194 protein-coding genes, 1 other RNA gene and 2 riboswitches (1 of these 197 cut by a window edge) are annotated in these 230686 nt (G+C 67.4%); of the genes, 83 read left to right on the forward strand and 112 right to left on the reverse strand.

Features of this window, described 5'->3' with window-relative positions:
• The 4 genes from FG323_RS02565 to FG323_RS02580 form a co-directional block, all read right to left on the reverse strand.
• The coding region (locus FG323_RS02565; RefSeq protein WP_181444067.1) for a toxin TcdB middle/N-terminal domain-containing protein at positions 1-4144 on the reverse strand (4144 nt) is incomplete at its 3' end.
• 408 nt (positions 4145-4552) lie between these two features.
• Positions 4553-5101, reverse strand: coding sequence for a hypothetical protein (locus FG323_RS02570; protein WP_141452887.1), 549 nt, complete (start codon positions 5099-5101; stop codon positions 4553-4555).
• 93 nt (positions 5102-5194) lie between these two features.
• A complete protein-coding gene (locus FG323_RS02575) occupies positions 5195-5809 on the reverse strand; it encodes a Gar/GrdA family gentamicin resistance ATP-binding protein (protein ID WP_141452888.1) in 615 nt (204 codons plus the stop codon).
• On the reverse strand, positions 5754-6683 hold the full coding sequence (locus tag FG323_RS02580; protein ID WP_141452889.1) for a S41 family peptidase: 930 nt from the start codon (positions 6681-6683) through the stop codon (positions 5754-5756). Before FG323_RS02580 ends, FG323_RS02575 begins: the two co-directional genes overlap by 56 nt.
• Positions 6684-6743: 60 nt before the next feature.
• On the opposite strand from FG323_RS02580, the gene FG323_RS02585 reads away from it, so the two are divergent.
• From FG323_RS02585 to FG323_RS02595, 3 genes are read left to right on the forward strand one after another with little or no spacing between them, the layout of a single operon-like run.
• Positions 6744-7217, forward strand: a complete 474-nt coding sequence (locus tag FG323_RS02585) for a MarR family transcriptional regulator (RefSeq protein WP_141452890.1) — start codon at positions 6744-6746, stop codon at positions 7215-7217.
• 47 nt (positions 7218-7264) lie between these two features.
• Positions 7265-8143, forward strand: a complete 879-nt coding sequence (locus tag FG323_RS02590) for an alpha/beta hydrolase (protein ID WP_141452891.1) — start codon at positions 7265-7267, stop codon at positions 8141-8143.
• A gap of 27 nt (positions 8144-8170) precedes the next feature.
• Positions 8171-8893 (forward strand): glutathione S-transferase N-terminal domain-containing protein, encoded by a 723-nt coding sequence (locus FG323_RS02595; RefSeq protein ID WP_141452892.1) that lies wholly within the window; start codon positions 8171-8173, stop codon positions 8891-8893.
• Positions 8894-8969: 76 nt separating this feature from the next.
• Here FG323_RS02595 and FG323_RS02600 read toward each other — a convergent pair whose 3' ends face one another.
• On the reverse strand, positions 8970-9257 hold the full coding sequence (locus FG323_RS02600; RefSeq protein ID WP_141453246.1) for a hypothetical protein: 288 nt from the start codon (positions 9255-9257) through the stop codon (positions 8970-8972).
• Between the two features lie 46 nt (positions 9258-9303).
• The gene (locus FG323_RS02605; RefSeq protein WP_141452893.1) at positions 9304-9822 is read right to left on the reverse strand and encodes a hypothetical protein; all 519 of its coding nucleotides are present in this window, start codon (positions 9820-9822) and stop codon (positions 9304-9306) included.
• Between the two features lie 182 nt (positions 9823-10004).
• Between FG323_RS02605 and ompR the strand changes: the two genes are divergently transcribed.
• From ompR to FG323_RS02625, 4 genes are read left to right on the forward strand one after another with little or no spacing between them, the layout of a single operon-like run.
• Positions 10005-10727 carry a two-component system response regulator OmpR gene (gene ompR / locus FG323_RS02610; RefSeq protein ID WP_141452894.1) on the forward strand — a complete coding sequence of 241 codons (723 nt, stop codon included), beginning with the start codon at positions 10005-10007 and terminating at the stop codon, positions 10725-10727.
• Positions 10724-12028, forward strand: coding sequence for an ATP-binding protein (locus FG323_RS02615; RefSeq protein WP_181444068.1), 1305 nt, complete (start codon positions 10724-10726; stop codon positions 12026-12028). The genes ompR and FG323_RS02615 overlap by 4 nt, the downstream gene beginning before the upstream one ends.
• Positions 12025-12885: an alpha/beta hydrolase gene (locus tag FG323_RS02620; protein ID WP_255469989.1), complete on the forward strand. Its 861-nt coding sequence runs from the start codon at positions 12025-12027 to the stop codon at positions 12883-12885. The genes FG323_RS02615 and FG323_RS02620 overlap by 4 nt, the downstream gene beginning before the upstream one ends.
• 60 nt (positions 12886-12945) lie before the next feature.
• Complete coding sequence (locus tag FG323_RS02625; protein ID WP_141452896.1) at positions 12946-14211, forward strand: PQQ-binding-like beta-propeller repeat protein; 1266 nt, start codon at positions 12946-12948, stop codon at positions 14209-14211.
• 110 nt (positions 14212-14321) lie between these two features.
• Here the strand turns inward: FG323_RS02625 and FG323_RS02630 are convergent, their stop codons facing one another.
• Positions 14322-16247, reverse strand: coding sequence for a glycoside hydrolase family 9 protein (locus FG323_RS02630; RefSeq protein ID WP_220094114.1), 1926 nt, complete (start codon positions 16245-16247; stop codon positions 14322-14324).
• 135 nt (positions 16248-16382) lie between these two features.
• Between FG323_RS02630 and FG323_RS02635 the strand changes: the two genes are divergently transcribed.
• The 4 genes from FG323_RS02635 to FG323_RS02650 all read left to right on the forward strand — a co-directional run bounded on the left by FG323_RS02635 (position 16383) and on the right by FG323_RS02650 (position 22613).
• Positions 16383-17633 carry an ROK family transcriptional regulator gene (locus tag FG323_RS02635; RefSeq protein WP_141452897.1) on the forward strand — a complete coding sequence of 417 codons (1251 nt, stop codon included), beginning with the start codon at positions 16383-16385 and terminating at the stop codon, positions 17631-17633.
• Positions 17634-17694: 61 nt separating this feature from the next.
• Complete coding sequence (locus tag FG323_RS02640; RefSeq protein WP_141452898.1) at positions 17695-18642, forward strand: carbohydrate kinase family protein; 948 nt, start codon at positions 17695-17697, stop codon at positions 18640-18642.
• A gap of 16 nt (positions 18643-18658) precedes the next feature.
• Positions 18659-19876, forward strand: coding sequence for an MFS transporter (locus tag FG323_RS02645; RefSeq protein ID WP_141452899.1), 1218 nt, complete (start codon positions 18659-18661; stop codon positions 19874-19876).
• Between the two features lie 67 nt (positions 19877-19943).
• Positions 19944-22613 carry a TonB-dependent receptor gene (locus tag FG323_RS02650; protein ID WP_181444069.1) on the forward strand — a complete coding sequence of 890 codons (2670 nt, stop codon included), beginning with the start codon at positions 19944-19946 and terminating at the stop codon, positions 22611-22613.
• Positions 22614-22701: 88 nt separating this feature from the next.
• Here the strand turns inward: FG323_RS02650 and FG323_RS02655 are convergent, their stop codons facing one another.
• From FG323_RS02655 to FG323_RS02665, 3 genes are all read right to left on the reverse strand, one after another.
• Positions 22702-23133, reverse strand: coding sequence for a CBS domain-containing protein (locus tag FG323_RS02655; RefSeq protein WP_141452901.1), 432 nt, complete (start codon positions 23131-23133; stop codon positions 22702-22704).
• Positions 23134-23407: 274 nt separating this feature from the next.
• A complete protein-coding gene (locus FG323_RS02660) occupies positions 23408-23944 on the reverse strand; it encodes a DUF6151 family protein (RefSeq protein WP_141452902.1) in 537 nt (178 codons plus the stop codon).
• 69 nt (positions 23945-24013) lie between these two features.
• Complete coding sequence (locus tag FG323_RS02665; protein ID WP_141452903.1) at positions 24014-24976, reverse strand: alpha/beta hydrolase; 963 nt, start codon at positions 24974-24976, stop codon at positions 24014-24016.
• Between the two features lie 1101 nt (positions 24977-26077).
• Between FG323_RS02665 and FG323_RS02670 the strand changes: the two genes are divergently transcribed.
• The 4 genes from FG323_RS02670 to FG323_RS02685 all read left to right on the forward strand — a co-directional run bounded on the left by FG323_RS02670 (position 26078) and on the right by FG323_RS02685 (position 35929).
• Entirely contained in the window at positions 26078-28624 is a 2547-nt protein-coding gene (locus FG323_RS02670) for a TonB-dependent receptor (RefSeq protein WP_141452904.1), read from the forward strand.
• A 241-nt stretch (positions 28625-28865) separates the two neighbouring features.
• Positions 28866-31451, forward strand: a complete 2586-nt coding sequence (locus FG323_RS02675) for a glycoside hydrolase family 3 C-terminal domain-containing protein (RefSeq protein WP_255470020.1) — start codon at positions 28866-28868, stop codon at positions 31449-31451.
• A 51-nt stretch (positions 31452-31502) separates the two neighbouring features.
• Positions 31503-33854, forward strand: coding sequence for a GH92 family glycosyl hydrolase (locus FG323_RS02680; RefSeq protein ID WP_141452906.1), 2352 nt, complete (start codon positions 31503-31505; stop codon positions 33852-33854).
• 146 nt (positions 33855-34000) lie between these two features.
• Complete coding sequence (locus FG323_RS02685) at positions 34001-35929, forward strand: CocE/NonD family hydrolase (protein WP_141452907.1); 1929 nt, start codon at positions 34001-34003, stop codon at positions 35927-35929.
• 126 nt (positions 35930-36055) lie between these two features.
• On the opposite strand, the gene cueR is transcribed toward FG323_RS02685, so the two are convergent.
• Both cueR and FG323_RS02695 read right to left on the reverse strand, forming a co-directional pair.
• Positions 36056-36511: a Cu(I)-responsive transcriptional regulator gene (gene cueR, locus FG323_RS02690; protein ID WP_141452908.1), complete on the reverse strand. Its 456-nt coding sequence runs from the start codon at positions 36509-36511 to the stop codon at positions 36056-36058.
• An 11-nt stretch (positions 36512-36522) separates the two neighbouring features.
• Complete coding sequence (locus FG323_RS02695; RefSeq protein ID WP_141452909.1) at positions 36523-38943, reverse strand: heavy metal translocating P-type ATPase; 2421 nt, start codon at positions 38941-38943, stop codon at positions 36523-36525.
• A 155-nt stretch (positions 38944-39098) separates the two neighbouring features.
• Between FG323_RS02695 and FG323_RS02700 the strand changes: the two genes are divergently transcribed.
• The 7 genes from FG323_RS02700 to FG323_RS02730 all read left to right on the forward strand — a co-directional run bounded on the left by FG323_RS02700 (position 39099) and on the right by FG323_RS02730 (position 48631).
• Complete coding sequence (locus FG323_RS02700; RefSeq protein ID WP_181444070.1) at positions 39099-39359, forward strand: heavy-metal-associated domain-containing protein; 261 nt, start codon at positions 39099-39101, stop codon at positions 39357-39359.
• A gap of 347 nt (positions 39360-39706) precedes the next feature.
• Positions 39707-40543, forward strand: coding sequence for a hypothetical protein (locus FG323_RS02705; protein WP_141452910.1), 837 nt, complete (start codon positions 39707-39709; stop codon positions 40541-40543).
• 234 nt (positions 40544-40777) lie between these two features.
• Positions 40778-41338 carry a sigma-70 family RNA polymerase sigma factor gene (locus tag FG323_RS02710; protein ID WP_203323023.1) on the forward strand — a complete coding sequence of 187 codons (561 nt, stop codon included), beginning with the start codon at positions 40778-40780 and terminating at the stop codon, positions 41336-41338.
• Entirely contained in the window at positions 41301-42296 is a 996-nt protein-coding gene (locus FG323_RS02715; RefSeq protein WP_220094115.1) for a FecR domain-containing protein, read from the forward strand. The genes FG323_RS02710 and FG323_RS02715 overlap by 38 nt, the downstream gene beginning before the upstream one ends.
• A gap of 91 nt (positions 42297-42387) precedes the next feature.
• Positions 42388-45654 carry an outer membrane beta-barrel protein gene (locus FG323_RS02720; RefSeq protein ID WP_141452912.1) on the forward strand — a complete coding sequence of 1089 codons (3267 nt, stop codon included), beginning with the start codon at positions 42388-42390 and terminating at the stop codon, positions 45652-45654.
• Positions 45655-45869: 215 nt separating this feature from the next.
• On the forward strand, positions 45870-46991 hold the full coding sequence (locus FG323_RS02725; RefSeq protein WP_220094116.1) for a hypothetical protein: 1122 nt from the start codon (positions 45870-45872) through the stop codon (positions 46989-46991).
• Between the two features lie 2 nt (positions 46992-46993).
• A complete protein-coding gene (locus FG323_RS02730; protein ID WP_255470021.1) occupies positions 46994-48631 on the forward strand; it encodes an alkaline phosphatase D family protein in 1638 nt (545 codons plus the stop codon).
• Between the two features lie 15 nt (positions 48632-48646).
• Here the strand turns inward: FG323_RS02730 and ptsJ are convergent, their stop codons facing one another.
• Positions 48647-49945, reverse strand: a complete 1299-nt coding sequence (ptsJ, locus tag FG323_RS02735; protein ID WP_141452914.1) for a transcriptional regulator PtsJ — start codon at positions 49943-49945, stop codon at positions 48647-48649.
• 84 nt (positions 49946-50029) lie between these two features.
• Here ptsJ and FG323_RS02740 point away from each other — a divergent pair, with 84 nt between their 5' ends.
• From FG323_RS02740 to FG323_RS02770, 7 genes are all read left to right on the forward strand, one after another.
• Complete coding sequence (locus FG323_RS02740; protein ID WP_255469991.1) at positions 50030-50851, forward strand: YggS family pyridoxal phosphate-dependent enzyme; 822 nt, start codon at positions 50030-50032, stop codon at positions 50849-50851.
• The gene (gene pdxK / locus FG323_RS02745; RefSeq protein WP_141452916.1) at positions 50848-51750 is read left to right on the forward strand and encodes a pyridoxine/pyridoxal/pyridoxamine kinase; all 903 of its coding nucleotides are present in this window, start codon (positions 50848-50850) and stop codon (positions 51748-51750) included. The genes FG323_RS02740 and pdxK overlap by 4 nt, the downstream gene beginning before the upstream one ends.
• A 7-nt stretch (positions 51751-51757) precedes the next feature.
• Positions 51758-51991 carry a cytoplasmic protein gene (locus tag FG323_RS02750; RefSeq protein WP_141452917.1) on the forward strand — a complete coding sequence of 78 codons (234 nt, stop codon included), beginning with the start codon at positions 51758-51760 and terminating at the stop codon, positions 51989-51991.
• 54 nt (positions 51992-52045) lie between these two features.
• On the forward strand, positions 52046-52756 hold the full coding sequence (locus tag FG323_RS02755) for a MarR family transcriptional regulator (RefSeq protein WP_141452918.1): 711 nt from the start codon (positions 52046-52048) through the stop codon (positions 52754-52756).
• A 24-nt stretch (positions 52757-52780) separates the two neighbouring features.
• Positions 52781-53017 (forward strand): thioredoxin family protein, encoded by a 237-nt coding sequence (locus FG323_RS02760; RefSeq protein WP_141452919.1) that lies wholly within the window; start codon positions 52781-52783, stop codon positions 53015-53017.
• 74 nt (positions 53018-53091) lie between these two features.
• Positions 53092-53661: a redoxin domain-containing protein gene (locus FG323_RS02765; RefSeq protein WP_141452920.1), complete on the forward strand. Its 570-nt coding sequence runs from the start codon at positions 53092-53094 to the stop codon at positions 53659-53661.
• The gene (locus FG323_RS02770; RefSeq protein WP_141452921.1) at positions 53658-54359 is read left to right on the forward strand and encodes a gamma-glutamyl-gamma-aminobutyrate hydrolase family protein; all 702 of its coding nucleotides are present in this window, start codon (positions 53658-53660) and stop codon (positions 54357-54359) included. Before FG323_RS02765 ends, FG323_RS02770 begins: the two co-directional genes overlap by 4 nt.
• Before the next feature lie 95 nt (positions 54360-54454).
• Here FG323_RS02770 and FG323_RS02775 read toward each other — a convergent pair whose 3' ends face one another.
• The 14 genes from FG323_RS02775 to FG323_RS02840 form a co-directional block, all read right to left on the reverse strand.
• Positions 54455-55975, reverse strand: coding sequence for a tryptophan halogenase family protein (locus tag FG323_RS02775; protein WP_141452922.1), 1521 nt, complete (start codon positions 55973-55975; stop codon positions 54455-54457).
• 86 nt (positions 55976-56061) lie between these two features.
• The gene (locus tag FG323_RS02780; RefSeq protein WP_141452923.1) at positions 56062-59142 is read right to left on the reverse strand and encodes a TonB-dependent receptor; all 3081 of its coding nucleotides are present in this window, start codon (positions 59140-59142) and stop codon (positions 56062-56064) included.
• A 302-nt stretch (positions 59143-59444) separates the two neighbouring features.
• A complete protein-coding gene (locus FG323_RS02785; protein WP_141453252.1) occupies positions 59445-59978 on the reverse strand; it encodes a histidine phosphatase family protein in 534 nt (177 codons plus the stop codon).
• A 32-nt stretch (positions 59979-60010) separates the two neighbouring features.
• On the reverse strand, positions 60011-60544 hold the full coding sequence (gene cobU, locus FG323_RS02790; protein WP_141452924.1) for a bifunctional adenosylcobinamide kinase/adenosylcobinamide-phosphate guanylyltransferase: 534 nt from the start codon (positions 60542-60544) through the stop codon (positions 60011-60013).
• On the reverse strand, positions 60541-62013 hold the full coding sequence (locus FG323_RS02795) for a cobyric acid synthase (protein ID WP_141452925.1): 1473 nt from the start codon (positions 62011-62013) through the stop codon (positions 60541-60543). The genes cobU and FG323_RS02795 overlap by 4 nt, the downstream gene beginning before the upstream one ends.
• Complete coding sequence (cobD, locus tag FG323_RS02800; protein ID WP_141452926.1) at positions 62010-63005, reverse strand: threonine-phosphate decarboxylase CobD; 996 nt, start codon at positions 63003-63005, stop codon at positions 62010-62012. The genes FG323_RS02795 and cobD overlap by 4 nt, the downstream gene beginning before the upstream one ends.
• Positions 62998-63924, reverse strand: a complete 927-nt coding sequence (gene cbiB, locus FG323_RS02805) for an adenosylcobinamide-phosphate synthase CbiB (RefSeq protein WP_141452927.1) — start codon at positions 63922-63924, stop codon at positions 62998-63000. The genes cobD and cbiB overlap by 8 nt, the downstream gene beginning before the upstream one ends.
• Positions 63921-65219 carry a cobyrinate a,c-diamide synthase gene (locus tag FG323_RS02810; RefSeq protein WP_141452928.1) on the reverse strand — a complete coding sequence of 433 codons (1299 nt, stop codon included), beginning with the start codon at positions 65217-65219 and terminating at the stop codon, positions 63921-63923. The genes cbiB and FG323_RS02810 overlap by 4 nt, the downstream gene beginning before the upstream one ends.
• Before the next feature lie 3 nt (positions 65220-65222).
• Entirely contained in the window at positions 65223-65849 is a 627-nt protein-coding gene (cobO, locus tag FG323_RS02815; RefSeq protein WP_141452929.1) for a cob(I)yrinic acid a,c-diamide adenosyltransferase, read from the reverse strand.
• On the reverse strand, positions 65846-66466 hold the full coding sequence (locus FG323_RS02820) for a hypothetical protein (protein WP_141452930.1): 621 nt from the start codon (positions 66464-66466) through the stop codon (positions 65846-65848). Before FG323_RS02820 ends, cobO begins: the two co-directional genes overlap by 4 nt.
• Positions 66467-66480: 14 nt before the next feature.
• Positions 66481-67053, reverse strand: a complete 573-nt coding sequence (locus FG323_RS02825; protein WP_141452931.1) for a hypothetical protein — start codon at positions 67051-67053, stop codon at positions 66481-66483.
• Between the two features lie 12 nt (positions 67054-67065).
• On the reverse strand, positions 67066-68931 hold the full coding sequence (btuB, locus tag FG323_RS02830) for a TonB-dependent vitamin B12 receptor (protein WP_141452932.1): 1866 nt from the start codon (positions 68929-68931) through the stop codon (positions 67066-67068).
• A gap of 105 nt (positions 68932-69036) precedes the next feature.
• Positions 69037-69272, reverse strand: a riboswitch (cobalamin riboswitch).
• A gap of 62 nt (positions 69273-69334) precedes the next feature.
• A complete protein-coding gene (locus FG323_RS02835) occupies positions 69335-69961 on the reverse strand; it encodes an OmpH family outer membrane protein (protein WP_141452933.1) in 627 nt (208 codons plus the stop codon).
• A gap of 41 nt (positions 69962-70002) precedes the next feature.
• Positions 70003-70758, reverse strand: coding sequence for a SapC family protein (locus tag FG323_RS02840; protein WP_141452934.1), 756 nt, complete (start codon positions 70756-70758; stop codon positions 70003-70005).
• A gap of 450 nt (positions 70759-71208) precedes the next feature.
• Between FG323_RS02840 and FG323_RS02845 the strand changes: the two genes are divergently transcribed.
• Positions 71209-71637, forward strand: coding sequence for a hypothetical protein (locus FG323_RS02845; RefSeq protein ID WP_141452935.1), 429 nt, complete (start codon positions 71209-71211; stop codon positions 71635-71637).
• 34 nt (positions 71638-71671) lie between these two features.
• Here FG323_RS02845 and FG323_RS02850 read toward each other — a convergent pair whose 3' ends face one another.
• Complete coding sequence (locus FG323_RS02850; protein WP_141452936.1) at positions 71672-72142, reverse strand: hypothetical protein; 471 nt, start codon at positions 72140-72142, stop codon at positions 71672-71674.
• A 269-nt stretch (positions 72143-72411) separates the two neighbouring features.
• Between FG323_RS02850 and FG323_RS02855 the strand changes: the two genes are divergently transcribed.
• A complete protein-coding gene (locus FG323_RS02855; RefSeq protein ID WP_141452937.1) occupies positions 72412-74064 on the forward strand; it encodes a GMC oxidoreductase in 1653 nt (550 codons plus the stop codon).
• A gap of 16 nt (positions 74065-74080) precedes the next feature.
• Here FG323_RS02855 and FG323_RS02860 read toward each other — a convergent pair whose 3' ends face one another.
• The 5 genes from FG323_RS02860 to FG323_RS02880 form a co-directional block, all read right to left on the reverse strand.
• Complete coding sequence (locus FG323_RS02860) at positions 74081-75445, reverse strand: acetate kinase (protein ID WP_141452938.1); 1365 nt, start codon at positions 75443-75445, stop codon at positions 74081-74083.
• A 26-nt stretch (positions 75446-75471) separates the two neighbouring features.
• A complete protein-coding gene (locus FG323_RS02865; protein ID WP_141452939.1) occupies positions 75472-75981 on the reverse strand; it encodes a hypothetical protein in 510 nt (169 codons plus the stop codon).
• A 1-nt stretch (position 75982) separates the two neighbouring features.
• Positions 75983-76675, reverse strand: a complete 693-nt coding sequence (locus FG323_RS02870; RefSeq protein WP_249887765.1) for a C39 family peptidase — start codon at positions 76673-76675, stop codon at positions 75983-75985.
• A complete protein-coding gene (locus FG323_RS19825; RefSeq protein ID WP_255469993.1) occupies positions 76672-77154 on the reverse strand; it encodes a hypothetical protein in 483 nt (160 codons plus the stop codon). Before FG323_RS19825 ends, FG323_RS02870 begins: the two co-directional genes overlap by 4 nt.
• A gap of 135 nt (positions 77155-77289) precedes the next feature.
• Positions 77290-78468, reverse strand: coding sequence for a hypothetical protein (locus tag FG323_RS02880; protein ID WP_220094117.1), 1179 nt, complete (start codon positions 78466-78468; stop codon positions 77290-77292).
• A gap of 366 nt (positions 78469-78834) precedes the next feature.
• Positions 78835-78900, forward strand: a riboswitch (Fluoride riboswitch).
• A gap of 49 nt (positions 78901-78949) precedes the next feature.
• Here FG323_RS02880 and crcB point away from each other — a divergent pair.
• Entirely contained in the window at positions 78950-79342 is a 393-nt protein-coding gene (gene crcB / locus FG323_RS02885; RefSeq protein ID WP_220094118.1) for a fluoride efflux transporter CrcB, read from the forward strand.
• Positions 79343-79375: 33 nt separating this feature from the next.
• Here the strand turns inward: crcB and FG323_RS02890 are convergent, their stop codons facing one another.
• The 3 genes from FG323_RS02890 to FG323_RS02900 form a co-directional block, all read right to left on the reverse strand.
• Positions 79376-80677 carry a replication-associated recombination protein A gene (locus tag FG323_RS02890; protein WP_141453255.1) on the reverse strand — a complete coding sequence of 434 codons (1302 nt, stop codon included), beginning with the start codon at positions 80675-80677 and terminating at the stop codon, positions 79376-79378.
• Positions 80678-80875: 198 nt separating this feature from the next.
• Positions 80876-81502, reverse strand: a complete 627-nt coding sequence (gene lolA, locus FG323_RS02895; protein WP_141452942.1) for an outer membrane lipoprotein chaperone LolA — start codon at positions 81500-81502, stop codon at positions 80876-80878.
• Positions 81503-81641: 139 nt separating this feature from the next.
• Complete coding sequence (locus tag FG323_RS02900) at positions 81642-84008, reverse strand: DNA translocase FtsK (RefSeq protein ID WP_255469994.1); 2367 nt, start codon at positions 84006-84008, stop codon at positions 81642-81644.
• Between the two features lie 321 nt (positions 84009-84329).
• Here FG323_RS02900 and trxB point away from each other — a divergent pair, with 321 nt between their 5' ends.
• The 5 genes from trxB to infA all read left to right on the forward strand — a co-directional run bounded on the left by trxB (position 84330) and on the right by infA (position 87944).
• A complete protein-coding gene (trxB, locus tag FG323_RS02905; RefSeq protein ID WP_141452944.1) occupies positions 84330-85283 on the forward strand; it encodes a thioredoxin-disulfide reductase in 954 nt (317 codons plus the stop codon).
• On the forward strand, positions 85283-85702 hold the full coding sequence (locus tag FG323_RS02910) for a GNAT family N-acetyltransferase (RefSeq protein ID WP_141452945.1): 420 nt from the start codon (positions 85283-85285) through the stop codon (positions 85700-85702). Before trxB ends, FG323_RS02910 begins: the two co-directional genes overlap by 1 nt.
• A 4-nt stretch (positions 85703-85706) precedes the next feature.
• Entirely contained in the window at positions 85707-86846 is a 1140-nt protein-coding gene (locus FG323_RS02915; RefSeq protein ID WP_141452946.1) for a GNAT family N-acetyltransferase, read from the forward strand.
• 46 nt (positions 86847-86892) lie between these two features.
• Positions 86893-87639, forward strand: coding sequence for a leucyl/phenylalanyl-tRNA--protein transferase (gene aat / locus FG323_RS02920; protein WP_141452947.1), 747 nt, complete (start codon positions 86893-86895; stop codon positions 87637-87639).
• Positions 87640-87725: 86 nt separating this feature from the next.
• The gene (gene infA / locus FG323_RS02925; protein ID WP_079726088.1) at positions 87726-87944 is read left to right on the forward strand and encodes a translation initiation factor IF-1; all 219 of its coding nucleotides are present in this window, start codon (positions 87726-87728) and stop codon (positions 87942-87944) included.
• 184 nt (positions 87945-88128) lie between these two features.
• Here the strand turns inward: infA and clpA are convergent, their stop codons facing one another.
• Positions 88129-90411, reverse strand: a complete 2283-nt coding sequence (gene clpA / locus FG323_RS02930; protein ID WP_141452948.1) for an ATP-dependent Clp protease ATP-binding subunit ClpA — start codon at positions 90409-90411, stop codon at positions 88129-88131.
• Positions 90412-90535: 124 nt separating this feature from the next.
• On the reverse strand, positions 90536-90856 hold the full coding sequence (clpS, locus tag FG323_RS02935) for an ATP-dependent Clp protease adapter ClpS (protein WP_141452949.1): 321 nt from the start codon (positions 90854-90856) through the stop codon (positions 90536-90538).
• A 77-nt stretch (positions 90857-90933) separates the two neighbouring features.
• Here clpS and FG323_RS02940 point away from each other — a divergent pair, with 77 nt between their 5' ends.
• The 4 genes from FG323_RS02940 to hflD are packed head-to-tail and all read left to right on the forward strand — an operon-like array spanning position 90934 to position 93622.
• Positions 90934-91419, forward strand: coding sequence for a hypothetical protein (locus tag FG323_RS02940; protein WP_141452950.1), 486 nt, complete (start codon positions 90934-90936; stop codon positions 91417-91419).
• Positions 91420-91434: 15 nt separating this feature from the next.
• Entirely contained in the window at positions 91435-91899 is a 465-nt protein-coding gene (locus tag FG323_RS02945) for an NUDIX hydrolase (protein ID WP_141452951.1), read from the forward strand.
• Positions 91896-93014 carry a tRNA 2-thiouridine(34) synthase MnmA gene (gene mnmA, locus FG323_RS02950; RefSeq protein WP_141452952.1) on the forward strand — a complete coding sequence of 373 codons (1119 nt, stop codon included), beginning with the start codon at positions 91896-91898 and terminating at the stop codon, positions 93012-93014. Before FG323_RS02945 ends, mnmA begins: the two co-directional genes overlap by 4 nt.
• On the forward strand, positions 93011-93622 hold the full coding sequence (gene hflD / locus FG323_RS02955) for a high frequency lysogenization protein HflD (protein ID WP_141452953.1): 612 nt from the start codon (positions 93011-93013) through the stop codon (positions 93620-93622). Before mnmA ends, hflD begins: the two co-directional genes overlap by 4 nt.
• A 12-nt stretch (positions 93623-93634) precedes the next feature.
• Here the strand turns inward: hflD and FG323_RS02960 are convergent, their stop codons facing one another.
• On the reverse strand, positions 93635-95143 hold the full coding sequence (locus FG323_RS02960; protein WP_141452954.1) for an MFS transporter: 1509 nt from the start codon (positions 95141-95143) through the stop codon (positions 93635-93637).
• Positions 95144-95288: 145 nt separating this feature from the next.
• On the opposite strand from FG323_RS02960, the gene FG323_RS02965 reads away from it, so the two are divergent.
• Positions 95289-96131, forward strand: coding sequence for a LysR family transcriptional regulator (locus FG323_RS02965; RefSeq protein ID WP_141452955.1), 843 nt, complete (start codon positions 95289-95291; stop codon positions 96129-96131).
• Positions 96132-96227: 96 nt separating this feature from the next.
• Here the strand turns inward: FG323_RS02965 and acnB are convergent, their stop codons facing one another.
• The 8 genes from acnB to FG323_RS03005 form a co-directional block, all read right to left on the reverse strand.
• Positions 96228-98819, reverse strand: a complete 2592-nt coding sequence (acnB, locus tag FG323_RS02970) for a bifunctional aconitate hydratase 2/2-methylisocitrate dehydratase (protein ID WP_141452956.1) — start codon at positions 98817-98819, stop codon at positions 96228-96230.
• A gap of 46 nt (positions 98820-98865) precedes the next feature.
• Positions 98866-99270 (reverse strand): type II toxin-antitoxin system VapC family toxin, encoded by a 405-nt coding sequence (locus FG323_RS02975; RefSeq protein WP_141452957.1) that lies wholly within the window; start codon positions 99268-99270, stop codon positions 98866-98868.
• Positions 99271-99280: 10 nt separating this feature from the next.
• Positions 99281-99526: an AbrB/MazE/SpoVT family DNA-binding domain-containing protein gene (locus tag FG323_RS02980; RefSeq protein WP_141452958.1), complete on the reverse strand. Its 246-nt coding sequence runs from the start codon at positions 99524-99526 to the stop codon at positions 99281-99283.
• 113 nt (positions 99527-99639) lie between these two features.
• Positions 99640-101082, reverse strand: a complete 1443-nt coding sequence (locus tag FG323_RS02985; protein ID WP_141452959.1) for a porin — start codon at positions 101080-101082, stop codon at positions 99640-99642.
• Positions 101083-101191: 109 nt separating this feature from the next.
• A complete protein-coding gene (locus FG323_RS02990) occupies positions 101192-101965 on the reverse strand; it encodes an ABC transporter permease (protein ID WP_141452960.1) in 774 nt (257 codons plus the stop codon).
• Positions 101949-102797: an ABC transporter ATP-binding protein gene (locus FG323_RS02995; RefSeq protein WP_220094119.1), complete on the reverse strand. Its 849-nt coding sequence runs from the start codon at positions 102795-102797 to the stop codon at positions 101949-101951. The genes FG323_RS02990 and FG323_RS02995 overlap by 17 nt, the downstream gene beginning before the upstream one ends.
• A gap of 25 nt (positions 102798-102822) precedes the next feature.
• Positions 102823-103872: an ABC transporter substrate-binding protein gene (locus tag FG323_RS03000; protein ID WP_255469995.1), complete on the reverse strand. Its 1050-nt coding sequence runs from the start codon at positions 103870-103872 to the stop codon at positions 102823-102825.
• A 58-nt stretch (positions 103873-103930) separates the two neighbouring features.
• Positions 103931-105046, reverse strand: coding sequence for a 4-oxalomesaconate tautomerase (locus tag FG323_RS03005; RefSeq protein WP_141452961.1), 1116 nt, complete (start codon positions 105044-105046; stop codon positions 103931-103933).
• Positions 105047-105137: 91 nt separating this feature from the next.
• On the opposite strand from FG323_RS03005, the gene FG323_RS03010 reads away from it, so the two are divergent.
• The 3 genes from FG323_RS03010 to FG323_RS03020 all read left to right on the forward strand — a co-directional run bounded on the left by FG323_RS03010 (position 105138) and on the right by FG323_RS03020 (position 111076).
• Complete coding sequence (locus FG323_RS03010) at positions 105138-106037, forward strand: LysR family transcriptional regulator (RefSeq protein WP_141452962.1); 900 nt, start codon at positions 105138-105140, stop codon at positions 106035-106037.
• A 209-nt stretch (positions 106038-106246) separates the two neighbouring features.
• A complete protein-coding gene (gene acnA / locus FG323_RS03015) occupies positions 106247-109006 on the forward strand; it encodes an aconitate hydratase AcnA (RefSeq protein WP_141452963.1) in 2760 nt (919 codons plus the stop codon).
• 1629 nt (positions 109007-110635) lie between these two features.
• Positions 110636-111076, forward strand: coding sequence for a hypothetical protein (locus FG323_RS03020; protein ID WP_141452964.1), 441 nt, complete (start codon positions 110636-110638; stop codon positions 111074-111076).
• Between the two features lie 10 nt (positions 111077-111086).
• On the opposite strand, the gene FG323_RS03025 is transcribed toward FG323_RS03020, so the two are convergent.
• On the reverse strand, positions 111087-111539 hold the full coding sequence (locus FG323_RS03025; RefSeq protein ID WP_255469996.1) for a nuclear transport factor 2 family protein: 453 nt from the start codon (positions 111537-111539) through the stop codon (positions 111087-111089).
• Positions 111540-111671: 132 nt separating this feature from the next.
• Here FG323_RS03025 and FG323_RS03030 point away from each other — a divergent pair, with 132 nt between their 5' ends.
• Positions 111672-113363 (forward strand): long-chain fatty acid--CoA ligase, encoded by a 1692-nt coding sequence (locus FG323_RS03030; RefSeq protein ID WP_141452965.1) that lies wholly within the window; start codon positions 111672-111674, stop codon positions 113361-113363.
• A gap of 232 nt (positions 113364-113595) precedes the next feature.
• Positions 113596-114462 carry a crotonase/enoyl-CoA hydratase family protein gene (locus tag FG323_RS03035; RefSeq protein ID WP_141452966.1) on the forward strand — a complete coding sequence of 289 codons (867 nt, stop codon included), beginning with the start codon at positions 113596-113598 and terminating at the stop codon, positions 114460-114462.
• Between the two features lie 120 nt (positions 114463-114582).
• Here the strand turns inward: FG323_RS03035 and FG323_RS03040 are convergent, their stop codons facing one another.
• The 4 genes from FG323_RS03040 to prfB all read right to left on the reverse strand — a co-directional run bounded on the left by FG323_RS03040 (position 114583) and on the right by prfB (position 120976).
• A complete protein-coding gene (locus FG323_RS03040; RefSeq protein WP_141452967.1) occupies positions 114583-116775 on the reverse strand; it encodes an ATP-binding protein in 2193 nt (730 codons plus the stop codon).
• Between the two features lie 3 nt (positions 116776-116778).
• A complete protein-coding gene (locus FG323_RS03045; RefSeq protein ID WP_255470022.1) occupies positions 116779-117864 on the reverse strand; it encodes a two-component system response regulator in 1086 nt (361 codons plus the stop codon).
• 381 nt (positions 117865-118245) lie between these two features.
• Positions 118246-119769, reverse strand: a complete 1524-nt coding sequence (lysS, locus tag FG323_RS03050) for a lysine--tRNA ligase (protein WP_141452969.1) — start codon at positions 119767-119769, stop codon at positions 118246-118248.
• An 81-nt stretch (positions 119770-119850) separates the two neighbouring features.
• Positions 119851-120976 (reverse strand): peptide chain release factor 2 gene (gene prfB, locus FG323_RS03055; protein ID WP_141452970.1). Its coding sequence is split into 2 segments (ribosomal slippage): positions 119851-120900 and positions 120902-120976, totalling 1125 coding nucleotides; the frame shifts between segments, so codons are not numbered across the junction.
• A gap of 155 nt (positions 120977-121131) precedes the next feature.
• Here prfB and FG323_RS03060 point away from each other — a divergent pair.
• Positions 121132-121767 carry a hypothetical protein gene (locus FG323_RS03060; RefSeq protein WP_141452971.1) on the forward strand — a complete coding sequence of 212 codons (636 nt, stop codon included), beginning with the start codon at positions 121132-121134 and terminating at the stop codon, positions 121765-121767.
• Between the two features lie 102 nt (positions 121768-121869).
• Here FG323_RS03060 and FG323_RS03065 read toward each other — a convergent pair whose 3' ends face one another.
• The gene (locus tag FG323_RS03065; RefSeq protein ID WP_141452972.1) at positions 121870-123777 is read right to left on the reverse strand and encodes a S8 family peptidase; all 1908 of its coding nucleotides are present in this window, start codon (positions 123775-123777) and stop codon (positions 121870-121872) included.
• Between the two features lie 150 nt (positions 123778-123927).
• The gene (locus tag FG323_RS03070; protein ID WP_181444071.1) at positions 123928-128832 is read right to left on the reverse strand and encodes an ESPR-type extended signal peptide-containing protein; all 4905 of its coding nucleotides are present in this window, start codon (positions 128830-128832) and stop codon (positions 123928-123930) included.
• A gap of 292 nt (positions 128833-129124) precedes the next feature.
• Between FG323_RS03070 and FG323_RS03075 the strand changes: the two genes are divergently transcribed.
• Positions 129125-130528, forward strand: a complete 1404-nt coding sequence (locus tag FG323_RS03075; RefSeq protein WP_141452974.1) for an ATP-binding protein — start codon at positions 129125-129127, stop codon at positions 130526-130528.
• A 45-nt stretch (positions 130529-130573) separates the two neighbouring features.
• Here FG323_RS03075 and FG323_RS03080 read toward each other — a convergent pair whose 3' ends face one another.
• The 23 genes from FG323_RS03080 to hrcA all read right to left on the reverse strand — a co-directional run bounded on the left by FG323_RS03080 (position 130574) and on the right by hrcA (position 160490).
• Positions 130574-131299, reverse strand: a complete 726-nt coding sequence (locus FG323_RS03080; RefSeq protein WP_255469997.1) for a response regulator transcription factor — start codon at positions 131297-131299, stop codon at positions 130574-130576.
• 234 nt (positions 131300-131533) lie between these two features.
• The gene (locus tag FG323_RS03085) at positions 131534-132415 is read right to left on the reverse strand and encodes a LytTR family DNA-binding domain-containing protein (RefSeq protein ID WP_141452975.1); all 882 of its coding nucleotides are present in this window, start codon (positions 132413-132415) and stop codon (positions 131534-131536) included.
• 42 nt (positions 132416-132457) lie between these two features.
• Entirely contained in the window at positions 132458-134185 is a 1728-nt protein-coding gene (gene recJ, locus FG323_RS03090; protein WP_141452976.1) for a single-stranded-DNA-specific exonuclease RecJ, read from the reverse strand.
• The gene (locus FG323_RS03095; protein WP_141452977.1) at positions 134182-135126 is read right to left on the reverse strand and encodes a phosphoglycerate mutase; all 945 of its coding nucleotides are present in this window, start codon (positions 135124-135126) and stop codon (positions 134182-134184) included. Before FG323_RS03095 ends, recJ begins: the two co-directional genes overlap by 4 nt.
• Before the next feature lie 7 nt (positions 135127-135133).
• Positions 135134-135598: a transcription elongation factor GreA gene (gene greA, locus FG323_RS03100; RefSeq protein WP_181444083.1), complete on the reverse strand. Its 465-nt coding sequence runs from the start codon at positions 135596-135598 to the stop codon at positions 135134-135136.
• Between the two features lie 8 nt (positions 135599-135606).
• Positions 135607-138849 carry a carbamoyl-phosphate synthase large subunit gene (gene carB, locus FG323_RS03105; RefSeq protein WP_141452979.1) on the reverse strand — a complete coding sequence of 1081 codons (3243 nt, stop codon included), beginning with the start codon at positions 138847-138849 and terminating at the stop codon, positions 135607-135609.
• A gap of 4 nt (positions 138850-138853) precedes the next feature.
• Positions 138854-139456, reverse strand: coding sequence for a hypothetical protein (locus FG323_RS03110; RefSeq protein ID WP_141452980.1), 603 nt, complete (start codon positions 139454-139456; stop codon positions 138854-138856).
• Positions 139457-139461: 5 nt separating this feature from the next.
• Positions 139462-140589 (reverse strand): glutamine-hydrolyzing carbamoyl-phosphate synthase small subunit, encoded by a 1128-nt coding sequence (gene carA / locus FG323_RS03115; protein ID WP_141452981.1) that lies wholly within the window; start codon positions 140587-140589, stop codon positions 139462-139464.
• Between the two features lie 239 nt (positions 140590-140828).
• Positions 140829-142682 carry a carboxypeptidase regulatory-like domain-containing protein gene (locus tag FG323_RS03120; protein WP_141452982.1) on the reverse strand — a complete coding sequence of 618 codons (1854 nt, stop codon included), beginning with the start codon at positions 142680-142682 and terminating at the stop codon, positions 140829-140831.
• A complete protein-coding gene (locus FG323_RS03125; protein WP_141452983.1) occupies positions 142679-144820 on the reverse strand; it encodes a DUF4175 domain-containing protein in 2142 nt (713 codons plus the stop codon). Before FG323_RS03125 ends, FG323_RS03120 begins: the two co-directional genes overlap by 4 nt.
• Positions 144817-145980: a BatA domain-containing protein gene (locus tag FG323_RS03130; protein ID WP_141452984.1), complete on the reverse strand. Its 1164-nt coding sequence runs from the start codon at positions 145978-145980 to the stop codon at positions 144817-144819. The genes FG323_RS03125 and FG323_RS03130 overlap by 4 nt, the downstream gene beginning before the upstream one ends.
• A complete protein-coding gene (locus tag FG323_RS03135; protein ID WP_141452985.1) occupies positions 145977-146873 on the reverse strand; it encodes a DUF58 domain-containing protein in 897 nt (298 codons plus the stop codon). The genes FG323_RS03130 and FG323_RS03135 overlap by 4 nt, the downstream gene beginning before the upstream one ends.
• Positions 146874-146886: 13 nt before the next feature.
• Positions 146887-147882 carry a MoxR family ATPase gene (locus tag FG323_RS03140; protein WP_141452986.1) on the reverse strand — a complete coding sequence of 332 codons (996 nt, stop codon included), beginning with the start codon at positions 147880-147882 and terminating at the stop codon, positions 146887-146889.
• A 61-nt stretch (positions 147883-147943) separates the two neighbouring features.
• Positions 147944-148648 (reverse strand): DUF4159 domain-containing protein, encoded by a 705-nt coding sequence (locus tag FG323_RS03145; protein WP_141452987.1) that lies wholly within the window; start codon positions 148646-148648, stop codon positions 147944-147946.
• Between the two features lie 200 nt (positions 148649-148848).
• Positions 148849-150183, reverse strand: a complete 1335-nt coding sequence (locus tag FG323_RS03150) for a TldD/PmbA family protein (RefSeq protein ID WP_141452988.1) — start codon at positions 150181-150183, stop codon at positions 148849-148851.
• Between the two features lie 97 nt (positions 150184-150280).
• Entirely contained in the window at positions 150281-151915 is a 1635-nt protein-coding gene (locus FG323_RS03155) for a TldD/PmbA family protein (RefSeq protein WP_181444072.1), read from the reverse strand.
• A gap of 375 nt (positions 151916-152290) precedes the next feature.
• Positions 152291-153010 carry a 4-hydroxy-tetrahydrodipicolinate reductase gene (dapB, locus tag FG323_RS03160; protein ID WP_141452989.1) on the reverse strand — a complete coding sequence of 240 codons (720 nt, stop codon included), beginning with the start codon at positions 153008-153010 and terminating at the stop codon, positions 152291-152293.
• 147 nt (positions 153011-153157) lie between these two features.
• Entirely contained in the window at positions 153158-154351 is a 1194-nt protein-coding gene (locus FG323_RS03165) for a PLP-dependent aminotransferase family protein (RefSeq protein WP_141452990.1), read from the reverse strand.
• A gap of 67 nt (positions 154352-154418) precedes the next feature.
• Complete coding sequence (locus FG323_RS03170; RefSeq protein WP_141452991.1) at positions 154419-155534, reverse strand: prephenate dehydrogenase; 1116 nt, start codon at positions 155532-155534, stop codon at positions 154419-154421.
• Between the two features lie 53 nt (positions 155535-155587).
• The gene (gene dnaJ, locus FG323_RS03175; protein WP_141452992.1) at positions 155588-156703 is read right to left on the reverse strand and encodes a molecular chaperone DnaJ; all 1116 of its coding nucleotides are present in this window, start codon (positions 156701-156703) and stop codon (positions 155588-155590) included.
• A gap of 141 nt (positions 156704-156844) precedes the next feature.
• Complete coding sequence (gene dnaK / locus FG323_RS03180) at positions 156845-158767, reverse strand: molecular chaperone DnaK (RefSeq protein ID WP_141452993.1); 1923 nt, start codon at positions 158765-158767, stop codon at positions 156845-156847.
• Between the two features lie 109 nt (positions 158768-158876).
• Positions 158877-159395: a nucleotide exchange factor GrpE gene (gene grpE / locus FG323_RS03185; protein WP_141452994.1), complete on the reverse strand. Its 519-nt coding sequence runs from the start codon at positions 159393-159395 to the stop codon at positions 158877-158879.
• 42 nt (positions 159396-159437) lie between these two features.
• Positions 159438-160490 (reverse strand): heat-inducible transcriptional repressor HrcA, encoded by a 1053-nt coding sequence (gene hrcA, locus FG323_RS03190; protein ID WP_181444073.1) that lies wholly within the window; start codon positions 160488-160490, stop codon positions 159438-159440.
• Between the two features lie 121 nt (positions 160491-160611).
• Here hrcA and FG323_RS03195 point away from each other — a divergent pair, with 121 nt between their 5' ends.
• Together FG323_RS03195 and recN are read left to right on the forward strand one after the other, a co-directional pair.
• On the forward strand, positions 160612-161070 hold the full coding sequence (locus tag FG323_RS03195; RefSeq protein WP_141452996.1) for a DUF2269 family protein: 459 nt from the start codon (positions 160612-160614) through the stop codon (positions 161068-161070).
• Between the two features lie 82 nt (positions 161071-161152).
• Positions 161153-162823: a DNA repair protein RecN gene (gene recN, locus FG323_RS03200; RefSeq protein ID WP_141452997.1), complete on the forward strand. Its 1671-nt coding sequence runs from the start codon at positions 161153-161155 to the stop codon at positions 162821-162823.
• Between the two features lie 132 nt (positions 162824-162955).
• Here the strand turns inward: recN and fur are convergent, their stop codons facing one another.
• On the reverse strand, positions 162956-163360 hold the full coding sequence (gene fur, locus FG323_RS03205) for a ferric iron uptake transcriptional regulator (protein WP_181444074.1): 405 nt from the start codon (positions 163358-163360) through the stop codon (positions 162956-162958).
• Positions 163361-163465: 105 nt separating this feature from the next.
• On the opposite strand from fur, the gene bamE reads away from it, so the two are divergent.
• Positions 163466-163864, forward strand: coding sequence for an outer membrane protein assembly factor BamE (bamE, locus tag FG323_RS03210; RefSeq protein WP_141452999.1), 399 nt, complete (start codon positions 163466-163468; stop codon positions 163862-163864).
• Between the two features lie 12 nt (positions 163865-163876).
• Here bamE and FG323_RS03215 read toward each other — a convergent pair whose 3' ends face one another.
• Positions 163877-164131: an RnfH family protein gene (locus FG323_RS03215; protein ID WP_141453000.1), complete on the reverse strand. Its 255-nt coding sequence runs from the start codon at positions 164129-164131 to the stop codon at positions 163877-163879.
• Position 164132: 1 nt separating this feature from the next.
• On the reverse strand, positions 164133-164561 hold the full coding sequence (locus tag FG323_RS03220) for a type II toxin-antitoxin system RatA family toxin (protein WP_141453001.1): 429 nt from the start codon (positions 164559-164561) through the stop codon (positions 164133-164135).
• Between the two features lie 40 nt (positions 164562-164601).
• On the opposite strand from FG323_RS03220, the gene smpB reads away from it, so the two are divergent.
• The gene (gene smpB / locus FG323_RS03225; RefSeq protein ID WP_141453002.1) at positions 164602-165090 is read left to right on the forward strand and encodes an SsrA-binding protein SmpB; all 489 of its coding nucleotides are present in this window, start codon (positions 164602-164604) and stop codon (positions 165088-165090) included.
• 229 nt (positions 165091-165319) lie between these two features.
• Positions 165320-165673: a transfer-messenger RNA gene (gene ssrA, locus FG323_RS03230) on the forward strand.
• Positions 165674-165726: 53 nt separating this feature from the next.
• On the opposite strand, the gene FG323_RS03235 is transcribed toward ssrA, so the two are convergent.
• The 3 genes from FG323_RS03235 to FG323_RS03245 all read right to left on the reverse strand — a co-directional run bounded on the left by FG323_RS03235 (position 165727) and on the right by FG323_RS03245 (position 167895).
• Positions 165727-166143, reverse strand: a complete 417-nt coding sequence (locus FG323_RS03235) for a low affinity iron permease family protein (protein WP_141453003.1) — start codon at positions 166141-166143, stop codon at positions 165727-165729.
• Between the two features lie 141 nt (positions 166144-166284).
• Positions 166285-167082 carry a nucleotidyltransferase domain-containing protein gene (locus tag FG323_RS03240; protein WP_141453004.1) on the reverse strand — a complete coding sequence of 266 codons (798 nt, stop codon included), beginning with the start codon at positions 167080-167082 and terminating at the stop codon, positions 166285-166287.
• Positions 167083-167247: 165 nt separating this feature from the next.
• Entirely contained in the window at positions 167248-167895 is a 648-nt protein-coding gene (locus tag FG323_RS03245) for a DUF2306 domain-containing protein (protein WP_255470001.1), read from the reverse strand.
• A 315-nt stretch (positions 167896-168210) separates the two neighbouring features.
• Here FG323_RS03245 and FG323_RS03250 point away from each other — a divergent pair, with 315 nt between their 5' ends.
• Complete coding sequence (locus FG323_RS03250) at positions 168211-168558, forward strand: hypothetical protein (protein WP_141453005.1); 348 nt, start codon at positions 168211-168213, stop codon at positions 168556-168558.
• Between the two features lie 29 nt (positions 168559-168587).
• On the opposite strand, the gene FG323_RS03255 is transcribed toward FG323_RS03250, so the two are convergent.
• The 4 genes from FG323_RS03255 to FG323_RS03270 form a co-directional block, all read right to left on the reverse strand.
• Positions 168588-168935 carry a hypothetical protein gene (locus tag FG323_RS03255; RefSeq protein WP_141453006.1) on the reverse strand — a complete coding sequence of 116 codons (348 nt, stop codon included), beginning with the start codon at positions 168933-168935 and terminating at the stop codon, positions 168588-168590.
• Positions 168936-169173: 238 nt separating this feature from the next.
• Positions 169174-169449 carry a chaperone modulator CbpM gene (locus tag FG323_RS03260; RefSeq protein ID WP_220094120.1) on the reverse strand — a complete coding sequence of 92 codons (276 nt, stop codon included), beginning with the start codon at positions 169447-169449 and terminating at the stop codon, positions 169174-169176.
• Positions 169446-170360 (reverse strand): DnaJ C-terminal domain-containing protein, encoded by a 915-nt coding sequence (locus FG323_RS03265; RefSeq protein ID WP_141453007.1) that lies wholly within the window; start codon positions 170358-170360, stop codon positions 169446-169448. Before FG323_RS03265 ends, FG323_RS03260 begins: the two co-directional genes overlap by 4 nt.
• Complete coding sequence (locus tag FG323_RS03270) at positions 170357-172663, reverse strand: FdhF/YdeP family oxidoreductase (RefSeq protein ID WP_141453008.1); 2307 nt, start codon at positions 172661-172663, stop codon at positions 170357-170359. The genes FG323_RS03265 and FG323_RS03270 overlap by 4 nt, the downstream gene beginning before the upstream one ends.
• A 176-nt stretch (positions 172664-172839) precedes the next feature.
• Between FG323_RS03270 and fdhD the strand changes: the two genes are divergently transcribed.
• Positions 172840-173679, forward strand: coding sequence for a formate dehydrogenase accessory sulfurtransferase FdhD (fdhD, locus tag FG323_RS03275; RefSeq protein ID WP_141453009.1), 840 nt, complete (start codon positions 172840-172842; stop codon positions 173677-173679).
• A 31-nt stretch (positions 173680-173710) separates the two neighbouring features.
• Positions 173711-174646 carry a Dyp-type peroxidase gene (locus FG323_RS03280; RefSeq protein ID WP_141453010.1) on the forward strand — a complete coding sequence of 312 codons (936 nt, stop codon included), beginning with the start codon at positions 173711-173713 and terminating at the stop codon, positions 174644-174646.
• Positions 174647-174662: 16 nt separating this feature from the next.
• Here the strand turns inward: FG323_RS03280 and FG323_RS03285 are convergent, their stop codons facing one another.
• Positions 174663-175037: a cupin domain-containing protein gene (locus tag FG323_RS03285; protein ID WP_141453011.1), complete on the reverse strand. Its 375-nt coding sequence runs from the start codon at positions 175035-175037 to the stop codon at positions 174663-174665.
• 78 nt (positions 175038-175115) lie between these two features.
• On the opposite strand from FG323_RS03285, the gene FG323_RS03290 reads away from it, so the two are divergent.
• Positions 175116-175745 (forward strand): TetR/AcrR family transcriptional regulator, encoded by a 630-nt coding sequence (locus FG323_RS03290; protein ID WP_141453012.1) that lies wholly within the window; start codon positions 175116-175118, stop codon positions 175743-175745.
• Positions 175746-175748: 3 nt separating this feature from the next.
• Here the strand turns inward: FG323_RS03290 and FG323_RS03295 are convergent, their stop codons facing one another.
• From FG323_RS03295 to FG323_RS03330, 8 genes are all read right to left on the reverse strand, one after another.
• On the reverse strand, positions 175749-176285 hold the full coding sequence (locus FG323_RS03295) for a DUF4199 domain-containing protein (RefSeq protein WP_141453013.1): 537 nt from the start codon (positions 176283-176285) through the stop codon (positions 175749-175751).
• Positions 176286-176404: 119 nt separating this feature from the next.
• The gene (locus FG323_RS19940) at positions 176405-176854 is read right to left on the reverse strand and encodes a response regulator transcription factor (RefSeq protein ID WP_181444076.1); all 450 of its coding nucleotides are present in this window, start codon (positions 176852-176854) and stop codon (positions 176405-176407) included.
• Positions 176855-176904: 50 nt separating this feature from the next.
• Complete coding sequence (locus FG323_RS03305) at positions 176905-177471, reverse strand: alpha-ketoglutarate-dependent dioxygenase AlkB (protein ID WP_141453014.1); 567 nt, start codon at positions 177469-177471, stop codon at positions 176905-176907.
• A gap of 1 nt (position 177472) precedes the next feature.
• Positions 177473-180712, reverse strand: a complete 3240-nt coding sequence (locus FG323_RS03310; RefSeq protein WP_141453015.1) for an error-prone DNA polymerase — start codon at positions 180710-180712, stop codon at positions 177473-177475.
• Positions 180709-182130, reverse strand: a complete 1422-nt coding sequence (locus tag FG323_RS03315; protein WP_141453016.1) for a DNA polymerase Y family protein — start codon at positions 182128-182130, stop codon at positions 180709-180711. Before FG323_RS03315 ends, FG323_RS03310 begins: the two co-directional genes overlap by 4 nt.
• Before the next feature lie 7 nt (positions 182131-182137).
• Positions 182138-182791: a translesion DNA synthesis-associated protein ImuA gene (gene imuA, locus FG323_RS03320; RefSeq protein WP_181444084.1), complete on the reverse strand. Its 654-nt coding sequence runs from the start codon at positions 182789-182791 to the stop codon at positions 182138-182140.
• Positions 182767-183384, reverse strand: a complete 618-nt coding sequence (lexA, locus tag FG323_RS03325; RefSeq protein ID WP_141453018.1) for a transcriptional repressor LexA — start codon at positions 183382-183384, stop codon at positions 182767-182769. Before lexA ends, imuA begins: the two co-directional genes overlap by 25 nt.
• A gap of 69 nt (positions 183385-183453) precedes the next feature.
• Positions 183454-184380, reverse strand: a complete 927-nt coding sequence (locus FG323_RS03330; RefSeq protein ID WP_141453019.1) for a LysR family transcriptional regulator — start codon at positions 184378-184380, stop codon at positions 183454-183456.
• Between the two features lie 104 nt (positions 184381-184484).
• Here FG323_RS03330 and FG323_RS03335 point away from each other — a divergent pair, with 104 nt between their 5' ends.
• Genes FG323_RS03335 through FG323_RS03345 form a run of 3 tightly spaced genes read left to right on the forward strand, consistent with a single transcriptional unit; the run spans position 184485 to position 186519 of the window.
• Entirely contained in the window at positions 184485-185120 is a 636-nt protein-coding gene (locus FG323_RS03335; protein WP_141453020.1) for an NAD(P)H-binding protein, read from the forward strand.
• A 23-nt stretch (positions 185121-185143) separates the two neighbouring features.
• On the forward strand, positions 185144-185551 hold the full coding sequence (locus FG323_RS03340; RefSeq protein ID WP_141453021.1) for a hypothetical protein: 408 nt from the start codon (positions 185144-185146) through the stop codon (positions 185549-185551).
• Between the two features lie 29 nt (positions 185552-185580).
• A complete protein-coding gene (locus tag FG323_RS03345) occupies positions 185581-186519 on the forward strand; it encodes an MBL fold metallo-hydrolase (RefSeq protein ID WP_141453022.1) in 939 nt (312 codons plus the stop codon).
• A gap of 722 nt (positions 186520-187241) precedes the next feature.
• Here FG323_RS03345 and FG323_RS03350 read toward each other — a convergent pair.
• The gene (locus FG323_RS03350; RefSeq protein WP_141453023.1) at positions 187242-189614 is read right to left on the reverse strand and encodes a Tex family protein; all 2373 of its coding nucleotides are present in this window, start codon (positions 189612-189614) and stop codon (positions 187242-187244) included.
• 160 nt (positions 189615-189774) lie between these two features.
• Between FG323_RS03350 and pip the strand changes: the two genes are divergently transcribed.
• Together pip and FG323_RS03360 are read left to right on the forward strand one after the other, a co-directional pair.
• On the forward strand, positions 189775-190728 hold the full coding sequence (gene pip, locus FG323_RS03355; protein ID WP_141453024.1) for a prolyl aminopeptidase: 954 nt from the start codon (positions 189775-189777) through the stop codon (positions 190726-190728).
• A gap of 5 nt (positions 190729-190733) precedes the next feature.
• Positions 190734-191219 (forward strand): hypothetical protein, encoded by a 486-nt coding sequence (locus FG323_RS03360; RefSeq protein WP_141453025.1) that lies wholly within the window; start codon positions 190734-190736, stop codon positions 191217-191219.
• A 105-nt stretch (positions 191220-191324) separates the two neighbouring features.
• On the opposite strand, the gene FG323_RS03365 is transcribed toward FG323_RS03360, so the two are convergent.
• The 10 genes from FG323_RS03365 to FG323_RS03410 all read right to left on the reverse strand — a co-directional run bounded on the left by FG323_RS03365 (position 191325) and on the right by FG323_RS03410 (position 201898).
• Positions 191325-192002, reverse strand: a complete 678-nt coding sequence (locus FG323_RS03365; protein ID WP_141453026.1) for an OmpA family protein — start codon at positions 192000-192002, stop codon at positions 191325-191327.
• Positions 192003-192127: 125 nt separating this feature from the next.
• Positions 192128-193606, reverse strand: coding sequence for a wax ester/triacylglycerol synthase family O-acyltransferase (locus tag FG323_RS03370; RefSeq protein ID WP_141453027.1), 1479 nt, complete (start codon positions 193604-193606; stop codon positions 192128-192130).
• Positions 193607-193667: 61 nt separating this feature from the next.
• Positions 193668-195104, reverse strand: coding sequence for a deoxyribodipyrimidine photo-lyase (locus tag FG323_RS03375; protein ID WP_141453028.1), 1437 nt, complete (start codon positions 195102-195104; stop codon positions 193668-193670).
• 28 nt (positions 195105-195132) lie between these two features.
• Positions 195133-196200: a hypothetical protein gene (locus FG323_RS03380; RefSeq protein ID WP_141453029.1), complete on the reverse strand. Its 1068-nt coding sequence runs from the start codon at positions 196198-196200 to the stop codon at positions 195133-195135.
• Between the two features lie 30 nt (positions 196201-196230).
• Positions 196231-197628 (reverse strand): replicative DNA helicase, encoded by a 1398-nt coding sequence (locus tag FG323_RS03385; RefSeq protein ID WP_141453030.1) that lies wholly within the window; start codon positions 197626-197628, stop codon positions 196231-196233.
• A gap of 276 nt (positions 197629-197904) precedes the next feature.
• Positions 197905-198354, reverse strand: a complete 450-nt coding sequence (rplI, locus tag FG323_RS03390) for a 50S ribosomal protein L9 (RefSeq protein ID WP_141453031.1) — start codon at positions 198352-198354, stop codon at positions 197905-197907.
• Between the two features lie 130 nt (positions 198355-198484).
• A complete protein-coding gene (gene rpsR / locus FG323_RS03395) occupies positions 198485-198715 on the reverse strand; it encodes a 30S ribosomal protein S18 (RefSeq protein ID WP_079726029.1) in 231 nt (76 codons plus the stop codon).
• An 11-nt stretch (positions 198716-198726) separates the two neighbouring features.
• The gene (gene rpsF / locus FG323_RS03400) at positions 198727-199155 is read right to left on the reverse strand and encodes a 30S ribosomal protein S6 (protein ID WP_141453032.1); all 429 of its coding nucleotides are present in this window, start codon (positions 199153-199155) and stop codon (positions 198727-198729) included.
• Positions 199156-199704: 549 nt separating this feature from the next.
• Positions 199705-201468: a DUF885 domain-containing protein gene (locus FG323_RS03405; RefSeq protein WP_141453033.1), complete on the reverse strand. Its 1764-nt coding sequence runs from the start codon at positions 201466-201468 to the stop codon at positions 199705-199707.
• Positions 201469-201559: 91 nt separating this feature from the next.
• Positions 201560-201898, reverse strand: a complete 339-nt coding sequence (locus tag FG323_RS03410; protein WP_141453034.1) for an iron-sulfur cluster assembly accessory protein — start codon at positions 201896-201898, stop codon at positions 201560-201562.
• A gap of 111 nt (positions 201899-202009) precedes the next feature.
• Between FG323_RS03410 and asnS the strand changes: the two genes are divergently transcribed.
• The 16 genes from asnS (at position 202010) to FG323_RS03490 (ending at position 215726) form a co-directional block, all read left to right on the forward strand.
• Positions 202010-203410: an asparagine--tRNA ligase gene (gene asnS / locus FG323_RS03415; protein ID WP_141453035.1), complete on the forward strand. Its 1401-nt coding sequence runs from the start codon at positions 202010-202012 to the stop codon at positions 203408-203410.
• Positions 203411-203429: 19 nt separating this feature from the next.
• Entirely contained in the window at positions 203430-203735 is a 306-nt protein-coding gene (locus FG323_RS03420; RefSeq protein ID WP_141453036.1) for a hypothetical protein, read from the forward strand.
• Complete coding sequence (locus FG323_RS03425) at positions 203732-204040, forward strand: hypothetical protein (RefSeq protein ID WP_141453037.1); 309 nt, start codon at positions 203732-203734, stop codon at positions 204038-204040. The genes FG323_RS03420 and FG323_RS03425 overlap by 4 nt, the downstream gene beginning before the upstream one ends.
• Positions 204041-204050: 10 nt before the next feature.
• Positions 204051-204683 carry an FMN-binding negative transcriptional regulator gene (locus FG323_RS03430; protein WP_141453038.1) on the forward strand — a complete coding sequence of 211 codons (633 nt, stop codon included), beginning with the start codon at positions 204051-204053 and terminating at the stop codon, positions 204681-204683.
• A gap of 284 nt (positions 204684-204967) precedes the next feature.
• Positions 204968-205756, forward strand: coding sequence for an SDR family oxidoreductase (locus FG323_RS03435; protein ID WP_141453039.1), 789 nt, complete (start codon positions 204968-204970; stop codon positions 205754-205756).
• 73 nt (positions 205757-205829) lie between these two features.
• Positions 205830-207257, forward strand: a complete 1428-nt coding sequence (locus FG323_RS03440) for an aldehyde dehydrogenase (protein WP_141453040.1) — start codon at positions 205830-205832, stop codon at positions 207255-207257.
• A 119-nt stretch (positions 207258-207376) separates the two neighbouring features.
• Positions 207377-208051 carry a carbonate dehydratase gene (gene can / locus FG323_RS03445; protein WP_141453041.1) on the forward strand — a complete coding sequence of 225 codons (675 nt, stop codon included), beginning with the start codon at positions 207377-207379 and terminating at the stop codon, positions 208049-208051.
• Positions 208044-208475: a RidA family protein gene (locus FG323_RS03450; RefSeq protein WP_141453042.1), complete on the forward strand. Its 432-nt coding sequence runs from the start codon at positions 208044-208046 to the stop codon at positions 208473-208475. The genes can and FG323_RS03450 overlap by 8 nt, the downstream gene beginning before the upstream one ends.
• A gap of 1 nt (position 208476) precedes the next feature.
• Positions 208477-209007, forward strand: a complete 531-nt coding sequence (locus FG323_RS03455; RefSeq protein WP_141453043.1) for a 3-hydroxyanthranilate 3,4-dioxygenase — start codon at positions 208477-208479, stop codon at positions 209005-209007.
• Positions 209008-209012: 5 nt separating this feature from the next.
• A complete protein-coding gene (locus FG323_RS03460; protein ID WP_141453044.1) occupies positions 209013-210023 on the forward strand; it encodes an amidohydrolase family protein in 1011 nt (336 codons plus the stop codon).
• Between the two features lie 3 nt (positions 210024-210026).
• Positions 210027-210404, forward strand: coding sequence for a 5-carboxymethyl-2-hydroxymuconate Delta-isomerase (locus FG323_RS03465; protein ID WP_141453045.1), 378 nt, complete (start codon positions 210027-210029; stop codon positions 210402-210404).
• Entirely contained in the window at positions 210401-211675 is a 1275-nt protein-coding gene (gene kynU, locus FG323_RS03470) for a kynureninase (protein ID WP_141453046.1), read from the forward strand. Before FG323_RS03465 ends, kynU begins: the two co-directional genes overlap by 4 nt.
• 13 nt (positions 211676-211688) lie before the next feature.
• Entirely contained in the window at positions 211689-213059 is a 1371-nt protein-coding gene (locus tag FG323_RS03475; protein WP_141453047.1) for an NAD(P)/FAD-dependent oxidoreductase, read from the forward strand.
• The gene (sbcB, locus tag FG323_RS03480) at positions 213056-214495 is read left to right on the forward strand and encodes an exodeoxyribonuclease I (RefSeq protein ID WP_141453048.1); all 1440 of its coding nucleotides are present in this window, start codon (positions 213056-213058) and stop codon (positions 214493-214495) included. The genes FG323_RS03475 and sbcB overlap by 4 nt, the downstream gene beginning before the upstream one ends.
• Positions 214492-215178, forward strand: a complete 687-nt coding sequence (locus FG323_RS03485) for a DUF2461 domain-containing protein (RefSeq protein ID WP_141453049.1) — start codon at positions 214492-214494, stop codon at positions 215176-215178. The genes sbcB and FG323_RS03485 overlap by 4 nt, the downstream gene beginning before the upstream one ends.
• Positions 215179-215180: 2 nt before the next feature.
• Positions 215181-215726: a DUF2939 domain-containing protein gene (locus FG323_RS03490; protein ID WP_141453050.1), complete on the forward strand. Its 546-nt coding sequence runs from the start codon at positions 215181-215183 to the stop codon at positions 215724-215726.
• A gap of 172 nt (positions 215727-215898) precedes the next feature.
• Here FG323_RS03490 and FG323_RS03495 read toward each other — a convergent pair whose 3' ends face one another.
• The 5 genes from FG323_RS03495 to FG323_RS03515 all read right to left on the reverse strand — a co-directional run bounded on the left by FG323_RS03495 (position 215899) and on the right by FG323_RS03515 (position 224262).
• The gene (locus FG323_RS03495) at positions 215899-216627 is read right to left on the reverse strand and encodes a transferase (protein ID WP_255470005.1); all 729 of its coding nucleotides are present in this window, start codon (positions 216625-216627) and stop codon (positions 215899-215901) included.
• Positions 216624-217541 (reverse strand): 5'-nucleotidase, encoded by a 918-nt coding sequence (locus FG323_RS03500; protein ID WP_141453051.1) that lies wholly within the window; start codon positions 217539-217541, stop codon positions 216624-216626. The genes FG323_RS03495 and FG323_RS03500 overlap by 4 nt, the downstream gene beginning before the upstream one ends.
• 60 nt (positions 217542-217601) lie before the next feature.
• Positions 217602-218096: a hypothetical protein gene (locus FG323_RS03505; protein WP_141453052.1), complete on the reverse strand. Its 495-nt coding sequence runs from the start codon at positions 218094-218096 to the stop codon at positions 217602-217604.
• Positions 218097-218211: 115 nt separating this feature from the next.
• Positions 218212-218982: an NAD kinase gene (locus tag FG323_RS03510; protein WP_141453053.1), complete on the reverse strand. Its 771-nt coding sequence runs from the start codon at positions 218980-218982 to the stop codon at positions 218212-218214.
• A 138-nt stretch (positions 218983-219120) separates the two neighbouring features.
• Entirely contained in the window at positions 219121-224262 is a 5142-nt protein-coding gene (locus tag FG323_RS03515) for an NAD-glutamate dehydrogenase domain-containing protein (protein ID WP_141453054.1), read from the reverse strand.
• Between the two features lie 314 nt (positions 224263-224576).
• Between FG323_RS03515 and FG323_RS03520 the strand changes: the two genes are divergently transcribed.
• The 4 genes from FG323_RS03520 to FG323_RS03535 form a co-directional block, all read left to right on the forward strand.
• The gene (locus FG323_RS03520) at positions 224577-225251 is read left to right on the forward strand and encodes a TetR/AcrR family transcriptional regulator (protein WP_141453055.1); all 675 of its coding nucleotides are present in this window, start codon (positions 224577-224579) and stop codon (positions 225249-225251) included.
• A 15-nt stretch (positions 225252-225266) separates the two neighbouring features.
• Positions 225267-226472 carry an efflux RND transporter periplasmic adaptor subunit gene (locus tag FG323_RS03525; protein ID WP_141453056.1) on the forward strand — a complete coding sequence of 402 codons (1206 nt, stop codon included), beginning with the start codon at positions 225267-225269 and terminating at the stop codon, positions 226470-226472.
• A gap of 12 nt (positions 226473-226484) precedes the next feature.
• Positions 226485-229649 (forward strand): multidrug efflux RND transporter permease subunit, encoded by a 3165-nt coding sequence (locus tag FG323_RS03530; protein WP_141453057.1) that lies wholly within the window; start codon positions 226485-226487, stop codon positions 229647-229649.
• Between the two features lie 303 nt (positions 229650-229952).
• Positions 229953-230686, forward strand: the 5' portion of a protein-coding gene (locus FG323_RS03535) for an efflux RND transporter periplasmic adaptor subunit (RefSeq protein WP_220094121.1). It continues 403 nt past the right edge of the window; the window shows 734 of its 1137 coding nt (coding positions 1-734); its start codon is at positions 229953-229955; its stop codon lies beyond the right edge, outside the window.

Genomic DNA, 230686 nt, shown 5'->3' on the forward strand with positions numbered 1-230686 from the left:
CGGACAGGAAGAACGGGTTGGAGGTGCGCGCCACCCGCCCCACGCCGTCATACTCGGTGCACACCGCCGAGACGTCCTGGCCGCTGACGCCGGCATTGAAAGTCTCGGTGGCCTTCATGACGGGGCGGCCCAGTACATCGAAGTACGCCCATTGCCGGGGTGCCATCGTGGCGGCGACCTGCTGGCGGAATACCGCGCCAGCCGGACAGGCGACGGCTTCCGGCCCGCTGTTGCACCAGCGGTAGGTGGTCGTGCTGGTAACACCACCGCTGCCCGGAGAGGAAAATGGAGAGCTCTGGCTCCAGCTGACGTAGTCGCGGCCCAGTATCCCCTTGAGGGCCACGCTGCGGACGTTGTTGACGTCGCGCACGTCGGTGGCGTCGCCGAACAGGTTGCGCGCAATGACGACGCTGGTTCGGCGTTCCTCCGCGCCAGTTCCGTTCCAGAACGGCGCATAGGTGGCCACGGGGAAGCGGCCCCGCGCGTCGAATTCCACCCGTGAGTATCGGCGCAGCGCATCGAGCGAGGAAGGTCGGAAGACCTGCCCGCTGGCAGAGCACCCGGTTGCCGGCGCAGCGCATACCACGGACTGCAGACGGTTACCGTAGTCGTCCAGGACGTAAGCGGTGGCCGAAGCCTGGTCGGCAGCCCCGCCGGGCTGCGTACGCTCTTCGGTCAGCAGACCGGTAGCGGCCCCGCCCATGGCGTAGCTGAAACCTGCGGTGCGCACCACGTCCGGATAGCCCGGGCGACGATGGGTGACCGTGCTGGCGGTCAGGCGGCCCAGCCGCCAGGTGCTGGCGTTGTCGCTGTAGGTGTTCTGGGTGATCTGCGTGGCCGTCAACGTGCTGGCGCCGGTGTAGGTATCGGCCACGGTCTGGGTGACGTTGCCGTAACTGCCATAGCTGAAGGCCGTGGCGATTTTGCTAGTGACGGCGCCGGTGTACGGATCTCGCAGCGTTTCCTCGGTGCCCTGGGTGCGCACGTGGATGGGCGTCTGGCTCGTCAGCGAGCCGGCCATTTCCCAGCTTTGCACGCTGCTGGAGAACCATTGCCCGCCCAGATCCGGATGCGTGACACCAGGCCCGCTGAAACAGGCGTTGGTCACCGCCCCCAGACACGCCGGCGCCGCATAGGCCGCGCTGATGGCCTTCTTCACGGTTTGCAGTGGCAGGCCGGTGAACGGGAAATTCTGGGCGTAGGTCGTGGCGGTGACGACGTGTCCGCCGGTCTGGTTCGGATCGATGGTCTCCAGAATGCCAAAGCCCAGGAATCCCCTTCCGCCCGCCTGCACGCGCGCATTGGCGTAGCGGTAGTAGAGATTGGCCTTTGCCGTCGCATCGCCCGTGCGCGGTGCGCTGCTGGACACGCGAGCCACGACGTAGCTGGATGCCAGGACGTCCTGCACCGGGGCACCCCGGCCCCAGTTCAAGCTGTTGCGCGACCCACTGGCGCGTCGATACACCGCGTTGTTGGTCAACGGGACGTATTGGACCTGTGTCGTGGCGCCCAGACCGTTGGTGAAGCTGGTGATGACATCACGTGGCTGGAACGCTTGGGCGCCCCGGGAAAACGCGGTGCCCACGGTAGTTCCCGCGAAGCTCAGCGTCTGGAAATCCATGTTGCCGTCACCATCCACGTCTCCGAAGATCGGAACGTGCTTGTTCTGGTCACATCCACTGCCCTGGCACAACCGCGCATTGCCGCCCGGTAGCGCGGTCCCGGCGGCAAACGTGCCGTCGGGCAGCGCCTTGCGCACCGCATAGCCCTTGTAGCTGCCGTAGTTGACCAGATACAGCAAGTCGGCCCGGCCATCGCCGGTGACATCCACGAACCTGGCCTGGTCCTTGAACTCGGTCAGCGACAGGACCGTCTGCGCTGTGAAGCCACGGCCGGTATTGAGCGAGTACGCCCAGTCACTCGACGAGGAGGTGCGCACCACCCTGTCGGACAGGCCGTCGCCATTGATGTCCGTCAGTACGATGGAGTAAACAGCGCTATTGGCGTTGGCGACATAGCCATGGGAGGCCAGCAGGATCGCACTGGACGTCTGCTCCTTGACCGCCATGGCATACAACCCCTTGGACTGGACGCGCTCCCAGCAAGGGTCGGCAAGAAGCTGGTTCTCGGGCTGATCGGGGTCCTGGTAACGGCTTACCAACCCATTGGACGCGACGTTGGCGCGGCGTCGGGACAAGGCGGAAAGCTCACAACCCGGACCGCCTGTCCATAGCTCCGCCTGCGCATTCACCTGGATAATCAGATCCGAGGCCGCATCGCCATTGAAATCGACCATCTGCACAAAGTCGGTCTTGGTCGTAGGCGTTCCAGCAATCTGCATTTCGCAGTTCTGGACCTCCGGATTGGATGGATCGTTGCACCCTGGAATGATGGTGCCCAGGGACTGCGGATCCACCGAGGTCGTCCGTTCGTTCCCCCATCCGAATGCGGATGCCTGCCGCTCCATGATGCGGGTACGGAGCGCGCCGTCCCGGAAATAGACGATGTCGGTCAGGCCGTCGCCGTTCATATCCGCCAACTGCACCTGCGAGGTGATGGCCTGGACGGAAGGCACCGCGGGTGACAAACCCGCAATCAGGTTGGTGGCCATGTTGAAGTGCACGCCATTGGATGGATGCACGCGCCAGCCCTGGCCGATGACACTGGAGACGAACAAGTCGTCCAGACCGTCGCCGTTGTAGTCGAACAGATGCCAGGCGCCATCGCCGCGATCCGTGATGTTGGCCGGCACGCAGTTCCAGGTGGTGTTGGCATAGGCCGGTTGGCCGCTGGCATTGAGGGTGCCGAGCATCGTGATGACCCAGCTACCACCCGTGCAGCCGGTGCCCGCCAGATACAGGACGGCCAGATCCTGACGCCCATCGCCGTTGATGTCCGCGATCTTGAATCCCTTGAAGTGGTCGGTGGCCAACGTCAGGTTCGGCGGCGCTTCATACGTTGAAAACGCATGGGTGGCCGTACTCCAACCGAACATCGTCGCCGCCGAGCAGACCGCGGCGCTGCTGTCGCGACATTCCTGCAGGCCGATCAGCGTGTCCTGGCCGCTACCCGAGGGGGATGGCGCGTAGGTAAGCACGACGTGGCGCGCTTGCTGGTCCGAAGGACAGACCGCGTCGGCGCTGGCGCAGCTGGTGATGCTCTCCAGGCGCCGGGTCGTGGTGACCTGGCCACCCGCGAGGTATCCGCGACTCCATTGTGCCGCCGGCAGCGTGCTGTAGTTGAACTGCACCTTGGCATACGGTGCACTGGCGGTGGACTGGCCCGAGAGCGCGACTTTGCCGGTGTAACGAACCTCGCGGATGTGATGCTCACCGGTGCCCGCACCGGAGGGATTCTCGTCGTAAAGGTAGTCAATGTAGCTCCCGCTCGAATCCTGGAAGCGGGTTTGTGCCCAGCTGATGGCGGCCCCTGTATTGAGAGGCGAAGTCGTCTCGACATAGCCGTCCGGCCGCGTGGCGCCGCCGGCGTTACTATCGCGATCGCCGTACCAACTGATCGAGCCATCTTTGCGCTCGACCGTGAAGAACGACGGGCCTTTGGTGCCACCAGAGGGCGTGTAGGCGCAGACGCGGCTGAAGCTATCCAGCTCGGTGGCCAGCGCCACCCCACTCATGCCGCCGGCTGACGGACAAGTCGCCGAAGACGGAACCAGGCGCTGGCCATCCAGGCAGTAGCGGTCGCTGGCACTGAAGTTGACCGGCCGCGGGTTCCCGTCCGGCGTGGCCGCACCCAGGAAATCTCCGGCTTCACGCGTGGCGCGACAACGACTGATGGAGGATAGCCCGCCAATGGACCAGCCCTTGCCGAGCGCGCCGGCCCCACCCTGGCTGGAGTAGCTCAGTGACAGCTGCGGCGTCACGCCTGCGGTACCCGGCACCGCATACAGCGGCACGGTGTAGGTCGCCGCGCCGGATTCATCGACGCGAAACTCCGCGCCTGTGGCGGATACCGCATCGGACAACGGGTCGGGATTCGCCAATACTCGCGGCGGCAGGCCACCACCGGTGACCTGCGCGACCACCTCGAAAACGAAGAGGCTCAGCGGAGTCAGGAGAAGGCCGGCCACCAGCAGCAACAGGGCGGACGCACTGACGGAAAGACGACGAGCAGTCTGTTCGGACATGCGGAACTCCATTTCCGCGCCAGAGACTCCACCGCGCGGCAAATCACCGTAGCGACGACAACCCTTGCGAAGCCCGACTGCGACCGGTCCCCACCGGAGTTGCAGATTGCGTTCCTCAACGCGTGGTGAGGTCGCCGCCGCAGTATCACTACCTCCAGCCCGGCGATCAAGTTTAACGAAAATTGTACAGAACCTGCCCTTTGGCGTCGTGGCATTTGTTGATCACTTGGGCCAAACCGGCGCGGCCACGGTCAGCATCAGCGCACAAAAATCCGTTTCATGGCCCCTACGTTCTCGGGGCGAGATTCGCGTAATTTGCTACAGGCTGCCGCACGGACCGTGGCGTCAAAGGGGGCGACGCCGTATGGCATTCCTGGCACGGGAATCAATCCGCCTGCAAGTTGCCGGCTAGCTGCGCCATGGCACCTTGAACTCGTCAGCAAGCCTGTTCAGCACGCACTCCAGCATCGACTCGAAATTCTCCCACTGCTCCAGTGGCTCCGTCGAAGTCTCCAGACGACGGTAGACGCGCGCGCCCCAAACGCGGAAGTAAAGCACGGACCCATCCTCATCGAGGCCGCCAATGTAGAAGTCTTCGGGATTCGAGTTTGCCGGGCGGAGCAGACCATTATGATCGATCAGGTCGAATGGCTGGCGACGCTCCGGATCGCGGCTGACTTCAGCGCGAAGGCCGAAGATCGAAAGGCCTCCCTGATAGAAATGCGCGCCGTTGAAGGACGCCAGGTACGCCAGCACGCGCGGGGGAAACGTGGTCGGCGACCTCCTCTGGCGACGCTCCACTTCGTCCTCGGGCAAGGGGGCGAACACGACGTGCCGAAAGGCAGCCGGCCCGACCTCCGGCATTGCTCCAATGCCCGTCCAGCCGAATCTGGCATGGTTCGGCTCTCCTGCATTGCTGTGGATCACTGAATCGAGAATGGTCTGCAAGGTATTCATTTTCCACGGCCCGCCTTTCCGGCCCGGGTACGCATTCCGGAGCCGCTTCCAAGACATTTCACCATAGGGTTCGTCCCTCGCCTGGTTTGATACTTACCCGACCTGGACACCACCCGACGGGTAACGATGCCGGATTTCACGCAACAAGGCATCGGCAAGCTGCTCGGGCGGCGCGGCCGCGTCCCATGGCTCGCCAAGTTCGCTGCCGACCGCGCCGCTCAGCACGGCATATTCGCGGTGGAATGTTTCCTTCTCGTAGTCGAGTTCGTCGATCGCCCTGACGCTTGCCCGCCGGTCTATCCGGGCCAGATTCGATTCGGGATCCAGCGTCAAGCGAAAGCAAAGGATCCGGTCATCCAACCGGGCCAGCCGGCGGCGGAGGTCCTCCAGTTCGGCTGCGGTTTCCCAGAGATGGTTGATCACGAAATGGCGGTAGCCGAATCGTCGATGGTGACGCAGCAGCAACAGGATTCCCCGGTGAAGGTGCTCGACCGGATCCGCAGGCAGCGGATTGACCGCGACCAGACTGTCGCCGTCCAGCATGGCGCAATGGTCGATTTTCTCCGAAAGAACTTCGGAGAGCGTCGATTTGCCTATGCCCAGCGGGCCGTTGATCACGATGATCATGAAAGTCCGCGCTTCCGGCGCCCGGTCATCGGGTTGCTTCGCCGACTTCCAGATCGCCGGCCAGGACACGGCGCGCGACATGGAGCGGATCATCTCCACCGTTCACATCCGGAACCACGCCTTCGCGGTCCCAGTTGCCGCCGGTCCGGACGTTGAGCGGCCGGGCATCCGGAATGAAAATCTGGAAGCCATGCGGCAATGGCTTGGGGTCACCCAGCAGGTTGGCCGCACCCGCGCTGCGCGAACCGATCACCACCGCCCTGCTGGCGGCCTGCAGGGAATAGGCGACGTACTCCGATGCGGAGGCGGAACGGCGGTCCATCAGTATCACCAGCCCGCCGTGGTATTCCGGCAGATCACGCTTGGGCAGCGGCTCCGTCCGGCGCGCCGAGCGCGCCTGGATGTCCTGCACCGAAGCCACCTCGTCGCCCAGGAATGCGCGCACCAGCTGGCCCGCGGTATCCGCGTCGCCGCCGCCGTTCTGCCTGAGGTCCAGCACCAGTCCCTGCGTGTCCTTGAGCAGTTCCATTGCATTGCGGAGCTTGGGGCCCGCCATGTCCCAGGGATAGAAGGACGCCAGGCGCAGGTAGCCGATGTTGCCTTCCAGCACCTTCACTTCCCGCACGCCCATGTTGGCGGGCTTGCCGGCCGCCCGCCAGGCCATCAGCCAATCGTCATCGGCGCCCGCCTTCTCTTCGATCACCCGCTCGATCAGGAAGTGTCCGTCGTAGGCATCCAAGTCCCGGTTGAGTCGCTTGGAGAAGGAAAGCCAGTCGCCACATGCATCGGCGTAGCGTTCCTTGTCCGACCAGTCGCGGACGCTTTCGGCAATCTGCCGGGCTTCCTGCGCAATCACGTAGTCCTTCTCGATGGCTTTCGCCATCTGTTCGAGCACGGCTTCCTGCTGCGGACAACCGCCCGCCAGCATCGCCGCCAACCATAGTGCCTGGCTCATGGCCATCCTCCTCCCATGCCGTTGTTGACAATGTATAAGTGCTAACATATATTCCAGGGCATGACAACACCACATGCGACTTTGGGCACGCTGTTGCGTACCCTCATCGATCAGTTGGATTCGGCGGTCGCGGATGCGTACACCGAGTCCGGACTCGACTACAAACCGCGCTTCACGCCGATCATCCGCGCGCTCTCCCAACACGGCCCCTCGCGGATCAAGGACATCGCCGACGGCATGGGCGTGAGCCATTCGGCGGTCAGCCAGACCCTGAGTGCGCTGGTACGCGCCAAGTGGGTCAAGCTCCTGCCCGGCGAGGACAGTCGCGAGCGCATCGTGCACCTGACCCCCTACGCGAAGGCCCGCCTGCCCCTCCTCGAGCAGCACTGGGCGACCACCGCGAAGGCGGCGGCCAGTCTCAACGAGGATCTGGGAATTTCGCTTGAAGACGTGCTTCGCAACGCGCTGAAGGCGTTGCAGGACCAGTCGTTCGGGGAGCGTATCCGGAAAGCGGGTAAATTGCGTTCCGCCTGACCCGGGCGTCCATCCTTCCCGCCACATCGCACCCACGGAGAGTCCAGATGCGTGGTCTTCGCCTGTTCGCGTTCACCCTGTCGCTACTGCCGTGGCTGGCCTGCGCCGCGACGCTCCCCTCCCCCACGTCCCTTCCCATCACCGCCGAGATAACGGGCACCGGCACGACGGATCTGGTGCTTGTTCCCGGCCTGTCCGGTGGCGATGTTTCCTGGCAGGAAACCGCGGTGCGATTGTCGGACCGGTATCGCGTGCACAGGCTCCGGATAGCCGGACTCGAAGGGCCCGTTGGCGATGCTCCCGCACCAAGCAGTATCGGCGCGGTCGCCGAAGCGCTGACGAGCTATATCCAGCGGAATTCGTCCCGTCCCGTCATGCTTGTCGGGCATTCGGCCGGCGGCGTGGTAGCGCTGATGGCCACGCTTCGGCAGCCTGATCTGGTGGCGCGCGTCATCATTGTGGACGCGCTGCCCTTCATGTCCGCCAATCGCGGCAGCGCAAGCGTGGACGAGGAACTGCGCGGCAAGGTCGGCGCGGAGGTTCGGGACATGCGCGCGGAAGACACGGCGGCCTTCGAAAAGCGGATGCAGGCGCAGGCTTCGTCCGCGGTGGGCAATCCAGACACCGCCGCCCGAATCGCGCAAGGCGGCGCACGCAGCCATCGCGACACCTACGCCGCGTTGTACGAAAGTCTTTCGACCACGGACCTGAGAGCCGAGGTTGCCAGCCTGCACCCGCCGTTGACCGTCATCTTCGCCGACCAGTCGCCACTTGGTGCGCCTGCCGGATACATGGCCCGCCGCTACCAGGAGCAGTATGCAAGCAGCCGGGCCACGCTGGTGGAAGTCACCGATGCCCGTCATTACCTGATGCTCGACCAGCCGCGCGAGTTTGCCGAGGCGCTGGATGCGGCATTGATGGATTGAACCGAGCCGGCATGGCGTGAGGGTGGCATGGCACGGCTGATCGGCGAGGTGTTTTCGCCCTGGACGCGCAAGGCGCGATGGGCGCTGGACTACTGCGACGTGGCCTATCGCTACCAGGAGTACGTCCCGTTCCTCAGCGAACCCGGGCTCAGGCTCAGGTTGCGACAATGGCATGGCAAGGTGTCGGTTCCCGTGCTGTTGACGGACGCGGGACCGGTACGTGGCTCGTTCGAAATCGCCCGGTACGCCGCGCTGGCAACGGGTGATGATCGGCTGGGCGATTTCGACCGGATCCGGTTCTGGGATGACATCAGCGAGGTAGGGCTGGCTGCCGCCAGGACCCGTGTGGTCAGGACCATCGCGGAGCATCCGGACGCGCTCGACGAATCCCTTCCCCACGTACCTTCGCGACTCAGGCCCCTGCTCCGCCCCATCACCCGCCGCGTGGTGAACGCACTGGACCGGAAGTACGCGCACTTGTACGGGGCCGGCAATCACCGGAACGCGCTGCTTGCCTTGCGCCGTGGTTTGCGGGAGTCCGGCACGGGGTTCGTGCTGGACACTTTCAGCTACGCCGACATCACCCTGTGCGCCCTGCTGGATGCGGTGGTCCCAGAGACCGATGCCGTGTTTCCTGGCGAAGCGCAGCGGCGCTGCTGGCAGGACGACCAACTGGCCGATGAGTTCGCCGATTTGCTTGTCTGGCGGGAACAACTGCGTCCGTATCGCGCTTCCCCGCCTGTCGTCTGAATGCCGGTGCGTACCGCCACCTGCTTCCCTGCTGGCCACCCGTGAGGGGAACACCCGTTCCCCTCACGGGTACTAGCTAGCGTTGGCCGCCGCGTCGTCTTCCGACCAGTTCGCTGGCCGCCGCGCGGAGTTCCTCGCGTGAAATCCTGTCGTCGCGATCCGCGTCGATGCGATCGAAATGCTCGGCCAGCTTAGGCAGGGAAGCGTCGGCTTCGGCACGACTGATGTAGCCGTCCTGATCCGTATCAGCGGATTGCAGGCGTTCCTGGAGCGCCTGCTTGCGCGCGCCGCGACCTTGCTGTGCATCCGCGGCGAACGAAGCCAGCAACAAGCTTGCCAGCAGGGTGAAATGAATGCTTTTCATGGATGGGATCCTGTCTATGGGAATTCAACGTTCCGGGTTGTCGCAATCAGCGCTGGCGGCAGGGCGCGGGATCACCATTGGCATCGTGGCAACTCCCGGAGTAGCTGACCTTTCCGTCGGAGAATGCGAGCGAGCCGTCGTAGTGGCCGCCATCGCGCGTGGTGAGCGTGGTGGCGCGGGTGCCGGAGACGCTGCCGTCCGCGCTCCGGCTGATGCTGCCGGAACGGTCGACGCCCGCACCGCCGGGACCATGGAGCGAGATATCGCGCTGGCCACTCGCATTCCCGGCGTCATCACGCTGGCGGGAGACCTGGTAGCCGGCGGTCCCGCCCCGATGACCCTGTGCCGAGCCCTGCCGATTGAGCGAGGCGTTTCCATGCCCGTCCGCCTGCCAATGGCGGCTCCGCCGGGACTCGAAACGGGCATTCGAGCGGGCCGCTTCGACCTCGCCGGCATGCGGGCTCCGTTCCACATGCCGGAAACGCTCGCGTCCGACCGCCCACTGGCAACTGGCCAGTGCTATCGCGAAAACAAACATCCGGGTCCAGACAGGGACTGTGTTCATGGTGGTTCCTTCGGTAGGGGTTGGCCGGGAATTCCGGCGCATCCACGCTAATCGCGCTGCGCTCCCTCCATCGCACACGGATGTAAACCACCGTTTCTCCCGGGCGTTCCAGAAACATCCGCTTACAAATCGGCACCGGTTCCGCGCTGCCGGCGACCGGCATTGCCGACATAGTGACCGCCATGAACGAATCCACGCCGTCCCGCATCCTGATCGTCGATGACGACGCCCGCCTTCGCGAGCTGCTGTGCCGTTATCTGCGCGAATCGGGCCTGCATGCCAAAGGCGTGGCCGACGGCAGGGACATGGATGTCGCCCTGGGCCGTGATCACTACGACCTCGTCGTGCTCGACCTCATGCTGCCGGGCGAGGACGGGCTGGCCCTGTGCCGCCGGCTACGCTCGCAGGACGACGCCGTTGCCGTGGTCATGCTCACCGCCAAGGGCGATGACGTGGACCGCATCGTCGGGCTGGAGATGGGCGCCGACGACTACATTCCCAAACCGGTCAATCCGCGCGAACTGGTGGCGCGGATACGCAGCGTATTGCGACGTTCCCACCGCGTTCCCGGCGCCCCTTCGCCCGAGGCCGGATGCCTGCGATTCGGGGCGTTCACCCTGGACATGGCGGCCAGGACGCTGCATCGCCATGGACGCCCCCTGCGGATGACCGGCGGCGAATTCGCCGTGCTCTCGGTGCTCGCGCGCCATCCCCATACCACCCTGAGCCGCGACCGCCTGATGAGCCTGGCGCGCGGCCGCGGCCTGGAGGTAATGGGCAGGAGCATCGACATCACCATCGTCCGCCTGCGCAAGCTGGTCGAGGAAGACCCGCGCCGGCCACGCCTGATCCAGACGGTATGGGGCGCCGGCTATGTGTTCGTCCCGCCGGCGGAGGACGCATGAATCCGCGCATGAATTCGGGCATGATCCCGCGCATCAACCGGCCATCGACGGTGTTCGGACAACTGGTGGCGGTCATCTCGCTGTGCCTGCTGGGCGCGTTCGTGCTGACCTTTCTGCTGGTCCGGGAACTGTGGGTGCGTCCGGCGGCGGAACAGTCCTATCGGGTGATGGATGGCTTCGCCAGGACCGTGGAGACGCTTGCCCGGAAGGAACCGACCGACACCACGGTGGGCCGCCTGCAGGCCGCCGGCCTGCGTATCCAGACCACTCCGCCCGTGGACACGCGGCCCCGGATCGCGCCCTACCTGCGTGAACTGGCGTCGCTTTCGGGGGCCGGGGATGTGGCGCCGCGCGAGGTCCGGATTGCGGACGGCCCCGGCGGGCGACCGGTCCTCTGGCTCAGGCTGCGGACGGAGCCTTCATTGTGGATTTCATTCGCGCGCGAACGGGCGCAGGGCGAGGTGCGCTGGCTGCCGCTGCTGATCCTGCTGGCATGCGCGCTCGCGGTGCTGGTGGCGGCGGGATGTTTCGCCCGCAGGCTGGTCATCCCCCTGCGCCGCCTGGCGCAGCACGCACCGGACGTGGTGCGCGGCGAATGGCCGCGCCTGCCGTTGCCCCAGGCTTCGCGGGAGGTGGTGGAACTGGCGCAGGCGCTTGGCCGGGCGGGCGATGACCTTCGCGCGATGATGGACGATCGCAACCTGATGCTCGCCGGCATATCGCACGACCTGCGCACGCCGATGATGCGGTTGCAGTACGCGGTGGAGTTGCTGCCGGGGACCGATCCGGAACTGCGCGCGGGCATGCATCGGGATATCGAGGAGATGGACGACATCCTCGGACAGTTCATCGCCTATGCCCGCGATGGCAGGGATGAAAACAATCGCACCCTCGATCTGGCGGCCATCTGCCGGCAGGTTGTCGCCGCCTCCGGCGTGGATTGGCAACTGCGGGTTCCCGACCAGGCGTGGCTGCGCGGGCGACCGATGGCCCTGCTCCGGGCGCTGGAGAACCTGGTGACCAACGCGCTTCGGCACGGTGCCCCGCCCTATGAACTGCGGCTCCGGCGGGAGGGCGATGCGTGGTGCGTCGACGTCATCGACCACGGTCCGGGCATGCCGCCCGGTCATTCGCGCGAAGCGCGCAAGCCTTTCGTCCATGACGCCACGCGCGGTGGCAGCGGCCTGGGCCTGGCCATCGTCGAGCGGATCGCGGCCCAGCACGCGGGCGATCTCCAACTCGGTTCCCACCTGCCGCACGGGCTGCGGGCCACGCTGCGGCTGAAGTCCAACCTGGAATGATCATGCGCCTTTCGACATTGCGTCCATGCCTGCTGGCCGCCCTCCTCGCCTTCCTGCTACCTGCCGCCAAAGCGGCCGAAACCGAGCTTCCTGCGGGCACGCGCGTGCTTGCCGACGTCGCCTACGGGGACAACGCCAGGCAGAGATTCGATGTCTACCTGCCCGCGGAAGCCAGGAACGCGCCGGTGCTCTTCATCATCCATGGCGGTGCGTGGCGCAATGGCTGGAAGGACCATCGCGGCCTGATTGCGAACAAGGCCGCGCACTGGATTCCCAAGGGCTATGTGATCGTATCGACCGACTATCGCCTGCTCCCCGAGGCGGATCCACGGGTCCAGGCCGAGGATGTCGCCCGCGCCATCGCGAAGGCACAGGCATTGGCACCGGGCTGGGGCGGCGACCCGGCCCGTTTCATCCTGATGGGTCATTCGGCGGGCGCGCACCTGGCGCTGTTGCTGGCGACGGATCCCGTACGCCTGACGAAGCACGGGGCACGCCCGCCACGGGGTGTCATTTCACTGGACAGCGGCGCGGTGGATGTCGTCGGAATCATGCGGACTGTTCCGCATCCCGCCCTGTACGACGCTGCATTCGGTGATTCCCCGGCGTACTGGCAAGCCGTATCGCCGCATCATCTCCTGGCCCCCGGAGCGCCGCCGATGCTGCTGGTGTGCGCTTCGCGTCGCCAAGACGCCTGTCCGCCTTCCTGGCGGTTCTCGCGCAAGGCGACGTCGCTGGGCGTCCGCGTGGAGGTGATGGAACAGGATCTGTCCCACATGGCGATCAATCGGGAACTCGGCTTGCCGGGCGCCTACACGGAGCAGGTGGATGCCTTCATTGAACGCATCGACAGATAGGCGGCCCGTACAAACCGCGCAGCACACGCCCGAGCCATTTCTTTCGAGGAGTTTGACGTGATGGATCTGTCGGCCCTTGCGCTGGGATTTGTCCTGGCCGCACCCGTTGTCGTTCCGGAACGGGATTCGATGTATGCGCCTGGCTGGTCGGCCACCCATGCCGATGCATCGAACAGCGACTACAGCCCGGTGCGGGGATCCGCGCGCGTCGCGCACGCCTGGTCCCGTTCCTTCGAGGGCATGATCAACCTGGGGCCGACCAGTGATGGCCATGGACAGTTGTACGTCACCACCAGCGGACCCGGTTGTCGGCTGCACGCGCTGGATCGGGCGACCGGCCGGACGCTCTGGTGCACCGATGCGCTAAACCGCCTCGCCGTGGCTTCCTCGCCGCTGCTGGACGCGGATCGCAATCTGTACATCGCCGATGGCGCGTCGATGCATTCGTTCCGGCACGATGGTGGCAAGCGCTGGAAAACGCCCCTCATCGGATTCCCGTTGTCGGCCCAGTTCACTGCCGATGGCGATCTGGTTTTCATCACCCATGTGGGTGTCATTTACCGCCTGGACCGCATGACCGGGAAAACCGTCATCAATCCCATCGAACTGATCCCGGATCCCGTCTTCGACCCCTCCCGGGACGCGCTTGCCTGCATGCGTGGCACCCGGGCATGTCCGAGCGCCAACACGCCCGCGCTGGATCGGCGCGCTGGCAGGTTCATCTTCACATTCTGGGCACCGGAATCACCCGCGGCCGGCGTCCGTTCGATGAAGATCCTGGCCGGCGCGGACACCAAGGGCATCACCGCCGATTGGACCCATGACACGCTCCCGGGCGGGAGCGCGGCCAGTCCGAGTCTGTCGGCGGATGGCAGCCGGGTCTACCTGACCGACAACAACCAGCGCTTGCTGGCACTCGATGCGCGTACCGGCGAGCGCGTGTGGAGCATCGACATCGGTTACTCCGCGGGTGGCAGTCCCTCCGTCTCGCCCGACGGCATCATCCTGCCCGCCGGTGGTGGCGATGCTCCCCTCATGGCCATTCGCGATCTGGGAAACCAGCCGCGCGTTCTATGGCGCAGGGACGACCTGCAGAACCGGGGCATCGCGACCCAGACCGCAGGTCACCTCGCCTACGCAACGGTCGCCAAGGGAGGTGGAACGCTGGATCTGATCGTCGTGGACACCCGGACCGGCAAGGTCCATGACAGGGAACATCTGCCCGGCAAGCCGATGTTCACCGTCGGAACCACCGTGGATTCGGATGGCACCGTTTATGTCCCGACCATACGTGGTGGGCTTCACGCCTATGTGCCTGTCCAGTAGCAACCGTCTACCGCGATGACGCGATAGACAAGCGCCAGGCTCGGCATGCGGACTGCACCCGGACGCGGAAAGCGATCAAGCCTGCCTGGACGAACTCCCTGCCGCGCCAATCAATGCGCGGTACTCCTGGTATCGGATGCCGGGCTGTCCACGGCAGACGCCGGGGCTGCCGGACGGGAGTCCTCGCTCATCGCCATCACCGCGAACAGCATCCAGGTGGTGTGCGGAATCCACTGCTCCACCCAGCGCCACTGTTCCGAGTCCGGACCCGGTGCGAAGGTGATGCCGGCGCCGGTATCGCTGCCCACCGCGCCGGTGATGCCGTTGGAGATGCCGCCCACGAACATTTCGCCGGCGCTCTCCAGGACCGTGGGCGGGTTCTTATGGCCGAAGCCGTACAGCATGGACATGCCGTACGGGTTGCGGCCCAGCGTCCAGTCGAGCTGGGCCTGCGCATAACCGGCCTGATCGCCGGACAGGCCGTACCCGGCGTTGCCATTCGCGGCCAGCTTGCGGCCGCCGATGACCATGGCCGCGCTGAGCGATGCCAGGCGGGCGCTTTCGCCCTGCCACCAGTAGCCGGTTTCATTGCGGTGTGGAATGAAAAATCCTTCCAGCACCTCGCCCGCGGCCTTGCCGTTCTGCGTGAGCTGGAAGCGTTGGCGGGCATAGCCATACGGATTGGACACCGCCTGGGTGATGGCCAGTTCGTGTTTCAGCGCTGAACCGATGGCGTCCAGTGCGCGCTGGCGGCGCGCCTGTTCCGGTTCGATATCGGCGTAGGCGGACAGGCTGATCACCGGCAAGCCGGCTTCGGCCGCATGGTAGTAAGGACGGCTGCCGCCATCGCTGACGAAGCCGCCATCGGCCTGCTGGCGTGCCATCAGGCCGATGGCGCGCTCGCGCGCATCGTCGAGATAGCGTTGCTCGCCGGTCGCATTGTGCAGTTCCACCAGCGCCATCAGCGCGGTGTAGTCGTCGATGATGTTTTCCTTGCCGTCTGCGCAGTACTGCGGATTGAACTGGCGCAGGTGCGCGTACGCGCGCTGTGCATCGGCCAGATAGGTCGCGCCGTCGAACTCGCCATGACGTCCCGCCTGTTTGGCCAGCATCGACGCCCGCGCGAGCGCCGCGATCGCCATGCCGCCGCCGGCGCGGAAGGCCGAGCGATACAGGGTGGTATAGGTTCCCGCCGCGCCCTCGTAGCCGGTGACCATGCGCTTGGCGCCGGGCGTGCCCCACTGGTCGAACACCGTGGTGTAGAAATAGCCTTCCGCATCCAGGATGCGGTGCAGGTAATCCGCTCCCCAGAACGCCTCGTCCTCGACCTGCTTCTGCAGGCCGTGGGCGGCGAACAGCGCCTTGCGCGTATCCGCGCCGTAGGCCAGCACCCAGACCGCCATCGACGCCTGCTGCGGATTGAAGTGATTGGCGTAGCCGAGATGGGAGAGGTACTTGCCCTTGTCGCCGCCGGCATCCTGCCAGCCGCCCCACACGTTCACCCGGCGCGAGGTCTGGAAGATGGGCACGTCGCGATCGGCCGGATCGGTGTGGCGGCTGCGCTGGAAGTAGCCCAGCAGTTGCGCGCCGGTCGTCGCGAAGACGGCGTTGTCGCGTACCGGTACCGGCGTCGACACCGCGTGCTGGCCGCCGATGGCCACGTCCACCTGGTACTGGCCACTCTGTTCGGCATCGGAAAAGTCGACGCTGAAATAGCGCTTGCCCGGCGCCCATTCGGTGAAGGGCGGCAGCGGCCGGAGATCGCCGCTGCGTATCGGCTTGCCGTCACGCAGCAGCGTGTAGCGCCCTTCCGTGGCATCCCCGCGGTACTCGACGATGGCCTGCTTCGGCCCCCGCCGCTCCAGCGCCACCTGGTTGATCTGGACCAGCAGCGGCTCGGTGGGCAGGCTCACCGAGACCGTGGTCGCGGACACCTCTGCCGGACGCGCGGGCATTGCGGCGCCCAGGGCCGCCAGCGCCATTGTCAGGACGGCGGCCAGGCGGACAGTCTTGCGGGAATGCGGCAAAGGGGTCATGGGCACCGTTCCGGATAGACTAGGCCACGCAACTTAGCCATGCATTCGGGCGCCGTCAATAAATATTTCATATGGATGTATGAATAATATGGATACGAGCCTCCCCTCCCCTACGTGCAACCGGTTTGAACGCCTATGAACATCGGCCGCGGTGCTACCCAGCAGTCCAGCGCCCCCTACAACCGCCGCCTCGTGCTGGATTTCATCCGCCAGCATGGCGCGGCCTCGCGCAAGGACATCCAGGAAAAGGTTTCGCTGAGCCCGCAGACAGTGGCCAACATCACCAATGAGCTGGAGTCCATCGGCCTGATCGTCTCGCGCCGGCAGAAGGACCTGAAAACCCGCGGCCAACCGCCCATCGCCTTCGAAATCAATCCCGACGCCGGCCAGTCCATCGGCATCAGCCTGGAACCGGGCCGCGCCTCGGGCGCGCTGGTCAACCTGGTCGGCCGGATCGACGCCCGTTTCGAGGTGCAGTTGCAGGGCTGTGATCGCCCGCAGCTGCTAGCCGGGCTGCTGGAACTGGTGGCCAACCTGCGCCGGCAGGCCAACGCCCGGGTCTGGGGCATCGGCGTGGCCCTGCCCGGCCCGCTCGGCGATACCGAACTGAGCTTCGTCGGCCCCACCGCGCTGGAGGGCTGGAAGGATCTGTCCATCCTCGACCAGTTGCAGGAAGCCACCGGCCTGCCCCTGTTCCACAGCGTCGACAGCGTCGCCGGCGCGCTCGGCGAGACCCTGTACGGCGTGGCCCGGCACCTGGACACCTTCTTCTACCTGCACCTGAGCATGGGCCTGGGCGGTTCGCTGATCGTGGGCCGCAACCACTACCGCGGCGCCGACGGCAACGCCACCGAGATTGGCCACGTACCGGTCGTGCCCGGCGGCACACCCTGCTATTGCGGCAACCAGGGCTGCCTGGAGCGTTACCTGTCATTGCACTCGCTGGCCGAGGCGCTGGGGCTGGACGACGGGCAGATCCGCACGCCGGAGCTGCTCGACCGGCTGGATGATCCCAATGACGCGCCCCTCCAGCAGTGGTGCCTGCAGGCGGCCCAGCGCCTGCGCGATGCCATCTGCATGATCGAGAACCTGTTCGATCCGCAGACCATCGTCATCGGCGGGTCCGCGCCGCAGAAGCTGGTCCGGCGACTGGTCGAACTGGCCCAGCCGCTGCACCGCTCGGTGCGCGGCCGTCCCGCGCCGGAGCTGCCGCGGGTGATGATCTCGCAGCGCGAGGAGGACTGTTCGCTGCTGGGCGCCGCGGTGCTGCCCATCCACGAACTGCTCTCGCCGCGCCTGCAGGGGCTGCAGAAGGACGATGCCGGCGACGCGCAGGCCGCGGAGCTGCTGGGTCACCGCATGGCCAATGGTGGGCGCCGAATATAATTAAACTTCCACTGGATATTTTTATTGACAGTGGTGAATCGGGGTGCCTATAGTCGGCCCCATGAAGCATGCTCAGCCCCAATTCAGCATCATCGGCGACGTCAGCGTGGACCTGGTCCTGGGCACGCTGGACGGTTGGCCCAAGGTCGGCACCGAGCAGTTGCTGCCGCGCAGCGAGCTGCGTGCCGGCGGTTCGGCGGCCAACTCCGCCCTGGCCGCCCGCCATCTCGGCCTGGGCCCGCGCCTGATCGGGGCCATTGGCGACGATGACCTGGCGCAATGGCTGCGCCTGCAACTGGCCGGCATTCCAGTCGAACTGCAGACCTGCGCCAGCGACACCACCATGTCGGTGGGACTGATGCACGCCGATGGCGAGCGCACCTTCTTCACCAGCTACGGACACCTGCAGCACCTGAGCCCGGCCTTCGTGCTGGCGCACCTGCCGCAGGCGTCGGCCGGCAGCATCGCGCTGTTCACCGCCCCCTTCCTGCTGCCCGGGCTGCGCGATGGCTATCGCGATCTGCTGGCCCAGGCCTCGGCCAGGGGCTACCAGGTGGCGCTGGATCCCGGCTGGCCGCCGGAGGGCTGGACACCGGGCGTGCACGAGGAAGTGGAAAGCTGGCTGGCCCACTGCGATCACCTGCTGATCAACGAACTGGAGGCCACCAGCATCGCCGGCACCCAGGAGTTGACCCTTGCGGTGCATCGCATCGCCTGCCTGCTCAAGCCGGGCGCGCACCTGATCATCAAGCTCGGCGCCGCCGGCGCGCTGGGCCATGTCGATGACCAGAGCATCTACTACGCCACCGAAGTGGCGCCGGACATCTTCGACACGGTGGGCGCCGGCGACAGCTTCAACACCGGTTATCTGGCGGCGCGGTTGAACCAGGCCGGCCTGCACGATGCGCTCGCCGCCGGTTGCCGGACCGCCGCGGCGATCCTGCCCCGCTTCCCGCGCAAGCGCATCGCGGCGGGCGAACTCGCCCACTGCCTGCAACCGCAGACCTGATTCCGGAGACACGACCATGAAGCACCGGCCGCTGATCATCAGCTACATCCTCCTGATCTGGTTCGCGATCTCCTTCATCACCAACCTGATCGGGCCGCTGATGCCCATCGCCATCCAGGATTTCAAGCTGAGCCTGACCATGGCCGGCTTCATGCCGTTCTCCTTCTTCCTCGCCTACGGCCTGGTCTCGATTCCGGGCGGCATGCTGATCGAAGTCCGCGGTACCCGCTTCACCTTGTTCACGGCCTTCGCGCTGAACTTCGTCGGTGCGCTGGCCATCGCGCTGATCCCCGGCTATGTCTCGGTGGTGGCCGGCCTGTTCGTCATCGGCCTGGGCATGGCCCTGTTGCAGGTGGTCATCAATCCGCTGATGCGCACCGCCGGCGGCGAGCAGCACTTCGCGTTCTTCTCGGTGATGGCGCAGCTGGTGTTCGGGCTGGCGTCCTTCCTCAGTCCGCTGGTCTTCCGGCTCTATATGCAGCGCCCTGGCGTGGAAGGACAGCCGCTGGCCTGGCTGACGTTCTATTGGTACTTCAGCGCCGCCTTCGTGCTGCTGGCCCTGCTCAACCACAAGCTGCCGTTGCCGGCGGTGGAACTGAAGGAAGACGAGCGCGCCGGCAGCCGCGACGCCTACCGCAGCCTGCTGCGCCGTCGCGACGTGCGCCTGTTCTTCCTGGCCATCGTCGCCTATGTGGGCACCGAGCAGTCCATCGCCAACTGGATGTCGCAATTCCTGCACAGCTATCACGGCCTGTCGGCCACCGAACAGGGCGCCGTTGCGGTCAGCCGTTTCTGGGGATTGATGTCGCTGGGTTGCCTGGCCGGGCTGGGCCTGCTGAAACTGCTGGATTCGAAGCTGGTGCTGGCGATTTTCTCCCTCCTGGCCATCGCCTGCCTCGCACTCGCTCTTTTCGGTCCTGCAGCCGTCTCTCCACTGGCATTTCCCGCTGCGGGCTTTTTCTTGTCGGTGATGTTCTCGGTGATCTTCTCGCTGGGACTGAACTCGGTGCGCCAGCACCACGGCGCGTTCTCGGGAATCCTGTGCAGCGGTATCCTCGGCGGCGCCATCGTGCCGCTGCTGATCGGCGTCGTCGCCGATCACTGGGGTCTGCGCGCGGGCCTGTCGCTGGTCTTCATCCCGCTGCTCTACATCCTCAGCGTCAGTGCCTGGGCCAGGCCACTGGTGCGCAACCAGACCCTGTACTCCGCGAAAAACACCCCCGCTTCGCCCTGACCGGGCAACCACACCCGCCATTGCACGGGCCCGCCGGCCCGCGTCGCCGTACAACCAGGAGCCCATGATGAAGAAGCATCCCCGCCCTGTTCGACCGACCGGCATCGCCGCCGCGGTGGCAGCGGTATTGATCAGTTGTGCCGCCGCGCCGGTACTGGCCCAGTCCGCGCCCGCCGGCGAGGAGCCGCCGGCCGCGGGTGACGACGCCCCCACCACCCTGCAGACCGTGCGGGTGTCGGCCACCCGCCTGGAATCGGATCTGCTGAAGACGCCGGTGACGGTCACCGCGGTCACCCAGGAAGCGCTGACCCGCGAAGGCATCCGCGACGTGCGCGGCCTGTCCGGCAGCATGCCCAACCTGCAGATCGCCAACGGTCCGGACTCCGGCGTGCAGGTCAGCATCCGCGGCATCGGCGCCAACAACTTCACCGAGATCGGCGATCCGGCCGTGGGCCTGCACGTGGCCGGCCTGTACTCCCCGCGCCCGCAGGGCGCGCTGGCGCTGATGTTCGACGTGGACCAGGTCGAAGTGCTGCGCGGTCCGCAGGGCACCCTGTTCGGCCGCAACTCGACCGGCGGCAGCATCAACATCATTCCGGCCAAGCCGCGTTTCGATTCCAGCTTCGGCAGCACCGAGATCGAACTGGGCAGCTACAACCTGCGCCAGATCAACCTGATCCAGAACCTGGCGGTGAACGATCGCTTCGCCCTGCGCGTGGCCGCCACCAAGGTCGAACGCGACGGCTGGATCGACCAGCAGCAGGACTTCACCGACGTCAACATTCCCGAGCGGGGCTTCATCGCCGACGGCATCCCGGACGTGGACCAGCGCCGCAACGTCAAGGTCCCGCGCAGCAAGTACTACTACAACCGGGACGAATGGGCCGCCCGCATCGCCGCGCGTTTCGCCATCACCGACGACGTTGAGTGGCTGCTGGCCTATGAGAAATTCCAGAATTCCGGCGCGGGCCAGGTGGGCCTGAAGGACTGCAAGCAGGCCGCCGGTACCCGCTTCGCCTGCACCGGCGGCAAGTGGGACGTGAAGATCAACGTGCCCGGCCGGACCGACATGTCCATCGACACGGTGCGCTCGAACCTCAACTGGTATCTCAGCGATACCAACAGCATCGAGTACAGCGTGGCGTTCGCCAAGCAGAAGCGCTTCCAGATCTCCGATGACGATGGCGGCTACCACGAGATTCCCTCGCAGGTCACCGCGACCCTGCCGGTGCCGGCCGAAGGCGACTGGGGCGTCTGGCCGGTGCGCGACAACACCTCCATCACCCTGGATTCGGAATACAAGTCGTTCGTCCACGAACTGCAGTTCAAGCACCAGGGCGAGCGTCTGAAGCTGGTGTCCGGCCTGTTCTGGATGCACGAGAAGAACTCGATCGACTACGCCCAGGAAATGCTGGTCAACGCCCCGTTCGGTTATCCGATCAGCCAGTTCTATCACCAGCCCAACCGCCAGATCGACGCCAAGGCGATCTTCTCGCAGGCCGACTGGCGCTTCGCGCCCACCTGGACGGCGACCTTCGGCGCGCGTTTCAGTCGCGATTCCAAGACCGATCGCGGTGGCCAGGTGTATGGCGGCTGGGACAGCGAATCGACGGCCTACTACAACGGGCTGTACGACCCGGGCACGCCAGGCGAACCCGGTTTCCGTCCGCACAACGGCCGTGACCTGACCGAAGGCATGGGACCGTTCGCCGGCATCGGCGCCTATCACCTGTGGGGACCGCCGGCGGAGAACGCCCATTCCGATTCGTGGCGCAAGTTCACCTACCGCCTGGGCCTGACCAAGGATCTTTCGGACAACGAAATCCTGTTCACTTCACTGTCCACCGGCTACAAGGCGGGCGGTTTCGGCGACAAGGACGACGCCTGTGACGGCAAGGTCTGCGTGGACGGCCCCGCCGGCCCGCACTACACCTTCTTCCCCTACCGGCCGGAAACCGTCACCAATCTGGAAGTCGGCTACAAGGGCCTGCTGCTGGACAAGCGCCTGAGCCTGTCGGTCACCGCCTTCTACAGCCGCTACAAGGACATGCAGGTGACCGGCGACTTCTTCGCCGCCAAGGTGATTGTCAACGAGCCCTGTCCGGAATGGGATCCGACCTGCGACGTGGTCAAGAAATGGCAGACCGTCAACGTCGGTACCGTGAACATCCCGGGCGTGGAAGTGGAGTTCGACTACCTGCCCACGCCGCACACCCGCATTGGCGGCTTCTTCTCGTACATCAACAGCAAGATCAAGGACTATCCCAGCTTCAGCGATGAGTGGAACTGCGGCGTGCGCGAGGAGTTCGGCGCCGTGCCCTGTCCGGATCCCTACAATGGCCCCAATCCGGAATTCGCGGGCCGGCAGATCTACGACATCACCGGCCACCACCTGCCGATGACCCCGAAGTTCACCGCCGGCTTCAACGTGTCCCACACATTCAAGTTCGGCAATGGCTACGAGCTGGTGCCCTGGCTCAACTTCAAGTGGCAGGACAAGATGTACTTCACCCTGCGCAACCTGGACAACCCGCACATCTCGGACGGACAGGAGGCCTACGCGACGGTCGACGCCAGCCTGAGCCTGCAGTCGCCCTCGTTCTGGCGCGCCGAGCTGTACGTGCTCAACGCCACCGACAAGATGACCAAGAACTGGGCCGACGACGCCGGCGGCTTCATCCGCGCCTACTGGAATGATCCGCGCACGGTCGGCCTGCGCGTCCGTTTCGACTACTGAGGCCGTCGTTGCCGATGCTCCGGCATCGGCACGTGCCACTTCGAAAAACCGCCCGGAAGGGCGGTTTTTCTGTCTCGTGCCGCGCCAGTCAATGCGCCGCGATGTAGATGTCGCGCAACACGTCCCGTTCGAGCGAGAGTTCGTCCAGCCGGTTCTTGACGATGTCGCCCAGGCTGACGATGCCCACCAGCTCATCGTCGCTGATCACCGGCAGATGACGCCGGCGCGCATGGGTCATCATCGACATCGCCTGTTTCAGCGTGCTGTCGGGCGTGATGCTTTCGATGGCGGTTTCCACCAGCCGGCTCAGCGGCCGCTCGCCGGCCTGCGCGCCGTGTTCCGCCAGCGCGGCCACGACGTCCTGTTCGGACACGACGCCAACCGGCTGCGCCAGGCGGGTCACGACCAGCGCCGCGATCTTGTGGGCGGTCATCTTCCTGGCGGCGGCGCCGATGGTATCCCCGATATCGATGGTGACCACATCGCCGGGCTTGGACTTCAGAAGTTCACGAATTTTCATGGGGGTCTCTGGCTGTTCGGGCTGCACCCTGCTGGCGCGTTACCCGTGTTGTGTATCCGGACTCTATGACCTGCCCATCCGCCTCACTAGACGGCCCGAAGGGAATTCACCCTTCCACGGATGTGGGCAATGCGCGAATCCCTACACGCGGTGAGTGGTCCGGAACGCCATCCTGCGCCGGCGGCGCCACCGCAATCCAGACAGCCCTGCCTTTGCGGCAGGCGTCGGTTCAGTTTTCCGCATCGATGCTCCTTCCCGCGTCGCCCGCCGGCTCTCAGGCATGGATCTCGCCGCCGACCTCAATGCGGGGACTGCGGAACCCCATGGCGATCCATGCGTTCAACAACCGGGCGAAGAACGAGAACGACTGGCGCCTGAAATTGGGAACGTCGGCGGGCAGGAACGACGCATCCGCCAGGTCGCCGGTCATCGTGCGCATCTCCAGTGGCGGCAGCGTGGCGTCGGGCCACAGGGCCCCATAAAGGCTCAACCAATGCCCGCCCTTGAATTCGAGGAACACGGGCGTGTTGCAGCAGGCTGCGAGAACGCGCCGGGTACTGGCGTCGGACGACAGCCGAAAGGCCTTCAGGCTGTCCATGCCGGCGACAAAGCGGATGCGGTCTTTCCGGTAGAGAACGAACCGCGTCCCGCCCAACGGATCAAGCAGGGGCCGCGCGCAGGCCAACCGTTGCAGTCGCGCGCCGGCGGCACGGCAACTGTCGCAATGGCATTCGACGCTGGTGATGGGCTCTCCCCGGAGGATCAGCTTGAACTGCCCACAGGCGCAAGCGAGGCTCGTGGTCGGTGACATGTCGTTCCTTCAGTCGTGGATTCCATTCTTCGACGAACGGGGTGATCCGATTTCGACACGGTGATCGCGTTATGAAACACCCCAGAGCGCCCGCGCCTCCCCGGCGACCACCTCCGGCATCTCTTCCGGCCAGAACAGCCTGCCGCCTTCGACCCGCCGGACGCCGCGGCTGCCAGGCAGGACCTGGTCGAGCCAGTTCGCCCAGCGGACCGGGAACAGCGGGTCCGCCATGCCCCAGACCATGCGCGTCGGCGTGTCCAGGCGCCGGAGTTCCGGCTCGATTGCCAGCAAGGGATTGGGCTCGAGATCGGCGAGATAGCGGTTGAGTTGCAACTTGCGCAGCGGCGACGACACGAGCGGCTTGAAGTAGTACTCGATCGTTTCGTCGGTGACGTTCGCGGGCGTCATGTAGGCCGAACCGATGATGCCCTTGTCCGAACGGGCATAGACGCGGTCATCCAGGTGGCGCTGCATCTTCGGGTCATAGTTGCCGGCCCTGGCCGCGTTGATCGAATTCCGCATCTGCTCCGGCGGGCAGTTCTCGTGGACATCGCAGTTGGTCAGCAGCATCGTCCGGACCCGTTCCGGATGTTGCACGGCGAAGAGTTGCGCGATCGTTCCGCCGCTGTCGTTGGCAACGAGGTCGACGGACGAAACGTCGAGACGGTCGAGGAAGGCCACCAGCATGTCCGCCTGCGCCTGTGGGGAAAGATCCTGTTTCCCGGAAACCTCCGTATAGCCCAGTCCCATGAAGTCCGGCGCGATGCATCGTCGATGCGGCGCGAGGCGTTCGAGCGAACCGCGCCAATGGAGGCCGTTCAACGGAAGGCCGTGGAGAAAAAGGGCCGCCGGGCCGCTTCCGACTTCCACGTGGGCGATGCGTCCGAACGGCGTGTCGGCGAAACGGCGCAGCGCGGTAAACGCCGCCGCGTCCAGCGTCGTCCCTTCCCTGCCCGGCGCCATCCGGTACGCGCCGAGGGCGGCGGTACCCGCAATCGCCGCGCATGCCTGCAGAAAGCTCCGTCGTTTCATCGTGGTCCCCTGTCGCTCAAGGCGTCGCCGTTCGAGGTAAATCGTGGCGTGATCCGCGCGGGGGTCCCTGCGGGTCATCGCCGCGATGCATGTCGTGAAACCCGAGGGTTTGCATCCTCATCATCTCCGGCGCCCGCTGGCTCGACCACGCGAATGTGTGCCGGCAGACCAAGCCAGATTGATGGTCGAGCGCGTGTTGATTTCGGGAAGTCGTCCTGTGGCGCCCCAGTCTCGCGACAGCCGAAGGGCATCGCCTACTGCATCGGAGGCATGGGGAAACGGGGAATCCCGTCCCCGCCTGCACTGTCGTCCACTCGGTCTGCTGAAGGCTCTTCCCCGGCCCGACTCCTCGCCTCCAGGGGCCGTTTCCTGGCGCCGCCACCTCGGAAAAGCACTCGCCTGAAACGATCCAATTAGCCTGATTGATTGCAAATATGCGAACAAAACAAGCCAATCAAAAAATGAACAGGGATTAATGGGGCTTATTGGCCTTCCCTAGCAGCATCCGATGACAGGTCGTTGACATCTGAATTTATATCGATTCAAACTCGGCTCGCGCTGGTACCCATGCCGGCGCATCACGGGTGGGGGCACCTTGCAATGACTGTTGCATCTCGAACGGATGTACCGACCAACGATGTGCCACTTCTCACGGTGGGCGTCGGTCATGCCCCTGCCGGTTCGCTGCCGGAAACAGGAACCGAACACTCGCACTCGCCTCGGGCTCCCCGACGCGGTCACCGTCCCTCCTTCTCTCTCCAGGCCGCGGCACCGTTCGCCCCGACCCTCCGCGCGGCGCTCGACCCGCCGCTACGCAAAATCGGATTCGAGACGCTCGCCTTTTTATTTGGCGGCAATTTGGTAGCGCTACCTGACAGCAGCGAAGCCCGTGCGGGCTGCGTGAAACGAGCTGCGGATAGGGGTCAGGCCACCCAACGAAACGACGCCATTCGCCTCCCCCATCCGACCGGCGGGGCGCGAAAACGAACAAGGCATTGAAGAAAACGGAGGGGCCCATTCCACGCCGGGGATGGGCACGGAACCACCGCAAATCGGCAGCAGGCAACCACGCAGCAACCACCCATTTGATGAGGAAAGGTCATGAAATACCGCAAGTCCGCACTGTCGGCAGCCGTCATTGCCTGCATTGCCTTCAACGCCCAGGCACAGGAAGCCTCGGATCTGGACACCGTCACCGTCACCGGCTATCGCGTTTCGCTGGAAAAGAGCCAAGCGGTCAAGCGCTCGGCCAATTCGATCGTCGATGCGATCAGCGCCGAGGACATCGGCAAGTTCCCGGACACCAATGCCGCCGAATCGCTGTCGCACCTGCCCGGCATCACCGTTGATCGCCAGTTCGGCGAAGGCGAGAAAGTCAGCATCAACGGAACGGATCCGGCCCTCAACCGGGTACTGGTCAACGGCCAGACCATCGCCTCCGGTGATTGGGGCGGCAATCCCACCGACACCAGCGGCCGTACCTTCAACTACACCCTGCTCTCTCCGGAAATCATCGGCCTGATGGAGGTCTACAAGACACCCGAAGCACGCATCGACGAGGGCAGCATCGGTGGCACCGTGATCGTGCATACCCGCAGGCCGCTGGACCTGCCCAGGAACACGCTGCGCGGCACGGTCGGCTACAACTACAACGACCGTTCGGAAGACGGCAATCCGCGCGCCTCGCTGCTGTGGAGCTGGAAGAACGCCGCCGAGGATCTCGGCTTCCTGATTTCGGCGACCCACGACAAGCAGAGCATTTCCCGCGCCGGCCTCGAATACTGGGGCTACACGACCGGTCTGCCCGACACGGCCGTCATCAGCGGCGAAGGCGACCCCGCCGCTGCAAAGCTGCCGGTCGGCATCAGCAGTTCCTACTTCCAGCAGGATCGCGAGCGCGACGGCCTGCAGGCGGCGTTGCAGTGGAAACCCAACGAAAACAACGAGATCAACCTGACCGGTATCTACGTCAAGGGCAAGTACGACAACTTCAGCCAGGCGCGCTACATCTGTCCGGCGTGCAGCCTGGGCCAGATCACCAGCGCCACCATCGACAACGGTTACGTGGTCGCGGCCGAGGTCGGCGGCGACGCGTATGCGCAACATGATTTCAACCTGCGCAAGAGCGAGGTCGAAACGAAGAGCCTCAACCTGCGCCACGACTGGTCCGGCGAGAGTTGGGTATTCACCACCCAGGCCGGCGTGACCAGCGCCAAGGGCGGCAAGGATCCGGAATACCTGATGAAGACCCTGCTGCTCAGCGGAGGCTTCGATTTCGAGTACGACGCGCGGCATACCGTGGTGAACTACGACAACGACGCCGCGTCCAACTGGGGCCTGGCGCCTGGCCAGCAGTACGGCGGCCAGTACTACGAAACCAGCCGCGACAAGGAGCGCTACTTCCAGTTCGACGCAACCCATGACGTGGCCTGGGGTCCGATCAACCAGATCCAGGTCGGCTACAAGTACACCAACCACGACAACGGCGTGTCCTCGCGCGGCAACGCGGTGGACGTGGTGTCGGCGCTCAACCTGACTGAGATCCTGGGCGGCATGTCGCCGAGCGGGCTGTATGACGGCCTGGGCGCGGGTGGCGATCTCGCCTCGTGGCCGGTGGCCGATCTGGGCAAGGCCATCGCCTACTTCAACTCGCTGGCGCCGCGCGGCCCGTACACCTACAACTACGGTCCCTCGTTCGACGTCAAGGAGATCACCACCGCGCTGTACGCACAGGCGAATTTCGAATCCGGCAAGTGGCGCGGCAACCTGGGCGTGCGCTACGTGGATACCTCCGATAAGTCGCTGTACTGGGTCAGCAACGGCTCTGGCGGCTATGACCGGGCATTGGCCAACCGCAGCTTCTACAAGCCGCTGCCCAGTTTCAACCTGGCCTATGAACTGACCGACGACATGATCGCGCGGTTCTCCGCCGCCAAGGTGATGGCCCGTCCCCGCTACGGCCAGTTGGCCGGCACGCTGGACCTCAACGATCAGGATTTCACCGGCGGCGGCGGCAACGTCGACCTCGAACCCTACGAGGCCACCAACTACGATCTGGCGTTCGAGTGGTACTTTGCCCCCAGCAGCATGCTGGGCGCCGAGATTTTCCGCCGCGACATCAGCAACTACGTGGTGACCAACACTTTCGAGCAGCAACTGACCAATCCGATTTCCGGCGTGTCCGGCGTTTACTCCATCAGCCGACCGATCAACGTCGCCGACGCTTCCGCGACCGGCGTTTCGCTGATCTACCAGCAGGCGTTCGACAACGGGTTCGGCATCAACGCCAACTACACCTATACGGACACCGACACCAGCACGGACTTGTTCCTGCCGTACGTCTCGAAGAACGCCTATACGGTGACGCCGTACTTCGAGAAAGGCCCGTTCAGCGTGCGCGTCAACTACAGCTACCGCTCGGAGTACTACAACCAGGTGGGGCGCCAGAACGCGAGCGTGTTCGCCGACGCGTACAAGCAGCTGGATCTGATTGCCGGCTATCAGTTCAACGAGATGCTTGGCGTTACCTTCAGTGCGTCCAACCTGCTGGATGACACCTACTACTGGTACGACACGCAGAAGCGCACCCCGCTGGGCCTCTACAAGAGCGGGCGCAACTACCAGGTGGCCTTCACCTTCAAGTTCTGAGGCGGCCAAGGCACGCCATCGGTCCTCCCTCGATGGCGTGCCGTTCCGTGCGCGTGGCCGCCCCTACGGCCACGCGCTTTTTTCAGCACTGGGCTTTTTGCACTGCCGAACCTTCAGTACCCGGCACACGTTGTACATTGAGCCACGCTCCGGAGAACCCCAGCCCATGCCCGTGTTCCTTCGCCGCCACATCCTGCCGCAACTGATTCCAGCCGGGTGGGTGCTGGCGCTGGCATCGGCGATGACGCCAGTGCATGCGGACGAGGCCGAGCAGCGGGCGGCGGCGCTGGTGGCGAAGATGACGCGCGAGGAGAAAATCGCGCAGACGATGAATGCCGCTCCGGCGATTCCACGCCTGGGCGTACCGGCCTACGAGTGGTGGAACGAGGGCCTGCACGGCGTCGCCCGCAGCGGCCACGCGACCGTGTTTCCGCAGGCCATCGGGCTGGCGGCGACCTGGAATGTCGATCTGCTGGAACAGGTCGGTACGGTGACCTCGACCGAGGCCCGCGCCAAGTTCAACCTGGCCGGCGGGCCGGGCAGCGACCATCGGCGCTACGAAGGGCTGACCATCTGGTCGCCGAACATCAACATTTTCCGCGACCCACGCTGGGGACGCGGCATGGAAACCTACGGCGAGGATCCCTACCTCACCGGACAGCTGGCGGTCGGCTTCATCCGCGGCCTGCAGGGCGACGATCCCCGGCATCCGCGCACCATCGCCACGCCCAAGCATCTGGCCGTGCACAGTGGCCCCGAACCGGGGCGCCATGGCTTCGACGTGGATGTCTCCCCGCGCGATCTGGAAGCCACCTACCTGCCGGCATTCCGCGCCGCGCTGGTCGAAGGCGGCGCCGGCGCGGTGATGTGCGCCTACAACTCGCTGCACGGCACGCCGGCCTGCGCCGCCGACTGGCTGCTCGATGGCCGCCTGCGCAAGGACTGGGGATTCCGCGGTTTCGTGGTTTCGGACTGCGATTCGCTCTACGACATGCTGCACTTCCACTACTTCCGTCCCGACGAAGCCGGCGCCAGCGCCGCCGCCCTGAACGCCGGGCATGATCTCAATTGCGGCAACACCTATCGCGCCCTGGGCCAGGCGCTGGATCGCGGCGAGACCGACGAGGCGTCGCTGGACCGGTCGCTGGTGCGCCTGTTCGCCGCGCGCTATCGCCTGGGCGAACTGGAACGCCCGCGACGCGATCCGTATGCGCGACTAGGTGCGGCTGACATCGATGCGCCCGCCAGCCGCGAACTGGCACTCGAAGCCGCGCGGCAATCGCTGGTTTTGCTGAAGAACGATCACGCGACTCTGCCGCTGAAACCGGATGCCCGGCTGGCGGTCATCGGTCCGAATGCCGATGCGCTGGCCGCGCTGGAAGCCAACTATCAGGGCACGTCCACGGACCCGGTGACGCCGCTGCGTGGCCTGCGGGAACGCTTCGGCCAGGCCCGGGTGAGCTATGCGCAGGGTGCGCCGCTGGCGGCCGGCGTGCCGGTGATGATTCCCGAGACCGCCCTGCGCAGCGATGGCCAGGCCGGACTCAGGGGCGAGTACTTCGACAATCCGGATCTGGCCGGCGCCCCACGCGTGGTGCGCCGGGATCGCGTGGTCAGCTTCAACTGGGATCAGGTGGCGCCCGCCGCCGGAGTCGATCGGAATCGCTATTCGGTGCGCTGGACCGGTGAACTGCTGCCGCCCGGACCCGGCGAATACACCCTCGCGGTGCGCGTGGCGCGCTGCTTTGATTGCAGCGGGCACGATCCGGTGCGGTTGTACATCGACGACGAACTGGTGATTGCCGGCAACGCGCAAGACAAGCGCGTCGCCGCCGGCGTGCACAACGCCGATGGCCGCAATGTCGAAACGCGCCTGCATTTCACCGATACACGGCCCCGCCGCATTCGCCTGGAGATCGAGCATCACGGCCAGGATCAGGGCCTGCGGCTGGAATGGCTGGCTCCGGCCGACGCGCAGCTGGCCGAGGCCGCGCGCGTGGCGGGAAGGGCCGACGCGGTGGTCGCTTTCATCGGCCTGTCGCCGGACGTGGAAGGCGAGGAACTGAAGGTCGACGTGCTCGGCTTCGATGGCGGCGATCGCAACGCCATTGGCCCGCCGCCGGCGCAGCAGGCGCTGCTCGAACGCGTCAAGGCGGCCGGCAAGCCGCTGATCGTGGTGCTGATGAGCGGCAGCGCGGTGGCGCTGAACTGGGCGCAGCAACATGCCGACGCCATCCTTGCCGCGTGGTATCCCGGCCAGTCCGGCGGCACCGCCATTGCGCAGGCGCTGGCCGGCGATTTCAGCCCGGGCGGACGGCTGCCGGTGACGTTCTACCCGTCGACCCGGGATCTCCCTCCCTACGTCAGCTACGACATGAAGGGACGCACCTACCGCTACTTCGGCGGCACGCCGCTGTATCCGTTCGGCCACGGCCTGAGCTACACCACCTTCGCCTACGACGCGCCCCGCCTGTCGACGCCGACCTTGAAGGCCGGCGAGACGCTGCGGGTGAGCGCGCGGGTGCGGAACAGCGGCGGGCGCCGTGGCGAGGAGGTGGTGCAGATCTACCTGCAGCCTCCGCAAGGGCCGCAGTCGCCGATTCGCAGCCTGGTCGGATTCGCCCGCGTGGCGCTGGCGCCGGGCGAATCGCGCGAGGTGATGTTCGATCTGGACGCGCGCAGGCTCAGCGAGGTCGATCGCGCCGGCCAGCGTGCGGTCGAGGCCGGTGACTACCAGGTCTTCGTTGGCGGCGGCCAGCCCGGTACCGGTGCGCCCGGCGGGATGGCCGGCTTCTCCATCATTGGCCGCGCGCCATTGCCGCGCTGATCCGCTGGCTCGGACAGGCCCAAAAGAAACAAGGCAACGAGGAAACGGACGATGACGACACGACGTGGATTCCTGAAGGGCGCCGCCGCGCTTGGCCTGTCCGGCATCGGCGGCCACGCGATCGCCGCTTCGGCGCGTATCGGCATGCTCGCCCTGCCCGCCGACAGTCGCGCGCGAATGGATTTGAGCCGCCACGTCGATGTATTCATCGGCACCGGCGGCCACGGCCACACGTTTCCCGGCGCGACACTGCCCTTCGGCATGGTGCAGCTCGGCCCGGACACCTACAACACGACCTGGGACGGATGCAGCGGTTACCACGAGTCGCAGGATTCGATCATGGGTTTTTCGCACACCCATCTGTCCGGCACCGGCATCGGTGACATGCTCGACTTCCTGGTCGTGCCGCGCACCGGCGAGGTCCGGCTGCATCCGGGTCCGCCGGATGCGCCGGATGCGCCGGAAAGCGGCTACCGCTCGCGCTTCGACCGCGCCGACGAGGCCGCCTCGCCAGGCTATTACCGGGTAAGGCTGAAGGACACGGATATCCTCGCGGAACTGACCGCCACCGCGCGCACCGGCCTGCATCGCTATCGTTTTCCCGCAGGCAAGCCAGGCCACCTGCTGCTGGATCTATGCCACGGCTACCAGGACAACGCCGACACGCCCACCCGGACCAGCGAAGCGCAACTGCGCGTCGTCGACGAACGCACGCTGGTCGGTGGCCGTCGCGTCCATCAGTGGGCCAGGGGGCGCTATCTTTTCTTCGCGATGCGGCTGTCGCGCCCGTTCGCGCGCGCGCAGCTGTACGCCGACGACCAGCCGCTGGCCGAGGACGCGCGAAGCAGCGATGGCACCCGGCTGAAGGCCGCCCTGCACTACCCGGATGCCGGCGCCTCGCCGCTGCTGGTCAAGGTCGGCATCTCGGCGGTCAGCGCCGAAAACGCGCTGGCCAATCTCGATGCCGAGTTGCCGGACTTCGACTTCGCCCGCGTGCATGCCGAGGCGGTCGAGGCCTGGGAGCGGGAACTGGCGCGGGTGCGCATCGATACCGGTGACGACGGACAGCGGCGCATGTTCTATACCGGGCTGTACCACAGCCTGCTGGCACCGACACTGTTCAGCGATACGGACGGTCGCTACCGCGGCATGGATCTGAAGGTGCATACCCTGCCCGAGGGATACCACAACTACAGCACCTATTCGCTGTGGGATACCTATCGCGCGCTGCATCCGCTGCTGACCCTGGTGCAACCCGAACGCGTTCCCGATCTGGTGCAGGGACTGGTGCGCGGCGCGGCCGAATGTCCGGACGGCGTCGGCATCTGGCCGCTGCAGGGCGTGGAAACCGGCACGATGATCGGCTACCACTCGGCGGTGGTGCTGGCCGAGGCGCACGCCAAGGGTTTCGACGGCATCGACTACGCAGCGGCCTGGCCGCTGTTCCGCAAGCGCGCGATGGACGACGACGTCCATGGCCTGGCCTGGTATCGCCGGCTGGGCTACATTCCCAGCGACAAGGTCAGCGAGGCGGCCAGCCGGACCCTGGAATACGCCTACGACGACTGGGCCTGCGCGCATCTGGCACGCGCAGCCGGCGCCCTGGACGATCATCGGGCGCTGCTCGCGCGCTCGCGCAACTATCGCCATCTGTTCAACCCGGACAGCGGTTTCATCCAGCCCCGGCTGGAAGATGGCCGCTGGGCCGAGCCGTTCGACCCGCGCGCGCTTGGCCATTCGGAGCGCTGGCACGACTTCACCGAATCCAACGCCTGGCAGGCCACCTTCCTCAACCAGCACGACCTGTACGGCTACATGGAGGGCTTTGGCGGGCGTGACGGGTTCGTGCGCAAGCTGGACGAATTGTTCGGCACCAGTTCCGCTCTGCCGGCCGGCGCGCCGCCGGACATCGACGGCATGGTCGGCCAGTACGCGCATGGCAACGAGCCCAGCCATCACGTGGCCTATCTGTATGCCTATGCCGGGCAGCCTTGGAAGACCCAGGCCATGGTCCGCCGCCTGATGCGCGAGCAATATCGCGATGCCCGCGACGGCCTGTCCGGCAACGAGGACTGCGGGCAGATGAGCGCCTGGTTCGTGCTCAGCGCGCTGGGCTTCTATCCGGTCGATCCGGTCAGCGGCCACTATGTGTTCGGAAGCCCGCTGTTCGAACGTGCCGAGCTGGACGTCGGCAATGGTCGCCGCCTGCGCATCCTCGCCCCTGGCAACGATACGCGAAATATCTTCGTGCAACGGGTGCGCTGGAATGGCGAGCCGTATGCGCGCAACTGGATCAGCCACGCGGATCTGGCCGCGGGCGGCACGTTGGAGTTCGAAATGGGATCGAAGCCCAATCTTTCGTTTGGCTCCGGTCCGGAGGATTTGCCGCCCGGATTCGGTTGATCCGGCTGGGCCTGCCGGCACGGGATTGACGGGGCGTTCGCAAAGGCAAGCGGAGCGAGCTCCGCTCTACGGCGCATTCAGCACTGGCTGCGGGCCTCGCGGCGCGGTTTAATCGGCGGGTTACGACCCCGCAATGGAGAGGCTCCATGAAGTTGACTTGCAAGGCCTTCGGCTGCCGCGGGCTGGCGGCATTGGTGTTGTTGCTTCCCGCGGCTTTCGCCCAGGCGCAGACACCGGCGATCACGCCGGACATCACCGGCAAGGAATTCGTCGTGTCGAAGCAGGACTTCGACTACGACAAGCGCGTGGTGATGGTGCCGATGCGCGACGGGGTGAAGCTCTACACCGTCATCGTCGTGCCCAAGGGGGCGAAGAACGCCCCCATGTTGTTGACCCGCACGCCCTACGACGCGGCGGGCCGCGCCCAGCGCATGGAATCGCCGCGCATGATCGACATCCTGCCGCAGGGCGATGAAGTGTTCGTGCGCGCCGGCTACATCCGGGTGTTCCAGGATGTGCGCGGCAAGTACGGTTCACAGGGCGACTACGTGATGACCCGTCCGCTGCGCGGGCCGCTGAATCCGACCAAGGTCGATCACGCCACCGACGCCTGGGACACCATTGACTGGCTGGTCAAGCACGTGCCCGAGTCCAACGGACGCGTCGGCATGCTCGGCTCTTCCTATGAAGGCTTCACCGTGGTGATGGCGCTGACCGATCCGCATCCGGCGCTCAAGGTGGCGGCGCCGCAGAGCCCGATGATCGATGGCTGGATGGGCGACGACTGGCTCAACTACGGTGCGTTCCGGCAGGTCAATTTCGGCTACTTTACCGGCCAGCTGACCAAGCGCGGCAAGGGAACTTCGGTGCCCAGCGAAGGGCTGGACGACTACACCACCTTCCTGCGGGCCGGTTCGGCCGGCGACTATGCCCGGACCCATGGACTGGAACAGATTCCGTGGTGGCACAAGATGACCGAGCATCCCGCCTATGACGCGTTCTGGCAGGAGCAGGCACTGGATCGGAAGATGGCCAGCACACCACTGAAGGTCCCGACCATGTGGCTGCAGGGCCTGTGGGACCAGGAGGACATGTGGGGCGCCAACCACAGCTACCAGGCGATGGAAGGACGCGATACCGGCAACACCCTGAATTACCTGGTGATGGGACCGTGGCGGCATAGCCAGGTCAACTACGAGGCACGCAACCTGGGCGCGCTGAAGTTCGACGGCGATACCGCGTTGCAGTTCCGCCGCGACGTGCTCAAGCCGTTCTTCGATCAGTACCTGGTCGAAGGCGCGCCGAAGGCGGATACGCCGCCGGTGCTGGTCTACAACACCGGCGAGGATCGCTGGGACCGCCTGCCGAGCTGGCCGCGCAGCTGCGCCCAGGGATGTGGCTCCCCTGCCCGGCCGCTGTACCTGCGCGCGGGCGGCCAGCTCTCGTTCCAGCCGCCGGCGGCCGGCGAGAGCGGATTCGAGGAATACGTTTCCGATCCCGCCAAGCCGGTGCCGTTCGCGCCGCGCCCGGTGCGTTTCGGCGATCGCGACATGTGGACGACGTGGCTGGTCAAGGATCAGCGCTTCGTCGATGGCCGGCCGGACGTGCTGACCTTCATCACCGAACCGCTGACCGAACCGCTGCGCATCGCCGGCACGCCGTGGGTGAACCTGCAGGCGTCCACCAGTGGCAGCGACAGCGACTGGGTGGTCAAGCTGATCGACGTGTATCCCGAGCAGGTTGCCTCGGCGACCGAGATGGGCGGCTACCAGTTGCCGGTCTCGCTGGCGATCTTCCGCGGACGCTATCGCGAGAGCTTCGAGCATGCCAAGGCGATTCCCTCCGACCAGACCCTGCCCTATCGCTTCGCGCTGCCGGAGGCCAACCACGTGTTCCTGCCCGGACATCGGGTGATGGTGCAGGTGCAGTCGACCCTGTTCCCGCTGTACGACCGAAATCCGCAGACCTTCGTCCCGAACATCTACTTCGCCAAGCCGGAGGACTACCGCAAGGCGACGCAGCGCATCTGGCACACGCCGGAAGCAGCGAGCTCGATCGAGTTGCCGGTCTATTGAGTCCTGGCGAACGCGCGGCGGTGCGCTCGCGCCGCCGCGGCGTCCATCATCGACGCGCGCCGGGTCTACCGACCGGGCGACGCGCAGGCAAACGGATGGGGAGGACGCTCCGGACGCGCCTGAGACCTAGCGTTCGAGCGTCGCCAGATCTTCCAGGATCGGACAGTCCGGCCGATCGTCGCCGTGGCAACGCCGGGCCAGATCCAGCAGGGTCTGCTGCATGGCCTGCATTTCCCGGATCTTCCTGCCCAGTTCGTCCGCGTGTGCGCGTGCCAGTTCCTTGACCTCCGAACTGGCGCGCTCGCGGTTGTCCCACAGTCCCAGCAGCACCTCGATCTGCTTGATCGGAAAACCAAGCACGCGGGCGCGCTTGATGAAGCGCAGGCGGTGGAGGTCGTTGTCCGAGTAGATGCGGTAGCCGGCGAAGGTGCGTTCGGCCGGCGACAGCAGGCCGATGCTTTCATAGTGCCGGATCATCTTGGCGCTCACGCCGCTGATGGCCGCCGCTTCCCCGATGTTGTGCAGGCCCTGCCGGCGGGCGTCGGCCAGTTCGGGGCGTGGTGCCTGGGTTCGTCTGGACATTGCGGAATCTCCTAGGCGTCCAAGGTGGGTCGCCAACGGCGCAAAAGCAAGGTATTGGCGAGCACGCTCACCGAGGACAGTGCCATGGCCGCGCCGGCCAGCACCGGATTGAGCAGGCCCAGGGCCGCCAGCGGAATGCCGACGACGTTGTAGGCGAATGCCCAGAACAGGTTCTGGTGGATCTTGCGGGTGGTGCGGCGGGAAACGTCCATGGCCGCCGCGACCAGCCGCGGATCCGGGCGCATCAGGGTCACGCCCGCGGCGTGCATCGCCACGTCGGTGCCCGAGCCCATCGCCAGTCCCACCGATGCCGCCGCGAGCGCGGGCGCATCGTTGATGCCGTCGCCGACCATGGCCACGGTGCCGGCCTGCTGCAATTGCTGGATCACCTCGGCCTTGCCGTCGGGCAGCACGTTCGCGCGCACTTCGTCGATGCCCAGGGTCGCCGCCACCGCTCCGGCGGCGCCAGCGTTGTCACCGGAGATCATCACCGTGCGCAGCCCCATCGCATGCAGCCGCGCGATCGCGTCGGCCGCGCTTTCCCGGGGCTCGTCGCGGAATGCCAACAGGCCACGCAACCGGATCGTTCCGTCCCGCGCTTCCGCCAGCCAGGACACCGTATGCCCTGAATTGCCCAGTGAATCGGCCTGCACGGCCTGCGTGGAAACATCGACCTCCAGTTCACGCATCAGTTGCGCACTGCCCAGCCACAGCCGGCGTCCCTGCACCTCACCGGAAAGACCGCGCCCCGGCAGCGCCTGCACGTCGACCGCCGGCTGCGGCGCCGGGCCGGAGGCCGCGGCGGCCAGTACCGCCTTGGCGAGCGGGTGTTCGCTGCCGGCCTGCAGCGCGGCGGCCAGCGCGAGCAGATCCGAAGCGCTGCCCTCGGTGGGCAGTACTTCGGCCAGCAGCGGCCGACCCTGCGTCAGCGTGCCGGTCTTGTCGAACGCGACGATGGTGACCTTGCGGGCCATCTCCAGCGCCTCGGCGTCCTTGAACAGGATGCCCGCGCGCGCCGCCACGCCGGTGCCGGCCATGATCGCGGTGGGCGTGGCCAGGCCCAGCGCACAGGGACAGGCGATGACCAGGACGGCAACCGCGTTGAGGATGGCCTGGTTCCAGTCGCCGGTGAATACACCCCAGGCGATCAGGGTCAGCAGGGCGATGCCGATCACTACCGGAACGAACACCGCGCTCACCCGATCCACGATCCGCTGGATGGGCGCCTTGCGGGCCTGCGCGTCCTCGACCAGGCGGATGATGCGGGCCAGCGCGCTTTCCGCGCCCACCGCCACGGTGGTGATCGCGATGTTGCCTTCCCCGTTCACCGCGCCGCCGGTCACGCGATCGCCCGGGTTCTTGGCCACCGGCAGCGACTCGCCGGTGATCATCGACTCATCGGCATGGGTGCGGCCTTCGAGCAGTTCTCCGTCCACCGGAATCTGTTCGCCCGGACGCACGAGCACCACGTCGCCCACGCGAACCTGGTCGATGGGCAGTTCCACGTCGCCGTGGGCCTGGCGCACCCGCGCGGTGGCCGGACGCAATGCCTGCAAGGCGCGGATGGCCTCGGTGGTCTGGCGTTTGGCGCGTGCTTCCAGCCACTTGCCCATCAGGATCAGGGTGATGATGACGGCCGATGCCTCGAAGTACAGCGGTTGCGCGCCGTGCAACGAGGCGCCCGCAAGCAGGTGGTACACGCTCAGGCCGTAGCCGGCGCTGGTCCCCAGCGCGACCAGCAGATCCATGTTGCCGGTGCGCGCCTTCAATGCTTTCCAGCCGGCCTTGTAGAAGCGCGCGCCCAGCCAGAACTGCACCGGCGTCGCCAATGCGAACTGCCACCAGCCCGGCAGCATCCAGTGTTCGCCCCACAACAGGCCCAGCATCGGCAGCACCAGCGGAAGCGACAGCAGCGCGGCGAACCACAGGTGCCGGGCCTCGCGGGAAGCCGCGACCTGCGCGGCGTCCGTGCCCGGTCGCGCGGCGGCATGCGGCGTGGCGCCATAGCCGGCCGCCACCACCGCCGCCACCAGCTCGGCTTCCCCCACCTGGGAAGTGACCCGCACGCGCGCCAGCTCGGTGGCCAGATTGACGCTGGCTTCGACCACGCCCGGCACGGCGACCAGGGCGCGTTCGATGCGCGAGACGCAGGAGGCGCAGGTCATGCCCTGCAGCGCCAGCTCGATCTCGCGGGTGGCCATTTCATAGCCGGCGTCGCGCACGGCCGCGTCCAGCGCCTGCAACGGCAGCGGTCGCGCGGCGTGGACTTCGACGGTTTCGGTGGCCAGATTCACCGCCACTTCGGCGACGCCGGGGACGCCGCGCAGGCTGCGTTCGACGCGGCCGACACAGGACGCGCAGGTCATGCCGGATACGCCGAAGCGGAACCGGTCCTGGATGGCTGCGGCGGATTGGGACAGGGATGAGTTCATGACAGCGTCCATCGTGGGAGTGCCGGCACGATGCGGCTTCCCACGATGGGAAGGTCAACGCATCCAGCGTTCTCCGTCCGGTATTGACCTTCCCATGGGGGCAAGCCCGAACGTGTGCGAGCCGGCGATGGGCCGGTCATCCTCTGCGAGGCATCATGAAACTCATTGTCGAAGGCATGACCTGTGGTCATTGCGTCCGCACCGTCACCCATGCGCTGCAGGCGCTGGACGCCAACGCGTCCGTTTCGGTGGATCTCCCGGGCAAAACGGTCCTGGTCCGCGGCGACATCCGCGCGACGGACGCGACCCGGGCGCTGGCCGCGCAAGGCTATGACGTCGTGGCGACGGACGAGGCCGCCGCCGCGGCGCCAACCGAATCCGGCGGCCAGTGCTGTGGCAGTTGCAAGGCGGCCTGACCGGTTCGCCCGGCGGTTCGTCCGGGCCAGGCCCGCGATCGCGGCGACATGGCGCGATCGCGGCGGGCGAATGTAGCGCACGCCGCTCGGCACCCGGAACACGGTAGCCTGTGACGGGATACGCAAATCGGAGCATCTTCTTCGCGCGTGACGCGATCCCCGTAACGCCATCGACGCGATGGCAATGCATGATCGACGCGCGAACCTCGCCATGCACATGCGCATCTGCGTCGTTCGCGGCGCGGTTCGGAACCGGAGCATCGCGATGGTGCCGGATGCATGCGTGAAGACGGCTTCACGCCGGATGCGTCGCCGTCCCTTCTCCACCACTCGACAGGTACAGCCACATGCAGGTGAACATTGATCAGGTCTGCCAGGGCATCTACGAACACATTCCCGGCGAGGACGTGGTCGGCTGCGTACGGCGTGGTGACGCCGTGCTGGCCTGGGCCATCGACGGCGCGACCACGCTGACGGAACATCCCTTCACCACCTTCCCCGACCTGACCGATGCGGGCTGGTTCGCGCGCGGCATGGGGCGATGGCTGGCCGAGCGCGGTGCGCTGGAATCGTTCAGTCCTTCATTGCTGGAAGAAGGACTGCGAGTCCTGCGTGACGAGTACCTCCGCGCCGGTGGCGAGGCGCAGCCGCTCCACGCCTGGCCGGTCGCCGCCGCCGTCGTGGCCGAAATCAGCCCGTCCGGCCCTGCCCTGCGGATGCGGGTCCATCGCTACGAGGACTGCTTCCTGGAAATCCATTCCGCGCCCGCATCGCCACGGTCGATGGTGCCGGCGGTCCTGCCCACGCAGAGCCACGACGAGTGGAAACCCCATTCCGGTTTCGGATTACCGGCCCTGGAGCGCATGTGGGAGCGCAGGCGCCAGCAGCAGGCCAACACCGGAGGCACGGCGTTGACCCTGAATCCGATCAGCGCGCACAACGCGGTGATCGAGGAGCTGGTACTGACCGCGCCCGTGCACGTCGTGCTGGGCAGCGACGGGCTGTCGCGGGTGTGGGATACCTACAATCTGATGAGCCGGGAACAAGCGCTGGCGCTGGTGGCGGAACGAGGCTTGGCGGCGCTGCTGGCCACCCTGCGCGAACACGAGGCCAGCACCCGCACCGGCGATGCGGGGCTCAAGCGCCGAGACGACGCCAGCGGTCTGCACTTGTTCCTGGGCTAGCGCCTCCTGGCGCGTAGCGACGCCGGCGAAGTGCCCTGGCTCGATTGGGTGCCGCCACGCGGGCAGACGACGCCGAACGCCGTGCCCACCGCAACATGACTGTCATGCGCGACGCCTAGCATCGCTCCTCATTTGCCGGAAGGACGGATGGCGGGGAACCGGGTGTCTGAGCGATCTGAAGCGGCGGGGAGCACGGAGGGCACCCTGGACGATGTCGAACGGACGCGCTGGTTCATGCACCACATCCTGCCGCACGAGGCGGCGCTGAGGAACTGGCTGTCCCGCCGCAGCACCTACGATGTCGAGGACATCGTGCAGGAAAGCTACGCGGTGCTGGCCGAGCGCGAGCGGGTGGACGACATCCTCAATCCCCGCGCCTATCTGTTCCAGGTGGCGCATTCGCTGGTGGTGCGCAATATCCGACGGGCCCGGATCGTGCCGATTCACGCGGTCGAGGATCTGGGCATGCTGGATTTTGCCGACGAGGCCGCCACCCCGGAACAGAGCGCCATCGCGCACGACGACCTGCGCCAGCTGGCGCGGGTGATCGCGAGCATGCCGGGACAGACGCGCGAGGCGTTCGTGATGCGCCGCATCCGCGAAATCCCCCAGCGGGAGATTGCCTCCCGGATGGGACTTTCGGAGAACACGGTCGAGAAACACATCGCCCGGGGACTCCGCTGGCTGGAAGACTGGTTCGCCAGTGGCGGAAACCCACCCGCCAAAACCTCTAGTCAATTGGAGCGGGAAAGAAGGCGTGCCAGTGGAAGAGCGCGAAACCAGCCAGAACATTGACCAGACCGCCTCGGAATGGGTGGCGCGGATGGACCGTGCCCCCCTGTCGGCGACCGAAACCCGCGAACTGAAGGACTGGCTCGTCGGCGATCCGCGCCGTCGGGGCGCCTTCATCCGCGCACGCGCCGTGTGGATGCGCAGCGAAGCCGCGCGCGCGCTCGGGCCGCACTACAACCCGGACGACTTCCAGCCCGTGGCCGCCGCCGCGGCACCCCGCCCCGCCCCGCCTTCGCGCCGCTGGATGCGCTGGGGCGGCGCCATGGCTGCCTCCCTGCTGCTGGTCGTGACGCTGGCCGCGACCCTGCAGATGCCCACCGCCTACGCCACCGCCAAGGGCGAGATGCGCCGCGTGCCGCTGGGCGATGGCGCCACCGTCACCCTCAATACCGATACCCGCATCCGGATTTATCAGGACGATGGCCGGCGCACCATCCGCGTCCTGCGCGGCGAGGTGCTGATCGAGGGCACCGCGGGGACATCGCCAACCCGGGTCGAAGTCGATGGCCGAAAACTGGATGCCACGCAGGCGACCTTCGTCGTGCGCAAGCTCGATGGCGACGCCACCCAGATCCTGGTCCAGGACGGCCGGGTAGACGTGGCCGGCGGCACGCCCGCCGAGCACGCTTCGCTGGCCGCGAACACCCGCTATGCATTCCGGCAGGGCACCCCGCAGGCCTGGCGGCTGAGTTCCCTGCGCACCGGCCAGATGGATCGCGAGCTGGCCTGGCGCGAAGGGAAGATTGCCCTGCAAGGCGAAACCCTCGGCGAAGCGGTCGCAATCTACGCGCGCTACAGCGACACGCCCATCGTCATCGCGGATCCGGCGCTGGCCCGCACGCAGGTCACCGGCCTGTTCGCGACCAACAATCCGCTGGGCTTCAGCCGCGCCATCGCCGAAGTGTTCGATGCGGACGTTCGCCAGGAACGCGGACGCATCGTGGTGGCCCGCGCGCATTAAATTTTTTTGACAGGTAGCGGAAAGCGCATCCGTCGAGTCTCTCAGTTCTCAGTACCGCCACCCACGCAGATTTCCTGAGAACACACGGATCATGAATCGCTACGAGAAAGTCCTGTTGACCAGCGCCATCCTCGCCGCATTGGCCTGCACGTCCCCGGCCATGGCGCAGCAGCGCAAGTTCGAAGTACCCGCGCAGCCCGCGGTGACGGCCATCCCGGAACTGGCACGGCAGGCGCAACTGCAGATCATCGCGCCGGCCGGTTCGCTGGAAGGCATCCAGGCGCCGGCCATCGTGGGCGAGATGGATGCGCGCGAAGCCCTTCGCCTGTTGCTGGAAGGGACCGGGCTGGAAGTGAAATCCGACGAGGGCAACATCATCCTGTTGCAGAAGGCCGACGACGCCGCGCCCGAACGTCCGCGTCCCGGACCGCAGATTGGCACCGGCAGCCTGCGCGGCCGGGTGCTCAACACCGCAACCGGCGAATACGTGCGCAACGCCGAAATCCGGGTCGAAGGCACGACCATCGTCACCTACTCGGAAGACGGCGGCAATTTCTGCCTCAGCGGTCTGCCGGCCGGCGACGCGACCGTGATCGTCAGGTACACCGGCCTGCAGGAATCCAGGGCGGTCGCCAGCATCGGTGCCGGCCAGGTCGCCACCCTGGACTTCGAACTCAAGGTCCCCTCCTACGCAGGCACGGGTGCCAGCGGCGGCGAGGCGGTCGAGATGGACATGATCATGGTCACCGCCAAGCGCGAGGGCCAGGCCAGCGCCATCATGGAGCGTCGCGCGGCGATGAACGCGAAGAACGTGGTCGCCGCCGACAACTACGGCGCCCTGACCATGGGCGACGTCGGCGAGTTCATGAAGTCCATGCCGGGCATCTCGCTCGACTACACGGAGGTGGACGCCACCGCGGTGCGCATCGGCGGTCTGGACCCGAAGTACTCGACCTTCACCATCGACGGCGCCCGCATGGCGACCGCGACCTCCAACAACAACACCGGCCGGCAGAACTCGTTCGAACAGATGTCGATCACCGGCATCGAGTCCATCGAACTGAACAACACCCTGACCGCCAGCATGGATGCGGACTCGCCGGGCGGCCAGATCAACCTGCGCAGCAAATACGCGTTCAACCGCACCGGCCGCCAGATCGTGGCACAGCTGGGCGGCGTCGGCACCTCCGACTCCACGCTTTCGCGCAAGTACTTTCCCGACGATCGCAAGCACTCGACCCTCTATCCCTCGGCCCAGTTCGGTTTCGGTGACGTCTTCCTGGAAGGCCGCCTGGGCGTGGAGTTCAATACCAGCTACAACGCCAACTACGTCCAGCAGGATCGCATCCAGACCGACTGGTCCTACCTGGCGGACGGCCGGGTCATGCCCTACCGGGTGATGTGGCGACCGGGTCCGAAGATGACCAGCCGCACCGCGGCCAACCTGAGCACCGACTACCAGCTCACCGACGAACTGGTCCTGTCCCTGCGCAGCACCTACTCGTTCTATGACGTCGAGTACTTCAACCAGTACACCTTCCTGTATTTCGGCACGCCCACGGCCTCCTATGCCACGCCGGATTCCACGCCCACCCATATCGTGGTCAATCCCAACGGCAACAACACCCGCCTGCGTACCGAGTACTCCCACCGCTATGCCGGCACGCCCACCTACACCATCGCGCCGAAGCTGGAGTTCAAGAACGATACCTTCGAAGCCACCCTGCGCAGCAGTTACTCGCGCTCCGAATTCAACTTCCGCGACAACGACGAAGGCTTCTTCCAGCGCACCGACAGCTGGCTGACCGGCATCGGCTTCACCATGGACCGGCCGACCGAGGGCTCCAACGCCTGGACGCTGGCGCAGACCGCCGGCCGTCCCTGGGGGGATCCGACCAGCTACAACCGCGACGCCGACATCGGCAACAACGTCCGCACGTCCCAGTCCGACGCCGTCAACGATCAGTACGGCGCCTACCTGGATCTGAAGAAGCACCTGACCATCCGCGACCTGCCGATCACCCTGATGGGCGGCTTCGGCAGCCGCAGCAACGACTGGCGCACCAACGAGGGTTCCTACCAGCAGTACCAGTACGTCGGCCCCAACGGCGATCTGAGCCAGCGCGACCCCGCCGCCGTGATCCCGTGGACCCAGCACTACCAGTTCGGCATCCTCGGCTTCGACGCCGGCAACATGAACCAGCAGAACTGGCGCGCCGACAACAACTACGCGGTGTACGACATCTACCGGGAACACCCCGAGTATTTCGTCGCCGATACGGTGGGCAACCTGAAGCGCCGCCTGGACAACAACAAGCGTATCCAGGAACAGGTCGACGCCGCCTACATCGAGGCGCAGACCCGGATTGGCAAGGCCCGTTTCGATCTGGGCCTGCGCTACGAGAAGACCCGTACCGCCGCGCGCGTGGCGAATGTTCGCCCGGCCAGCGAAGTGACCGAGGCCGGGCTGTCGGTCAATACCGTCGAAGGGCTGCTGTACCAGTACAACAACGGCGCCTACTCCATGCGCCGCGGCCAGTACGAGGACTGGTTCCTCAGCGGCGGCATCAAGTACGACTTCACCGACAGGCTGGTCGGCCAGCTGGCCTTCAGCGAATCCATCCTGCGCCCGGACTACGGCAACCTGGGCGGCGTGGTGTCGGTCAACGAGGACACGATGGTCGTCAACGTGCCCAATCCGCTGCTCAAGCCCGAGCACTCCACCAAGTACTTCGCCAGCCTGCAGTACTACCTGGAACCGTCCGGCATCGTTGGCCTGTCCTACTACAAGCTGGACATGAAGGACATGCAGGTCACCGGCATCACCGTCGATCCGGAGGATGTCGGCTTCGATCCGGACGAGTATTCCGGCTACACCTTCCGCAGCGCGCAGAACCTGCCCGGCACCAGCACCAACGAAGGCCTGACCCTGGAGTACAGCCAGCAGCTGACCTTCCTGCCCGGCGCGTTCCGCGGGCTGAGCCTGTACGGCTCCTACACCAAGGTCAATCCGGACGGCGAGCGCCAGAACATGCCGGAACAGGCGGCCAACTGGGGTATCCGCTACAACTACGGCCGCTTCGATCTGCAGATCAACGGCAATCGCCAGGGCACGTACCGGGTCAGCGCGCTGAGCAACACGCCGACCACCGCCAACAACGGCATCCTCTACCACACCCCGCGCGAGCTCTGGAACATCAGCGCCAGCTACAAGCTCACCGAGAACATCGAGTTGCAGTTGGCCGGACGCAACATCTTCAACGAACCCGACATCATCTATTCCAATGTGCCCGGCCGGGTCCAGCAGTACACCGTCTATGGCTCGATGTGGAATTTCGGCATCAAAGCCAGGTTCTGAGGCCGCGCGAGGCCGGCGACCCTCCCCTTCCCGCGACGTGCACGGATCCGGTCCGGCGTCGCGGGATCTCTCCGCATCGGTGGCTCGGCGCGGATTCCGCCTCGACGGACATGTTCATGCACCCTCCCCGTTCCTTGCCTACCTGCATGCGCCGTGATGGCCATCGACTCCCGCACCGGATCCGATGGTTCGCCGGCCTCTGCCTGATACCCGTCGTGTCCGGCGTGTCCATCCCGGCGTGGGCCGGCACCGCGAATTCCGTGCCCGCGCCGCGCCTGCCGTCAACGCAGAACGGAGGCACGTGGGATTCCGGGCACGTCCAGGGCATCGCGGTGGACCTGGACCGCGGCCATGTCTACTACTCGTTCACCAACCTGCTGGCCAAGTACGACTTCAGCGGCAGGCTGATTGGCACGCTGGTGGGCTGGAGCGGCCATCTGGGCGATCTCGACTTCAATCCGGACGACGGCAAGCTCTACGGTTCGCTCGAGTACAAGGCTGACCAGGCGTTCTATATCGCGGTCATCGATGTGGACCGCATCGATCGCCTCGGCGTCTCAGCCGACGGCACCGACATCCTGCGTACCGTCTACCTGCCGGAGGTGGCCGCGGACTACACCGCCGACCTGGACGGCAATGGTCGGTTCGACGGCAATGTCGCGGCCACGCCCGATCATCGCTACGGCTGTTCCGGCATCGATGGTGTCGGTTTCGGGCCCGCGTTCGGCCGGGTGGACGGAACGCGCCTGCTCACGGTCGCCTACGGCATCTACGGCAACACCGACCGCAGCGACAACGATCACCAGGTACTGCTGCAATACGACATTCACGGATGGGACGCGCTTGCCCGCCCACTGGATGAAGCCGCGCCGCACCACAGCGGTCCGCATGCACCGCACGGCAAATACTTCGTCCGTACGGGCAACACCACCTATGGCGTGCAAACCCTGGCCTACGACGGCGCATCGCAGCGCTGGTTCATGGGCGTGTATCCGGGCAAGAAGCCATCCTTCCCCAACTACGGACTGTTCGCGGTCGATGCGCGCACCGCACCACGCCTGGACGATCTGGTGGGTGTTCCCGCCCGCGACGGGGATGGCTGGGAACGGGGCCGTCTGCTTGCACTGGCCGATGAGGGATTGAAGGACGAGGGCAGCGGCGTGCGCGGCTGGCATCAGAAAGCCGACGTCGGCTTCCAGCCAGTCGGCCGGGGCCTGTTCTATCTGGCAATCAATTCAGGCGCCAAGGGCGCGCAGACCGCTGAAATCAACCTGACACGGTGGACGGGGAACGTGGACGCGCCCTTCACCCGGATCGACATGGAGAAGCAACCTTGAGCGTGAACATCGAGCGCCGTCGCCTGATCGTCGGCGGCACCCTGGGCCTGGGCATGCTGGCGCTGCCGGGCGGCCGCGGCCTGGCGATGGAACTGCTGGGCGCGCGGGGATTCACCCACAGCGTCGCCAGCGGCGAACCCGGCCCGGACAGCATGCTGCTGTGGAGCCGCTACGTGCCGGCCGGCGGCGCGGACGAAGTGCGATTGATGGCGGAAGTCGCGCTGGATCGCGAGTTCACCCGGGTGGTCTCGGGTGGCCAGTCCATCACCGGACCCCATCGCGACTGGACCGTCAAGCAGACCGTGGACGGACTGCGGCCCGGCACGACGTACTGGTACCGCTTCATCGCGCCGGACGGCACCCAATCGCCGGTCGGCCGCACCCGCACCCTGCCCGAGGGCGAGGTCGAACGGTTCGGGCTGGGCCTGTTCTCCTGTTCGAACCTGCCGATGGGCTGGTTCAACGCCTATGCGCACGCGGCGGCGAGCGACGATCTCGACCTGTGGCTGCACGTGGGCGACTACATCTACGAGTACGGCATCGGCTCCTACAAGGAAAAGGACCGCATCGCCGGGCGCGAGGTCCTGCCCGCGCACGACCACGAGATGATCAGCCTGGCCGACTACCGCCTGCGCTTCGCCTGCTACCGGGCGGATCCGGATCTGCGGCAATTGCACCGGATGGCGCCAATGCTGGCGCTGTGGGACGACCACGAAATCACCAACGACAGTTGGGAAGGCGGCGCGCAGAATCACCAGCCGACCGCCGAGGGCGACTGGAACACCCGGCGCATGGCGGCGATGCAGGCCTATCGCGAGTGGATGCCGATATCGGAAGAACCGTGGAAGGCCTATCCGATCGGCTCCCTCGCGACCCTGTACCGCACCGAATCACGGGTGCTGGCGCGCACGCGGCCACCGGCGGCGGAATTGGCCGAGGCGCACCAGTCAGCGGATCCGGACGCGGCGCTGCGGCGTTTTCGTGACGGCGCCTGGCAGGATCCGGCGGCGAGCATGCTCGGTTCGGATCAGGAACACTGGCTGGCGCGCGAGTTCGCCCGCAACGCCGCCACATCCACCTGGCAGATGGTGGGCATGGGCACGATCCTCGGCCGCACCCTGATGCCGGAGCAGATGCCGGGCTGGCTCCGGCCCGAGGCCGGCGAGCGCGTGGCCGACAAGTTCCGCCGCGACGTGCGCGCGTCGCGCCAGGGCGTGCCGATGTGGATGGACCGCTGGGACGGCTATCCGGCCGCGCGCTCGCGCCTGCTGCGCGCAGCCCAGCAGGCGGATGCGGATCTGGTGATGCTGTCCGGCGACAGCCACAACGCCTGGGCGTACTCGCTGGTCGAGGACGGCCGCCCCGCCGGCACCGAGTTCGCCGGCCACAGCGTGAGCTCGCACGGCATGGAGGGAAACATGGCCGTGGATCCGAAACAGGTCGCCGCCGCCTTCGTCGCCACCAATCCGGAACTGGCCTGGGCCGACACCAGCCAGCGCGGCTACATGCGCCTGGACATCACGCCGCAGCAGGTCACCGGCGAATGGCGGTTCCTGCGCACGGTCAAGGAACGCAGCCTGGCGCTGGCCGGCACCCACCGGCTGTCGGTGGAACGCGGCCGGCGCAGCTTCAAGGTGTGAACCTGGCGCTGGCGATCAGCCGGCGCGCGTAAGCGCACCGCGCAGGTCGGCGGCGAAGCGCCGGGCCTGCTCCGGCGTCAGCGCCGATATCGTGACGCGCAGGCCGCGCGCCGGCGCGCCGACGCCGAAGGCTTCACCCGCACGCACCAGCCAGCCCTGGCGGGCGAGATCGCCGGCGATTCGCCCGCCGTCCGTGGCCAGCGGCAACCAGAGGTTGAGGCCGTCCGCCGGCGCGGTCGCGATGTTCTCGCCGCGCAGCGCTTCGGCCAGCTGTTGCCTGCGGCGCGCATAGTCCTCCCGCGCCCCCTTGATCTGCCGGTTGCGCGAATCCAGCAGGCAGGCCTGCGCGATGTCCTGCAGGATGTGGCTGACCCAGCTGGTACCGCCCGCCAGGCGCAGGCGCAGGCGATTCGAGGTCTGCGCGTCGGAGGCGACGAACGCCAGGCGCAGGTCCGGCCCCAGCGCCTTGGACAGCGAACGCACCAGCGCCCAGCGCTGCGCATTCTTCGGAATCACGTCATGGTACGGCGCCTGCGCCAGCAGCGCGAAATGGTCATCCACGATCACCAGCGCGTGCGGATGGCGCGCAAGCACCGCGCGCAGCGCCTTCGCGCGGCTGGCGCCCAGGCTGCAACCGGTGGGGTTGTGCGCGCGCGGCGTGATGATCACCGCCTGCGCACCCTGCTCCAACGCGGCTTCGAGCGCGTCCGCGCGCATGCCCTGGCCATCGATGGGCACGCCGATGGCTTCGAAGCCGGCGGTGCGCAGGGTGTTGATGCTGCTGAGGAAACACGGATCCTCCACCGCCACCCGATCGCCCGGCGCGAGATAGGCGGCGAGCAGGCGCTCGACCGCATCGACCGCGCCGTGGGTCAGATCGATGGCCGGGCCGGCCGGGCAATCGGGCGACAACCATGCGCGGCCATAGGCCTCCAGCTCTGGATTCATCAACGGCGCGCCATAAAGCCGCGGCGGCCGCCGTTGCGAGGCCAGCGCGGCGGCGGGATCGGGCAGCCAGTCCGGATTCGGATTGCCGCCGGCCAGATCGATCAATGGCGTGGCATGCGGCGTGCCTTCCTGCTCGCCCAGCACCTCGTCGCCGCGGATCACCGTGCCCAGCCTGCCCTGGGTGGCGGCGATACCCGCCGCGACCAGGCGCTTGTAGGCGGCGGCGACGGTGTTGCGGTTGACGTCCAGGTTGATCGCCAACTCCCGCACCGGCGGCAGCAGCTCGCCCGGTTGCAGTTGCCCGCTCCGCACCAGCAGGCGGATGCGCTCGAAGATCTCGGCGGCGGTATTTCCGGTGATTTTCATATTGTCCTATGACAATATAGAATCCGGCCTATGTCAACGGCATCCCATGCCAGTTGCACGCTCCGCGCAAAGGAAACAACCTCGGTGAACACGCCCTTCCCTCCCGCTCCCGTTCCATCCACCTCCACTTCGCATGCGCAGCACGGCCGCTATCCGCGCGCCGAGAGCGTCGAGGATTTCCGCCACAACCTCGCCGCGGTCGCGGCGCGCATGCAGGCGGCCTGCACGCGTGTCGGCCGCGATCCCGCCGACGTGCGCCTGCTGCCGGTCAGCAAGACCATGGACGAGCCGCACATCCGTCTCGCCCACGCCGCCGGCTGTCGCCTGCTGGGGGAAAACAAGGTGCAGGAAGCCCATCGCAAGTGGGAGGCGATGGCCGACCTCACGGACCTGCGCTGGTCGGTCATCGGCCACCTGCAGACCAACAAGGCCAAGCTGGTGGCGCGGTTCGCCGCCGAGTTCCAGGCGCTGGACAGCCTGCGCGTGGCCGAGACGCTGGATCGGCGCCTGCAACAGGAAGGACGCGCGCTGGACGTGTTCGTGCAGGTCAACACCTCGGGCGAGGCCAGCAAGTACGGTCTGCCTCCCGAGGACGTCGCCGCCTTCGTGCGCGAACTGCCCGCATTCTCGGCGCTGCGGGTGCGCGGCCTGATGACCCTGGCGGTGTTCTCCGAAGATGCCGGGCGGGTGCGCCACTGTTTCGTGCGGCTGCGGCAACTGCGTGATCGCCTGCGCGATCAGGCGCCGGCCGGCATCGAACTGCATGAATTGTCGATGGGCATGTCCGGCGATTACGAGATCGCGATCGAGGAAGGCGCCACCGTCGTGCGGGTCGGCCAGGCCATCTTCGGCGCCCGCGCCCTGCCCGACAGCCACTTCTGGCCCGGCGAAGGCAGCGCGGCATGAGCCTGCGCGACGACGGCGGCGCCGGACTGGCGGAGCGGCTCGCGACGGTGCCCCACCAGGTGGACGCCACGTCGCTGCCATTGCGGCTGGACGTGGTGTCCGTGCAATCGCAGGTCGTCTATGGCCGGGTCGGCAACGCCGTCGCCGTACCAGCCTTGCAGGCGCACGGGCTGAGCGTGGCGGCGGTGCCCACGGTGCTGCTGAGCAACACGCCGCACTATCCCAGCCTGCATGGCGGCGTCATCCCGTTGCCGTGGTTCGAAGGCTATCTGTCGGATTTGCGTGCGCGCGGCGCATTGCGGCAACTGCGCGCGGTAGTGGTCGGTTACCTCGGCGAACCCGCGCAGGCCGCGGCGCTGGCGGATTGGATGGCCCGGCTGCGCGAGGATCTGCCGGACTTGCGCCTGTTCGTCGATCCGGTGATCGGCGATCACGACAGCGGCATCTATGTCGACTCCGGCATGATCGACGCCTACCGGCGCCATCTGCTGCCCCTCACCGATGGCATCACCCCGAACGGATTCGAACTCGCGCAACTGGTGCCGGACCAGGGCCGCGATCCCGAAAGCGTGTTCGCCGCCGCGCGCCGCCTGCTGACCGGCCGCACCCGCTGGGTGGTCGTCACCAGCGCGGCGCCGGAGGCATGGGAAGCCGGAGGCATGTGGGTGGCGGTCGTCACCCGCGACAGCACCCGCGTGATCCGGCATCCGCGCCTGTCCGCCGATACCAAGGGCACCGGCGATCTGTTCAGCGCGGAACTCGCCGCGCGCCTGCTGGCGGGAATTCCGTTGGACGAAGCGGTCGCGCAGGCATGCGAACGCGTCGTCGCGGCGCTTCGCCACACCCTGCTCCATCGCAGCGGCGAACTGCTGCTGCCCGCCTCCTCCCTTTCTCCCTGAGATCACCATGTCCAGCTATCGCCTTCTCGTCCACCAGCAGGACCGCCACCTGGGTCATTTCGATGCCGAGGGCGCCGAAGCGCTGCAGGCGATTCACCGCATCGCCGCGCTGCTGCGCCCCGAGGACGGTTTCCAGTTGGAGTTGCTGGTGGCGCATGACGAGCGCCGCCTGCTGGAAAGCGGGCCCGAAGGGCTGCGGGTATTGAGCCGGGAGCCGCTGTTCCAACCGGCCTCGCTGTGAGCGCGCCGACGAACGGTCATTGAACGAAATAGTTAGGATTCCTACCATATTGCCATGTCCGATCCTTCCCACCAGCGCGAACAGGCGGCCGCGGGCCTCGAGCAACTCGCCTCGCTGGTGCGCGCGCAGGCCTGGCGCAGTGATGCGGGCGCCGCCCTGCCGCCGACCCAGGCGCAGGTATTGCGGATGCTGGCCGCTGCGCCCGACGGGCTGCGCGCGCGCCAGATCGCCGAGCGCCTGAGCGTATCGCCGGCCAGCCTCAGTGATTCGCTCAAGGCGATGGAAGTCAAGGGCTGGATCCGCCGCCGCGCCGACACGGAGGACCGCCGCGCCAGCATCGTCCGCCTGAGCGCGGCCGGACGCACGCAGGCGAACCGGTTGAAGCATCCCGCCCATGGCCTGGCCGCCCTGTTGCAGGGCCTGGAATCCGACGACGTGGGCGCACTGCTGCGGGTGAGCCAGTTGCTGATCGCACAGGCACAGCAGCAGGGACTGGCCACCGGCCTGCGGACCTGCCTGGGCTGCCGGTTCTTCCGTCCCTTCGCCAGCGACGATGCGGCGAAACCGCATGTCTGCGCCTTCATCGGCGCCCCGTTCGGCGACGCCGAACTGCGGATCGATTGCGGCGAGCAATCGCCCGCCGAAGACCAACTTCTGGCCGCGAACCGCGAACGGTTCCGGCTTCCCCATCCGCCCCAGGCGGAAACGAGTGGGCGGCGATCGACTGCCATCGATCGCCGCCCGGTTCCCCCAACGACCCTGTGAAGAGCAGCAAGAGGAGATGCAAGTATGCGCCAGAAAGCCATTTTCTATCACGCCGGTTGCCCGGTCTGCGTCGATGCCGAGCAGCAGCTCGCCACCGCGCTGGATACATCGCGGTTCGATATTGAAATCGTCCATCTGGGCGAACAGAAGTTCCGTCTCAGCGAAGCCGAAGCGGCCGGGGTGAAATCCGTGCCGGCGCTGGTGCTGGGCGGCCTGCCGCTGCACGTCAACTTCGGCGCCGCGCTGGCCGATCTGCGCTGAGCCGGAAAAACCGTTCGCCCCCACCGACAGGAGAGCGGCGCCCGCATCGCAACGGTGCGGGCGCCCCAAACCATATGGACAACACCTACCATCCCCCCGCGCCCGCCTGGCAGGTGGACCGCTGGTTCAACACACCCTCGCCGCCGAGCCTGAAATCCCTGCGCGGCAAGGTGATCGTGCTCGAAGCCTTCCAGATGCTCTGCCCCGGCTGCGTTTCGCACGGCCTGCCGCAGGCGCTGCGCGTCCACACCGGCTTTCCACGCGATCAGGTCGCCGTGATCGGACTGCACACGGTGTTCGAGCATCGCGAGGTGATGACGCACGAGGCATTGCAGGCTTTCCTGCACGAATACCGCATCCCCTTCCCGGTCGGCGTGGACCGGCCCGCGCCGACCGGTCCGATTCCACAGACCATGCGCGCCTACGCCATGCAGGGCACGCCGACCCTCACCCTGATCGATCGCCTCGGCCGGGTCCGCATGCAGCATTTCGGCCAGGTCAGCGACCTGGTGCTGGGCGCGCAGATCGGCGGCCTGCTGGGCGAGCCCGGGGCGATCCCGATGGACGATGCGGAGGCTCCCGCCAGCGCCGGCTGTACCGACGAAGGCTGCGCCATCGATGACAACGCGCGGAAAGCCGAATGAAGAACGCGATCGTCATCCAGCACGTGGAATTCGAGGACGCCGGGCACCTGGCGCCGCTGCTGCAGGAACGCGGTTACCGCGTCACCACCTACCGGCCACCGGGCGACGAAGTGTGGTCGATCGATCCGCCGCACGTGGATCTGCTGATCATCCTGGGTGGACCGATGAGCGCCAACGATCATCGTCATGATCCGGCCATCGCCGACGAATTGCGGCTGGCATCGATCATCGCCGAGCGTGGGATTCCCCTGCTCGGCATCTGCCTGGGTGCGCAGATCATCGCCCTGGCGCTGGGCGGCACGGTCGCACCGATGCCGGCCCGCGAGATCGGCCTGGCGCCGATCAGGCTTACCCCGGCGGGCCTGCGGTCGCCGTTGCGGCACCTGCCAGCCGCGCAACCGGTGCTCCATTGGCACGGCGAAGCCATCACCCTGCCGCCCCAGGCCGAGCGGCTGGCGGAAACCGACGCCTGCGCGGTCCAGGCATTCCGGATCGGAACCCGCATCCTCGGCCTGCAGTTCCATCCGGAAGCGGAACTGCATCGCCTGCGCGAATGGACCGCAGGCCATGCCGGCGAAGTGCGGGATAGTGGAGTGGATGCCGATACGATGCTCGAGCTCGCCGGCCGGCACGACGACACCATGCGCGAGCGGAGCCGGCGGTTGTTCGGCGAATGGCTGGACGGCTTGCCCGCGTGAGCGGGTACCGGCGTACAGGCCGGATTCGCGCATCCTCCGCCCGGCCCGCATGATGCGTCGCCGGTCGTCCGGGTTCCTGGCGCCTGCTCGCCGTATCAGTTCGCCAACGCCTTGCAGTAGCGGTCGATGTAATCCTGGTGGGAAGGCATCGTGTCCACGCACGCGGCAAGCGTCCGTCGTACCCGTTCGACGAATCCCGCGAGATCGTCCTCGGGCATCTCGTCCACGATCGGATGGTAGCCGCGCGGGACGATGCGCTGGCCCAGCATCACCTGCACCCAGCTCGGCAGCGCGAAGAAATCCTCGCCGTTGCGGAAGTAGCGCCCGTCCAGGCGGAACAGATCGATCGTTTCGCGCAGGCTGTCCGGGATCGGCATCGTCCGGCAGTAATCCCAGAACGGACTGTCGTCGCGCTCGGTGGCGTTGTAGTGGAGGATCAGGAAATCCCGGATTCGCTCGTACTCGAAAATCGAGTCACGGTTGAAGCGTTCGATCAGCAAGGGATCGAACCGCCGATCCGGGAACAGGCCCAGCAGTCGTTGCAGGCCCGACTGGACCAGGTGGATGCTGGTGGATTCAAGCGGCTCCATGAATCCGCCGGCCAGGCCCAGCGCGACCACGTTGCGGTTCCAGAACTGCCTGCGCCGGCCGGTGGTGAAGCGCAGTGGCCGCGGTTCGATCAACGGGCGGCCATCGAGATTCGCCAGCAGGGTCGCGGCGGCCTCGTCGTCGCTCAGGTACTCGCTTGAATAGACGTAGCCGTTGCCGACGCGATGCTGCAGGGGGATGCGCCACTGCCAGCCCGCGGGCCGCGCGGTGGCCCGGGTATACGGCGTCAATGGCACGCGGCCTTCGCAGGTCACCGCCATCGCCCGGTTGCAGGGCAGCCAATGCGACCAGTCCTCGTAGCCGGTCTTCAACACCTGCTCGATCAGCAGGCCGCGAAACCCGGAGCAATCGATGAACAGATCGCCTTCGATGCGTTCGCCGCTCTCCATCACGACCGCCTCGATGAAACCATCCTCGGCGCGCTGGACCGCGTCGACGACCTTGCCTTCGATGCGCGTCACGCCCCTGCGCTCGGACAGGTTGCGCAGGTAACGCGCATACAGACCGGCGTCGAAGTGATAGCCGTAGGCGATGTCCTCCAGTGGGGAACCGGCCGGCGCGCCGTCCGGACTATTGGTGAACCGGCACAGGGGTGCGGCCACGGTCGGCAACGAATAGGCGCCGATCGCCGGCGCGCGGCCGGCCAGGAACAGTTTGAGCCAGAACTGGTGGAATGGCAGCGGTCCCAGCGAACGCCCCAGCGTGCCGAACCCGTGCACGTAGCTGTCGCCGATGCGCGCCCAGTCGTTGAACTGGATCCCCAGCTTGAAGGTGCCCTGGGTATGGGTGACGAAGTCGGCCTCCCTGATACCGAGCACATGCGCGTTGAAGTTCCGCATGTGCGGGACACTGGCCTCGCCCACCCCGATGATGCCGATCTCCTCGGACTCGATCAGGCGGACATCCGCGCCCTTGCCGATGAACGTGGCCAGGGTCGCCGCCGCCATCCAGCCGGAACTGCCACCGCCGACCACGACCACGCGCCGGATGCGGTTGTCTGTACTCATTCCTGCACTCCCCTCCCCGGAAACGCACCTGGCCCCGCCAGGAATTATCCCCCTCACCCTAAGGTGAGGGGGATGGATGGCATGACTCAGAACTTGTAGGTCAGTCCGAGGTACAGGATGCGGCCGGAGTAATTGTTGGAGTACGTGCGGGCTTCGGTGTCGTTGCCCAGATACTGCCGCTGCTCCGACTTGGTCGCGTTCAGGACCGAGCCCGTCACCGTCAGGTAGTCGGTGATGTTGTAGGCCGCGTTCAGATCCAGCTGATCGTAAGGTTCGCTGTAGATCGTGAAACCGTTGTTCAGGTTTCCGATGACCTCGCCGCGGCGATTGTAGGAAGCCCGGGCCAGGAACCTGTCGTTCTCGTAGAACATGGTCAGGTTCGCCTGGTTCTTGGCGCTGCCCGCCAGCGGCGACTCGCCGATGTTTTCGCCGTCGAGGACGATGGAAGCCAGGTTGGTATCGTTGTACGTGTAGTTGGCCTGGAAGCCGAAGCCCGAATCGAAGGTGTGCTGGGCGTACAGTTCCACGCCCTGCGATACCGCGTCGCGACCGTTGGCATCGGTGCTGTACCCCTGGATGGTCACCGTCTCCCCGCCCACCACGAGTTGCTGGTCCCGCACCACTTCGACGGTGAAGTTCTTGACGTTCTTCCGGAACAGGCCGGCGCCCAGCACCGAACCGGGCTTGTAGTACCACTCCAGCCCGACATCGAACTGGGTGGCCTCGAACGGCTGCAGATCCTTGTTGCTGCCGGAACCGTACCAGCCCGGATTGGTGGTACCGCCGGCGACGCGGCGATCGTTGCTGTATTCCTCGCTGTAGAACTGCAGGCCGCCGGGATAGGCGATGCTGGTATAGCCCGCGCGGGAAATCACCTTGGAAGCGGCGGCGCGCAGCACCAGGTTCTCGGCCAGGTCATAGGCGATGTTGAAGCTGGGCAGCACGTCGGTGTAGGTCTTCTCCAGCGACGCCAGCTCATAGGTCTTCTCGCGCACGTCGCGGCGCACGAAGCCGGACTCGCAGACGGTCCCCGCCGGTGGCGCGCCCGCGGGGCACGGCATCGGATTGCCATCCGGACCATCCACGAAGTAATCCATGAACCGTTCCGCCGAGTCCGTGGATTCGGCGCTCTGCTTGGTGCGCACCACGCGCAATCCGACATTGCCGCGCAGGCGTTCAGTGCGGAAGTTGGCCTGGAAGTAGCCCGAGTAGATCTTCTCGCCGACGTTGTAGATGAAATCCGGCTCTCGGCGATTCTGCATGCCGCCGTAGCGGCTGTTGAGATAGTTGATGTAGGCCGGGAAGTTGATGCCGGGAAACACATTGGCGTTGAAGCCGCCGGCGATGTTGCCAATCGGCTTGGAGTAGAAGAAACCCGGCTGGGCGATGCCCTTCTCCGGATCGTCGCAGCCGTTGCTCTGGTATCGCGCATCGTAGTTGTCCGGCGAGGCGCCCTGGCAGACCCAGTAGGTGTTGCCGGTATTGCGGTGCACCTTGCCGTCGCGATACTTCACGCCGAACTGGATCGAATCCATCCAGCCATTCTCGAACAGCCGGGTGAAGTCGGCCTGGAAGTAATTCTGCTCGAGCTCGGTTTCCATCCAGGACGAATCGGTCGAGCCGGTGTCGATCTCCGCCACGCCCGCCATCAGCATTTCCTGCAGGTTCGGCGAGAAGGTCGCCGACGGCGTTCCGGTCAGATCCCAGGCGCTGTAGGTATTGCCGGCCTGCCATACCCCGTCGACCTGGCGGCGCGGCTTGGCGGACATGCGGAAGTTCATCGACGGCCCCCCCTCGGACCAGGTCCGGCCGCCCTTGAAAGACGCCTTCCACAGCGTGCTGATATCCCATTCGATCGCCAGATCGGCGGTCTGCGACAGCGCCTTTTCGCGGCTGTAGCCGCCCGTCAGCTGCGGAGTCGGGATGGTGCAGTCGTCCGGCCCCCAGCCGCCGGGAGCCAGCCCCGCCGCGGCGGCTTCGCCTTCGCTGCAGTAGTAGGTCTTGCCGGGCAGCTTTTCGTACTCGGCGCCGGTCACGATGGTGCCGCTGCGATCGAAGGTCAGCCCGTTGAGCAGGCGGCCGCCCGGCCAATTGCCGTCGCCCGAATAGCGGGCCAGGTTCCATTCCGGGATCTTCAGCATGTTCAGGGTGTAGTCGCCCTGCAGTTCGAAGCGGAAATAGTTGGCGGTCAGGGTCAGGTTGTCGATCGGCTTGAACTGAAAGGTCAGCTGCGCGCCCTCGCGCTCGCGTTCTTCCTCGCGCACGGCGAAGTTGACCGAGGTCGGCATGAAGAAATTCGAGTAGTAGTCGCCACCCTGGTTGTAGAAACCGGACTGGCCCCACCAGTAATGGATGCCGTCCTGCGTCTGCGGCCGGCCGTTGACGTCGACCGCGGGCGACCCCTCGTAGTCGTCGCCGTACCACTGATAGTCCTCGGTGCTGACTTCCATGCTGCGATTGGTGCGCTTCTGCTTGGTCACGCCCACCAGCACGCCGAACCGGTCATCGTCGCTGTGCCAGGAGTACATGGCCGACAGCTGCGGATCGGTGGTCTTGCTGGTGTCCGAATAAGTGCCTTCGACGGTGGCGAAGCCCGAATTGCTTTCGAGATCCAGCGGGCGCCGGGTATGCAGGATCACCGTGCCGCCGATGCCGCCCTCGTCGATGCGCGCCTCGGGGGTCTTGAACAGTTCCGCGCTGGACAGCATGTTGGCCGGCAGCAGGGTGTAGTTGAACGAACGCGACGCTTCATCATTGGTTTCCGACGAGGCGACGTAGTTGCCATTCAACTGGGTCAGGGTGAGGTCCGAGGACAAGCCGCGCACGCTGACGGTTTTGCCCTCGCCGCCGCTGCGGCTGATGATCACGCCAGGCACGCGCTGCAGCGCGTCGGCCACGTTCTTGTCGGGGAACTTGCTGACGTCTTCGGCGGTGATGACTTCGACGACCGCGTTCGCGTTGCGCTTCTGTTCCAGGCTCTGCTCGATCGAGTAGCGGAAGCCGGTGACGGTCACCTTGTCGAGGTCGGTGGCGCTGGCGGGCGCGTCGGCTTTCTCCTGGGCGGGCGCCTGCTGGGCGAATGCGCCGCCGGGTAGCGCGGCGGTCAAGGCGATGGCGATCGCCGCGGATAGTGAATTCCTGGTGCGCTTGCGTGGAACCTGGTTCATTTCAATCACCCTCTCCTGGATTGAATAGCGGTTGCTGACGCGGAATTTTTGTATCGATCTAAATTTCTGTAGCGACTGACCTCGTTGCAAATGCGCGCACTCACTCCGTCGCCGGAATGCCGTATGCACTTCGATTACCCGCCGTTGTTCCCCAACAGTGACCGCTTCCTTATTTGGATCGATTCAAGCGGGTAGGCGCGAGATTAGTACCACAGGGTTTTGCCTGGCGCATGCTGCCTTGCAGCAAGCCTGGGCCCGCTCCCCGCCCTGCCTGCCATCGCCGCCAGCGGGACGATGGCGTTTCATCGCCCGGCTGGCGGCCAGGCCAACGGATGCAGCGAGGCGTGATCCACGGGGATGCCCGCCATCTCGCCGAAATCGCGGCCCTCCACCACACATCGCAACAGGCGAATCGCCGCACCGTGGGTCAGGACAAGGACGCGCCGTCCGTGTGATTCGGCGGCAATTTCGTCCAGCGCGGCGGACAGGCGTTCACGGAACGCTGCGAAGGGCTCCGCGCCCGGCGGGGGGAAACGCACCGGATCCGACCAGTACGCGTGCAGCGCGTCGGGCGAGGTCGTTTGCAGTGTTTCGATCGGCACACCCTGCCATTCGCCGAAGTAGTACTCGGCCAGTCGCGCATCCAGCCGCAGCGGCAACCCGCGCCGGGCCGCCAGCTCTGTCGCGAACGCCGCGCAGCGCCGCAGCGTGGAAGCCACGATCGCATCCCAGTGCCGACCGGCGACCGCCGCGCGCAGTTGCATCCAGCCCGTCGGCGAAAGCGCATCATCGAGTTGCCCGCGGTAGCTGATGCATCCGGTGTCGCCGTGCCGCATCAACTCGATGCGCGACCCGCCCGCGTCGTGGCTCACGGCAGGCTTCCCTTGAGTGCTAGCGGCAGGCCCGCCGCGACGAACACCACCCGTCCGCAACGCTCCGCCAGCGCCTGGTGCAATCGCCCGGCCTCGTCCACGAACCGGCGGCTCAGTTCGCCCATCGGCACCACGCCGGATCCGACTTCATTGCTGACCATCAGGATCTCGCCCGGCAAGCCGGGCAGCGTGTCCAGCAGTGCTTTACGCTCGCGTTCGAACGCCGTGCCTTCCGCGTCGATCAGCAGGTTGCTCAACCACAGGGTGAGGCAGTCCACCAGCAGGCAGCGATCCGCCGCCGCATGCCGGGCCAGGGTCGCGGCGAGTTCGATGGGCGTTTCCACGCAGGCCCAGTCCGTCGGACGCCGGGCGCGATGGTGGGCGATGCGTGCGGCCATTTCGTCATCGCCGATGCGCGCGGTGGCGACATAAGTGACCGGGTGCCCGGTGGCCCGTGCCCAGCGTTCGGCCAGCGCGCTCTTGCCGGATCGGGCACCGCCCAGGATGAGCGTGTGTCGTGGAGGGTTCATGCGTTCTCCTGTCCCAGCAGCCGGTGCAGCGCGGCGGTGTCCAGGTGCGCCTCCACCGCGTCGGCCAGGCGATCGATGGCGTTCTCGCGCAGTGCCTGCATGTCCACGGGGGCGGCCCGCTCCAGGCCCGCCCATCGCAACAGCGCGGCCAGCGCCGGTGGCGAATCGAACAGGCCATGCAGGTAAGTGCCGAGGATCTGGTCGTCGTCCGAACGCGCGCCATCGGCGCGCCCCTCCTCCAGCGTGATCGGCGCGAACGCCAGCGCGGCGCCGCGACTGACGCCGCAATGGATTTCATACCCGCTGACCGGCGCCGCATCGTCCGCCAGGATGAGCGTGCCGCGCACGTTCCGCAGTTGCTTGTCGGCTTCCAGGGTCGTCTCGATATCCAGCCAGCCCAGCCCCGCGCTGGAACCCGGCGCGCCCTCGATGCCATCGGGATCGTGGATGCGCCGGCCCAGCATCTGGAAGCCGCCACAGATGCCGATCACCTTGCCGCCGTAGCGCAGGTGCCGTGCCAGTGCCACCTCCCAACCCTGTTCGCGCAGCCAGGCAAGATCGGCGCGGGTGGACTTGCTGCCCGGCAGGACGATCAGGTCGCAGCGCGGCGGCGATTGCCCCGGGCCGACGAACCGGCAATCCACCTGCGGATGCGCACGCAGCGCGTCCAGATCGGTGTGGTTGCTGATGCGCGGCAGGGCCGGCACCGCCACCCGCAGGCGGGCTTCGGGCTTGTCGGCGACGGCGACGGGCAGCGCGTCCTCGGCTTCCAGATGCAGGCCCTGCAGGTAAGGCAGCACGCCGAGCACCGGCTTGCCGGTTTCGCGCTCCAGCCAGGCCAGTCCCGGTTCGAGCAGGGAAATGTCGCCGCGGAAACGGTTGATGACGAAACCCTTCACCCGCCGCCGTTCGCTTTCCGAAAGCAATGCAAGGGTGCCGACCAGATGCGCGAACACGCCGCCGCGATCGATGTCGGCCACCAGGATCACCGGGCAATCGACGGCTTCCGCATACCCCATGTTGGCGATGTCGTTGGCGCGCAGGTTGATTTCCGCCGGGCTGCCGGCGCCCTCCACCACCACTGCGTCGTAGCCGGCGCACAGCCGCGCATGCGAGGCGAGCACCGCATCCAGCGCCACCCGCTTGTAGTCGTGATATGCGCTGGCTCCCAGACGCGCGACCGCGCGTCCGTGCACGATGACCTGCGCACCGGTGTCGCTGTCGGGCTTGAGCAGCACAGGGTTGAAATCCGTATGCGGCGCCAGCCCGCACGCCTGCGCCTGTACCGCCTGCGCACGTCCGATTTCGCCCCCATCCACCGTGACCGCCGAGTTGAGTGCCATGTTCTGCGGCTTGAACGGCGCCACCCGCACGCCCTGGCGTTGCAGCCAGCGGCACAGCGCGGTGACCAGCGTGCTCTTGCCGGCATCGGACGTGCAGCCCTGCACCATCAGCACGCGCGCGTTCATGCGTTGGCTTCCGCGTGGATGCCGGCGAGTGCGTCGCGCAGGCGCAGGAACCCTGCCTCATCCGCCGGCAGGCCGAAGCGCAGGCTGGCCGGCGTATCGAACAACCGGGTCAGGATGCCGCGCCCCGCCAGCGCCTCGTGCAATGCGCGCGCATCGGCATGACGGCACCACTGGAACAGCGCGCATCCGCCGGCCGGTTCGAGCCCGGCCGCACGCAGGATTCCGGAAAGCCGCTCGCCGGCGGCCCGCAAGCGCGGACGTGCCGACGCCTGCCAGGCCTCGTCGGCCAGCGCCAGCCGCAGCGCATGGCGGCTGGGACCGCTCAACGTCCAGGGTCCCAGCCGTTCGCGCAATGCATCCAGCAGCAGGGGCGATGCGCAGACGAATCCCGCCCGCGCGCCGGCCATGCCGAAGAACTTGCCGACCGAGCGCAGCACGATCAGGCCTTCCCGCGCGGTCTCGGCGCACAGGCTGGCGTCTGGTTCGACATCGATGAAGGCTTCGTCGACCACCAGCCAGCCGCCACGCGCGGCCAGGCGCGCGTGCAGTTCGAGCAGCTGCGCGGAGCCGAAGCGCTCACCGCCGGGATTGTTGGGGTGAATCAGCACCACCACATCGAAGCGATGCGCCTGCGCCAGCAGTTCCCCGGCCGGCAGGGTCCTCACCTCGTGCCAGGCGCGCCGCCATGCATGCGCGTGCTCGGCGTAACCGGGCGCGATGACGCCCACCCGCGAGGACACCCGCAACTGCGGCAAGGCCTGGATTGCCGCCTGCGAACCGGCAACCGGTAGCAGATCCGGTGCGCCGTAGTAGGCACGCGCGGTTTCGATCAGGCCATCGTCATCCTCCGGCAGTCGGTGCCAGACCGATGCCGGCAGTTCCGGCACCGGCCACGGAAACGGGCTGACGCCGGTGGACAGGTCCAGCCATTCCGACGCCGGGATTCCGTATTGCCGCGCGGCGCGCAGCAGGCGTCCGCCATGTTCAAGCATGCAGCATCTCCCATCCGAGTCCGATGATCAGCGCGAACGCCAACCACAGCACCACGCCGCGGTTCACCAGTCGTCGCGCCGCCGCGATGCCGCCCCCGTCCGCGGCCCTGCCCTCACCCAGCGGCGGACGTGGCTGCCAGACACCGTGATACGGCGCCGGTCCGCCCAACCGGACTCCCAGCGCGCCCGCGCCCGCCGCCATCACCGGCCCGGCGTTGGGGCTCTTCCATTGCCTCGCCTGCGTCCGCCAGCAACGCAGCGCGCCGGTGGTCCGGCCCAGCAAGACATAGGTCAACGCGGTCAGCCGCGCGGGCAGCAGATTCAGCAGGTCGTCCAGCCGCGCGGCGGCCCAGCCGAAACGCAGATGGCGCGGGGTTCGATAACCCCACATCGCGTCGAGCGTGTTCGCCAGCCGATACAGCACCACGCCGGGCGCGCCGAGCACGGCAAACCAGAACAACGCACCGAACACCGCGTCGCTGCCGTTCTCCAGCACCGATTCGATGGCCGCCGCGGCCACCTGCGAAGCATCAAGTCCACCGGTGTCGCGGCTGACCATGCGCCCGACCGCCTGGCGCGCGGCATCCAGATCGGCGACCGCCAACGCATCCTCCACCGCGTGCGCGTGTTCGCCCAAGCTGCGCCGGCCGATGGCCAGGTACAGCATGACCGCCGCGAAGGCGGTCGCGAGCCATGGAAATTCCTGTCGCAACCAGACGTCCACGCCTGTGACCACGGCCACCGGCGGAAGCACCGCCACGCTCCACGCGAGCACGCCCGCGCCACGCGCATCGTGATGCAGGCGACGTTCGAGCCAGGTCGCCCAGCGGCCGAATCCCACCAGCGGATGCCAACGGCGGGGTTCGCCCAGCAAGGCGTCCAGGCCGACGCCGGCCAGCATCGCCAGTACCGGTGTCATGGCAGGAACAACCGCAGCGCGGCCCGTGGATTCGACGGGAAATAGAAGTGGACGAAACTGGCGGTGAGGCGGCGATCCCGATGGACCGTTTCCCGGCTGGGACCACCATTCGGGTTGCTGGCGACGGCGAGCGGAACGGAGGCCAACTCCGCGCGGGCATAGTGGAACGTGTGTCCGCGCAGCTCGCCTTCGGGCAGTTCGAGCGATTGCAGGCCCAGCGCCGCCAGTCGCGGCTGCATGACCGCTTCGCCCGCCATGAGTCCGGCCATCGCGGCACGCTCGCCGTCCTTGCCGGTCAGTGCCTCCAGGACGAACAGCATGCCGCCGCATTCGGCCAGCAGCGGCTTGCCGGCATCGCGGTGCGCGCGCAGCGCGGCGTGCAGTACATGCTGTTGCGACAGCGTCGCCAGATGCAGTTCCGGATAACCGCCGGGCAGCCAGACCGCGTCGCAGTCGGGCAAGGACTCGCCCGCCAGCGGCGAGAAGAAGCGCAGGTCGGCACCGGCCGTGCGCAGCAGATCCAGATTGGCCGGATACAGAAAGCAGAACGCCGCGTCGCGGGCGATCGCGATGCGCTGGCCACGCAGCAACGGCGGTACGGGTTCGATATCCACCGGCGCGAACGCCACCGGCGGCGGCAATGTCGTGGCCGCATGGAGGCCCCAGGCATCGGCCAGCGCATCCAGCCGCGCGTCGATGTCGCCGAGTTCACCGGCCGATACCAGACCGAGGTGACGCTCCGGCAACGCCAATTGCGCATCGCGCGGCAACGCGCCCAGCCAGTGCAGATCCGCCGGCAGGCTGCCGCGAAGCAGATCGGCGTGATGGGCGCTGCCGATGCGGTTGGCGGCCACGCCATGCACGGCCAGGCCTTCGCGATAGCGCGCCAGTCCCGTCGCCAGCGCGCCGAAGGTCTGCGCCATCGCCGAGCCGTCGATGACCGCCAGCACCGGCACGCCCAGCACCTGCGCCAGATCCGCGCTGGAAGGCGACCCGTCGAACAGGCCCATGACGCCTTCGATCAGGATCAGGTCGGCTTCGCCCGCTGCCGCGTGCAGGCGTGAGCGCACGTCGGCCTCGCCGGTCATCCATAGATCCAGTTGGTAGACCGGTGCTCCGCTGGCGCGTTCCAGCACCATCGGGTCCAGGAAATCCGGACCGGTCTTGAACACCCGCACACGACGGCCCTGGCGATTGTGCCAGCGGGCCAGCGCGGCGGTCACGCTGGTCTTGCCCTGCCCCGAGGCGGGCGCGGAAACCAGCAACGCGGGGCAACGGGAGGGTTCGGAATCCATGATCTACAGTTCGATGCCGTGCTGGGCCTTGATGCCCGCCTTGAACGCATGCTTGACCAGTCGCATCTCGGTGACCGTGTCGGCCGCGTCGATCAGCGCCTGCGGCGCGCCGCGTCCGGTGACGACCACGTGCTGGCGCGGCGGGCGCGCGGCCAGCGCCGCGAGTACCCGGTCCAGCGGCACGTAATCCTTGTTCAGGGCGATGTTGAGTTCGTCGAGCAGGACGAAATCATAGGCCGGATCCGACAGCATTCGCGCGGCCTCTTGCCAGGCCGCGCCGGCCGCGGCGATGTCGCGCTCGCGATCCTGGGTTTCCCAGGTGAAGCCTTCGCCCATCACCCGATAGTCGACGTCCTCGTCGAAGCGCCGGAAGAACGCTTCCTCGCCGGTGGAAAAGCTGCCCTTGATGAACTGCACGACCCCGCAATGGAAGCCGTGTCCCAGGCTGCGCGCCAGCATGCCGAAACCGGAGGAACTCTTGCCCTTGCCGTTGCCGGTGTTCACCACCAGCACGCCGCGATCGATGCTCGCGCGGGCGACCCGGCGATCGACCAGTTCCTTCTTGCGCTGTGCGCGTTCGCGATAGTGTTCCTCCTCGCTGAGGCCGCGGCGTTCCGAACAGCGGCTCATGCCGGACTGCCCTGGCGGGAAGCGGCGCGGGCGGCCAGCCAGCGCTGGCACGCGCGAACCAGGAAAGCGACACCCACGTAACCTGCCAGCGTGCCCAGGGCGCGCGGATAGTAATGCGGAATGCGGGCGAGGAAGCCGCCCAGGGTCGGTTCGGGATAGCGCCCCGAGAAAAAGTAGAAGCCGCCCTTGGACAACAGATAGGCCACGCTCGCCGTCACCACCAGCGTCAATGCCAGGCGGGGTACCGTGCCCACGCTGTCCCGGTGCAGCCCGCGGTAGGCATGGCCGCCCAGCCACAGCGCCGCATAGGCGAACGCCAATGCCCAGTAGGCGGGCGACAGGCACCAGTCGGTGATGGTGCCGTTGGCGAGGCTGCCGAAGTCCAGCAGCGACGACAGCACGAAGAACGCCGGCAGCGCCCACATCGGCCGCAGCAGCGCGCCGGCCAGGAAGAACACCGCCCACGATGCGCTGGGCAGCGCATCCACGCTGGCGAAGTGCTGGCCGCGGGTGGCGATCATTAGCAACGCCAGGGCAATGCCGGTGAGGATCTGCGCGCGCGCGGAGGCCAACGGCAGCGCGGGTTCGGATGCGGCGGACAAGGGTTTGGCGGACATCGCGGTTCTCCTGATCAGGTGCCGAGGGACGTGGGACGACGACGAGTGGCCAGCAACAGGCCGTGCATCAGCAATGCGCTGGCGACGTAGGTCAGCGTGGTCCGCACGAACAGCGGGCCCCACTGCCAGACCCGCGCCAGGTACTGCGGCCATTCCGGGTCCGGGTAGCGCCCGCCCAGCCAATAGAACGCGCCGTTGGAAATCAGGAACGACAGCGAGGCGCAGGCCAGCGCCACCAGCAGTGCACCGCACAGTCCGCGCCAGTCCTGCGCCATCCGCGGCGCGTAGGCGCGGCCGCCATACCAGAGCGCCGCGTAGGCCGGCAGCAGGAAGGCGTAGGCCGGCGTCACGCAGAAATCACTGACGCCGGCCAGTTCCACCGCCGCCCAGTCGATGCCCACCGCCAGCCCCAGCAAGCCCAGGAACGGCAGGTGTCCGCGCAGATACAGGCCACCCAGGAAGAAGATTGCCATCGATGCGTCCGGCAGATGCAGGACATCGCCGAAATGATGGTAACGGGTGGCGATCATCAGTACCGCGAAGGTGGCGAGCAGGCCGAGATGGAGAGGCCGTGACAGTGGTTTCATCTTGTGCTCCGGTCAGTGGGTGACGGGTTGGTAGCGGACAGTCAGCAGCCACGTCCGTCCCGGCTGGTTGTAGAGCGCGGCGGTTTCGTAGCGCTTGTCGAACACGTTGGAGGCCGCCAGTTGCAACTGCCATGCCGGCGCCAGCGTGTAGCCCAGGCGCAGATCGACCAGCCCGTAGCCGCCCAGGCGGGTGGTGTTGGCAAGATTGTCGTAGCGTTCGCCCACGCCGATCGCGCTGGCGCCCACGCTGAACGCGCCAAAGCGGCGATCGGCATCGATGCGGGCGCTGCTTCGCGCCCGTCGCGGCAGCAGGTTGTCGCGGTTGGGATTGTCGCCATCGTTGCGCGGATCCAGCCGGGTCAGGCTGGCGCGCAGATCCCAGTCCGCCAGCCGTACCGCGCCTTCGGCCTCGATGCCGCGGATGCGTGCGCGATCGATGTTGTTGGGGCCGCCGGAGTCTCCCAGCGAGGCATCGAACGCGATCATGTCGTCGATACGCGTCTCGTAGGCGTGCAGCGCCCAACGCGCACGCCCGTGATCGCCACGCAGGCTCAGCTCGACGCTGCGCGAGGTTTCCGGACCCAGTTCCGGATTGCCGTAGCCCGGGAAGTAGAGTTCGTTGAAGGTGGGCGCCTTGAAGCCGGTTCCGTAGCTGGCGCCCAGGCGCAGCTGTTCGGTGAAGTCCCAGCCCCATTGCAGGCTGCCCGTGGTCTCGCCGCCGAACTGGCTGTCGTCGTCGCGACGCGCGCTGGCCTGCAACGACTGCCGGCCGAACGCCTGCTGCCATTGGCCGAACACGCCGCGATTGATCCGGCGATCGCGCGCGTAGCGGGTATTGCTGTCCACCTCGTCGCCGGACCAGTCGTAGCCTAGCGTCAACAAGCCCGCGTCGCCCCCCAGGTCGGCCTGCAGCGAACCCAGCTTGCGGCGGGTGTCGAAGTGGGAGGAATACACGCCATCGAGGAAGTTCTCGCTCAGATCCGCACTGGCGCCCGCGCTGGCGGTGATGCGCAGCCGATCATTGGCCGCGTAGCGCACGCGCCCGCCGACGACCTGCTGGACCGTGTCGGCCTCGTTGTTGAGACTGCCGTCGTACTCGTTGCGGCCCTCGGCGCGGAACAACCGCAGCTCCGCGTCCCAGCGCTCGTCGAAGCGATAGCCGCCCTGCACGGTCAGCGAGGTATTGCGGTAACCGTCGTGATCCGGGTCGAAGTTGCGCGGGCCGCGATAGGCGTTGATGCCGTCGGTGTCCTGGTGCGCGGCCTGGATCGCGTACCAGCCACCCCGCTCCGCGTCGCCGCCGCGCCCGCCGATACCGGCGGACGCGCGCCGGGGCCGTTCGCTGCCGACGCTGGCGCTGAAGTTTGGCTGGAACGGCCCCTGCGGCCGGCGGGTGAAGATCTGGATCACCCCGCCCAACGCCTCGGATCCGTACAGGCTGGAAAATGGTCCGCGCACGATTTCGATGCGCTCGATCTGCTCGACGGGAATGTCCTGCAGCGATGCGCCGCCACTGGTGGCCGACCCCAGCTTGATACCGTCGACCAGCACCAGCACGTGATCGGATTCGGTGCCACGCAGGAACAGCGACGTGGACTTGCCCGGACCGCCGTTGTTGGCCAGCGACAGGCCCGCGCGGCCGGTCAGCAGATCCGGCAGCGAGGCCGGTTGCAGGCGCTCGATCTCCTCGCGATCAATCACAGTGACCGCGGCCAGGGTCTGGTCCTGGGTCCGCGCGGTGCGCGTCGCGGTGACGATCACGCCATCCAGATCGGTGGCCGGCGCTTCGGCGAAGGCCGGGGCGGTGAAGCAAAGGGAAGACGACAACGAAACCGCCAGGATCTGGCGGTGGAACGATGACTGCGGATGCACTGACACACTCCTGGACCGCGCCTGCCCGCGCGGAAGCGATGGAAAAGGACAGGCGGAAAGAGAGTGCTATGGCGACCGGGAACGAGCCGGCCTCCATGACATCGCCCACCGCATGTCACGCCGCTCAAAGGCCGGTCTCCGGGCTCGCGAGTGAAGCCGGGAATGATCCGTGCTTCCGGTCCGCGCCTTCCCATGCGTCAAGCACAGTGGCTGTTGCGGCACCTTGTCTCGCCTACCGTTGCGGGGGCAGCTCCGGAATTGCCGATCGTGCGAGCACGATCCGGCGCACCGGATTCCCGTTTCAACCGCCGGCCAGGCCGGCGGTCACCTCAGGCGGCGCGAGTATAGCAGTTGGTGGCAGCGTCGCTCCGGCGCCGTGGCGTGCGCCGGAGCGATCGCGTGTCGCGGCTCAGCGCTTGCCCGGTGCGGGGGGCGCGGCGGGGGTGGCGGACTCGCGTTGCAGGGTGACCGGGATCGACTTGACCCGCGCATCCAGCGCCTTGACCACGTCGGCGGTCAGGTCATGGCTCATGTTACCGGCCAGCACCATGCCGCGATCCAGCAGCACGCCGCAGCCGTGGCGCTGGTAGGCCTCGGCGGTCAGCGGTTGGGCGGCGGTGGAGATCCGTTCCAGTACCGACGCGCGGGTCGCCTCGATCTCGCGCGAACGCTGGCTGGCGTGCTGCTGTACGGCCTGCGCGTCCTGCACCGCCTTGCTCTGCTCGGGGGTGAACTTGTCGGCGGAAATGCTGCCGCGCACGCCCAGGCGGATCAGTTCCGCCTCCGCGCGGCTCTTGTCGCGCTCGATCTCGGCCTGGGCGTCGGTCACCAGTTTCTGCAACTGCACGCCCGCGTCCTTGCCGGCGGCCGCGTTGGAGAACACCGCTTCGCGGCTGAGATAGCAGACGCCGGCAACGACCGGGCCTTCGAGCGAGGCGGTCGCGCCGCCGGTTGTCTGCGCGGAGGCGCCGTTGGCGACGGCCAGGGTCGCGGCGAGGATGAGGAAGCGGTACGTGTCGGAGGAATTCTTGCACATGGGATGTTGTCGTCGTCCGGTTGACGGAGGCAGGGATTCAATCAGGGCGTCAGCAGATCGTTGAAGCGGCCCAACGATGCCAGGTGGAAATGCACCAGCGCCAGCCAGCCCTTGCGATGCCAGTCGACGACCACCGCGTCGGGCAGCGCGGCGAACTTTTCGCCATCGACCACCTGGAAACCATCGACGCTGGTGCGGCGTCCGTCCGCGAAGGCGATGTTGGCGCTGCGTTCAATCAGCAACCCCTGTTCGGCCAGCGCGGCGGCGAACGTGCGGGTAGCCTGATCCTCGCGGGTGAAAGTGTCGCAGAACTGCAGCGCCTGCCTGGTCAGCTCGCTCGGCTCGCCGTTCTCGAACAGCGGACTGCCCTCCTCGCCCGACGGGATCACCGCGTCGGAACCGGCATCGATGGCCAGCACGTAGCCTTCCGGATCCCGGGTCTGCACGAACACGAACGGGTAGCGGCGCACGTAGGCCGGCACGTAGGCGCCATCGGTCCAGGCATCGCCGTTGACGAAGCGGTTGCGTCCGGCTTCCACGCCCAGCACCGCCAGCGGCGTGTTGTCCGGGCCGGCGAACACCAGCGGATAGCTGCGCGCGGCGGCGGCGAATTCGCCGACCACCACCGGCACGGAATTGCTGGCGGCGGCGAAGCCGACGCCGGTCGGGCGCACCCGCCACTGGGCGTGTTCGACCGAGGACAGTACGCGCGGCTCGCGATAGAACAGCGGCCAGGCATTGGCTTCGGTGGCGCCATTGGATGCGACGGTGCCGGTTTCGGGATTCTGCGGGGTCATGGGATCTTCCGTTTCGTTCCTGTGTTCGGTTCGGAGGTATGTGCCTGTTCAACCGGGCGGATCGAACCGGTCGCGCATGGTGGGATCCGCTTGCCTTCGACGAAGGACTCGATGCACTCGTCGAGGTTCTCCGGTATCTGCCCAGGATGCCGCAAAACCATTTCCAACGTGCTGGCGGCACCCCAGACGACGCGGAAGGAGCACGGGCATGTTCCGGTACTCCGTCGTCCGCAGGGTAACGTCGTCATGCTCGCGTCGAACGTCAGGCAGGCGCGCGAGGCGTGGGCCCGCATTCGCACCTCGTCCTGCAATGACGCAATGCCGTGCAAGCGCCGGATTCAAACGGTTGTCCTGCACACGGCTGTCATCAAACTGCAGGCAGAACGCGCCAGTATCGAAACGCCGGGCACGGCACACTATTCCGCCTTCGTTGCAGTCCGGTGACACACCATGAATCCGCTCCGGCCCCGTCTTTCCCCGCATCGCCTGTTGCCATTCGCAGCGGCGCTGCTCGTTTCCTCCGCGCTGGCCGCCGAACCGCAGGCGACGCAGATAACCGCCACGCCGCCGGCGACCGAGTCCGCAACAACACCGGCGCCCGCCAAGCCCGCCGACACCCGTTGCGTCGACGTGGAAGTGAATGGCGAGCGCGTGCCCGACTATGCGTGCCTGGGGCAGCTGATGACCTCGCCCACGCCACTCGCCTCCCCCGATGCGAACCTCACCGGTTCCGAGCGCATCGTGCGCCAGCCGCCCACCAAGCTCGGCCTGGCCAATCGCGCTGCCACCCAGCAGCGGATGGGCAACACTTTCGGCACGTCGACCCAACCGCAGCGACCACCACCGCCGCCGCCCAAGCCGGTGATTCCCGGACGTTGAACGATTGCGCCGGGCAAGCGCCGCGGCGGATGCCTCAGAGTGAAATGTCGTTGCTGTTCGCCGACGCGGCCGGTCCCGCCTGGCCCGCCGACTCCACCGGCTCCGCCGATTCGCGCAGCGACAAGCCCAGCACCAGCGGCTGGCGCATGTCGGCGGGCGGTTGCGCCAGCGGCGGCTGCAACAACGATTCCAGCGCGGCGTCCGCCTCCGCGTCGCCCAGCGAGCTGAACGCGCTGCGGGTGATTCGGCCATCGGCCGCGATCCACAGTTTCACCACCACCGGATCCTGTCGCTGCGGCAGGCTGGCGGAACGTTCCATCCAGTCGTGCAATTGATGGGCGGGAACGCTGTCCTCGCCCAGCCGGCGTTGCAGTTCGGTGCCGGCCTGCTGCGCATACACCAGCCAGTGCTGCGGAACCGGATCCTGCGCGGCGGCCCCGACCGTGGCGCCAAGCGTGGTCCAGGCCATGGCCGCACCCAGCAGGCGCCGCAGCCAACCGCCCATTCCGCTTCGCATCAAGTCGGCACCCGCCTGCGGTTGCGTCGTCGGCCGATCTTTCCTTTCGTCGTCCAGGCCGTTCATCGGCGGATTCCCGTTCCAAACCCGATGACTTTGCCTGCCTTGCGTGACAGTGAGATGGCGGCGGGGGATGGAAATGATGGCCTGCTTTCGCCGCATTTCGCGTAGCAGTCCCAGTGTGCCGGCCTTTCCCGGCTAGTCGAGGCGATTCCGATGAGGAAGCCACGCAACCGTCGCATGTGGGAGACCCGCGCGTGTTGATCGACTATCGCCATGCCGCGGCCCCGGACGACTTCGACGCCCACCTGTGCATCGTGGGTGCCGGACCTGCCGGCATCGCCATCGCGCGCCACTACCTCGACACCGCGGTCCGTGTCTGCTTGCTGGTCGGCGGCGGCATCGCAGGCGATGCCGAGACCCAGGATCTTTACGCGGGCGATTCGGTCGGCAACCCGCAACTGGATCCCGCCGCCAGCCGCCTGCGTGCGTTCGGCGGGAGCACCAATGCCTGGGGTGGCGGCTGCATTCCGTTGAGCCGGATGGATCTCGATGCGCGCGATTGGGTGCCGCACAGCGGCTGGCCGATCTCCTACGCCGAGCTGGAACCCCATTACGCCCGCGCGCGTGATTTGCTGGCCATCGACGGGCACGACTTCGAGGCGGGCGGTTTCCTCAGCACACCGGCGCGGCGCCCGCCGCGTTTCGAGGGCGATCGCCTGGTCAACCGCAATTTCGTGCTCAGCCCGGTGTTCTTCGGGCAGGCCTATCGCGCCGAACTGGAGCGCGCGCCCAACATCCAGGTGGTGCTGCACGCCAACGTGCTGGAACTGCTGTCCGATGCGGGTGGCGAGCACGTGCACGCCGCCCGCATCGGTTCGTTGCAGGGAAAGCGCGGCCAGGTGCGCGCGCATCGCTACGTGCTGGCCTGCGGCGGCATCGAGAACGCGCGCCTGTTGCTGTTGTCGAGCTCGTCCGTGCCGCACGGACTGGGCAACGGACAGGACCTGGTGGGCCGCTACTTCATGGATCACCCGCGTGGCCGGCTGGGCACGCTGCATGCGCGCGCGGTCACCCCGCTTACCCGCCCCTACGATCGTTCCGGGGGCAAGGGCCCCACGCCGGTCTTTCCCGAACTGTGCCTGTCCGAGGACACGATGCGCACCCATCGCATGCTCAGCGGACGCGTGCGGCCGGTGGCGGTGGAAGGCCAGGTGCCGCGCGGCATCCGCGCGGCGCGGCGATTGCGTTCGGCGCTGCGCAAACCGCGTCCCGACGAGGGCGGTTCGCTGGAAGGCCAGATGTCGCAGGCACTGCGCTTCGGCACCGGCGACGAAACACCGCCGCCGCCACACGAGAACCTCGCCCGCCTCGCCCTGCAACTGGCGCCGGGCGTGGGTGATCTGGCGCGCGGCGTGTTCAACCGGCTGACCGATCGCCCGATCGTGCCGGCGGACCATGTCGACGTCGTTGGCTATTTCGAACAGGCACCCAACCCCGACAGCCGGGTGCGCCTGGGCGAGGATCTGGACCCGCTCGGCCAACGCCGCGTGACCGTGGACTGGCGGCTGACGCCGCTCGACTGGCACACCTACCGGACTGCCACGCACCTGTTCGGCGAGGATCTGGCGCGGGCCTGCGGGGGACGCTTCCAGGCCGACGCCTGGCTGCACGACGAACGCGCGCCGCAGTTGCAGGGGACCGCCCACCACATGGGCACCACCCGGATGTCCGACGATCCTGCCGATGGCGTGGTCGATCGCAACCTGCGCGTGCATGGCGTGGACAACCTGCACGTCGCCGGCAGTTCGGTGTTCCCGACCGGTGGCTGGGCCTTTCCCACCTTCACCCTGGTCGCGCTCAGCATGCGCCTGGCCGAACACCTGCGCGACTGCCTGTTCCTGCTGTAGCCGCCTGTCCCGGCGCTCAGAAGGTGATCGGCACGCGCGCGGTGAAGCTCACGTCCGGCGTGTCCCGGGTCAATCCGGCGCCGAGCGCGACATTGAGCGAAACCCTGTCGCTGAAGCGATAGGTGCCGCCCAGCAGCAACGTGGCCAGGGTCACCCGCACCGCACCGGCCACGTCCCGTCCGTTCTGCTGGGTCTTGCCGACCACGTTCATATCGTAGCCGATGCTGATGGCGGCCTTCTCGTTGAGCGCCAGTCCCATGCCCAGGTTGAAACCGATGATGTCGCCGGCTTCGATGTCGCCCAGCGGCTCGCGCTGCCCGTCAACGAGCAGGCGCGAGACATTGCGCCGCTTGAAATTGTGCAGGTAGCTCAGGCTGCCGAAGAACACCACCGGATCCGAGGGATACAGCCAGGTCACGCCCGGCTGCAGCGCTTCGAAACCGCTGCCGGTGGGCAGCTCCAGCGGCAGCCCGGTGCCGGTGGTGTTGCCCACGCAACGCGTCACGCAATCGGTGACCACGTCGAACAGGTCCTTGCCGGTGCGGCTCTTGTAACGCAGCCAGCCGATGTAGAACGCCTTGTCAGGACCACCGCGGTTGATCTGGTAGCGCGCGGTCAGTTCGGCATCGCCGATGCCGTTGCCGCTGGCGTTGAACACGCGGTCCTGCGCCGAGCCGGTGAAGATTTCGCGACTGACGGTGTCGCCGTCGAGGTAGACATACGGCACCTTGGCTTCCAGCTCGAAGCGCCGGTTGAGGCCGTAGCGTCCGGTCAGGGTCGCCACCGCGGTGGTGGTCTTGACCTGGCGCACATCGATCAGGCCGATCAGGATCGCGGGAATCACGGTGTAACCGACCAGCGCGACGCGATCGTTCGCCGAATAGCCGTACTGCAGGGAGGGTTCCAGCACGAACTTTCCGGGCGGCGTCAGCACGCCGGGCTGGTCGAAGATCTGCGCCACCTCCGGCGGACGCGAATCGGATTCGGGGGCCTGCCCCACCGGTTGCTGGGCGGGTCGCGCGGCCGGGGTGGCCTGCGCCGGCGCGCTCTGCGCGGCGAGTACCGGCGCCTGTCCGAGCACCGGCATCACCGCCGGCGCGGGGGCGCCGCGCGCGCGCGCGTTCGCCAGGACTTCCTCGTTGAGCGCCGACTGCAATTGAGCCAGCGCCTGCTGCTGTTGCTCCAGCGCCCGCCGGGTCTGCTCCAGCTGGCGCGTCTGTTCGTTGATCTGGCGCTGCAGGCCATCCAGGCGATCCTCGCCATCGCCGGGCGGCTGCACGCCCGCGACGGGAGCTTCCTGCGCCCAGGCCGTACCGCCTGCCAACCCGAGGACCAGGGCCAGAACCAGCGGCTTGCGGCGAGCATTCGACGTCCGTTTCATCGGGTGTCTCCTTGGCGATGGTGGTTTCAGCGCGTACCGGCCGTGCCGTTGAGGGCGTCCTGCAGCGCTCCCCCGGCGTTGATGCCCTGGAAGGCACCCAGCACCGGGCTGTCGATCTCCAGGCGGGTGATGGTGGTGATGCGCTGGTCATCCAGGGTGTTCTGGATCACCACGCCACCAGGCAGGCGCATCGGCTCGAAGCGGTTGCCGTCGCCGCGCTGGATCACGATGCCCTGGCTGAACTCGCCCAATGCGCGTGCTTCCTCGGCGCTGAGCCGCGACAGATCGGCCACCCGCACCGCGGTGCTCGCCGCCAGTTCACCGTTGACGTACACCACCCGCTCGATACCGAACGACAAGGTCGCGCCGGACGGCAACTGGAAGCCGCCGCGCATGCCGTCCAGCCGCGCCGGATCGATCGGTGTCCACTCGGCGCCCAAGCCGTTCCCGTCATCGCCGCGCGCGCCCAGCGGCGCGGCCGCCGCGGGCAGCAGCAGGGCCAGCGCGAGCAGGCTCGAAAACAATGCTCTGTCCATGTCAGATGTCTCCCGGACCGCGTCGTGGCACCGCGATGCCGCGCAGGCCATCGCGCTGGATACCGATATCCAGCGGGGCCGGCGGGGCCGTGCGCCAGTCGCGTTCCTGGTTGAAGCGCGCCTGCGCGCGCCGGTTGTGGATGACGAACAGCACGCGGTTGTCCCACAGCGCCTCGAACCGCGACTTGGGCATCGCCCGCGTGCCGCGTGCCGGATCCCCCAGCAGCACGCGTCCGTTCTTCAGTCCCTTGACCACCACGAAATGGCGATAGCCGCGATCGTTCAACAGCACGATCGCCGGCACGCCTTCTTCCTGCAGTTTCTCCAGCGGCAGTTCGAAACCGTCTGCTTCGAATCCCTGCGACTGCAGATAGCGGCGCATGTCCAGCAGCGAAAAGCCCTCCTTGCGGATGCGAGCCTGATCGCCATAGGTGTACATGCGCACGAACACGTCCTGCTCGCTGACCGCGTGGCCGTACTGGAAGGTCAGCAGGGTCGCGGTCGCCGCCGAGCCGCAGCTGAAATCGAACTGCTGGGGGATGGTGGTGCGGAATCGGGCTTCCTTCAGGCTGGTCACCCGCACCTGGTACGCACCGCCCGGCGCGCGCACGTCCATGTCCGCCGCGGCCGCCGGCACGCCGCCACAAGCCAATGCGGCGATGGCCAGCGCCACGGCGGCCCGGGCGGCGTTCACCGCCCGGGGTCCGCGAAGTTCACGGTCACCACCATCGCGTTCTGGATGAGCACGTTGGTGCCGGTGTTCTGGATGACCGTGTTGATGCCGTTGGCATTGTCGAAGGCGCCCTGGGTGATGGTGTTTCCACCGCTGTCGATGTGATGCGCGGTGTTGCCGTCGACGGTGCCGTCGACATCGATGACGACCACGCTGCCGTGGTCATCCTCGCCTCCGCGCATGCCGGCCAGTCGCGCCACGTCCACCGGCGCGCCGATGTCACTGACCGGACGCGGTTTCACCGCCAGCCAGCTCGCCGGCGGCTCGATGGCCGAAACCGGGATTTCCGGCATTGCCGGCCCGGCTCCTGCCGCGGGGACGACGGGTTCATCCGCCGCGGCCCTGCCGCTTCCTCCGGCGAAAAGCGCGAACAACACGAACAGCAAGGCGGGCGCGGCGCGCTGGCGCCGCACGAAGCGATATCGGGTCTGCATGGTCATGCTCCCTTGCCATGCGTTCCGTCCAGGCACGCCCTTGCCACGCGCCCCCTGTCGATCCCGCCGCGGGGGCGGCGGGATCGTCCTGCGCATGGCACGCAGGGCCGCCGAAGCGGTCCCGGCGCGCCCGGGGAGCGCTTACGGACCTACGGTCAGGTTGGCCTGCACGGTGATGCCCTGCTGGATCAGCGACGCGACGCCGCTGTTCTGCGCAGCCACCATCACACCGGCGGCCGATTGGCCGACGCTGCTCATGGTGTTGGACATGTTGAAGGTGCCCGCGTCGTTGGCGACGGAGCCTCCCATGCCGCCGGCACCGCCGGTCGCACCGTTGCCGACGCCGCCGTTGCCGACACCGCCGTTGCCGTCGCCGCCCGTGCCGCCTTCGGCGCCGACCGCGCCCATCGCGCCGTCGCCGGCGGTGGCGTCGCCATTGCTGGCCGTCGACGAAGCGCTGCCATTGGTGGCGTCGCCGTTGGTGGCCGAGCCGCCCGCACCGCCGTCACCCGCGGTCGCGGTCAGGCTGCCGCCCGCGCCACCGGTCGCGGTGCCGGCGCCGCCGGTACCGGTGGCCGAACCACCCGTGCCCGCGCCCGCCGTCGCGCTGCTGGATCCACCCGTCGCGGTCGCGCCACCGGAGGTGCCATCACCGCCGGTCGCCGTGCTGGTGCCGCCCGTGGCCGCACCCGCGCCGCGCTCGCGCACGCGTCCGGCATTGGAGTTGGCGTCGCCGCCCGCCGCGCCATCGGCGGCGAGCGTATCGCCGCTGCCACTGGCGGCATCGCCGCCCCAGCCGCCGCTGGCGCCACCGCCCCAGCCACCGGCCGCGCCGGCATCACCGCCACGGCTGCCGCGGTTGTGATCGGCACGTCCGCCGTTGCCGCCATCGCCGGCCACCGCGTCACCGACGGAGGCGCCGCCGTTGCTGACATCGCCGGCGCTGGCGCTGCCGTTGATGGCATCGCCGCCGCTGCCGCCGCTGCCGCCGGCACCACCGTTGCCGCCCCGTCCGCCGTTGCCTTCGCCGCCATAACCGTCACCGCCGTAACCGGCGCCACCGCGTCCGCCACTTCCACCGTTGGCATCGCCCCAGTTTTTGGCGACGTTGCCGATGTCATGCACGGTCACCCCGCTGACGGAGCCGATGAGCTTGGTTTCGGCCACCGCCTTGCTGTGGTTGAACGCGTTGGAGAAAGTGGCGGTCGCGGTCCCGCCATTGTTGGCGGCCGCCGTGCCGTAGCCATCGGCATACGCCACGCCATCGTTGTTGCGATTGTCGCCGTCGTGGGTGCTGCTGTCGGTGGCGTCGAAGTCCACCGCGACGAGCGTATCGGCCCCAGGTCCGTTTTCCGTGTTGGTTGCCTGTGCGAAAGCCTGTCCCGTGAGACCAAGTCCCAGTAACACTGCAGATGCAATGAGAGTCTTACGCGTGCACATGATTTATCTCCTGAGTCGTTCTGGCGCCCAGGGGAGGCGCTAAAAAACGACGTTGGTCACGCTCACATAGGAAACGTTAGTCAGCCGGGGGCTGTTTGTTAGAGTCTCGTTAACCTCTGTGCCGCTCGTCTGCCGCCGAATGCGGTCCCTGCCCAGCCGACAATCGGTTGCCGGATCAAGTCGATAGGCGCCGTTCTTGCGTGCCGTCCGAAGTCTTCGACGGACTTTGGCGTCAATGCTAGGCTGTGCGCCCCGGGAGATGGCATGCCTCCCCGAACCGCCGGCACGCCGGCTGATGATGCCTACCGAAACCCGCAATTTGGGGTGGTGGGCATGCGCCATCGCTCCCGTACTGGAGAAGTTGGCGATGCATTCCTTCCTGGCCGTTGCAGTGGGCGCCGCGCTCGGCGCGTGGGCGCGTTGGGGTCTGAGCGTCTGGCTCAATCCGCAGCATGCGCAGATGCCGCTCGGCACGCTCGCCGCCAACCTGATCGGCGGCTACGCGATCGGCGTGGCGATGGGCTGGCTGGCCCATCATCCCGCGTTGGCGCCGGAGTGGCGCCTGTTCGTGATCACCGGCCTGCTCGGTGGGCTGACCACCTTCTCCAGTTTTTCCGCCGAAGCCATGCAGTTGATCCTGCGCCTGCAATACGGCTGGGCGTTCGCCCTCATCGCCGTGCACGTGCTGGGTTCGCTGCTGATGACCGGCCTGGGACTGATGACGGTGCGGCTGCTGCGCGGCGTGACGGGCTGATTCCCCACATCCGGACAACGCATTCCCACCCGCTTACTTGCGGGGTTTGCCCGCCCTCGCCTCGCGCCTGGCCTCGCGCAGGCGATCGAGTTTTTCCTTGAGCTTGATTTCCAGCCCGCGTTCGACCGGTTCGTAGTACACGCGTTCGCCCATCGCATCGGGAAACGCCGTCTGGTCCAGCGCGATACCGCCTTCGGCATCGTGGTCGTACTGGTAGCCGCCGCCGTAGCCAAGCTGCTTCATCAGTTTGGTCGGGGCGTTGCGCAGGTGCAGCGGCACCTCCTGGGTGCCGTGTTCGCGCACGTCCTGCTTCGCCATCCCGAAGGCCTTGTAGCCCGCATTCGATTTGGCGGTGCTGGCCAGGTAGATCGCCACCTGCGCCAGCGCCAGATCGCCTTCCGGACTGCCCAATCGCTCGTACGTATCCCAGGCATCCACCGACATCTGCAGGGCGCGCGGATCCGCCAGGCCGATGTCCTCCACCGCCATCCGGGTCAACCGCCGCGCCAGATAGACCGGGTCGCAACCACCGTCCAGCATCCGCGCCAGCCAGTACAGCGCACCGTCGGGATTGGAACTGCGGATGGATTTGTGCAGCGCCGAGATCTGGTCGTAGAACTGCTCGCCGCCCTTGTCGAAACGGCGCGTGCGATCGGCCAGCACCTGCTGCAGGGTCTGCGGGGTGATGGTGTTGTCCTCGCCCGTCGCCAGTTCGGCGGCGATCTCCAGCAGGGTCAGCGCGCGGCGCACGTCGCCATCGGCGGCGCCGGCGATTTCGCCCAGCGCCTCATCGCTGGCCTGCAGGCCTTGCCCGCCCAGGCCGCGTTCCCCGTCATCCACCGCCCGCCGCAGCGCGTGGCGGATGTCATCGGCCGAGACCGCCTCCATCACGTGCACGCGACAGCGCGAGAGCAATGCCGAGTTCAGTTCGAAGGACGGGTTCTCGGTGGTCGCGCCGACGAACAGGATGGTGCCGCGCTCGATGTGCGGCAGGAACGCGTCCTGCTGGCCCTTGTTGAAGCGGTGCACCTCATCCACGAACAGCACGGTGCGCCGCCCTTCGGCGAAACGCTGCGCCGCCTCGGCCAGCACCGCGCGCACGTCCGGCAATCCGGACAGCACGGCGGAAATGGCCTGGAACTCGGCATCGGCGTACTGCGCCAGCAGCAGCGCCAGGGTGGTCTTGCCGCAGCCCGGCGGTCCCCACAGGATCATCGAATGCACGCGCCCGGACTCGACCGCGCGGCGCAGCGCGCTGCCGGGCGCGAGCAGCCTGCGCTGTCCCACCATCTCGTCCAGGGTGCGTGGCCGCATGCGTTCGGCCAGCGGCCGCATCGCCGAGCGATCGACACTCAGCAGATCCGCTTCCTGCGGGAACGGATTTCGTGTTTTCGGGGATCGTGCCACCCGCCGATTCTACCGTCCGCGCGGCGCATTCGCGCCGTTGGATCGGCCGGTGAAAATGAAAGGACCGGATTCCCGATGGGAACCCGGTCCTGGATGGTCCGGCGGATGCGTGCTTGCGGTAGCGGCTCAGGAGCCGCCCACCACGTCCACGCCCGGACCCGGCGCGTACTTGAAGGTGCCGCCGGCGAACGAAGGATTGCGCTTCCAGCCACTGAACTTGATGCTGGTGCGCTGGCCGACCGCGTCGATGACCTCCATCTGCGCCAGGCCCTTGCCGTCGAAACCCAGCCGCGCTGACTGGAAGTTGGCATCGCCATCGCGCTTGGGCGTCAGGGTCAGCCACTCCAGGCCGTTCTGGCTGCCGGTTTCCTTGACGTTGAACTGCTGGTCCAGCTTGCCGGGATCGATCAGCGCCGACAGCGGGCTGTTCTGCTCCTCGATACCCTGCTCGCGCACCGTGGCCTGCTTCAGATCCGGATCGTAGACCCACACCTGCTTGCCGTCGGCGACGATCAACTGCTCGTAGGGCTTGTTGTATTCCCAGCGGAACAGGCGCGGCGCGGACAGCGCGACGCGGCCGTTGGAGGTTTCCTTGAGCTTGCCGCCGCCGTCGTGGACCTGCTGGACGAACTGGCCGTCCAAGCCCTTGAGTCCGGTGGTGAAGGCCTTGAGTTGGTCGCGGGCGCCGGCGAAGGCGTTGCCGGCGAACAGCGCGGCGGCGATGAGGACGGCGGGACGGGCGATTCGAATCATGGCGTCTGCAAGGTCTGGGGTTCGGATTCGGCGCCGAGTGTGCCCCGGCGAGTCTGAATGAGGCGCATCGCGTTCGCCCGGGCGCCGCGCGCCATGAACCGGCGTTCAGGCTGCCGGCGCGCGGACGTGTCCTGAAGCTTCAACGAGGCGGCGGCGGTGCCAGCACCTGGCGATCGCCGTTGTGTTCCGGTGGCGACACCACCCCGGCCGCTTCCATCGCCTCGATCAGGCGGGCGGCGCGGTTGTAGCCGATCTTCAGCCGGCGCTGCACGCCGGAGATCGACGCGCGCCGGCTCTCGGTGACGATGCGCACGGCCTCGTCGTACAGCGGATCGCTCTCGTCGCCGCCGGCGCTGCTGGTCTCCGGCAGGCCGGTCGGTCCGACCACCACGCCATCGCCCATCGTCTGGATTTCCTCCAGCACGCCTTCGATGTAGTCGGCGGTGCCGGTGGCCTTGAGGTGCTCGACGACGCGGTGCACTTCGTCATCGCTGACGAAGGCGCCATGGATGCGCTCGGGCATGGCGGTGCCCGGCGGCAGGTACAGCATGTCGCCATGGCCGAGCAGGGTTTCCGCGCCGGACTGGTCCAGGATGGTGCGCGAGTCGATTTTCGAGCTGACCTGGAACGCGATACGGGTCGGGATATTGGCCTTGATCAGGCCGGTGATGACGTCCACCGACGGGCGCTGGGTGGCCAGGATAAGGTGGATGCCGGCGGCACGCGCCTTCTGCGCCAGGCGCGCGATCAGCTCTTCGACCTTCTTGCCGACGATCATCATCATGTCGGCGAATTCGTCGATGAAGATGACGATGAACGGCAGCGGTTCCAGCGGGCGCGGCGCCTCCTCCAGATCCGGATTGGGCTTGAACAGCGGATCCATCAACGGCTGGCCGGCGTCCTGCGCGTCCTTGACCTTCTTGTTGAAGCCGGCCAGGTTGCGCACGCCCACCGCGCTCATCAGCTTGTAGCGGCGCTCCATCTCCGCCACGCACCAGCGCAGGCCGTTGGCGGCCTCCTTCATGTCGGTGACCACCGGCGCCAGCAGGTGCGGGATGCCCTGGTAGACGCTGAGCTCCAGCATCTTCGGATCGATCATCAGCATCCGCAGTTCTTTCGGCGAGGCCTTGTACAGCAGGCTCAGCACCATCGCGTTGACCGCCACCGATTTGCCCGAGCCGGTGGTGCCGGCGACCAGCAGGTGCGGCATGCGCGCCAGATCGGCCACCGTCGGACGGCCGGCGATGTCCTTGCCCAGCGCCAGGGTCAGCGCGCTGCCGGATTTGTCGTATTCCTTCGAGCGCAGCAGTTCGCTGAGGAAGATCATCTCGCGACTGGTGTTGGGGATTTCCAGGCCGATCACCGACTTGCCCGGAATCACGTCCACCACGCGCACCGACTTCACGCTCAGGCCGCGGGCGATGTCCTTGTCCAGCGAACTGATCTGGCTGACCTTCACGCCCGGCGCCGGCTCCATCTCGAAGCGGGTGATCACCGGGCCCGGATAGGCGCCGACCACCTGCGCGTCGATGCGGAAATCCTTGAGCTTGAATTCGATCTGGCGCGACAGGGTTTCCAGGGTTTCCTCGGAATAGCCCTTGGCCTGCGGCTTGGGATCGTCCAGCAGCGACAGCGGCGGCAAGCCGGAGGCATCCCCGCCCGTCCCGTGGAACAGCGGAATCTGCTGCTCGCGCTTGGCCCGCTCGCTCTTTTCGATCACCGGTGCCGGCGGCGGCTCGATCTTCACCGGCTCGCGCTTGGCGCGCAGCACCGCGTCGGCGCGGCGCACTTCCTCGCGTTCCTCGCGCATCACCCGGGTCTGCTGCCATTCGGCGGCCTGCTGGCTGCCCTTGCGGAACATGCCCGGCAGCGCCAGCACGCCCTTGCCGATGCGCTCCATCACCGCGAACCAGGACAGGCCGGTGGCCAGGGTCACCGAGACCAGGAACAGCGCCAACAGGAACAGGTTGCCGCCCAGTCCACCGAAACCGCTGAGCAGCGACTTGCCGACCAGGGTGCCGAGGATGCCACCCGGGCCATCGGAGAAATGCTCGGCCGGCACGCCGCGCAGGAACAGCAGGCCGGTGGAGGAAATCAGGAAGGCGACCATGCCGACCAGGCGCAGCGCCGGTCCCAGATCCGCCTCGCCGTCACCATCGGTGTCCATCCCGAACAACGCGATCCAGGCGACCGCGCCGAGGATCACCGGCAGCAGGAATGCCACATAACCGCACAGCGACAACAGCAGCGCCGACAGCCATGCGCCAACCTTGCCGCCCCAGTTCTGGATCGGCGCGGTGAGGCTGCCCGCCTGCGACCAGCTGGGATCGTCCGGCGAATACGAGAACAGGCTGGCGAAGAGATAGAGCAGCAGCGGCGCGATCACGATCAACGCGAGATCGCGCCACAGGCGTTGCCTGCGCGGATTCGCCGTCGCGGTCGCCTGCTTGCGCGCGGCCGCGTTGGCGCCCTTGCCCTTGCCGTTTTCGGATGCTGGTTTCGCCACCTTTCGATGAGACCTTAGGAATATGCCATTAGTCTTTGATAATAAACGAAACATTGGCAGATTTCAGCCCTCGGAATCACGCCGTCTCGGCGTCCGGCCCGGAAAAGCCCGCAGAAAAAAAGGCGCTACCGTGGCGCCCTGTCGCTGATCGCCAGCCTGTCGCCGGGCCGTGGCCCGCGTGCCGCTCGCGTGTTGTTGCGCATCACCGCATTCCATCCGCGCGCCTTGATCGAACCTGATCACACCCGCACTCTATGTCGCCTGCGACGGCGTGCCAGCCGTTGCAATCGCAAGGCCAATCCACCTTCTCCGCGAGTATACATGAGCACTTCGAAGCACTGCCGCCTGTTGATCCTGGGCTCCGGCCCGGCCGGCTGGACCGCCGCCGTCTACGCGGCCCGCGCCAACCTCAAGCCCGTCGTCATCACCGGCCTGCAGCAGGGCGGCCAGCTGATGACCACCACCGAGGTGGACAATTGGCCCGGCGACGCCCACGGCCTGATGGGTCCGGACCTGATGGCACGCATGCAGGCGCACGCCGAGCGCTTCGACACCGAAGTCATCTTCGACCACATCCACACCGCCGACCTGGGCCAGCGTCCGTTCAAGCTCATCGGCGACAACGGCGAGTACACCGCCGACGCCCTCATCCTGGCCACCGGCGCCACCGCCAAGTACCTGGGCCTGCCTTCGGAAGAGGCCTTCAAGGGCCGCGGCGTGTCCGCCTGCGCCACCTGCGACGGCTTCTTCTACCGCGACCAGGACGTGGCCGTGGTCGGCGGCGGCAACACCGCCGTGGAAGAAGCCCTGTACCTGGCCAACATCGCCCGCAAGGTCTACCTGGTGCACCGCCGCGACACCCTGCGCGCGGAGAAAATCATGCAGGACAAGCTGTTCGCCAAAATCCAGGCCGGCAAGATTGAGCCGGTCTGGCACCACACCGTGGACGAGGTGCTGGGCAACGAGGCCGGCGTGACCGGCCTGCGGGTCAAGTCGGTGCAGGACGGCAGCACCCGCGACCTGGACGTGCACGGCTTCTTCGTGGCCATCGGCCACACCCCCAACACCAGCCTGTTCGAGGGCCAGTTGGGGATGAACAACGGCTACCTGACCATCAAGTCCGGACTGGACGGCGGCGCCACCGCCACCACCGTGCCGGGCGTGTTCGCCGCCGGCGACGTGGCCGACCAGCACTACCGCCAGGCCATCACCTCGGCCGGCTTCGGCTGCATGGCCGCGCTGGACGCCGAGCGGTTCCTCGACAAGGACGCCTGATGCTGCGCATCAGCGCGGACCCGGCGGAGCTGGATTTCGAACGGGTCCACGCCTTCCTGCGCGATTCCTACTGGGCGGCGGGCATTCCCGCCGCCACCCTGCGCCGCGCGCTGGATCATTCGGTCTGCTATGGCGGCTTCCTCGACGGCACGCAGATCGCCTTCGCGCGCGCGGTGACCGACCAGGCCACCTTCGCCTACCTCGCCGACGTGTTCGTCGACGAGGCCCATCGCGGCCAGGGCCATGGCCGCGCCATCGTGCGCGCGCTGCTGGACGATCCGCGCCTGCAAGGGTTGCGCCGGCTGCACCTGGTCACCCGCGACATGCAACCGCTGTACGCCGGATTCGGATTCGAGCCGCTGAGCCAGCCGGAGCGGCACATGCAGAAGCACGATCCGGACGTCTATCGCCGCGGCTGAAACCGTGTCCGCCCCTCCCCGTCTCCGCCTGCTCGACGATTTGTCGGCGATTCCCGCCGCCGCGTGGGACGCGCTGCACGATGGCCGCAATCCGTTCGTCGCGCACGCCTTTCTGGCCGGGCTGGAACGGCACGGCTGCGTGCGCGCGGACTGGGGCTGGACGCCACGCCACGCGACGCTGTGGGAAGGCGACACGCTGGTCGCGGCGGCACCGGCGTACCTGAAGGACAATTCGCACGGCGAGTTCGTGTTCGACCATGCCTGGGCGCAGGCCTATGCACGCTACGGCCGCGATTATTTCCCCAAGTGGCTGTGCGCGGTGCCCTATTCGCCCGTGACCGGCCCACGCCTGCTGGCGCCCACCGCCGCCTCGCGCCGGCAATTGATCGACGCACTGGCCGAACGCGCGGACGAGGACGGGCTGTCCTCGGTGCATGTCAATTTCCATCCGCAGGCGGAGGACGCGGCGTTCGACCCGACCTGGCTGTCCCGCACCGACGTGCAGTACCACTGGCGCAACGACGCCGGCTGGACGGATTTCGACGCCTTCCTGGCCGCCTTCGACCACAAGCACCGCAAGAACATCCGCCAGGAGCGCGCGCGGGTCGCGCGTGCCGGCGTGACGTTCCGGACCGTCCATGGCGGCGATGCCAGTGACGCCGATCTGGACGCCATGTTCGGCTTCTACCTGCAGACCTTCCACGATTACGGCAACTCGCCCGCGCTCACCCGTGCGTTCTTCCATCACCTGGCCCGGGCCTTGCCGCGCCAGCTGGTACTGTTCCTGGCCGAACGCGGCGGCGAAGCCATCGCAGGCGCGTTTTGCCTGCGCGGCGGCGACACCCTGTACGGGCGCTACTGGGGCGGCCTCCAGAACCTGCCCGGCCTGCATTTCGAGACCTGCTACTACCAGGGCATCGAGTATTGCCTGCGCGAAGGCCTGCGGGTGTTCGAACCCGGCGCGCAGGGCGAGCACAAGATCGCCCGCGGTTTCCTGCCGGTGTTCGTGCGCAGCCGCCACCGCATCGCCGATCCCGCGTTCGCCGAGGCGCTGGGCCGCTGGTGCGAGGAGGAAACCCTGGCGATGCGCCGCTACGCCGCCACCCTAGCCGCGCATTCGCCGTTCAAGGCCGCCGCGCCTTAGCCCCACGACGTGGCGACACGCCGCGCCCGGCGCCGATAATGCGGCCATGAGCCAGCGTCCCTTCCTGCTCGCGCCCGAACCCGATGCGCCATTTCCGCCGGCGGAGCTTGCCCTGCGCCAACCCGACGGCCTGTTGGCGATCGGCGGCGATCTGAGCCTGCCGCGGCTGCTCAACGCCTACCGCGGCGGCATCTTTCCCTGGTTCTCGGAGGGCCAGCCGCTGCTGTGGTGGTCGCCGGACCCGCGCATGGTGTTCCGCACCGACCGGTTGCATCTGGCCTCGCGGTTCCGGCGCAGCCTGCGCCGTTCGACCTGGCAGGTCCGCGCCGATACCGCCTTCGCGTCGGTGGTCGCCGAGTGCGCCATCCGCCCGCGGCCGGGCCAGGACGGCACCTGGATCACCCCCTCCATGCAGGACGCCTACCTGGCCCTGCACCGCGCGGGCCACGCACATTCCATCGAGGTGTTCGACAGCGACCGCCTGATCGGTGGCCTGTACGGGGTGGCCATCGGCCGGATGTTCTTCGGCGAAAGCATGTTCAGCGCGGACAGTGGCGGTTCCAAGGTCGCCATCGCCGCACTCGCCCACACTCTGCACGCCTGGGGCTGGCCGCTGATTGACGCCCAGGTGGAAAACCCGCACCTGCTGAGCCTGGGCGCCGAACGTATCCCCCGCGCCGGGTTCCTGCAGCAGGTCCGAGGCCTGGTGGACCAACCCGAGCCGGCGGCGGCCTGGAGCGTTCGCTTTGGCGAGTTTCCCGCCGCCCGACTGGCGGACGCCACGGCGCATTAACGGTATTTTTGCGCGCGGCGCCTCAGCGGCGTACAATGGCGGACTTTATCGCCCTGGCCATCTCCGGCCGCACAGCACAGGTCTGCATGTCGAAAGACGATTCCATCGAATTTGAAGGCACCGTCACCGAAACGCTGCCGAACACCATGTTCCGGGTCAAGCTGGAAAACGGGCATGAAATCATCGCCCACATTTCCGGTCGCATGCGCAAGAACTACATCCGCATCCTGACCGGCGACAAGGTCAAGGTCGAAATGACCCCCTACGACCTGACCAAGGGTCGCATTACCTATCGCATGAAATAATCGCGATAAGTTTTTGATTAAAAAGGGCGCCTTTGGCGCCCTTTTGTTTTGGCCACCCGTTGGTGCATCAGCACGAGCACGGTCGGTCCATGCCCCGCCCTCGCACCCGGCAACAAAAAAAGCCGGAGCATCGCGGCTCCGGCTTCGAATGGTTCGTCCCGTCACCGGGACGGGCTCCGGCACCTCAGACCGTCACCGGCAACAGCCTCTCCGGTTCGGCCTGGGTTTCCACCACCAGTTCGCCGTCGCGCACGTCGATACTGACCCGGCCGCCGTTGATCAGCTTGCCGAACAGCAGTTCGTCCGCCAGCGGGCGCTTGACCTTGTCCTGGATCAGGCGCGCCATCGGGCGCGCGCCCATCAGCGGATCGAAACCGTGCTGGGCCAGCCAGTCGCGCGCCGCCGGTGTCGCCGACAGGCTGACGTGCTTCTCCTGCAGCAACATCTCCAGTTCGATCAGGAACTTGTCCACCACCCGCAGGATGTGGTCGAAGCCCAACGCCTGGAACTGCACCACCGCGTCTAGCCGATTGCGGAATTCCGGGGTGAAGCTGCGGCGGATCACCTCCATCGCGTCGGTCGAATGATCCTGCTGGGTGAAGCCGATCGAACGCCGCGACGCCTGCGCCGCGCCGGCATTGGTGGTCATCACCAGGATCACGTTCTTGAAGTTCGCTTCGCGACCGTTGGTGTCGGTCAGCACGCCGCGATCCATCACCTGCAACAGGATGTTGAAGATGTCCGGATGCGCCTTCTCGACCTCGTCCAGCAGCAGCACGCAGTGCGGGGTCTTGACGATTTTCTCGGTCAGCAGGCCGCCCTGGTCGAAACCGACGTAGCCCGGAGGCGCGCCGATCAGGCGGCTGACCGAATGCGGCTCCATGTACTCGGACATGTCGAAACGGACCAGCTCGATGCCCAGTTGCAGCGCCAGTTGCTTGGTCACCTCGGTCTTGCCCACGCCGGTGGGGCCGGCGAACAGGAAATTGCCGATCGGCTTGTCCGGATTGCCCAGCCCCGAACGGGCCAGCTTGATCGCCGATGCCAGGGTCTCGATGGCCGGGTCCTGGCCGAAGATCACCATCTTCAGGTTGCGCTCCAGGTGCTGCAGCACGTCCTTGTCGGACGAGGTGACCTGCTTGGCCGGAATGCGCGCCATCTTCGCCACGATGGTCTCGATTTCCTCGATGTCGATCAGATCCTTGCGCTGGCCTTCCGGCAGCAGCCGCTGGCGCGCGCCGGCCTCGTCGATCACGTCGATGGCCTTGTCCGGCAGCAGGCGGTCGCCGATGTGCTTGACCGACAGGTCGACCGCGGCCTGCAGCGCCTCGTCGGCGTAGGTGACGCCATGGTGCGCCTCGTACTTGGGCTTCAGGCCCTGCAGGATCTGGAACGCCTCGCCCACGGTCGGTTCGACGATGTCGATTTTCTGGAAGCGCCGCGCGAGCGCGCGATCCTTCTCGAAGATGCCGCGGTATTCCTGGAACGTGGTCGACCCGATGCAGCGCAGTTCGCCCGAGGCCAGCGCAGGCTTGATCAGGTTGCTGGCATCCATGGTGCCGCCGCTGGCGGAGCCGGCGCCGATGATCGTGTGGATCTCGTCGATGAAGAGGACCGCGCCCGGGATCTTGCGGATCGCCGCCAGCACGCCCTTCAGGCGCTTCTCGAAATCGCCGCGGTACTTGGTGCCCGCGACCAGCGCGCCCAGGTCCAGCGAGTAGATGGTGGCGTCCAGCAGGACGTCCGGCACCTCGCCTTCCACGATGCGCTTGGCCAGGCCCTCGGCCAGGGCGGTCTTGCCCACGCCGGCCTCGCCGACGTAGAGCGGGTTGTTCTTGCGGCGCCGGCACAGGACCTGGATGGTCCGCTCGACCTCGTCGGCGCGACCGACCAGCGGGTCGATCTTGCCCTGCCGGGCCAGATCGTTGAGGTTGCTGGCGAACTCGGTCAGGGCATCGCCCTTGCCGTCGCCCTCGCCCGCTTCGGCCTTGCCACCCTCGCCCTCGTGGGCGCCCTGGCCTTCACCTTCCTCGCCCTGCTTGGCGATGCCGTGGGACAGGTAGTTCACCACGTCCAGGCGGGTGACATCCTGCTGGTTGAGGAAATAGACCGCGTGCGAATCCTTCTCGCCGAAGATGGCCACCAGCACGTTGGCGCCGGTGACCTCCTTCTTGCCCGAGGACTGCACGTGGTAGACCGCGCGCTGGAGCACCCGCTGGAAGCCCAGGGTGGGCTGGGTGTCGCGGCCGTCATCCTCGGCCAGACGGGACACCGAGGCCTCGATGGCCTGTTCCAGTTCCTGCTGCAGGCGGCCGGAATCGGCGCCACATGCCTTCAGCACCGCCTGCGCGGACGGGTTCTCCAACAGCGAGAGCAACAGGTGCTCCACCGTCATGAACTCGTGCCGTGCTTCGCGGGCGCGCTTGTAGCACTGGCCGATGGTTTGCTCGAGATCTTTGCTGAACATGGTCGCCTCCGGGGCCGATGCCGACAATATGCGGCCTGAGGGGTGGATTTCCATCACCCATCCGGATTTCAGTGTTCAGGAATCGTTGCCTTGCAAGGGCCGGCGGCGCCCAAACATCGAAACCTCAGGACTTCTCCATCGTGCACAGCAGCGGGTGCTGGTTCACCCGCGAAAACTCGTTGACCTGGGCCACCTTGGATTCGGCCACCTCGCGGGTGTAGACCCCGCAGACGGCGCGGCCCCGGGTATGGACGTGCAGCATGATCTGGGTGGCCTTTTCCAGGTCCATGCCGAAGAACTGTTGCAGGACGACCACGACGAAATCCATCGGGGTGTAATCGTCATTGAGCAATACCACCTGGTAGAGCGGCGGCGGCGCCACCTCCGGTTTTCCGGTCTCCACCAGGACGGCGTGGTCGCGTTCGTTTTCATGCTTGCGGGACATACGGCAATTATACGGATTGGACGCCCAACGAGCTTGCACGCACAATTAACCCCTTTCCCCCAATGGACTGCCCTCAGATGAAATCCGCCGCACTCGCCCTCGTCCTCGCCGCCGTCGCGGGCCTGCCCGCCGCGCACGCCGCCGATGCCGACCCGGCCATCGCCAAGCAACTCAAGGCGCTCGGCTACGAGTACGAGGTGGACGAGGACGGCGACTACAAGCTGCTGATGGCCACCGGCGACAACGAGGAGCGCAGCCAGATCGTCTACATCCGCTCGGCCGTGGAGACCTACGGCAAGCACCGGGTCCGCGAGCTGTGGTCGTATGCCTACCAGTCGCCGAGCGAATCGCTGCCGGCGGTGGTCGCCAACCGCCTGCTGGACGCCTCCAATGCGCTGATCCTCGGTTCCTGGGTCAAGCAGGATCGCAGCGCCGTCTACGTGGCCAAGCTGCCGGCCGACGCCAGCACCGAACTGCTGGAAGATGCGATTTCCGCCGCCGCCGTTTCGGCCGACGCGATGGAAGTCGAACTGGCCGAAGATCCGGCTTCCGACGACTATTGATTCCGGGAAGCGTCCATGAGCTATCGCGAAGGCCGGTTCTGGCAACCCGACGTGACCGTCGCCACCATCGTGGTGCGTGATGGCCGCCTGCTCATGGTCGAGGAACGCGCCCAGGGCCGGCTGGTGTTCAACCAGCCCGCCGGCCATCTGGAGCCGGACGAGACCCTGCTCGACGCCGCGCTGCGCGAGACCCGCGAGGAAACCGGCTGGGACGTGCGCCTGACCGCGTTCGTCGGCGCCTACCAGTGGAAGGCCACCGAAACCGGCCGCCATTACCTGCGCTTCGCCTTCGCCGCCGAGCCGGTGCGCCACGATCCGGGTCGGGCGCTGGACGAAGGCATCGTCCAGACCCACTGGCTGACCCCGGCCGAACTGCAGCAGGCGCAGGCGCGCCATCGCAGCCCGCTGGTGTGGCAGGCGGTCGAGGACTATCTGGGCGGCCGCCGCTATCCGCTGGACATGCTCCATCACCTGGCATGAGCACGCCGCGCGTCATCGTCGGTGTCTCGGGCGGGGTCGACTCGTCGGTGGCGGCGCTGCGCCTGGTCCGGGCCGGTGCATCCGTGGCCGGACTGTTCATGCAGAACTGGGCCGACGACGGCAGCGGCGAATGCCGGGCCGAGGATGATCGCCGCGACGCGGTAGCCGTCTGCGGCCGGCTCGGAATCCCGTTTCATTTCCGCGATTTCTCCGCCGAATACTGGCAAGGCGTGTTCGAACATTTCCTCGCCGAATACGCCGCCGGCCGCACGCCCAATCCGGACGTGCTGTGCAACCGCGAGGTCAAGTTCAAGCATTTCCTCGATGCCGCGCGCGAGCTGGGTGCGGAGAAGATCGCCACCGGCCACTACGCGCGCATCGGTTTCCATGGCGGACGTTGGCAGTTGCTGCGCGGCATCGACCGCGGCAAGGACCAGAGCTACTTCCTGCACCAGTTGGGCCAGGAGCAGTTGTCGGCGACCCTCTTCCCGATCGGGGAAATGCAGAAGCAGGATCTGCGCGCGGTCGCACGCGAGGCCGGCCTGCCGACCCACGACAAGAAGGACTCCACCGGCATCTGCTTCATCGGCGAGCGCGATTTCCGCGAGTTCCTCGGCCGCTACCTGCCCGCCCGCCGCGGCGAGATGCGGGATCCGCAGGGGCAGCGCATCGGCGAGCATCCGGGGGTGTTCTATTTCACCCTCGGCCAGCGCGAGGGCCTGCAGATCGGCGGCGTGCGCGGGCGTCCCGCCGCGCCCTGGTACGTGGTCGGCAAGGACGTGGCCAACAACATCCTGTACGTGGACCAGGACACCCTGAGTCCCTACCTGCAATCGAACCGGCTGTGGTCCGAGCCGGCCCACTGGACCACCGGCAGTGCGCCGTCCACGCGCTTCGAGTGCACCGCGCAGACACGCTACCGCCAGGCCGACGAGCCCTGCTCGGTGACGGTCGCCGACGATGGCCGGCTGGAGGTCGCGTTCGCGCGGCCGCAGCGTGCGGTCACGCCCGGCCAGTCGGTGGTGCTGTATGACGGCGACGTCTGCCTCGGCGGCGCGGTCATCGCCGCCACCGACGCCCCCCTGGAACGAAGAATCGCGGAGCAAGCGGCTTGAGCAACCAGTTTTCCGAACGTGTCCTGGCCCTGGCCGGACTGGCGCAGGCGCTGCACCAGGTCCGCCGCATCGCCGAGACCGGCCATTCCGAGGCCGCCGTGGTACAGACCGCGCTGGACAGCGTGTTCCGCCTGGACGCCGCCGACACGGCCGGTGTGTTCGGCCGCGCCTCCGAACTGAATCCCGGCCTGCGCCTGCTGCGCGGTTACCTGACCGGCGAGAACAAGGAGGACAGCCTGCCCCGCCTGGGCATGGCGGTGCTGCAGCTGGAGCGTCGCTTCATCCGCCGCAACGATCTGATCGATGCGATCGGACAGGGCGTGGAGAAGCTGTCCCCGCAATCCGGCCAGCTCGGCAGCACCCACCCGGAAGTGATCGCCGCGCTCGGCAACCTCTACGCCGAAACCCTCAGCCAGTTGCGCCCGCGGGTGATGGTCCAGGGCAATCCGCACTACCTCGGCCAACCCGGCGTGGTCGCTGAAATCCGCGCGATCCTGCTGGCGGCGGTGCGCGCGGCGGTGTTGTGGCGGCAACTGGGCGGCAGCTACTGGGACTTCCTGTTCTCGCGCCGCGCGATGGCCGCGGCCGTCGATGGCTGGTTGAACTGAGCAGGCCCCGGCTCAGCCGGCGCAGGTGGTCCGCCGGTTCCGCCCCGCGGCCGGCACGCCGAACAGCATCAGGCTGGCGAACGCGAGCAGGCATACGCTCAGCCCGCCATACAGGGTAATCCAGCCGAATCCATGCGCCAGCGCGGCCGGCGCCGCCGGCATCCCGGCCATGTCACCGGCCGCGATCCGCTCGGCCAGCACGCGCAGGTTCGCCGCGTCGCCCACGTCGACGGCGACCCGTCCCAGACCCGACTGCACGCCGCGCACCAGCAGCAAGCCCATCAGGGCGATATTGACCGCCAGCGATATCAGCCGCGCGCTCATGTCCAGTCCCGACGCCATGCCCGCGCGATCCGGCGACACCGAACCGGTGGTGGTGTTGGTGACCGGCGTATTGGTGATGCCCAGGCCGATGCCGGCGACCAGCGCGCCCGGCAACACGCTCCACAGACCGGGCTCGCTGATGCCCGCGCCCCAATGCATCAGCAGGAAACCGACGCCGATGGTGAACAATCCGCCCGGGATCACCAGGCCGGGCCGGTAACGCAGCGACAGGCGCTCGCCCACTGGCGGGAACACCAGCGCGGGCAAGGTGTACGCGAGCAGCGCCACGCCCGAAGCCAGTTCGCCCAGGCCGAGCACGCCATGGAAGTACAGCGGCAGGTACACCATCAGCGGCCAGAAACTGAAGTTCATGCCCATCGATCCCAGCAGCGCGCCTGAAAATTCGCGGTTGCGCAGCACCGAGAAGTCGAACATCGGATGCGGCACCCGTCGCTCCACCACGACGAACATCGCCAGGAAGAACACGGTCGCCACCAGCACGCCCAGCGACGCCGGCCGCGCGAACCCCATCTCGCCGCCCTGGGTCAGGTAGAACGCCAGGCCCAGCACTGCCAGCGACAGCGAGACCATCCCGGCCCAGTCGAGCCGGCGTGCCTGCGGATCCCGCGATTCCTCCACGCTCGTCAGCACCAGCAGCAGGGTCAGCGCGGCGATCGGCCCGTGCACCAGGAACACCCAGGTCCAGTCGGACACGGCCACGATCATGCCGCCGATCAGCGGTCCGAAGCCCAGCCCGAAACCGAATACCACGCCCCAGGCGGCAAACGCCTTGCCGCGCTCGCGGCCATCGCGGAACTGGTGCGAGAGGATCGCCAGCATGCTGATCAGCAGCACGCCCCCGCTCATGCCCTGCAGCGCGCGCGCCCCGATCAGCGTGGTCACGTCGCCCGCCAGTCCGCACATCACCGAACTGGCGCCGAACAGCAGGCCGCTGATCAGGAACACCCGCCGGCGACCGAACCGGTCGGCCAGCGCGCCGGCCGCCATCAGCACCGTGGTGCTGGCGATGGTGTAGGCATTCATCACCCACTGCATCTGGCGGAAATCGCCGCCCAGCACGCGTTCGAGGGTCGGCAGGATGACCGGCACGCTGGAGATTTCCAGGCCAAACATCAGCGAGGCGAGGCAGACGGCGAACAGCGCCGTCCTGTTCCGGGAAGACAGGGAAGCGGACATGGGGGACTCCGGTGGGGCCGCGTGCGGCGTCCGCGGGATGGGCGGGACGGCCGGTCGGGGCACGGGCGGTATTGTCGGAAACCGCATTCAATGATGGAAATGATTTAATTTATTCCCATCCAGTAATTCCCTTCATTGATCAGCCATGGACTTCGACCCCGCCCTGCTGCGCGCCTTCATCGCGGTCACCGAAACCGGCGGCTTCACCCGCGCCGCCGAACGCCTGCACCTGACCCAGTCGGCGGTCAGCCACCAGATCCGCCGGCTGGAGGAACAGGTCGGGCGTCCCCTGCTCCACCGCACCACCCGCCGCCTGACCCTGACCGAGGACGGCGAGGAATTCCTCAGCCACGCGCAGCGCATCCTCGATGCGTCCGACGCGCTGACCCGGCGCTTCCATCTGTCGCCGGTGTCCGGCGTGATCCGCTTCGGCGTGGCCGATACCTACCTGGGTTCGCGCCTGCCCACCCTGCTGGGGCAGTTCGCGCGCAGCCATCCGTGCGTGCGGCTGGAAGTGAACGTCTCCTCCAGCCCGGATTTCCGCGCGATGGTCGCCGCCGGCGAACTCGACATGGCGGTGGTGCTGGCCGAACCGGGCCAGGATGAGGATCTGCTGTTGCGCAGCACCCAGTTCGTCTGGAGCGCGGCGGACAACTTCGCGCCGCCCGCAGGCGATTCGTTGCCGCTCGCGTTCGCGCCCTCGCCCTGCCTGCGCCGTCAGATCGGCCTGGCCGCGCTGGAGCGCGCCGCCCAGCCCTGGCATTTCACCTTCACCTCGGCCAGCAACGAGGGCCTGCGCGCGGCGACGCTGGCCGGGCTGGGCGTGGCGGTGATGACGAAAACCGAACTGGTGCCGGGCCTGAAGATCGTCAACGACGAACTGGGCCTGCCGGCATTGCCGAAGGCCGAATATGTACTGGTGCAACGCCCCGGCGAGCGGACCGCGGCGGACGAGGAGTTCGTGCGGCTGCTGCGTGACCATTCATGACCACGCGTCGATGCACGGCGGCAAGAAATACCTCTCCGACAACGGAAAACCCCGGCTTTCGCCGGGGTTTTCGTACAGCAATCACCACCTGGACGCTTACGCGGCGACGGTGTCGGCCACGTCCTTGTAGTCGGCGATCTGATCGAAGTTCATGTAGCGGTAGATCTGATCGCCGTTGGCGTTGATGACGCCGATGTCAGCCATGTACTCGGCCTTGGTCGGGATGCGGCCCAGGCGCGAGCAGATCGCCGCCAGTTCCGCCGAACCCAGGTAGACGTTCGAGTTCTTGCCCAGGCGGTTGGGGAAGTTGCGGGTGCTGGTGGAGAACACGGTGGCGCCCTCCTTCACCTGCGCCTGGTTGCCCATGCACAGCGAGCAGCCCGGCATCTCCATGCGCGCGCCGGCGGTGCCGAAGGTGCCGTAGTGGCCTTCCTTGGTCAGCTCGGCGGCATCCATCTTGGTCGGCGGCGCGACCCACAGCTTGGTCGGGATGTCGCGCTTGCCTTCCAGCAGCTTGGACGCGGCGCGGAAGTGGCCGATGTTGGTCATGCACGAACCAATGAACACTTCGTCGATGACCGCGCCGGAGACTTCCGACAGGGTCTTCACGTCGTCCGGATCGTTCGGGCAGGCCACGATCGGCTCATGCACGTCGGCCAGATCGATCTCGATGACCGCCGCGTACTCGGCGTCGGCATCGCCCTTGAGCAATTGCGGGTCGGCCAGCCAGGCTTCCATCGCCTTGATCCGGCGCTGCAGGCTGCGCGGATCCTGGTAACCCTCGGCGATCATCCACTTCAGCAGCGTGATGTTGCTGTTGATGTACTCGATGATCGGTTCCTTGTTGAGGTGCACCGTGCAGCCGGCGGCCGAGCGCTCGGCCGAGGCGTCGGACAGTTCGAACGCCTGTTCGACCTTCAGGTCCGGCAGGCCTTCAATCTCCAGGATGCGGCCGGAGAAGATGTTCTTCTTGCCCTGCTTGGCGACCGTCAGCAGGCCCTGCTTGATGGCGTACAGCGGAATCGCGTTGACCAGATCGCGCAGGGTCACGCCCGGCTGCATCTGGCCCTTGAAGCGGACCAGCACCGACTCGGGCATGTCCAGCGGCATCACCCCGGTGGCCGCGGCGAAGGCGACCAGGCCGGAGCCGGCCGGGAACGAGATGCCCACCGGGAAGCGCGTATGCGAATCGCCGCCGGTGCCGACGGTGTCGGGCAGCAGCATGCGGTTGAGCCAGCTGTGGATCACGCCGTCGCCCGGACGCAGCGAAATGCCGCCGCGGTTGCTGATGAAGGCCGGCAGTTCATGGTGGGTCTTGACGTCGACCGGCTTCGGATAGGCGGCGGTGTGGCAGAACGACTGCATCACCAGATCCGCGCTGAAGCCCAGGCAGGCCAGATCCTTCAGCTCGTCGCGGGTCATCGGGCCGGTGGTGTCCTGCGACCCCACCGAGGTCATCTTCGGCTCGCAGTAAGTGCCCGGGCGGATGCCCTGACCTTCGGGCAGGCCGCAGGCGCGACCGACCATCTTCTGCGCCAGGGTGTAGCCCTTGCCGGTGTCGGCGGGATTCTGCGGCAGGCGGAACAGGCTCGACGCCGGCAGGCCCAGCGCCTCGCGCGCCTTGGCGGTCAGGCCGCGGCCGATGATCAGCGGGATGCGGCCACCGGCGCGCACTTCGTCGAACAGCACGTCGCTCTTGACCTGGAACTCGGCGATCACCTCGCCGTTCTTCAGCGCCTTGCCTTCATACGGACGCAGCTCGACCACGTCGCCCATGTCCATCTTCGACACGTCCAGCTCGATCGGCAGCGCACCGGCGTCTTCCATCGTGTTGTAGAAGATCGGGGCGATCTTGCTGCCCAGGCAGACGCCGCCGAAGCGCTTGTTCGGAATGAACGGAATATCCTCGCCGGTCCACCACAGCACCGAGTTGGTCGCCGACTTGCGGCTGGAGCCGGTGCCGACCACGTCGCCGACGTAGGCGACCGGATGGCCCTTCCCGGTCAGCGACTGGATGAAGGCGATCGGGCCGCGCTTGCCGTCCTCTTCCGGGGTGAAGGGCGCGCCGTCGCGCTTGTTCTTCAGCATCGCCAGCGCATGCATCGGGATGTCCGGGCGGGTGGTCGCGTCCGGCGCCGGCGACAGGTCGTCGGTGTTGGTCTCGCCCGGCACCTTGAACACGGTGACGGTCAGCGACTGCGGCACTTCCGGGCGGCTGGTGAACCATTCGGCGTCGGCCCAGCTCTGCAGCACCGACTGGGCATTCGCGTTGCCCTTCTGCGCCTTTTCCTGCACGTCGTGGAAGGCGTCGAACATCAGCAGGGTGTGCTTGAGCGCGTTGGCGGCGATGGTACCGACCTGGGCGTCATCCAGCAGTTCCACCAGCGGATGGATGTTGTAACCGCCGAGCATGGTGCCCAGCAGTTCGGTAGCGCGCTCGCGGCTGATCAGCGGGCACTGCTCGCTGCCGAAGGCGACTGCGGCCAGGTAGGAAGCCTTGACCTTGGCGGCGTCGTCCACGCCGGCGGGCACGCGATGGGTGATCAGGTCCAGCAGGAAGTCGCCCTCGCCGGCCGGCGGCGCCTTCAGCAGTTCGATGACCTCGGCGGTCTGCTGGGCCGACAGCGGCAGCGGCGGGATGCCCAGCGCGGCGCGCTCGGCTACGTGGTGGCGATAGGCTTCCAACATGGTGACTCCGGAATGCGGTGAGGTGACGGGAAACAACGGGTGGGACTTATTCCGCGGCGGGAACGATCAACTTCAGTCCCTTGAAGTATTCACGGTAGAACCGATCGTCGCGGGTGATCAGGCCATTGCACTGGAGCAGCGCGTGGGCGCCGATCAGGAAATCGGGCGCGGCGCGGTGGCTGGCACCGTCGCGCTGGCGGTGGCGGCGCTGCATCTCGCCAGCGCGCAGCGCCGACTTGGCTTCCAGCGCGCTGAAACGGATGCTCATTTCCTCCAGCACCGCCAGCGCCTCGGAACCATCGCGCAACGCGCTGCACACTTCGGCCAGGGCGACCTCGCAGATCACGACCGGTCCGGCGCTCAGGCACTGCCGCAGGCAGGCCTCGGCGGCGTCGGCCTGCGGGCCGTCGGCCAGCAGATCGATGAGGACGGAGGAATCCAGGGCGATCATCGCGTCGGCCTCACTGTTCCGGCATCTCGCCGGGCGCGTGGCCGCGCAGGGCGCGCATGGCCGCGTCGGTGCTGTCGAAACCGTCGAGCTTGAAGCGCCCACGGGCGCGCGAGATGGCATCGTCCACGCTCTTGCGCAGGATGATCCGACTGCCTTCCAGCTCGACCTTGAGCACGCTGCCTTTGGTCAGTCCCAAGGCGTCACGCACGGCCTTGGGCAGGGTGATCTGGCCACGTTCGGCGACGGTCGCTTCCATGGGCGGCTCCGGGAAAGTATGCACGAATTATACATACTTTCGGATGCATACCCAAGCGGTCCCACGCAACGGAAACGGGCTGTGAAGTCCGTCACACGGCCCTCGCCGCGAGGTCAGAACGCCAACTGGAACCTCAAATTGACCGTATAACCCCGATCCGGCCCCGGCCATGTCCCGGAGCGGTTCTCGCTGCGCCAGCGCACTGCGTCCAGCATCACCCGGCTCCAGTCGTTCAGATACCAGTTGGTGCCGACGGTCCAGCCACTGCCCTGCCCGCCGCCGGGCAGATCCCGGTAGTCGGCTGCCTCGTAGCGGGCCTTCAGCTCCCAGGCACCCCCGCCTCCGGCGGTGATCGGATCCGCGACCTTGACCCGCCCCCAGGTGCCCGTCTTGGCCGAGTACGCCGGACCGGCGCCCTGCAGGAACCAGCCCATCGAAAACGCGTGGGCGTCGTGATGCCGGTGGTAGTCACCACTGGCCTCGCGTCCCTTCAAGCCGCGGCGCCCCCACTCGGCATACGCCCAGAACGGCCCGGAAAAGCCGGCCAGTTCCAGTCCGTGGCCGTCGCCCCGCTCGGCCCCCTGCACGCGCCCGCTGCCGATCCGCACCTGATCGTTGAAGGGGCCGGCGATGGCCGCATTGCGCATTACCCGCGCGGTGCCGCGGATTTCCTCGTGAAAGGCCCAGCCGCCCAAGTGAATCGTGCCCCCTTCCGAGCGCACGGGGTTCCAGTGCGCCCGCAGCGCGTAGGTCAGTCCGTCGTTGCCGTCGCCCGGGTTATCCAGGCTGTTGCCGCTGACCTGCAGCGCGGCATGCCAGTTCGCGCCGTGGATCTTCTGCATCACGCCCAATCCGAATGAACCGCGCTGCGGCATGATCACCGCACCGACCAGATTGCGGCTCTGGAACGGGGTGTTGGCGGTACTGCTGCTGCCATCCAGGCCGCGCTCGTTCAAGCGATGGCCGATGGAAAGCTCTGCGTCATGCCCGAACAGGCGATGGTCGAAGGCCGCATACGCCGACTTCCACGCCACCGTGTTGCCGGCGAATTCCCCTTCCACCACGTAGCCCAGCGAGCCATGGCGACCTTCGACGCCCAGGCGCGCGGAGCGGATTTCGGTGCCGGACAGATTGCGCTGCGCATGATCGGAGCCGCCGGTGGACGAGGCATCGACGAAGAATCGACCTCGCGGGCGAAAGCGAGCCTTGCCATCCGCGCTCGTGAATTCGGGAGCGCCCTTGGACCAGCTCACTTTCGGCTGCCGCGCCTGGTCGACTTCGAGCGTGACCAGTCGCGCCTCCAAGGAACCGGCCTCCTGTGCGGGTCCGGCTGGCGTGCCCTCGCCCGCCGCATCTTCAAGCGCGGCCAGTCGCGCTTCCAGCGTCGCGATGCGCTGCGATTGCTGTTCGATCAAGCGGACCAGTCCGGTGGTCGATGCATCGGCGGAACCCGGGTGCCTAGCTGCTTCCTGCGCGCAGGCCAGCAATGGTGTTCCACTCAGGGCCAGCGTGATCGCGGCTGCCAGCAGGCGGGTATTGCCCACAAGATTCGTCATGGTTGGTTTCTCCAGGCAAGCCGCCACCCTCGGCATGGCGGCCGCCGGCAACGGTGGGAACGATGGAAAGGGGGAGATCCGCGCCGGAACCGGCGCGGACCGGAAAACGTCAGCGGTTCGCGCCCTGCGCGTCGGGACGCCAGGTGATGAGCCGGCCTTCGGCGATGTCGAGGATGCGATCGATCACCAGGACGAACATCGCCAGGATGACGATGCCGGCGAACACGCCGACCGCGTTGAAGTTCCCTTCGGCCTGGGCGATCAGATAGCCCAGCCCCGCCGAAGCACCGAGATACTCACCGATGATCGCGCCCACCACCGCGAAACCCACGGAGGTGCGCAGCGAGGACAGGATCCAGCTCGCGGCGGCCGGAAAATACACATGGCGGAGCAGATCACGCCGGCTGGCCCCGAGGATACGCGCATTCGCCAGCACGGTGGGATTGACCTCGCGCACGCCCTGCATCGCGTTGAAGAAGGTGATGAAGAACACCAGCGTCACCGCCAGCGCCACCTTCGACCACAGTCCCAGGCCCAGCCACAGCACGAAGATCGGCGCCAGCACCACCCGCGGAATCGCGTTGAAGCTCTTGATGAAGGGATCCAGGATTCGCGCCGCGGTCCGGTTCAATCCCAGCCAGACGCCGCCGACCACGCCCAGCACGGTGCCGATGACATAGCCCAGCGCGGTCTCGGTCAGGGTCACCGACACATGTTTGTAGAAACCGGTATCGCTCAACCATTCGTACATCTGCCCAACGATGTCCCAGGGCGCCGGGAAGAAGAACGGATCGATGATCCGTGTGGCCACGCCGGCCTGCCAGCCCCCGAACACCACCACCACCAGGGCGGCCTGGATCAGCCGCTCAGTCCCCGTACGCATAGCTTTTCTCCACTTCGCCCCGCAGGCAGGCCCAGATGTCGCGATACAGATCGGTGAAGCGCGGATCCAGCTTGATCTCGGCCACGTTGCGCGGCCGTTCCAGCGGCACGTGAAAACTCTCCACCACCCGGCTGCCGGGCCCCGACGCCAGCACCACCACCCGATCGCCCAGGGCAATGGCTTCTTCCAGATCATGGGTAATCAGGATCACCGAGCGCCGATCCTCCTGCCACAGGCGCAGCAGTTCGTTCTGCATGAGGTGGCGGGTATGGATGTCCAGCGCCGAGAACGGCTCGTCCATCAGGATCACCTTGGGCTTCACGATCAGCGCCTGCGCCATCTGCACGCGCTTGCGCTGTCCACCCGAAAGCTGGTGCGGGTAGCGGTTTTCGAAACCGGACAGTCCGACCTTGGCCAGCCAATCGCGCGCGCGCCGGCCCCGTTCGACTGCGGGCACGCCGCGGAAACGCAGGCCCAGTTCGACGTTTTCCAGCGCGGTCTTCCACGGCAGCAGCGCGTCCTGCTGAAACAGGTAGCCCACGCTGTCCTGCACACCGGCCACCACGCGGCCGTCGATGGCCACGCCGCCCGACGCCGGCGCCAACAAGCCCGCCACCGCATTGAGGATGGTGCTCTTGCCGCAGCCCGTGGGGCCGACGATGGCGAGGAACTCGCCGTCACCCACCCGGATGTCGACATCGCGCACCGCGACGAAGTCGCCGAACGCCATCGTCATCCGCTCGATCGCGACCATCGTGCGTGCCGGTTCGGCGACCGTGACCGCCGCCGGTGGCGCCTCCTGGCGCGGACGCGCCTGTGCAACTGCTGTCATGACATTGCCCTCCCAGACAAAAGTGTCAGTGTTTCGCCGAGTACGGCTCGACGAACCGGTTGGTATAGGTACGCGCCAGATCGACCTTGGTCGCGGCGACGTCGGCGTTGAACTCGCTGAGTACCGCCAGGGGCGTGGCCATGTCGGCTTCGTTGAAGCGGCCGTCCAGGGAGAAGATGGCGCGGGCCGCTTCCACCGCCTTGACATAGGTGGCGCGGTCGCCGGAGACGTAGCTGTCGGGAAGCGCGGCGACGATGGCATCGGCGCTGCTCTCGGCGATGAACTTCAGGGCCCGCTGTTCGGCGCGGACGATCTTCGCGATGGCCCCGGGATTCGCGTCGATGAAGGACTGCTGCGCATACAGCACCGAGGTCGGATAGACGCCGCCGTAGACTTCGCGCGCGCCGGCATCGCTGCGCGCGTCGATGAGGATCCGACCGACCCCGCGCTCCTGGATCAGGGTCGCCGCCGGGTCGTAGTTGACCAGCAGATCCACCTTGCCCTGTTGCAGGGCGGCCACTGCGGCCGCGCCGGAACCCACGCCGATCAGCGACACTTCCGATACCGGGATGCCATGTCGCTCCAGGTAGTAGCGGACGAAGAAGTCCGAGGACGACCCCGGCGCGGTGATGCCCACGCGCGCGCCGCGGATGGTTTCGGGGCGGGCCGGGTCGAAGCGGCTGTCGTTGCCGCCGGCCAGCACCAGTCCGGAATTGCGCGACAGCAGCACGAAGGCGGTGACCGCCTTGCCCTTGGCCTGCATCTGGATGGTGTGATCGTAGAAGCCCACCGCCACGTCGGTGGAACCGGCTACCAGCGCCTGCAGCACCTTGGAACCACCCTGGGCGAAGTTCTCCGTGCGTACTTTCAGACCTTCGTCGCTGAAATAACCCTGCGCGTCGGCGATGAAGAACGGCAGGTTGTTGAGGTTGTAGGAACCGACGCTGATGCGCACTTCCTGCTGGCCCTGCGCCGGCGTGCCGCCTTCCGCCCCGCCTCCCGGCGCGGATGCGCCACCACAACCACCCAACAGCAACAGCGCCGTCGCGCCGATACCCAGCATTGCCTTGTACATGTTTTCCCCTCCCGGAGAGTTCGTGAATCGAATACGACCGTCCGTGGTGCCAGTCGGCTCAGGCCGCCTGGCTGCGCCGCGCGTCCCGGCGCGGCGCGCCGGCGAACACCCGGCCTTCGAACAGGCGCCGCGCCGTACGCACGACGCTGACCACGACGGGCGCGTCCGGCGCCTCGCGCTCCAGTACCGCCTCCAGGCATCCGCCCGGATGTTCCAGCAGCAGCGGACCCACGGCTTCCCGCCGTCCCGCCAGCGCGTGCGCGACGGTACCTGCGGTCACCGCGGCGGTCGCGATGCCGACAGCGCCGGTGATGGCCAGTGCGCTATGGCACTGATGCGGCATGAAGTAGCGCACCCGCAACGCCGCGCCGGAGTCCGGACGCGACAGCAGCACCGGCTTGGGAATCACCCGTTCGCCGGCGTCGGCGATGCCCATCCGCTGGCCCGCCTCGACCCGGATGGCTTCCAGTCGGCGCAACAGCGCGGCGTCGGCATTCAACCGCGCCGGCGATTCGTCTCCCGACAGGCCCAGATCCGATGCCTGCATCAGCACCATTGGAATCGCGCAATCCACGCAACTCACGTCGACGCCATCGATCCTTTCGCGCGGCGCGCCGGTGGGCAACAGCGCGCCGGTCCGGGTTCCCGCCGCATCCAGGAACGACAGCGTGATCGGCGCGGCCTGCCCGGGAACCCCGGCGATACGGGTGTCGCCGCGATAGGACACCCTGCCCTGCGGGGTCTGCACGGTGGCGCGGATCAGCTTGCCGGTGTTGACGTTGTGGATGCACACCCGGGTCTGCGGGTGCCGGGCGGCGACCAGGCCGGCTTCGATCGCGAACGGCGCCACCGCCGCGAGCATGTTGCCGCAGTTGGGACTGGTGTCCACGACCTGGCGATCACTCACGACCTGCGCGAACAGATAGTCGACATCGGCATCCTGGCGACTGGCGCGATCCACGATGGCCACCTTGCTGGAGAGCGCGTTGCCGCCACCGATGCCGTCGATCTGGAGCGGATGCCCCGCCCCCATCACCGCCAGCAGGAGGCGATCGCGCAGCGCCGGTTCCGCAGGCAGATCCGACGCCAGGAAGAACGGACCCTTCGAGGTGCCGCCGCGCATGAGCACGCAAGGCAGGCTGAGCAGGTCATTCGATTCGGCGACCGGATCCATGCAAAAATCACATTAATTCAAGAACATGATTCGATACTGGCATGGGCACGGCCGATTTGAGAATTGCAAATTTTTCGATTATTGATAGGCCATGAGCATCAATTGCGAAATCCTCGACCTGCGTGCATTCCTGTTGGTGAGCGAAACCCGCAGCTTCCATCGCGCCGCGGAAACCCTGCATCTTTCCCAGCCCGCGCTCAGCCGGCGCATCCAGAAGCTCGAACAGAACGTCGGTGCCCCCTTGCTGGAGCGGACCACCCGCCATGTCGTGCCGACAGCGCTCGGACAGGATCTGCTGCCGCTGGTGAGGCGACTCATCGAAGAGTTCGACGGCTCGCTGTTTTCGTTGCGCGGCAGTGACCAGCATCGCGGCGGGCAAGTCACCATCGCCTGCCTGCCGACCGCGGCGTTCTACTTCCTGCCCAGCGTCATCGCGCGCTTCCAGCAGGATCATCCGCAGGTACGCTTCCGCATCCTGGATCTGCCGGCCACCGAGGGCCTGCAGGCGGTGGAGCGCGGCGAAGTCGAGTTCGGCATCAACTTCATGGGTGCTTCGGATCCGGATCTGGTGTTCGACGCCCTGGTCGAGGATCCTTTCGTGCTGGCGTGCCGGCGCGATCATCCGCTCGCCCGCAAGCGCAAGGTGAGCTGGAGCGACCTGGCGCCGCATCGGCTCATCACCGTGCACCGCACCAGCGGCAACCGCACGCTGCTCGATGGCGCGCTTGCGCGCGAGAACCTGCGGCTGAACTGGTTCTACGAAGTCACCCACCTGTCCACCTCGCTCGGACTGGTCGAAGCCGGTGTCGGCATCTCGGTGCTGCCGAAGATGGCCACGCCGCGCGGCGAACATGCGATCCTGGTGACGCGCCCGCTCGCCAATCCGGTGGTTTCGCGGACGATCGGCGTGGTGCGTCGACGCGGCGCGCAGCTGTCACCGGGCGCCGAGGAGTTCCTGCATACCCTCAAGCGCCTCTGGAAGGGAGGATAAGCGTCCAGTCCATCCTCCCCTCGATCCCCTGGCAAGCCCTTTCCGGCAACACTGCGATCCACCACCGGCCCTTGCCTGATTCCATCTGCAACACCATTTGAGGGACAATCCGGCGTGCCGCCCGCGGTTCCCCACGCCGGCGCCTGCGTCCCGCAAGCATTCGGTCCATGGCCGTTGCCATCGCCAGCATTCGCAAAGGAGCACCCCGCATGAGCGACTCTTTCTCCACCCGCAGCCGTCTCGACGTCAACGGCCAGTCCTACACCTACTTCAGCCTGCCCACGCTGGGCCAGCGCTTCGACATCGCCCGCCTGCCCTACTCGATGAAGATCCTGCTGGAGAACCTGCTCCGCTGCGAGGACGGGGTCAGCGTCACCCCGGAGCACATCGAGGCGGTCGCGAAATGGGATGCCACCCGCGAGCCGGACACCGAAATCGCGTTCATGCCGGCGCGCGTGGTCCTGCAGGACTTCACCGGCGTGCCCTGCGTGGTCGACCTGGCCGCGATGCGTGACGCGGTGGTGAAGCTGGGCGGCAACCCCGACCAGATCAATCCGCTGATCCCCTCCGAACTGGTCATCGACCACTCGGTGCAGGTGGACGTGTTCGGCAAGCCGGACGCGCTGGATCTGAACGGCAAGATCGAGTTCGACCGCAACAAGGAACGCTACAGCTTCCTGCGCTGGGGCCAGAAGGCGTTCGACAACTTCAAGGTGGTGCCGCCCAACACCGGCATCGTCCACCAGGTGAACCTGGAAAACCTCGCCCGGGTGGTGATGACCGCGCAGAAGGACGGCGAGGCCATCGCCTATCCGGACACCGTGTTCGGCACCGACTCGCACACCACGATGATCAACGGCATCGGCGTGCTGGGCTGGGGCGTCGGCGGCATCGAGGCCGAGGCGGCCATGCTCGGCCAGCCCTCCTCGATGCTGATCCCGCAGGTGGTCGGCTTCAAACTGACCGGCAAGCTGCCCGAAGGCGCCACCGCCACCGACCTGGTGCTGACCGTCACCCAGATGCTGCGCAAGCTGGGCGTGGTCGGCAAGTTCGTCGAGTTCTATGGCGATGGCCTGCAGCACCTGCCGCTGGCCGACCGCGCCACCATCGGCAACATGGCGCCCGAGTACGGCGCCACCTGCGGCATCTTCCCGATCGACGCCGAATCGCTGAACTACCTGCGCCTGTCAGGTCGCAGCGAGGCGCAAATCGCGCTGGTCGAAGCCTACGCGAAGGCGCAGGGCCTTTGGCACGACGCCGACAGTCCGCACGCGCAGTACAGCGCCACCCTGCACCTGGACATGGGCGACGTGAAGCCGTCGCTGGCCGGCCCCAAGCGTCCGCAGGATCGCGTGCTGCTGGAAGACGTGAAGCAGAACTTCCGCGACAACCTGCAACCGTTCGCCGAGGCGCGCGACAAGCGCAGCGAGGCGATCTCCGACTTCGTCGCCGAGGGCGGCGGTTCGGCGGTGGGCAACGAGGCGCTGAGCCGCGGCTACGCCGACATCGAGACCGAAGGCCAGAAGGTGCGGCTGAAGGACGGCGCCGTGGTCATCGCCGCGATCACCTCCTGCACCAACACCTCCAACCCGGCGGTGATGATCGGCGCCGGCCTGCTCGCCCGCAACGCCGCGGCCAAGGGCCTTAACCGCAAGCCGTGGGTCAAGACCTCATTGGGACCGGGCTCGCGCGTGGTCACCGACTACCTGGAAAAGGCCGGCGTGCTGGACGACCTGGAGAAGCTGGGCTTCTACGTGGTCGGCTATGGCTGCACCACCTGCATCGGCAACTCCGGTCCGCTGCCGGTGGAAGTCAGCGCCGGCATCGCCACCGGCGACCTGGTGGTGACCTCGGTGCTGTCGGGCAACCGCAACTTCGAAGGCCGCGTGCATCCGGAAGTGAAGATGAACTACCTGGCCTCGCCGCCGCTGGTGGTCGCCTACGCCATCGCCGGCACCACCGATATCGATCTGACCACCGAACCGCTGGGCATCGGCAGCGACGGCCAGCCGGTCTACCTGAAGGACATCTGGCCGAGCAACAGCGAGATCGGCGACTTCATCGCCCGCACCATCGGCCCGGAAATGTTCGCCAAGAACTATGCCGACGTGTTCAAGGGCGATACCCGCTGGAACACCATCGCCTCACCCGACGGCGATCTGTACGCCTGGGATTCGGATTCGACCTACATCAAGAATCCGCCCTACTTCGACGGCATGACCATGGCGACCGGCGGCATCGACGATGTGCATGACGCGCGCGTGCTCGGCTTGTTTGGCGATTCCATCACCACCGACCACATCTCGCCGGCCGGCAACATCAAGAAGGATTCGCCCGCGGGTCGTTTCCTGATCTCGCGCGGCGTGCAGCCGGTGGACTTCAACAGCTACGGCAGCCGCCGTGGCAACGACGACGTGATGGTGCGCGGCACCTTCGCCAACATCCGCATCAAGAACCTGATGTTCGGGGGCGAGGAAGGCGGCAATACCCTGTACCACCCGCCGGCTGGCGGAACGCCGGAGAAGCTGTCGATCTACGATGCGGCGATGAAGTACAAGGCCGACGGCGTGCCGCTGGTGGTGTTGGCAGGGAAGGAATACGGCACTGGCTCCTCGCGCGACTGGGCGGCCAAGGGCACCAACCTGCTCGGGGTCAAGGCGGTGTTCGCCGAAAGCTTCGAGCGCATCCACCGCTCCAACCTGGTCGGGATGGGCGTGCTGCCGCTGCAGTTCATCGAGGGCCAGAACGCGCAGACCCTGGGCCTGGATGGGTCGGAAGTGTTCGACATCGCCGGCCTGCAGGACGGGGCATCCAAAGTCGCCACCGTCACTGCCCGCCGCGCCGATGGCCAGGAAGTACGGTTCCAGGTCAAGGTGCTGCTGCTGACGCCGAAGGAAGTCGAGTACTTCCGTCACGGCGGCCTGCTGCACTACGTGCTCCGCCAGTTGGCGGCGCGCAAGGCGGCTTGAACGAAACGGCGCCCGATGCTCCCGCGAGCTTCGGGCGCCCACGTCCTTCCTGCAGGAGCGACGTGAGTCGCGACGGCTACATACAGGTGGACGTATTACGGTCGCGACTTACGTCGCTCCTACCGCCGGTGATTTTTCATGTGGGAGCGACGTCAGTCGCGAAGCGCTTGTGTTCCCGGCTATCGCGACTGACGTCGCTCCCACAAGATTGGGTCGTCGCTGACGGGTCGTGCTCCAGGATTCCGTGGCTTCCGCCTAGCGGTTGCCTGCTTCGATCAAGCTTGTTGGGATCCGGCGACGCGCTCTTCCCCGTAGGAGCGACGTGAGTCGCGACCGCGGCATGTAGGCGAGCTATTCCGGTCGCGACTTACGTCGCTCCTACCGCCGGTGATTTTTCATGTGGGAGCGACGTCAGTCGCGAAGCGCTTGTGTTCCCGGCTATCGCGACTGACGTCGCTCCCACAAGATTGGGTCGTCGCTGACGGGTCGTGCTCCAGGATTCCGTGGCTTCCGCCTAGCGGTTGCCTGCTTCGATCAAGCTTGTTGGGATCCGGCGACGCGGTCTTCCCCGTAGGAGCGACGTGAGTCGCGACCGCGGCAGGTAGGCGAGCTATTCCGGTCGCGGCTGACGTCGCTCCTACCGCCGGTGATTTTTCATGTGGGAGCGACGTCAGTCGCGAAGCGCTTGTGTTCCCGGCTATCGCGACTGACGTCGCTCCCACAAGATTGGGTCGTCGCTGACGGGGCGTGCTCCGGGATTCCGCGGTTTCCGCCTGGCGGTTGCCTGCTTCGGTAAAGCTTGTTGGGATCCGGCGACGCGGTCTTCCCCGTAGGAGCGACGTGAGTCGCGACCGCGGCAGGTAGGCGAGCTATTCCGGTCGCGGCTGACGTCGCTCCTACCGCCGGTGATTTTTCATGTGGGAGCGACGTCAGTCGCGAAGCGCTTGTGTTCCCGGCTATCGCGACTGACGTCGCTCCCACAAGATTGGGTCGTCGCTGACGGGTCGTGCTCCAGGATTCCGTGGCTTCCGCCTAGCGGTTGCCTGCTTCGATCAAGCTTGTTGGGAGCCGGCGACGCGGTCTTCCCCGTAGGAGCGACGTGAGTCGCGACCGCGGCAGGTAGGCGAGCTATTCCGGTCGCGGCTGACGTCGCTCCTACCGCCGGTGATTTTTCATGTGGGAGCGACGTCAGTCGCGAAGCGCTTGTGTTCCCGGCTATCGCGACTGACGTCGCTCCCACAAGATTGGGTCGCCGCTGACGGGGCGTGCTCCGGGATTCCGCGGTTTCCGCCTGGCGGTTGCCTGCTTCGGTAAAGCTTGTTGGGATCCGGCGACGCGGTCTTCCCCGTAGGAGCGACGTGAGTCGCGACCGCGGCAGGTAGGCGAGCTATTCCGGTCGCGGCTGACGTCGCTCCTACCGCCGGTGATTTTTCATGTGGGAGCGACGTCAGTCGCGAAGCGCTTGTGTTCCCGGCTATCGCGACTGACGTCGCTCCCACAAGATTGGGTCGTCGCTGACGGGTCGTGCTCCGGGATTCCGCGGTTTCCGCCTGGCGGTTGCCGGTTTCGGGCGGGCTCGACGTGGCATCCGGAGACAGGACCGGATTCGCCGGTCCGTGGGGACGTGCCATGCGCGCATCGCTGTCATCCTGCTGGCTGTTGCTGCTTTCGGTTGCCTGGATCCCGGCTGCCCATGCCGTCGAGATCACCGGCATGAAGGATTTCCCGAACCTGCAGGGCCGTTACGCGCCCGGCGGCGACTGCCAACGGCAGCCGAGAATCGCCATCGACGCGGGCGGTATGGCCTTCGAGGTCGAAGGACGCAATGAACGGGTGGCGCGCCTGGAATACGCGGCCAGCTACGGCGGCAATTTCTATGAAGGCAGCAGCCAGTGGTTCTTTCCGTTCGGGCGCGAAGGCGCCTATCCGGTGCTGATGACCTTCAACGCGGATGAGAAGCCGGGGGTGCTGACCGTGACGCCGCACGACGAGGGATACACCGGTGGCTCCCCGCTGTCACCGCGCAACCGGGCGCTGGTCGCCGGCTCCCCCTACCTGCGTTGCCGTTGATCCGGTTGCATCACGGGCCTGCCCGCCATTCGGCGTAATGGATCCGCCAATCGCCGCCCTCCCGGCGCCAGCCGGTGGTGACGTGATAGGACTGCGCGCTGTCCGGCAGCCAACGGCCGCGGCCGGAACCGGTCAGCAGCGCATCAAAACGAATGGTCGCGGTTTCGCCCTGCAGGCTGACTTCCAGCGGCCCCGTGGTCACTCCGACACTGTCGCGGGCCAGCAACTGCGCGCGCAGCAGGTTGTGCAACGCAGCACGATCCATGCCTCCGGGACCGGAGAAGTCGTCGGCGACGCCGTCCATCGCGTCGGCCGGCCGGCGCTGCTCGACCGCCTGCTGCAAGGCGGCGAATTGATCGCGCAATTGCTGCTCCGGCGAGCTCCGGCCGCACCCGGCCAGCGCCAGCATCACCGCCAGCAACGCGCCGGCCCATCCAGGCAACGCAGCATGCCATCGCGGCATCGGGATTACGCGCTTTGCACCCTTCGCCTTTTCCATCCGGAACGGTATGCTCCCTGTCGTGGACCCCACGCGGCGCGCAGGCGCCGACACTGCAAACATACCCGAAGCATGGCCCTGGGGAGGGAGTAGAAGATGAGTCAAGACCGTCCGTGGTTCAAGAGCTATCCGGAAGGCGTTCCGCACGAGATTGATCTGGATGAGTACCGCTCCATCGTCTCGGTGCTGGATACGGCCATCGACCGTTACCGCAATCGTCCGGCGTTCTCGAACTTCGGCAAGAGTCTGACCTATGGCGAGATCGACACCCTCAGCAAGCAGTTCGCCGCGTACCTGCTGGGCGAGCTGAAACTGAAGAAGGGCGATCGCGTCGCGATCATGATGCCCAACTGCCTGCAGTACCCGGTCGCCATCTTCGGCGTGCTGCGTGCCGGATTGACGGTGGTCAACGTCAACCCGATGTATACCCCGCGCGAACTGCGCCACCAGTTGTCGGATTCCGGCGCCAGCGTGCTGCTGGTCGTGGACAATTTCGGCAAGACCGTGCAGGAAGCCATTCCCGGCCTGACCTCGCTCAAGCAGGTCGTCACCACCGGCCTGGGCGATCTGCTGGGCTTCCCGAAGGGGCCGCTGATCAACTTCGTGCTGAAGTACGTCAAGAAGATGGTGCCCGACTACGACATCGCCGGCACCGTCCGCTTCAAGGACACGCTCACCCTGGGCCGGCTGCACACCCTGCCCGAGATCGAGATCGCGCCGGAGGACATCGCTTTCCTGCAGTACACCGGCGGCACCACCGGCGTGGCCAAGGGCGCGATGCTGACCCACCGCAACATGGTCGCCAACATGCAGCAGGCATCGGCCTGGATCGGCCGCGACGTCAAGGCCGACGGCGAGTTGATCGTCACTGCGCTGCCGCTGTACCACATCTTCGCGCTCACCGCGAACTGTCTGGTGTTCATGAAATTCGGCGCGTCCAACCACCTGATCACCAATCCGCGCGACATGCCGAACTTCGTCAAGGAGATCAGCAAGATCCAGTTCACCGCGATCACCGGCGTCAACACGCTGTTCAACGGCCTGCTGAACACGCCCGGCTTCGACCAGGTCGATTTCTCGCGCCTGCACCTGACCCTGGGCGGCGGCATGGCGGTGCAGCGCGCCGTGGCCGATCGCTGGAAGAAGGTCACCGGGATTACCCTGGTGGAAGCCTACGGCCTGACCGAGACCGCGCCGGCGGCCTGCATCAACCCGATGGATCTGAAGGATTACAACGGCGCCATCGGCCTGCCCATCCCCTCCACCGATGCCTGCCTCAAGGACGACGACGGCAACCTGGTCGCGCTCGGCGAAGTCGGTGAACTGTGCATCAAGGGACCGCAGGTGATGCGCGGCTACTGGCAACGTCCGGAGGAAACCGCCAAGGTCGTCGACGCCGACGGCTGGCTGCATACCGGCGACATGGCCAAGATGGATGCCGATGGCTTCTTCTATATCGTCGACCGCAAGAAGGACATGATCCTGGTCTCCGGCTTCAATGTGTACCCGAACGAAGTGGAGGACGTCATCGCCGGCCTGGAAGGCGTGCTGGAAGTGGCCGCCATCGGCGTCCCGGACGAACGCTCGGGCGAGGCGGTCAAGGTGTTCGTGGTCAAGAAGGACCCGGCCCTGACCGAGGAGAAGATCAAGGCGTATTGCCGGGACAACCTGACCGGCTACAAGCAGCCCCGTTACATCGAGTTCCGGACCGAACTCCCGAAGACCAATGTCGGGAAAATCCTCCGCAAGGAGCTCCGGGACCCGCCCCAGACCGGGGCCACCCGCTGAAATCGAAAGGCCGGCGCAAGCCGGCCTTTCTTTTTGCCGGTCAAAACTTTAGGGTTAAATTTGAGATTCTCATCACATTTATGAACGACGGGAAGGGATAAATGCTGTCCTCGACCGGTCAGTCAGTGTGCGTCGTCTTTTCACTATCCGTTCAGGTGTAGCATCGCGCCGTGCCCAGCACGTCCCCAATACCAATCCCCACACCATCGGCCACAAGCCACCAGGAGTCGTCATGAACAACGTCGAAAAACTGCAGCGCACCCGCAATTTCTCCACCATCCGGGTGGAATCCGCGCCCGATGGCAACAGCCATTGGATGTACATGCACAACGACGCTGGCAAGGGTTCCCGGCCGTGCTTCCGCAGCGAACTGCTGGACGAAATGTGGAGCTTCACCTCTTCGATCACCCTGCGCGAGAGCGAGCGCCAGTCCGGTCGCCTGCGCCACTTCGTGCTGGCCTCTTCGGCGCCCGCCTTCAACCTGGGTGGCGATCTGGAACTGTTCGCCAAGCTGATCCGCGCCAATGATCGCGAGCATCTGCTGGCCTATGCCCGCCGCTGCATCGATGGCGTGTACACGCTGCACACCGGGCTGGGCGGCGACGTGCGCACGATCGCGCTGCTGCAGGGCGACGCACTGGGCGGCGGCCTGGAAATGGCGCTGGCCTGCCACACCATCGTCGCCGAGGAAGGCGTCGAAATGGGCCTGCCGGAAGTCCTGTTCGGCCTGTTCCCGGGCATGGGCGCCTACTCGTTCCTGTGCAAGCGGGTGTCGCCGCAGATGGCCGAACGCATCATCCTGGAAGGCAACATGTACTCCAGCGACGAGTTCTACAAGATGGGCGTGGTCGACATCCTGGTGCCGAAGGGACAGGGCGAAGCCGCCGTGCAGGACCTGATCCGCCAGCAGCAGCGCGCTCCCTACTCGCACCTGGCGATGAACACGGTCCGTGGCCTGGCCCAGCGCGTCAGCTACGACGAACTGATGAACATCACCGAAGTGTGGGTCGACACCGCGCTGGCGCTTGGCGACAAGTCCCTGCGGATGATGGAGCGGATCGTGCGTGCGCAGGAAAAGCGTGCCATGCAGGCCGCCTGATCGACGAGCGAATCGCAGCCAACTACAGGGGGCGGGGACTGCGCGATGCTTCCCCGGATGGCGGGACGGCCGTGGCCGCCCGCCTGAGCCATCCCCTTTCCGCCATCACGCAACCGCCGGTCAGTTGCGCTCGTGGCTGCCATGGTCGGGCGAATGGCGTGACCGTTCGCGTGCTTCCAGCGCCGCCCTGCCCTGGGCCAGATAGGAATTCACCGCCGCCAGCCGTTGCCGCCACTCGCGCGCGATCTGCCAGTCGGCCAGGCGCATCAGTTCACTCGCCGCCGCCGCCAGCTTGATCAGGCCCAGGTTGCTGGCCACGCCTTTCAGCGCGTGCGCGTGATCGCGCAGGTGTTCGCCCTGGCCATGTTCCATCGCGTGCGCCATCGCGCCGATGCAGCCGTCGGCATCGTTGAGGCACTGCGCGATGAATTCGCGCTCGAAGGCTTCGCCCATGCCCAGCGCGCCGAGCTCGTCCAGCACGGTCATGTCGAGGATCTCGTCGCCCGCCCGCATCGCGGTGGTCGGCACCGGCGCCTGGGCTTGCGCCTGCGACGTGATCGAACCGTTGGTGGCGATTTCCGCCAGCGTATCCAGCAGGCGGGTCGCCACGACCGGCTTGGCCAGGAACGCGCGGGCACCCGCGCGTTCGCAGTTGCGGATGGCGTCCGGGGTAACGTCGGCGCTCAGGATCACCACCGGCGTGCGCTGGCCGGAGCCGGCTTCCATCACCCGCAGTTGCTTCAACAGATCCAGGCCGCTGACATCGGGCATGTGCAGATCGCAGATGACCGCATCGTAGTCGAATGAATCCAGGGCGTTGAGCACGTCCTCGCCGCCATTGACGCAGGTCACCCGGTGGCCGGCCTTCTGCAGCAGGCGCTGCACGACCATCCGGTTCGCCTCATGATCGTCGGCGACCAGGATCTGCATGCTGCGCACCCGCGCGCGATGGCGCAGGAACGGATCGGAGAACGCGATGATGTTTTCGGCGCCGGGCTTGCCGCTGGCGTCGTCGAGCCAGTTTGCCGGCACCTGGATGGCCGGAGTGACCTCGCGCGGCTGCACGGCTTCGAACGGCAATTCCACCCAGAACGAGCTGCCGCGCTGTTCGCTGCTCTCGAAACCGATGGTGCCGCCCATCGCCTCGGTCAGGCCCTTGGCGATGGTCGTGCCCAGGCCGGTGCCGCCATAGCGGCGTGCCAGGCTGACGTCGGCCTGCTCGAAGGCCTCGAACAGGCGTTCGCGGACCGAAGCGGGAATGCCGATGCCGGTATCGGTGACGGTGAAGCGCAACCGGTTCGGACTGCCGGCCAGCGCGACCTGCAGGCGGACTTCGCCCTTGTCGGTGAACTTGACCGCGTTGCCGGCCAGGTTCAGCAGGACCTGGCGCAGGTGTCCGGAATCGCCGCGCAGCACCGCGGGCACGTCGTCGTCGAAATGCACTTCGTAGTTGAGCTGCTTGCCGCGCGCCTGCGGCAGCAGGATCAGGCCGATGCTCTCGACCAGCTCGCGTGGCGAGAAATCGACCACGTTGAGCTTGAGCTTGCCGGCCTCGATGGCCGAGATGTCGAGCACGTCCTCCACCAGCGCCAGCAGGCTGCGGGTGGAGGCCTGGATGGTGGACAGGCATTCGCGCTGCTCGCTGTCCAGGCGGGTGGTCGCCAGCAGTTCGGACATGCCGGCCAGGCCATTGAGCGGCGTGCGGAATTCGTGGCTCATGTTGGCCAGGAAGCGGCTCTTGGCCTCGTTGGCCCGGCGCGCCTCCTCGGTGGCGCGGGTCAGGTCGCGCAGCAGGCCGGACAGGTACATCGGGACCGCGATCAAGCCGACCCACAGGCCCAGGCCGAGATTGAGGTTCTGCTGCCAGTACGGGCTGACCGTCAGCACGATGCCGAAGCTGATGCAGGCCGAGGCGACCGCGCCGAGCAGATAGCGGTTGCCGTAGCGCAGGCCGTTGCCGACCGTCACCCACATCAGGATCACGTACAGCCAGGCCAGCGGCTCGCCCTTGAGCACCATCGCCACGGTCATCAGGCCGTAGTCGGTGAGCATGCCGATGACCCGGCGGACGTGCGACTTGCCGGGCTCCAGCAGGATCGCGATGAACAGCATGAGGCCGACCGCGGCACCGACCCCGCTCATGGTCGCGGACCAGCGGTACACGTCCGGCGGCAGCGTGCCGTACAGGGCGGCAATGCCCATGTAGGCGATCACGCCGGTGAAGATGATCACGCGGATCGCCGTCTGGCCGTGCTCACTGTCCGGCCGGTTGGCCAGACGATGCTTGATCCATGAGACCAGATTGCGTTCCATGACTCATTCCATCCCTGGACGGCTCTGCACCGTCGAGTAGCGCTCGCAGATGTCGTCCAGACGTTCCCGCCCGCGGATGAGCGCATCCACGCAGGAGGGGTCGAACAGGCGGCCACGCTGGGCGTACAGGTACGCCAGCGCCGCGTCCTTCTCCCAGGCCTTCTTGTAGGGCCGGGGCGAAATCAGCGCGTCGAACACGTCCGCAACCGCCACTATCCTGGCTTCCAACGGAATCTCGTCGCCGACCAGGCCATCGGGATAGCCGCTGCCGTCGTAGCGCTCGTGGTGGCGCAGCGCGATGATCGCGCCGGTCTGGATGAAACGGTTCTGGCTGCCCGACAGCAACTGGTGGCCGATCTTCGGGTGCCGGCGCATCACGTCGGTCTCGTCATCGGTCAACGGACCGGGCTTCATCAGCACCGAATCGGGAATGGCGATCTTGCCCATGTCGTGCAGCGGGGCGGCCAGCTCGATGGCGCGGACCTCGTCCTCCGGCAGGCCCAGTTCGTCGGCGATCAGCGCGGCCACGTGGGCCATGCGCTCCAGGTAGGCGCTGGTGCCGCTGTCGCGGTACTCGATGGCGCGGGCCAGCCGCGACAGAGTCTCGCGCTCGCGCTCCTCGACCTCGTGCATGCTCGACAGCAGCCGCTGTTCCAGCGACAGGGCCCGCTGCTTGACGTTCTCGGACTGCTGGCGCAGTTGCAGCAGGTTGCGGCAGCGGGCACGCAGTTCGCGCGGACGGACCGGCTTGACCAGGAAATCGATGACCCCGGCTTCCAGCGCCGCCTGCCGGATCGGCTCGTCGCCGACCACGGTGATCAGGATGATGGGAATGTCGCGGTGCAGCGGCAGCCGGCGGAAGCGGCGGGCGAATTCCAGCCCGTCCATGCCCGGCATGCGGTAGTCCAGCAGCAGCAGATCGGTGCGGTTCTTCTCGCACCATTCCAGCGCGACCTGGGGATCCCCGAAGTCGTGCACGCTCAGTTCCGAGGCAATGTCCTCGATTACATGGCGCAGCATCGTGCGCGCCGAAGTCTGGTCATCGACGATGACGATATTCAAAGCGCTTCCCGCCCCTTGTGGCCACATGAAGTGACTGTCGGGCAAGGATACTCCGGCGATGGCTGCGCTGGCATCTAGCATGGGAACCGTTTCCTGCGTGTGTCGCTGACCACTGCTGCGGGGGATTCGCGGTCGTTGGCAGGTCAGGAACCCGACGCCGAACCACGGAGCGTGGGATTTTTGACGCAGAAAGCGTGCCAGTGCGGTTCAGGTCGCCGCCAGGAGGACGAAATCGGGATAGCAGTCACACAAAATGCCCGCAGGGCGGGCATTTTGGCGAAAATGGACGGACGGTTCCGGCCGCGGAAGGGGCGCCACGCACAAGGTCCGGACGCGGTGGATGACGGGTTCCGGGCCTGCAAATCGACCCACCGCGTCACCTGGCCTGTCGCGGCACGACCGTTCGCGTCAGCCGTGGTGTTCCGGACGCATGTACGGGAACAGCAGCACGTCGCGGATCGAATCCGAACCGGTCAGCAGCATCACCAGCCGGTCGATGCCGATGCCCAGCCCGCCGGTCGGCGGCAGGCCCACTTCCAGGGCGCGGATGTAGTCGGCATCGTAATGCATCGCCTCGTCGTCGCCGCCCTCCTTGGCCGCTACCTGGGCCTGGAAGCGCGCGGCCTGGTCTTCCGGATCGTTGAGCTCGGAGAAACCGTTGGCCAGCTCCTTGCCGTTGATGAACAGCTCGAAACGATCGGTGTAGCCCGGGTCGTTGTCGTTGGCGCGCGCCAGCGGCGACACCTCGACCGGATGATCGGTGATGAAGGTCGGCTGGATCAGGGTGTGCTCGACGGTCTTCTCGAAGATCTCCAGCAGCAGCTTGCCCCAGCCGTAGGACGGCTTGATGGCGATCTTCAGGCGCTGGCAATGACCCGCCAGGGCCTCGCGGTCGGTGCAGTCGGCCAGGCTGATCTCGGGATTATGGTGGCGCACCGCCTCGTCCATCCGCCAGCGGCGGAACGCCGGCTCCAGGTCGATGGCCTGGCCTTCCCAGTTCACCGCGCCGGTGCCCAGCACTTCGTGGGCGACGTCGCGGATGACCGACTCGGTCAGGTCCATGATCTCGTTGTACGTGGCGTAAGCCTCGTACAGCTCGAGCATGGTGAATTCGGGATTGTGGCGGGTGCTGACGCCTTCGTTGCGGAAGTTGCGGTTGATCTCGTAGACGCGCTCCAGGCCGCCGACCACCAGCCGCTTGAGGTACAGCTCCGGCGCCACCCGCAGGTAGAGATCCATGTCCAGCGCGTTGTGGTGGGTCACGAACGGCTTGGCCGCGGCGCCGCCGGGGATGTAGTGCATCATCGGCGTTTCCACTTCCAGGAAGCGGCGCGCGTCCAGCCATTCGCGGATCGCGCGGATGATGCGCGAGCGCTTGATGAAGACATCGCGCGCCTCCGGAGTGACGATCAGATCCACGTAGCGCTGGCGATAGCGCTGCTCGACGTCGGAAAGCCCGTGCCACTTGTCCGGCAGCGGGCGCAGCGCCTTGGTCAGCAGGCGCAGCCGGTCGGCCTTGACCGACAGTTCGCCGGTCTTGGTGCGGGTCAGCGCGCCCTCGGCGGCGACGATGTCACCGATGTCCCAGCCCTTGAAGGCGTCATAAGTGTCGCCCAGCGCGTTGGCCTGCAGGAACAGCTGCAGGCGGCCGGATTCGTCCTGGATCTGCACGAAGCTGGCCTTGCCCATCACCCGCTTGGCCATCAGCCGGCCGGCGACGCTGACCCGGCGGTTGGCCGCTTCCAGGCTCTCGGCGGTCCACAGCTCGCCATCGGCGTACTGGGCCTGCAGGTCACCGGCGTAGTCGGCGCGGCGGAAGTCATTCGGATAGGCGATGCCCTGCCCGCGCAGCGCCGTCAGTTTCGCGCGGCGCTCGGCGATGAGGCTGTTCTCGTCGGCGTGGGGCGTCGGCACGGGGGTCTGTTCGGTCATGGCGGGAATATGGATGGGGAAACGTGGGTGGGTGCGGCCGGGACCGCGGGCTCGGGCGGAGCGCGCGGCCCCGCCCGGTGATTATGCGTCGATGCGTTTGGCGCCGGCTTCCAGGCCGGTCTTCAGGCTGGCTTCGAGGAACTCGTCCAGGTCGCCGTCCAGCACCTTCTGGGTATCGGTGCGCTCGATGCCGGTGCGCAGATCCTTGATCCGGCTCTGGTCGAGCACGTAGTTGCGGATCTGGCTGCCCCAGCCGATGTCGGCCTTGGTCGCTTCCAGCGCGTTCTTCTCGGCGTTGCGCTTCTGGATCTCGATCTCGTACAGCTTGGCCTTCAGCATCTTCATCGCGCGATCGCGGTTGGCATGCTGGCTGCGTTCGGTCTGGCAGGCCACCACTACGCCGCTGGGCATGTGGGTGATGCGCACGGCCGATTCGGTCTTGTTGACGTGCTGGCCGCCGGCGCCGGAGGAGCGGTAGACGTCGGTCTTCAGGTCCGCCGGGTTGATCTCGATGTCGATGTTGTCGTCGACTTCCGGCGCCACGAACACCGAGGTGAAGCTGGTGTGGCGGCGGTTGTCCGAGTCGAACGGCGACTTGCGCACCAGCCGGTGAACGCCGATTTCGGTCTTCAGCCAGCCGTAGGCATAGTCGCCCTCGACCCGGAAGGTCGCCGACTTGATACCGGCCACTTCACCGTCGCTGGCTTCCATCAGCTCGACCTTCCAGCCGCGCGACTCGGCCCAGCGCAGGTACATGCGCAGCAGGATTTCGGCCCAGTCCTGGGCCTCGGTGCCACCGGCGCCGGCCTGGATGTCGACGAAGGCGTTGGCGCTGTCCATCTCGCCGGAGAACATGCGCTGGAATTCCAGCTTGTCCACCCGGCCGGCGAAGCGCTCCACGTCCTCGACCACCGCCTGCGCGGTTTCCTCGTCGTTCTCGCTCTCGGCCAGTTCCAGCAGTTCGCTCGAGCCGATCAGCCCCTCGTCGATCTCGCGGATGCCGTTGACGGTCTTGTCCAGCAGCGAGCGCTCGCGGCCCAGTTGCTGGGCGTATTCGGGGTTGTTCCAGATATCGGGGCTTTCCAGCTCCCGGTTCACTTCTTCCAGGCGTTCGCGCTTGGAATCGTAGTCAAAGATACCCCCGTAGCGAAACCAGCCGGCCCTGCAGGTCGGCGATGCGCTGGCGGATGGGGTTCAGTTCGATCATGGCGGGAGGTGGGGGCACACAGAGGAACCGGGGATTGTAACAAGCCGCCGCCGACCCCGCCCGCCCGAAGCGTGGAGCGGCGGCTTCTGGGAGCATTCCTATGGGGCCGGGCCGGCTTCCAGCCCAGAATGTCCGCTTTTCCACGACCCGACGCCATGAAATCGAAGTTCCTCCTCGTTCTCGCGCCGATGTTGCTGGTTCTGCTGGCCACCGGTTGCGCCGGAAACGTGCGCTGGAAACACCCCTCTCCCGACGACGCCCTGCTCCGCCGGATGCTGGCGGATGTCGAGGGCTTCCATGTCACCGGCCGCTGGGGCCGCGAGGACAATGCCCTGCTGTCGCCGGAGCGGGCCCGCGCCATCCTGGCGCGGCAGCAGGTTCCCGACGAGGACACCCCGCCGTTCCAGTTCACCGAAGTCAGCGGCCGTGTCATCACCATCCGCGGCTATGGTCAATTCATTCCCGCGGATGACCTGTCCCGACCCCGGCGCCGCCACCTGTACCACTATCGCGGAGAACTGACCCACGCCGCCTATGCGCTTCGGCACATGGCCCCGGCGGTATGCGATCTGAGGCTGTATACGAAGCCGCAGGCTCTGGAATTCACCTGGATTGACGGCAGCGCCGGTCACGGCGTTACCCAGGCGATGGAGTTCGACGGCGAGCTCAGCGCGGATTGCCATTACGTGGAGACGGAAGGAAACGGCTCGCCGATACGCTACGACATCCTCCAGGGCTATCAGCCCTACGCGCGCAAGCGCGGCCGCGTCCTTTCGATCAAGATGTTCTGAACGGCACTCGCGCCGGTGGCCTCGCCGCATGAGCAAAGCCCCTCGCAACCGGAGATCGGAGTGCGGGCGGATGGCGCCGATGCGCCATCCGCCCGCCGGCCATCAATACAGCCCCATCACCGATACGCCCGCGAAGGCGGTTTCGCCCACGACGCGCAGGTAGTAGGTTCCCGGCGCCGGGTTGGTGATCAATACCGCTTCGCTGTTTCCGGGTTTGACCGACTTGCGGTCGTACAGGGTCGCCGTGGGTACGCGCTCGCGCGCGACGTAAATCGACACGTCACCGCTGCCACCATAGCTGCGCAGGTTGAGGCTGGTCCGCCCCGCCGGCACCACGATGCGATACAGCAGCGAATCGCCCGCCGCGCCGGTCTGCGCGGTCAGGGCAACGCGGTTGCTGAGCAGTTCGCCCTCGTCTTCGGGAACCTCCTGGGTCGCCGCCTGTACCGCGGCGGCGGCGTCGACGATGCCCGGCCCCTGCGGCTTGCTGACCGGCGGCGCCACGGTGAAGGGCTTCACGGTGCCCTTCAGCAATTGCTTGACCTGCTCGGGCGTGAGCGGCGGACGGCCGGCGGCGTTGGCCGCGGCCTGCATCAGCGCGACCACGCCGGCCACGTGCGGACTGGCCATCGAGGTACCGATCATGCCCATCAGGCGATCGCCCTCCGGACTCGGCACCGGCGCCTCCGTGCCGGCGTTGCCGAGCGACCAGATCCAGCGATCCTCCGGATCCGACCCGCTGGTGGCGTTGCCGCCCGGCGCGGTGATCGTGACGGAAGCGCCGTAGTTGGAGAACCATGAACGCGCGCCGTCGATGCCATTGGCGCCGACGGTGATCACGCCCTTGCAGCTGGCCGGCGAATAGAACCCGGCATCGGCATTGTCGTTGCCGGCGGCCACCACCACGGTGACGCCGCGCGATACCGCGCCATCGATCGCCTCCTGGGTCGCCGGGTCCTGGCTGCAGGATCCGCTGCCGCCCAGGCTGAGGTTGACCACCTCCGCCGGATCGGCATTGTCGGGCACGCCGTCGACGTGCCCGCCGGAAGCCCACACGATGGCGTCGCTGATGTCCGAGGTGTAGCCGCCGCCATGGCCCAGCACGCGCACCGGCTGGACCTTGGCGCCGAACGCCACGCCCGCCAGCCCCGCGCCATTGTTGGTGGTGGCCGCGACCGTGCCGGCCACGTGGGTGCCATGGAAGGAACTGGGGTCGCCGCCGTACCAGTCGCCGGGATCGTGCGCGTCGGGATCGCGGCCGTCGCCATCGCCGCCGACTTCCGGGTCATGCACGAAGTCGTAGCCCGGCACGATGTTGGCGTTGAGGTCGGCGTGATCCAGGTAGCCGGTATCGAGCACCGCCACCACCACGCCGTCGCCGTGGCTGAGGTCCCAGGCCGCGGGCATGCCGATGCCGGCGGTGGGATGGGTGTAGTGCCATTGCAGATCGAAGCGCGGGTCATCGGGGATGAAATCCAGCCGATGCTTGATGTAGTCCGGCTGGGCATACTTCACCGCCGGATCGGCGCGCAGTTCCGCCAGCAGGGCGTCGGATTCAGTACGGGAGAGCTTGCGCGACAACCGGACCACGTCGGCGCCGCTCGCCATCCGGCGAAGATGCTGTACATCCAACGCGGTGACGCCTCGCGCCGAAGTGCTCGGGCCGGCCACGCCCGCGCGCCGTGCCGCCGCCTGCACCGCATCGCGCATGGCGGCGCCGCTGAGAACGGCGCGCGCACCGTCACGCTGGCGCACGATGAAGCGATCGAATCCGGACTGCGCGGGTGCGCCGGGCAGCATGCGCTTGCCTTGCGACGCGATCGACGAGCCGGCGGCGGCAGAAGCCCGCAGGGTGCCGCCGCTGGCCGAAGCGGTCGTGGCCAGCGTGCTGAGGCCCGCCGGCGGCCAGGGCGTGCCACCGGTCAGGTAGCCCGATGCGAATGCCGACAGGGCCGCCACGACCGCGGTGGCCAGGGTGCCGGTGCAGATGATGCGGGTGCTCTTTTTCATTGCTCTCTCCGGAAGGATTCAGGGATACGTCCGCGGCGGACGGCTCACGCCTGGCGCCGCCGCATGTGACGGTGAAAAGCGAAGTGGATGCCGAAGGTCGACGACCGCGCCATCGACCCGCGCGGTCGCCCGCGCGGGTCGCGGCATGGCCTACAGGTCGATACCGAAACCGATGCCGGCCGACGATTCATCGCTGCTGAAGGCGCCACCGATGCTCAGCGAGGCGCGCTCGCCCAGCGGACGCGAGTAGCCCACCGACAGCGCGCTTTCGCCGTCCTGCCAGCCGGCACCGACCGCGACACGTCCGCGCGGGCTGCGGCTGTTGGCCGCGTTGATGGCCATGTTCAACATCGCCGCGCTCATCGCGCCCTGGCGGTTGATGCGCTCGTCCTGCCGGTTCAGGCGGTGATCGAGTTCGCCGCGCAGGCCGCTGAACTCATCGCTGAGCGCCTTCACCCGGCTGTCGGTGTATGCATTGGCCGAGGTCAGGGTCTTGGTCGCGGTCGCGTCGGTATAGGCATTGGCGCTGGCGACCGTCTCGGCATCCGGCGCCGCGCTCACCGGCGGCGCGGCGGCGGCCGGCGGGGATCCGGCGACAGCATCGGCCCCCACCGGTCCTGGCGGTGACACGGGCGCCGCCGACGCGGTGGACGTGCCACTGTCGCCAGCGACGCTGGCCGCGTCGTCGTTGCCGGGAGATGTCGCCGCGACGGTGCCGCCCTGGGGCTTGCCAGGTTCCTTGCCCGGCGAGTTGCCATTGCCCTGGGCGTTGCCGCTGTTGCCCGGCTTCTGCTCCAGTTGATCCACGCGGGTGTTGAGCCCGTCGATCGCGCCATCCAGCGCGCCCAGCGCATCGCCGACGTTGTAGTAACTCCCGCCCTGGATGCCGTAGACCGGACCGACCAGTCCGTTCGGGCCCATCGACGCGCCGCCACCCAGCGCCTGCGCCATGCCATCGCCCACCTGGAAAAGCTGGCTCCCGTTGACCGCCTCGCGGCTGCCGGCGGCCAGGCGTCCGTCGGCGACATTGCCGATGACGGTGCCGTCCGTGCCCGCCAGGGTCAGCGAGTCCTTGTCCTCGTCGTCGTACTTCACCGTCGAGGCCAATTCCTCGTCGACCTCGCCCACCGCGGCGTTCAACTGCCCGAGATTGACCGCATCGGTGTCGGCGCTGCCCGCCCTGACGTGCGTGATCTGGCGCTCGCCGCCGGCCACGCCCACCGAAACGCTGCCGGCACGATCGGCGATCGAGCCCGCGCCCAATGCCACCGCATTCGCGGCGGTGACCCGGGCGCGCGCACCAATTGCGGTGCCGTCCTGGGCGCTGTCGGCCACCCGCGCGTCGTAGCCCAGCGCGGTGGCGGCCTGCGCGCGTGCTTGCGCATTGGAGCCCACCGCGGTCGCGGTCGCGACGATCGCCTGGGTATTGGCACCCAGCGCGGTCGCGTTGGTCGCGGTGGCGCGCGCGTTGTTGCCAAGAGCCGACGCGCTGATCTTTGCCGCCTGGCTGCCTGCGCCCACCGCGGTGGTGCCGTTCGCCGTCGCCGCCGCGCCCTCGCCGGCGGCCAGCGCGCCCTGGCCATTGACCCGGGCATCGTCGCTGCCATCCTGCTTGCCGCTGGACTTGAAGTAGTGGCTGGCCTGGCTGCCGGCGTCCGCCACCGCGTCGAGCTGCGCCTTGTTCACCGCATCGGTGGCTTCGGTGCCCGCCGCCACGTTGGTGATCTGGCGATCAATGGCCGCATGCACGGTGCCACCGGCGTCGGTCCAGTCGTGCGCCGCGCCGACCGACACGCTGTTGGCGCGATCGGCCAGCGACCCTTCGCCCAGTGCGACCGCGTTGGCTGCGTCCGGCGTGGTCCATGCGTTGGCGCCGAGCACCGTGGCGCGATCGGCCTGGGCGAAGCTGTTGAAGCCCAGCGAGGTCGCCGAACCGCCGATGGCCCAGCTTTCCGCGCCAACGGCCGTGGTGTAGTCGCCCACCAGTTCGCTGTCCCAGTACGAGCCGGCATAGGCGCCCGCGCCCAGCGCGGTGCTGTAGCGGCCAGTGGCGGCCGCGGAACTGAAGGAGCCGTCGGAAAACCCACCCAACGCGGTGCTGAACTGCCCGCTCGCCGCGGCGTTCTCGCCAACCGCGGTGCCGTTGGTGCCGATGTAGATGGTCTCGCCGGTTTCTTCGTCGACCGCCCAGTAACCGGAGGTCGCGCCCGCACCGATCGCCACGCCGCCGCCTCCGGCGGTGGCGCCGGCACCGACCGTGGTCGAATTCCATCCCTCCGCGTAGGCGCCCACGCCCACCGCCGTGGCCTGCCACGCCGACGCGGTGGCGAATGCGCCCAGCGCGGTGGCGAACGGCGCGTCGGCCAGCGAGTTTCCACCCACCGCGGTGGACAGGAAGCCGTTGTTCTGGGCGCCGGCCCCCACCGAGACGCCCATCGCGCCGTTGGAAACCGCACTCGGGCCCACCGCCACCGATCCGCCGCCGTTGGCCTGCGCGCCGTTGCCGGCAGCGAAACTGTCGTCGCCCTCGGCCAATGCGTTGCTGCCGATCGCCGCGCTGTTGGCACCATTGGCGATCGCGCCATACCCGTTGGCGGTGCTCTGCTCGCCCACCGCGTTGGCACCGGTACCGAAAGCCGAGGCTCCCTGGCCAAGCGCCAGGCTGGATCCGCCCACGGCAGTCGCATGATCGCCCACCGCGTTGCTCTGGTAGCCGACCGCGGTACTTTCCACACCGCCCGCCACGGCGTTGGCACCCACCGCGGCGGCATGCTCGGCGTCGGCGATCGCCGCATCGCTGCCATCACCCGCGCCGTCGGCGGCGAGGTAGTGATTGGCGTCGCCCACGCTGTCGGCCACCGCATCCAGTTGCGCCTTGTTCACCGCGTCGGTGGCTTCCGTGCCCGCCGCCACGTTGGTGATCTGGCGATCGATCGCGGCGAAGGTATTGCCGTACTGATCCGTCCACGCCTGCGCCGCGCCGACCGACACGCTGTTGGCGCGATCACCGGTGCTGGAGCCGTGGCCAAGGGCGACGCTGTTGTCCGCGGTCGCCGAGGTGTACGAACCCACCGCGGTGCTGTTGTCCGCCATCGCCCAGGCGTTGGATCCCAGCGCGGCGGCGCCGCTGCCGAAACCGTAGCTGTTGTAGCCGACCGACGTGGCTTCCTCGCCGGTGGACCAGCTTTCGCGGCCCAGGGCGACACCGTTGAGGCCGGTCAGGGTATTGTTGCCGACCGAGACGCCACCCTCGCCGGTCCTGGCCTGCACACCGACGCCGGTGCCGGCAATGCCGGCGATGGTGCCCTGGCCGACCGCCACCGACACGTCGGCCGCCTGCGCACCGGCGCCGAGCGCGGTGGCGAACAGGCCGTTGGCCCAACTGCCCGCACCCAACGCGGTGGCCTTCCAGCCGCTGCCCACGGCCCCGGCGCCGAACGCCGAACTCTCGCGGCCGTCGGCCCAGGCGAACATGCCCGCGGCGGTCGCGAACAGGCCGTTGGCTTCCGCCTGGCCTCCCAGCGCCATCGCGCCCAGGCCCCGCGCCAGTGCCTGGTTGCCTATCGCCACCCCGCTGCCATCCAACGCGCTGGCGGCGTTGCCGATGGCCACCGAGGCGCCGCCTTCCGCATTGGCGCCATGGCCCTGGGCGACGGCGTCACCGCCGCTGGCGACGCTGCCGTATCCGCTGGCCACGCTGTGGTCGCCAATCGCATTCGCGCCGGTGCCGAACGCCGAAGCGCCCTGCCCAAGCGCCAGGCTGGATCCGCCGACGGCGGTGCTGTAGTCGCCGGCCGCCTGGCTCTGGTAGCCGTAGGCGCTGCTCTCGACACCACTGGCCACGCTATGCGCGCCGGTGGCGGTGCTCGACTCGCCCGCGGCCATGCTCTGTGCACCGGTGGCGGTGGCATTGTTGCCCAGCGCGCTGGCGTGATCGCCGATGGCCTGCGCGCCGATGCCGCTGGCACCGGCAGCATTGCCGATGGCGGTGGCGTTCTGCCCCTCGGCGAACGTGGCCTCGCCGACATCGGGTTCGCCATCGCCGTCCAGATCCACCCATTCGCTGCCACCGATGGCGATGGTGCCCTCACCGGTCGCGGCGGCATTGTTGCCTACCGCCACCGCACGCGCACCGTAGGCCAGGCTGTTGCCACCGATGCCGACACTGCCGCCGCCCACCGCGGTGGCGTAGCCGCCGACCGCGACGCCGAAGTCGCCGGCCACCGCGCGCGAATTGGCGCCAAGCGCGACGCCCGCCTCGCCATTGGCGCCGGCATTGAAGCCGCCCACCAGGCTGCCGTCACCATAGGCCTGCGCCGCACCGCCGATGGCGGTCGATCCCATGCCGGCAGCGGTGCTCAGCGCGCCGATCGCGGTGGCCGCCTGCTCGGCCGTGGCTTCGGCGCTCGCGCCCACCGCGGTGTTGCCGAAACCCGCGGCAAGCGAACTCTGTCCCAGCGCGGTGCTGGCATCGCCGTAGGCGAATGCGCCCTGGCCGAATGCGCTGGCGCCGATACCGTAGGCGACACTCTGCCCGCCAATCGCGGTCGCGGCATTGCTGGCCGCCCAACTGCTGTCACCCATCGCCATGGTGTAGTCGCCCTCGGCCTTGGCGCCGGATCCCATCGCGATGGCGCTGTAGCCATTGGCCACCGCTTGCACCGGTCCCTCGATTTCGGGCGTCCACGGCAGATCCTGTGGCCCGGTGACCTTCAGGAAATAGAGGTCGAGGATCGAGGACGCCGCCACGGCGGCGGGAGCAGCCACCGTGGTCGTGGCCCGATCGCATTGGCGCGCGTCCACGCCCTCTTTCGTGGTGGATGCCTGCATTGCGCATTCTTCGGCGTCCGCGGCACGCAAGGACGTGTCCGCACCATCCGCGAACGCGGGCGGCGCACCGAGCGCGATGAGCAGGGCGGAGGCGATCACGCCGATACCCCCGCCGGGGCCGGAACGACGGCGTGAATCACGCTTGCCGCGGGCCGAAGCCAGTTCCGAAGTGACCACCAGCGCCTGCCTGGCATGGCTCCATACACGACAGAAAATCTTGTTCATCTCGATCTCCGCTCCTGCTTCGTCATTTCGATAGGCAAGCCACGCCCGTCGGCCCAGGGCATGCGGAAAATCCGCCTGCGGCCGTTGCATCGCATTGCCGTGTGGATGGGTGGCGCGCCCTGCCCCGGGCTTTCCACCGGATGGAACTGCGCGTCGTCTGCAACGCCGCCGGGCTGACCGCGAAACTAAGTTGCGCGCGCCGGCGTTGTCACGCTCGCGTTCTCGCCGAATAATCACCGATATCTCACCGGCGCCAGCGGATGCTGGTGGCCCCCGCCTCCGGGCCAGTGGCATGCAAAGGAGTCCCGTCCTGTCGACCCCCGCCGTTTTGCCGGACACCCTCTGGGGTTCCCTCGCGCACTGGCTGCGCAGCGCCCCCGTCGCCGATGCCGTCGACCGGCGCAATGCGCCGGCCATGCAGTTGCTGCTGATGTTCTACGGGACCGCGTTGCCGGCCAACTGGGCCTGGCACCTTTCGTCGCGGCCGATACCGCCCGGCTGGGCCATCGTCCTGCTGCTGGATTTCGCCACCGCCGCGCTCGCCCTGCTATGCGTGGGACTGATCCGGCGTGGCCACTTCCGCCCCGCCGTGAGGCTGTTCCTCGGCGCGCTGCTGTTCTCGCTTGCACTGGCTTTCCACAAGCTCGGCGCGCAGGCGCAACTCATCGATCAGACCGCGGTGATCCTGTGCCTGGTCATTTCCGGCCTGGTGCTGGGCCGGCGCGCGCTCTGGACGGTGTTCGCGCTGTTGCTGGCGGTGTTCGCATTCGGCTTCGCCACCGACGCCCAGAACACCGCCAGGGGAGCGCAATGGATCAGCAATGCGCTACGCAACGCGCCTTCGCTGGTGATCAGCTACCTGATCATCACCGCGATCCTGGATCGGGCCGTCACCGCGCTGCGCGAAAGCCTGCAGGACGCCAATGCACGCGGCCAGGAACTGCAGAAGGAAATGGCGCGACGCGAGCGCGCCCAGAACCAGCTCGTCCACGCCCAGAAGATGGAAGCCAGCGGCCGCCTGGCCAGCGGCGTCGCGCATGATTTCAACAACGTCCTGGGCGTGATCCAGGGGTTCGCCGCGCAACGGCATCGCGCCCTCGAACTCGCCGATCCCGTCGCCCGCAGCGCGAGCCTGGAAGCGGCGCTGGAAGGCGTGGAGGAGGCCGCCGAGCGCGGGACCGCGGTCACCCGCAAGCTGCTCGCTTTCAGTCGCAACGACCGCCTGCGCATCGAAACGTTCGATGCCCGCGACGCCATTGACGGCATGCGGCCGATGCTGCGCCAACTGTTTCCCGCTTCGATCCGGCTGGAGCTTGCCGCCGGTGGCGAAGCGTTGCCCGTGCACCTGGATCGCAGCGAGTTCGAGTTGATGATCCTCAACATCGCCGCCAATGCGCGCGATGCCATGCCCGAGGGCGGGCGTTTCCTGATCGCCACCACCCGCCAGGACGATGTGGTGAGGATCGATCTCGGCGACAGCGGCCAGGGCATGTCCGCGCAGGTCCGTGCACGCGTGTTCGAGCCGTTCTTCAGCACCAAGCCGAGTAGCACCGGAACCGGCCTGGGCCTGTCCATCGTGCATGACCTGGTCAACGCGATCGGCGGCGACATCGAGGTCGACAGCACGCCCGGCCGTGGCACGACCTTCACGATCCGGTTGCCCTGCGCCGGCACTGGCCAGGAGCGCGCGGGCTGAACCGGCGGGACGTCGCGAGGCACCGCGCCGGGCCGCATCGCGACTTCAGTGTGCCGCCAGCACGTAGCCTTCGCCGTGCACGGCATTGAGCGGCAGCGGTTCGCCGCAGATGTTGGCGACCTTGCGGCGCAACCGGTAGATCAGCGAGTCCAGCCGGTGCGGGTCGAAATCGTAGACGTTGTCGGTCAGCGCGGCCACCAGTTGATCGCGGGTGACGAGTTGGCCCGGCGCAGCGGTCAGGCGCTCCACCACCCGGCGCTCGGTACGAGTCAATGCGACCGTTCCTCCCGCCGGCGACAGCAGGCACCAACCGCCCTCGTCCAGTTGCCACGCGCCGCGTACGGCCGGTGCGGCCATCCGCACCGGCGCAATGCCTTGCAGCCGCCTCAGCAGGCTGTACAGGGTGGCAGCCAGCAGTTCCACCTCCACGGGTTTGGCCAGGTACGCATCCGCCCCCTGGCTGAGGCCGCGCACGCGATCGAGGGTCTCGGCGCGCCCGGTCAGCATGACGATGCCGATATGCGGAAACGCGTCGCGCAATTCACGCGCGACCGCGAAACCGTCGGCGTCGGGCAGGCCAACATCCAGCACCGCGATGTCGTAGCGGTGCCTGGCCAGGTGCACGTGCAGCGCCGCCGCCGAATCCATGCCGGTGACCGCGAAGCCGAATCCGGCCAGTCCCGGCAGCAGTATCCGCTCGCGCAACAGCGCATCGTCTTCCAGCAACGCCACGGAGGGCACTGCGTGTTCCATCGGGGCCGTCATGGCCATCCTCGATTCCCCCTGTACCGCCATCCCGCATCGACCGTAGCGGAAAGTTCGTTCGCGATGCATGAAGAAAGTGCACGCTTCCACCCATCCGCGCGCGCGCGATGGGATTTCAGGACCGAATCTTGACCAAGCACACAATCATTTCGTGAACATCGCGCGATGCGGCGAAACGAAAGCTTGCCAGGCACTCGCTTTCGCGCTGGCGGGCAGGATGCCGGCCACGCCGTCGCGCGCTTACCCCGGATCCACTCCGGTGCGGCTGCGCAGATCGGCCCGATAGCGCCGGCTGCACGGCAACGCGGTTGCATCCTTGAGATGAATGCGTGCATCGCCGGTATCCAATGGCTCGATGGAAGCCACCTGATCCAGGTTCACGATGTAACTGCGGTGGATGCGGGCAAAGCGCACCGGATCCAGCTTCGCCTCGATGCCGGCAATCGTGCTGCGCAACGGATAGTCGTGGCCGCGCACGCGCAGGTTGACGTAGTTACCGGCCGCCTGCGCCCACTCGATGTCGCTGGCCGCGACCAGGAACTCGCGGCCCAGCTTGCGTACCAGGAATCGCTCCGGGCGCTCCACCGGCTCCAGCGGCGGACCCTCGTCAGGCAGATCGAGCAGGCTGGCCTCGCCCTGCCAGCGGCGCAGCAGGAATCGATAGACCTCGATGGTCGCGACTGCCCAGATGAACGTGCGGACGTCCTTGAGATACTCGTAGAAGAACTCCCGTGCCCAGGGACCGAAATCGTATTCCGCGCCCTGCCAGCGATAGGCCAGCATCCGCAGCGCGACCATGCCCGCCACGTGCAGCAGCGAGTACGCCACGCTGGCCAGCAGATACCAGGGCAACTGCCGCCGCAGGGTATCCCAGTGCAGCGGGAAACGGCGGGTGAACGCGACCACCGCCGGCACCAGCGCCAGCAGCACGATGCCGCTGGAACTTTCCCAGACCACCGGTTCCCAGTCCGCGATCCGCAAGCCGGCCCGATGGACGTCCATCACCGTGGTGATGCTGTTGCCGACCACGTTGACCAGGATGCCGATTACCCAGAAGCCGACTTCAAGGCTGCGGCGCCAGGGCTGGAAACGGCGGTAGAGCGTGTCGGAGGAAGAGGCCATTGGCGCATTGTAGGTGGGCGCGGCGCTTTCGCGCCCGCCCGGCTACGACAGCGCCACCCAGTGGCGGATCAGCAACTGGATGCCCCGGCGATCCTGGTAGTCGTCGGTGTCGAGCTGGTAGACCGCATGGACGCGCTTCGGCCTGGCCTGTTCGCGCCAGCCGCCGAAATGAATGGCGCCCAGTGGCTGCGCGCGCCCGGGCAGGCGCAGCGAGAACTTCAGGTGTTTCGCGCCGACCACGCGCCAGTCGATCACCTCGAACGCGCCGTCGAACAGCGGCTCGGGAAAGCCCTGTCCCCAGGGCCCGCCGTCGCGCAGCGCCTCGGCGTGGGCGCGGTCGAACTCTTCCGGCAGCAGTTCGCCGTCGCTCAGCCATTCGGCCTGCAGCAGGCTGTCGTCCAGCCAGCGCGTGGCGACATCGCGGAACGCGATCTCGAAAGCCGCCAGGTTCGCCTGCGCCAGGCTCAGGCCCGCCGCCATCGCGTGGCCGCCGAATTTCTCGATCAGGCCCGGATGGGTCGCATCGACGGCCGCCAGCGCATCGCGCATATGGAAGCCGGGAATCGAACGCGCCGAGCCCCGCAATGAGCTCGCGCCAGGTTCGGCCGGCGCGAAGGCGATGACCGGGCGATGCAGGCCATCCTTGATCCGCGAGGCGACCAGGCCGACCACGCCGGGATGCCATTCGGAATCGAACAGGCACAGCGCCAGCGGCGGTTCCGCTTCCACCGCCGCGAGTTTCGCCAGCGCGATCTGCGCTTCGTCGACCATCTGCTGCTGGACGCCGCGCCGTTCGGCGTTGATCTCGTTGAGGGTGGCGGCCATTTCGCGCGCCTGCGCGGGGTCGTCGCACAGCAGGCATTCAATGCCCAGCGACATGTCCTCCAGTCGGCCGGCGGCATTGAGCCGCGGCGCGATCGCGAAACCGATGTCCGACGCGGTCAGATGGCGCGCGTCGCGGCCGGCGACCTCGATCAGGGCGTGCAGACCCGCGCTGCCCTGCCCGCCGCGCAGGCGCCGCAGGCCCGCGCCGACCAAGGCGCGGTTGTTGGCGTCCAGCGGCACCAGATCCGCCACCGTGCCGACCGCGACCAGATCCAGCAGCACGGTCAGATCCGGCTCGGCCCCCTGCGGCCAGCGGCCGGCCTCGCGCAGGCGGCGACGCAGCGCGAGCAGCACGTAGAAGGCCACGCCCACGCCGGCCAGTGCCTTGCTGGGGAAACCGTCCTCGCGCAGGTTGGGATTGACGATGGCGTCCGCCGGCGGCAGCGTCTCGCCCGGCAGGTGGTGGTCGGTCACCAGCACCCGCCAGCCCTGCGCGCGTGCGCGGGCAATGCCCGCATGGCAGGCGATGCCGTGATCCACGGTGACCAGCAGTTCCGGTTCCAGCGCCGCCAGTTCGTCCACCAGCGAGGGCGACAGGCCATAGCCATGCGCCATCCGGTTGGGCACCGTCGCGGTGACCCGCGCCGCGCCCAATGCGCGCAAACCACGCACCATCAGCGCGCACGCGGTCGCGCCGTCGCAGTCGAAATCACCGACCACCACGATGTGTCGACCTTCGTCGATGGCGGCATGCAGCAGGCCGCCGGCGGCGTCCAGGCCGCCAAGCGCATCGGGTGGCAGCAGTTGTGCCAGGCGCGGCTGCGCTCCCGCGGCCGCACTGACACCACGGCCGGCGTACACGCGTTGCAGCAAGGGCAGGATCTGCGCCGGCCATTCGCCGGCGACCACCACCTCCCGCCGGCGGATCCGGGGCGAAGAGGTCACGCCGTCAACCCGGCGGCCGCGCCGTCCAGGCGCGCCAGCGGACGGCGCCAGAAGCGCCAGCGTTGATCGCGGCGCAGGGTGAAGCGCTCGCCATCCTCGAAATCCAGTTCCAGCGCATGCAGTTCGCCACGCGCCAGCGCGGCCAGCAAGGGTTGCAGGGCGTCGCGCGCGAATACCTCCGGCTGGCGCAGGTGACGCAGATCGATGAGCGCGTCGACCGCGCCGCCCTCGCCTTCGGCGGTCACGCCGGCCGCGAGCGCGAGCGCACGCAGGAGCGTGTCCTGTCCCTTGATCTGGCGGAACCGGGTGCCCACCGACTGCGGCAGGCGTCCGCCGCCCCAGAACCACAGCGAGTTGACCGGCGTCTTGCCGGCCGCGACCCGTCGCGCATTCCAGGGATGGTTGTGCAGCATGATCTGCGCCTCGGTCAGCAACGCGCGCCAACGGCGGCCGTCATCACCCTCGGGCAGATGCGCGAACAGGTCGTCGCCCAGCACGTCGCCAATCGGCGCGAACGCCGGCAGCCGCGCATCCGGCGGCAGGCGCAGGTACCAGCGCGAGGGATGCGGCGCGTCCAGCAGCACGCCGGCGTCGCCGAACAGCGGCTTCAATGCCGGCAGCAACTGGGCGATGTCCTCCGCGTCCAGCGCCAGCGCCTCGCCATAAGCCAGCATGCGCGCGCCATTCATGTCCGGCGACACGCGCGCGGGATCCGCACGCAGCCAGCTGGCGCCTTCGGCATCGCCGGCGTCCAGTTGCCGGGTCAGCGCGGCCACCGGCCAGTGATCGGGCACCAGCCGGAAGTGCCGGCGCAGTTGCGCCCGCTCGCCCGCCTCCAGCGTCTGGCGATCAGCCCGACCCAGTGCCCTCGCCACCTCGTCTGGCAGGCGTTGGCCTGCCAGGCGGGTGCGGGTGGGCAGCAACAGGGTGGCGGTCGCCATCGCCCGGTCAGTCGGTGTAGCTGACGCCGACGATTTCGTACTCGCGCTGACCGGCTGGCGCGTCGATGGTGACCGCGTCACCCTCGTGCTTGCCTATCAACGCGCGGGCCAGCGGCGAGGAAATCGCGATCAGGCCCTGCTTGATGTCCGCCTCCAGGTCGCCCACGACCTGGTAGCGCTTCTCCTCGTCGGTCTCCACGTCGGCCAGCGTCACCGTGGCACCGAACACGATGCGCGAACCGGCATTGAGCTTGGTGACGTCGATGATTTCCGAGTGCGACAGCTCGCTCTCCAACTGCTTGATGCGACCTTCGATGAAACCCTGCTGCTCGCGCGCGGCATGGTACTCGGCGTTTTCCTTCAGATCGCCGTGCGCGCGCGCCTCGGCGATCGCGGTGATGACTTCCGGCCGCTTCACCGTCTTCAGCAGATCCAGTTCCTGGCGCAGCCGCTGCGCGCCCTTCATGGTCAGTGGTGCTCTCACCCTTGCAGCTCCTTGTGCAGTTCCTGCAGGGCCCAGACCGGGCCCGTACCGCGGAATTCCAGCGAATGGACCAGCGCCTTGGCGCCGGCAATCGTGGTCGAGTAGGTGACGCGGTGCTGGAGGGCCTCGCGCCGGATGGAGAAGGAGTCGGCGATGGCCTGCCGCCCTTCGGTGGTGTTGACGATATACACGATCTCGCCGTTCTTGATCAGATCGACGATGTGCGGGCGTCCTTCCACCACCTTGTTGATCTGCTCGCAGTCCAGGCCATGCTCGCGCAGCCACGCCGCGGTGCCCTGGGTGGCGACCAGGCTGAAGCCGCGCTCGACCAGCGCCTGCGCCACCGGCAGCACGCGCTTCTTGTCCGGATCACGCACCGACACGAACGCCTTGCCCGGCTGCGGCGCCTTGATGCCGCCGGCCTCCTGCGCACGCGCCATCGCCGCGCCGAAGCTGCGGCCCACGCCCATCACCTCGCCGGTGGAGCGCATTTCCGGGCCCAGGATCGGATCCACGCCCTGGAACTTGGCGAACGGGAAGATCGCCTCCTTCACCGAGTAATAGTCGGGGACGATCTCGGTGGTGGCGCCCTGCTCTTCCAGGGTGCGGCCGGCCATGCAGCGCGCGGCGATCTTGGCCAGCGGCATGCCGGTGGCCTTGGACACGAACGGCACCGTGCGCGACGCGCGCGGGTTCACTTCCAGCAGGTAGACGGTGTCGTCGCCGTCGTCGTTGGCCTGGATGGCGAACTGGGTGTTCATCAGGCCGACCACGTTCAATGCCTGGGCCAGCTCGACCACCTGCCGGCGCAGCTCGTCCTGGGTCTTGGCGGAGAGCGAGTACGGCGGCAGCGAGCAGGACGAGTCACCCGAATGCACGCCGGCTTCCTCGATATGCTCCATCACGCCGCCGATCAGCACCTTGCCGGTGCTGTCAGCGATGATGTCCACGTCCACCTCGACCGCGTTGTCGAGGAAGCGATCCAGCAGTACCGGCGAATCATTGGACACCTTGACCGCGTCGCGCACGTAGCGCGCCAGGTCGGACTCGCCATAGACGATTTCCATCGCCCGTCCGCCCAGCACGTAGGACGGACGCACCACCAGCGGATAGCCGATCTCGCGGGCCAGCGCCAGCGCCTGCTCGTCGGTGCGGGCGGTGCGGTTCGGCGGCTGCTTCAGGCCCAGTTTCTCGACCAGTTGCTGGAAGCGCTCGCGGTCCTCGGCCAGGTCGATCGAATCGGGCGAAGTGCCGATGACCGGCACGCCGTTGGCTTCCAGCGCGCGCGCCAGCTTCAGCGGGGTCTGGCCGCCGTACTGGACGATCACGCCCTTGGGCTGTTCCAGCTCGACGATGGCCAGCACGTCTTCCAGCGTCAACGGCTCGAAGTACAGGCGGTCGGAGGTGTCGTAGTCGGTCGAGACCGTCTCCGGGTTGCAGTTGACCATGATGGTCTCGTAGCCATCCTCGCGCAGGGCGAGCGCCGCGTGCACGCAGCAATAGTCGAACTCGATGCCCTGGCCGATGCGGTTGGGACCGCCGCCAAGGATCATGATCTTGTCGCGCGAGGTCGGCTCGGCTTCGCACTCGTCCTCGTAGGTCGAGTACAGGTAGGCGGTGCCGGTGGCGAACTCGGCCGCGCAGGAATCGACCCGCTTGTACACCGGCTTGACGCCCAGCGCCTTGCGCAGCACGCGCACGGCGGCCTCGTCGGTGCCGGCCAGCTGGGCCAGGCGCGCGTCGGAGAAGCCCATGCGCTTCAGCCGGCGCATGCGGCGCGCATCCAGCGAGCCCAGGCCATCGGCGGCGATCTGCTTCTCGTCGGCGATGATTTCCTCGATCTGGTCGAGGAACCAGGGATCGATGAACGACAGCGCGTGGACCTGCTCCACGCTCATGCCGGCGCGGAACGCGTCGGCCACGTAGAACAGACGTTCCGGGCCCGGCGACTTCAGCTCACGACGCAGTTGGGCCAGATCATCCTCGCTGGACAGATCCAGGCCGGTCGGGTCGAGGCCGACCTTGCCGGTTTCCAGGCCACGCAGCGCCTTCTGCAAGGATTCCTGGAACGTGCGGCCCATCGCCATGACCTCGCCGACCGACTTCATCTGGGTGGTCAGGCGGGCATCGGCCTGCGGGAACTTCTCGAACGCGAAGCGCGGAATCTTGGTGACGACGTAGTCGATCGTCGGCTCGAACGAGGCCGGGGTCTTGCCGCCGGTGATCTCGTTCTTCAGTTCGTCCAGGGTGTAGCCGACCGCCAGCTTGGCCGCGACCTTGGCAATCGGGAAGCCGGTGGCCTTGGAGGCCAGCGCCGAGGAACGCGACACGCGCGGGTTCATCTCGATGACCACCACGCGACCGGTCTGTGCGTTGACGCCGAACTGCACGTTGGAACCGCCGGTGTCCACGCCGATCTTGCGCAGCACCGCGATGGAGGCATCGCGCAGGCGCTGGTATTCCTTGTCGGTCAGGGTCTGCGCCGGCGCCACGGTGATCGAATCACCCGTGTGCACGCCCATCGGATCCAGGTTCTCGATGGAGCAGACGATGATGCAGTTGTCCGCGGTGTCGCGGACCACTTCCATCTCGAATTCCTTCCAGCCCAGCACCGATTCCTCGACCAGCACTTCGGTGGTCGGCGACAGTTCCAGGCCGCGGGTGACGATGTCGATCAGTTCCTCGCGGTTGTAGGCGATGCCGCCACCGCTGCCGCCCAGGGTGAAGCTGGGGCGGATGATGGTCGGGTAGCCGACGCGGGCCTGGATCTCGATCGCTTCTTCCAGGGTGTGGGCGACCGCGGCGCGCGGGCACTCCAGGCCGATTTCGCCCATCGCCACGCGGAACAGCTCGCGGTCCTCGGCCATGCGGATGGCTTCGCGCGAGGCGCCAATCAGTTCGACGCCGTATTTTTCCAGCACGCCGTGGTCGGCCAGGTCCAGCGCGCAGTTCAGCGCGGTCTGCCCGCCCATGGTCGGCAGCAGCGCGTCGGGCTTTTCCTTGGCGATGATCTTCTCGACCGTCTGCCAGTTGATCGGTTCGATGTAGACCGCATCGGCCATTTCCGGGTCGGTCATGATGGTGGCCGGATTGCTGTTGACCAGCACCACCCGGTAACCCTCCTCGCGCAACGCCTTGCAGGCCTGCGCGCCGGAGTAGTCGAACTCGCACGCCTGGCCGATGACGATCGGGCCGGCGCCGATGATGAGGATGGTCTTTATGTCGGTGCGCTTGGGCATGGGCTTACTCGAAGAATTTCGGGGGGATGCCGCAGGCATCGGAGATTTCGGTGGCCATCGCCGCCAGTTGGGTGTCGCTGGCCGAGGGCTGGTCCTCATCCTGATCGGTGAATTCACCGTAGCCGGACAGCTCGCGCAGGCGGCGATACTGCGAACCGTAGGCGAAGGTCATGAAGGACACGAGCCGGTCCGGCGCCATGCTGCTCGGGTCGAATCCCTGCCCGTCGCCGGCCAGCGCGTTGTCGATGGAAAATCCACCCAGTTCCTTCATCGCGTCGCCGGCGCCGTCGTCCAGCAGCTTCAGCGCGGCCTGGAACTCGTCCGGCGCCTGGTCGGCGTAGGCATCGACGGCGCGCCGCTTGCGGGCCACGAATGCCGGCCGCGCGACCTGCTGGCTGAAGCAGGCGCGCTGCTTGCCATCCAGCTCCGCCTCCAGCGCCTTCGGATCCCTTTCCATCAACTGGGCGAAGATGCGATGGATCGGGAACATGTCGACCAGGTACTCGGTCATCCGCTCGCGGGCCACGGCGTCGACCGGGACCGGCGCGGCCGCGGCGGTGCCGGCACTGGCCAGCAATCCCGCGGCCAGCAGGAGACGCAGCCGCATCCGGCTCACGCCGCGCGTTCCATGCTGGCCACGAAGCGATCGAACAGCGGCGAGACGTCATGCGGGCCGGGCGAGGCTTCCGGGTGGCCCTGGAAGGAGAACGCCGGCGCGTCGGTCAGTTCGATGCCCTGGTTGGTGCCGTCGAACAGCGAGCGGTGGATGACCCGCACGTTGGCCGGCAGGCTGGACTCGTCGACCGCGAATCCATGGTTCTGCGAGGTGATCATCACCCGGCCGCTGTCCAGATCCTGGACCGGATGGTTGGCGCCGTGGTGGCCGTGGCCCATCTTGAGGGTCCTGGCGCCGGCGGCCAGCGCCAGCAACTGGTGGCCCAGGCAGATGCCGAAGGTCGGGATCTTCTTTGCGACGAACTCGCGGATGGCGTCGATCGCGTAATCGCAGGGTTCCGGATCGCCCGGTCCGTTGGACAGGAAGATGCCGTCCGGATTCAGCGCCAGCGCCTCGGCGGCCGGGGTCTGCGCCGGCACCACCGTCACCTCGCAGCCGCGTTCGGCCAGCATGCGCAGGATGTTGTGCTTGACGCCGAAGTCATAGGCCACGACCTTGAACTTCGGTTCGGCGTGGACGAACGCGCCGCGATCCAGATCCAGCTGGCCGTCCTTCCAGGCGTAGCGTTCGGTGGTGGACACCACCTTGGCCAGATCCATGCCCTTCAGTCCGGGGAACTTGCGGGCCGCTTCCAGCGCCTTGTCCACGTCCACGTCCGCGCCGGCCATCAGCGCGCCGTTCTGGGCGCCGCGGTCGCGCAGGATGCGGGTGAGCTTGCGGGTGTCGATGCCGGCGATGGCGACGATGCCACGGGCGATCAGCCATTCCGGCAGCGCCACCTGGCTGCGCCAGCTGCTGGGCCGGCGCGGTACGTCGCGCACGATCAGGCCGGCACCCCAGACCTGGCGCGCTTCGTCGTCCTGGTCGGTGCAGCCGGTGTTGCCGATATGGGGATAGGTCAGGGTGACCAGTTGGCGGGCATAGGACGGGTCGGTCAGGATTTCCTGGTAACCGGTCATCGCGGTGTTGAACACCACTTCGCCGACCGAAAGGCCGTCTGCGCCTACGGATTCGCCCTCGAATACGGTGCCGTCTTCGAGTACGAGGATTGCGGGTTGAGTCACGGGGTTCGCCTTGGGGTGGAGGAACCCTGCCCCTCCGACTTGCGGCTGCAAGAAACCGCGGACTCGGCGTTTTTCCGGTCCGGGGCGGTAGGTAACAGGCGAGCGGGAATTATACGGGCGAGCCCCTGCCCGCGCTACAGTTTTTTGACCGATCCACACGCCGCCCGCAGGCGTCGCGCCCGCTGTTCAGTCTGCGTGTGCGCGGAAAAGGCTGCTTTCGCGGGACCGCCGTTCCGGTGTCAGGGCGCCTCCGCGCCACCCGTGCGCGACGTCCCGGCCGGCACCGGGCGTCCCAGGCGCGAGCGCTCGAGCCACCACAGCGCACCGGCGAAAGACAGCCATGCCAGCCACCACGGCCAGGCGCGGCCGCGCCGCTCCGGCACGCCGCCGGTGGCCGCCACACGCGCGGGCCGGTCACCGACCAGCCGCAGGGTGGCCTCGCGCAATGCCATCGCCCGCAAACCCGGCGCCTCGCCGGGCGCGCGGACCGCGAACGGCCATTCCGCCTCACCCATGCGGAGCCGATGCCATCCCCCGCGCGCGGGCCAATAGCCGGCACAGCCCGCCGCACCACCGGCGGGATCCGGCAACAGGGTCGCGACGGCACCATCGGGCGCGATCACCCGCGCCTGGCCGGTGATGCCGCACACGCGCATGCGCCGACCGGCCCGCGCATCGGGTTCGAACACCGGCGCGGAACCACCGCGTGCACGCGCCAGGATGGCGAAGGCTCCGCTCCACAGTTCCGCGTGCAGATCCTCGCGGCCGGCGAGCGTCAACCGGTAGGTGTCGGTCAGTGGCCACATGCCGATCCGGCCACGGCCCTCGGCGCGCCAGCTCGCCAACCGATTTCCAGCGACGTCGCGCAGCAGGGAGGCCGCGTCGGCACTGTCGTCGCGCAGCGTGCGCCGGCTCAATGCCGGCGCGCCGACGGCATCGGCATCGACCGGCGCATCCCGGCTGCCGGCACCCTGGCGCGCGCGCAGGCCGTCGTCGTCGCGTTCGGGAATGGCCAGCCGGACCTCGGCGCCGTCGCCGCTGCCGGATACCAGCAGACCCAGTTGCCGCAGTTGCCGGCGGGAGCTGTCCGACAGCGGTCCCTCCACCCGCAGCAGCACGCCCAATCCGGCGCGCACGGCGGCCGCCAGCGCCGTGCGCGCCCCATCACCCAGCGTGGCCCAACTGCGATCGTCCAGCACCAGCAGATCGAAGCGTTCGAAGGTGGCTGTATTCAATGCGAGCGGTGCATCGCCCAGTTGCATGCCCGCCCCGACCTGGATCTGGACGTGCGGCGTCATCCCCGCATCAGCCATCCAGCGACGCAGGTACTTCAGTTCGGGATTGGGTGCGGCGGCCAGCACCAGCACGCGTGGCGGCGGTTCGCCCGCCACCCGGATCGGCACGTCCACGGTTTCCACCGCGCCGCGCGCTCGATCCGACAGCCGCAAACGGAAACCCACCTGCCCCGGCGCGCGCGCGGTGCCGCCGACGCTGAAATCACCTGTCGCCGACGGCGTCGCCGCATCCACCCGGCGGCCGGCCGGATCCAGCAGTTCCACCCCCCCACCCTCCAGCGCGTGCACGCGGCCGCTGACGATGAATCCGGCGCCCGGTACGACCTGCGCCGGCGCGGCCAGCCGGATCAGCCCGCGCGGCAGCGGGGCTGGGTCGAAGCGCAGGCCATGGCCGCGCGCGGCCTCGATATCGCGCGCTTCCAGGCCGGCGCCGACGACATGGAGTTGGCGCATGCCCGGATGTCGCCGCAGCGCGGTGGCCAGATCCGGCACCCTTTCCGCATCCGGCGTGGCGGGTGCCTCGGGCAGCGCGATCACCGCGTCGCCCAGCGCACGTGCGGCGCGCGGCGTCGGCGCGTCGGCGGTGAGCACGGTCAGGGTGCCGCGCTGGCCGGGAACCGTCGGCGGCATCAGCGCGAAGTACAACAGCAGCGCGTACAGCGGCTGCGCCAGCACCAGCACCGCCAGACGCCAGCGACGCGCGGGTTCCGGCGCACGCCGCTGCCACCACAGCAGGCGCGCGATGCCGAGCACGCTGGCCAGCGCGAGCAGTCCCGCCAGCAGCGCGGCCGGGTTCATGGCGTCCGCTCCCGTCGCAACGCATCAAGGTAGCGTTCACCGGCGGCGTCGGCGGCACGTCGTTGCACCTGGGCCGGCGGCCGCGCCAGCACCGGCCACAATCGTTCGCGCAGGCGCTGGCGACAGGCCACGCAGGCCGGATCGCCGCGCACCGCGTCGATGGCGGCGAACAGCGACAGCGGATCGGCCACGCGGGTCTCGTTGTCGCGCAGCCAGCGTTGCAGCGCGTCGAGATCCGGCGCGGAGCTTTCCGTTCCCCGCGCGGCTTCTTCCAGCGCTTTCCATGCGGCGGCCGGCACCGCGTCGCCCGTCGTCGCCGGCGCGATGGCGAGTTCGCGGCGCGCCAGTCCGTCGCGCTTGCCGGTGAGCCGGCGGCTTTCGTCGATGGGCGGCAGTTCCGGTCCCACCCGCGCCAGATAGATGCGGCTGGCCTGCTGCACTTCCTTGATGTAACCCAGCGCCTTGTAGGCGAACGGCAACGCCTGGTCCGGACGCCCCTGGCGCAGGTGCAGCTCCGATTGCCACATCTGGTCCAGCGCCTGCTTCAGCGTCGCGCGGGTTTCGGGATCCAGCAGGGTCGCCGCTTCGGCGTGGTCATGGGTGTGGCCGTACTCGGCGAGCACGTCCTGTTCCCGGCCCATCCCCTGCGGCGCATCCGTGGAGGCAGGCGCGGCGTCGCCATGATCATGGCCGTCGTCGTCGTGATGCGTTTCTTCGGCATCGTTGGTGGGCGGCGGCTCGGGCTCCCCTTCGGCTTCCTCGCCCAGGAACTGGCCGTAGCGCAGCCGCAGGATGCGCTGGTCCACGCCGATTTCGTCCGAACGCCGCAGGAAGCGATCCGCGGCAAGCCGGCGCTTGTCCTTCTGCAGGGCCTCGGCGTCGAGGATGATCTGGCGCTGGCTGCGGAAGTAGGCCGGCAGCACCTTCTTGACCATCCCTTCCAGCGCGCCGCTCTCGCTGCCCGCATCGGCGGGCCAGCGCAGGATCAGGCCGGGACTGCGTGCCGACTGCGGTCGTGGCTGGCGGTTGTCCGCCACCGTCAGCTGGACGATGAGATCATCGCCGACCGCGAAACCCGCCTCCGCCAGATCCAGCGCGATGTCGAAGCGCCGCGCGGTCGCGCCACCCTTGCCGGCCACGGCCAGCGTGCGTTCGCGGAACTGGATGTTCTCGCCGCTGCCCTGCGCCAGGGTCACCCGCAGCTGCGCCTGCGCGGCGACGCCGTGATCGTCCTTCACCTCGAAGGACAGCGGCCAGCGGCGTTGCCCGGGCGCGAGCAGGCTGAGGCCGCGATCCGGCGCCAGCACCGTGATCTGCGGCGGGCGATCGGCGATGGCGTCGATCCGATGCAGGCGCGGCGCGGGTTGTGCGGGTGCGCCCTGCGGCAGCACCCGGTACAGCACCGATTGCTCCAAGGTCATGCTGGCGGTCCAGACATCGCCGTCGCGGACCAGCGTGATGCGCCTGCCCTGGTGGAACACCAGTTCGGCGCTCATCGGTTGCGGGGCGAAGCGCAGCGTCCAGGTCAGCCGGGACCCGGCCGGCGCGCGGGTATCCAGGCGGGCTTCGTCGCGTGCGGCCTGCCGCGTATAGGCGGGTGGCACGATGCGCAGCTGCTGCCCGACCAGGCGCGGGACGCCGGCCACCACCGGCACGTGTTCGTCGCTGGGCGCGAGCGTGACCGGTGCCGGTTTCGGCGCTGGCCATGCCAGCAACAGGACGGCCGCCAGCAGGCCACCGGCCCAGCCCGCGATCAGCCAGCGTCGCGACCAGGCTGGGCGCAATGCGGACGCCGGCACTGTGGCAAGGCGCGGTTGCAATCGCGCGCGCTGCAGTCGCTGCAACGGGTTCAGCCGTGCCGGTTCGGCGAACAGCAGATCACTGCTGTCCTCCATCTCGCCGCGCGCGTCCAGCCGTTCCACCAGCCAATGCGCATCGAACCGGCGCGCGCGCCAGCCGGCAATCGTGGCCAGCAGCATCGCGCCCGCCACGCCCATGACCAGCGCCGCGTTTGCGCCGCCGCACCGCCAGCCCGCCAGCACCGCCACCACCAGCCACGGCACCCCGGCCAGGGAGGTATCGAGGATCGCGCGTCGTCGCGCGATGGCCAGCAGATCCGGCAGCACGGCTGAACTCATGGCGCGGCGCTCCGCCTGCGCGAGGTCGCCCAGCCGCGCTCCAGCACCAGCAACAGCGCAATCAGCATGGCCAGCCAAGGCTGAAGATCGCGGGGCGCCTGCGGATAGGCCGCCGCGCCGGGCAATGGCGCATGGTCGCGCGCGGCCACCCGCGAAGGCGCAGGCATCGGCTCGGCGAACAGTTCGCGCAGCCGCGCCGGAAACACCGGTTCCAGCAGCTGCGGCATGACCGAAGGCTGCAACGGACGGATGAACCGCAGCACGCGTCCTTGCCCCAACGCGCCGCCCTCGACGATCACCGCGCCTGTTTCGTCGGTCCAGTACGGCGCCATCGCAATGTCATCGCCAGCACTCGCCTGCGCATCCAACAGTGCCGTGCCGCCCGCGGCGACCCATCGGCGAATCGCCGAAGGAATCTCGCCCGGCGCCAGCCAGATCAACGCGCGCGCATCGTCAGCCAATGGCTGCCCGATGTCCGCCACCGAGAGCCGGTTCGCCGTCGCCGTTCCGCCGCCCCAGCTTTCGGCCGCCGCGCGCAGGTAACGCAGTGCGTCCTGCCGCCCGGGTGCATGGCGCACGGACAGAACAGGCGGCTCGGCCGCGCCGGACTGGAACGCCGGTGGCGGCGAACGCGGCACCTTGCGCCAGTTGACCACGCGCGACAGCCGCGGACGCTCGCCGTCCGCGCCGTCAAACCAGGCGGGCACTACCACCGTCAGCGCCACCTCCGGCGGCAGATCCGCGTCCAGCTCGCGCAGCAGGCTGGCGGTGGGCACCGGCGAAGCGGGCGCGGGCGAATCCAGCGGCGGAAATCCCGGCGCCAGCCAACGCGACTCCGAATCCGTTCCACCCCATGCGCGCGCGGCGCTCGCGTCCACGTCCGGCAGCACCACGACCCACGGCGTTCCGCCATGGATGCCTTGCAGGACCGGCCGCGCCAGCCACAACGCGAGCAAGGCCAGCAACAGCAGGCGCAGGAGCAGCAAGCCGCGTTCGTCGAAGCGGATGCGATGGCGCGGGCGCGGCTTCTGGCGCAGCCAGCGCAGCGCGGCGAAATCGGTCGGACGCTGTTCGCTGCGTCGCGCCAGATGAACCAGCAACGGCAGCAGCAGCGCGCCGAGGGCCACCAGCGCGGCGGGCAACAGCAACCCCAGGCTCATGCGTATTCCGCCGCGTCGCGCGCGCCGAACAACCGCCGCAGCGGCAGGTCCAGCGGCTGATCCAGGAAGTGCTCGGCATGGCGGATGCCGCTGGCGTCCAGGCGCGCCTTGAGCGCGCGCCGCGCGTCGGCGAAGCGCGCCAGGTAGTCCGCGCGCATCGCCGCGCCATCGCCCAGCAGTTCCTCGCCGGTTTCCGGATCCCGGAAACGGTGGCCGCCGGTGAACAGAAAATCGCGCTCCTCGGCGGTGAGCAGGGTGATCACCAGCACCTCGCGCCGCGCCGCCGCCAGGCGCTCGGCGATGGCCACGCTGGCCTCGTCGAAGCAATCGCCCAGCAGCAGCACCAAATCACCGGCGCCGATGCGCTCCCACAGCGGAGTGAGCTGTTCCGGCTCGGGAAACACCCCCTGCGCGGCCAGGCCGTGCAGTTCCAGCAGCAGGCGATCGCGCTGGCGGATGCCGGTGGCCGGCGCCACCAGCCGCAGCCCGTCCGCGCGCAATGCCACCAGTCCGAACCGATCGCCTTGCCGCAGCGCCAGTTCGCCCAGGCAGGCCGCCAGCGCCTTGGCCGCGTGCAGCCGCGACCAGCCGGGATTCGTGCCGTCCGCCTGCGCCATCGAGGCACTGGCGTCGATCAGGATCCACAGCGCCAGCGGGCTCTCGCGTTCGGCCTCGCGCACGAAGAAGCGATCCGAACGCGCATACAGTTTCCAGTCGATCTGACGCGGCTCGTCGCCCGGCTCGTAGGCGCGGTACTGGGCGAACTCCAGCCCCGCCCCGCGGCTGCGGCTGCGATGCAGGCCGATGCCCTGCACGCCGATCGCGCGACGCGAGGTCAGCCGCAGATCCTTCAGGCGGCTGCGTACCTCGGGCGGGATCGGGTCATACGACATCGGACGTGGACGATCAGGACCGTGCCAGCGGCACGTCGCGCAGCAGCGCGGCAATCACGTCGTCGGCGCTCTTCTGCTCGGCTTCGGCGGCGAACGACAACAGCAGGCGATGGCGCATCACCGGCGCGGCCAGCGCGGCGACGTCCTCGCGGGTCGCGGCCAGGCGCCCGTGCAGCAGCGCCCGCGCCTTGGCGGCCAGCACCAACGATTGCCCGGCGCGCGGACCGGCGCCCCATTTGACGTACTTGCGCACTTCCTCCGGCACGCCGTCGCCCGGACGGCTCGCGCGCACCAACCGGGTGATCCAGCGCAGCAGATCCTCGCCCAGATGCACCTGGCGCACGTACTGCTGCAGCGCCAGCACGTCCGCGCCCTGCATCACCCGCGGCACCTCGCCCAACTGGCTGCCGGTGGTCTGCAGCAGGATGTCGTGCTCTTCCTGCTCGCTGGGATAGTCCACCCGGATGTGCAGCAGGAAACGGTCCAGTTGCGCTTCGGGCAGCGGATAGGTGCCGGCCTGCTCCAGCGGATTCTGGGTGGCGAGCACGAAGAACGGCGAAGGCAGCGCATGGGTGATGCCGGCATAGCTGACCGTGCGTTCCTGCATCGCCTCCAGCAGCGCGGCCTGGGTCTTGGGCGGGGTGCGGTTGAGTTCGTCGGCCAGCAGCAGGTTGGTGAACACCGGACCGGGCTGGAAACGGAAGCGGCGATGGCCGGTGCCGTGTTCTTCTTCCAGCAGTTCGGTGCCGAGGATGTCGCTGGGCATCAGGTCCGGGGTGAACTGCACGCGCCGGAACTGCAGCTCCAGCGCCTGCCCCAGGGTCCGCACCAGCAAGGTCTTGCCCAGTCCCGGCACGCCTTCCAGCAGGCAGTGGCCACCGGCCAGCAGGCCAATCAACAGCTGCTCGACCACGGCTTCCTGGCCGACGATGGCGCGGCCGATGGCGTCGCGCAGGGAGGCCAGCCGATCCAGTTGCACCCGGATATCGGTTTCGGAAAGTTCGCTCATCGGAAATCCCGTGGAGATGATAGGCCGCAGGACCACGACCGCGCGGCGGTGAAGGTCCGGCTCATGAGTTCAGTGCATACATGACGATGTTGACCGCAAACTTCGTGTTGTCCTCGGCCAGGAAGCGCTTGTTGCGCCAGTCGTAGTCCCATTCGCAACCATAGTCCTTGTTGCTGTAGAGCACGCCCAGACGGCCATTGATTTCGATGCCCTGCAGGTACTCGTGGACCAGATCGTCGCCCCAGCCATTGAGTTCGAAGCCGGTGGCCGGCGGACCGTCGAAGGTGAAGAAGCTGCGGTACAGCGGATGGTGGTTCGGCAGCTTCTTCATCGCCTTCGCCCCGAAGATCGAGGCCATCTGCGCTTCGAACGACTTGGCGAACAGGCCGTCGATGTCGTGGTTGCAGTCGTCCACGAATACAAAGCCGCCGTTGCGCACGTAGCGCTCGAAGTTGCGCCGCTCGGCGGGATTGAATTCGACCAGCTTGTGCCCGGCCAGGTAGCAGAACGGCGCCGCCAGCACGCGCGGATCCGACAGCGCCAGCACGTGTTCCTTCGGATCCACCCGCAATTGGGTGTAGTCGATCAACGAGGTGATCAGGTTGGCGGGCATGCGCTGGTCCACGTCCCAGTCGCCGGAGTCGTAGCGCAGGCGGGTGAACCAGAAATCGTAGACGGGTGCCGCCCGCGCCGCGCGGGGGGAAGCGCCCAGCAAGGCTCCGGCGAGTCCACCGGTCATCAGGCGCAGGAATTCGGCGCGGGTCATGCCCGCGCCCTCGCCCGCATCGCCCATGCCGCCGGGCCTTCACGCAAAGGCGGGAGGCACGGCGGGAAAAAGGCGGAATCCATCGACGGCACGGGCATCTCGGAACAGTACGGAATTGCGGACGCCGGCCTGTCGCGGAAGGACGACTTCCACGCATCCCGCGCGGTCCCCTCCCGCCACCGGGAGAGGACGCGAACGGTTCAAACCGCGTCGGACAGCGAGGTGAAGGTGAAGTCGCGCAGCTTCATCGGCGGGATCATCATCACGAACGAGGACTCGTCGCCGGCCACGCGCACCGGCTTGCCGAGTTCCTCGATGTTGTTGAGCATGATCACCGGCGACTCGTTGAAGCGGAAATTCTTCACCGGGTACTTGATCTCGCCGTTCTCGATGTAGAAGGTGCCGTCGCGGGTCAGTCCAGTCAGCAGCACGGTCTGCGGATCGACCAGGCGGATGTACCAAGTGCGGGTGACCAGGATGCCTTTCTGCGTGCTCTTCACCAGTTCGGCGGTGGACTTGTCGCCACCGGCCATCAGCAGGTTGCCGGGCGAGCCGACCGCGCGCTTGCCCTGCTTCTGCGCCCAGAAGCGCGAGTAGTCCAGGTTGGCAATCTTGCCGTTCTCGACGATCGCCATCTTCTCGCGTGGCAGGTTCTCGCCATCCCACGGCAGCACCGGCGCGTCCGGATGCCAGGGATCGGCGGTGAGATTCACCCGCGGATCGTAGACCTGCTCGCCCAGCTTGTTGCCGCCGCCCTTCTTGGACAGGAAGCTGCGGCCCTCGTCGGCCTGGCGCGCGTCGAAGAAATTCATCATGAAGGAGATCAGGCCCGCGGCCGCGGCCGGTTCCAGGATCACCGTGTATTTGCCCGGTTCCAGCGCCTTGGCCTCGGCCGATTCGCTGGCCTTGCGCATGGCGGTGCGGATGTCGCTGTCGGCCTTGAACGCGCTGGCGTCCTTCAGGTTGCGGCCGACCCAGCCTGAACCACGTCCGTCCTCGGTGCGCACCGTGCAGGTGTAATCGAAGCTGGTGGCGCGCTGGTAGCCGAAGTTGCCCTTGCTGTTGGCGAAGGCGACGAAGCTCTGGCCGTCCTCCAGGAAGCCGGCGGCAATCAGCTTCTCCGCCTTGCAGGGATCGATGGACGCCTTGGCCACCTCGGCGCGGAATTCCGGCGTGATGGCAGCGGTGGATTCACTGAAGGTGGGACTGGCCTGGTAGGCCTGCTTGTCGATGGCCGGCATGAACTCGGGGTTCTCCGGAGCCAGCCGGGCCAGATCCTCGGCGCGGCGGACCACGCGTTCCAGCGCGGCGTCGTTGAACTCGTTGATGGTGGCCACGCCCACGCGCTTGCCGAACGCCACCTGCACCGCCAGGTCGGCGTTGCTGACGATGCCGCTGGTGGACACGTCGTTGAGCGCGAACCGGATGTTGCCGCTGATGCTGCCGCTCAGGCTGGCCGTGCACTCGTCGGCCTTGGACAGCGCAATGACCTTGTCCAGGATGGCCTTGGCCTGCGCTTCGGTGAGGATGCTCATGTTCTGGGATTCTCTCGTAGGGCGGAGCGCGCTCCGCCGCCTTTCGCTGTCGGGGACCTCGGGGTTCGGCGGAGCCGGGCAAGCCCGGCCCCACACCTCAACCCAGGCTGCGGGCGGTATTGATCACGTTGATGCCGTTGAAGCGCGCGGTGGAGGAACCATGCGACACCGCCGACACCTGGCCGGGTTGCCCCTTGCCGTCGAAGAACGAACCGCCCAGGCGGTAGTCGCTCTCGTCGCACACCGCCGCGCACGCATTCCAGAATTCCGGCGTGCGGATCTGGTAGGCCACGTCCTCGATCTGCTGGGTGATCTTGCCGTTCTTGATTTCGTAGAACAGCTGGCCGCCGAACTGGGCGTTGTAGCGCTGCTGGTCGATGGAGAAGGAGCCGTCGCCGATGATGTAGATGCCGTTCTCGACATCCTTGATCATGTCGGCCACGCCAAGCTTCTGCTTGCCCGGCTGCAGCGAGACGTTGGCCATGCGCTGGAACTGCACGCTCGACCAGGAGTCGGCGTAGCAGCAGCCGTCGGATTCGGTCTTGCCGAGGATATGGGCCTGGTCGCGGATGGTCTGGTAATCCACCAGCTTGCCGTCGGTGATCAGGTTCCAGCGCTTGGTCTTCACGCCCTCGTCGTCGTAGCCGACCGCGCCCAGGCTGCCGTCCTGCACCTTGTCGGCGAAGATGGTGACCTTGTCGCTGCCGTACTGGAAATGCGATTCGCGCTTGTCCAGGGTGGCGAAGCTGGTGCCGGCGTAGTTGGCCTCGTAGCCGAGCACGCGATCCAGTTCCAGCGGGTGGCCGACCGATTCGTGGATGGTCAGCCAGGTATGCGAGGGATCCAGCACCAGATCGTACTTGCCCGGCTTCACCGACGGCGCCTTGAGCTTGGCGCGTGCCTGCTTGGCCGCGGCGATGGCGTCTTCCTTCATGTCGTAGGACAGGCCGTAGTTGACCACGCCGTTGGGCGAGGTCACCTTGCCGGAGGCGTCGCCGTCCAGGTATTCGAAGCCCATGCCCATCGGCGCGGACAGGCCGTCGCGGGTGCGGAACTTGCCGCTGGCCTTGTCGATGGCGGTGACGGTCATCGGCACCCAGATGCGGTGGATGTCCTGGTCGATGTAGGAACCATCGGTGCTGGCGAAGTACTTCTGTTCGTTGACCAGGAACAGCATCGAGTTGACGAAATCCGCGCCGGCGTTGATCGCGGCGGCGTTGACGCCCAGCAGCAGATCCGCCTTGTCCTTGATCGGCACCGCCATCGCGTTCTTGCGGATCGGTGTCTTCCACGCCACCTCGCCCACGCCCGGCGTGGCCGCCAGTTGCACCGGCTTGCCCTGCACCTTGCTGTTGGCCTTGGCGATCGCGGCGGCCTGCTGCGCGGCCTTCGCCACGCCCTGCGCGGTCAGTTCGTGGGTGGCGGCGAAACCCCAGGCGCCGTTGGCGATCACGCGGATGCCGACACCGGTGGACTCGGTGTTGACCACGTTCTGCACCTTGTCCTCGCGGGTGATCACGAACTGGCGCAGGTAGCGTCCGATGCGCACGTCGCAATAGCTGGCGCCCGCCTCCTTGGCCGCGCTCATGGCGGTGTCGGCCAGGCGCTTCTTCAGGCCGACATCGAGGGAAGTCTGCAATTCCTCGGCGGCGATGGCCTTGCCGAAGTAGGCCGGCAGCATCAGGCCGCCGAGGCTGAGGCCGCTGTAGGCCAGGAAGTCACGTCTGCGCAAGGCTTGCTCTCCAGCGATGAGCCCCGCAGCGCAGGGCCGGAACGGAACGGAATGAAGCGGGACGAAGCGGAATTGCGATGGGGCGGGTGCGTGCCGGATTCTTGCCGGTGGCTGAATGGTCCGTCAAATGACTTTCGGCATAGAAGCGATGCTTCGGGCGCAATTCCCCGACCGCCGCTTCGAGGCGATCCCGGTTTCGCATCGCAGCATGCATCAACGCCCCATGGGTGCGAACGGCAGGCGTGGTTCACCGTATTCGCGCTAAGCGGATGGCGCTATGGGTGATGCGAAAGCGACCCCGCTTCCCGGTTTCGTTTGCACGCGCGCCAAGACGCCCGCCCATGCAGGTGGACGGCGCGGTCATGCGGGCAAGGCTCAGTCGAGCAGATCGCGGACGCGGTATTGACCGGCTGCACGCCCCACCAGACGCCCGGCCACATGCAGGGCGCCCCGCGCGAAGATGTCGCGGTTGGTGGCCCGGTGCACCAGCTCGATGCGTTCGCCCAGGCCGGTGAACTGCACCAGATGCTCGCCGACGATGTCGCCGGCACGCAGGCTGGCGTAATGCACCGGCGCCCCGGCCGAACCGGCGGCCTCGCCCAGCGTGAGCGCGGTGCCCGAGGGCGCATCCTTCTTGTGGACGTGGTGGGACTCGACCACGTCGCAATTCCAGCCACCCAGCGCGCTGGCCGCACGTTCGACCAGTTCGGTCAGCACCGCCACGCCCAGGCTGAAGTTGGACGCCCACACCAGCGGAATCCGGCCGGCCGCCTGCGCCAGCGCATCCCGCTGGGCCTCGTCCAGACCGGTGGTGCCCGACACCAGCCCAGCGCCGCGCTGCACGCACAGCGCCAACACGGGATCGAACCCTTCCGGCAGGCTGAAGTCGATGGCGACATCGAACGCGGGTACGCCGCCCAGTTCATTGGCAGCGAAATACGGCACGCCCTCCACCACCCGCTGCGCGGGCGATTTGCGCATCACCGCCGCGACCACCTGGAACTGCTGCGACTGTTCGGCGGCCAGGCGCAACAGGGCCTGGCCCATGCGCCCGGAGGCGCCGTGGATGAGGATGCGGGTGGGCGTGGTTTCCATGCCCGGCATGGTAGCCGAGCCGGCCCCATGGGCGAAGATGGCGGCCTGCTTTTCCTTGTGGGAGCGACGTGAGTCGCGAACGGGCCGCCGGGACTTCCTGGGTATCGCGACTCACGTCGCTCCCACATGACACTCCACAGGGATGCTTCACGCCACCGTGGCAGCGATCTCCTCTCGCACCAGCGCACCCAGCCGCGCCATGCCCTGTTCGATCTTCTCGGCCGACACGGTCACGAACGACAGGCGCAGGGTATTGGATTGCGGATCCACCGCGAAGAACGGCGCGCCCGGCACGAACGCGACGTTGTGTTCAATCGCCCGTGCGAGCAGCGCGCCGGCATCGACGCCTTCCGGCAGCGTGACCCAGATGAACATCCCGCCGGCCGGGCGGTTCCATTTCGCCTCCGCCGGAAAGTGGCGCTGCAACGCGGACAGCATCAGCTCGCACTGTTCGCCGTAGAGTTTGCGGATCTCGGGAATGTGGCGATCCAGGAAGCCGCCCTGCACCGCCTCGAACACGATCCGCTGCGAGAACGAGGGCGTGTGCAGATCCGCCGCCTGCTTGGCCTGCACCAGCTTGGCGTGCAGCGGCTCGGGCGCGATCAGATAGCCCAGTCGCAGGCCGGGCGCCAGCACCTTGGAGAACGACCCCATGTAGACCACGTTGCCCGGATCCATCGACAGCAGGCTGGGCAACTGCTCGCCGTGGTAACTCAGTTCGCCATAAGGATCATCCTCGACCACCAGCACGCCGGCGGCGCGGGCGCGGGCAATCAGCGCGCGGCGGCGTTCCAGCGGCAGACGCCGGCCGGTCGGATTCTGGAAGTTCGGCAGGCAGTACATGAAGCGGCCGCCGCGCAGCTGCGCCTCGTCCAGCGCATCCACCACGATGCCCTCGTCGTCGCTGCGCATCGGCGAGAACGCCGGCTGGAACAGCGAGAACGCCTGCAGCGCGCCGAGGTAGCTGGGGGTTTCCACCAGCACCTTGCTGCCCTCGTCGATCAGCACCTTGCCCAGCAGATCCAGGCCCTGCTGCGAACCGGTGGTGACCAGCACCTGGCCGGGCCGGACGGTCACGCCGTCGCGGCTGTGGCGCGCGGCGATCCATTCGCGCAACGGGGTGAAGCCCTCGGTAGGCCCGTACTGCAACGCAGCCTGCGGCGCCTCGGTGAACACCTTGTCGGTGGCCTCCCGCATGCGCGCGATCGGAAACGTGGCCGGCGATGGCAATCCGCCCGCGAAGGAAATGACTTCCGGACGTTCGGTGACCTTGAGGATTTCGCGGATCGCCGAACTGGTCAGCGCCTGCGCGCGGCGGGACAGGGTGAAATGGCTGTTCATCGACGCAGTGTAACGGGGATACCGGCCCGAGCCGTTTCGCACTGCGCCAATACGCCGCCGTACCGCGTCAGCGACCGGCGGCCAGCACCGTTCCGATGCCGCTGGCGTCGATGTCCGCCGCCGCGCGGCGCAGACCGTCCGCGTCCACGTCCGCATCGAAGCCGATCCGGAAATGCACCTCGCCCTCCGGCGTGCGCGAGGAGTGGATCGACGACAGGCTGACACCGTGCCGTTCGAACACGTGCAGCAGCGCCCGCAGCGAACCGGGACGATCCTCCGGCAGGTGCACACTCATCGCCTGCACGCCGGCCAGGTCGGCCAGCAGGTAGCCCAACCGCTCGTAGCTGTAGTTGCCGTCGGCCAGCGCCTGCGCGCCCAATGCATCGCGATTGCCGGACAGGAACTCGGCGCGGAAGGCCGCCCGCGCCGCATCGCCGCCCTCGCCCACCAACGCCGCCATCCGCCCGATCTGGGCATGCAGTGCGGTCAGGATTTCATGGGCATGGGGATTGCCGAACTGGATGTCTTCGTAGATGGCCGGATTCAACGACAGGATGCGCGCCAGGATCGCCGCGTCCATCTCGAAGGAGGCCGAGCGGAACGGCAGCAGCTCGGCCAATGCACCCACCTGAGCCTCCTGCCCGCGCAAAACGCCGGCTTGGGCCAGATGGGTGGCGTGCACCATCGCCTGGACCAGCGCCATGATCCGATCATGCTGCTCGGGCTCGGCGTGGACGTACTCGCCTTCCAGCGTGCGCAGCAGCGCGTCCAGCCAGGGACGCCAGGTCTCCAGCCGCGCCTCGCAGACCACCGTCACCCGGCCCTTCAGGGTCGGCGCCTTGGGCGGCGCGGTCATCGGATGCAGGCCGACTACCTCGGCGCGCGAATGCAGCATCGCGGTGATCGGCGCGGTCTTGATCGAAGTGACATCCAGCCACAGCTTGCCGGCTTCCGAGCCGGCGGCCAGATCCGTGTAATGCCCGATGATGGCGGTGGTATGCCGGATCGGCGCGGAGAAAATCAGCACGTCCGCGCGCCGCGCCAGTTCAATCTCCGGCAGCGAATCGGGATCCGCCGGATCGTGCCCGATCACCGCCAGCCCCATGCGGGTCTCGAAGAAGCGGCGCAGCCAGCGCCCGTAGGCGCCGGCGCTGCCGACGATGCCGATCAGGGGTGGGGACACGAAAAAGGGCTCCTTGGAGGAGCCCTCATTCTAGGTCAGACCGACACGACGGTTCAGGACGTCATGCGATCCCAGAAGCCTTTCACGCCGTCCAGGAAGGTCGCCGACTTGGGCGAGTGCTTGCGCGCCTCCTCGCCGACGAAGGTCGCCTCGAATTTCTCCAGCAATTCGCGCTGCTCGTTGGTCAGGTTGACCGGGGTTTCCACCACCACCCGGCAATACAGATCGCCTTCGCTGCGGCTGCGCACCGACTTCACGCCCTTGCCGCGCAGGCGGAACAGCTTGCCGGTCTGGGTTTCGGCGGGAATGCGGATCTCCGCCTCGCCGTTGAGGGTGGGCACGCGCACGGTATCGCCCAGCGCCGCCTGGGAAATCCGGATCGGCACCTCGCAATGCAGATCGTCGCCGTCGCGCTGGAAGATCTCGTGCTCGCGCACGCGCACTTCCACGTACAGATCGCCCGGCGGCGTGCCGGGCGGACCGGCCTCGCCCTCGCCGGTCAGGCGGATGCGATCGCCGCTGTCCACGCCGGCCGGAATCTTGACCGACAGGACCTTCTCTTCCTCCACGCGCCCCGCGCCATGGCAGGTCTTGCACGGATTCTTGATGGTCTGGCCACGCCCACCGCAGGCCGGGCAGCTCTGCTGCATGGCGAAGATGCCACGCTGCATGCGCACGTTGCCGCGGCCGCCGCAGGTGGCGCAGGTCTCGACCTGGCCGTCTTCCGAACCCGAACCATGGCAAGGCTCGCAGGCCACCAGGGTGGGAATCTCGATGCGCTTCTCGATGCCGGCCACGGCCTCCTCGAGATCCAGCTCCATCACGTAGCCGATGTCGGCGCCGCGACGGGCGGCGCGCGCGCCACCGCCGCCAAAGATGTTGCCGAAGATGTCGCCGAAGATGTCGCCCATGTCCGGCCCGCCGGCGCCACCACCGCCCATGCCGTGCTCGAAGGCGGCATGGCCGTGGGCGTCGTAGGCGCGGCGCTTGGCGCCGTCCGACAACACCTCGTAAGCCTCCTTGCACTCCTTGAACGACGCCTCGGCGGCCTTGTCGCCGGGATTGCGGTCCGGATGGAACTTCATCGCGCAACGGCGATAAGCCTTCTTCAGCTCGTCATCGCTGGCGGTGCGGGCCACGCCCAGGACTTCGTAGTAATCGCGTTTCATTGGGCGTGAATCGGGAATGGGGAATCGGGAATCGTCATGCAGGAGATCTCGCCATCGGATATGAGAACGGGGAACCGGGTATCACGGAAGCGTGGCTGGAGCCGCTTTTTCCGATTCCCGATTCCCCATTCACCATTCCCGTTACTTCTTGTCGTCCTTGACCTCGGTGAACTCGGCGTCGACCACGTCGTCGCCGGCGGGCTGCGCGCCCGGGGCGGCGCCGGCGTCGGCACCCGGCTGCTGGCCGGAAGCGGCGGCCGCGTACAGCGACTGGCCGGCTTCTTCCAGCGCCTTGGACTTGGCCTCGATCTGGGCCTTGTCGTCGCTCTTCATCGCCGTTTCCAACTCGGCGATGGCGCCCTCGACCCGGCCGATCACGTCGCCCGGCACCTTGCTGCCATGCTCGGTGATGGCGGTACGGGTGGCGTGCAGCAGGCCGTCGGCGTGGTTGCGCGCCTGCACCAGCTCGTGGAACTTCTTGTCCTCGTCGCGATGGGCCTCGGCGTCAGCGACCATGCGCTGGATCTCTTCCTCGGACAGGCCCGACCCGGCCTTGATCTCGACCTTCTGTTCCTTGTTGGTCTTCTTGTCCTTGGCCGAGACATGCAGGATGCCGTTGGCGTCGATGTCGAAGGACACCTCGATCTGCGGCAGGCCGCGCGGCGAGGGATCGATGCCGGCCAGATCGAAACGGGCCAGCGACTTGTTGAAACGGGCCTGTTCGCGCTCGCCCTGCAGCACGTGCACGGTCACCGCGGACTGGTTGTCCTCGGCCGTGGAGAAGGTCTGCGAGGCCTTGGTCGGGATGGTGGTGTTCTTCTCGATGATCTTGGTGAACACGCCGCCCAAGGTCTCGATGCCCAGGCTCAGCGGGGTCACGTCCAGCAGCAGCACGTCCTTGACGTCGCCGGCCAGCACGCCACCCTGGATCGCGGCGCCCAGCGCCACGGCCTCGTCGGGGTTGACGTCCTTGCGCGGTTCCTTGCCGAAGAACTCGGCCACCGCCTGCTGCACCTTCGGCATGCGGGTCTGGCCGCCGACCAGGATCACTTCGCTGATCTCGCTGGCGCGCAGGCCGGCGTCGTTCAGCGCGATGCGGCACGGCTCGATGCTCTTCTTGATCAGGTCTTCCACCAGCGCTTCCAGCTTGGCGCGGGTCAGCTTGATGTTCAGGTGCTTCGGACCGGACGCGTCGGCGGTGATGTACGGCAGGTTGACTTCGGTCTGCTGCGAGCTGGAGAGCTCGATCTTGGCGCGCTCGGCGGCGTCCTTCAGGCGCTGCAGGGCCAGCGGATCCTTGCGCAGGTCGATGCCCTGGTCCTTCTGGAACTCTTCCACCAGGTAGTCGATGACGCGCTTGTCGAAGTCTTCGCCGCCCAGGAAGGTGTCACCGTTGGTGGCCAGCACCTCGAACTGCTTCTCGCCATCGACGTTGGCGATCTCGATGATCGACACGTCGAAGGTGCCGCCGCCCAGGTCGTACACGGCGATCTTGCGATCGGTGCCGTCGGCCTTGTCCAGGCCATAGGCCAGCGCCGCCGCGGTCGGCTCGTTGATGATGCGCTTGACGTCCAGGCCGGCGATCTTGCCGGCGTCCTTGGTCGCCTGGCGCTGGCTGTCGTTGAAGTAGGCCGGCACGGTGATGACCGCTTCGGTGACCGTCTCGCCCAGGAAGGCTTCGGCGGTCTTCTTCATCTTCTCCAGGATGCGCGCGGAGATTTCCTGCGCGGACAGCTTCTTGCCGTCGGCGGTCGCCACCCAGGCGTCGCCGTTGTCATGCTGCACGATGGAGTACGGCACCAGGCCGATGTCCTTCTGCACTTCGGCGTCGGTGAACTTGCGGCCGATCAGGCGCTTCACCGCGAAGAAGGTGTTCTTGGGGTTGGTGACGGCCTGGCGCTTGGCCGAGGCGCCCACCAGGACTTCGCCGTCCTTGGTGTAGGCGACGATGGAGGGGGTGGTGCGGTCGCCTTCGGAATTCTCGATGACGCGCGCCTTGCCGCCTTCCATGATCGCCACGCACGAATTGGTCGTGCCCAGGTCGATGCCGATGATCTTGCCCATTGTCGGGTTCGCTCCCTAAAAAAGTGTCTGTCTTGGTCCGGCGCTGCGCCGGGGATGGTCTGGATGTGGGGTCCGGCCGGCGCGGTTCAAGCGTCGGCGGCCCGGGCATTCAGTCCTGCCTGGCCACCACCACCAGCGCGGGGCGCAGCAGGCGGTCATTGAGCAGGTAGCCCTTCTGGAACACCTGCACCACGCTGCCAGGCGCGGCGTCGGGGACGTCGGCCTGGCTGATGGCCTGGTGGTGTTCCGGGTTGAACGCGGCGCCGACCGGATCAAGCACGGTCAGGCCATTGTCACCGGCGACCTTCAGCAGCTGCTTGTAGGTCAGCTCCAGTCCCTCGCGCAGCGGATTGGCCTCGCCGCCGGCCACGGCCAGCCCGGCGTCCAGGCTGTCGAAGACCGGCAGCAGGTCGCCCAGCAGGCGTTCGTTGGCGAACTTGCGCGCCATCTCGATGTCGCGCGCCACCCGCTTGCGCTGGTTCTCCAGGTCGGCCCGCTCCAGCAGCGAGGCGGCCCGCAGTTGGTCCAGTTCGTTGCGGAGGGTTTCCAGCTCGGCGATCAGGGGATTGTCGGCTTCTTGTGGTTCGGGCGTCTGGCCCAGTTCGGAATCGTGTTCGTTTTGGCTCATCTCGGGTCCCGTCGCGGCGGTTCCTGCCGCATGACAGGCCACTTATTGGGACGGGCTGTCGGGATTCAAGGCTGCCCCCAGCGCATCAGCCGCCGCCTGGACCACCGGGATCACCCGGTCGTAGGCCATCCGGGTCGGGCCAATCACCCCCAGCACGCCCAGCACCTGCCCGCCGGCCATGTAGGGAGCGGTGACCACCGAAACACTGTCGTGGCGGGCCAGCCCGGTATCCTCGCCAATGAAGATGCGCACCCCCGGCGCACGCAGGGTGCGCTCCAGCAACTGCAGGATCTCGCGCTTGCGGGCGAAGGTCTCGAACAGGTCGCGCAGGCGTTCCAGGTCGGACAGGTCCTGCACGCTCATCAGCCGGGTCTGCCCGGCCAGCACCACGTCGTCGCCGGGTGGCGCCAGCGCCTGCTCGGCCAGGTCCACCGCCTGCGCCAGCAACCCTTCCATCTCGCTGCGGGCGTCGCGCAGCTCGCGCAGCAGGATGGCGCGGATGTCGGCCAGCGGCCGGCCGGCGAAATGGGTGTTCAGGTAGTTGGCGATCCGTTCCAGCTCCGAGCGGTCGTAGACCCGGCGCGGCTCGATGACCCGGTTCTGCACGTCGTTGTCGGCGAACACCAGGATCGCCATCACCCGGCGCCCGTCCAGCGGTACGAAGTCGATGTAGCGGAAGGCGAACTGCTCGCGCCGGGGTGCGCTCACCACCCCGACGAAATGGGTCATCGCCGACAGCAGTTCCGAGGCGTTGCCCAGCAGCGCCTGGGTGCCCGCCCCGGCCGGCAGTTCGGCGCGCAGGCGGGTGATCTCGCCCTCGCCCAGCGACTTCACCTGGACCAGGCTGTCCACGAACACCCGATAGCCCTGGGCGGTGGGAATCCGTCCGGCGGAGGTATGCGGCGAGCTCAGCAGGCCCACTTCCTCCAGTTCGGCCAGGATGTTGCGGATGGTGGCCGGGCTCACGTCCAGCCCGGCCGAACGCGCCAGGGTCTGCGAACCGACCGGCTCGCCGTCGCGGATGTAGCGGGAGATCAGCGCCCGCAGCAGTTGGCGGGCGCGGGGGTCCAGCGGAGCGTCGGCGGAGGCGGACATCATCGACGAATAGATAGCCGCATCGCCCGGCGACCGCAAGCATTGAAGTGACTTCCGGCCCCTTGGCGGGGGCCGGCCGGTGCGCGTCAATGGCTTTCCCGCACGGACCGATCCCGCCGCCATGGCCTACCTGCTGTTCAAGTTGCTGCATGTCGTCGCCGTGGTGCTGTTCCTGGGCAACGTCACCACCGGCGTGTTCTGGGTGCGCCACGCCGCCCGTCACCGTTCCCCGCCGCACCTGGCCGAGGCGATGGCCGGGGTCATCCGCAGCGATCGGGTGTTCACCGTGCCGGCGGTGCTGGCGATCATCGCCAGCGGCGGCCTGGCCGCCTGGCTGGGCGGTTGGCCACTGCTGCGCACCGGCTGGCTCGGCCTGGGCATCGGCCTGTTCGTGCTGTCCGGACTGGTGTTCGCCGCGCTGGCGCCGCTGCAGCATCGCCTGCAGGTGCTGGCCGCGCGCGCCGATACCCGCTGGGAGGATTGCCAGCCGCTGCTGCACCGCTGGAACCGCATCGGCCTCGCCAGCCTGCTGCCGGCCTGGCTGGCACTGGCGGCGATGGTGCTGAAGCTGCCCGCGTAGTCCGTCGCGGTTCCTGCGACGGCGCGCCCCGATGCTGGCGACGCGTGCCGTGCGCGTCATGGCTGGCCCTTACAATACGACCATGCTCAGACACCTCGCGATCAAGGATTTCGCCGTCGTCCGCGCCACCGAACTGGAATTCGGCCCCGGCATGACCGTCATTTCCGGTGAAACCGGCGCCGGCAAGTCGTTGCTGGTGGATGCCCTGGGCTTCCTGTCCGGCCTGCGCGCCGACAGCGGGGTGGTCCGCCACGGCGCCGAGCGCGCCGAACTGTCGGCCGAATTCGCCATCGAGGCCAACGCGCCGGCGCTGGCGTGGTTGCGCGAGCAGGAACTGGACGACGAGCTGGCCTGCCAATTGCGCCGGGTGATCCGCGCCGACGGCGGCTCGCGCGCCTGGATCAATGGCCGCAGCGTGACCCTCGGGCAGTTGTCGGATCTGGCCGGACGGCTGGTGGAAATCCACGGCCAGCACGAACACCAGGCGCTGATGGACAAGGCCAGCCAGCGCGACCTGCTGGACGGCCATGCCCGCAACGCGGCCGAACGGCAGGCGGTGGCGAGCGCCGCCGACCGCTGGTCCGAACTGCTGCGGGAACGCGAGCATCTTTCCCGCCAGGGCGATGTGTCCGATCGCATCAACTACCTGGAACACCAGCTCGGCGAACTCGCCCGCGAGGATCTGGCTCCGGCCAGCATCGAGAACCTGCTCGCCGGACACCGCCGTCAGGCCCACGCCGCCGGCCTCATCCAGGCCTGCGAGGCGGCGCTGGCGCGACTGGGCGACGACGAATCCCCTTCCCTGTCCCGGCAGTTGCAGCAGACCCGCGGCGAACTGGCGCGACTGGTGCAGCACGAGCCGCGTCTGGCCGAAATCGACGGCATGCTGGAAAGCGCGCACATCCAGATCGAGGAGGCGCTCGGCCTGCTCGGCCAGGTCCGCGACGATCTGGACGCGGATCCGGAACAGTTCGAGGAACTGGAACGCCGGCTGGGCCGCATCCACGATCTGGCCCGCAAGCACCGCACCACGCCGGACGAACTGGCGCGCGTGCGCGACGCCATCGCCGCCGAACTGGACGGCCTGCGCGGCGCCGGCGAGCGCCTGCTCAGCCTCAACAAGGACATCGAGGCCGCCCGCGAAAGCTGGAAATCAGCCGCCGTCCGGCTCACCCGCAGCCGCCAGCGCGCCGCCCGTGAACTCGGCAAGACCACCACCGCGCTGATCGCCGAACTCGGCATGGGCGGCGGCCGCTTCGAAATCGCGCTGGAGCCCAACGAAGGCGATCGTCCCGATCCGGCAGGCGCCGAACGGGTCGAGTTCCTGGTCGCCGCCAACGCCGGCCAGCCGCCCCGCCCGCTGCGCAAGGTCGCTTCCGGCGGCGAGCTGTCGCGCGTCTCGCTGGCGATCGAGGTCGCCGCGCTGGGCGTGGACGCGGTGCCGACCATGGTGTTCGACGAAGTGGATTCGGGCATCGGCGGCGCGGTCGCCGACATCGTCGGCAAGAAACTGCGCGCGCTCGGCGCCCAGCGGCAGGGGCTGTGCGTGACCCACCTGCCGCAGGTCGCCGCGCAGGGCCATGCCCACTACCGGGTCAGTAAGGCGCCCGTGGACGGCATGACCCAGAGCGCGGTCGAAGTACTGACCGCGCGCCAGCGCCAGGAAGAACTGGCCCGCATGCTGGGCGGCGTCGAGGTCAGCAAGGAAGCCCACGCCGCGGCCAAGCGCCTGCTGGCCGACGTCGCGGGCTGAGGATTCCGGTCGCACGCGCTCTTTCGGGCTTTCCCCGCCGTCGCTCGGGAAGTCCGTGCACGGATGGGCCCGCGGCCGGAAGGCCGCTCTGGCGTGGTGGTGCCAGGGTCGATGTCAGGGGCGTTGCCGGGCTCAGCGCTTCTTGCGCACGTACAGCACCAGCGAGTGCTCTTCCAGCAGGTACCCGTGCTTGGCCGCGATTTCGCGCTGCAGCTTCTCGATTTCCGGGCTTTCAAACTCGATGATCTTGCCGGTGTCCACGTCCACCATGTGGTCGTGGTGGCCGCCGCGATCCAGTTCGTAGACGGCCTGGCCGCCCTCGAAGTTGTGCTTCAGCACCAGCCCGGCGGCCTCGAACTGGGTCAGCACGCGGTACACCGTGGCCAGGCCGATCTCGTCCCCGTGCTCCAGCAACTGGCGGTAGATGTCTTCGGCGCTCAGGTGGTGCTGCGAGGTTTTCTGCTCCAGCAGTTCCAGGATGCGCATCCGCGGGTGGGTGACCTTGAGGCCAACCTTGCGAAGTTCTTGGGATTCCATATCGGCGTCTCCGTTCATAACCGGTTTAGCGCCGGCTGCCTGAAGCTGGGTTGCGGCGGTCGCCGGAAGTGTATCATCGGCATGTTTTCCACCTGTAGCCGTCCCATGCGCAAACTCCTGCTGGTCGCCGCCCTCGCCTCCCTGACTGCCGGCTGCGGCATCCTCTACAAGCAGCCGATCTACCAGGGCAACCTGCTGGACAAGGCCGCGGTGGATCAATTGCAGGTGGGCCAGAGCAAGCAGCAGGTGCAGGCGCTGATCGGCAGCCCGTCCATCGCCGATCCCTTCCACTCCCAGCGCTGGGACTACGCGGCCAGCGAACGCACCAACCGCCGCGGCACCACCGAGGTCAAGACGCTGACCCTGCACTTCCAGGGCGACACGCTGGCCAGCTGGGAAGGCGAATATTTCCCCGAAAACGACCTGCAGCTGGCTTCGGACGTGCGTAAGTTCGGTCCCAACCTGGCCAAGGACAAGAAGAAGGGCGGCCGCGGCGGCCGCTGAGCCGTTCCGGCGCTAGTCCTTGCGGGCGCGGCGTCGCCGCGCTTCCTTGGGGTCCACCGTCAGGGGCCTCAGCAGTTCCACCCGATCCCCCTCGCGCAGGGCCGTCTCGGCCCGCGCCACCACGCCGTGGATGGCATAACCCGTGATGTCCGGGTCGCCGGCGAATCCGGCCAGCCGCACCGCATCGGCCAACCGCGCGCCGTCCGGCAATTCCACCGTCACCGTGTCGAAACGGTGCGGCCAGGCGCGGATGACCTCGACCTTCATCTCACTCGCCGCGGTCAGCCACGCGCACGAAGTCATCCACCATGCGGTCGGCCAGTCCCTGGAAACCCAGGGTCAGCGCCGGCAGCAGCAGGCGGCTGGAGGGCTCGAATTCCAGGGTCAGGCTGACCTTGCAGGCGCTTTCGTCCAGCGCGTGGAATTCCCACTGCCCGTGCAGCTTGCGGAACGGCCCGTCGACCAGCTTCATGTCGATGCGATGCGGACGGTCCAGGGTGTTCTCGGTGGTGAACCAGGTGCTCAGCGAGCCCAGCCCCAGATCCAGCCGGGCCACCAGCCGCTGCTCGCCGGTCTCGATGATCTCGGCGCCGCGGCACCAGTCGAAGCGGCGGGGATAGGCGGGGATATCGTTGACCAAGTCGAACATGCGGCTGGCGGCGTGTTCGACCAGGGCGCTGCGGCGGATGGTTTGCATTTGACTCGCTTGTGGTTCCGCCTTCGGCGACAATAAACGGATGGGCAAGAAACCGGACAAGAATAAAGCAACTGGCACCATCGCGTTGAACAAGCGCGCCCGCCATGAGTACCACCTGGAGGAACGCCTCGAGGCGGGACTGGCGTTGCAGGGCTGGGAGCTCAAGGCCATCCGCGCCGGCCGGGCCAACATCACCGAAGCCTACGCGACCATCCGCCATGGCGAGATCTTCCTGTTCGGTTCGCAGATCACCCCGCTGATCCAGGCCTCCACCCACGTGGTCGCCGACGATCGCCGTACCCGCAAGATGCTGCTGCACCGGCGCGAAATCGACCGCCTGATCGGCAAGGTCGAGCGTGACGGCTACACCCTGGTGCCCACTTCGCTCTACTGGAAGGGCAACAAGGTCAAGGCCGAAATCGCCCTGGCCAAGGGCAAGCAGACCCACGACAAGCGCGCCGCCAGCAAGGAACGCGACTGGGCCCGCGAAAAATCGCGCGTGATGCGCCAGCACAACCGCGACGCCTGAGACGCCTGATTCCAGTGGTGGTTCTCGTGGGAGCGACGTCAGTCGCGACGGCCATTTTCCCGCCAAGCGCGCTCCAGGGAGTGGTTTGAAAGTTCACGGTCGCGACTGACGTCGCTCCCACAATCAGTCCTCACCCCGCTAACCACCGGTTGACCGCTCCGCCCCCGCGACCTTGTAAGCCCCCGTCCCCGCCCCTACACTGTCGCGGTCAGGAAACATTCTGGCTCCCGGGGGTGCACTGGCTTCGACGGGGGTTGCGAAGTTGCCTGGTGCATGCCGAGGGGGCAGCTTTCCTCGTTAATCCAGCGGCAAAACTCTAGTTGCCAACGACGACAACTACGCTCTCGCCGCTTAAGGCGTAAGCCCCGAAACTGCTTGTGTCCGTGTTCGCAGCGTAGGGTCATTATCACGGAATCGCCGGGGGCCGCTGCCTGTCAGCCCCCGGTCAACCTCTAACAGGCTGGTCCTGGGGTGCGCTTTGCCCACCGTGCTGCCACAGGACGAGACTTAACGGCGGGATAAGCATGTAGTACCGGGGATGGAGTGCCTTCGGACGGCGGTTCAATTCCGCCCACCTCCACCAATCACAGGAAAATGCCCGCTTCGGCGGGCTTTTTCTTTTCCACGCAGCGCGGGCTAATGATCGGCCCGCGCCTGGCCGTGTCCCCGCCGGCGCTGGCGCGCGTCCTTCGCCTTCTGCGCCATCGCTTCGTAGTGCGCGCGCAGGCGTTCCAGTTCGGATTCCTCCAGTTCTTCCAGGTCCAGCAGTTCGTTGTTGGCCCGCGAGGTCACGTGGATGAGCTCATCCAGCTTGATCTGCATGGCCTGGGTGTCGCGGTTCTGGGTGTTCTGGATCAGGAACACCATCAGGAAGGTGATGATGGTGGTGCCGGTATTGATCACCAGTTGCCAGGTATCGCTGAAGCCGAACAGGGGGCCACTGATCGCCCAGGCGATGACCACCGCCAATGCCAGCCCGAAACACGCGGGACGACCGGTGAATGTGGACGCCTGCTTGGCCAGGCGGGTGAAGGTGGAAGTCGAATTGTTCATGGCCGTTTTCCGGTTGCCGATGCTGCGCGGGACTGTGAAGGCACCCGCATATGCAACCGGTGAAGGAAGACCGTGCCTCTTGCCGTTGTTCCGCGGTGCGAGAGCGGCCGGACCATTCGAAACGCTTCCCGGCCGCTCCGCTCAAGTCCGAACGACTGTACTTTCGAGAAATTCCAGCAGTGCCCCGGGCATGTGGACCACGGTCTCGCGCGGTGGCTCGTCGTCGCGAAGATCAAGGTAAATTCCCGCTGCGGCGGACAGGGCATCGCGGATCGAATCGGCGTCATGGGTAGCCGCCGTACGTACCAACAGCTCGCTGGCCGCGCTATCCGATATTTCCATTCGCCGTATGCCGCGCTGCGGCCGCCCGGCCCTGCGATGAAGCATCGGCCCCAATACCTGATCGCGGAAAAAGGCGAGCATTCCCATGGCCTCGAACAGTTCGCCGCGCCCCAGCTTGGCCGCGCCGTAATGCAGCCAGATCCAGGCCCGCTGTTCGAACCATTCCGGGGAGCGCTCCGGCCAATGGATGACCGCCGCGTCGAGTCGGCCTTCGATATCGGCGGCGTCGCGGGCAAACAGCACCGCGGGTCGTTCGACGAGCCGGCTCAGGTCATCGGCAACGATGAATTTGAGATCCACATGGAGCAAGGGAGGACCGTAAAGACAGATGAGCAACCTCGGCTCGCCGACATGCTCTCCACTGAAAGCTGACAGCAGGTCGCCCAGGCTTTCCGCGAACTGCCTGCGCGTGGCCATGACCTCGGAATACCCACCGGACTCCACGACCACCACGAAATCCAGATCCGAATAGCGGTCGAAACCACCGTGGATATACGAGCCACCGGCAAGCAAGGCCGTCAGCCACGGGGTACGGGACGCTTCGGCGCGGACCCTCTCGACAAACGCCTGGTGCAGTGGGGGAAGTGTTCTGCTCATGTCCGCTGCTTGAGGCCGGCGGCTCAGACTACTGGAGCCGTTGACGTGGAAACAAGTTTTTGTATGCGTGAGTCCTGGGCCGAATGGCGTGCCAATTCCCCGTCACCTGCCGCGCGGATGGCCGCCTTCACTTCCCAAAGGATGTTGGTCAAAGCCGAACCGCAATTACGCGGATTCGACTCCCGGATCGCTGCGAAGCATGCGTCCGGAAGGTCCGTGCTGCGCTTGCATCCCACGCACCAGCGACACACCCAGTCCATAAACCAGCAACGGTGCAGCCCAGCTCAACCACAGCAGCGTCGGGATCATCACCATCGGCGAAGCGAGTTCCATCATGCCGGGAATCCGGATCAGCGCCCGGAAGGTGATCGGCGCCAGCGTCACCAGGTAGCAGCCGATCATCCATCGCCGATGCACGTCCACCTTTCCACGGCGGATGGCGCGATAGCCCAGGAAGGCGGTGACCAGCCAGGCCAGCGCGGTGGCGCCGAATGCGGTGCGGATTGCGTCGGGCGCCGGGCTGGTGAGGATCAGGCCCACCGCGCCGACGCAGGCAATCAGCATGGCCAGCAGGAAGGTCCGGCCGATCCAGCGATGCACCCGCGGCCAGTTGCGGCGAACTTGCGGCAGGAACTGCAGCGCGCCCAGCAGGACCGTCAACGCGCCGCCGCCGATATGCGTCCACAGCCACTCGCGGCGGGTCCAGAACATGCCGTAGCTGCCGGCATTCAGTTGGGTGTACTTCTGGTAGGCGATGGAGAGGAATTCGAGGGATGCCAGTGCGACCACCGACCAGGCCACGACAAGCCACATGATTTTCAGGAGGTTGCGCTGCGGGTATGGAGTCCGGACCTGGGTTTCTGAAGACATGCGGGTGCCATCGAGGGGATGCCAGCGCCAGCCTAGCGCAATGCCCCGAAGCCAGACAGCGGCGTGTTCAGGTGGCAGGTCGGCGCGGCTTCCCTTGCCCTGTCCGTTGTTGGCGCCATGGCGCCAACGTAGGATGACCCACGCCCGGGGAGCGCACGATGGACTAGGTCTTTGCCCGGACGCCTTGTCCTGTCAACAGATGGTGCCTGCTTGGACGTCACTTCATTGTTCATTGTCGGACTCGGAGCAGTTGTACTGATGCTGGCGATCGCGCTACCCGCATGGATCGCCTGGATCGTCGCTTGCCGGTCCCGCGTGCCGGCCGGGGCTCGCCGTTCCTTCATCCTGGCCTGCCTGCTGCTGTCGTTCGGATTCGCCACGCTGGCAGGCGGAATGTTCCTGCCACTGGATCTGGCAGCTGTCTATCTAGCCCCGCAATGGTCGGCTGACGGCTACACGCGCATCGCCACCGCGACCCTTGTCCTGTCCGAACACGGTTCCAGCATCGCGAGTCTCGCAGTCGGATTACTGGCCTCCGTCATCGTTCCCTGGAAACTGCGGCGTGCTTGGCCACGGGTTCTTCTCGTACTGCGCAGCAGCAAATAATCGTTGCGGGTCCATCCGATCTCTGCTGGTCATTCCTGCCAGGACGCGGAGCCAGGACGCCCCTCCATCCCGCTGGGGTCGGCCGACAGCAGGTCCTCGTGCAGCATGAAGACGTCGTTGCCGTCGACGCCGGGGTCGCCGATGGCGTAGAGCGTCGAGAACACCACCTCGTAGGCCGTGTTCCGCATCAGCAGGCAGATATCCCGGGGATCGGCTCCGAGAGCAAGCAGGCGCTCGAGGGCCGGTCCGCTGTCGGCCAGTGGATCATCCGGTCGCTGTTTGGCATGAGCGATCACCTGGGCCAAACCCTCCGGCCTGAGCTGGAGGTTGATTACCTCGGCCCAGAGGTGTGCCAGGAGTTCTTCGCGAGTGGACATGTTGTTCCTGTGGTCGTGGAGTGGGTTCGCACCGGGCCATGGGGGTCGGGCAGGCGGTTCATCGGTATTGGGGCTGTCGCGAAGAGCCAATCCTCCTCGGTCCCCCTTCTTCGAAGGGGGAGGCAAAGCGGGCATGCGGGATTGGACGGAGTCCTGATCAGCATGCGGAGGCGGAGCCGCGACGCGCCATGTCCCCACGTCCGCAACAAGTCCATTCGCGCAGATGTACGGACCTTCCCTACTCGCCCTTGATCTCCCCGCGCAGCTGCGCGAGCAGCCGGCGCAGCCCGTGGATCTGGTCGATGAGATGCAGGGCCACGTCGATGCCTTCCTCGTTCACGCCCAGGTCGTCGGACAGGTCGCGTACCAGATAGGCGCGGGCGACGTCGACTTCGGTCAGTTCGACGCGGCTGGCGGTCTGCGCGGGGGTGATCCAGGCCTTCTCGATCCACACGGTCAGCATTTCGCGGCGGATGCCGGATTGGCTCAGGAATTCTTCCAGGTCGATGTTCATGCCGGCGGTTCCTCGCGGGGGTGATGGCCCTGCCCTGCGCGCCATCCGGAGACGAAGTCCTTCAGTTCGGGATCCCCGCCCCTGGGCAGCACGATGCGCAGGCGGACGTACTCGTCGCCGCGCCCGCCGCCCCGGCGCGGCATGCCGTGGCCCTTCACCCGCAGCCGGCTGCTGCCATCGAAACCCGGCGGCACGGTCAGGTCCACGTGTCCGGTGGGCGTGGGCACGCGAATCGGTCCACCCAACACCGCTTCGCGCAGCGAGATGGGCACTTCCAGTCCCAGATCCTCGCCGTCCTGGCTGAAACGGGGATCCGGCATCACGTCCAGTTCGATCAGCGCGTCGCCCGCTTGGCCCTGCTCGCCGCCGGGCGCGCCCTTGCCGCGCAGCCGCAGGGTCTGCCCCGGAACGATCCCGGCCGGTACGGTGACGTCCAGGGTGTCTCCGGTGGGCAGCGTCAGCCGGGTGCGGGTGCCGTTGATGGCGTCGGCCAGACTGATCGGCAGGCGGTAATGCATGTCCTGTCCGCGCCGGAACGCCCGGGCCTGCGCACTGCGCCGCAGCAGTTCGGCGAACGGGTCATCGCCTTCGGCGAAATCCGCGTAGCCGGCATGGTCGGTGTCCTCGCCATAGGCATGGCCGTGATCGGCGCCGGCATAGTCGCGGTAGTAGCGATGCTGCGGTCGTTCCGCGCCTGTTTCGTCAATCTCGCCGGCGTCGTAGCGCCTGCGCTGCTCCACGTCCCCGAGCAGGCGATAGGCGACGGCGACGTCCTTGAAACGCTCCTCGGCCGCCTTGTCGCCGGGGTTGAGGTCCGGGTGCAGCTTGCGCGCCAGGCGCCGGTAGGCCTTCTTGATGTCCTCGGCCGAAGCGCTCGCCGGGACACCCAGGGTCTCGTAGGGATTGCTCACGCGCCGCCCCCCGCTTGCGCCGCCGCCGGCGCATCCATCGCGATCACGCGCACCGGTATCGACTTGGCCGCCGGGGTACCGCTGATGCGGTCGTGATAATCCAGCGGCAGCAACGGATTCAGTTCCGGGTAGTAGCCGGCCACCGCGCCACGCGGCATCGGATAGTCGAGCACGGTCAGTCCTTCGACACGGCGCTGCCGGCCATCGGTGCTGATGGTTTCCAGGGCAATCTGCTGTTCCGGTCGCAGCCCGCGTTCGCGGCGGTCCTCCTCATTCATGAACAGCACCATGCGATCGTTGTACACGCCGCGATAGCGATCGTTGTAGCTGTAGATGGTGGTATTGAACTGATCGTGCGAACGCACGGTGGCCAATCGCAGCATCGACGGATCGTCGACCGGATCATTCACTTCCAGCCCCGGCAGCGGCAGGAAGTTGGCCTTGCCATTGGGCGTGAGCCAGACCCGCCGGCGTGGCGCGACATCCAGATGGAAGCCCTTCGGGTCGCGGATTCGTTCGACAAAGCCGGCATACAACGCCGGGTAGACATCGGCGATGCGTGCGCGGACGAGATCGTAATCCATCGCGTAGTCGGCCCACGGAAGCCGGCTGTCCGGCAGCGTCGCCATCGCCATCCGGCAGACGATCTCCACCTCCGGCAACAGTTGCGGACTGGCCGGTTCCAGCACCCCGCGCGAGGCGGTGACGTTGGACATCGAGTCCTCGATGGTGACGAACTGCTCGCCGGCGGCGGTCCGGATGCGTTCCGAGCGCGCGACCACCGGCAGGATCAGCGCCTCCCTGCCGTGCACCAGATGGCCCCGGTTCAACTTGGTGGTGATGCCCACGGTAAGGTCGAGCTTGCGCATGGCCGCATACGCCTGTTCGGTGTCGGGCACGGCGCGCACGAAGTTGCCGCCCAGGCCGATGAACACCTTGGCGGTGCCGTCCATCATCGCGGCGATGGATTCGACGGTGTGATGGCCATGCGCGCGCGGCGGCTCGAAGCCGAACACCTCGCGTACCCGGTCCAGATACGCCACCGACGGCTTCTCGTCGATGCCCACCGTGCGATCGCCCTGCACGTTGGAGTGGCCGCGAATCGGCGAAATCCCCGCGCCGGACCTACCGAAATTGCCGCGCAGGAACAGCAGGTTGGCAACCTGCTGGACCAGCCGCGATCCCTGCTGATGCTGGGTGAGTCCCATCCCGTAGCAGATGATGGTGGCGCGGGAGCGGATGTAGATTTCCGCACAGCGGCGAATCTGTTCTTCCGCCACCCCGGACACGCGCACGATGTCCGCCCAGTCCAGGGACAGGATTTCATCGCGGACCACCTCCAGGCCCGTCGTGTGCTCGCGCAGGAACTCGTGATCCAGCACCGGTTCGCCCGCCGCCTCGCGTTCGAACAGCACCTTCATCATGCCCTTGAGCAGCGCCAGGTCGCCGCCGATTCGGACATGCACGAACTCGCTGGAGATCTCCGTCGATCCGAATGTCGCCATCTGCACCACATCCTGCGGTTCGGTGAACCGGATCAGGGCGCGCTCGGGCATCGGGTTGACCGCGACGATGGGAATGCCGCGTTTCCGCGCCTCGACCAGATGGGTCATCATCCGCGGCGAGTTGGTGCCGGTGTTCTGGCCGATCACGAAGATCGCCTCGGCGTGCTCGAAATCCTCCAGCACCACCGTGCCCTTGCCCACCCCGATGGCCGGCGGCAGGCCGCGGCTGGTCGGCTCGTGGCACATGTTGGAACAGTCGGGAAAATTGTTGGTGCCGAACTGGCGGACGAAGATCGCGTACAGGAACGCCGCCTCGTTCGGCGTGCGTCCTGACGTGTAGAACTCGGCCTCGTGCGGGCTCTTCAGACCCCGCAGATGGCGCCCGATGATCCCGAAGGCGGTGTCCCAGTCGCAGGGTACGTAGTGATCGGTGGCGGCGTCGTAGCGCATGGGCTCGGTCAGCCGGCCCTGCATCTCCAGCCAGTAGTCCGACTGTTCCATCAATTCGGACACGCTGTGCCGGGCGAAGAACTCGCGGGTCACGCGCGCCTGGGTGGCCTCGAAGGCCAGCGCCTTCACGCCGTTCTCGCAGAACTCCAGCTTCCTGGTGCAGTCGGCGTCCGGAAACGCGCAACTCGGGCACTTGAAGCCGCCGGGCTGGTTCATCGCCAGCAGCGCGCGCGAGCCCTTGGTGACCACGCTCTGTTCCAGCAGCACCTTGGCGGTGGCGGCGGCCGCGCCCCACCCGCCCGCCGGCTGGTGGTAGGGCTTGTAGCGGGGAGGTTTCTGCGCGCTCATGACCGGATACCTCCGCATGCGAACCGTCGCGGCCAGTTAAGCACTTTACGCCGCCGCGCTCCACCTCGCCGCGATGAAACGGATGAGCTACGCTGCGACGGTTCGTCCGCGGCCGGTTGTTCCATCCGGTGGCCGGCGAGCGACACGGAATTGCCAGCCAGCGGAAATGACACGCCATGCCTGAACGCGGTGACGCCCCGCCTTCCATCACCGCCGGGTGGGTGGATCGGCATGTCCTGCGTCGCCAGGGCGAAGCCACCGAGGCGGTGGTGGACCGGCTCGCCGAGGAAATACCGGTGGCCATGCGCTACAACGGCCGGCCGTTCGCGGTGATGATGGCTTCGCCCTGCGATCTGGAGGATTTCGCCTTGGGTTTCTCGCTGAGCGAGGGCCTCGTCACCGCACCCGGACAACTGCTGGGCGTTCGCACGCATTGGCAACTGGAAGGCATCGAACTGGCGATGACCGTCGCCGGCGACGCGCCCGCCGCGGGTCTGAACGAAGATGACGCGCGCTGGCTGCCCGGCCGCGGCGGCTGCGGCCTGTGCGGAACGCGCCAGTTGGAGGACGTGGTGCGTCCGGCGGCCCCGGTCACGGACACGCCACGCTTCACCGTCGAGGCGTTGCGACGGGCGCTGGCGGCGCTCGACGCGCACCAGCCCATGAACGCCGCCACCGGTTCCACCCACGCCGCCGCCTGGGCCGATGCCACGGGCGACATCCTGCGGGTGCGTGAGGATGTCGGCCGGCACAATGCGCTGGACAAGCTGATTGGCGCGATGACCCGCGCCGGCGATGATCCGGCGGCCGGCATGCTGGTGATCTCCAGCCGCGCCAGCTACGAGATGGTGACCAAGGCCGCCCGCGCCGGCATCGGCTTCGTCGCCGCGGTGTCGGCGCCCACGGCGTTGGCGATCGAACTGGCACGCGGCGCCAACGTCTGCCTGATCGGTTTCGCACGCGGCGACGGCTGCAATCTCTACACCTTTCCCGAACGCCTCGCGGCTTCGCCGTGAGCCTGTTCCTTCCCTTTCCGCAGGAGATGTCGTGCAACCCATCCTGGCCCAGCCCGTCACCGCGCCGCTGACTCGCGCCGCGATTTTCCTGGTCGTCACCCTGGCGCGCGGAGACACGCCGACGCAGGCCTGCCGTGCCCTGTGCGCCGGTCTGGCCGGGCTGGTACGCGCCATCGGCTCGCGCGTGCCCGATGCGGCGCTGTCGTGTGTGCTGGGAATCGGCTCGGACGCCTGGGACGGACTGTTCGGCGCGCCGCGTCCGCGCGAACTGCATCCGTTCCGCGAGATCAACGGCCGGCACCACGCCGTCGCCACGCCCGGCGATCTGCTGTTCCACATCCGCGCCGCCCGCCAGGATCTGTGTTTCGAACTGGCCACCCACATCATGCAGCGACTGGGCGAAACGGTGACCGGCGCGGACGAAGTCCATGGCTTCACCTACTTCGACAACCGGGATCTGATCGGCTTCGTCGACGGCACCGAGAATCCGGTCGGCCAGGCGGCGCTGGATGCCACCCTGGTCGGCGCCGAGGATCCCGTCTTCGCCGGCGGCAGCTATGTCATCGTGCAGAAGTACCTGCATGACCTGCGCGGCTGGAACGCGGTGCCCGAAGCCGAGCAGGAAAAAATCGTCGGCCGCAGCAAGCAGTCGAACATCGAACTGGACGACGCGACCAAGCCCAGCTACGCCCACAACGCGCTGACCTCGCTGGTCGAGGATGGCCGCGAACTGGAAATCCTGCGCGACAACATGTCCTTCGGCGACGCCGCCAAGGGCGAATTCGGCACCTACTTCATCGGCTACGCCTGCTCGCCTTCACGCATCGAGAAGATGCTGGAGAACATGTTCATCGGCAATCCGCCCGGCAACTACGACCGCCTGCTGGATTTCAGCACCGCGGTGACGGGCTCGCTGTTCTTCGTTCCGTCGGCGCAATTCCTGGAGGCAGCGGCGGGTGCGGAGTGAGCGCGGGACGCCCCCCTCACCCGTATCCGCAATCCTCGGTCCCCGTCCTCGGCGTCACGCACAGCATCCGTCCCGGCGACAGCACCTGCAGGCGATGCCAGGTGTCTTTCGGTATGACGCAGCCCCCGGGCGCGACCACGCTGGCCGTGGTTTCTTCCCCGTCTTCCGGGGCCAGCGTCACCACGATCCCGCCTTCCAGCACGTAGAGGATCTTGTCGCCCCCGGGATGGCGTTCCCAGAACCGTGCGTCCACCGATGGACCATCGACGATATCGACCAGCGCCACCACCCATTCGGATGTCGCCTCGCTCAGTTTGGCCAGCGGAATATCGGACGCGCGGCGGGCATCGTCGAAACCGACCACGCGTTCCTGTGGGTCAAACGTCAGCATGGTTTGTGCGCCTGATGAAAGCATGCATAGAATGTGAGTGATAGCTCGCCTTGTCTACTCGCTTTCCCGTCAACCGCCATGGCCCGCAAACCCGCGACGAAACCCCGCAAGACCGCTACCCAGGAGCGTTCCCGCGCCACCGTGGACGCACTGCTGGAAGCCACCGCTCGCATTCTGGTCAAGGAAGGCTACGACCGCGCCAGCACCAATCGCATCGCCCAGGCCGCCGGAGTGAGCATCGGTTCGCTGTACCAGTACTACCCGAGCAAGGAAGCGCTGGTCGCAGGCGTGATCGGCCAGCACATGCAGGAGATGATGCAGCGCATCCGCGACGCATTGGCCCGGGTGGCGCAGGAACCATTGGATCTGGCCACCCGCGAACTGGTGCGGGTGATGGTCGATGCACACCGCATCAACCCCCGCCTGCACCGGGTGCTGGTTGAGCAGACTCCCCGGGTGGGACTGCTGGAGAACATCGAGGCCATCGATCGCGAGGTCTACGCGCTCATCCGCCTGTACCTGGAAAGCCACCGGCAGGAACTGCGCGTGCAGGATCTGGACACGGCAACCTTCATCGCCGTGTCCACCGTGGAAGCACTGACCCACGCCGCGGTGGTGCTGCGCCCGGAGATGGTGTCCGGCGATCGCGCGGACGCCTACATCGACGAGGTCACCGCCCTGCTGGTGCGCTACCTGCGCAAGGCCTGAGCCTCATCCCCGCCGCGCCGGCAGGACGCGCGGGTTGCGCAGGATGGCGGCCGAAATCAGCGAGACCAACACGCCGACCGGGAAGATTTCAATGAACGTCATCGGCAGCCGGAACAGCGGATTGGCGTACTGCGCCTTGAACGTCTCCATGTCGGCCGCCAGCCTGGCCAGCGCTTCGGGACTGGCGCCCTTGGCCTTCTGCGCCTCGATCATCGCCTTGGCATAGGTGTCGGCGAAGTCCAGGCCGCTGATCGCCAGCGCCGCCTCCCAGGACAGCATGTAGATCAGGCTGGCGATGAAGCTCACGCCCAGGCCCAGGCCAAATGCCGGCCAGAACCGGATCACCCCGCCCAGTTCGCGATCCCGATGGCGCTTGATGGCCAGGAACACCAGGCTCAGCGCGACCAGCATGGTCAGGTAACCGATCGCCATGCTGTAGCCGGACGGGATGGCGTCCTGCACGGTCAGCACGATGAGGGACAGGACGCCGCCGGCAATCAGGCCGGCGAGCAGGCCGTAGGACAGGATTCTGCGCAGCATGGAACACCTCTCGGGTCGGGAATGGCGGCGTCATTGGGCGGCCCGGCCCGGCGTGCGGCAATCGGCCAAACGGGTGATTCGGCCCGTTTCCGCCCAAGGATGGCATGCGATCCGCCTGTTCAGGGAACCAGCCCCAGCTCGCGCGCCCGTCGCACCGCCTCGGTGCGACGGCGCGCGCCCAGCTTCTCGTACAGCCGGGCCACGTGGGTCTTCACCGTGCTGGGCGCGATGTGCAGCTCGCGGGCGATTTCCTTGTTGGAGCGTCCCGCCGCCAGTTCCAGCAGCACCGCCCGTTCGCGATCGCTGATGCCCAGGCTGTCCTGCGCCCGCGGGTTGCCGTCGAAGGCCGGCGGGCGATGGCGTGCTGCGAACAGGCGGGCGCCGACGAACACCCCCAGCGCGAGGAAGGCCAGCGCGACCAGGCCGATGTAGAAGTCATCCCAGTGGGTGCGCGCCAGCCGCTGGTAATCCAGCCATTGCAGGCCGAGCGCCGCCAGCGCCAGCGCCGCGCCATACACGGCGGTCCGCTTCCAGTTTCGGGATGGCATCCGGACATGGCGGCGGCTCATGCCGGCGGATTGTCCGGCAATGCCGGTCCCGGCGAAAGGCGCCGCGGGAACTAGGGCCGGACCCGGAACACCGCGCTGATGCGCGGCGCCTGTGGGCGGCGGGTCTTGGGAATGCCGTGTTCGTGGGTGAGCTGGGAGGCGTGGCTCATGCTGAGCAGGCTACCCGGCAACAGATCGATGGCGATGGCCTTGTGCCCCTCGCCCTTGCGCTTGATCAGCATGCGGCGCGGCGCGCCGAGCGAGACCAGAGTGATCGGATGGCCTTCGCGCAGGATGTGCAGCTTGTCGCTGTGCATGGCGACGCTGTCGTGACCGTCGCGGTAGAGGTTCATGCCCACCCGGCTGTAGGGCGCGGGCACCACCGCCTGCACCCGCGCCAGCATCTCGGCCAGCGGCAGCTCCGCGGGCAAGGCGTCGAGATCATAGCTGGCGAGCAGGCGCGGCACGTCCACCACCTTCTCGTACATGGGCCGTTGCAGGTGGGTCCAGTTGGCGCCCGCCTGCAGGGCCTGGAACCACCGCCACGCCCTTGCCTCGTCGATGAAATCCGGCCAGTAGCGGATGCCGCCCTGGGCGTCGTCGACCAGTTGCTGCATGGGCGTGGCGAACAGATCCATCTCAGTGGAAATCCCGCGAGGGGGTGACCAGATCGCCCAGCCAGTCGCTCATGTCGCGCAACTGGGCGGCGATGAGGTGCTGCACGCCGTCCACGTGCTCCCAGCGTCCGCGCACCGACAGCAGGCGCGCGCCCAGCAGGGCCTTGCGCTGGCGCGCGGCCAGGTGCGGCCAGACCACCACGTTGACCACGCCATGCTCGTCTTCCAGGGTCACGAAGATGACGCCGCTGGCGGTGCCCGGCCGCTGGCGCTGGGTGACGATGCCGGCGGCATGCACGCCGCGGCCATGCGGCATGTCCTGCAACTGGCGTGAATCCAGTACGCGCTCGTCCTGCAACCGCGGGCGCAGCAGCGCCAGCGGATGCGTGCGCAAGGTCAATCCCAGCGCGCGATAATCCGACAGCACATCCTCGCCGGTGCGCGGCGCCGGCAGCACGATGGCGTCCTCGTCCGGACTGCCGGGCAGCAGTGGCCGCTGGCGCTCGATGCCGGCCACCGCCCAGCGCGCGGCATGGCGGTTTCCGGCCAGCGCTTCCAGCGCGCCGGCTTCGGCCAGCGCATGCCGGGCCTTTTCATCCAGCCGCGCGCGCAGGCACAGGTCGCGCACGTCGCGGAACGGTTGCCGCGCGCGGGCCGCGACGATCGCATTCGCCATCGCCTCCGACAACCCGCTGATCTGGCGCATGCCCAGCCGGATCGCCGGCTGGCCGGCGTCATCCTCGTCGCCCACGCGGAAACGCCCGCCTTCCAGCGTGCAGTCCCAGTCGCTGTGCAGCACGTCGACCGGCCGCACCTCGACCGGCAGGCGCCCGCCCCGCCCGCGCCGCGCGTCCTGCACGATCTGGCTGGGCGAATAGAAACCCATCGGCTGCGCGTTGAGCAGCGCGCAGGTGAACGCGGCCGGCTCGTGCCGCTTCAGCCAGCTGCTGATGTAGACCAGTTTGGCGAACGAGGCCGCATGGCTCTGCGGGAAGCCGTAGGAGCCGAAGCCCTTGATCTGTTCGAAGATCTGGTCGATGAATTCGGAGGAGTAGTTCTTGTCCTCCATCAGCTCGCGGATGCGCGCCCGGTGCGGCTCCATGTCGCCGCCGCGTCCCCACGCGGCCATCGAACGGCGCAACCCGTCGGCTTCGGCTTCCGTGTAGCCGGCGTGGATCACCAGTTCCATCACCTGTTCCTGGAACAGGGGAATACCCAGGGTGTTACCCAGGATTTTCTCGATGCCTTCGGAGGGATACACCACCGGGTCCTTGCCCTGCCGCCGCCGCAGGTAGGGATGCACCATGCCGCCCTGGATCGGGCCGGGGCGGACGATGGCCACTTCCACCACCAGATCGTAGAAGTTCTTCGGCTTCAGTCTTGGCAGCATGCTCATCTGCGCGCGCGACTCGATCTGGAAAACGCCAACCGTGTCGGCGGCCTGGATGAGGTCGTAGGTTCCGGCGTCGTCGCCAGGTATCCGGGCCAGGTCAATGACGCGACCACGATGTTTCTCGATCAGCTTCACCGCCTTGTGGATGCAGGTCAGCATGCCCAGCGCCAGGCAGTCGACCTTCAGCAGCTTCATGGTTTCCAGGTCGTCCTTGTCCCACTGGATGATGGTGCGGTCGTCCATGGCCGCGTTCTCCACCGGCACCACCGTGGACAGGGGCGCGTCGCTGATCACGAAGCCACCGACATGCTGGGACAGATGGCGCGGATGCCCGCGCAACAACGCGGTCACCGCCAGCACCCGCGCGATCAGCGGATTGCCCGGATCGAAACCGGCCTCGCGCAGGCGCTGTTCCATCGGCGTTTCGCCGTTTCCCCAGCCGTAGCAGTCGGCCAGCAACGCAATCTGATCCGGCGGCAGGCCGAACGCCTTGGCGACATCGCGCACCGCGCTCTTGCCACGATAGCGGATCACGGTGGCGGCGATGGCGGCGCGCTCGCGGCCATACTTGTTGTAGACGTACTGGAGCACCTCCTCGCGCCGCGCATGCTCGAAGTCCACGTCGATGTCGGGTGGCTCGTTGCGGTTCTCCGACAGGAAGCGCGCCATCAGCAGGCGGGTCTCGTCGGGATTGACCACGGTGATGCCCAACGCGAAGCAGACCGCCGAATTGGCCGAGGAGCCGCGTCCCTGGCAGAGGATGTCCTGCGATTTGGCGAAACGGACAATGTCCTCGACGGTCAGGAAGAAGGCTTCATATTCCTTCTTGGCGATGAGCGCCAATTCGCCTTCGATCTGCCGTCTGACCTTGTCGGGCGTACCCTCCGGCCAGCGTTCGCGCATGCCACGCTCGGTCAGTTCGCGCAGCCAACTGGCCGGCGTATGGCCATCCGGCACCAGCTCAGCCGGATAGCGATACTTCACATCCGTCTTCATATCGAAGACGCAGCGCCGCGCCAGTTGCACGGCCGCCTCCAGCAACGCAGCCGGATAGATGTTGCCCAGCGCGCGTCGCGTGCGCAGATGGCGTTCGCCGTTGCGGAACAGATGATCGCCGCATTCGGCCAGCGGCAGGCCATGACGGATCGCGGTCATGGTGTCCTGCAGGACGCGCCGGCGGCGTACGTCCATGTGCACGTCGCCGGCCGCCACCGGCGTCATGCCCTGCTCCACCGCCAATGCCAGCAGCTGTTGCAGGCGGGCATCGTCGTCCTCGTCGCGGTGCAGTTCCACCGCCAGGAAGGCGCGCTCGCCGAATACCCGTTGCAGCCACTTTCCCTGTTCCGGTTCCGGCGCGCGCGCCGGCAGCCACAGCGCGAACAGGCCGCACGCCCCTTCGGCCAGCACCGTTTCCACGTCCTGGCGGGTGAGCCGGTAGCGTCCCTTGGTGGTGGCGCGGCGGCCCACGGTGATCAGCCGGCACAACTGCGTGTAGCCGCGATGGTTTTCCACCAGCAGCACCAGCCGCAGACCGTCGAGCAACCGGAACTCGCTGCCCACCACCAGTTTCAAATTGGTGGCCTCCGAGGCTTCCAGCGCCCGCACGATGCCCGCCAGCGAGCATTCGTCGGTGATCGCCAGCGCCTCGTAGCCGCAGAGCTTGGCCCGCGCGAACAATTCCTCCGCGCTGGCCGCGCCGCGCAGGAAGGAGAAATCCGACAGGCAATGCAGTTCGGCATAGGCCGGCAGATCATCGGCGATGACGCTGTCGTCGTTGGCCGCCGCCAGTCCCAACCGCTGCGCGACTTCCCACGCCCGCGGCGGACGACCGCCGGGCGAATCGGTGTCGCGTTCCTGTTCGCGGCTCATGCGAACCACCCGTGCAGCATCCAGTGCTCGCGCTCGCCCGGCGGCGCGAATGCCCAGGCGCGCTGGCCCTGCGAGGTTTCCAGCACGTAGTAGTCGCGGCGGGCGTCGGCGCCGTCCCACCAACCGCTTTCCAGCCGTTCCGGTCCGGACAGGATGCGCGGACGCGGATCCCGCAGTGGTATCGGCTGCGGCAACAGCCAGGCCGGACGCGGCGGACGCGCGGGCGCCGGCGCGATATCCGCGCGCTCGTCGCCACGCAGTCGCCGCCATGCCCGCTCCGGGCGCGGATCGCCGGTAGGTGTCACCTGGTGGACCGCCTCGTCGCCCAGCCGCGCGCGCAGGCGCTCGCGCAGTTGCAGCCAGGGCAGCGTCTGCTGCGCGCGCAGATCGAACAGATCCCGGACGGCCGGCACGAACGGCGGCAACTCGCGCGCCAGCAGGCGCACCGCCACCACCGGCGCGGGGATGGACACCCGTTCGAGCCGGTTGCGGGTCAGCTCGAACAGCATCGCCGGCTCGCGCTCGGCCGACAGCAGTCCGACGTCCACGTCGGTGTGGTCTTCCTCGTGTTCCAGCCGCAGCAGGAACCGCTGCACGCCGCCGTCTCGGATGGACAGGTAGGTGCACAGATCGCCGATCAGGCGGCGCAGCGGAAACAGCAGCGCGGTGTGGCTTTCCACTTCGTAGCCCAGTTCCACCCGCGCGTCGAAATAATCCGGCGGCGCGTAATGGGTCAGCGGATCGTCGGCCTCGCCATACAGGCGATCAAGATGTTCCAGCACCTCCAGGCCGAAGCGCCGGCGCAGGCTGTCGCGCGGCAACCCGCGCAGGGTGCGCAGATCGCGGATACCCATGCGATGCAAGCGCTCGCCGGCCTCGTCCGGCAACACCGCGCGCCGGATCGGCACGCGATCCAGCACCTCGTTCATGCCCGGCGCCTGCATCATCGCCAGGCCGTCGCGCAGGCCGGCGAACACGCGCGCCGCGCGCGGTGTCGGCGCCAGCGCGATGCGATGGCTGAAACCGAGCGCGTGCAGTTCCTCGCGCAGGCGCGCCTCGAACCGGGGCCACGGACCCAGCAGGCGGAAACTGGCGCGTACTTCCAGCACCAGGCAGCCGGGCCATTGCGCGCTCACCAGCGAACTGTGGCGATAGGCCCATGCGGCCAGGAAGCGATGCCAGCGCGCTTCGGCCTGCGGTTCGTACTCGGCCAGCGCCAGATCCGGCAGCAGCGCGTGCGCGGCGGTCAGCCGCATGCCCGCCCGCAGGCCCGCCTGCGCGGCCGCTGCATTGACGGCATGCAGCGTGCGCAGTTGCGCCGGTCCGGTCACCAGCGCCAGCGGCGCGTCGGGATCGGGGCAACGGCGAAGGACGGCGTCCAGCGCCAGCTGCGGCAGCAAGATGCAGGCCCAGAGCATGCGCGGCTCACGAACCGGTCCAGGCGAACGCCTGCGCGGGTGGATGGCCGCCGCGGCATTTGCGCACATGCCAGGCACCGGCCATGCCGCCTTTTTCGCGCATGTATTCCAGCCGCAGCGCCGCCGGCGAGGCGTTGAGCGCATGCCGGCGATCCCGCAGCGCGAAGCCCAGGCAATCGCCGCTGTCGGCCGCCACCTGCAGGCGGCGCAAGGCGCGTCCATCGGCGGTCGCGGGCCAGCCGATCACCGCGGCGCAGGCGCCGCTGCGCAGGCATTGCTCGAAGGCCCACAGGGCATCGCGCGGCGCGGCCTCGACCAGATGCAGGTGCGCCAATTCCACGCCGCCTGCCTGCCAGGCCGGCGCGTAGGCCAGATAAGGCGGCGCGATCAGCACCACCTCATTCCCGGCGCGGGTCAGCCGCGCCAGCGTGGGCATCAGCAGTTCGATCTCGCCCACGCCGTCGGCCGGCAACAACAGTTCGGTGAGCGCGCCGCGCGGCCAGCCGCCCTGTGGCAGGAGGCGATCCAGCGCGGCATGGCCGGTGCTCTCGCTGTCGGCCGGAGCGATGGCGCTGCGCCCCGCGTGCCACAGGGTCTGCGCGGCCAGCAGGGATTCCAGGGCGACGACGTTGCCCATCAGTCGCGCCGGATCAAACCGCAGTACAGCCCTTCGATGGCGAAATCCTCGTCCGGATCCGGATCGATCGGCGCGTAACCGGCGCTGCGCGGCAGCAACCGAAGTTCGCTGGCGGTGCGATGCAGCCGCTTGATGGTGATGCCGGCGTCGCCGAGCCGGGCCACCACCGTCTGTCCGTGATGCGCGTCGGGCGTGATGCGCACGCCGACCAGATCGCCGTCGAGGATGCCGTCGTCGCGCATCGAGTCGCCCTGCACGCGCAGCAGGTAATCCGGACGCATGCGGAACAGCGCCGCGTCCACGTGCAGGAATGCCTCGGTCTCGCCATCGTTGAGGATCGGCTGGCCGGCCGCGACCCGCCCCACCAGCGGCAGGCTGAGCACGTCGTCGCGATCCGGCCGCGGCCCCATCAGGCGGATGCCGCGCGGCCGGCTGGGATCGCGGATCAGGTAGCCCTTCTTCTCCAGCGCCTCCAGATGCTTGAACACCGCGCTGACATGGCCGATGCCGACCGCCGCGCCGATTTCCTGCAGGGTCGGCGCGCTGCCGGTTTCGGCCAGGTGCAGGCGCACGGCGTCCAGGACGGCGGCTTGGCGATGGGTCAGGGTCAGGCTCACACGAGAATCTTTTCACCTAATCAGGTGAAAGCCAATGGTGAAAACCTGAATTGGCCTCCGGCGCCCGGCTCAGGCGGTCCCGGCCGGCGGTAGCCCCCGATCCCACTCCGGTTCCTCGCCGAAGCGCCCGGCCAGGAAGTCCAGGAATGAGCGCACCAGCGGCGGCATCAGCCGGCGGGTGGCGTAGACGCCAAAGATGCCCATCGGCGGAATGGCGTAGTCCGGCAGCACCGCGACCAGTTCGCCACGCGCCAGGTAGCCGGCCGCCTGGTAGGTCGGCAGCATGGCGATGCCGCCGCCACTGCGCACCGCCTGCAGCAGCACGCTGGCCTCGTTGGCGCTGATGCCGCCGCCGACCGCAACCGCCACTTCACGGCCGTCGCGGCGCAGGTGCCAGAGGCTCTTGCCGACGAAGTGGTGGGTCAGGCAATCGTGTGCGGCCAGTTCCTCCGCGCGCACCGGCGTGCCACGCCGGGCCAGGTAGTCGGGCGAGGCGCACAGCAGCGAACGGCAGGTGGTCAGCCGACGGGCAATCAGGTTCGGATCCAGTTCGTGGGTGATGCGGATGGCCAGATCCACCCGCTCCTCGACCAGGTTGACCGTGCGATCCAGCAGCAGCATGTCGATGCGCACGCCCGGATGCCGACCGACGTAGTCGACCACCGCCGCGGCCATCTGGCTCTGTCCGAACGAGGTGCTGCAGGTCAGCCGCAGTTGCCCGTGCAGCGGCGCGTCGGTGTCGCTGGCGACCGCCGCCTGCAGGTCGGCGCCCAGTTCCAGCAGCTTGCGGCAGCGCTCCAGCGCCTGCTCGCCCGGCGTGGTCAGGCTGATCCGGCGGGTGGTGCGATGGAACAGGCGCACGCCCAGCCAGTCCTCCAGTTCGGCCAGGTAGCGGGTGACCATCGCCCGCGACATGTCCAGCGCCTCGGCGGCGGCGGTCAGGCTGCCGCGCTCGGCGACCTCGACGAATACCCCCATTGCGGTCATACGGTCCATGACTTGCTCGATTCATGCAACAAACAAGTGCCTTATACGCGGTTTTTCGTCCGCTTTCAGCTCATTACAGTGGCCCCACTTTCCCACCTCACCCGGAGTTCACCATGAAAATCGCCCTCGCCGCCGCCACCGGCAAAATCGGCCGCCAGATCGCGGCGCATGCCATCGCCCGCGGCCATGACGTCACCGCCATCGTCCGCCGCGACACCGATCTGCCGCCGGAACTGGACGGCGCCCGCATCGTCATCGCCGCGCTGGACGATGCCGACGCCCTGGTCGCCGCCGTGCGTGGCCATGACGTGCTGGCCAGCGCCTACGGTCCGCAACCCGGCGCCGAATCCAGCCTGGCCGATGTCAGCGATGCCCTGATCGCCGCCGCCCGCGAAGCCGGCATTCCGCGCGTGGTGGTGGTCGGCGGCGCCGGCAGCCTGGAAGTCGCGCCCGGCGTGCAGCTGGTCGACGTGCCGGATTTCCCCGCCGCCTACAAACCGGTCGCGCTGGCGCACCGCGACGCGCTCAAGCGTTACCAGGCCGCCGACGATCTGGCCTGGACGTTCTTCTCGCCGGCCGCGGAAATCGGCCCGGGCGAGGCGCGCGGGCAGTTCCGCACCCAGGTCGGCGCGCTCCTGGCCGATGCCGATGGCAAGAGCGCCATCAGCTACGCCGACTATGCCGAGGCTTTCGTCGCCGAACTCGAACAGGCGCGCCATCCGCGCCAGATCATCACTGCGGCCTACTGATTCCGCCCAACCGGAGCATTCCCATGCGAAGCATCTTCCTGTTCGCGCTGGCGCTGTCGGGCGCCCTGAGCGGTTGCCAGCACCTGCCGGCGCATGCCGGAAGCAGCATGGCCGATACAGATGTTTTTCCCGCGACCGGCCATGTCTACCGCGTCGATTTCGGCAGCGGCAACGCCTTCGACATTGACTTCACCTCCGACCACAGCATGACCTTCACCAAGCTGCAGCCACCCTCGCGGGGCCAGGTGGAAACCATCCGTTTCGATCACCGGCGGATCCGCGAAGGCCTGTACCTGGTGCGCTGGCAGGAAGCGGACCGGACCACGGTCGTGCACCTTGAAGACTTCGCGCGGGAACGGGTGTACACCCACATCACCCGTCCCGACGGCAGTTTCTTCAGCGGCGAATCCACCCTCACCCGCGTCCATTGAACGCGTCCATCGAGCAGGAGACGATGTCCATGAAACCCCTTGTCCTGAAATCCGCGGGCGCGCTGGCGCTCACCCTGTCGCTGGCCGCCTGCGGTGGCCAGGCACCATCGAGCGCCGGCACGCCCGTGGCCGCAGTGCCCGAAGCTGCCGAACCGGTCGCCGAACCGCTGAAGCTGGAGATCTACAACCCCGGCCCGGATGGCATCTTCGCGGTGTCCTCCGTGCTGGTCACCGGCCACGAGGACGCCGTGCTCATCGACGCGCAGTTCTCCACCGCCGACGCGGCGAAACTGGTCGACCGGATCAAGGCATCCGGCAAGCGGCTGACCACGATCTACATCAGCCACGGCGATCCGGATTTCTACTTCGGCCTGGAAACGCTGAAAGCCGCTTTCCCGGACGCGAAGATCCTCGCCACCCCGCAGACCATCGCCCACATCCGCGAAACCAGCGCGGGCAAGCTGGCGCATTGGGGTCCGATCCTGGGCGCGGGCGCGCCGAAGCAGATCGTCATGCCGGAGCCGCTGGCCGGCGATCGCCTGGCTCTGGAAGGCCGGGAATTGCAAATCATCGGCCTGGACGGGCCGACGCCGGATCGCAGCATCGTCTGGATTCCCTCGATCCGCGCCGTGGTGGGCGGTATCCCGGTAATCGCCGGCGAACATGTGTGGATGGCCGATACCCAGACGTCGCAATCGCATGCCGACTGGCTGGCCATGCTGGATCGGATCGCCGCGCTGAAGCCGGAGACGGTGCTCCCTGGCCACTTCGAACCGGGCGCCCCGCAGGGCCTGGACGCGGTGCGCTTCACCGCCGACTACATCCGCGCCTACGACGAGGAAACGGCCAAGTCGAAGGATTCCGCCGCGCTGATTGCGGCGATGAAGGCGCGCTATCCGCAACTGGGTGGGGTGTCCTCGCTGGAACTGAGCGCGAAGGTCAGCAAGGGCGAGATGCGTTGGCCTTGAATGGCATCACCTTTCTCTCGCTTGCGGGAGAAGGTGGTGCGAAGCGTCGGACGAAGGCGCCTTTCGCGCGATGCCGCTCTGTCGGTTTGCCCCCATCCGCCTTCGGCACCTTCCCCCGCAAGCGGGGGAAGGGAGCATCCAATGCTGGGCCGCAAGACCATCTGACCGCGGATGCAAGCGGATAGCATCGATTATATCCGCAACACGCCCTTCCCTCGCTTGCGAGGGAAGGTGGCGCGAAGCGCCGGATGGGAGCGCTCTTCGCGCGATGCCACCCTGCCGGTTTGCCCACATCCGCCTTCGGCACCTTCCCCCGCAAGCGGGGGAAGGGAGCATCCAATGCTGGGCCGCAAGACCATCTGACCGCGGACGCAAACGGATCGCGTCAGTTATAACCGCAACACGCCCTTCCCTCGCTTGCGAGGGAAGGCGGCGCGAAGCGCCGGATGGGAGCGCTCTTCGCGCGATGCCACCCTGCGGTTTGCCCCCATCCGCCTTCGGCACCTTCCCCCGCAAGCGGGGGAAGGGAGCATCCAATGCTGGGTCGCAAGACCATCTGACCGCGGACGCAAGCGGATCGCGTCAGTTATAACCGCAACACGCCCTTCCCCCGGCTTGCGGGGGAAGGTGGCGCGAAGCGCCGGATGGGGGCGCTCTTCGCGCGATGCCACCTTGCCGGTTCGCCTTCACCCGCCTTCGGCAATTCCATCAAGCACGAGGCATCAATCCTTCCCGCGTGCCCGCGCAAACGCCGCAGCCAGCGCATTGTCGGCCGGAGGCGCCGACGGACGCGACGCACCGCCCTGCCCGCGCCCGCCACCATCGCGGCCGTTGCGCGGACCGCCTCCGTCACCATTGTTCCCACGCGCGCCTTGCACACCACGCTCCTCGCGCACAGGCGGCGGCGTGTCGTCCAGGCGCCGGGTCAACGCGATGCGCTTGCGCGGGATGTCCACCTCCAGCACCCGCACCTTGACGATGTCGCCGGCCTTGACCACTTCGCGCGGGTCCTTGACGTAGCGATCGGCCAGCGCGGAGATGTGGATCAGGCCGTCCTGGTGCACGCCGATGTCGACGAAGGCGCCGAACGCGGCCACGTTGCTGATCACGCCTTCCAGGATCATGCCCGGCTTGAGGTCCTTGATGTCCTCCACGCCGTCGGCGAATCGCGCGGCCTTGAACTCGGGACGCGGATCGCGGCCGGGCTTCTCCAGTTCCTTGAGGATGTCGCGCACGGTCGGCACGCCGAACTTCTCGTCGGTGTACTCCTCGGCGCGCACGCCGCGCAGGAAGGCGGCATCACCGATGATCTGCTTCACTCCGCGGCCGCATTTGGCCAGGATGCGCTCGACCACCGGATAGGCCTCCGGATGCACCGATGAGGCATCCAGCGGCTGATCGCCGTCTGCGATGCGCAGGAAGCCGGCGCACTGCTCGAAGGTCTTCTCGCCCAGGCGCGGCACCTTCAGCAGTTCCTTGCGCGACTTGAACGCGCCGTTGGCGTCGCGATAGACCACGATGTTGTCGGCCACGCTGGAGGACAGGCCCGACACGCGGGTCAGCAGCGCCGCCGAGGCGGTGTTCACGTCCACGCCGACCGCGTTCACGCAGTCCTCGACCCTGGCGTCCAGCGCACGCGCCAGCCGGAACTGATCGACGTCGTGCTGGTACTGGCCCACGCCAATCGCCTTGGGTTCGATCTTCACCAGTTCGGCCAGCGGATCCTGCAAGCGACGCGCGATCGATACCGCGCCGCGCAGGCTCACGTCCAGGCCGGGGAATTCGCGGGCGGCGAATTCGGAGGCCGAGTACACCGACGCGCCGGCCTCGCTGACCACGATCTTCTGCATCTTGAGTTCCGGCGCCAGCTTGATCAGATCGCCGGCCAGCTTGTCGGTCTCGCGGCTGGCGGTACCGTTGCCGATCGAGATCAGTTCCACCTGGTGCTTGAGGCACAGCGCGCGCAGCACGTGCAGGGACTGATCCCATTGGCGCTTGGGCTCATGCGGATAGATGGTGGCGGTATCGACCAGCTTGCCGGTGCGATCCACCACCGCCACCTTCACGCCGGTGCGCAGGCCCGGATCCAGCCCCAGCACGGCCTTGGGACCGGCGGGCGCGGCCAGCAGCAGATCCTTGAGGTTGTCGCCGAACACCGCGATGGCCTCGGCCTCGGCCTTCTCGCGGGCCTGGTTGAACAGATCCAGCAGCAGGTGCATGTGCAGCTTGGCGCGCCAGGTCAGCCGGCACGCGTCCAGCAGCCACTTGTCGGCCGGACGGCCCTGAGCGGAAACACCGGCATGCTTGGCCACCCGCCCTTCGGCCAGCAGGTGACCCGCGTCGGCCTCGTTGCCCGGATCCAGATCCAGCAGCAGGATTTCCTCGCGGCGCGCGCGGAACAGCGCCAGCAGCCGGTGCGAGGGAATCTTCGCCAGCGATTCGGCGTGGTCGAAATAATCACGGTATTTTGCGCCCTCGGTTTCCTTGCCATCGGCCACCCGCGCGCGAATCACGCCGACCTCGTGCATCCAGTCGCGCAGCTCGCCGACCAGCGCGGCGTTCTCGCCCCAGCGCTCCATCAGGATCGCGCGGGCGCCTTCCAGCGCCGCCTTGGTGTCGGCCACGCCCTTCTCCGCGTCCACGTAGGCGGCGGCGACGGTTTCCGGCACCTGCGAGGGATCGGCCAGCAGGCCGTCGGCCAGCGGCTCCAGCCCGGCCTCGCGCGCGATCTGGGCGCGGGTGCGGCGCTTGGGCTTGTACGGCAGGTACAGATCCTCCAGCCGCGCCTTGCTGTCGGCGGCCTCGATGTCGGCACGCAGTTCGTCGCTCAGCTTGCCCTGTTCCTCGATGCTCGCCAGCACCGCGGCGCGGCGATCCTCGAGTTCGCGCAGGTAGGTCAGGCGCGTTTCCAGGTTGCGCAGCTGGGTGTCATCCAGTCCGCCGGTGACTTCCTTGCGGTAGCGCGCGATGAAGGGGACGGTGGCACCTTCATCGAGCAGGGCGATGGCGGCCCGTGCCTGCGCGGTCTGGGCACCGATCTCGGTGGCGATGGTCTGGGCGATCTGCAGGGCCAGCTTCGGGTTCTTGTCTTGCATTGCTTCCGTCGGAAATGACCCGGTCGTCCGGGTGGGATGCCGATTGTGGCAACCCCGGACCGCCTGCGAAACGGGTTGACAGGTGATGAAATTCAGCTAGCGCCCATGGCCGGCGACGTGCCTGCGCTATCCTTCGCGCAAACGGAAAAGGACGACGCACGTGCGCGAGCTGTACCCCGAAATCGAGCCCTACCGCACCCAGCGGCTGGCCGTGGACGACCTGCATACGCTGTACATCGAGGAATGCGGCAATCCCGACGGCCTGCCGGTGCTGTTCCTGCATGGCGGTCCCGGCGCGGGCCTGTCCGCCTACCATCGGCGCTTTTTCGACCCGGCGCGCTACCGCATCGTGCTGTTCGACCAGCGCGGTGCCGGCCGTTCCACGCCGGCGGCGGAATTGCGCGACAACACCACCTGGCACCTGGTCGCCGACATCGAGCGGATCCGCCAGCACTTCGGCATCGAGCGCTGGGTCGTGTTCGGCGGTTCATGGGGATCCACGCTGTCGCTGGCCTATGCGCAGGCGCGTCCGGATCGCGTGCTCGGCCTGGTGCTGCGCGGCATCTTCCTCGGCCGGCCGGGCGAACTGCGCTGGTTCAACGAACTTGACGGCGGCGCGCGCTGGATCTTCCCGGAACGCTGGGAACGCTATCTGGCCTACATCCCCGAATCCGAACGCGACGAGATGGTCGAAGCCTACTGGCGGCGCCTGGACGGCCCGGATCCGGCGGTCCGGCTGGAGGCGGCGCGCGCGTGGAGCGACTGGGAAGGCGGCAGCACCACCCTGCTCCACGATCCCGCCGAAGCCGGCAACTTCGAGGATCCCAAGGTGGCCGTCAGCGTCGCCCGCGCCGAGGCCCACTACTTCCGCCACGATGTGTTCCTGGAACCGGATCAGTTGCTGCGCGACGTCGACCGCATCCGCCACATTCCCGCCACCATCGTGCACGGCCGCTACGACATCATCTGCCCGATGAAGAGTGCCCACGATCTGGCGCAGGCGTGGCCGGAAGCCGACCTGCGGGTGGTGCTGGCCGGGCACAGCGCCGCGGATCCCGCCATCGTCGATGCCCTGGTGCAGGCTACCGACGCACTGGCCGACCGCTTCGCCTGAGCGGCATGCGCCGGCACTTCAAGACCCTGTCCGATGGCGCGCTGATCGAATTCGATCGCGGCCAGTTCGACGACTGGTGCGTCTATCTGACGCCGCCGGGCGCGTCGCGCTTCGCCCCGCGCGATGCCTGGTATTTCGGCGAGTTGCAGGCGCTGGCGGCGCGCCACGGCGCCTACTGCCTGTACGAGGATTTCGTGCGCGTATACGACCGCACCACTGCGCAGGCCAATCCCGCCGTGCTGGCCTGGATCACCGGCCTGTCCGCCGCCTATGGCGAGGACGCCTTGTTGGTGGATCAGCTGTTCACCATTCTCTACGCGGGCATAGTCGCCGAGGAGAACAAGGTCAACGGCCCGCTTGGCCGGCGGATCAAGCGGCTCGGCATGTACCAGGCACTGATCGAAGGCATGCCTGCCAGCGAGGCGGCGAACTACAGCCGCAACGTCGATGCCAGGCGACTGGATGGCGAATGCCGACGGCGCGGATTCTGAGGCTCCCGCAAGCGTGGCAATCGCGGCGGAAGAATCAAAACAGAAAGGGCCGCTTGCGCGGCCCTTTCCTTTTCAGTGCATGTTATTGCATGGATGTCGCGATGCTCAGGAACGCACCGGCAGCACCCGGATCTCGACGCGGCGATTGAGCGCGCGGCCGGAATCGGTGTCATTGCTGGCAATCGGGTAGCGCTTGCCCATGCCGACGATCTCGAAGCGCTCGCGCAGCACGCCCTGGCCGATCAGGTAATTGCCGACCGACGCGGCGCGCTGTTCGGACAGGCGCTGGTTGACCGCGTCGCTGCCGACACTGTCGGTATGACCGGTCACTTCCACGATGGTCTGGTTGTATTCGGACAGGGTGCGGGCAACGTTGTTGAGCGCCGGGTAGAACTGCGGCTTCAGGTCCGCCTTGCCGAAATCGAAGGTCACGCCGTCCGGCAGGTTGAGCTTGATCACGTCGCCATCGCGGCTGACATCGATGCCGGTGCCCGCGGTCTGGCGGCGCAGTTCGGCTTCCTGGCGATCCTGGTAGGCACCGATGGAACCACCGGCCAGGCCACCGACGCCCGCGCCAATCAGCGCGCGCTGGCGACGATCGGTCGCATCCTTGCCGCTCAGCAGGCCAACCGCCGCGCCGATGCCGGCGCCGATCAGCGCACCGGTGCGGGTGCGGTTGGGATCATTGGGATCGTTGGTCTGGCCGGTATAGCTGGCGCAGGAACTCAACACCACCGCGGCGCCAAGCGCGATCAGCGTGGTCTTGACGGTGTACTTGTTCATGGACATCTCCTCGTCGTGTGGGAACGCATCCCGCCAAATCATTCAGCGTCGGCGAAAAATACCGAGTCCGTTCTGTCTGATAGCTAAAGCGCCGTGAAGATCCGGAAAAGCATGCACCTTCCTGTTCAGCTTGCTGGCGCGGTTTGCTCCAGCATCGACTCGGCCGCGCCGGCATCGAGGGTGTAATCCCAGTTCCCCATCAGCGCCAGATACAGCAGCTTCTCGAACTCCGGCCCGAACCGGCGGATCACCGCGTCGGGATCCGGCACCAGCTTCGCATCGGCGATCAGGCCGAAGTGCACGCGACCGTTGTAGCTGAGGATGGACACGCCGATGCCGATGGAACCGGTCTGCGGCACCCAGAACATCATGTCGCGCACCCGGCTGCCGCCCATGTAGAGCGGTTGCTGCGGCCCGGGCACGTTGGTGGCCACCGCCGTGGCCTTGCGGCTGAAGAGTTCCAGCGCCACGCCCTGCAAGGCCGCCGGCGCCATCCCCAGTGCCGCGAGAAGTCCAAATGCGACAATGGCTTGGCGAGAGTTTTTCAAGTTATTCATGCAATTGGCGACCCGCTCCACCCGGCGGATCGGATTGGCCTCGCCGACCGGCAGGTCCAGGAACACCAGGCCGAAATGGTTGCCCAGCTTGCGCGCGTGTTCCAGCGGCCGCAGGTTGACCGGCACGGTCGCGCGCAGGGTCACGCCATCGACGTTCTCGCCGCGTTCGATCAGGTAGCTGCGCAACGCGCCGGCCGCGGTGGCCATCAGCACGTCGTTGACCGTGCAGTCGCAGGCGCGCCCCACCGCCTTGACCTCCTCCAGATCCAGCGGCTCGGCCCAGGCCACCCGCTTGCTGACGCCCAACGGCCCGCGCAGCAGCGTGGGCGGATCATCGGACAGCGCCAGTGCCGCCAGCAGCTCGCGGCCGATTTCGCCGCCCTCCTTCGCCAGCATTGTCGCCAGGGTCGGATCCCGGTACATCTCCATGCCCTTGCCGAGCATCTTGCCACCGAGCTTGACGTAGCGATCAATCGCGCCGACCCGGCGCACCACTTCCACGCCATCCTGCTTGAGCCAGGCCGCGCGCAGCTCGCTGCCGCGATCCGGTTTGCGGGTGGTGTCGGTCAGCGACAGCAGTACCTGCACCAGTGCGATGCCGTCGGCATAGCTATGGTGGATGCGCGCCACCAGCGCGGAGCCGCCGCGATAACGCTCGACCAGATGGAACTGCCAGAGCGGCTTGGTCTTGTCCAGGGGCGTGGACGCCATCTGGCTGACGAAGCGTTCCAGCGCGCGTTTTTCCGATTGCGGATCGCCGCGACCGGGCAGCGCGGACAGGCGCACGTGCCAGTCGATGTCAAAATTCGTGTCTTCCACCCAGGCCGCGCCGGCGGCGGTGTCGACCGCTTTCTGGAGAAAGCGCGGATAGGCGAGGAAGCGCTTGCGGATCACCTGCTTGAGCCGCTCCAGCGTCATCGGCTCGTCGAACATCAACACGCCGGTGATCATCATCGGATTGGTCGGCCGGCACATCCGCAGCCAGGCGGTATCCACCCGCGACATCGCCTCGCGGCGCGGCTTGCCCGGCCCTTTCTTGGTCGCCATGCTGCCCTCCCTTCGCTGCGTTCGAGTGAAGCATGCGGCGGCGAAAGGCGTCAACGAGGGCTCAGCCGCCGCTGGCCCGGTACGCGGCCAGCGCGGCTTCGCGGCCTTCGGCCAGATCCACCAGCGGCGCGGCGGGATAGTCCGGTGCCAGCCGCGCGGCGAGTGCCGGCGACTCCCATGGTGCGAAGCGGGCCGGTGGTGGCAGTCCGCGCAGTTCCGGCACCCAGCGGGCGATGTAATCCCCGTGCGGGTCGAACCGGCGCGCCTGGGCGACCGGATTGAACACGCGGAAGTACGGCGCCGCGTCGGCACCAGTGCCGGCGGTCCATTGCCAGCCCAGGGTGTTGTTGGCCAGATCGGCATCGACCAGCGTGTCCCAGAACCAGCGCGCGCCGTGCGACCAGTGCAGGCGCAGGTGCTTGGTCAGGAAGCTGGCGACGATCATCCGTACCCGGTTGTGCAGGTAGCCGGTGGCCCACAGCTCGCGCATGCCGGCATCGACGATGGGCACGCCGGTGCGTCCGCGCTGCCAGGCCGCAAGAACGCCGGCCCCGGGGGTGGCCCAATCGAATCCATCGAAGCGCGGATTGAGATTGCGTTCGGCGGTGTGCGGGAAGTGATGCAGCAGGTGCCAGGCGAACTCGCGCCAGCCCAGTTCGCGCAGATAGGCTTCGACGTCGGCGGCGTTGGCCGCCGTGCGCGCCTGTTCCAGCGCGGCGGCGATGCGCCACGGCGCGATCTCGCCGAAGTGCAGATGCGGCGACAACCGCGAAGTCCCCACCCGGTCCGGTCGATCGCGGTCCTCGCGGTAGCCGCGCAAGGCGCCCTCGATGAACACTTCCAGCGCTTCAGCCGCGCCGGCTTCGCCGGGCTGCCACTGATCCCAGAATCCCCGATCCCAGCCGGTGGCCGGAGCCAGTCCGAGCGCGTCCAGCGGCACGTCCGCCGCTACGCCATGCGCCGGCAACCGCGCCGGCGCGCGCCATCGAACCCGCCAGCGTGGAGCGAGCCCATCCCAGCGCGCCCGCGCGTTGCGCCAGAACGGCGTGAACACCCGATACGGCGTGCCCTGCCCGGTCGCCAGGTCCCAGGGCTCGAACAGCAGGCTGCCATTGGCGCTTTCCACCCGCAGTCCCTGCTCGCGCAGTCGCTTCTTCAGCGCGGCGTCGCGCGGCTGGGTGGCGGGTTCGTATTTGCGGTTCCAGAACACCGCGCGCGCGCCGCTGTCGCGTAGTAACGCCTGCAACGCCGCGTCGGACGGACCGCTGCGCAGATGCAGCGCGGAGCCGCGTGCACGCAGGTCGGCGTCGAGTGCGAGCAGCGAACGATGCCGCCACGCATCCGACGCCGCGCCGGGGAGCCAATCGCCCTCTTCGTCCGGTGCATGGATGTACACCGGCACCGGCGTGTAGCCCTCCTCCAGCGCCATCCGCAGCGCCGGGTTGTCGTCCAGGCGCAGATCGTTGCGGAACCAGACCAGGGCGAGCGGCGCGGTCATCTGCTTCTAGCGTTCCTCGCTTCACGCGTCACGGCGACGGATACGCTACGTTCGCCGTCAAGATGCCGTAGCGGGTCAAGTACCACCATCTGATCTCCCAGGACGTCCCGATCGGCACGGCGTTCTGCGCATAGCATTGCTGACGCGCATCCAGTTCCACTGGATCCGCCGGGAACATGGCCTTGAACGCACCGTTGTTGTCTGCTCCGAAAAGGAACATTTCCTGGTTGACCGCCAGACTGGCCACCGTCGTGGGAATGGCGGTCGCCAATAATCCGTAATAGGCGACCGCATCGACGCAGGTAAATGTGTAAGCAGGTTTCTGCCAAGGCGAACAGACATTGGTCGCGGTGCACCGGACGTCCGAGCCCTGCCCCACGAAGTCCTGGAAATGAAGCCACGTCAATCGTGGCGTTGCCTGCAGGAGATTGGATATCGCCCCCGCCAAGGCAGTGCGCGTGGCCGAATCCAGGCTTGAATACGGGTTCCAGAATGTCGGCGACCACAGCACCGCGCCCGCACGCTTCTGATACAGATCCGCTGACAGCTGCTGGATGTACGCCTTGTACGCTTCCTTGATCTGGCTGCCGCTGTAGCCGCTTCCTCCCGCATTGGAACCCGTGAAGTAGTTGAGGTTCGCCTCCAGGGTCACATACCAGTTGAATGGCCGCATCGGATATCGGGCGATCAGCGCATCCGCGATCTTCCTGGACAAAAGGATGTTCTCCCACCGATACCCGCTGTCCATGATCCCATGGAGATAACGGGATTGGCCGGTGGACTCACCCGCCCAGGGTAGATCCACCGTCCCCATGAAGATGTTGTCGAAACAGTGGAAGTAGTCGTCAACCAAATCCAACTGGGCTGCATACAGGTCGCCATGGGCATCCCCGGTGTCGGAAAGGACCAGGTCATGGATATAGTCGGCTGCGCCGGGAGTCCGATGGTGGCTGCAAACGGCCTCAAACCACTTCCGCGCCTTCCAGGCTTCCGTTCCCGTGGGCACGCTGGAGACCTGTACGAACAGCCCTCTTGGACCACCTGCAGATGCCTGGAAGGAAATACACAGGCCCAAAAGCAGCAATAGGGTGCGCACGGGAAACTCCTTTTTTGCGGGTTGGCGTCCTTATTCGAAACTGCCGATCGAATCGTGGGACAGGTTGTCGAAGCGGGTGTACTCGCCGAAGAACTTCAGCTTGCACGAGCCGGTCGGGCCGCTACGCTGCTTGCCGATGATGATTTCGGCCAGGCCCTTGTCCGGCGAGTTTTCCTTGTTGTAGTAGTCATCGCGGTAGATGAACACGATCATGTCCGCGTCCTGCTCGATGGCGCCGGATTCGCGCAGGTCGGCCATCACCGGGCGCTTGTCGGTACGCGTTTCCAGCGAGCGGTTGAGCTGGGACAGCGCGATCACCGGGACATTCAACTCCTTGGCCAGGCCCTTGAGCGATCGCGAAATCTCGGAGATTTCGGTCGCGCGGTTCTCGCTGTTGCCGGGCACGGACATCAGCTGCAGGTAGTCGATGACCACCAGGCCCAGATCGTGCTCGCGCTTGAGCCTGCGCGACTTGGAGCGCAGCACCTCCGGCGACAGGCCGGGGGTGTCGTCGATGAAGATCTTGGTTTCCTTGAGCATCCGGATCGCGCTGGTGACGCGGCTCCAGTCCTCGTCCTCCAACTGGCCGGTGCGCAGGCGGGTCGCATTGATACGGCCGTTGGAGGAAATCAGGCGCAGCGCCAGCTGGGCCGCCGACATTTCCATCGAGAACACCGCCACCGCCTTCTTCGACTTGATGGCGGCGAACTCGGCGATGTTGAGCGCGAAGGTGGTCTTGCCCATGGCCGGACGCGCGGCCAGGATGATCAGGTCGGTCGGCTGCAGGCCGGCGGTCATCTGATCGAAGTCGGTGTAGCCGGTCGGCAGGCCGGTGACGTTGCCGCCGTTCTCGAAGCGGCTCTGCAGGACCTCGAAGGCATCCTTCAGCGCCGAGTTCATGCCGACGAAATCGGTGCGCCCGCGCGCACCGGCCTCGGCGATGGCGAACACCTTCTGTTCGGCCACGGCCAGCAGTTCGGCGCTCTCGCGCCCTTCGGGCAGGAAGGCGTCGTTGACAATGCCGGTGCCGACGTCGATGAGCTGGCGCATCACCGCCTTGTCGCGGACGATTTCCGCGTAGGCGACGATGTTGGCGGCGGACGGGGTGCTGCTGGCCAGCTCGATCAGATAGGCGCCACCGGCGACCTGTTCCAGATGGCCCTGCGATTCGAACCATTCGCCCAGGGTCACCGCGTCGTAGGGACGATTGCGTTCGGCCAGTTCGCTGATGGCGCGGTAGATCAGCTGGTGATCGCGCCGGTAGAAATCGTTGTCGGTGAGCTTGTCGTTGATCCGGTCGTAGGCTTCCGGCGCCAGCATCAGGCCGCCCAGCACCGCCTGTTCCGCCTCGATGGAGTGCGGCGGCACCCGCAACTGTTCGATACGCGCATCCTGCGGGTCGTTGCGGAAACCTTGGCGGGCGGACATGGGGGCGACGGACTCCTGTGACCGGTGCGGGGCGAACGGAACGGGACTGGTCATGGTAGTCGCTCCACCGCAAGGTGGTTGCAGATAACCATGTGGATAACCGGTGGGAATCTCAGCAGCTGAGACCCGGCCGGTGAAGGAAGCATTGCGCCGACGGACGGCAACGTGATGCCCGCGCGCCCCGTTCGACGAGACGTGTCTGGAGACAACACGTCGGAATACAAATGGAAACGGGCGCCGCGAGGCGCCCGTTCCGGTACCGCATGGCCCGGGTTATCAGGCTTCGGCTTCGACAACCACCTTGATGGCGGTTTCGACGTCGGCATGCAGCTTGGCGATCACTTCGAACTCGCCGATGTTGCGGATCGGGCCTTCGCCCATCACCACTTCGCTCTTTTCCAGCGGCAGGCCGGCGGCGGTGAACGCGTCGGCGATATCGCGCGGACCGACCGAACCGAACAGCTTGCCTTCGGTGGAAGCATTGGCCTTGATGGTCACGCTGGCACCTTCCAGCTTGGCGCGGCGGCTTTCGGCATCATCATGCACGGCCTTGGCCTTGGCTTCGTACTCGGCGCGCTTGGCTTCGAACTCGGCCAGGTTGGCGGCGGTCGCCGGCACGGCCTTGCCCTGCGGGACCAGGTAGTTGCGGCCGTAGCCGGGCTTCACGTTGACCTTGTCGCCGAGGACGCCGAGGTTGGTGACTTTCTGCAGAAGAATCAGTTCCATCGTATTGCTCCGTATTCGTTAGCGGGTGTTGTCCCGCAGCGTGGGCTGTCCGAATGACAGTGAAGAAAGAACCTCTCCTCACGAGGGAGGCTCCACCGCCGGGCGCCCATGGGCACCCGGCCATCGACGCTTACACGTCGTGGTTGTCCGTGTACGGGATCAGCGCCAGGAAACGCGCGCGCTTGACCGCCGTGGCCAGCTGGCGCTGGTAGCGGGACTTGGTGCCGGTGACGCGGCTCGGGACGATCTTGCCGGTCTCGGTCAGGTACTGGCGCAGGGTGTTGAGATCCTTGTAGTCGATCTCTTTCACGCCTTCGGCCGTGAACTTGCAGAACTTGCGGCGACGGAAGAACTTGGACATGGGGGTGCTCCTTAAGCGGCTTCAGCGTTGTCGGAGGATTCGGCGGCGGCTTCATTGCTCTCGCCTTCGTCGTCATCGCGACGGCGACGCTCGCCACGTTCCGACTTCTCGCCCTTCTCGTCCTTGTTCTTCATGATCAGGGACTGCTCGGTGTCGGCGCCATCGCGCTTGATCACCAGGTGACGCAGGATCGCGTCGTTGAAGCGGAAGGTTTCCACCAGCTCGTTCAGCACGGCCTGGTCGGCCTCGATGTTGAGCAGGACGTAGTGGGCCTTCACCAGGTTCTGGATCGGGTAGGCCAGCTGGCGGCGGCCCCAGTCTTCCAGACGGTGGATCTTGCCGTTGCCGTTCTCGATCAAGCCCTTGTAGCGCTCGATCATCGCCGGCACCTGCTCGCTCTGGTCCGGGTGGACCAGGAACACGACTTCATAGTGACGCATCGTTTTTACCTTTCGGATGTGGGCCCGGTAGCCAAGCGGTGCCGGGCGGGACAGCCCCCCGTCGCCCGGAAGGACGCGGTGGAGCAAGGACCCTGTTGCCCGCATGGGCGGCAGGGAGCTGGAAATTATGGCAGGTCAATGACTTGCAGGCAAATGGAGCGGTGGACGGCGATGGCGTGGCCCCCTCGGCGTTGAAGCCCGCATCCGCGCTGGCATCGGCTCTCCGGGAAGGCCCCCGGCAAATATCCGGTTAGTCTTTGATTTTGTTGTGTTTTTCCGTTCCACATGATGCAGGGGTACGAAAACGGCTCCCAGCGTTCGCCGGGACGACGGCGGATGCCCCTCTGCGGCGGAGACCGGAAGCACGAGGCGATGCGGGCCGGTCCACTACAACCGATGTCATCCCGGCGAAAGCCGGGATCCCTGTTGATGTTGCTTCGCCCGCCTGCCTGTCGTCGCCCGGCAGGAACGCGGGTCCCGACGTCCGCCGGGACGACGGGGCTTCAGCGGCCGGCATCTCCTGTGCGCGTCCTCGGCCCATGGCCGGCTTCAGCGCCCCTTCTGCTCCTGGATCCACGCATCGATGCGCTTCTCCAGCGCTTCCAGCGGGACCGAGCCGGTGTTGAGGACCTCGTCGTTGAAGGCGCGCAGGTCGAACTTCGGGCCGAGCGCCTTGGCCGAACGCTCGCGCAGCTCGGAAATCTTCAGCTGGCCGATCTTGTAGGCCAGCGCCTGGCCCGGCCAGGCAATGTAGCGGTCGATCTCGTTGACGATGTCCTGGTCGGTCTTGGCGGCGTTGTCCTTGAAATAGGCGATCGCCTTCTCGCGGCTCCAGCCCATCGAGTGCATGCCGGTGTCCACCACCAGCCGCACCGCCCGCCACATGTCGTAGGTGAGCTGGCCGAAACGGTCGTAGGGATCGTCGTACAGGCCCATGTCGTAGCCCAGGCGCTCGGCGTACAGGCCCCAGCCCTCGCCATAGGCGACGAAGTAGGCGGTCTTGCGGAACATCGGCAGGTCCGGCAGTTCGATGCCGCGCGCCATCTGGAAGTGATGTCCGGGCACTGCCTCATGCAGCGACAGCGCCATCATTTCCCACTTCGGCCGGGTCTCGGGCTTGTACAGGTTGACGTAGTAATAACCCGCGCGGCTGCCGTCGGCGGCGCCGGGCTGGTAGTAGGCGGTGGTGGTGTCGGGCGCGGCGTTGTCGGGAATGGGCCGCACGCCGTAGGGCAGCCTGGGAATGGTGTGGAACGCCTTCACCAGTTCCGGATCAATCCGCTTGGACAGCGCCTGATAGGCCTCCAGCAGTTCGGCCGGAGTCTTGTAGAAGTACTTCGGATCGCTGCGCAGGTGATCGAAGAAGGCATGCAGATCGCCCTTGAAGCCCACCTGCGCCTTGATCTTCTCCATTTCGGCGCGGATGCGCGCGACCTCCTTCAGGCCCACGTCGTGGATCTGCCGCGGCGTCAGCGGCGTGGTCGTGTAGTACGCCGCCATCGCGGCATAGAAATCCTGCCCGTCCGGCAGGTCGGTGGCGGCGATGCTGGCACGGCTGGCCGGCAAGTAGGTCTGGTTGAAATACGCCTGCAGCTTGCGGTACGCCGGCACCACCTCGGCACTGATGATCTGTCGCGCTTCCCGCTGCAGGCCGGCGCGGTCGGCTTCGGGCACGCTGTCGGCGAACTTCAGGAACGGGCGGTAGAACGGGCTCTTCGTCGGGTCCTCGACGATCTGCGTGGCGATCTGCGCCGGCACCCGTTGCATCAGCACCTTGGGCGGCATGTAGCCTTCGGCCACGCCCTGCTGCATCAGCACCAGGGTCTGGTCGATCAGGGTGTCCAGTCCGGCCAGGCGTGCGATCCAGTGGCGATAGTCCTGCGTGCTGGCGAACGGCACCACCTCGGCCATGCCGTCGGCCAGCTGCACCCCGCCCTGGTGGCCGATCGGCTGCAGGTATTCCTTGAAGCGCTGGCGGGAGACCGCCTGCTGCAGGTTCCACTCGAAGGTGTCGTAGTTGAGCTGGTCCGCCGGCGACAGGCCCTCGCGACCGATGGCGTGCAGCTTTTCCAGCGCGGCGCGATCGTTGGCCTCGATGCGGGCGATGGCGTCCAGGCTACGGTCGCTCCAGCGGTCGTTGTAGCGGTTGTCGCCGTTGTAGCTGGCGTTCTCCGGGCTTTCGCGCAGGCCGCGTTCCCATTCGGCGGCGAACAGCGCTTCCAGCGCCGCGTGCTTGCCGGTCGCGGGCTGCGCGCGCAGCGGCACGGCCACGGTGGCGGCCATCAGCGCGGCCAACATGAGTGAACGGAACATCGGCGGCTCCTGTACGGATAGCCGGCAAGCTTAACGTCTGCCCCACTCCATCGGCAGTGCCGCGGGGGAACCCCGGATCAGGCGGCGTCGATCAGGCGGCGTCGGCCTGGGTGGTGAAGCTCTCGCCGCAGCCGCATTCGGCGGTGGCGTTGGGATTGCGGAACAGGAAGGTTTCGCCCAGGCCCTGCTTGGCGAAATCGATCTCGGTGCCGTCCACCAGCGGCAGGCTCTGCGCGTCGACGTAGATGCGCACGCCCTGGTACTCGAACACGGTGTCGCCCTCGCGCTCCTCGCGGGCCAGATCGGCGAGATGGCCCCAGCCGGAACAGCCGGTGCGGGCGACGCCGAAGCGCAGGCCCAGCGCGCCCGGCGTCTGCTCGACGAAACGCTGCACGCGCTCCAGGGCGACGGGGGTCAGGGTGATGGCCATGCATTCCTCCAGGCGGGACGTCGATTATAGGCCGTGGACGAGCCGCTGGGCCCGTCGCTCCGGTAAACTCCACCGTTCCATAAATAGTCCTGTTACGGAAGGATTCAAGTCATGACGGTGGTGAGCGTCGAACATGCGCTGGCGGGCAAGATCCCGGCCGGCGGCGAAGTCACGGTACGCGGCTGGGTGCGCACGCGGCGCGATTCCAAGGCGGGCCTGTCCTTCGTGAATGTCAGCGACGGCTCCTGCTTCGCCGCCATCCAGGTGGTGGCGCCCAGCGATCTGGACAATTACGAATCCGAGATCAAGCGCCTGACCGCCGGCTGCGCGGTGGTCGCCACCGGCACCCTGGTGCCCTCGCAGGGCCAGGGCCAGAGCTTCGAGATCCAGGCCAGCCGGATCGAGGTGGTCGGCTGGGTCGAGGACCCGGAAACCTATCCGATCCAGCCCAAGGCCCATTCGCTGGAATTCCTGCGCGAGGTCGCACACCTGCGTCCGCGCACCAACCTGTTCGGCGCGGTCACCCGCATCCGCAACTGCCTGGCCCAGGCCGTGCACCGCTTCTTCCACGAACGCGGCTTCTACTGGATCAGCACGCCGATCATCACCACCTCCGACGCCGAGGGCGCCGGCCAGATGTTCCGCGTGTCCACCCTGGACATGGCCAACCTGCCGCGCGACGGCAAGGGCGCGGTGGATTTCTCGCGCGACTTCTTCGGCAAGGAAACCTTCCTGACCGTGTCCGGCCAGCTCAACGTCGAGGCCTACTGCCTGTCGCTGAGCAAGGTCTACACCTTCGGCCCGACCTTCCGCGCCGAGAACAGCAACACCACCCGCCACCTGGCCGAGTTCTGGATGATCGAGCCGGAGATCGCCTTCGCCGACCTGGCCGCCGACGCCGACCTGGCCGAAGACTTCCTCAAGTACCTGTTCCGCGCGGTGCTGGACGAACGCGGCGACGACATGGCGTTCATCGCCGAGCGCGTGCAGCCGGACGCGATCACCCGCCTGGAAACCTTCATCAACGCGCCGTTCGAGCGCATCGACTACACCGATGCGATCGGCCTGCTGCAGAAGTCCGGCAAGAAGTTCGACTTCCCGGTCGAATGGGGCCTGGACCTGCAGACCGAACACGAGCGCTGGCTGACCGAGCAGCACGTCGGCCGCCCGGTGGTGGTGATGAACTACCCCGAGCACATCAAGGCCTTCTACATGCGCCTGAACGATGACGGCAGGACCGTCGCCGCGATGGACGTGCTGGCCCCGGGCATCGGCGAGATCATCGGCGGCAGCCAGCGCGAGGAGCGCCTGGACGTGCTGGACGCGCGCATGGCCCAGTTCGGCCTGGATCCGGCCCACTACGGCTGGTACCGCGACTTCCGCCGCTACGGCACCGTGCCGCATGCCGGTTTCGGCCTGGGTTTCGAACGGCTGGTGGTCTACGTCTGCGGCCTGACCAACATCCGCGACGCCATCCCCTACCCGCGCGCGCCCGGCAGCGCCGAGTTCTGAGCCGGAGCGGACTGCAACGATGCTGCTGTTCTTCGCCCTGTGCTTCGTCGGCGTCGCCATCGCCGGTTTCTGCGCGTTCGTGATCTTCTGGCCGCTCACGCTGGTGCATATCCGGGATCGGCATGCCGCGCTCGGCGGCCAGTGGGGCGAAGGCGCTTTCCTCAAGCCGATCGCGCTGCGCTGGCTGCTGGCGCGCGGCTACCTGCCGCTGCGCGACCATTCGCTCAGCGGCCTGGCCGCGCCGGCGCGCATTTCGCTGCTGGTGATTTTCATCGCCCTGGCGCTGTCGGGGCTGCTGACGCTGTTTTCGCTGGTGATCAAATGAACGACGCGATCCGTGACGCCTGGTACCTGGCCTCGCTCGGCCGGACCCTGATCTGGGCCCGCCTGCGGGTGCTGGAGGCCGGCACCGCGCAGGTGCTGGACAGCGACGGCAACACCCTGACCTACGACAGCGAGGACAGCGCCCGCGCGGCGCTGTTCGACGCCGAGTTCGTCGCCTACGACGGACTGGACGAGGAAGACGCGCTGCAGCGCGGTTTCTCGCTGGATGAAGTCAGCCCGCCGCGCGCCGACGGCGACGATGCGCTGCCCGCGCTGATGGTGCAGAAGCTCGGCGGCCGGGCCTGACCGGGCGCGCATGTATACCCCGCGCGCCTTCGCCGAAACCGATCTGGCTGAGCTGGACCGGCTGATCGCGCGCGACGCCTTCGCCACCCTGGTCACCACCGACGCCGACGGCGTGCCGTTCGCCAGCCATCTGCCGGTGCTGTATGCGCGCGACGGCGATCGCCTCCTCATCGAAGGCCACTGGGCCCGCCCCAATCCGCAGGCGCGGCACGCCGGCCCGGCCTTGCTGATCGTGCACGGCCCGCACGCCTACCTTTCGCCCGGCTGGTATCCGGACAAGGAAACCGCCGCCCGCGTGCCGACCTGGAACTACGCGATCGCGCACCTGTACGGCACGCTGGAACCCACCGAGGACGCCGACGCGCTCGCCGGCATCGTCGATCGCCTGAGCCACGCCAACGAGGCGCGGGTGGGCAATGACTGGCGGTTCGAACCCGAACGCCCGGATCACGCCAGCCAGTTGCGCGGCATCATCGGCTTCCGCTTCCAGGTCGATCGGGCCGAACTGAAGTTCAAGCTCAGCCAGAACCACCCCGAAGCCAATATCCGCGGCGCCGCGGCCGGCCTGCGCGAACAGGACGCCCCGAACGCGCACGAAATCGCGGCACTGATGCTGGACCGGCTGGAGCGTCGCGGCAGCTGAAACACCGCCGCCCCCGCTCCTGTGGGAGCGACGTCAGTCGCGATGAAGGACCCGGCAATCCCGAACCCACGGCACCCTCTGGGCGAACTCGCGTCTTACTTCCTCCCGTTGAAAAGCTTGCGACTCACGTCGCGCCCAGAGATTCGTAGGAGCGACGTCAGTCGCGACCGGAAGAATTGCCGACGGATATGCCACCGCATGCCCTTGCACGGCGGTCGCGACTGACGTCGCTCCTACAGGATGGGCAACGGTAGACTGCGGGTTCGGCATATCGAGGAACGTCGATGGATCTGAACCTGTCCGGTCGCCACGCGCTGGTCTGCGGCGCCTCAGAAGGCATCGGCCGCGCGGCGGCGCATGAGTTGGCGCTGCTCGGCGCCAGTGTCACCCTGCTGGCACGACGGGCCGGGGTGCTGGCGGACGTCGCAGCGGACCTGCCGACGGTCGCCTCGGGCCAATCGCATGATTGGCTGGCCGCGGATCTGGCCGTTCCCGCCGGGCTACGCGCGGGCGCCGAGGCGCTGGTGGCCCGATCCCCCGTGCACATCCTGGTCAACAACACCGGCGGTCCGCCGGGCGGACGCGCCATCGACGCCGACGCGGGTGCCTATCTCGACGCGTTCCAGCGCCATCTGCTGGCCAACCAGTTGCTGGCGGGCCTCGTGGTGCCGGGCATGCGGGACGCCGGCTGGGGCCGCATCGTGAACGTGGTCTCCACCTCGGTGAAGGAACCCATTCCCAACCTGGGCGTGTCCAATACCATCCGCGGCGCGGTGGCGTCCTGGGCCAAGACCCTGTCGCGCGAACTCGGCGCCGACGGCATCACCGTCAACAACGTGCTGCCGGGCTATACCCGCACCCGCCGCCTGCAGCAGATCCTGGACGACCGCAGCGCCGCCAGCGGCAAGGACGAAGCCGTCGTGGCCGCCGGCATGCTGGCCACGGTGCCGGCCGGCCGCTTCGCCGATCCGGCCGAAGTGGCCGCGGCCGTCGCCTTCCTGGCCTCGCCCGCCGCCGGTTACATCAGCGGCGTCAGCCTGGCGGTGGATGGCGGCCGGATGCAGTCCATCTGAAGCTTCCTGCGTCGGTTTCCGCACCGACCGCAATGCAGCAGGCCGTCGACGCGGGCCGGGTTAAGCTTGCGCCATGCAATCGCTGACCCACTGGATCGACGGCCAGCCGCAGGCGGCCCGCAACGGCGGCTGGCGCGCGGTGCATGCGCCCGCCGACACCCGCGAATACGCACGCCTCGCCGATGGTGACGAGGCCGACGTGGAGGCGGCCGTGCAGGCGGCGACCCGCGCCTGGCCGGCGTGGTCGTCGCTGCGCGGTTCCGAGCGCGCGACCTGGCTGGAACGCCTGGCATCGGCGCTCGAGTCCCGGCTGGAAGCGTTCGCCCAGGCCGAGTCCCGGGACGGCGGCAAGCCGATCCGGCTGGCGCGCCAGATCGAGATTCCCCGTGCGATCGCCAACCTGCGTTTCTTCGCCCACGCGGCCACCCAGATCAGCAGCGAGGCGCACCACGGCGAGGCGGGCCTGAACTACACCCTGCGCCAGCCGCTCGGCATGGTCGCCACGATTTCTCCCTGGAACCTGCCGCTGTACCTGTTCACCTGGAAGATCGCGCCGGCGCTGGCCTCCGGCAACACCGTGGTCGCCAAGCCCTCGGAGGTCACGCCGCTGACCGCGACCATGCTGGGCGAACTGGCCGCGGAAATCGGTTTTCCGGCCGGCGTGCTGAACATCGTGCATGGCACCGGTCCGCGGGTGGGCGAGCCGCTGGTGCTGCATCCGCGGATCAAGGCGGTGTCCTTCACCGGCAGTACCGGGGTCGGCCAGCGCATCGCCGCCCTGGCCGGCCCGCAGTTGAAGAAGATCTCGCTGGAACTGGGCGGCAAAAACCCGACCCTGGTGTTCGCCGACAGCGATTGGCGCAACCAGTTGGACACGCTGGTGCGCTCGGCCTTCCAGAATTCCGGCCAGATCTGCCTGTGCGGCTCGCGCCTGCTGGTGGAACGCGCCATCTACGACGAGTTCCGCGAGGCCTTCAGCGCCCGCGCCGCCGCGCTGCGGGTCGGGGATCCCGCCGACGAGGCCACCGATCTCGGTCCGCTGGTGTCACAAGCGCACCACGACAAGGTCACCGCCTGCATCGCCCGCGCCCGCGCCGAAGGCGGCCGCTTCCTGCTGGGCGGCGGGGCGTCGGCGCGCGGCGGCTGGTTCGTGGAACCGGCCCTGATCGAAGGGCTGGGGCCGGACAGCGCCAGCAACCGCGAGGAAATCTTCGGGCCGGTGGCGACCCTGCAGGCGTTCGACGATGACGCCCAGGCGTTGGCGCTGGCCAATGCCGGCGACTACGGGCTGGCCGCGATGCTGTGGACCCGCGACCTCGATCGCGCCCACCGCCTGGCCGCGCGGCTGCATGCGGGCATCGTCTGGATCAACACCTGGCTGATGCGCGATCTGCGCACCCCGTTCGGCGGCATGGGCCAGTCCGGACTGGGCCGCGAAGGCGGCATGGAGGCGATGCGGTTCTTCACCGAGGCGCGGAATGTCTGCATCGCCACGGGCTGAACTCCTGCTTCCCCGCCATCCGGCACACGGCCGGCTGCTGACGATCGCCGGCGATGGGCGCAAACTACGCGGTGGACCGCCCAGCGCGTCCTCTCCCCCGCCCGAACCGGATACCGCCGATGACTGATAGCGAACTCGAAAAGCTGTTGCGCAACAACCGTGAATGGGCCGAACGGATCAAGCACGAGGATCCGGGCTTCTTCAAGCGCCTCTCGCAACAGCAATCGCCGCGCTATCTGTGGATTGGCTGCTCGGATTCACGCGTGCCCGCCAACCAGATCCTGGGCCTGGATCCGGGCGAGGTGTTCGTCCATCGCAACATCGCCAACGTCATGTCGCACGGTGACCTCAATTGCCTGTCGGTGATCCAGTTCGCGGTCGACATCCTCAAGGTCGAGCACATCCTGCTGGTCGGCCACTACGGCTGCGGCGGCGTGCATGCGGCCATGACCGGCGCCCGGGTCGGCCTTGCCGACAACTGGCTGCGCCACGTCGCCGACGTGGCCACCAAGCATGCGACCCGCCTGGCCGAGGAGGACACCGAGTCGTTGCGCCATGCGCGCCTGTGCGAACTGAACGTCATCGAGCAGGTGTTCAACGTCTGCCAGACCACCGTGGTCCAGGACGCCTGGGCCCGCAACCAGCCGCTGACCGTGCATGGCTGGGTCTACAGCCTGTTCGACGGCCGCGTGCGCGAACTGGGCATGGACGTGGACGCCGCCGATCGCCTGCACCCGACCTACGAACAGGCCTTGGCGCGGATGCCCGCGCGCGGGGACCGGCGCGATGGGTGAGGGCATCCGGACCACGGCGGCACCGGTGCCGGTCGGCGTGTATCCACACGCGCGCCGGGTCGGCCCGTTGCTGTTCCTGTCCGGCATCGGCCCACGGGATCCGGCCACCGACACGATTCCCGGCAACGACTATTTCGCCGACGGCCGCGTGCGCGGCTACGACATCCAGGCGCAGGCGCGCGCGGTGTTCGCCAACGTGCGCGCGGTGCTGGAAGCCAGCGGCGCGCGCTGGGAGGATCTGGTCGACGTGACCGTCTACCTCACCGACATGGCCCGCGACTTCAAGGCCTACAACCAGGTCTGGGCCGAACATTTCCCGGACCCGGCGCGGGCGCCGTGCCGCACCACCCTGGGCATCACCGCCCTGCCCACGCCCATCGCCATCGAACTCAAGTGCGTCGCCGCCTTGCCCGAGGAACGCTGACATGCTGCCCGGACCGATCAACCTGCTGGCCTGGATCGAGGAACACCGCCACCTGCTCAAGCCGCCGGTCGGCAACAAGGTGATCTATGCGGGCGACTTCATCGTCATGGTGGTCGGCGGCCCCAACCAGCGCACCGACTTCCATTACGACGAAGGGCCGGAGTGGTTCTACCAGCTCGAGGGCGAGATGGTGCTGAAGATCCAGGAAGACGGCGCGGTGCGCGATATCCCGATCCGCGCCGGCGAGATCTTCCTGTTGTCGCCGCGCGTGCCGCATTCGCCGCAGCGGATGCCCGACTCGGTCGGTCTGGTGATCGAGCGCCGGCGCCTCCCGCACGAGCAGGACGGCCTGCTGTGGTACTGCGAGCGCTGCAACCACAAGCTGTACGAGGAGTACTTCACCTTGAAGAACATCGAGACGGATTTTCCGCCGGTGTTCGACCGGTTCTATTCCTCGCGCGGACACCGGACCTGCGCGCAGTGCGGACACCTGAACCCGGCGCCGGGCAAGTACGTGATGGCAGACACCTGAGCCCCATGCTGAAGATCGACACCCACGCCCATTTCCTGCCACGCGACTGGCCCGATCTGGCCAGCAAGTACGGTGACAACCGCTTCCCGGTCATCCACCACGGTGACGACGGCCGCCACCGCATCTACAAGGACGGGCGCTTCTTCCGCGAGATCTGGCCCAAGACCTGGGACCCGGTGGAGCGCATCGCCGACTACGCCAAGTTCGGCGTGCAGGTGCAGGTGATCAGCACGGTGCCGGTGATGTTCAGCTACTGGGCCAAGCCACACCAGGCGCTGGAACTGCACCAGGCCCTCAACGATCACACCGCCGCGGCCTGTCGCGATTACCCGCGCCACTACGCCGGCATCGGCACGGTGCCGCTGCAGTCGCCGCGGCTGGCGGTGCAGGAACTGGAACGCTGCATGGACCAGTTGGGCCTGCAGGGCGTGCAGATCGGCAGCCACGTCAACGACTGGAACCTCGACGCGCCGGAGCTGTTCGAGTTCTTCCAGGCCGCCAGCGAACTCGGCGCCGCGATACTGGTGCATCCCTGGGACATGATGGGCGCGGCCTCCATGCCGAAGTACTGGATGCCCTGGCTGGTCGGCATGCCGGCCGAACAGTCGCGCGCGGCCTGCTGCCTGATCTTCGGCGGCGTGCTGGAGCGGCTGCCCGGGCTGAAGATCTGCTTCGCCCACGGCGGCGGCAGTTTCCCGTACACCCTGGGACGCATCGAGCACGGCTTCAACATGCGCCCGGATCTGGTCGCCACCGACAACCACCGCAATCCACGCGAGTACCTGGATCGCGTGTATTTCGATTCCTGGGTGGCCGACCCGCGAGCGCTGCGCTACCTGCTGGACACGGTCGGCACCGATCGGGTGATGCTGGGCACCGACTATCCGTTCCCGCTGGGCGAGCAGGAGCCCGGCGCCGGCATCGCCGCGCTGGGCCTGGGCGAAGCCGAACAGGCGCGGCTCTATCACGGCACCGCGCTGGAATGGCTGGGCCTGTCCCGGCAACGGTTCGACTGAGCCATGCCGCACCTGACCCTGCAATACACCGACAACCTCGTCCTGGACGCACGCGCGCTGCTGGCGCGGCTCAACCAGATGCTGTTCGACAGCGGGCATTTCGACGAGGAAGCAATCAAGAGTCGCGCCGTCGCACTGTCCGATTTTCTGGTCGGCACCGACGCCCTTGCCGCGCGCGCGTTCATCCATGCGCGCCTGCGCGTCCTTCCCGGCCGTGACGAGGCGGTGCGCGCGCAATTGTCCGAAGCGCTGCTGCACGCGCTGCGCGCACACCTCCCGGCGGGGCCGCATGCCCTGCAGATCTGCGTGGAAGTCGGCGAACTTCCGGCCAGCTACCGCAAAACCTCCGTCCTTCCCATCTCTTCACCGGCCTCTTCATGACCGACGCGCTGTCCCGTACCCATGCCATCGCCCTCGACGCCGCCGACCCGCTGCGCGCCCTGCGCAACGAGTTCCTGCTTCCGAAGCACAAGCACAACGAGCAGCTCTATTTCTGCGGCAACTCGCTGGGCCTGCAACCACGCGGCGCGCGCAGGTACGTGCAGGAGGTGCTGGACAAGTGGGCCGAGCAGGCAGTGGAGGGACACTTCACCGAGCCGGCGCAGTGGATGACCTACCACGAACTGGTCCGCGAAGGGCTGGCGAAAGTGGTCGGCGCGCAGCCCACCGAGGTCGTGGCGATGAACTCGCTGACCGCCAATCTGCACCTGATGATGGTCAGCTTCTACCGGCCCACCACCGAACGTCCGGCCATCCTGATGGAAGCCGGCGCGTTCCCGTCCGACCGCCATGCGCTGGAATCGCAGGTGCGTTTCCATGGCTTCGACCCGGCGCGCGATCTGATCGAGCTGGAACCGGATCAACCCGACGGCACGCTGTCGATGCAGGCCATCGAGCGCGCCATCGGCGAGCATGGCCATCGCCTGGCCCTGGTGCTGTGGCCGGGCATCCAGTACCGCACCGGACAGGCGTTCGATCTGGCGGAAATCACCCGCCTCGGCCACGCGCAGGGCGCGGTGGTCGGATTCGACCTGGCCCATGCGGCCGGCAACCTGCCGGTGCAGTTGCACGCCAGTGGCGCCGACTTCGCGGTGTGGTGCCACTACAAGTACATGAATGCCGGGCCGGGCGCGGTCGCCGGCTGTTTCGTGCATGAGCGGCATGCGCACACCGATCGCCCGCGCTTCGCCGGCTGGTGGGGACATCAGAAGGAAAGCCGGTTCAGGATGGGGCCCGAATTCGCGCCCACGCCCGGCGCCGACGGCTGGCAGCTCAGCAATCCGCCAATCCTGGGGCTGGCCCCGCTGCGCGCCTCGCTGGAACTGATCGCGCAGGCCGGCGGCATGGCCGCGCTGCGCGCCAAGTCGGAGAAGCTGACCGGCTTCCTGGAGGCGCTCATCCGCGCCCGCGTCGGCGATGCGCTGCAGATCGTCACGCCCGCCGATCCGGCCCAGCGCGGCGCGCAGCTGTCGCTGCGGGTGGTCGGCGGGCGCGAACGCGGGCGCGACCTGTTCGAATACCTGGCCTCGGTCGGCACGATTGGTGACTGGCGCGAACCGGACGTGATCCGGATCTCGCCGACCCCGCTGTACAACCGTTTCATGGACGTCTACCGCTTCGTCGAGGAAGTGGAGACCTGGCGCGGCGTCTGACCGGAGCAAGCCCTTGAACGCACCCAACGACCGTTCCCTCACCATCATCGGCGCCGGCCTGGCCGGCGCGCTGCTGGCGACCCTGCTGGCCCGCAAGGGCTGGCGGGTGGACGTGTACGAAAAGCGCGGCGACCCGCGCGTCAAAGGCTACGGCGGCGGCCGCTCGATCAACCTGGCCCTGGCCGAGCGCGGCCGCCATGCGCTGCGCCAGGCCGACGCCGACGAGGCGGTGATGCGACAGGCGGTGATGATGCGCGGGCGCATGGTCCATCCGCGCGACGGCCAGCCGCAGCTGCAGCGCTACGGTCGCGACGATTCGGAGGTGATCTGGTCGGTGCATCGCGGCGATCTCAACATCACCCTGCTCGACCTGGCCGAACGGGCCGGCGCATCGCTGCATTTCCATCGCCAGCTGGACACGGTGGATTTCCAGGACCGGGTGGCCACCTTCATCGACGATCGCGACGGCAGCCGCCATCCCATCGACTTCCAGTCACTGGTCGGCGCCGACGGCGCGGGCTCGTCGTTGCGCGCGGCGATGCGGCTGCGCACCGATCTGGGCGAGCGCACCGATTTCCTCGACCACTCCTACAAGGAGCTGGAAATCCCGCCCGCCGCCGACGGCGGCTTCCAGATCGAACCCAACGCCCTGCACATCTGGCCGCGCGGCCACTACATGTGCATCGCCCTGCCGAATGACGAGAAGACCTTCACCGTCACCCTGTTCCTGCCCAACCACGGCGATCCCGGTTTCGATACCGTGCACACGCCGGCCCAGGCGCGCGCACTGTTCGAACGCGACTTCCCCGATGCGGTGCCGCTGATTCCGCAACTGGAACAGGACTGGCACCGCAATCCGGTCGGCCTGCTGGCCACCCTGTACCTGGACCGCTGGTACATTGACGATCGCGCGGTCCTGCTCGGCGACGCCGCGCATGCGATGGTGCCGTTCCACGGCCAGGGCATGAACTGCGCCTTCGAGGACTGCGTGGCGCTGGCCGAGCAACTGGAGCGCCACGGGGAACGCGCCGAGGCGTTCGCGGCGTTCCAGCGCGAGCGCCAGCCGAATGCGCGCGCGATCCAGGAAATGGCGCTGGAGAACTACGTGGAAATGCGCGACAAGGTGGACGACGCGGCGTTCCTGCTCCAGCGCGAGCTGGAACGGACCCTGCAGGAGCGCCATCCGGGCCGCTTCGTACCGCACTACACCATGGTCACCTTCCTGCGCATTCCCTATCGGGTCGCGCTGGAGCGCAGCATCGTCCAGCGCGATCTGCTGGTCGCCGCCACTCAGGGACTGGAACGCCTGGATCAGGTGGACTGGGCGCGGGTGGATGCCGACGTGATCCGTCGACTGCAACCGCTGGAGGCGGAAGCGCGGTGAGCGCCAGCTTCCTGTTCTACGATCTGGAGACCTTCGGCGCGGATCCGCGCCGTACCCGCATCGCCCAGTTCGCCGCCCAGCGCACGGATGCGGAGCTGAATCCGATCGAGGATCCGATCGATTTCTTCGTCCAGCCCGCCGACGATCTGCTGCCCTCGCCCACCGCCACCCTGATCACCGGCATCACCCCGCAGCAGGCCGCGCGCCAGGGCGTCAACGAGGCGTCGGCGTTCGCCCGCATCGCCGACGAGATGTCGCGGCCGGATACCTGCACGCTGGGCTACAACTCGCTGCGCTTCGACGACGAGTTCGTCCGCCACGGCCTGTTCCGCAACTTCTTCGACCCCTACGAGCGCGAATGGCGCGGCGGCAATTCGCGCTGGGATCTGCTGGACGTGATGCGGCTGACCCACGCACTGCGCCCGGACGGCATCGTCTGGCCGCAGCGCGAGGATGGCGTCACCTCGTTCCGGCTGGAACACCTCGCGCTGGCCAACGACGTCCGCCAGGGCGACGCGCACGAGGCGCTGTCCGACGTGCGCGCGACCATCGGCATGGCCCGGCGGATGCGCCAGGCGCAACCCCGCCTGTGGGAATACGCGCTGAAACTGCGCGACAAGCGCTTCGCCGCCAGCCTGCTGGACACGGTAGCGATGACCCCGGTCCTGCACATCTCCCAGCGCTATCCGGCCAGCCGCATGTGCGCGGCGCTGGTGCTGCCGCTGGCGCGCCATCCGCAGTATGACAACCGCATCATCGTGTACGACCTGGACGCCGATCCGGATCCGCTGCTGCACCTGGCCCCGGAGGCCATCGCCGATCGCCTGTACACGCCGGCGGCGGATCTGCCGCCGGGCGAAGCACGCATTCCGCTGAAGGAAATCCACCTGAACAAGGCGCCGGTGCTGGTCGCACTGGCACACCTGCGCGATGCCGACTTCGAACGCCTGGGCATCGATCTGCTGATCACCGAGGCCAATGCCATCCGCCTGCGCGCGGCCGGGCCGGCGCTGGCCGAGAAGGTGCGCCGGGTATTCGGCGGCGAACGCGAGTTCGCCGTGCCCGATGTCGATGCGTCGTTGTACGGCGGTTTCCTCGGCGACGGCGACCGCCGCCGGTTTCCGGATCTGCGCGCCACCCCGCCGGAACTGCTGGGCCAGCGCGATTTCGGCTTCCGCGACCCGCGCCTGCCGGAACTGCTGTTCCGCTATCGCGCCCGCAACTGGCCGGCCACCTTGACGACCGACGAACGCCTGCGCTGGGACGACTACCGCCGTCGGCGCCTGATCGGCGACAGTGGGCTTTCCGAGTACGGCTTCGAAAGTTTCCACGCCGAAATCGCCGCGCTGCGCGCGGCCCCCACCACTGACGGCCCGAAGCAGGCCCTGCTCGACCAGTTGCAGGCCTGGGGCCGGGATCTGGAGCAGAGCCTGTGAGCAGCTATTTTTCCGACGCCAGTTTCAAGTTCCTGCGTGGCTTGGCGCGGCACAACGACAAGACCTGGTTCGCCGCGCACAAGACGCAGTACGAGGAGCACGTCAAGGAACCGTTCCTGCGCCTGCTGACCGACCTGCAGCCGGATCTGGCCCAGGTCAGCGAGCATTTCCGTTCCGATCCGAAGACGGTCGGCGGTTCGTTGTTCCGGATCTACCGTGACGCCCGCTTCTCCACCGACAAGTCGCCCTACAAACCCTGGCAGGGCGCACGCCTGTACCACGAACGCCGCAAGCAGGTGCCGGCGCCGTCGTTCTACATCCACCTGCAGCCGGGCGAATGCTTTGTCGGCGCCGGGTTGTGGCATCCGGAACCGGATACCCAGCGCCGGGTACGCCAGTTCATCTTCGACAATCCCGGCAGCTGGAAAGCCGCCGCGCACGCGCCGAAGTTCCGCCGACGCTTCGACTTCGAGGAAAGCGAGATGCTGACCCGGCCGCCGCGCGGGTTTCCGGCCGAGTTCGAATTCATCGACGATCTCAAGCACAAGAACTTCGTGTTCTGGCGTTCGCTGGATGACAGCGTGATGACCGGACCGAAACTGCGCCAGGTGCTGGCCGCCGACCTGGCCGCGCTGGCGCCGTTCGTCGATTACCTGTGCGCGGCCCTGGACCTGGAGTTCTAGCCATGAAGAAGTGGATCGCCCTGGCCGTCCTGCTGATCGCGGGTTTGCTCGGCTACCTCGCCGCCGGTCCCTACCTGGCGATCCACGGCATCCGCCAGGCACTGGCCGAACAGGACACCGCCAAACTGGAACGCCACGTGGACTTCCCCGCCCTGCGGGTCAACCTGCGCGCGCAGGTGGAAGACCAACTGGCCCGCCGCGCAGGCCCCGGGTTCCAGTCCAGCCTGCTCGGTGCGTTCGCGCTGTCGGTGGCGAACAACGTCATCGGCAGCGGCGTCGACACGATGGTCACGCCGCTGGGCATCGGCGCCATCCTGCAGGGCCGTTCGATGTGGAAGAAGGCGATTGGCGACACCGTCGGCGGCGATACCCATGCGCCACCGGTACCCGCGGATCCGTTGAAGGACGCCAAGCACCGCTTCGAATCCCCCTCGCGCTTCACCGCGACCATCCACGACGAGAACGGCCGCCCGGTCGTCTGCGTGTTCACCCGCCAGGGCCTGCGCTGGCGCCTCACCGACATCCGCCTGCCGCTGGACAACCCGTAGAGCGGAGCCTGCTCCGCTTTCCCGGCTGTCCAATACATCCGGACGCCCAGACATCCCCAGCCGAGCAAGTTCGGCTCTACACCGCGTAGAGTGGAGCTTGCTCCGCTTCGCCTGATACTCGATATGTCGAGCGCCCGCACAGGCCTTGAGCGGGCAAGTCCGGCTCGACGGATCAGCGCTCGCGCGGCTGCCAATCCCGGCGCGCGCGTGCCAGGCGCAGGTACCGCGCGGCCAATTGCCAGCGCGCCGCGCGCGGCAGGCGTGCGAGTTCCTCGCACGGGTCGGCGACCACTCCGCCCGGTTGCCAGGCGAACGCGATCCGGTTGCTCATCCGGGGCTCTTCCAGCGCCAGCACGCGTCCGCCGAAACTGCGCCGCATCCGCACCAGATGCCGGCGCGCGTCGGTGGCGTAGAGGTTGACCGCCATCGCCCCGCCGTCGGCCAGCGCGTCGCGGCAGTCGTCGTAGAACGCTTGGGTCGAGACCGAGGGCGAGATGCCCTCCGCCTCGTAGGCATCCACCAGCAGCAGATCGTAGGCGCCCCGACGCTGTCGCAGCATCGCCGCACCGTCCCCCAGCCGGGCCTGGAAACGCCCGCTGTTGGCGGGAACGCGGAAGGCATCGCGCAGCGCCAGCACGCCGACTTCGCTTTCGAACGCCTCGATGGAGGCCTCCGGCAGGTGCCGGTGGCAGAACTTGGCCTGGGATCCGCCGCCCAGCCCGATGATGCCGATCCGGCGCGGCCGCGGGCGCAGCAGCAGGGCGGCCAGCATGGTGCGGGTATAGCCGACCTGCAGTACGTCCGGCCACCAGGTCAGCATGCGGCTCTGGGTCACCTCGCGGTTGAATTGCAGCGTGGTGTACCACCAACCGCGATGGACCCGGGGGGCGCCTTCGTTCACGGCACCGGATCGTTGGCGACCCCGTGCGGCACGTGGCCGGCGGCGACGTGCGGACGCGCGCTGTCGATGTTGTGCTGGGAATCGTCGAAGAAGATGTCGGCGCCGAACGCGTCCAGGAACGGCCCCTTGTGGCGCCCCCCCAGGAACAGCGCCTCGTCCAGGCGCACGCCCCACTCGCGCAGCGTGCGGATGACGCGTTCGTGGGCCGGCGCCGAACGCGCGGTGACCAGCGCGGTGCGGATCGGCGAATGCTCGCCAGCCGGGAATACCTGCTGCAACTGGTGCAGCGCCGACAGGAAGCCCTTGAACGGCCCGCCTGACAGCGGCGCACGCGCATTCTCGCGCTCATGCCGGCCGAACGCTTCCACGCCCTGCTCGCGCGAAATGCGCTCGCTCTCGTCGCCAAAGATCACCGCGTCGCCATCGAAGGCGATCCGCAACTGGTCCTCGTGGCGCTGCCGGTGCGCCTGCGCCGGCAGGATGGTGGCCGCGGCGATGCCGTGCTCCAGCGAGCGCCTTACCGAATCCGGGTTGGCGGACAGGAACAGGTCCGCCCCGAACGGGCGGATGTAAGGCCAGGTCGGCTCGCCGGAGGTGAATACCGCGCGCACGATGCCCAGGCCGTGGTGCTGGATGGAATTGAAGATGCGCAGGCCGGTATCGGCGGAATTGCGCGACAGCAGGATGACCTCGACCCGCGGCGCGTCGGCGGGCGCGCCGACGTTGAGCGCCAGCAGCTTGCGTACCACCGGGAACGCGACACCGGGCGCGAGCACGTCGTCCTCGTGCTTGCGCTGGTGGTCGCTGTAGGCGTCCACGCCCTGGCGCTCGAACAGCGCGTGGCTGTCCTCCAGATCGAACAGGGCGCGCGATGTCACCGCGACGGTCAACAGGCGGGGAGTGTTGTCGGCCATGCGCACAGTATCCGCCATCGCGGGGCTTCCCCGCGAGCCGGCCACCCGGCTTGCCGCCGCTCAGTCCTCGGTCGAATCCACCGTGAAGCGCACTGGCGGACCACGCCGATAGTCGCGGGTCACCGCGCGTACTTCCACCTCCATCCGCAGCGGCTTCTGCTGCGCGGGCGCATCGTCCGGCCACAGGAACAGCAGTTCGGCGCGGCGGCTGTTGCTGATCACCCGCACCGGTTCGGCCGGAAACACCGCGTAGGCCGTGTCCGCGGATACCACCCGGAATTCGAAGCCGATGTCTTCCAGGCCGTAATCGCCACGCGGCCATTCCAGGCGCACCCCCAGCAGGCCCGAACCGTCGCAGGTGCCGGCCATGCCGCCCAGCCCGCGGGTAATCTCGGTGACCTTCAGCTCCGGCGCGCGCAGACTATCTTCCGGCGCGTCCGTGGGCGTGGCCCCGGCCTGCAGTTCGAAGGGCGCCATATGCGTGCTCAAACCGCAGGCCTGCACGCCCTGCGCGGGCAACAGCGCGCAAAGCCCCCACAACCACCAGTGTTTCATCCCCTGACTCCTGTTCGGCATCGGACTACCCGCCCGCACTCCTCCCGGTGCCGGACGGCCCTGACGTTGCTTGCTGCATGGCGGCGTCCCCACGCCGCTTCCCCCGCACTACCCGCTACACCACGAACTGCTCGCTGAGGATACGTTCCTCCAGATTGTGCTCCGGGTCAAACAACAGGGTCACGGTTCGGTCCTGCGATTCGCGGATGGTCACCTCCACCACGTCGCGGACTTCGTGCGAGTCGGCGGTGGCGCTGACCGGCCGTTTGTATGGATCCAGCACCCGGAACCGCACCTCGGTGTTCGCGCGCAGGATCGCGCCGCGCCAGCGGCGCGGGCGGAAAGGCGCGATCGGGGTCAGCGCGATCGTGCTGGAACCCAGCGGCAGGATCGGCCCATGCGCGGAGAAGTTGTAGGCGGTGCTGCCGGCCGGCGTGGCGGTCAGCACGCCATCGCAGATCAGTTCGTCCAGCCGGGTCTGGCCATTCAGATCGATGCGGATGTGCGCGGCCTGGCGGGTCTGGCGCAGCAGCGAGACCTCGTTGTAGGCCAGCGAACCGGTGCTGGCGCCGGATTCGGTCAGCGCCAGCATCTCCAGCGGACGCAGCTTGGCCGGCTCGGCCTGGGCGATCCGGTCCAGCAGGTCCTCGCTGCGGTACTGGTTCATCAGGAACCCGACCGTTCCCAGCTTCATTCCGAACACCGGTCGGCCCAGGCTGCCGTGCCGGTGCAGGGTCTGCAGCATGAAGCCGTCGCCGCCGAGCGCGCACAGCACGTCGGCTTCATGGGGATCGTGGGTGCCATGCAGGGCGGTCAGTTCGGCCAGCGCCTGCTGCGCTTCGGCGGCCGGACTGGCGAGAAAGGCGATGCGGGGCGTCTGGCTCATCCCGGGTTCCTGGTGGCTTGCCCGAGAGGATAACGGCAGAAGCCCGGGATTGGATGACCGCGATGCGATCCACGCGGGCCGCACAAAAAAAAACAGGCCGGGTCGCCCCGGCCTGTTTCGTCGTCGCGAGCGCCGCGATCAGCCCTGCGCAGCCAGTTGGCCCAGCCGCTGCACGGCCACCGAAGCGGTCGGGTAATCCAGCGTCTTCTGCGCGGCCAGCTCGTTGAGCATGGCCAGGGTGAAACGCAGGCCGGCGTCACCACGCTGCAGCCAGGCCTGGACCTTGGCGTCGGCGGTGTTGCCGGGCATCGACAGCACCTGCGCGGTCAGCGTGCGCTGATGGTTGGTCAGCTCGTCACGCAGCACGCCGCGGGCCACCGCATGCCAGCGTCCGTCCACCTTCAGCGCGTCGACCTGATCCACCAGCCACGGCAGGTGCAGGGCTTCGCCCAGGCGGTAATGGACCTTCGACACCTCGACCGGCTTGAGCTTGCGGGCACGCGCCAGTTCGATGATGTCGCAGGACGGTTCCAGGTACGGCAGCGCCGCCAACTGGCCCGCGAGGCCGGCCGGCAGGCCCTTGTCCTTCCAGGTCTGCAGGCTGGCGTTGTACGCCGGGCGCAGCGAATCCGGCAGCACGCCGTCGGCGGCCCGGATCTCGTTGAAGCCGTCGTAGTAGCGCTCCACCGCGGTGGCGATGGCCGGGATCGGGCCCTGTCGGGTCAGCAGCCAGCGGGTGAAGGTGCGCTGCACCGACCAGATCACCTGCAGGGCGTCGATCTGCACCGACTCGGGCACCTTGCCGTCGAGGGCGTCGATCTGCACCCACAGCTCACGCGCGTCCAGCGTCTCGCGGGTGATGGTGAAGGCCTTGGCGACCTCGGCCGGACTGCGGCCGGTGTCCTCCTGCATGCGCAGGAGGAAGGTCGCGCCCATCCGGTTGATGGTGGTGTTGGTCACCGCGGTGGCGATGATTTCGCGCTTCAGGCGGTGCTTCTCCATGTCCGCGGCATACTTCTTCTGCAGCGGCTTGGGGAAGTAACGCTGCAGTTCCTTGGACAGGTACGGATCTTCCGGGATGTCCGAATCCAGCAACTGCTGGAACGCGACCAGCTTGGAATACGACAGCAGCACCGCCAGTTCCGGCCGGGTCATGCCCTGCCCGCGCGCCTTGCGCTCGGCCAGTTCCGCATCCGAGGGCAGGTACTCGATCTGGCGATCCAGCAGGCCCTGGGATTCCAGGGTCTGGATGAAGTGCTGCTTGGAACCCAGGCGCGCCGCGCTCATCCGCTCCATCAGGCTCAGCGCCTGGTTCTGGCGGTAGTTGTCCCACAGCACCAGTTGGGCGACCTCGTCGGTCATGTCCGCCAGCAGCTTGTTGCGGGCGTCCATGCGCAGCTTCTTCTCCTGCACCACGCCGTTGAGCAGGATCTTGATGTTCACCTCGTGATCCGAAGTGTCCACGCCGGCGGAGTTGTCGATGAAGTCGGTGTTGAGCAGGGTGCCGTGCTGCGCGGCCTCGATGCGGCCCAACTGGGTCAGGCCCAGGTTGCCGCCCTCGCCCACCACCTTGCAGCGCAGGTCGCGCCCGTCCACGCGCAGGCCGTTGTTGGCGCGATCGCCGACATCGGCGTTGGTCTCGCTGCTGGCCTTGACGTAGGTGCCGATACCGCCGTTCCACAGCAGATCGACCGGCGACTTGAGGATCGCGCTCATGAGTTCATTCGGCGACAGCGACTTCACGCCATCGGCCAGGCCCAGCACCTCACGCACCTGCGGGGTGATCTCGATCGACTTGGCGGTACGCGGATGGATGCCGCCGCCCTTGGAGATCAGCTTGGTGTCGTAGTCGGCCCAGCTGGAACGCGGCAGCTTGAACAGGCGCTGGCGCTCCTGGAAACTGCGCGCCGCTTCCGGCGACGGATCCAGGAAGATGTGGCGGTGGTCGAACGCGGCCACCAGGCGGATGTGCTCGGACAGCAGCATGCCATTGCCGAAGACGTCGCCGGACATGTCACCGATACCGACGCAGGTGAAATCCTCGGTCTGCGAATCGCGGCCCAACGCGCGGAAATGGCGCTTGACCGATTCCCACGCGCCGCGCGCGGTGATGCCCATGCCCTTGTGGTCATAGCCGACAGAGCCACCGGAAGCGAACGCGTCGCCCAGCCAGAAGTTGTGGGCGATGGCCAGGCCGTTGGCGATGTCGGAGAACGTCGCCGTGCCCTTGTCGGCGGCGACCACCAGGTACGGATCGTCCTGGTCGTGGCGGACCACGTTCAGCGGCGGAACGATCTTGCCGCCGACGATGTTGTCGGTGATGTCCAGCAGGCCCTGGATGAACATCTTGTAGCAGGCGATGCCCTCGGCCAGTGCCGCGTCGCGGTCACCGCCCACCGGCGGACGCTTGACGAAGAAGCCGCCCTTCGCGCCGACCGGCACGATCACGGTGTTCTTCACCATCTGCGCCTTGACCAGGCCCAGCACCTCGGTGCGGAAGTCCTCGCGGCGGTCCGACCAGCGCAGGCCGCCGCGGGCGACCGGGCCGAACCGCAGGTGCACGCCTTCCACGCGCGGGCCGTACACGAAAATCTCGCGGTACGGACGCGGCTTGGGCAGATCCGGCACCTTGGCCGAATCGAACTTGAAGGCGATCGTGTGCGCCGGCTGGCCATCCACGCCAATCTGGTAGTAGCTGGTGCGCAGGGTCGCCTCGATGGCGCCGATGAAACCGCGCAGGATGCGGTCCTCGTCCAGGCTGGACACCCGATCCATCAGCTTGAGCAGCGCCTTGTGGGTCGCCTCGACCTGGTCCTCGCGCTTGCCGCCACGGGCGTCCAGCACCGGTTGCAACGCCGCCAGCGTGGCTTCGTCGCCCTGCGCCAACGCGCGCAGCTGGGCGGCGAAACGCTCCTGGCCCGCCTTGATTTCGGCCTTGCTCTCGTGGCCGACCGCCGGATCGAAACGCGCCTCGAACAGCTCGACCAGCAGGCGAGCGAGCAGCGGATAACGGTTCAGCGTCTCCTCGACATAGCTCTGCGAGAACGGCACGCCGGTCTGCAGCAGGTACTTGCAATAGCCGCGCAGCATCGCGATCTGGCGCCAGGCCAGGCTCGCGCCCAGCACCAGCCGGTTGAAGCCGTCATTCTCCGCATCGCCGTGCCAGACCCGGGCGAAGGCTTCCTCGAACTGCGCGTGCAGGCGATCGGTGTCGATCGCGCCGCCCACGGCTTCCACCTCGAACTCCTGGATGTAGACCGGTTCGGCGGCCTCCAGCCGGAACGGATGTTCGGAGATGACCCGCAGGCCCATGTTCTCCATCAGCGGCAGCGCGTCGGACAGCGGAATGTCGGCCTGCTGGCGATACAGGTTGAGCCGCAGCCGGCCCTCGCCGGCGCGCGCGCGGCGCGAGCGGTGCAGGCTCAGGCGCAGCGCGTCCGGACCCGCGAGCGCGGCCAGGTTCTCCACGTCGTTGGCGGCGAACTCGGGCGACACCGTTTCGATGTAGCCGGCCGGCAGCGCGCGGCCGAAACGGCTCATCAGCTTCAGGCCCTCGCCTTCGCCGTGGCGCGCGATCAGCGTCTCGCGCAGATCATCCTGCCAGTTGCGCAGCAGGTGGGCGATGTCGGCTTCCAGCGCGGCGGTGTCGACATCGACCTGTTCGCCGGCCTTGGGACGGATGGTGAGGTGCAACTGTGCCAGCGGCGACTCGCCCAACTGCACGTTGGTATCGACGTACTCGCCGTGCAGGGCCTGCTTCAGCAGCGCCTCGATGCGCAGGCGCACGTCGGTATTGAAGCGATCACGCGGGATGTACACCAGCGCGGAGAAGAAGCGGCCGTAGCGGTCGCGGCGCAGGAACAGTTTGCTGCGCACGCGCTCCTGCAAGCCGAGGATGCCCATCGCGGTGCGGTTGAGTTCTTCCTCGCTGGACTGGAACAGTTCCTCGCGCGGCAGGGTTTCCAGGATGTGGCGCAGCGCCTTGCCGCTGTGGCTGCTCGGCGACAGGCCGGAATTGCGCATCACGAACTCGTGGCGCTCGCGCACCAGCGGGATTTCCCACGGGCGACGGTTGTAGGCACTGGAGGTGTACAGGCCGATGAAGCGCTGCTCGGCGATCGGGGTGCCCTTGGCGTCGAATTCCAGCACGCCGATGTAGTCCATGTTGCCGGGACGGTGCACGTTCGAGCGGCGGTTGGTCTTGGTCAGGATCAATGCATCGACCGAACCGGATTGCGGCATGTAGTGCGCGGCCAGCGTCTTGACGCTGCGCGGTGTCGAGGCGTCATCGCCCCGCAACAGGCCCAGGCCGCTGTCCTCCACCGCGCGCAGGATACCGTCGCCGTTGCCCTTCTCCACGCGGTACTCGCGATAGCCGAAGAAGGTGAAGTGATCATTGGCGGCCCAGCGCAGGAATTCCTGCGCCTCGTGGCGGCCGGCGTCGCTGATCGGCAGGCGACGGGTGGCCAGGTCGTCGGCCAGCGTGAGCATCTTCTCGCGCATCACGCTCCAGTCGCGGACGATCGCGCGCACTTCCCCCAGCACCTGGCGGATGCGCTGTTCGATGCGCGGCATGTCACCGGCCTGCTGGCGATCGATTTCCAGCACCATCAGCGATTCGGGCTTGCCCTCGCCCACCGCGGTGGCCTTGCCGGCCTTGTCGCGGGTGAAGCGCACCAGCGGGTGGCCCAGCACGTGCACGCCGACGCCCATCTCGGCCAACGCCATGCTGACCGAGTCGACCAGGAACGGCATGTCGTCATTGATGATCTGCAGCACCGTATGCGGCGCTTCCCAGCCATTGGCCTGGGCGGTGGCGTTGAACACGCGCACGTTGGCGGTGCCGGGCTTGCGGGCCCGCGCGAAATCCAGCATGTCGGCGGCGATGGCCGCCCAGATCTCGGGGGCGTGGTGCGGATACTCGTCGTCGGCCATCCGCTTGTAGAACGCTTCGGTGAAGGCCAGCGCCTCGGCCTGGCGTGCCGCCGGCACGCGCTTGCGGATCGCGGCGTAGATTGGTTCCAGCGAGAACACCGCCGGCGCCTTGCCCGCGCTGCCCGCCGGGGCGGTCTTGATCGCCTTGCTGGTCTTGTTGGTCTTGCTCTTGCTGGCCGCGGCCTTGCCCGCTGCCCCCGCGGCCTTGGCCGCGCCGGTCTCCGGTCGGGCAGCCACCTTCTTGGTCGGGGTCTTCTTCGGCGTCACCGCCTTGGCGGACTTGGCCGCGACCGGTTTGGGCTTCTGTTTCTTCGGGGCTTTCTTGGAGCTGCGCACAGCGTTCATGCAGATGGAGACTCTACGATTGGTAGTCGAATGGTCATTGTATCCCCCGTCGCCATGACAAAACTTGTTGCGCGGCGTCATAAGAAGGGGTTGCAAAGCACAAGACGAAGGACTAGGCGATTCACCTCATCGCGTTTTCTCCACGCCGGTTTTCCCGGCATGCGATCCGCCCCCGCCCGCCCATGCGCCCGCCAATGGGAACGTCCATAGGCAAGCCACTCGGGCCCGAGCATGAACGGTTCCCTTTGCCCACGTTCCACGCCAATTCGAAAGGCTGTTCAAATTCTAAACTGGACGGTATAGTCCAGCGCCTTATGTCGTCCGTCCTCCCCTCCTTCGCCGCGATCCAGCGACGGCAGCGCGTGCACGCGGCCGTCCGCGAACTGCTGGCCGAGCAGGGATTCCGGATCAGCATGGATGCCGTAGCCGCCCGGGCCGGCTGCTCGAAGCAGACCCTGTACGCCCAGTTCGGCAGCAAGCAGGCGCTCCTGCGCAGCATGATCGACGAGCACCTGGACCTGACCACCGTTCGCCTGGAAGACGGCCCCGGTACCGGCAACGATGTCCGCGGGACCCTGCTCGCCTTCGCGATGGAGCATCTGGCCCACCTGTGCGATCCTTCGGTGGTCGCAACCAGCCAGTTGCTCACCGCGGAGGCCCACCAGTTTCCCGAAGAGGCGAAAGCGCTGTACCGGGACGGTTGCGAGCGGCTGACGGAACGGCTTGCCCGCTGGCTCGCCTCGGCCATGGAACGCGGCCTGCTGAAGCAGGACGACCCGCACCTGGCGGCCGAGCTGCTGCTGAGCATGATTACCGGCCTTGATTTCGAACGGCAGCGCTTCGCCGTACCGCATCGACGCAGCCTCGCGGCCCGACGCCGCTGGGCCGAGTTCGCCGTCGACGGGTTCCTCCGCGCCTTCCCGCCCGCCATCGGCATGGCGGCGGCAGCAGCGGATGCCCCCTCCAAACCCCAAGAATTCCAAATCTGACACGGAGCTCCACCGATGACCGCCCCCGTCCGTTCCGTCGCCCTTTGCTGTGCCCTCGCGCTGGCACTGGCTGCCTGCAGCAAGAACCAGGAACAGCCGCAGATGCCGCCACCCGAAGTCGGCGTGGTCAAGGCCAACCCGCAGACCGTTCCGCTCGAGCGCGACCTGGTGGGCCGGCTGTCGCCGGTCCGCAGTTCCGACGTGCGCGCCCGCGTCTCCGGCGTGCTGGTCAAGCGCGTGTACCAGGAAGGCACCGACGTGAAGGAAGGCCAGGTGCTGTTCCAGATCGATCCGGCGCCGCTGCGCGCTTCGCTGAGCGCGGCGCAGGCCAACCTGGCCTCGGCGCAGGCGACCTACGCCAACGCCAAGGTCTCCGCCGATCGCGCCCGCCAGCTGGCACCGCAGAAATTCGTCTCCAAGTCCGATCTGGACAACGCCGAGGCCGCCGAACGCAGTGCCGCCGCCGCGGTCCAGCAGGCCCGCGCCAACGTCGAGACCGCCCGCATCAACCTGGGCTACGCCAGCGTCACCGCGCCTATTTCCGGCCGTGCGGGCAAGCAGCAGGTGACCGAGGGCGCGCTGGTCGGCCAGGGTGAGGCCACCCTGCTGACCACCGTCGATCAGCTCGATCCGCTGTACGTCAACTTCTCGATCAGCGCCGCCGAACTCGAGGCGCTGCGCAGCGCCCAGAGCGGCGGCAACGTGCAGTTGTCCGACACCGGCACCGCCCAGGTCCAGGTCAAGCTCGCCGACGGCGCGATCTACGACCAGCCGGGCACCTTGGATTTCTCCGGCGTGGTGGTGGACCCCGCCACCGGCAGCGTCTCGCTGCGCGCCACCCTGCCCAACCCGGATCGCAAGCTGCTGCCGGGCGCGTTCGTCACCCTGCGCGCCACCCTGGGTCAGCAGAACAATGCCTTCCTGATCCCGCAGGGCGCGATCCAGCGCGACACCCAGGGCGCCTATGCGATGGTCGTCGGCCAGGACGGCAAGGTGGTGCGCAAGCCGGTGGATGCCAAGCAGGCCGTCGGCGCCAACTGGCTGATCACCAGCGGCCTGGCCGCCGGCGACCAGGTCGTCGTCGACGGCCTGCAGAAGGTTCGCGAAGGCGCGCCCGCCAAACCCGTGGCAGCCGGCGCCAAGCCGGCCCAGCCGGGTGCCGCGGCGGGCCAGAAGCCCGCGGCCGCCGAAGGCGCGAAGCCGGAAGGCAAGGCCGAATAAGGATCCGCCCCCATGCCCAAGTTTTTCATCAATCATCCGGTCTTCGCCTGGGTCGTGTCGATCCTGATCTCGCTCGCGGGCGTGATCTCGATCCTCAACCTGGGCGTTGAGTCCTATCCCTCCATCGCCCCGCCGCAGGTGACGGTCAGCGCGAGCTATCCCGGCGCCAGCGCCGAGACCACCGAGCGCTCGGTGACCCAGGTCATCGAACAACAGCTCACCGGTATCGACAACCTGCTGTATTTCAGTTCCACGTCGAGTTCTTCCGGTCGCGCCACGGTCACCCTGACCTTTCAGACCGGCACCGACGCCGACATCGCCCAGGTCCAGGTGCAGAACAAGGTCGCGCTGGCGACCCCGCGCCTGCCCTCCGAGGTGACCGCGCAGGGCGTGGTGGTGGCCAAGGCCAACGCCGGCTTCCTGATGGTGGTCGGCCTGCAGTCGGACAATCCGGCGGTGGATCGCAACCACCTCAACGACATCCTGGCCTCGCGCGTGCTTGACCAGGTCTCGCGCATCCCCGGCGTCGGCAGCACCCAGCACTTCGGTTCCGAGTACGCCATGAACCTGTGGCTGGATCCGGGCAAGCTGCAGGGCTACAACCTGTCCTCCAGCGAAGTGCTGGCGGCGGTCAAGGGCCAGAACGTGCAGTTCGCCGCCGGTTCGGTCGGTTCCGATCCGGCACCGGAGGGCCAGGCGTTCACCGCGACCGTGTCGGCCGAGGGCCGGTTCACTTCGCCCGAGCAGTTCGAGAACATCATCCTGCGCGCCAACAGCGACGGTTCCACCGTGCGCCTGAAGGACGTGGCGCGGGTCGAGTTCGGCGCCCAGAACTACGGCTTCGACACCCAGTACAACGGCAAGCCGGTCGGCGCCTTCGCCATCCAGCTGCTGCCGGGCGCCAACGCGCTGAACGTGGCCGAGGCCGTGCGCACCAAGATGGACGAGCTGCAGCCCAGCTTCCCGCAGGGCGTGTCCTGGTTCTCGCCGTACGACACCACCACCTTCGTGACCATCTCGATCGAGGAAGTCGTCAAGACCCTGTTCGAGGCGATCCTGCTGGTGTTCCTGGTGATGCTGATCTTCCTGCAGAACTTCCGCGCCACCATCATCCCCACCCTGGTCATCCCGGTCGCCCTGCTGGGCACGTTCTGGGGCCTGAGCGTCATCGGCTTCACCATCAACCAGCTGACCATGTTCGCGCTGGTGCTGGCGATCGGCATCGTGGTCGACGACGCGATCGTGGTGATCGAGAACGTCGAGCGCATCATGGCGGAAGAGAAGCTGCCGCCGCGCGAGGCCACCATCAAGGCGATGGACCAGATCACCGGCGCGGTCATCGCGATCACGGTGGTGCTGGCGGCGGTGTTCATCCCGTCCGCGCTGCAGGGCGGCGCCTCGGGCGAGATCTACAAGCAGTTCGCGCTGACCATCGCGATTTCGATGGCGTTCTCGGCGTTCCTCGCGCTGGGCTTCACCCCGGCCCTGTGCGCCAGCTTCCTCAAGCAGCACGAACATGACAGCCACGAGAAGAAGAACATCGTCTTCCGCCTGTTCGAGAAGTACTACGGCAAGGTCGAGAAGACCTACGTCGGCCATATCGGCGCGGCGATCCGGCACACCCCGCGCTGGATGGTGGTGTTCGCGCTGCTGACCGTGCTGTGCGGCTTCCTGTTCACCCGCATCCCGAGCAGCTTCCTGCCCGAGGAAGACCAGGGCTACGCGCTGGCGATCGTTCAGTTGCCGCCGGGCAACACCATGAGCAAGACCAACGAGGTGTTCACCCAGATCCGCGGCACCCTCAGCCAGATGGAAGGCTTCGAGGGGATGATGCAGGTGTCCGGCTTCAGCTTCTTGGGCCAGGGTGAGAACGTCGGCATGGCGTTCATCAAACTCAAGCCGTGGGACGAGCGCGAGGTCGTGGTCACCGACTTCATCCAGCAGGCCAATGGCGCGCTGTATGGCATCAAGGGCGCGCAGATCTTCGTGGTCAACCTGCCCACCGTGCAGGGCCTGGGCCAGTTCGGCGGCTTCGACATGTGGCTGCAGGATCGCAGCGGCGCTGGCGAGGCCGCGCTGCTGGCCGCCCGCAACACCCTGCTCGGCAAGGCGGCACAGGACAAGACCCTGGTCGGCGTGCGCCCGAACACCCTGGAAAACGCCCCGCAGCTGCAACTCAGCGTGGACCGCGTGCAGGCCCAGGCGATGGGACTGTCGGTCGGCGACATCTACACTTCGATCCAGCTGATGCTGGCCCCGGTGTACGTCAACGACTTCTTCTATCAGGGCCGCATCAAGCGCGTGAACATGCGCGCCGATGCGCCGTACCGTACGGGCGCCGAATCGCTGGGCCGCATCTATACGCCCAGCAGCCTGCAGACCGACGCCAGCGGCGGACGCGCGATGATCCCGCTGTCGACCGTGGTCCATTCGGAGATGGGTTCGGTGCCGCCGTCGCTGTCGCGCTACAACGGCTATGCCGCCGTCAACATCAACGGTGCGGCCGCCCCGGGCAGTTCCTCCGGCCAGGCGATGACCACGATGGAGAACATCGTGACCAACGATCTGCCGCAGGGCTTCGGCTATGACTGGAGCGGCATGTCGTACCAGGAAATCCTGGCCGGCAACAGCGCCACCCTGCTGATGGTGCTGTCGATCGTGGTGGTGTTCCTGTGCCTGGCGGCGCTGTATGAGAGCTGGTCGATTCCGGTGGCCGTGCTGCTGGTGGTTCCGCTGGGCGCCCTGGGCGCGCTGGCCTTCACCATGATGCGCGGCCTGTCGAACGACATCTTCTTCAAGATCGGCCTGATCACCATCATCGGCCTGGCCGCCAAGAACGCCATCCTGATCGTCGAGTTCGCGGTCATGGAGCGCAAGATGGGCAAGACCTTGCGGGATGCGGTGATCACCGCCGCCCACCTGCGTTTCCGCCCGATCCTGATGACCTCGTTCGCGTTCATCATGGGCGTGCTGCCGATGGCGATCTCGTCCGGCGCCGGCGCCAACGCCCGCCACGCCATCGGTACCGGCGTGATCGGCGGCATGCTGGCGGCGACGTTCCTGGGCCTGCTGCTGATCCCGGTGTTCTTCGTCGCGGTGCGGCGCGTGCTCGGCGACAAGATGGACGAACCGTCCCGCGAATACCTGGAGGCGCACAACGTGCCCACGTCGCGTTGACGCCAAGGCGTGCCAACGCATACGGAAACCCCGGCCTGGCCGGGGTTTTCCGTTTCTGGCGGATACGATTCAAGGCGCGCGCGGTACAAGGGCCTTTTTTGTAATGGTCATTATTCAAATCGCCAGAAGTGACTTCCTTCCCTTCCGGCCCACCGTCTCATCCCGTGATAATCGCGCGATCCAAGATGTCGATCCGGGCCCCGCCCGTTCGTCGTCTTCCTGAATCCCCCACCATCGATGCCCGCCATGACACGGAACGCCACTGCACGGAAACCCCCTTCCACCCTTCTGCGCATGGTGCTGATGCTGCTCGCCGTTGCGCTGATCTTCGGCGGCGTATTCATCGCCAAGGCCGTCTTCAGCAAGGGGATGAATGATTTCTTCGACAACATGCCGCAGCCGGCCTCCACGGTGACCGACTGGACCGCCAAGCAGGAACGCTGGGTTGACGCCCAACAGGCGGTCGGCACCTTCGTCGCCATCCAGGGCACCGACGTGACCACCGAGGCCGGCGGCGTGGTGCGCGAGCTTTCGATCAACGTCGGCCAGCCGGTCAAGGCCGGCACGGTGCTGGCGCGACTGAACACGGCCAATGAACTGGCGGTGCTGCGTTCGCTGGAAGCCTCGGCCAAGCTGGCCGCGGTCCAGCGCGACCGCTGGCAGGCGCTGGCCCGCGACAAGCTGGTCTCGCAGGCCGACGCCGAGGAGCGCAGCACCCAGGCCGCCACCGCGCAGGCCCAGGTCGAGGCGCAGCGCGCCCTGATCGCGCAGAAGACCATCACCGCGCCTTTCAGTGGCGTGCTCGGCATCCGCAAGGTCAGCCTGGGCCAGTACCTGAACCCGGGCGACGCGATCGTCACCCTGCAGACGCTGGATCCGATCTATCTCGACTTCACCCTGCCCGAGCAGCGGGTCGGCCAGGTGACCCGCGGCAGCCGGATTCGCGCCACCGTCGACGCCCTGCCCGGCCAGGTGTTCGAAGGCGAGGTCACCGCGGTGGAACCGCTGGTCGACGCGGCCACCCGCAACTTCAAGGT

The sequence above is a fragment of the Pseudoxanthomonas sp. z9 genome (assembly GCF_006542425.1).
GTDB lineage: Bacteria > Pseudomonadota > Gammaproteobacteria > Xanthomonadales > Xanthomonadaceae > Pseudoxanthomonas_A.

Coding starts and splice junctions, on each gene's coding strand:
- cueR (WP_141452908.1), bottom strand. CDS start 36,511: ATGTCCAGACGAACCCAGGCACCACGCCCCGAACTGGCCGACGCCCGC.
- FG323_RS02775 (WP_141452922.1), bottom strand. CDS start 55,975: ATGAGTACAGACAACCGCATCCGGCGCGTGGTCGTGGTCGGCGGTGGC.
- FG323_RS03235 (WP_141453003.1), bottom strand. CDS start 166,143: ATGAACAATTCGACTTCCACCTTCACCCGCCTGGCCAAGCAGGCGTCC.
- FG323_RS02780 (WP_141452923.1), bottom strand. CDS start 59,142: ATGAACCAGGTTCCACGCAAGCGCACCAGGAATTCACTATCCGCGGCG.
- rpsR (WP_079726029.1), bottom strand. CDS start 198,715: ATGTCCAAGTTCTTCCGTCGCCGCAAGTTCTGCAAGTTCACGGCCGAA.
- hrcA (WP_181444073.1), bottom strand. CDS start 160,490: ATGTCCGCCTCCGCCGACGCTCCGCTGGACCCCCGCGCCCGCCAACTG.
- FG323_RS02825 (WP_141452931.1), bottom strand. CDS start 67,053: ATGAAACCACTGTCACGGCCTCTCCATCTCGGCCTGCTCGCCACCTTC.
- FG323_RS02965 (WP_141452955.1), top strand. CDS start 95,289: ATGGACTTCGACCCCGCCCTGCTGCGCGCCTTCATCGCGGTCACCGAA.
- rpsF (WP_141453032.1), bottom strand. CDS start 199,155: ATGCGTCACTATGAAGTCGTGTTCCTGGTCCACCCGGACCAGAGCGAG.
- smpB (WP_141453002.1), top strand. CDS start 164,602: ATGGGCAAGAAACCGGACAAGAATAAAGCAACTGGCACCATCGCGTTG.
- FG323_RS03125 (WP_141452983.1), bottom strand. CDS start 144,820: ATGAGTTCAGCCGTGCTGCCGGATCTGCTGGCCATCGCGCGACGACGC.
- clpS (WP_141452949.1), bottom strand. CDS start 90,856: ATGTCCCGCAAGCATGAAAACGAACGCGACCACGCCGTCCTGGTGGAG.
- FG323_RS02595 (WP_141452892.1), top strand. CDS start 8,171: ATGGCACGGCTGATCGGCGAGGTGTTTTCGCCCTGGACGCGCAAGGCG.
- FG323_RS03220 (WP_141453001.1), bottom strand. CDS start 164,561: ATGCAAACCATCCGCCGCAGCGCCCTGGTCGAACACGCCGCCAGCCGC.
- dapB (WP_141452989.1), bottom strand. CDS start 153,010: ATGGAAACCACGCCCACCCGCATCCTCATCCACGGCGCCTCCGGGCGC.
- FG323_RS03035 (WP_141452966.1), top strand. CDS start 113,596: ATGAACAACGTCGAAAAACTGCAGCGCACCCGCAATTTCTCCACCATC.
- FG323_RS02600 (WP_141453246.1), bottom strand. CDS start 9,257: ATGAAAAGCATTCATTTCACCCTGCTGGCAAGCTTGTTGCTGGCTTCG.
- acnA (WP_141452963.1), top strand. CDS start 106,247: ATGAGCGACTCTTTCTCCACCCGCAGCCGTCTCGACGTCAACGGCCAG.
- FG323_RS03145 (WP_141452987.1), bottom strand. CDS start 148,648: ATGACCCGCGCCGAATTCCTGCGCCTGATGACCGGTGGACTCGCCGGA.
- FG323_RS03315 (WP_141453016.1), bottom strand. CDS start 182,130: ATGCTCTGGGCCTGCATCTTGCTGCCGCAGCTGGCGCTGGACGCCGTC.
- FG323_RS02995 (WP_220094119.1), bottom strand. CDS start 102,797: ATGACAGCAGTTGCACAGGCGCGTCCGCGCCAGGAGGCGCCACCGGCG.
- FG323_RS03270 (WP_141453008.1), bottom strand. CDS start 172,663: ATGAGCGCGCAGAAACCTCCCCGCTACAAGCCCTACCACCAGCCGGCG.
- aat (WP_141452947.1), top strand. CDS start 86,893: ATGAGCCAGCGTCCCTTCCTGCTCGCGCCCGAACCCGATGCGCCATTT.
- FG323_RS03070 (WP_181444071.1), bottom strand. CDS start 128,832: ATGAACAAGATTTTCTGTCGTGTATGGAGCCATGCCAGGCAGGCGCTG.
- FG323_RS02750 (WP_141452917.1), top strand. CDS start 51,758: ATGTCCAGCTATCGCCTTCTCGTCCACCAGCAGGACCGCCACCTGGGT.
- cobO (WP_141452929.1), bottom strand. CDS start 65,849: ATGAGCCGCTGTTCGGAACGCCGCGGCCTCAGCGAGGAGGAACACTAT.
- FG323_RS03150 (WP_141452988.1), bottom strand. CDS start 150,183: ATGAGCATCCTCACCGAAGCGCAGGCCAAGGCCATCCTGGACAAGGTC.
- FG323_RS02890 (WP_141453255.1), bottom strand. CDS start 80,677: ATGCGGCCGCTGGCCGAACGCATGCGGCCACGCACCCTGGACGAGATG.
- FG323_RS03135 (WP_141452985.1), bottom strand. CDS start 146,873: ATGTCGTATGACCCGATCCCGCCCGAGGTACGCAGCCGCCTGAAGGAT.
- FG323_RS03530 (WP_141453057.1), top strand. CDS start 226,485: ATGCCCAAGTTTTTCATCAATCATCCGGTCTTCGCCTGGGTCGTGTCG.
- FG323_RS02705 (WP_141452910.1), top strand. CDS start 39,707: ATGCAGGTGAACATTGATCAGGTCTGCCAGGGCATCTACGAACACATT.
- FG323_RS02770 (WP_141452921.1), top strand. CDS start 53,658: ATGAAGAACGCGATCGTCATCCAGCACGTGGAATTCGAGGACGCCGGG.
- FG323_RS02765 (WP_141452920.1), top strand. CDS start 53,092: ATGGACAACACCTACCATCCCCCCGCGCCCGCCTGGCAGGTGGACCGC.
- FG323_RS02580 (WP_141452889.1), bottom strand. CDS start 6,683: ATGAGCCAGGCACTATGGTTGGCGGCGATGCTGGCGGGCGGTTGTCCG.
- FG323_RS03375 (WP_141453028.1), bottom strand. CDS start 195,104: ATGACCGCGCCGCTCGCCCTGGTCTGGTTCCGCAACGATCTGCGCCTG.
- FG323_RS19940 (WP_181444076.1), bottom strand. CDS start 176,854: ATGAGCCGCCGCCATGTCCGGATGCCATCCCGAAACTGGAAGCGGACC.
- FG323_RS02975 (WP_141452957.1), bottom strand. CDS start 99,270: ATGATCGCCCTGGATTCCTCCGTCCTCATCGATCTGCTGGCCGACGGC.
- fur (WP_181444074.1), bottom strand. CDS start 163,360: ATGGAATCCCAAGAACTTCGCAAGGTTGGCCTCAAGGTCACCCACCCG.
- FG323_RS03405 (WP_141453033.1), bottom strand. CDS start 201,468: ATGTTCCGTTCACTCATGTTGGCCGCGCTGATGGCCGCCACCGTGGCC.
- FG323_RS19825 (WP_255469993.1), bottom strand. CDS start 77,154: ATGACCATGCAGACCCGATATCGCTTCGTGCGGCGCCAGCGCGCCGCG.
- asnS (WP_141453035.1), top strand. CDS start 202,010: ATGACGGTGGTGAGCGTCGAACATGCGCTGGCGGGCAAGATCCCGGCC.
- FG323_RS02670 (WP_141452904.1), top strand. CDS start 26,078: ATGAAATACCGCAAGTCCGCACTGTCGGCAGCCGTCATTGCCTGCATT.
- FG323_RS02760 (WP_141452919.1), top strand. CDS start 52,781: ATGCGCCAGAAAGCCATTTTCTATCACGCCGGTTGCCCGGTCTGCGTC.
- FG323_RS03260 (WP_220094120.1), bottom strand. CDS start 169,449: ATGAACATCGACCTGGAAGAATTCCTGAGCCAATCCGGCATCCGCCGC.
- kynU (WP_141453046.1), top strand. CDS start 210,401: ATGACCGACGCGCTGTCCCGTACCCATGCCATCGCCCTCGACGCCGCC.
- fdhD (WP_141453009.1), top strand. CDS start 172,840: ATGCCTGAACGCGGTGACGCCCCGCCTTCCATCACCGCCGGGTGGGTG.
- infA (WP_079726088.1), top strand. CDS start 87,726: ATGTCGAAAGACGATTCCATCGAATTTGAAGGCACCGTCACCGAAACG.
- FG323_RS03440 (WP_141453040.1), top strand. CDS start 205,830: ATGCAATCGCTGACCCACTGGATCGACGGCCAGCCGCAGGCGGCCCGC.
- FG323_RS03450 (WP_141453042.1), top strand. CDS start 208,044: ATGGGTGAGGGCATCCGGACCACGGCGGCACCGGTGCCGGTCGGCGTG.
- bamE (WP_141452999.1), top strand. CDS start 163,466: ATGCGCAAACTCCTGCTGGTCGCCGCCCTCGCCTCCCTGACTGCCGGC.
- mnmA (WP_141452952.1), top strand. CDS start 91,896: ATGAGCACGCCGCGCGTCATCGTCGGTGTCTCGGGCGGGGTCGACTCG.
- FG323_RS02650 (WP_181444069.1), top strand. CDS start 19,944: ATGAAGAAGCATCCCCGCCCTGTTCGACCGACCGGCATCGCCGCCGCG.
- FG323_RS03020 (WP_141452964.1), top strand. CDS start 110,636: ATGCGCGCATCGCTGTCATCCTGCTGGCTGTTGCTGCTTTCGGTTGCC.
- FG323_RS02605 (WP_141452893.1), bottom strand. CDS start 9,822: ATGAACACAGTCCCTGTCTGGACCCGGATGTTTGTTTTCGCGATAGCA.
- FG323_RS02655 (WP_141452901.1), bottom strand. CDS start 23,133: ATGAAAATTCGTGAACTTCTGAAGTCCAAGCCCGGCGATGTGGTCACC.
- clpA (WP_141452948.1), bottom strand. CDS start 90,411: ATGTTCAGCAAAGATCTCGAGCAAACCATCGGCCAGTGCTACAAGCGC.
- FG323_RS03215 (WP_141453000.1), bottom strand. CDS start 164,131: ATGAAGGTCGAGGTCATCCGCGCCTGGCCGCACCGTTTCGACACGGTG.
- FG323_RS03460 (WP_141453044.1), top strand. CDS start 209,013: ATGCTGAAGATCGACACCCACGCCCATTTCCTGCCACGCGACTGGCCC.
- FG323_RS02685 (WP_141452907.1), top strand. CDS start 34,001: ATGAAGTTGACTTGCAAGGCCTTCGGCTGCCGCGGGCTGGCGGCATTG.
- FG323_RS03060 (WP_141452971.1), top strand. CDS start 121,132: ATGAAATCGAAGTTCCTCCTCGTTCTCGCGCCGATGTTGCTGGTTCTG.
- FG323_RS03045 (WP_255470022.1), bottom strand. CDS start 117,864: ATGTGGCCACAAGGGGCGGGAAGCGCTTTGAATATCGTCATCGTCGAT.
- FG323_RS03295 (WP_141453013.1), bottom strand. CDS start 176,285: ATGCTGCGCAGAATCCTGTCCTACGGCCTGCTCGCCGGCCTGATTGCC.
- FG323_RS02675 (WP_255470020.1), top strand. CDS start 28,866: ATGACGCCAGTGCATGCGGACGAGGCCGAGCAGCGGGCGGCGGCGCTG.
- FG323_RS02835 (WP_141452933.1), bottom strand. CDS start 69,961: ATGTGCAAGAATTCCTCCGACACGTACCGCTTCCTCATCCTCGCCGCG.
- can (WP_141453041.1), top strand. CDS start 207,377: ATGACTGATAGCGAACTCGAAAAGCTGTTGCGCAACAACCGTGAATGG.
- FG323_RS03000 (WP_255469995.1), bottom strand. CDS start 103,872: ATGTACAAGGCAATGCTGGGTATCGGCGCGACGGCGCTGTTGCTGTTG.
- FG323_RS03120 (WP_141452982.1), bottom strand. CDS start 142,682: ATGAACCCGGCCGCGCTGCTGGCGGGACTGCTCGCGCTGGCCAGCGTG.
- FG323_RS03490 (WP_141453050.1), top strand. CDS start 215,181: ATGAAGAAGTGGATCGCCCTGGCCGTCCTGCTGATCGCGGGTTTGCTC.
- FG323_RS03080 (WP_255469997.1), bottom strand. CDS start 131,299: ATGGCCATGACGGCCCCGATGGAACACGCAGTGCCCTCCGTGGCGTTG.
- FG323_RS03130 (WP_141452984.1), bottom strand. CDS start 145,980: ATGAGCCTGGGGTTGCTGTTGCCCGCCGCGCTGGTGGCCCTCGGCGCG.
- FG323_RS02640 (WP_141452898.1), top strand. CDS start 17,695: ATGAAGCATGCTCAGCCCCAATTCAGCATCATCGGCGACGTCAGCGTG.
- FG323_RS03110 (WP_141452980.1), bottom strand. CDS start 139,456: ATGCGGCTGCGTCTCCTGCTGGCCGCGGGATTGCTGGCCAGTGCCGGC.
- FG323_RS02840 (WP_141452934.1), bottom strand. CDS start 70,758: ATGACCCCGCAGAATCCCGAAACCGGCACCGTCGCATCCAATGGCGCC.
- FG323_RS03075 (WP_141452974.1), top strand. CDS start 129,125: ATGCAAAGGAGTCCCGTCCTGTCGACCCCCGCCGTTTTGCCGGACACC.
- FG323_RS02575 (WP_141452888.1), bottom strand. CDS start 5,809: ATGTCGCGCGCCGTGTCCTGGCCGGCGATCTGGAAGTCGGCGAAGCAA.
- rplI (WP_141453031.1), bottom strand. CDS start 198,354: ATGGAACTGATTCTTCTGCAGAAAGTCACCAACCTCGGCGTCCTCGGC.
- FG323_RS03030 (WP_141452965.1), top strand. CDS start 111,672: ATGAGTCAAGACCGTCCGTGGTTCAAGAGCTATCCGGAAGGCGTTCCG.
- FG323_RS03065 (WP_141452972.1), bottom strand. CDS start 123,777: ATGAAAAAGAGCACCCGCATCATCTGCACCGGCACCCTGGCCACCGCG.
- FG323_RS03195 (WP_141452996.1), top strand. CDS start 160,612: ATGGCCTACCTGCTGTTCAAGTTGCTGCATGTCGTCGCCGTGGTGCTG.
- FG323_RS02630 (WP_220094114.1), bottom strand. CDS start 16,247: ATGACCCCTTTGCCGCATTCCCGCAAGACTGTCCGCCTGGCCGCCGTC.
- FG323_RS03525 (WP_141453056.1), top strand. CDS start 225,267: ATGACCGCCCCCGTCCGTTCCGTCGCCCTTTGCTGTGCCCTCGCGCTG.
- FG323_RS02820 (WP_141452930.1), bottom strand. CDS start 66,466: ATGTCCGCCAAACCCTTGTCCGCCGCATCCGAACCCGCGCTGCCGTTG.
- FG323_RS02665 (WP_141452903.1), bottom strand. CDS start 24,976: ATGAAACGACGGAGCTTTCTGCAGGCATGCGCGGCGATTGCGGGTACC.
- FG323_RS03335 (WP_141453020.1), top strand. CDS start 184,485: ATGAAAATCGCCCTCGCCGCCGCCACCGGCAAAATCGGCCGCCAGATC.
- FG323_RS02710 (WP_203323023.1), top strand. CDS start 40,778: ATGCACCACATCCTGCCGCACGAGGCGGCGCTGAGGAACTGGCTGTCC.
- FG323_RS03410 (WP_141453034.1), bottom strand. CDS start 201,898: ATGGCCATCACCCTGACCCCCGTCGCCCTGGAGCGCGTGCAGCGTTTC.
- FG323_RS02695 (WP_141452909.1), bottom strand. CDS start 38,943: ATGAACTCATCCCTGTCCCAATCCGCCGCAGCCATCCAGGACCGGTTC.
- FG323_RS02615 (WP_181444068.1), top strand. CDS start 10,724: ATGAATCCGCGCATGAATTCGGGCATGATCCCGCGCATCAACCGGCCA.
- cobD (WP_141452926.1), bottom strand. CDS start 63,005: ATGCTTGAACATGGCGGACGCCTGCTGCGCGCCGCGCGGCAATACGGA.
- FG323_RS02795 (WP_141452925.1), bottom strand. CDS start 62,013: ATGAACGCGCGCGTGCTGATGGTGCAGGGCTGCACGTCCGATGCCGGC.
- FG323_RS03520 (WP_141453055.1), top strand. CDS start 224,577: ATGTCGTCCGTCCTCCCCTCCTTCGCCGCGATCCAGCGACGGCAGCGC.
- FG323_RS03010 (WP_141452962.1), top strand. CDS start 105,138: ATGAGCATCAATTGCGAAATCCTCGACCTGCGTGCATTCCTGTTGGTG.
- FG323_RS03430 (WP_141453038.1), top strand. CDS start 204,051: ATGTATACCCCGCGCGCCTTCGCCGAAACCGATCTGGCTGAGCTGGAC.
- FG323_RS03360 (WP_141453025.1), top strand. CDS start 190,734: ATGCGCCGGCACTTCAAGACCCTGTCCGATGGCGCGCTGATCGAATTC.
- FG323_RS03435 (WP_141453039.1), top strand. CDS start 204,968: ATGGATCTGAACCTGTCCGGTCGCCACGCGCTGGTCTGCGGCGCCTCA.
- FG323_RS03340 (WP_141453021.1), top strand. CDS start 185,144: ATGCGAAGCATCTTCCTGTTCGCGCTGGCGCTGTCGGGCGCCCTGAGC.
- FG323_RS02985 (WP_141452959.1), bottom strand. CDS start 101,082: ATGACGAATCTTGTGGGCAATACCCGCCTGCTGGCAGCCGCGATCACG.
- FG323_RS02865 (WP_141452939.1), bottom strand. CDS start 75,981: ATGGACAGAGCATTGTTTTCGAGCCTGCTCGCGCTGGCCCTGCTGCTG.
- FG323_RS03165 (WP_141452990.1), bottom strand. CDS start 154,351: ATGAACAGCCATTTCACCCTGTCCCGCCGCGCGCAGGCGCTGACCAGT.
- FG323_RS03085 (WP_141452975.1), bottom strand. CDS start 132,415: ATGGCCTCTTCCTCCGACACGCTCTACCGCCGTTTCCAGCCCTGGCGC.
- FG323_RS02910 (WP_141452945.1), top strand. CDS start 85,283: ATGCTGCGCATCAGCGCGGACCCGGCGGAGCTGGATTTCGAACGGGTC.
- FG323_RS03005 (WP_141452961.1), bottom strand. CDS start 105,046: ATGGATCCGGTCGCCGAATCGAATGACCTGCTCAGCCTGCCTTGCGTG.
- cobU (WP_141452924.1), bottom strand. CDS start 60,544: ATGAACCCTCCACGACACACGCTCATCCTGGGCGGTGCCCGATCCGGC.
- FG323_RS02810 (WP_141452928.1), bottom strand. CDS start 65,219: ATGGATTCCGAACCCTCCCGTTGCCCCGCGTTGCTGGTTTCCGCGCCC.
- FG323_RS02680 (WP_141452906.1), top strand. CDS start 31,503: ATGACGACACGACGTGGATTCCTGAAGGGCGCCGCCGCGCTTGGCCTG.
- cbiB (WP_141452927.1), bottom strand. CDS start 63,924: ATGACACCGGTACTGGCGATGCTGGCCGGCGTCGGCCTGGACGCCTTG.
- FG323_RS02960 (WP_141452954.1), bottom strand. CDS start 95,143: ATGTCCGCTTCCCTGTCTTCCCGGAACAGGACGGCGCTGTTCGCCGTC.
- FG323_RS02990 (WP_141452960.1), bottom strand. CDS start 101,965: ATGCGTACGGGGACTGAGCGGCTGATCCAGGCCGCCCTGGTGGTGGTG.
- FG323_RS02945 (WP_141452951.1), top strand. CDS start 91,435: ATGAGCTATCGCGAAGGCCGGTTCTGGCAACCCGACGTGACCGTCGCC.
- FG323_RS02700 (WP_181444070.1), top strand. CDS start 39,099: ATGAAACTCATTGTCGAAGGCATGACCTGTGGTCATTGCGTCCGCACC.
- FG323_RS03515 (WP_141453054.1), bottom strand. CDS start 224,262: ATGAACGCTGTGCGCAGCTCCAAGAAAGCCCCGAAGAAACAGAAGCCC.
- FG323_RS03370 (WP_141453027.1), bottom strand. CDS start 193,606: ATGGCGACCAAGAAAGGGCCGGGCAAGCCGCGCCGCGAGGCGATGTCG.
- trxB (WP_141452944.1), top strand. CDS start 84,330: ATGAGCACTTCGAAGCACTGCCGCCTGTTGATCCTGGGCTCCGGCCCG.
- dnaJ (WP_141452992.1), bottom strand. CDS start 156,703: ATGAAACGCGATTACTACGAAGTCCTGGGCGTGGCCCGCACCGCCAGC.
- FG323_RS03040 (WP_141452967.1), bottom strand. CDS start 116,775: ATGGAACGCAATCTGGTCTCATGGATCAAGCATCGTCTGGCCAACCGG.
- FG323_RS02850 (WP_141452936.1), bottom strand. CDS start 72,142: ATGGGCGGTTGGCTGCGGCGCCTGCTGGGTGCGGCCATGGCCTGGACC.
- FG323_RS03510 (WP_141453053.1), bottom strand. CDS start 218,982: ATGAGCCAGACGCCCCGCATCGCCTTTCTCGCCAGTCCGGCCGCCGAA.
- FG323_RS03505 (WP_141453052.1), bottom strand. CDS start 218,096: ATGAAACACTGGTGGTTGTGGGGGCTTTGCGCGCTGTTGCCCGCGCAG.
- FG323_RS03240 (WP_141453004.1), bottom strand. CDS start 167,082: ATGAGCAGAACACTTCCCCCACTGCACCAGGCGTTTGTCGAGAGGGTC.
- FG323_RS03350 (WP_141453023.1), bottom strand. CDS start 189,614: ATGCAAGACAAGAACCCGAAGCTGGCCCTGCAGATCGCCCAGACCATC.
- grpE (WP_141452994.1), bottom strand. CDS start 159,395: ATGAGCCAAAACGAACACGATTCCGAACTGGGCCAGACGCCCGAACCA.
- FG323_RS03290 (WP_141453012.1), top strand. CDS start 175,116: ATGGCCCGCAAACCCGCGACGAAACCCCGCAAGACCGCTACCCAGGAG.
- FG323_RS02980 (WP_141452958.1), bottom strand. CDS start 99,526: ATGGAAGCGACCGTCGCCGAACGTGGCCAGATCACCCTGCCCAAGGCC.
- carB (WP_141452979.1), bottom strand. CDS start 138,849: ATGCCCAAGCGCACCGACATAAAGACCATCCTCATCATCGGCGCCGGC.
- FG323_RS03330 (WP_141453019.1), bottom strand. CDS start 184,380: ATGGACCGTATGACCGCAATGGGGGTATTCGTCGAGGTCGCCGAGCGC.
- recN (WP_141452997.1), top strand. CDS start 161,153: ATGCTCAGACACCTCGCGATCAAGGATTTCGCCGTCGTCCGCGCCACC.
- FG323_RS03255 (WP_141453006.1), bottom strand. CDS start 168,935: ATGTCCACTCGCGAAGAACTCCTGGCACACCTCTGGGCCGAGGTAATC.
- FG323_RS03025 (WP_255469996.1), bottom strand. CDS start 111,539: ATGCCGCGATGGCATGCTGCGTTGCCTGGATGGGCCGGCGCGTTGCTG.
- FG323_RS02645 (WP_141452899.1), top strand. CDS start 18,659: ATGAAGCACCGGCCGCTGATCATCAGCTACATCCTCCTGATCTGGTTC.
- FG323_RS02785 (WP_141453252.1), bottom strand. CDS start 59,978: ATGCGGCACGGCGACACCGGATGCATCAGCTACCGCGGGCAACTCGAT.
- FG323_RS03425 (WP_141453037.1), top strand. CDS start 203,732: ATGAACGACGCGATCCGTGACGCCTGGTACCTGGCCTCGCTCGGCCGG.
- FG323_RS02660 (WP_141452902.1), bottom strand. CDS start 23,944: ATGTCACCGACCACGAGCCTCGCTTGCGCCTGTGGGCAGTTCAAGCTG.
- FG323_RS02590 (WP_141452891.1), top strand. CDS start 7,265: ATGCGTGGTCTTCGCCTGTTCGCGTTCACCCTGTCGCTACTGCCGTGG.
- dnaK (WP_141452993.1), bottom strand. CDS start 158,767: ATGGGCAAGATCATCGGCATCGACCTGGGCACGACCAATTCGTGCGTG.
- FG323_RS03140 (WP_141452986.1), bottom strand. CDS start 147,882: ATGAGCGAACTTTCCGAAACCGATATCCGGGTGCAACTGGATCGGCTG.
- lolA (WP_141452942.1), bottom strand. CDS start 81,502: ATGATTCGAATCGCCCGTCCCGCCGTCCTCATCGCCGCCGCGCTGTTC.
- FG323_RS03285 (WP_141453011.1), bottom strand. CDS start 175,037: ATGCTGACGTTTGACCCACAGGAACGCGTGGTCGGTTTCGACGATGCC.
- FG323_RS03095 (WP_141452977.1), bottom strand. CDS start 135,126: ATGGCGACCGCCACCCTGTTGCTGCCCACCCGCACCCGCCTGGCAGGC.
- FG323_RS02620 (WP_255469989.1), top strand. CDS start 12,025: ATGATCATGCGCCTTTCGACATTGCGTCCATGCCTGCTGGCCGCCCTC.
- FG323_RS02720 (WP_141452912.1), top strand. CDS start 42,388: ATGAATCGCTACGAGAAAGTCCTGTTGACCAGCGCCATCCTCGCCGCA.
- FG323_RS03455 (WP_141453043.1), top strand. CDS start 208,477: ATGCTGCCCGGACCGATCAACCTGCTGGCCTGGATCGAGGAACACCGC.
- FG323_RS02635 (WP_141452897.1), top strand. CDS start 16,383: ATGAACATCGGCCGCGGTGCTACCCAGCAGTCCAGCGCCCCCTACAAC.
- FG323_RS02625 (WP_141452896.1), top strand. CDS start 12,946: ATGGATCTGTCGGCCCTTGCGCTGGGATTTGTCCTGGCCGCACCCGTT.
- FG323_RS02845 (WP_141452935.1), top strand. CDS start 71,209: ATGAATCCGCTCCGGCCCCGTCTTTCCCCGCATCGCCTGTTGCCATTC.
- FG323_RS03385 (WP_141453030.1), bottom strand. CDS start 197,628: ATGTCCGCCCGCCAAGGTTTCCGCAACGACCCGCAGGATGCGCGTATC.
- pdxK (WP_141452916.1), top strand. CDS start 50,848: ATGAGCCTGCGCGACGACGGCGGCGCCGGACTGGCGGAGCGGCTCGCG.
- ptsJ (WP_141452914.1), bottom strand. CDS start 49,945: ATGAAAATCACCGGAAATACCGCCGCCGAGATCTTCGAGCGCATCCGC.
- lysS (WP_141452969.1), bottom strand. CDS start 119,769: ATGACCGAACAGACCCCCGTGCCGACGCCCCACGCCGACGAGAACAGC.
- FG323_RS03310 (WP_141453015.1), bottom strand. CDS start 180,712: ATGAGCCGCGAACAGGAACGCGACACCGATTCGCCCGGCGGTCGTCCG.
- FG323_RS02940 (WP_141452950.1), top strand. CDS start 90,934: ATGAAATCCGCCGCACTCGCCCTCGTCCTCGCCGCCGTCGCGGGCCTG.
- FG323_RS03250 (WP_141453005.1), top strand. CDS start 168,211: ATGCTGGCGATCGCGCTACCCGCATGGATCGCCTGGATCGTCGCTTGC.
- FG323_RS03365 (WP_141453026.1), bottom strand. CDS start 192,002: ATGAACAAGTACACCGTCAAGACCACGCTGATCGCGCTTGGCGCCGCG.
- FG323_RS03465 (WP_141453045.1), top strand. CDS start 210,027: ATGCCGCACCTGACCCTGCAATACACCGACAACCTCGTCCTGGACGCA.
- FG323_RS03500 (WP_141453051.1), bottom strand. CDS start 217,541: ATGGCCGACAACACTCCCCGCCTGTTGACCGTCGCGGTGACATCGCGC.
- FG323_RS03345 (WP_141453022.1), top strand. CDS start 185,581: ATGAAACCCCTTGTCCTGAAATCCGCGGGCGCGCTGGCGCTCACCCTG.
- ompR (WP_141452894.1), top strand. CDS start 10,005: ATGAACGAATCCACGCCGTCCCGCATCCTGATCGTCGATGACGACGCC.
- FG323_RS03420 (WP_141453036.1), top strand. CDS start 203,430: ATGCTGCTGTTCTTCGCCCTGTGCTTCGTCGGCGTCGCCATCGCCGGT.
- FG323_RS02570 (WP_141452887.1), bottom strand. CDS start 5,101: ATGAATACCTTGCAGACCATTCTCGATTCAGTGATCCACAGCAATGCA.
- FG323_RS02860 (WP_141452938.1), bottom strand. CDS start 75,445: ATGAAACGGACGTCGAATGCTCGCCGCAAGCCGCTGGTTCTGGCCCTG.
- FG323_RS02755 (WP_141452918.1), top strand. CDS start 52,046: ATGTCCGATCCTTCCCACCAGCGCGAACAGGCGGCCGCGGGCCTCGAG.
- FG323_RS02585 (WP_141452890.1), top strand. CDS start 6,744: ATGACAACACCACATGCGACTTTGGGCACGCTGTTGCGTACCCTCATC.
- FG323_RS03305 (WP_141453014.1), bottom strand. CDS start 177,471: ATGGATCTGTTCGCCACGCCCATGCAGCAACTGGTCGACGACGCCCAG.
- FG323_RS03245 (WP_255470001.1), bottom strand. CDS start 167,895: ATGTGGCTTGTCGTGGCCTGGTCGGTGGTCGCACTGGCATCCCTCGAA.
- acnB (WP_141452956.1), bottom strand. CDS start 98,819: ATGTTGGAAGCCTATCGCCACCACGTAGCCGAGCGCGCCGCGCTGGGC.